The sequence below is a fragment of the Promicromonospora thailandica genome, from assembly GCF_024171955.1.
In the GTDB taxonomy this organism is placed as follows: domain Bacteria; phylum Actinomycetota; class Actinomycetes; order Actinomycetales; family Cellulomonadaceae; genus Promicromonospora; species Promicromonospora thailandica.
This window is the reverse complement of record NZ_JAMTCS010000003.1, coordinates 113,198-341,892: the sequence shown is the minus strand read 5'-3', so window position 1 is coordinate 341,892 and position 228,695 is coordinate 113,198. Positions and strand designations below refer to the sequence as shown.

205 protein-coding genes and 1 riboswitch (2 of these 206 running past the window's edge) are annotated in these 228,695 nt (G+C 73.5%); of the genes, 61 read left to right on the top strand and 144 right to left on the bottom strand.

All coding sequences use genetic code 11. The features are described from left to right. The 6 genes from hisH to APR03_RS06825 all read right to left on the bottom strand — a co-directional run. Positions 1-448 carry the 5' portion of an imidazole glycerol phosphate synthase subunit HisH gene (gene hisH / locus APR03_RS06850; protein ID WP_253833935.1) on the bottom strand. Its footprint begins 197 nt before the window's first position, so 448 of the gene's 645 nt are visible here — the first part of the coding sequence; its start codon is at positions 446-448; the stop codon falls past the left edge of the window. Position 449: 1 nt separating this feature from the next. Beyond that, complete coding sequence (locus APR03_RS06845) at positions 450-1,127, bottom strand: hypothetical protein (protein WP_253833933.1); 678 nt, start codon at positions 1,125-1,127, stop codon at positions 450-452. Between the two features lie 4 nt (positions 1,128-1,131). Next, on the bottom strand, positions 1,132-1,731 hold the full coding sequence (gene hisB / locus APR03_RS06840; RefSeq protein ID WP_253833931.1) for an imidazoleglycerol-phosphate dehydratase HisB: 600 nt from the start codon (positions 1,729-1,731) through the stop codon (positions 1,132-1,134). Next, positions 1,728-2,960: a histidinol-phosphate transaminase gene (locus APR03_RS06835; RefSeq protein WP_253834092.1), complete on the bottom strand. Its 1,233-nt coding sequence runs from the start codon at positions 2,958-2,960 to the stop codon at positions 1,728-1,730. The genes hisB and APR03_RS06835 overlap by 4 nt, the downstream gene beginning before the upstream one ends. Positions 2,961-3,051: 91 nt before the next feature. Further along, positions 3,052-5,628 (bottom strand): RecQ family ATP-dependent DNA helicase, encoded by a 2,577-nt coding sequence (locus tag APR03_RS06830; protein ID WP_253833929.1) that lies wholly within the window; start codon positions 5,626-5,628, stop codon positions 3,052-3,054. Positions 5,629-5,695: 67 nt separating this feature from the next. After that, positions 5,696-6,613, bottom strand: a complete 918-nt coding sequence (locus APR03_RS06825; protein WP_253833927.1) for a helix-turn-helix transcriptional regulator — start codon at positions 6,611-6,613, stop codon at positions 5,696-5,698. 117 nt (positions 6,614-6,730) lie between these two features. Between APR03_RS06825 and APR03_RS06820 the strand changes: the two genes are divergently transcribed. Next, positions 6,731-7,600, top strand: coding sequence for an oxidoreductase (locus tag APR03_RS06820; protein ID WP_253833925.1), 870 nt, complete (start codon positions 6,731-6,733; stop codon positions 7,598-7,600). 101 nt (positions 7,601-7,701) lie between these two features. Here APR03_RS06820 and APR03_RS06815 read toward each other — a convergent pair whose 3' ends face one another. Then, on the bottom strand, positions 7,702-9,030 hold the full coding sequence (locus tag APR03_RS06815) for a carbohydrate-binding protein (protein ID WP_253833923.1): 1,329 nt from the start codon (positions 9,028-9,030) through the stop codon (positions 7,702-7,704). Between the two features lie 109 nt (positions 9,031-9,139). On the opposite strand from APR03_RS06815, the gene APR03_RS06810 reads away from it, so the two are divergent. Next, positions 9,140-9,544, top strand: coding sequence for a pyridoxamine 5'-phosphate oxidase family protein (locus tag APR03_RS06810; RefSeq protein WP_253833921.1), 405 nt, complete (start codon positions 9,140-9,142; stop codon positions 9,542-9,544). Between the two features lie 4 nt (positions 9,545-9,548). Here the strand turns inward: APR03_RS06810 and APR03_RS06805 are convergent, their stop codons facing one another. After that, positions 9,549-9,791 (bottom strand): RNA-binding S4 domain-containing protein, encoded by a 243-nt coding sequence (locus tag APR03_RS06805; protein WP_253833919.1) that lies wholly within the window; start codon positions 9,789-9,791, stop codon positions 9,549-9,551. A 36-nt stretch (positions 9,792-9,827) separates the two neighbouring features. On the opposite strand from APR03_RS06805, the gene hisD reads away from it, so the two are divergent. Both hisD and APR03_RS24780 read left to right on the top strand, forming a co-directional pair. Then, entirely contained in the window at positions 9,828-11,153 is a 1,326-nt protein-coding gene (gene hisD / locus APR03_RS06800) for a histidinol dehydrogenase (protein ID WP_253833917.1), read from the top strand. 199 nt (positions 11,154-11,352) lie between these two features. Next, a complete protein-coding gene (locus APR03_RS24780; protein WP_275977179.1) occupies positions 11,353-15,693 on the top strand; it encodes a S8 family serine peptidase in 4,341 nt (1,446 codons plus the stop codon). An 84-nt stretch (positions 15,694-15,777) separates the two neighbouring features. Here the strand turns inward: APR03_RS24780 and APR03_RS06785 are convergent, their stop codons facing one another. The 25 genes from APR03_RS06785 to APR03_RS06665 all read right to left on the bottom strand — a co-directional run bounded on the left by APR03_RS06785 (position 15,778) and on the right by APR03_RS06665 (position 47,050). Continuing rightward, positions 15,778-16,305: an NUDIX hydrolase gene (locus tag APR03_RS06785; RefSeq protein WP_253833915.1), complete on the bottom strand. Its 528-nt coding sequence runs from the start codon at positions 16,303-16,305 to the stop codon at positions 15,778-15,780. Further along, positions 16,302-19,838: a DNA polymerase III subunit alpha gene (dnaE, locus tag APR03_RS06780; RefSeq protein WP_253833913.1), complete on the bottom strand. Its 3,537-nt coding sequence runs from the start codon at positions 19,836-19,838 to the stop codon at positions 16,302-16,304. The genes APR03_RS06785 and dnaE overlap by 4 nt, the downstream gene beginning before the upstream one ends. Positions 19,839-19,899: 61 nt before the next feature. Next, entirely contained in the window at positions 19,900-20,829 is a 930-nt protein-coding gene (locus tag APR03_RS06775; protein ID WP_253833910.1) for an RluA family pseudouridine synthase, read from the bottom strand. After that, complete coding sequence (locus APR03_RS06770) at positions 20,829-21,515, bottom strand: signal peptidase II (protein ID WP_253833908.1); 687 nt, start codon at positions 21,513-21,515, stop codon at positions 20,829-20,831. The genes APR03_RS06775 and APR03_RS06770 overlap by 1 nt, the downstream gene beginning before the upstream one ends. A gap of 152 nt (positions 21,516-21,667) precedes the next feature. Beyond that, positions 21,668-22,198 carry a hypothetical protein gene (locus tag APR03_RS06765; RefSeq protein WP_253833906.1) on the bottom strand — a complete coding sequence of 177 codons (531 nt, stop codon included), beginning with the start codon at positions 22,196-22,198 and terminating at the stop codon, positions 21,668-21,670. A 287-nt stretch (positions 22,199-22,485) separates the two neighbouring features. Further along, entirely contained in the window at positions 22,486-22,953 is a 468-nt protein-coding gene (locus APR03_RS06760; protein ID WP_253833904.1) for a TraR/DksA family transcriptional regulator, read from the bottom strand. 189 nt (positions 22,954-23,142) lie between these two features. After that, the gene (locus APR03_RS06755; RefSeq protein WP_253833902.1) at positions 23,143-23,784 is read right to left on the bottom strand and encodes a DivIVA domain-containing protein; all 642 of its coding nucleotides are present in this window, start codon (positions 23,782-23,784) and stop codon (positions 23,143-23,145) included. 277 nt (positions 23,785-24,061) lie between these two features. Then, positions 24,062-24,358: a YggT family protein gene (locus APR03_RS06750; RefSeq protein ID WP_253833900.1), complete on the bottom strand. Its 297-nt coding sequence runs from the start codon at positions 24,356-24,358 to the stop codon at positions 24,062-24,064. Positions 24,359-24,505: 147 nt separating this feature from the next. Continuing rightward, positions 24,506-24,976, bottom strand: a complete 471-nt coding sequence (locus tag APR03_RS06745; RefSeq protein ID WP_253833899.1) for a cell division protein SepF — start codon at positions 24,974-24,976, stop codon at positions 24,506-24,508. 266 nt (positions 24,977-25,242) lie between these two features. Then, positions 25,243-26,037 (bottom strand): peptidoglycan editing factor PgeF, encoded by a 795-nt coding sequence (pgeF, locus tag APR03_RS06740; RefSeq protein WP_253833898.1) that lies wholly within the window; start codon positions 26,035-26,037, stop codon positions 25,243-25,245. A 34-nt stretch (positions 26,038-26,071) separates the two neighbouring features. Then, positions 26,072-27,400: a cell division protein FtsZ gene (ftsZ, locus tag APR03_RS06735; RefSeq protein WP_253833897.1), complete on the bottom strand. Its 1,329-nt coding sequence runs from the start codon at positions 27,398-27,400 to the stop codon at positions 26,072-26,074. Between the two features lie 272 nt (positions 27,401-27,672). Beyond that, positions 27,673-28,641 carry a cell division protein FtsQ/DivIB gene (locus APR03_RS06730; RefSeq protein WP_253833896.1) on the bottom strand — a complete coding sequence of 323 codons (969 nt, stop codon included), beginning with the start codon at positions 28,639-28,641 and terminating at the stop codon, positions 27,673-27,675. A gap of 95 nt (positions 28,642-28,736) precedes the next feature. Continuing rightward, a complete protein-coding gene (gene murC, locus APR03_RS06725; protein ID WP_253833895.1) occupies positions 28,737-30,242 on the bottom strand; it encodes a UDP-N-acetylmuramate--L-alanine ligase in 1,506 nt (501 codons plus the stop codon). Continuing rightward, a complete protein-coding gene (murG, locus tag APR03_RS06720) occupies positions 30,239-31,399 on the bottom strand; it encodes an undecaprenyldiphospho-muramoylpentapeptide beta-N-acetylglucosaminyltransferase (RefSeq protein ID WP_253833894.1) in 1,161 nt (386 codons plus the stop codon). The genes murC and murG overlap by 4 nt, the downstream gene beginning before the upstream one ends. 94 nt (positions 31,400-31,493) lie before the next feature. Next, on the bottom strand, positions 31,494-32,726 hold the full coding sequence (locus tag APR03_RS06715) for an FtsW/RodA/SpoVE family cell cycle protein (protein WP_253833892.1): 1,233 nt from the start codon (positions 32,724-32,726) through the stop codon (positions 31,494-31,496). Then, complete coding sequence (murD, locus tag APR03_RS06710) at positions 32,692-34,209, bottom strand: UDP-N-acetylmuramoyl-L-alanine--D-glutamate ligase (protein WP_253833890.1); 1,518 nt, start codon at positions 34,207-34,209, stop codon at positions 32,692-32,694. The genes APR03_RS06715 and murD overlap by 35 nt, the downstream gene beginning before the upstream one ends. Next, positions 34,206-35,288 (bottom strand): phospho-N-acetylmuramoyl-pentapeptide-transferase, encoded by a 1,083-nt coding sequence (gene mraY, locus APR03_RS06705; protein ID WP_253833889.1) that lies wholly within the window; start codon positions 35,286-35,288, stop codon positions 34,206-34,208. Before mraY ends, murD begins: the two co-directional genes overlap by 4 nt. Next, on the bottom strand, positions 35,285-36,730 hold the full coding sequence (locus APR03_RS06700; RefSeq protein WP_253833887.1) for a UDP-N-acetylmuramoyl-tripeptide--D-alanyl-D-alanine ligase: 1,446 nt from the start codon (positions 36,728-36,730) through the stop codon (positions 35,285-35,287). The genes mraY and APR03_RS06700 overlap by 4 nt, the downstream gene beginning before the upstream one ends. 81 nt (positions 36,731-36,811) lie before the next feature. Then, positions 36,812-38,389, bottom strand: a complete 1,578-nt coding sequence (locus APR03_RS06695) for a UDP-N-acetylmuramoyl-L-alanyl-D-glutamate--2,6-diaminopimelate ligase (protein ID WP_253833885.1) — start codon at positions 38,387-38,389, stop codon at positions 36,812-36,814. Positions 38,390-38,652: 263 nt separating this feature from the next. After that, positions 38,653-39,735 (bottom strand): ABC transporter ATP-binding protein, encoded by a 1,083-nt coding sequence (locus APR03_RS06690; RefSeq protein WP_253833883.1) that lies wholly within the window; start codon positions 39,733-39,735, stop codon positions 38,653-38,655. After that, a complete protein-coding gene (locus APR03_RS06685; RefSeq protein WP_253833880.1) occupies positions 39,732-40,649 on the bottom strand; it encodes an ABC transporter permease in 918 nt (305 codons plus the stop codon). Before APR03_RS06685 ends, APR03_RS06690 begins: the two co-directional genes overlap by 4 nt. Beyond that, entirely contained in the window at positions 40,646-41,629 is a 984-nt protein-coding gene (locus APR03_RS06680) for an ABC transporter permease (protein WP_253833878.1), read from the bottom strand. Before APR03_RS06680 ends, APR03_RS06685 begins: the two co-directional genes overlap by 4 nt. After that, positions 41,626-42,708 (bottom strand): ABC transporter ATP-binding protein, encoded by a 1,083-nt coding sequence (locus APR03_RS06675; RefSeq protein ID WP_253833876.1) that lies wholly within the window; start codon positions 42,706-42,708, stop codon positions 41,626-41,628. Before APR03_RS06675 ends, APR03_RS06680 begins: the two co-directional genes overlap by 4 nt. Next, positions 42,705-44,375 carry an ABC transporter substrate-binding protein gene (locus APR03_RS06670; RefSeq protein ID WP_253833874.1) on the bottom strand — a complete coding sequence of 557 codons (1,671 nt, stop codon included), beginning with the start codon at positions 44,373-44,375 and terminating at the stop codon, positions 42,705-42,707. Before APR03_RS06670 ends, APR03_RS06675 begins: the two co-directional genes overlap by 4 nt. Before the next feature lie 56 nt (positions 44,376-44,431). Beyond that, the gene (locus tag APR03_RS06665; RefSeq protein WP_253833872.1) at positions 44,432-47,050 is read right to left on the bottom strand and encodes a beta-d-glucosidase; all 2,619 of its coding nucleotides are present in this window, start codon (positions 47,048-47,050) and stop codon (positions 44,432-44,434) included. 91 nt (positions 47,051-47,141) lie between these two features. On the opposite strand from APR03_RS06665, the gene APR03_RS06660 reads away from it, so the two are divergent. Beyond that, positions 47,142-47,795, top strand: coding sequence for a TetR/AcrR family transcriptional regulator (locus APR03_RS06660; RefSeq protein ID WP_253833870.1), 654 nt, complete (start codon positions 47,142-47,144; stop codon positions 47,793-47,795). A 21-nt stretch (positions 47,796-47,816) separates the two neighbouring features. Here APR03_RS06660 and APR03_RS06655 read toward each other — a convergent pair whose 3' ends face one another. The 4 genes from APR03_RS06655 to mraZ all read right to left on the bottom strand — a co-directional run bounded on the left by APR03_RS06655 (position 47,817) and on the right by mraZ (position 52,048). Continuing rightward, positions 47,817-49,598 (bottom strand): peptidoglycan D,D-transpeptidase FtsI family protein, encoded by a 1,782-nt coding sequence (locus APR03_RS06655; protein WP_253833868.1) that lies wholly within the window; start codon positions 49,596-49,598, stop codon positions 47,817-47,819. A 302-nt stretch (positions 49,599-49,900) separates the two neighbouring features. Beyond that, positions 49,901-50,341 (bottom strand): cell division protein FtsL, encoded by a 441-nt coding sequence (gene ftsL, locus APR03_RS06650; protein WP_253833866.1) that lies wholly within the window; start codon positions 50,339-50,341, stop codon positions 49,901-49,903. Then, entirely contained in the window at positions 50,338-51,417 is a 1,080-nt protein-coding gene (rsmH, locus tag APR03_RS06645) for a 16S rRNA (cytosine(1402)-N(4))-methyltransferase RsmH (RefSeq protein ID WP_253833865.1), read from the bottom strand. The genes ftsL and rsmH overlap by 4 nt, the downstream gene beginning before the upstream one ends. 160 nt (positions 51,418-51,577) lie before the next feature. After that, complete coding sequence (gene mraZ / locus APR03_RS06640) at positions 51,578-52,048, bottom strand: division/cell wall cluster transcriptional repressor MraZ (RefSeq protein WP_253833864.1); 471 nt, start codon at positions 52,046-52,048, stop codon at positions 51,578-51,580. A gap of 401 nt (positions 52,049-52,449) precedes the next feature. Between mraZ and APR03_RS06635 the strand changes: the two genes are divergently transcribed. Genes APR03_RS06635 through APR03_RS06625 form a run of 3 tightly spaced genes read left to right on the top strand, consistent with a single transcriptional unit; the run spans position 52,450 to position 57,130 of the window. Further along, positions 52,450-53,499, top strand: a complete 1,050-nt coding sequence (locus APR03_RS06635; protein WP_253833863.1) for an AAA family ATPase — start codon at positions 52,450-52,452, stop codon at positions 53,497-53,499. Between the two features lie 20 nt (positions 53,500-53,519). Further along, entirely contained in the window at positions 53,520-54,845 is a 1,326-nt protein-coding gene (locus APR03_RS06630; RefSeq protein WP_253833862.1) for a DUF58 domain-containing protein, read from the top strand. Further along, positions 54,842-57,130, top strand: a complete 2,289-nt coding sequence (locus APR03_RS06625) for a transglutaminase TgpA family protein (RefSeq protein WP_253833861.1) — start codon at positions 54,842-54,844, stop codon at positions 57,128-57,130. Before APR03_RS06630 ends, APR03_RS06625 begins: the two co-directional genes overlap by 4 nt. A 517-nt stretch (positions 57,131-57,647) precedes the next feature. Here APR03_RS06625 and APR03_RS06620 read toward each other — a convergent pair. From APR03_RS06620 to APR03_RS06610, 3 genes are all read right to left on the bottom strand, one after another. Next, entirely contained in the window at positions 57,648-58,073 is a 426-nt protein-coding gene (locus APR03_RS06620) for an SCO2097 family morphological protein (protein WP_253833860.1), read from the bottom strand. Between the two features lie 106 nt (positions 58,074-58,179). Next, entirely contained in the window at positions 58,180-59,421 is a 1,242-nt protein-coding gene (gene dinB, locus APR03_RS06615; RefSeq protein ID WP_253833857.1) for a DNA polymerase IV, read from the bottom strand. A 64-nt stretch (positions 59,422-59,485) separates the two neighbouring features. After that, a complete protein-coding gene (locus APR03_RS06610) occupies positions 59,486-59,953 on the bottom strand; it encodes an SAV_6107 family HEPN domain-containing protein (RefSeq protein WP_253833850.1) in 468 nt (155 codons plus the stop codon). Between the two features lie 100 nt (positions 59,954-60,053). Between APR03_RS06610 and APR03_RS06605 the strand changes: the two genes are divergently transcribed. Next, complete coding sequence (locus APR03_RS06605) at positions 60,054-60,962, top strand: spermidine synthase (RefSeq protein ID WP_253833848.1); 909 nt, start codon at positions 60,054-60,056, stop codon at positions 60,960-60,962. A 320-nt stretch (positions 60,963-61,282) separates the two neighbouring features. Here the strand turns inward: APR03_RS06605 and APR03_RS06600 are convergent, their stop codons facing one another. The 5 genes from APR03_RS06600 to APR03_RS06580 all read right to left on the bottom strand — a co-directional run bounded on the left by APR03_RS06600 (position 61,283) and on the right by APR03_RS06580 (position 66,327). Then, positions 61,283-61,486: a cold-shock protein gene (locus APR03_RS06600; RefSeq protein ID WP_253833846.1), complete on the bottom strand. Its 204-nt coding sequence runs from the start codon at positions 61,484-61,486 to the stop codon at positions 61,283-61,285. Positions 61,487-61,708: 222 nt separating this feature from the next. After that, positions 61,709-62,638 carry a proteasome assembly chaperone family protein gene (locus tag APR03_RS06595; RefSeq protein ID WP_253833845.1) on the bottom strand — a complete coding sequence of 310 codons (930 nt, stop codon included), beginning with the start codon at positions 62,636-62,638 and terminating at the stop codon, positions 61,709-61,711. A gap of 149 nt (positions 62,639-62,787) precedes the next feature. Further along, positions 62,788-63,207 (bottom strand): response regulator, encoded by a 420-nt coding sequence (locus APR03_RS06590; protein WP_253834087.1) that lies wholly within the window; start codon positions 63,205-63,207, stop codon positions 62,788-62,790. Between the two features lie 82 nt (positions 63,208-63,289). After that, the gene (locus APR03_RS06585) at positions 63,290-64,939 is read right to left on the bottom strand and encodes a sensor histidine kinase (protein ID WP_253833844.1); all 1,650 of its coding nucleotides are present in this window, start codon (positions 64,937-64,939) and stop codon (positions 63,290-63,292) included. After that, the gene (locus tag APR03_RS06580) at positions 64,936-66,327 is read right to left on the bottom strand and encodes a PP2C family protein-serine/threonine phosphatase (RefSeq protein WP_253833843.1); all 1,392 of its coding nucleotides are present in this window, start codon (positions 66,325-66,327) and stop codon (positions 64,936-64,938) included. The genes APR03_RS06585 and APR03_RS06580 overlap by 4 nt, the downstream gene beginning before the upstream one ends. Before the next feature lie 132 nt (positions 66,328-66,459). Here APR03_RS06580 and APR03_RS06575 point away from each other — a divergent pair, with 132 nt between their 5' ends. After that, positions 66,460-68,754: a HelD family protein gene (locus APR03_RS06575; RefSeq protein WP_253833842.1), complete on the top strand. Its 2,295-nt coding sequence runs from the start codon at positions 66,460-66,462 to the stop codon at positions 68,752-68,754. 102 nt (positions 68,755-68,856) lie between these two features. Beyond that, positions 68,857-70,095 (top strand): phosphoglycerate dehydrogenase, encoded by a 1,239-nt coding sequence (serA, locus tag APR03_RS06570; RefSeq protein WP_253833841.1) that lies wholly within the window; start codon positions 68,857-68,859, stop codon positions 70,093-70,095. 55 nt (positions 70,096-70,150) lie between these two features. On the opposite strand, the gene APR03_RS06565 is transcribed toward serA, so the two are convergent. After that, the gene (locus APR03_RS06565; RefSeq protein ID WP_253833840.1) at positions 70,151-71,350 is read right to left on the bottom strand and encodes a sulfotransferase family protein; all 1,200 of its coding nucleotides are present in this window, start codon (positions 71,348-71,350) and stop codon (positions 70,151-70,153) included. A gap of 190 nt (positions 71,351-71,540) precedes the next feature. Between APR03_RS06565 and APR03_RS06560 the strand changes: the two genes are divergently transcribed. Beyond that, positions 71,541-72,857: a cytochrome P450 gene (locus APR03_RS06560; protein WP_253833839.1), complete on the top strand. Its 1,317-nt coding sequence runs from the start codon at positions 71,541-71,543 to the stop codon at positions 72,855-72,857. Further along, complete coding sequence (locus APR03_RS06555) at positions 72,854-73,924, top strand: acetylxylan esterase (RefSeq protein ID WP_253833837.1); 1,071 nt, start codon at positions 72,854-72,856, stop codon at positions 73,922-73,924. The genes APR03_RS06560 and APR03_RS06555 overlap by 4 nt, the downstream gene beginning before the upstream one ends. Positions 73,925-73,988: 64 nt before the next feature. Here the strand turns inward: APR03_RS06555 and APR03_RS06550 are convergent, their stop codons facing one another. Genes APR03_RS06550 through paaA form a run of 8 tightly spaced genes read right to left on the bottom strand, consistent with a single transcriptional unit; the run spans position 73,989 to position 80,323 of the window. Then, the gene (locus APR03_RS06550; protein WP_253833835.1) at positions 73,989-74,780 is read right to left on the bottom strand and encodes an enoyl-CoA hydratase/isomerase family protein; all 792 of its coding nucleotides are present in this window, start codon (positions 74,778-74,780) and stop codon (positions 73,989-73,991) included. Positions 74,781-74,815: 35 nt separating this feature from the next. Beyond that, positions 74,816-75,655, bottom strand: coding sequence for a 3-hydroxyacyl-CoA dehydrogenase family protein (locus tag APR03_RS06545; protein ID WP_253833833.1), 840 nt, complete (start codon positions 75,653-75,655; stop codon positions 74,816-74,818). Continuing rightward, positions 75,652-76,425 (bottom strand): enoyl-CoA hydratase/isomerase family protein, encoded by a 774-nt coding sequence (locus APR03_RS06540; RefSeq protein ID WP_253833831.1) that lies wholly within the window; start codon positions 76,423-76,425, stop codon positions 75,652-75,654. Before APR03_RS06540 ends, APR03_RS06545 begins: the two co-directional genes overlap by 4 nt. Then, complete coding sequence (gene paaE / locus APR03_RS06535; protein ID WP_253833830.1) at positions 76,422-77,483, bottom strand: 1,2-phenylacetyl-CoA epoxidase subunit PaaE; 1,062 nt, start codon at positions 77,481-77,483, stop codon at positions 76,422-76,424. The genes APR03_RS06540 and paaE overlap by 4 nt, the downstream gene beginning before the upstream one ends. 1 nt (position 77,484) lies before the next feature. Then, a complete protein-coding gene (gene paaD / locus APR03_RS06530) occupies positions 77,485-78,030 on the bottom strand; it encodes a 1,2-phenylacetyl-CoA epoxidase subunit PaaD (protein WP_372494779.1) in 546 nt (181 codons plus the stop codon). Continuing rightward, complete coding sequence (gene paaC / locus APR03_RS06525; RefSeq protein WP_253833829.1) at positions 78,024-78,983, bottom strand: 1,2-phenylacetyl-CoA epoxidase subunit PaaC; 960 nt, start codon at positions 78,981-78,983, stop codon at positions 78,024-78,026. Before paaC ends, paaD begins: the two co-directional genes overlap by 7 nt. Before the next feature lie 9 nt (positions 78,984-78,992). Then, the gene (gene paaB, locus APR03_RS06520; protein ID WP_253833828.1) at positions 78,993-79,322 is read right to left on the bottom strand and encodes a 1,2-phenylacetyl-CoA epoxidase subunit PaaB; all 330 of its coding nucleotides are present in this window, start codon (positions 79,320-79,322) and stop codon (positions 78,993-78,995) included. Then, entirely contained in the window at positions 79,319-80,323 is a 1,005-nt protein-coding gene (paaA, locus tag APR03_RS06515; protein WP_253833827.1) for a 1,2-phenylacetyl-CoA epoxidase subunit PaaA, read from the bottom strand. The genes paaB and paaA overlap by 4 nt, the downstream gene beginning before the upstream one ends. Positions 80,324-80,472: 149 nt before the next feature. Between paaA and paaZ the strand changes: the two genes are divergently transcribed. The 3 genes from paaZ to APR03_RS06500 are packed head-to-tail and all read left to right on the top strand — an operon-like array spanning position 80,473 to position 83,560. After that, the gene (gene paaZ, locus APR03_RS06510; RefSeq protein ID WP_372494778.1) at positions 80,473-82,506 is read left to right on the top strand and encodes a phenylacetic acid degradation bifunctional protein PaaZ; all 2,034 of its coding nucleotides are present in this window, start codon (positions 80,473-80,475) and stop codon (positions 82,504-82,506) included. Between the two features lie 29 nt (positions 82,507-82,535). Further along, on the top strand, positions 82,536-83,168 hold the full coding sequence (locus APR03_RS06505) for a TetR/AcrR family transcriptional regulator (protein ID WP_253833826.1): 633 nt from the start codon (positions 82,536-82,538) through the stop codon (positions 83,166-83,168). Next, positions 83,165-83,560 (top strand): PaaI family thioesterase, encoded by a 396-nt coding sequence (locus tag APR03_RS06500; protein ID WP_253833825.1) that lies wholly within the window; start codon positions 83,165-83,167, stop codon positions 83,558-83,560. The genes APR03_RS06505 and APR03_RS06500 overlap by 4 nt, the downstream gene beginning before the upstream one ends. 11 nt (positions 83,561-83,571) lie before the next feature. Here APR03_RS06500 and APR03_RS06495 read toward each other — a convergent pair whose 3' ends face one another. From APR03_RS06495 to pdhA, 4 genes are all read right to left on the bottom strand, one after another. Continuing rightward, positions 83,572-85,272, bottom strand: coding sequence for an HNH endonuclease signature motif containing protein (locus APR03_RS06495; protein WP_253833824.1), 1,701 nt, complete (start codon positions 85,270-85,272; stop codon positions 83,572-83,574). Between the two features lie 205 nt (positions 85,273-85,477). Next, a complete protein-coding gene (locus APR03_RS06490; RefSeq protein WP_253833822.1) occupies positions 85,478-86,935 on the bottom strand; it encodes a dihydrolipoamide acetyltransferase family protein in 1,458 nt (485 codons plus the stop codon). Continuing rightward, positions 86,932-87,948 (bottom strand): alpha-ketoacid dehydrogenase subunit beta, encoded by a 1,017-nt coding sequence (locus APR03_RS06485; protein ID WP_253833820.1) that lies wholly within the window; start codon positions 87,946-87,948, stop codon positions 86,932-86,934. The genes APR03_RS06490 and APR03_RS06485 overlap by 4 nt, the downstream gene beginning before the upstream one ends. Continuing rightward, positions 87,945-89,060 carry a pyruvate dehydrogenase (acetyl-transferring) E1 component subunit alpha gene (pdhA, locus tag APR03_RS06480; protein ID WP_253833811.1) on the bottom strand — a complete coding sequence of 372 codons (1,116 nt, stop codon included), beginning with the start codon at positions 89,058-89,060 and terminating at the stop codon, positions 87,945-87,947. Before pdhA ends, APR03_RS06485 begins: the two co-directional genes overlap by 4 nt. 116 nt (positions 89,061-89,176) lie before the next feature. On the opposite strand from pdhA, the gene APR03_RS06475 reads away from it, so the two are divergent. Then, a complete protein-coding gene (locus APR03_RS06475) occupies positions 89,177-89,653 on the top strand; it encodes an Lrp/AsnC family transcriptional regulator (RefSeq protein WP_372494777.1) in 477 nt (158 codons plus the stop codon). A gap of 23 nt (positions 89,654-89,676) precedes the next feature. Here the strand turns inward: APR03_RS06475 and APR03_RS06470 are convergent, their stop codons facing one another. After that, positions 89,677-90,141, bottom strand: coding sequence for a MarR family winged helix-turn-helix transcriptional regulator (locus APR03_RS06470; RefSeq protein WP_253833809.1), 465 nt, complete (start codon positions 90,139-90,141; stop codon positions 89,677-89,679). 84 nt (positions 90,142-90,225) lie between these two features. On the opposite strand from APR03_RS06470, the gene APR03_RS06465 reads away from it, so the two are divergent. Continuing rightward, entirely contained in the window at positions 90,226-91,137 is a 912-nt protein-coding gene (locus APR03_RS06465; protein ID WP_253833807.1) for an alpha/beta fold hydrolase, read from the top strand. A 19-nt stretch (positions 91,138-91,156) separates the two neighbouring features. Here APR03_RS06465 and APR03_RS06460 read toward each other — a convergent pair whose 3' ends face one another. Further along, positions 91,157-92,167: an ADP-ribosylglycohydrolase family protein gene (locus APR03_RS06460; protein WP_253833805.1), complete on the bottom strand. Its 1,011-nt coding sequence runs from the start codon at positions 92,165-92,167 to the stop codon at positions 91,157-91,159. Further along, on the bottom strand, positions 92,164-93,171 hold the full coding sequence (locus APR03_RS06455) for an ADP-ribosylglycohydrolase family protein (RefSeq protein ID WP_253833803.1): 1,008 nt from the start codon (positions 93,169-93,171) through the stop codon (positions 92,164-92,166). Before APR03_RS06455 ends, APR03_RS06460 begins: the two co-directional genes overlap by 4 nt. A gap of 208 nt (positions 93,172-93,379) precedes the next feature. Here APR03_RS06455 and APR03_RS06450 point away from each other — a divergent pair, with 208 nt between their 5' ends. The 7 genes from APR03_RS06450 (at position 93,380) to APR03_RS06420 (ending at position 99,972) form a co-directional block, all read left to right on the top strand. Then, entirely contained in the window at positions 93,380-94,366 is a 987-nt protein-coding gene (locus APR03_RS06450) for a LacI family DNA-binding transcriptional regulator (RefSeq protein WP_253833801.1), read from the top strand. Positions 94,367-94,457: 91 nt separating this feature from the next. Next, complete coding sequence (locus APR03_RS06445) at positions 94,458-95,807, top strand: ABC transporter substrate-binding protein (protein ID WP_253833799.1); 1,350 nt, start codon at positions 94,458-94,460, stop codon at positions 95,805-95,807. Between the two features lie 3 nt (positions 95,808-95,810). Continuing rightward, positions 95,811-96,788 (top strand): carbohydrate ABC transporter permease, encoded by a 978-nt coding sequence (locus APR03_RS06440; RefSeq protein WP_253833797.1) that lies wholly within the window; start codon positions 95,811-95,813, stop codon positions 96,786-96,788. Then, positions 96,788-97,687, top strand: coding sequence for a carbohydrate ABC transporter permease (locus tag APR03_RS06435; RefSeq protein WP_253833795.1), 900 nt, complete (start codon positions 96,788-96,790; stop codon positions 97,685-97,687). The genes APR03_RS06440 and APR03_RS06435 overlap by 1 nt, the downstream gene beginning before the upstream one ends. Before the next feature lie 47 nt (positions 97,688-97,734). Then, positions 97,735-98,076, top strand: a complete 342-nt coding sequence (locus tag APR03_RS06430; RefSeq protein ID WP_253833793.1) for a hypothetical protein — start codon at positions 97,735-97,737, stop codon at positions 98,074-98,076. A gap of 88 nt (positions 98,077-98,164) precedes the next feature. Further along, positions 98,165-98,812 (top strand): TetR/AcrR family transcriptional regulator, encoded by a 648-nt coding sequence (locus tag APR03_RS06425; protein ID WP_253833791.1) that lies wholly within the window; start codon positions 98,165-98,167, stop codon positions 98,810-98,812. Next, positions 98,809-99,972: a GDSL-type esterase/lipase family protein gene (locus tag APR03_RS06420; protein WP_253833789.1), complete on the top strand. Its 1,164-nt coding sequence runs from the start codon at positions 98,809-98,811 to the stop codon at positions 99,970-99,972. Before APR03_RS06425 ends, APR03_RS06420 begins: the two co-directional genes overlap by 4 nt. Before the next feature lie 32 nt (positions 99,973-100,004). Here the strand turns inward: APR03_RS06420 and APR03_RS06415 are convergent, their stop codons facing one another. Together APR03_RS06415 and APR03_RS06410 are read right to left on the bottom strand one after the other, a co-directional pair. Beyond that, the gene (locus tag APR03_RS06415; protein WP_308216450.1) at positions 100,005-100,916 is read right to left on the bottom strand and encodes an LLM class flavin-dependent oxidoreductase; all 912 of its coding nucleotides are present in this window, start codon (positions 100,914-100,916) and stop codon (positions 100,005-100,007) included. Continuing rightward, complete coding sequence (locus APR03_RS06410) at positions 100,913-102,862, bottom strand: FAD-binding oxidoreductase (RefSeq protein WP_253833787.1); 1,950 nt, start codon at positions 102,860-102,862, stop codon at positions 100,913-100,915. The genes APR03_RS06415 and APR03_RS06410 overlap by 4 nt, the downstream gene beginning before the upstream one ends. A 119-nt stretch (positions 102,863-102,981) precedes the next feature. Here APR03_RS06410 and APR03_RS06405 point away from each other — a divergent pair, with 119 nt between their 5' ends. Continuing rightward, positions 102,982-103,596, top strand: a complete 615-nt coding sequence (locus APR03_RS06405; RefSeq protein ID WP_253833785.1) for a TetR/AcrR family transcriptional regulator — start codon at positions 102,982-102,984, stop codon at positions 103,594-103,596. 48 nt (positions 103,597-103,644) lie between these two features. Here APR03_RS06405 and APR03_RS06400 read toward each other — a convergent pair whose 3' ends face one another. After that, entirely contained in the window at positions 103,645-104,205 is a 561-nt protein-coding gene (locus APR03_RS06400) for a hypothetical protein (protein ID WP_253833783.1), read from the bottom strand. 265 nt (positions 104,206-104,470) lie between these two features. Next, entirely contained in the window at positions 104,471-105,439 is a 969-nt protein-coding gene (locus APR03_RS06395; protein ID WP_253833782.1) for a CPBP family intramembrane glutamic endopeptidase, read from the bottom strand. A gap of 130 nt (positions 105,440-105,569) precedes the next feature. Here APR03_RS06395 and APR03_RS06390 point away from each other — a divergent pair, with 130 nt between their 5' ends. Continuing rightward, complete coding sequence (locus APR03_RS06390) at positions 105,570-106,160, top strand: TetR/AcrR family transcriptional regulator (RefSeq protein WP_253833781.1); 591 nt, start codon at positions 105,570-105,572, stop codon at positions 106,158-106,160. A gap of 22 nt (positions 106,161-106,182) precedes the next feature. On the opposite strand, the gene APR03_RS06385 is transcribed toward APR03_RS06390, so the two are convergent. Beyond that, positions 106,183-106,959, bottom strand: a complete 777-nt coding sequence (locus APR03_RS06385; protein ID WP_253833780.1) for an alpha/beta fold hydrolase — start codon at positions 106,957-106,959, stop codon at positions 106,183-106,185. A gap of 107 nt (positions 106,960-107,066) precedes the next feature. Between APR03_RS06385 and APR03_RS06380 the strand changes: the two genes are divergently transcribed. The 3 genes from APR03_RS06380 (at position 107,067) to APR03_RS06370 (ending at position 111,192) form a co-directional block, all read left to right on the top strand. Beyond that, positions 107,067-107,720 carry a TetR/AcrR family transcriptional regulator gene (locus APR03_RS06380; RefSeq protein WP_253833779.1) on the top strand — a complete coding sequence of 218 codons (654 nt, stop codon included), beginning with the start codon at positions 107,067-107,069 and terminating at the stop codon, positions 107,718-107,720. A 146-nt stretch (positions 107,721-107,866) separates the two neighbouring features. Beyond that, positions 107,867-109,891 (top strand): serine hydrolase domain-containing protein, encoded by a 2,025-nt coding sequence (locus APR03_RS06375; protein WP_253833778.1) that lies wholly within the window; start codon positions 107,867-107,869, stop codon positions 109,889-109,891. Positions 109,892-109,893: 2 nt separating this feature from the next. Further along, the gene (locus APR03_RS06370) at positions 109,894-111,192 is read left to right on the top strand and encodes a sensor histidine kinase (RefSeq protein WP_253833777.1); all 1,299 of its coding nucleotides are present in this window, start codon (positions 109,894-109,896) and stop codon (positions 111,190-111,192) included. A gap of 42 nt (positions 111,193-111,234) precedes the next feature. On the opposite strand, the gene APR03_RS06365 is transcribed toward APR03_RS06370, so the two are convergent. Continuing rightward, positions 111,235-112,089 carry a helix-turn-helix domain-containing protein gene (locus APR03_RS06365; RefSeq protein WP_253833775.1) on the bottom strand — a complete coding sequence of 285 codons (855 nt, stop codon included), beginning with the start codon at positions 112,087-112,089 and terminating at the stop codon, positions 111,235-111,237. A gap of 156 nt (positions 112,090-112,245) precedes the next feature. On the opposite strand from APR03_RS06365, the gene APR03_RS06360 reads away from it, so the two are divergent. Together APR03_RS06360 and APR03_RS06355 are read left to right on the top strand one after the other, a co-directional pair. After that, positions 112,246-113,127, top strand: coding sequence for an alpha/beta fold hydrolase (locus tag APR03_RS06360; protein ID WP_253833773.1), 882 nt, complete (start codon positions 112,246-112,248; stop codon positions 113,125-113,127). A 123-nt stretch (positions 113,128-113,250) separates the two neighbouring features. Beyond that, the gene (locus APR03_RS06355) at positions 113,251-114,099 is read left to right on the top strand and encodes a TIGR03621 family F420-dependent LLM class oxidoreductase (RefSeq protein WP_253833771.1); all 849 of its coding nucleotides are present in this window, start codon (positions 113,251-113,253) and stop codon (positions 114,097-114,099) included. A 119-nt stretch (positions 114,100-114,218) separates the two neighbouring features. On the opposite strand, the gene APR03_RS06350 is transcribed toward APR03_RS06355, so the two are convergent. Further along, positions 114,219-115,019: an NADPH-dependent F420 reductase gene (locus APR03_RS06350; RefSeq protein ID WP_253833769.1), complete on the bottom strand. Its 801-nt coding sequence runs from the start codon at positions 115,017-115,019 to the stop codon at positions 114,219-114,221. A gap of 216 nt (positions 115,020-115,235) precedes the next feature. Between APR03_RS06350 and APR03_RS06345 the strand changes: the two genes are divergently transcribed. Further along, positions 115,236-116,099: a helix-turn-helix domain-containing protein gene (locus APR03_RS06345; RefSeq protein ID WP_253833767.1), complete on the top strand. Its 864-nt coding sequence runs from the start codon at positions 115,236-115,238 to the stop codon at positions 116,097-116,099. Positions 116,100-116,315: 216 nt separating this feature from the next. Here APR03_RS06345 and APR03_RS06340 read toward each other — a convergent pair whose 3' ends face one another. From APR03_RS06340 to APR03_RS06325, 4 genes are all read right to left on the bottom strand, one after another. Continuing rightward, on the bottom strand, positions 116,316-116,936 hold the full coding sequence (locus tag APR03_RS06340) for a hypothetical protein (protein WP_253833765.1): 621 nt from the start codon (positions 116,934-116,936) through the stop codon (positions 116,316-116,318). Between the two features lie 262 nt (positions 116,937-117,198). Beyond that, positions 117,199-117,420, bottom strand: a complete 222-nt coding sequence (locus tag APR03_RS06335) for a DUF5302 domain-containing protein (protein WP_372494775.1) — start codon at positions 117,418-117,420, stop codon at positions 117,199-117,201. Between the two features lie 113 nt (positions 117,421-117,533). Continuing rightward, positions 117,534-118,004 (bottom strand): transcriptional regulator NrdR, encoded by a 471-nt coding sequence (gene nrdR / locus APR03_RS06330; protein ID WP_253833761.1) that lies wholly within the window; start codon positions 118,002-118,004, stop codon positions 117,534-117,536. Between the two features lie 119 nt (positions 118,005-118,123). Continuing rightward, positions 118,124-118,549, bottom strand: a complete 426-nt coding sequence (locus tag APR03_RS06325; protein WP_253833760.1) for a LysM peptidoglycan-binding domain-containing protein — start codon at positions 118,547-118,549, stop codon at positions 118,124-118,126. Positions 118,550-118,741: 192 nt separating this feature from the next. On the opposite strand from APR03_RS06325, the gene lexA reads away from it, so the two are divergent. Next, positions 118,742-119,557, top strand: coding sequence for a transcriptional repressor LexA (gene lexA, locus APR03_RS06320; RefSeq protein ID WP_372494774.1), 816 nt, complete (start codon positions 118,742-118,744; stop codon positions 119,555-119,557). Positions 119,558-119,668: 111 nt separating this feature from the next. On the opposite strand, the gene APR03_RS06315 is transcribed toward lexA, so the two are convergent. The 9 genes from APR03_RS06315 to APR03_RS06275 form a co-directional block, all read right to left on the bottom strand. Next, positions 119,669-120,655 carry an L-lactate dehydrogenase gene (locus APR03_RS06315; protein WP_253833759.1) on the bottom strand — a complete coding sequence of 329 codons (987 nt, stop codon included), beginning with the start codon at positions 120,653-120,655 and terminating at the stop codon, positions 119,669-119,671. A 20-nt stretch (positions 120,656-120,675) separates the two neighbouring features. Then, positions 120,676-122,787, bottom strand: a complete 2,112-nt coding sequence (locus APR03_RS06310) for an ATP-dependent DNA helicase (protein WP_372494772.1) — start codon at positions 122,785-122,787, stop codon at positions 120,676-120,678. Positions 122,788-122,839: 52 nt separating this feature from the next. Continuing rightward, positions 122,840-123,733 (bottom strand): carbohydrate ABC transporter permease, encoded by an 894-nt coding sequence (locus APR03_RS06305; protein ID WP_253833758.1) that lies wholly within the window; start codon positions 123,731-123,733, stop codon positions 122,840-122,842. Next, positions 123,733-124,704, bottom strand: a complete 972-nt coding sequence (locus APR03_RS06300) for a carbohydrate ABC transporter permease (protein ID WP_253833757.1) — start codon at positions 124,702-124,704, stop codon at positions 123,733-123,735. Before APR03_RS06300 ends, APR03_RS06305 begins: the two co-directional genes overlap by 1 nt. A 4-nt stretch (positions 124,705-124,708) precedes the next feature. Next, positions 124,709-126,079: an ABC transporter substrate-binding protein gene (locus APR03_RS06295; protein WP_253833756.1), complete on the bottom strand. Its 1,371-nt coding sequence runs from the start codon at positions 126,077-126,079 to the stop codon at positions 124,709-124,711. 60 nt (positions 126,080-126,139) lie between these two features. Beyond that, positions 126,140-127,798 (bottom strand): glycoside hydrolase family 13 protein, encoded by a 1,659-nt coding sequence (locus APR03_RS06290; protein WP_253833755.1) that lies wholly within the window; start codon positions 127,796-127,798, stop codon positions 126,140-126,142. A 53-nt stretch (positions 127,799-127,851) separates the two neighbouring features. After that, the gene (locus tag APR03_RS06285; protein ID WP_253833754.1) at positions 127,852-128,883 is read right to left on the bottom strand and encodes a LacI family DNA-binding transcriptional regulator; all 1,032 of its coding nucleotides are present in this window, start codon (positions 128,881-128,883) and stop codon (positions 127,852-127,854) included. Positions 128,884-129,024: 141 nt separating this feature from the next. After that, positions 129,025-130,566, bottom strand: coding sequence for a GTPase HflX (hflX, locus tag APR03_RS06280; protein WP_253833753.1), 1,542 nt, complete (start codon positions 130,564-130,566; stop codon positions 129,025-129,027). Positions 130,567-130,679: 113 nt separating this feature from the next. Continuing rightward, positions 130,680-131,285, bottom strand: coding sequence for a GNAT family N-acetyltransferase (locus APR03_RS06275; RefSeq protein WP_253833750.1), 606 nt, complete (start codon positions 131,283-131,285; stop codon positions 130,680-130,682). A gap of 53 nt (positions 131,286-131,338) precedes the next feature. Here APR03_RS06275 and APR03_RS06270 point away from each other — a divergent pair, with 53 nt between their 5' ends. Continuing rightward, complete coding sequence (locus tag APR03_RS06270) at positions 131,339-131,947, top strand: class I SAM-dependent methyltransferase (protein ID WP_253833744.1); 609 nt, start codon at positions 131,339-131,341, stop codon at positions 131,945-131,947. Here APR03_RS06270 and dapF read toward each other — a convergent pair. From dapF to APR03_RS06255, 3 genes are read right to left on the bottom strand one after another with little or no spacing between them, the layout of a single operon-like run. After that, entirely contained in the window at positions 131,937-132,902 is a 966-nt protein-coding gene (dapF, locus tag APR03_RS06265; RefSeq protein WP_253833743.1) for a diaminopimelate epimerase, read from the bottom strand. The two genes, APR03_RS06270 and dapF, sit on opposite strands and share 11 nt — an antisense overlap. Then, positions 132,899-133,891 (bottom strand): tRNA (adenosine(37)-N6)-dimethylallyltransferase MiaA, encoded by a 993-nt coding sequence (miaA, locus tag APR03_RS06260; protein ID WP_253833742.1) that lies wholly within the window; start codon positions 133,889-133,891, stop codon positions 132,899-132,901. The genes dapF and miaA overlap by 4 nt, the downstream gene beginning before the upstream one ends. Before the next feature lie 29 nt (positions 133,892-133,920). After that, positions 133,921-134,541 carry a hypothetical protein gene (locus APR03_RS06255; protein WP_253833741.1) on the bottom strand — a complete coding sequence of 207 codons (621 nt, stop codon included), beginning with the start codon at positions 134,539-134,541 and terminating at the stop codon, positions 133,921-133,923. 132 nt (positions 134,542-134,673) lie between these two features. Between APR03_RS06255 and APR03_RS06250 the strand changes: the two genes are divergently transcribed. Beyond that, on the top strand, positions 134,674-135,273 hold the full coding sequence (locus tag APR03_RS06250; RefSeq protein WP_253833740.1) for a type III secretion system chaperone family protein: 600 nt from the start codon (positions 134,674-134,676) through the stop codon (positions 135,271-135,273). After that, entirely contained in the window at positions 135,270-135,824 is a 555-nt protein-coding gene (locus APR03_RS06245; protein WP_253833738.1) for a type III secretion system chaperone family protein, read from the top strand. Before APR03_RS06250 ends, APR03_RS06245 begins: the two co-directional genes overlap by 4 nt. A gap of 43 nt (positions 135,825-135,867) precedes the next feature. Here the strand turns inward: APR03_RS06245 and miaB are convergent, their stop codons facing one another. Beyond that, the gene (gene miaB, locus APR03_RS06240; protein ID WP_253833736.1) at positions 135,868-137,520 is read right to left on the bottom strand and encodes a tRNA (N6-isopentenyl adenosine(37)-C2)-methylthiotransferase MiaB; all 1,653 of its coding nucleotides are present in this window, start codon (positions 137,518-137,520) and stop codon (positions 135,868-135,870) included. A gap of 160 nt (positions 137,521-137,680) precedes the next feature. Between miaB and APR03_RS06235 the strand changes: the two genes are divergently transcribed. The 4 genes from APR03_RS06235 to APR03_RS06220 all read left to right on the top strand — a co-directional run bounded on the left by APR03_RS06235 (position 137,681) and on the right by APR03_RS06220 (position 141,144). Further along, a complete protein-coding gene (locus APR03_RS06235) occupies positions 137,681-138,496 on the top strand; it encodes an amino acid ABC transporter ATP-binding protein (protein WP_253833735.1) in 816 nt (271 codons plus the stop codon). Between the two features lie 78 nt (positions 138,497-138,574). Then, positions 138,575-139,423 carry a glutamate ABC transporter substrate-binding protein gene (locus APR03_RS06230; protein ID WP_253833734.1) on the top strand — a complete coding sequence of 283 codons (849 nt, stop codon included), beginning with the start codon at positions 138,575-138,577 and terminating at the stop codon, positions 139,421-139,423. A 141-nt stretch (positions 139,424-139,564) separates the two neighbouring features. Beyond that, entirely contained in the window at positions 139,565-140,254 is a 690-nt protein-coding gene (locus APR03_RS06225; protein ID WP_253833733.1) for an amino acid ABC transporter permease, read from the top strand. Continuing rightward, positions 140,251-141,144, top strand: coding sequence for an amino acid ABC transporter permease (locus tag APR03_RS06220; RefSeq protein WP_253833732.1), 894 nt, complete (start codon positions 140,251-140,253; stop codon positions 141,142-141,144). Before APR03_RS06225 ends, APR03_RS06220 begins: the two co-directional genes overlap by 4 nt. Before the next feature lie 101 nt (positions 141,145-141,245). Here APR03_RS06220 and APR03_RS25175 read toward each other — a convergent pair whose 3' ends face one another. The 3 genes from APR03_RS25175 to APR03_RS06205 form a co-directional block, all read right to left on the bottom strand. Continuing rightward, positions 141,246-141,923 (bottom strand): regulatory protein RecX, encoded by a 678-nt coding sequence (locus APR03_RS25175; protein ID WP_253833731.1) that lies wholly within the window; start codon positions 141,921-141,923, stop codon positions 141,246-141,248. 34 nt (positions 141,924-141,957) lie between these two features. Further along, complete coding sequence (gene recA, locus APR03_RS06210) at positions 141,958-143,166, bottom strand: recombinase RecA (RefSeq protein WP_253833730.1); 1,209 nt, start codon at positions 143,164-143,166, stop codon at positions 141,958-141,960. 249 nt (positions 143,167-143,415) lie between these two features. Next, positions 143,416-143,652 carry a DUF3046 domain-containing protein gene (locus APR03_RS06205; RefSeq protein WP_253833729.1) on the bottom strand — a complete coding sequence of 79 codons (237 nt, stop codon included), beginning with the start codon at positions 143,650-143,652 and terminating at the stop codon, positions 143,416-143,418. Between the two features lie 91 nt (positions 143,653-143,743). Between APR03_RS06205 and APR03_RS06200 the strand changes: the two genes are divergently transcribed. Continuing rightward, positions 143,744-148,843, top strand: a complete 5,100-nt coding sequence (locus tag APR03_RS06200; RefSeq protein ID WP_253833728.1) for a DEAD/DEAH box helicase — start codon at positions 143,744-143,746, stop codon at positions 148,841-148,843. Here the strand turns inward: APR03_RS06200 and APR03_RS06195 are convergent. Beyond that, positions 148,809-149,561 carry a DUF998 domain-containing protein gene (locus APR03_RS06195; protein WP_253833718.1) on the bottom strand — a complete coding sequence of 251 codons (753 nt, stop codon included), beginning with the start codon at positions 149,559-149,561 and terminating at the stop codon, positions 148,809-148,811. The genes APR03_RS06200 and APR03_RS06195 overlap by 35 nt on opposite strands. 147 nt (positions 149,562-149,708) lie before the next feature. Here APR03_RS06195 and APR03_RS06190 point away from each other — a divergent pair, with 147 nt between their 5' ends. Then, on the top strand, positions 149,709-150,506 hold the full coding sequence (locus APR03_RS06190) for a DNA-formamidopyrimidine glycosylase family protein (protein ID WP_253833716.1): 798 nt from the start codon (positions 149,709-149,711) through the stop codon (positions 150,504-150,506). A gap of 99 nt (positions 150,507-150,605) precedes the next feature. Here APR03_RS06190 and APR03_RS06185 read toward each other — a convergent pair whose 3' ends face one another. The 3 genes from APR03_RS06185 to pgsA form a co-directional block, all read right to left on the bottom strand. Then, positions 150,606-150,959, bottom strand: a complete 354-nt coding sequence (locus APR03_RS06185; protein ID WP_116674556.1) for a helix-turn-helix domain-containing protein — start codon at positions 150,957-150,959, stop codon at positions 150,606-150,608. A gap of 247 nt (positions 150,960-151,206) precedes the next feature. Continuing rightward, positions 151,207-151,728, bottom strand: a complete 522-nt coding sequence (locus tag APR03_RS06180; RefSeq protein WP_253833709.1) for a CinA family protein — start codon at positions 151,726-151,728, stop codon at positions 151,207-151,209. After that, positions 151,725-152,315, bottom strand: coding sequence for a CDP-diacylglycerol--glycerol-3-phosphate 3-phosphatidyltransferase (gene pgsA, locus APR03_RS06175; protein ID WP_253833705.1), 591 nt, complete (start codon positions 152,313-152,315; stop codon positions 151,725-151,727). The genes APR03_RS06180 and pgsA overlap by 4 nt, the downstream gene beginning before the upstream one ends. Positions 152,316-152,414: 99 nt before the next feature. Between pgsA and APR03_RS06170 the strand changes: the two genes are divergently transcribed. Further along, on the top strand, positions 152,415-153,662 hold the full coding sequence (locus APR03_RS06170; RefSeq protein WP_253833696.1) for a CapA family protein: 1,248 nt from the start codon (positions 152,415-152,417) through the stop codon (positions 153,660-153,662). A 59-nt stretch (positions 153,663-153,721) separates the two neighbouring features. Here the strand turns inward: APR03_RS06170 and APR03_RS06165 are convergent, their stop codons facing one another. Further along, the gene (locus tag APR03_RS06165; protein ID WP_372494771.1) at positions 153,722-156,331 is read right to left on the bottom strand and encodes an FtsK/SpoIIIE family DNA translocase; all 2,610 of its coding nucleotides are present in this window, start codon (positions 156,329-156,331) and stop codon (positions 153,722-153,724) included. 293 nt (positions 156,332-156,624) lie between these two features. Further along, complete coding sequence (locus APR03_RS06160; protein WP_253833692.1) at positions 156,625-157,035, bottom strand: hypothetical protein; 411 nt, start codon at positions 157,033-157,035, stop codon at positions 156,625-156,627. 88 nt (positions 157,036-157,123) lie between these two features. Between APR03_RS06160 and APR03_RS06155 the strand changes: the two genes are divergently transcribed. Beyond that, positions 157,124-157,711 (top strand): TetR/AcrR family transcriptional regulator, encoded by a 588-nt coding sequence (locus APR03_RS06155; protein ID WP_253833690.1) that lies wholly within the window; start codon positions 157,124-157,126, stop codon positions 157,709-157,711. Here the strand turns inward: APR03_RS06155 and APR03_RS06150 are convergent. Both APR03_RS06150 and add read right to left on the bottom strand, forming a co-directional pair. After that, positions 157,669-158,301 (bottom strand): DUF4328 domain-containing protein, encoded by a 633-nt coding sequence (locus APR03_RS06150; protein WP_253833687.1) that lies wholly within the window; start codon positions 158,299-158,301, stop codon positions 157,669-157,671. The genes APR03_RS06155 and APR03_RS06150 overlap by 43 nt on opposite strands. 110 nt (positions 158,302-158,411) lie before the next feature. Beyond that, positions 158,412-159,422 (bottom strand): adenosine deaminase, encoded by a 1,011-nt coding sequence (gene add / locus APR03_RS06145; RefSeq protein WP_253833686.1) that lies wholly within the window; start codon positions 159,420-159,422, stop codon positions 158,412-158,414. A gap of 65 nt (positions 159,423-159,487) precedes the next feature. On the opposite strand from add, the gene APR03_RS06140 reads away from it, so the two are divergent. Both APR03_RS06140 and APR03_RS06135 read left to right on the top strand, forming a co-directional pair. Next, a complete protein-coding gene (locus tag APR03_RS06140) occupies positions 159,488-161,308 on the top strand; it encodes an HSP90 family protein (RefSeq protein WP_253833684.1) in 1,821 nt (606 codons plus the stop codon). After that, the gene (locus APR03_RS06135) at positions 161,305-163,665 is read left to right on the top strand and encodes a hypothetical protein (protein ID WP_253833683.1); all 2,361 of its coding nucleotides are present in this window, start codon (positions 161,305-161,307) and stop codon (positions 163,663-163,665) included. The genes APR03_RS06140 and APR03_RS06135 overlap by 4 nt, the downstream gene beginning before the upstream one ends. A gap of 75 nt (positions 163,666-163,740) precedes the next feature. Here the strand turns inward: APR03_RS06135 and APR03_RS06130 are convergent, their stop codons facing one another. From APR03_RS06130 to rraA, 4 genes are all read right to left on the bottom strand, one after another. After that, complete coding sequence (locus APR03_RS06130) at positions 163,741-164,487, bottom strand: DUF4328 domain-containing protein (RefSeq protein WP_253833682.1); 747 nt, start codon at positions 164,485-164,487, stop codon at positions 163,741-163,743. Between the two features lie 168 nt (positions 164,488-164,655). Further along, on the bottom strand, positions 164,656-166,341 hold the full coding sequence (locus tag APR03_RS06125) for a ribonuclease J (RefSeq protein ID WP_253833681.1): 1,686 nt from the start codon (positions 166,339-166,341) through the stop codon (positions 164,656-164,658). A 34-nt stretch (positions 166,342-166,375) separates the two neighbouring features. Next, complete coding sequence (gene dapA / locus APR03_RS06120) at positions 166,376-167,341, bottom strand: 4-hydroxy-tetrahydrodipicolinate synthase (RefSeq protein ID WP_253833680.1); 966 nt, start codon at positions 167,339-167,341, stop codon at positions 166,376-166,378. Positions 167,342-167,390: 49 nt separating this feature from the next. Next, on the bottom strand, positions 167,391-167,855 hold the full coding sequence (gene rraA / locus APR03_RS06115; protein ID WP_253833679.1) for a ribonuclease E activity regulator RraA: 465 nt from the start codon (positions 167,853-167,855) through the stop codon (positions 167,391-167,393). A gap of 131 nt (positions 167,856-167,986) precedes the next feature. On the opposite strand from rraA, the gene APR03_RS06110 reads away from it, so the two are divergent. From APR03_RS06110 to APR03_RS06085, 6 genes are all read left to right on the top strand, one after another. Continuing rightward, positions 167,987-169,459, top strand: coding sequence for an NAD-dependent succinate-semialdehyde dehydrogenase (locus APR03_RS06110; RefSeq protein WP_253833678.1), 1,473 nt, complete (start codon positions 167,987-167,989; stop codon positions 169,457-169,459). Positions 169,460-169,528: 69 nt separating this feature from the next. Next, positions 169,529-170,302 (top strand): AzlC family ABC transporter permease, encoded by a 774-nt coding sequence (locus tag APR03_RS06105; RefSeq protein WP_253833677.1) that lies wholly within the window; start codon positions 169,529-169,531, stop codon positions 170,300-170,302. Beyond that, complete coding sequence (locus APR03_RS06100) at positions 170,299-170,619, top strand: AzlD domain-containing protein (RefSeq protein WP_253833676.1); 321 nt, start codon at positions 170,299-170,301, stop codon at positions 170,617-170,619. The genes APR03_RS06105 and APR03_RS06100 overlap by 4 nt, the downstream gene beginning before the upstream one ends. A 46-nt stretch (positions 170,620-170,665) precedes the next feature. Then, the gene (locus APR03_RS06095) at positions 170,666-171,169 is read left to right on the top strand and encodes a GNAT family N-acetyltransferase (RefSeq protein ID WP_253833675.1); all 504 of its coding nucleotides are present in this window, start codon (positions 170,666-170,668) and stop codon (positions 171,167-171,169) included. A gap of 76 nt (positions 171,170-171,245) precedes the next feature. Continuing rightward, the gene (locus APR03_RS06090) at positions 171,246-171,713 is read left to right on the top strand and encodes a hypothetical protein (RefSeq protein WP_253833673.1); all 468 of its coding nucleotides are present in this window, start codon (positions 171,246-171,248) and stop codon (positions 171,711-171,713) included. A gap of 63 nt (positions 171,714-171,776) precedes the next feature. Then, the gene (locus tag APR03_RS06085; protein ID WP_253833672.1) at positions 171,777-173,081 is read left to right on the top strand and encodes an MFS transporter; all 1,305 of its coding nucleotides are present in this window, start codon (positions 171,777-171,779) and stop codon (positions 173,079-173,081) included. Here APR03_RS06085 and APR03_RS06080 read toward each other — a convergent pair. The 17 genes from APR03_RS06080 to rimP form a co-directional block, all read right to left on the bottom strand. Continuing rightward, on the bottom strand, positions 173,071-174,408 hold the full coding sequence (locus APR03_RS06080; RefSeq protein WP_253833671.1) for an APC family permease: 1,338 nt from the start codon (positions 174,406-174,408) through the stop codon (positions 173,071-173,073). The genes APR03_RS06085 and APR03_RS06080 overlap by 11 nt on opposite strands. Positions 174,409-174,486: 78 nt before the next feature. Further along, the gene (locus APR03_RS06075) at positions 174,487-174,981 is read right to left on the bottom strand and encodes a tetratricopeptide repeat protein (RefSeq protein WP_253833670.1); all 495 of its coding nucleotides are present in this window, start codon (positions 174,979-174,981) and stop codon (positions 174,487-174,489) included. Then, positions 174,978-175,751, bottom strand: coding sequence for a 4-hydroxy-tetrahydrodipicolinate reductase (dapB, locus tag APR03_RS06070; protein WP_253833669.1), 774 nt, complete (start codon positions 175,749-175,751; stop codon positions 174,978-174,980). Before dapB ends, APR03_RS06075 begins: the two co-directional genes overlap by 4 nt. A gap of 26 nt (positions 175,752-175,777) precedes the next feature. Then, entirely contained in the window at positions 175,778-177,106 is a 1,329-nt protein-coding gene (locus APR03_RS06065) for a M16 family metallopeptidase (protein WP_253833668.1), read from the bottom strand. Position 177,107: 1 nt separating this feature from the next. Further along, positions 177,108-179,342, bottom strand: coding sequence for a polyribonucleotide nucleotidyltransferase (locus tag APR03_RS06060; RefSeq protein ID WP_253833667.1), 2,235 nt, complete (start codon positions 179,340-179,342; stop codon positions 177,108-177,110). Between the two features lie 194 nt (positions 179,343-179,536). Continuing rightward, positions 179,537-179,806, bottom strand: a complete 270-nt coding sequence (rpsO, locus tag APR03_RS06055; RefSeq protein ID WP_119137907.1) for a 30S ribosomal protein S15 — start codon at positions 179,804-179,806, stop codon at positions 179,537-179,539. A 141-nt stretch (positions 179,807-179,947) separates the two neighbouring features. Beyond that, positions 179,948-181,882: a peroxidase family protein gene (locus APR03_RS06050; protein ID WP_253833666.1), complete on the bottom strand. Its 1,935-nt coding sequence runs from the start codon at positions 181,880-181,882 to the stop codon at positions 179,948-179,950. Positions 181,883-182,009: 127 nt separating this feature from the next. Continuing rightward, entirely contained in the window at positions 182,010-183,539 is a 1,530-nt protein-coding gene (locus APR03_RS06045) for a DUF6297 family protein (RefSeq protein ID WP_253833665.1), read from the bottom strand. After that, positions 183,536-184,216, bottom strand: a complete 681-nt coding sequence (locus tag APR03_RS06040; protein ID WP_253833664.1) for an ABC transporter ATP-binding protein — start codon at positions 184,214-184,216, stop codon at positions 183,536-183,538. Before APR03_RS06040 ends, APR03_RS06045 begins: the two co-directional genes overlap by 4 nt. A gap of 71 nt (positions 184,217-184,287) precedes the next feature. After that, a complete protein-coding gene (locus APR03_RS06035) occupies positions 184,288-185,304 on the bottom strand; it encodes a bifunctional riboflavin kinase/FAD synthetase (RefSeq protein WP_253833663.1) in 1,017 nt (338 codons plus the stop codon). A 94-nt stretch (positions 185,305-185,398) separates the two neighbouring features. Further along, positions 185,399-186,463, bottom strand: coding sequence for a tRNA pseudouridine(55) synthase TruB (gene truB, locus APR03_RS06030; RefSeq protein ID WP_253833662.1), 1,065 nt, complete (start codon positions 186,461-186,463; stop codon positions 185,399-185,401). A gap of 37 nt (positions 186,464-186,500) precedes the next feature. After that, on the bottom strand, positions 186,501-186,668 hold the full coding sequence (locus APR03_RS06025) for a hypothetical protein (RefSeq protein ID WP_253833660.1): 168 nt from the start codon (positions 186,666-186,668) through the stop codon (positions 186,501-186,503). Beyond that, positions 186,665-187,102: a 30S ribosome-binding factor RbfA gene (gene rbfA, locus APR03_RS06020; protein ID WP_253833659.1), complete on the bottom strand. Its 438-nt coding sequence runs from the start codon at positions 187,100-187,102 to the stop codon at positions 186,665-186,667. The genes APR03_RS06025 and rbfA overlap by 4 nt, the downstream gene beginning before the upstream one ends. A gap of 90 nt (positions 187,103-187,192) precedes the next feature. Then, positions 187,193-190,150, bottom strand: a complete 2,958-nt coding sequence (gene infB / locus APR03_RS06015; RefSeq protein ID WP_253833658.1) for a translation initiation factor IF-2 — start codon at positions 190,148-190,150, stop codon at positions 187,193-187,195. A 177-nt stretch (positions 190,151-190,327) separates the two neighbouring features. Beyond that, positions 190,328-190,594 (bottom strand): YlxR family protein, encoded by a 267-nt coding sequence (locus tag APR03_RS06010; protein ID WP_308216448.1) that lies wholly within the window; start codon positions 190,592-190,594, stop codon positions 190,328-190,330. Between the two features lie 84 nt (positions 190,595-190,678). After that, positions 190,679-191,728 (bottom strand): transcription termination factor NusA, encoded by a 1,050-nt coding sequence (gene nusA, locus APR03_RS06005; RefSeq protein WP_253833657.1) that lies wholly within the window; start codon positions 191,726-191,728, stop codon positions 190,679-190,681. A gap of 1 nt (position 191,729) precedes the next feature. After that, positions 191,730-192,323 carry a ribosome maturation factor RimP gene (rimP, locus tag APR03_RS06000; RefSeq protein ID WP_253833656.1) on the bottom strand — a complete coding sequence of 198 codons (594 nt, stop codon included), beginning with the start codon at positions 192,321-192,323 and terminating at the stop codon, positions 191,730-191,732. Positions 192,324-192,535: 212 nt separating this feature from the next. On the opposite strand from rimP, the gene APR03_RS05995 reads away from it, so the two are divergent. Then, positions 192,536-193,594 (top strand): DUF4439 domain-containing protein, encoded by a 1,059-nt coding sequence (locus APR03_RS05995; RefSeq protein ID WP_253833655.1) that lies wholly within the window; start codon positions 192,536-192,538, stop codon positions 193,592-193,594. Between the two features lie 34 nt (positions 193,595-193,628). Here APR03_RS05995 and APR03_RS05990 read toward each other — a convergent pair whose 3' ends face one another. Beyond that, complete coding sequence (locus APR03_RS05990) at positions 193,629-195,455, bottom strand: proline--tRNA ligase (protein ID WP_253833654.1); 1,827 nt, start codon at positions 195,453-195,455, stop codon at positions 193,629-193,631. A gap of 106 nt (positions 195,456-195,561) precedes the next feature. Here APR03_RS05990 and APR03_RS05985 point away from each other — a divergent pair, with 106 nt between their 5' ends. Then, positions 195,562-196,473 carry an Fpg/Nei family DNA glycosylase gene (locus APR03_RS05985; protein ID WP_253833653.1) on the top strand — a complete coding sequence of 304 codons (912 nt, stop codon included), beginning with the start codon at positions 195,562-195,564 and terminating at the stop codon, positions 196,471-196,473. 7 nt (positions 196,474-196,480) lie between these two features. Here APR03_RS05985 and APR03_RS05980 read toward each other — a convergent pair whose 3' ends face one another. The 3 genes from APR03_RS05980 to APR03_RS05970 form a co-directional block, all read right to left on the bottom strand. Continuing rightward, positions 196,481-197,440 (bottom strand): GNAT family N-acetyltransferase, encoded by a 960-nt coding sequence (locus APR03_RS05980; RefSeq protein WP_253833652.1) that lies wholly within the window; start codon positions 197,438-197,440, stop codon positions 196,481-196,483. Positions 197,441-197,476: 36 nt separating this feature from the next. Then, positions 197,477-198,619: a flavodoxin-dependent (E)-4-hydroxy-3-methylbut-2-enyl-diphosphate synthase gene (gene ispG, locus APR03_RS05975; RefSeq protein ID WP_253833651.1), complete on the bottom strand. Its 1,143-nt coding sequence runs from the start codon at positions 198,617-198,619 to the stop codon at positions 197,477-197,479. Positions 198,620-198,691: 72 nt separating this feature from the next. Then, positions 198,692-200,014, bottom strand: coding sequence for a M50 family metallopeptidase (locus APR03_RS05970; RefSeq protein WP_308216447.1), 1,323 nt, complete (start codon positions 200,012-200,014; stop codon positions 198,692-198,694). 150 nt (positions 200,015-200,164) lie between these two features. Here APR03_RS05970 and APR03_RS05965 point away from each other — a divergent pair, with 150 nt between their 5' ends. Both APR03_RS05965 and thiD read left to right on the top strand, forming a co-directional pair. Then, positions 200,165-202,486: a hypothetical protein gene (locus APR03_RS05965; RefSeq protein WP_253833649.1), complete on the top strand. Its 2,322-nt coding sequence runs from the start codon at positions 200,165-200,167 to the stop codon at positions 202,484-202,486. A gap of 28 nt (positions 202,487-202,514) precedes the next feature. Beyond that, a riboswitch (TPP riboswitch) is annotated at positions 202,515-202,612 on the top strand. Further along, on the top strand, positions 202,602-203,549 hold the full coding sequence (gene thiD / locus APR03_RS05960) for a bifunctional hydroxymethylpyrimidine kinase/phosphomethylpyrimidine kinase (protein WP_253833647.1): 948 nt from the start codon (positions 202,602-202,604) through the stop codon (positions 203,547-203,549). (Overlaps the previous riboswitch by 11 nt.) A gap of 49 nt (positions 203,550-203,598) precedes the next feature. Here the strand turns inward: thiD and dxr are convergent, their stop codons facing one another. Next, positions 203,599-204,768 carry a 1-deoxy-D-xylulose-5-phosphate reductoisomerase gene (dxr, locus tag APR03_RS05955; protein ID WP_253833646.1) on the bottom strand — a complete coding sequence of 390 codons (1,170 nt, stop codon included), beginning with the start codon at positions 204,766-204,768 and terminating at the stop codon, positions 203,599-203,601. Between the two features lie 79 nt (positions 204,769-204,847). Then, a complete protein-coding gene (locus APR03_RS05950; protein WP_253833644.1) occupies positions 204,848-205,504 on the bottom strand; it encodes a hypothetical protein in 657 nt (218 codons plus the stop codon). Positions 205,505-205,632: 128 nt separating this feature from the next. On the opposite strand from APR03_RS05950, the gene APR03_RS05945 reads away from it, so the two are divergent. Then, the gene (locus APR03_RS05945; protein WP_253833642.1) at positions 205,633-207,798 is read left to right on the top strand and encodes a DEAD/DEAH box helicase; all 2,166 of its coding nucleotides are present in this window, start codon (positions 205,633-205,635) and stop codon (positions 207,796-207,798) included. A 77-nt stretch (positions 207,799-207,875) separates the two neighbouring features. Next, positions 207,876-209,147 carry a DUF418 domain-containing protein gene (locus APR03_RS05940; RefSeq protein ID WP_253833641.1) on the top strand — a complete coding sequence of 424 codons (1,272 nt, stop codon included), beginning with the start codon at positions 207,876-207,878 and terminating at the stop codon, positions 209,145-209,147. Between the two features lie 75 nt (positions 209,148-209,222). Here the strand turns inward: APR03_RS05940 and APR03_RS05935 are convergent, their stop codons facing one another. Further along, on the bottom strand, positions 209,223-209,495 hold the full coding sequence (locus APR03_RS05935) for a hypothetical protein (RefSeq protein WP_253833640.1): 273 nt from the start codon (positions 209,493-209,495) through the stop codon (positions 209,223-209,225). Between the two features lie 137 nt (positions 209,496-209,632). Between APR03_RS05935 and APR03_RS05930 the strand changes: the two genes are divergently transcribed. Further along, positions 209,633-210,916 carry a DUF8814 domain-containing protein gene (locus APR03_RS05930; RefSeq protein WP_253833639.1) on the top strand — a complete coding sequence of 428 codons (1,284 nt, stop codon included), beginning with the start codon at positions 209,633-209,635 and terminating at the stop codon, positions 210,914-210,916. Between the two features lie 155 nt (positions 210,917-211,071). Here APR03_RS05930 and APR03_RS05925 read toward each other — a convergent pair whose 3' ends face one another. The 7 genes from APR03_RS05925 to rpsB form a co-directional block, all read right to left on the bottom strand. Then, complete coding sequence (locus APR03_RS05925) at positions 211,072-211,614, bottom strand: DivIVA domain-containing protein (protein WP_253833638.1); 543 nt, start codon at positions 211,612-211,614, stop codon at positions 211,072-211,074. A gap of 5 nt (positions 211,615-211,619) precedes the next feature. Then, positions 211,620-212,780, bottom strand: coding sequence for a dual-specificity RNA methyltransferase RlmN (gene rlmN / locus APR03_RS05920; RefSeq protein ID WP_465264319.1), 1,161 nt, complete (start codon positions 212,778-212,780; stop codon positions 211,620-211,622). Then, on the bottom strand, positions 212,780-213,616 hold the full coding sequence (locus APR03_RS05915) for a phosphatidate cytidylyltransferase (protein WP_253833637.1): 837 nt from the start codon (positions 213,614-213,616) through the stop codon (positions 212,780-212,782). Before APR03_RS05915 ends, rlmN begins: the two co-directional genes overlap by 1 nt. A gap of 50 nt (positions 213,617-213,666) precedes the next feature. After that, on the bottom strand, positions 213,667-214,224 hold the full coding sequence (gene frr / locus APR03_RS05910; protein ID WP_253833636.1) for a ribosome recycling factor: 558 nt from the start codon (positions 214,222-214,224) through the stop codon (positions 213,667-213,669). Positions 214,225-214,331: 107 nt separating this feature from the next. Further along, a complete protein-coding gene (gene pyrH / locus APR03_RS05905) occupies positions 214,332-215,063 on the bottom strand; it encodes a UMP kinase (protein ID WP_253834053.1) in 732 nt (243 codons plus the stop codon). Between the two features lie 300 nt (positions 215,064-215,363). After that, positions 215,364-216,203 (bottom strand): translation elongation factor Ts, encoded by an 840-nt coding sequence (tsf, locus tag APR03_RS05900; RefSeq protein WP_253833635.1) that lies wholly within the window; start codon positions 216,201-216,203, stop codon positions 215,364-215,366. 105 nt (positions 216,204-216,308) lie between these two features. Beyond that, complete coding sequence (rpsB, locus tag APR03_RS05895) at positions 216,309-217,241, bottom strand: 30S ribosomal protein S2 (RefSeq protein ID WP_253833634.1); 933 nt, start codon at positions 217,239-217,241, stop codon at positions 216,309-216,311. A gap of 577 nt (positions 217,242-217,818) precedes the next feature. On the opposite strand from rpsB, the gene APR03_RS05890 reads away from it, so the two are divergent. Then, positions 217,819-218,364, top strand: a complete 546-nt coding sequence (locus APR03_RS05890) for a M23 family metallopeptidase (RefSeq protein ID WP_253833632.1) — start codon at positions 217,819-217,821, stop codon at positions 218,362-218,364. Between the two features lie 125 nt (positions 218,365-218,489). Here the strand turns inward: APR03_RS05890 and APR03_RS05885 are convergent, their stop codons facing one another. The 13 genes from APR03_RS05885 to APR03_RS05825 all read right to left on the bottom strand — a co-directional run. Continuing rightward, positions 218,490-219,398, bottom strand: a complete 909-nt coding sequence (locus tag APR03_RS05885; protein ID WP_253834046.1) for a tyrosine recombinase XerC — start codon at positions 219,396-219,398, stop codon at positions 218,490-218,492. Positions 219,399-219,519: 121 nt separating this feature from the next. Continuing rightward, positions 219,520-220,845, bottom strand: coding sequence for a DNA-processing protein DprA (gene dprA / locus APR03_RS05880; RefSeq protein ID WP_253833631.1), 1,326 nt, complete (start codon positions 220,843-220,845; stop codon positions 219,520-219,522). Next, positions 220,838-222,385 (bottom strand): YifB family Mg chelatase-like AAA ATPase, encoded by a 1,548-nt coding sequence (locus APR03_RS05875; RefSeq protein WP_253833630.1) that lies wholly within the window; start codon positions 222,383-222,385, stop codon positions 220,838-220,840. Before APR03_RS05875 ends, dprA begins: the two co-directional genes overlap by 8 nt. Next, positions 222,385-222,792 carry a YraN family protein gene (locus APR03_RS05870; RefSeq protein ID WP_253833629.1) on the bottom strand — a complete coding sequence of 136 codons (408 nt, stop codon included), beginning with the start codon at positions 222,790-222,792 and terminating at the stop codon, positions 222,385-222,387. Before APR03_RS05870 ends, APR03_RS05875 begins: the two co-directional genes overlap by 1 nt. A 154-nt stretch (positions 222,793-222,946) precedes the next feature. After that, on the bottom strand, positions 222,947-223,246 hold the full coding sequence (locus APR03_RS05865; protein ID WP_119137991.1) for a DUF2469 domain-containing protein: 300 nt from the start codon (positions 223,244-223,246) through the stop codon (positions 222,947-222,949). 7 nt (positions 223,247-223,253) lie between these two features. Further along, positions 223,254-223,943, bottom strand: a complete 690-nt coding sequence (rnhB, locus tag APR03_RS05860; RefSeq protein WP_253833628.1) for a ribonuclease HII — start codon at positions 223,941-223,943, stop codon at positions 223,254-223,256. A gap of 2 nt (positions 223,944-223,945) precedes the next feature. Further along, the gene (gene lepB, locus APR03_RS05855; protein ID WP_253833627.1) at positions 223,946-224,713 is read right to left on the bottom strand and encodes a signal peptidase I; all 768 of its coding nucleotides are present in this window, start codon (positions 224,711-224,713) and stop codon (positions 223,946-223,948) included. A 205-nt stretch (positions 224,714-224,918) separates the two neighbouring features. After that, positions 224,919-225,266 (bottom strand): 50S ribosomal protein L19, encoded by a 348-nt coding sequence (gene rplS, locus APR03_RS05850; RefSeq protein WP_253833626.1) that lies wholly within the window; start codon positions 225,264-225,266, stop codon positions 224,919-224,921. A 225-nt stretch (positions 225,267-225,491) separates the two neighbouring features. Continuing rightward, positions 225,492-226,271: a tRNA (guanosine(37)-N1)-methyltransferase TrmD gene (trmD, locus tag APR03_RS05845; protein ID WP_253834044.1), complete on the bottom strand. Its 780-nt coding sequence runs from the start codon at positions 226,269-226,271 to the stop codon at positions 225,492-225,494. 1 nt (position 226,272) lies between these two features. Further along, positions 226,273-226,875 carry a ribosome maturation factor RimM gene (rimM, locus tag APR03_RS05840; RefSeq protein ID WP_253833625.1) on the bottom strand — a complete coding sequence of 201 codons (603 nt, stop codon included), beginning with the start codon at positions 226,873-226,875 and terminating at the stop codon, positions 226,273-226,275. 76 nt (positions 226,876-226,951) lie between these two features. Next, positions 226,952-227,191, bottom strand: a complete 240-nt coding sequence (locus APR03_RS05835; protein ID WP_020016864.1) for an RNA-binding protein — start codon at positions 227,189-227,191, stop codon at positions 226,952-226,954. Next, positions 227,191-227,616 (bottom strand): 30S ribosomal protein S16, encoded by a 426-nt coding sequence (gene rpsP / locus APR03_RS05830; RefSeq protein WP_253833623.1) that lies wholly within the window; start codon positions 227,614-227,616, stop codon positions 227,191-227,193. Before rpsP ends, APR03_RS05835 begins: the two co-directional genes overlap by 1 nt. Positions 227,617-227,807: 191 nt before the next feature. Continuing rightward, on the bottom strand, positions 227,808-228,695 hold the 3' portion of the coding sequence (locus APR03_RS05825) for an amidohydrolase family protein (RefSeq protein WP_253833621.1). The gene runs 234 nt beyond the window's last position; the window shows 888 of its 1,122 coding nt (coding positions 235-1,122); its start codon lies beyond the right edge, outside the window; the stop codon is at positions 227,808-227,810.

Below are 228,695 nucleotides of genomic sequence, written 5' to 3'. Positions count from 1 at the left end.
CGGCGTACGAGTGCACGAAGTAGAAGCGCTCGTCGGCGACGCCGTCGAACAGCACCGACCCCTCCGGCACCTCCACGGGCGACCAGCCCATGTGCGGCACCACGTCGGCCCGCAGGCGCTCGACGACGCCGGGCCACTCGCCCATGCCCTCGGCCCGCTCCCCGTGCTCCACGCCGGCGTCGAACATGACCTGCATGCCCACGCAGATGCCGAGCACCGGGCGGTTGCCGGCCAGGCGCCGGCCCACGACCTCGTGCCCGCGCACCGCCGTCAGACCGGCCATGCAGGCCGCGAACGCGCCCACGCCGGGCACGACCAGGCCGTCCGCGTCCTGAGCGGCGGCACGGTCGGCGGTCAGCGTGACGTCGGCGCCCACCCGTTCGAGGGCACGGACGGCCGAACGGACGTTGCCGAAGCCGTAGTCGAGGACGACGACGCGCGCGCCCATCTCAGGCCCCGTCCTTGCCGGTGTCCTCGCCGGCGCCCTTGCCCATGCTCTTGCGCGCCTTGCGGGCCGCGGACGTCAGCATCCGCACCGCCTTGAACTTGCTGATCGAGGTCGACGCGACCACGCCGTCGGCGTCGGCCACGTCCGTGGCCCCGGTCAGCAGGTCCACGACACTGTCCGGGGCACCGCCCAGCACGAGGCCGGGAGCGAGCTCGTCGCCACGAGCGCCGTCCGCGAACCGCACCGCCGTCATCTGCTCGCCCGTGCGGGTGATCAGGACCAGCGGCACACCGCGCACGAGCTGCGAGATCGCGGCGGCCGCCTGCTCGGGCGCGTCACCGGACCGGTCCCGCAGCACGCCGACGGCGCCGATCGGCGTCGGCACGGCGTCCAGGTCGAGCTGCGCGAGCGAGCTGGCCGCCGCGAGCGGCTCCGCGCCGGCGATCTGCGTGATCAGCGCGACGAAGTCGGGCTCGCCGCTGCCGGTGAGGGAGGACAGGTCGTCCGGGATCTCGAGGTCGCCGAGGTCGAGGTCGGGCAGGTCGTCGCCGGGCGGCGTGCTGCCGGGCGGCGTGCTGCCGGCGGGGCTGCTCGGGTCGGAGCCGCTCCGGTCGGGCCCGTTCTGGTCGGGCCCGTTCTGATCGGAACCTGGGGTGTCGGGCCTGGTGCTGTCGGACATGCTGCTAGAGCGCACCCTTCGTGGACGGGATGCCCTCGACACGGGGGTCGAGGGCGACGGCGGCGCGCAGCGCACGGGCCAGCGCCTTGAACTGTGCTTCGACGATGTGGTGGGGGTCGCGCCCCGCGAGCACGCGCACGTGCAGGCAGATGCCCGCGTGGTGCGCGATCGACTCGAGGACGTGCCGGGTCAGCGAACCGGTGAAGTGGCCGCCGATGAGGTGGTACTCCTGGCCCGCGGGCTCGCCCTCGTGCACCAGGTACGGCCGGCCGGACACGTCCACGACGGCCTGGGCGAGCGCCTCGTCGAGCGGCACGAGCGCGTCGCCGAACCGCGAGATGCCGGCCTTGTCGCCGAGCGCCTGGCGCAGGGCCTCACCGAGGCTGATGGCGACGTCCTCCACCGTGTGGTGGGCGTCGATGTGCGTGTCGCCGGTGGCCTGGACGGTGAGGTCGATGAGCGAGTGCTTGCCCAGGGCCGTGAGCATGTGGTCGTAGAACGGCACGCTCGTGCTGATCTCGGTGCGCCCGGTACCGTCGAGGTCGAGCTCGACCAGCACCTTCGACTCGGAGGTGGCGCGCTCCACGCGTGCTGACCTGCTCATGCCCGTGCCTCTTCCTGTCCTTGCTGCTGTGCGTCGGCCTGCTGCTGTGCGTCGGCCTGGTCCTGCGGCCGCTGCAGCACGTCGGTGAGGGCCGCGCGGAAGGCGGCCATCTCGGCGGACGTACCGATCGACACCCGCAGCCAGCCCTCGGGGCCGGTCTCGCGGATCAGGACCCCCCGGTCCAGCAGACCCTGCCAGACGGCGTGCCGGTCGTCGAACCGGCCGAAGAGCACGAAGTTCGCGTCGCTCTCCGCGACCTCGAACGGGCGCCCGTCCGGCAGGTGCTGCTTGCGCAGCCACGCCACCGTCGCGTCCCGCTCGGCACGCAGGGTGGCCACCTGGGCCATGAGCGACTCGCGGTGGCGCAGCGCGGCGCCGGCGGCCGCCTGCGTGATGGCGCTCAGGTGATACGGCAGGCGCACGATCCGCAGCGCGTCCACGAAGTCGTTCGACGCGACGAGGTAACCGAGCCGTGCCCCGGCCGCGGCGAACGCCTTGGACATGGTGCGGGTCACGGCCAGGTTCGGGTAGCGCTCCAGCAGCGCCACCGCGGACGGCGTACCGGGGCGGCGGAACTCGGCGTACGCCTCGTCCACCACGACGACGGGGCGCGCCCCGTCCAGGTCCACCTCCAGCGCCGCCTCGCAGACCGCCTCGACGGTGGCCGCAGGCAGCGCGGTGCCCGTCGGGTTGTTGGGGCTGGCCAGCAGGATCACCGAGGGGCGCACCTCGCGAATCTGCCGCGCGGCGTACTCCGGGTCGAGCGTGAAGTCGGCCTCGCGGCGGCCCACCACCCAGGCCGTGTGGGTGTCGCGCGCGTACTCCGGGTACATCGAGTAGGTCGGCGCGAAGGACAGCGCCGTACGGCCCGGCCCGCCGAACGCCTGCAGCACGTGCAGCATGACCTCGTTGGACCCGTTCGCCGCCCACACGTCGCAGTGGTTCAGGCCGACGCCGGTCTCCAGCGTGAGGTAGTCGGCGAGGTCCTGGCGCAGCACCGTGGCGTCGCGGTCGGGGTAGCGGTTCATGCCGCGGGCGGCCCGGGCGACGTCCTCGGCGATGGTCGCCACCACGTCCTCGCCGGGCGGGTAGGGGTTCTCGTTGACGTTCAGCAGCACCGGCACGTCGAGCTGCGGCGCGCCGTAGGGCTTCTCGTCCGCCAGCTCCGGACGCAGCGGCAGCCGTACCGAGGACGCGGAGGCGCCGTGCTGGTCGACGGAGTGGGTCATCACCGCACCAGTCTACGAAGCGCGCGGTGCCGGCCCGGTGTGAGTCCGCCCACCGGGCGTGTGCCGCCGGTCACGGACCGCGTGCGACCGGTCACCGGATCGCCAGGACGAACGGGTACACCGCCGACGCGCCCGCCTGGCGCAGCAGCCGGGAGGCGACCGTGAGGGTCCAGCCCGAGTCGGTGTAGTCGTCGACGAGCAGCACCGCCCGGCCCGGCAGCCCGCGCAGCGCCCCCTCGCCGAGCTGGAGCTGCAGACGGCGGGCCACGCCCGCGAGCCGCATGGCCGAGTTGAGGTCGTGCCGGCCCGGCTCCTCCTGCCCGGTGGCGGGACCGATGGCGCCGATCATGGGCACCCCCAGGTACTTCGCGAGCCCGGTGGCCAGGTGGTAGGAGAGCTGCGGGCGCCGGACCGAGCGCACCGCCACGACGGCCTCCACGACGAGAGGGCCGGGCTCGGTGCCGTCGGCGCCCGCCGGCTCGTCCGCCGCCGGCTCGTCCGCTGCCGTCGCGTCCCCCGCCTCCGCTGCGGGCGACGGGCGCAGCGCGGGCCACTCGTCGAGCACCCGCGCGGCCGCCCGGCGCAGCGGCACGGGCAGCTCGCCGTCGGTCGCGTTCGGGGCGAGCAGGTCGCGCAGCGGGCCGGACCAGCCGAGGCCGTCCAGGCGTGCGACGGCGCGGCCGGGCTCGGCCAGCTCCGCCGGCGGGATCTTGCCCTTGAGGTCGAGACCGAGGGACGCGAGCCCGGTGGGCCACATCTTGCGGGGCTCCACCTCGACGCCCGGGCGGTCCATCTCGGCACGGGCGGCGGCCACCGCCTCCACGTCCGGCGCCTCCGGCAGGTCGACGGCGCCGCACCGGTCGCAGCGCCCGCACCGCCAGCCGGGGGCCAGGTCCGGGTCGTCGAGCTGGGCGCGCAGGTAGGCCATCCGGCAGCCCGGCGTCGCCACGTAGCCGACCATCGCCTGCTGCTCGTCCGCCCGGGTGGCCGCGACCCGCGCGTACCGTTCGGCGTCGTAGGACCAGTCCTGCCCGGTGGCCTCCCAGCCGCCGCGGACACGCCGGACCGCGCCGTCGACGTCCAGCACCTTGAGCATCGTCTCCAGGCGGGACCGGCGCAGGTCCACCTGGGTCTCCAGCGCGGCCGTGGACATGGTGCCGCCCGAGCGGAGCGCGTCGAGCGTGACGCGCACCTGCCCCTCGGCCGGGAAGCCCTGCTCGCCGAACCAGTCCCAGATGGCCTTGTCCTCGGTACCGGGCAGCAGCACCACGAGCGCCTGGTCGACACCGCGGCCCGCGCGGCCCACCTGCTGGTAGTACGCGATGGGCGACGACGGCGCGCCCAGGTGCACCACGAACGCCAGGTCCGGCTTGTCGAAACCCATGCCGAGCGCCGAGGTGGCCACCAGCGCCTTGACCTCGTTGTTCTTGAGGTCCGCCTCGAGCTGCTCACGCTGGGCGGGCTCGGTGCGCCCGGTGTACGCGGCTACCGCGAGCCCGTAGCCCCGCAGCTGCTCGGCCACCTGCTCCGCCGCGGACACCGTGAGGCAGTAGACGATGCCGGACCCGTCGATGTCCTGCAGCGCCTCGGCCAGCCAGGCGACCCGCGTGGGCTGGTCACCGAGCTCCAGCACCGCCAGGTGCAGGGACTCCCGGTCGAGCGCGCCGCGCAGCACCAGCACGTCCTCGTCCGCCGCGCCGTCCGCGTGCACGGCGAGCTGCTCCGCCACGTCCTGCGTGACGCGCTCGTTCGCGGTGGCCGTCGTGGCCAGCACGGGGATGCCGGCGGGCAGGTCGGCGAGCAGGGTGCGGATGCGCCGGTAGTCCGGCCGGAAGTCGTGACCCCAGTCGGAGATGCAGTGCGCCTCGTCGATGACCACGAGCCCGGCGTCGGCCGCCAGGCGCGGCAGCACCTCGTCGCGGAAGCCGGGGTTGTTCAGGCGTTCCGGCGAGCACAGGAGCACGTCGACCTCGCCGCGGGCGATCGCGGCGTGCACCTCGTCCCACTCCGTCATGTTCGCCGAGTTGATGGTCACCGCGCGGATGCCCGCCCGGGACGCGGCAGCGATCTGGTCGCGCATGAGGGCCAGCAGCGGCGACACGATCACCGTGGGTCCGGCGCCGCGGGCGCGCAGGAGCGTGGTGGCCACGAAGTAGACGGCCGACTTGCCCCACCCCGTGCGCTGCACGACCAGCGCCCGCCGCCGGAAGGCCGCGAGCGCCTCGATGGCCGTCCACTGGTCCTCGCGCAGGCGGGCGTCGTCACGGCCCACGAGCTCGCGCAGGGCCGCCTCGGCCTCCTCCCGGAGCGAGGCCCCGGGCGCCGCCGCGGTGACCGGGACGCTCGGCTCGACCTCGTCCTCGGCCTCGGGCTCGGGCTCGACCTCGGGCTGGTGCGCCGGCTCGTCCGCGACGGCGTACCCGTCGTCGGGCACCGCGCCGCCGCCCTCCTCCGACCCGTCCACCGCTGCCCGGCGAGGCGCCGGCGCCGGGGGCGCCACGCCGCCGTCGTCCAGCAGACCGCGCAGCATCTGCAGCTTCGCCGCCTGCGCCTCGGGCGTGTTCCGCGCCGACGGGGGCAGCGCCGGATCACCGACCTCGGTCAGGAGGGCGTCGTCCGGCGGCTCCTCCATGGCGAAGGGCAGGTCTGCGAAGGGGTCCTTGGTCACGTCATCGATCCTAGGAGAGGCCACCGACACCGCGAGCCGGTTGTCCACAGGCCCGGGTGGCGGACCGCTAGGTCGTGTCGGTGGGCCGGGTGGTCGGGGACGCGGAGCCCGCGCCCTCTGCTGGTGCGGAGGACGACTCGGCAGGCGCTTCGGCGGGCGCCGACGAGGGTGCCGTCGACGCCGCCAGCGACGCCAGCAGCGCCAGCCGCTCCCCGGTGGGCGAGGCCGCGTCGGCGTGCAGCAGCACGAGCATCTGGCGGTCGGTACCCATCACGGCGAGCTTCTCCATGTCCAGGTCCAGCTGCCCGACCTGCGGGTGCATCATCCGGGTGGTGTGCGGGGTGCCGAGGTTCACGTCGTGCCGGGCCCACAGGGTCCGGAACCGCCCCGAGGCGAGCGAGAGCTCCCCCACCAGCCGCTCCACGCGCTCGTCGTCCGTGTCCGTGCCGACGGCCTCGCGGAACCGCGCGACCATCATCGGCGCCACACCGGGCCAGCCCGTGTGCAGCGCCTGCTCGGCCGGGTCGAGGAAGAGGTCCCGGAGGCGGTTGTGCCCCGGCCGCAGGTTCGGCGAGAGCGCCCCCGCCACGTCGTTGGCCGCGAGCACGTCGAAGTACCGCCCCTCCACGTACGCGGGCACGCCCACACGGTCCAGCAGGCGCAGCGTCCCGGCGGGCACCACCTCGCGCCGGGTGCGACGCCGCCGTCGGGGTGCGGGGGCCGCGAGCTTGAGCAGGTACCGCGTCGCCGGCTCGTCCAGCTGCAGCACGCGCGCGAGCGACTCCACCACCTGCACGGACGGGTTCCGGTCCCGGCCCTGCTCGAGGCGCAGGTAGTAGTCGGCGCTGATCCCCGCGAGCAGGGCGACCTCCTCGCGGCGCAGTCCGGGCACCCGGCGCACGCCCGCGGCGGGCAGCCCGACATCGCCCGGCGTCACCAGCTCGCGGCGCGCCCGCAGGTACTCGCCCAGGGTGTTGTCGGCCATACGTCCACGGTAGGGCGGGACGCGCGGCACTGCCTGGTCCCCTCACTACCAGTCCCCGCACTACCAGGATCCTCCGGGCACTCCCTGTCCCACGCCGCGGGGCGCAGCGTGGGTGTCATGACCACACAGACACACCCCGGCGGCACCTACACGCTCGCCGGTGACCTGACCCTCTCGCGGATCGGCTACGGCGCCATGCAGCTCGCGGGCCCCGGCGTCTTCGGCCCGCCCGCGGACCGCGCGGCGGCGGTCGCCGTCCTGCGCGAGGCCGTGGCGCTCGGCATCACCCACGTCGACACCGCCGACTTCTACGGCCCCTACGTCACCAACGAGATCATCCGCGAGGCCCTGCACCCCTACCCGGCGGACCTGCACGTCGTCACCAAGGTCGGCGCCGTGCGCGACGACCAGGGCGGCTGGCCGCACGCCCGGGAGCCCGGCCAGCTGCGCCGGCAGGTCGAGCAGAACCTGGAGCACCTCGGGCTCGACCGGCTCGACCTCGTCAACCTGCGCGTGGGCGGGGAGCGGCGGCCCGAGCCGGGCTCGGTGGCCCGCCCGTTCACCGCGCTGGCGGAGCTGCAGGCCGAGGGCCTGATCCGGCACCTGGGCATCAGCACGGTCACCGCGGAGCAGGTGGCCGAGGCGCAGTCCATCGCACCCGTGGCGACCGTGCAGAACTTCTACAACATCGCCAACCGGCAGGACGACGACCTCATCGACTCCCTGGCCGAGCAGGGCATCGCCTACGTGCCCTACTTCCCGCTCGGCGGCTTCTCCCCGCTGCAGTCGGGCCGGCTGGACGCCGTCGCGGCCCGGCTGGGCAGCACGCCGGCCGCCGTGGCGCAGGCGTGGCTGCTGCAGCGCTCGCCGAACATCCTGCTCATCCCCGGCACCTCGTCGGTGGCGCACCTGCGGGAGAACGTCGCGGCCGCGGACCTCGCTCTGCCCGACGACGAGCTGGCGGTGCTGAGCTCGATCGGCGCCTGAGCCGCTGGCAGACACCCCGCCGCAGCGGGGCCCGGTGGCGAGCGACAGCTCGCCACCGGGCCCTTCACCACCAAGCCCGTCGTCGTTCACCGACGCGGCGGCTACCGCCCCTGGAGCCCCTTCACGGTGTCGCCGAACGTCCAGCCCCGCGACCCGTCCCAGTTGATCGACCAGGTCATGAGGCCCTTGAGCGCCCCGTTGTACGACCGGTATGCCTCGGAGACCAGCGACGGCGCCATGTAGCCGCCGCCCGCGCCCTGCTGGGCGGGCAGGCCGGGCACCTGCTTCTCGTAGGGCACGCGGATCGTGACGCCCTGGATGACGAGCCCCGCGTCCAGGCAGTCGGTCTGCGCTCGGAAGCCGGCCACGGTGCCCGCGGCGTACGAGTTGCCGGAGCAGTCGTACATCGACCCGTTGTAGTACTGCATGTTGAGCCACCACAGACGACCGTTGTCCGCGTACTTCTTGATGATCGGCAGGTACGAGCCCCAGATGGACCCGTAGACGACGCTGCCGCCGGTCACGTACGCGGTCTCGGGCGCCATCGTCAGCCCGAACCCGGCCGGCATGCCGGCGAGCACGCCGTCGATGATCCGGATGAGGTTGGCCTGCGACGTCGAGAGCTGGCTGATGTTGCCGCTGCCCGTCAGACCCGTCTCGATGTCGATGTCGATGCCGTCGAAGTTGTACTCCCGCAGGATCGGCACGATGGTCTGCACGAACCGGTCCGCCACGGCCTGCGACGACAGGTCGATCCCGGCGGTGGCCCCGCCGATCGACATGAGGATCGTCAGCCCGGCCTCCTTGGCGGCGCACATCTCCTCGGGGCTCGGCACCCGGACGCCGGCGTCCATGCCGTCCTCCCACAGCACCGTGCCGTCGGAGCGGATCACCGGGAAGGCGAGCGTGGCCACGTTGTAGCCGTGCTGGGTGATGCGCGAGTCCGTGACCGGGATCCAGCCCAGGCCCGGGTGCACGCCGTTGCTCGCCCCGTCCCAGTTCTCCCAGTAGCCCTGCAGCACCTTGCCCGACGGGCGCGGCCGCTGGCTGCAGTCGGTGGGCGTGGGTTCGGGGTCCGGGGTCGGGTCGGTGGGGTCGGGGTCCGGCGTCGGGTCGGTCGGGTCGGGGTCGGGCTGCGTGGCGCACGCGCCGTCGTCGGTCCAGAGCGTGGGTGTGACGTCGGGGCTCCACCCGGCGCCCGCGTGCGCCGTGTGCGCGACCAGTGCGGTGTACCCGCGGCCCCGGTGCGTCACGTGGTCGCCCCGTGCGTAGGTACGGCCCTCCGCCCAGGCGGCGGCGGTGCAGTCGGCGGCCTGGGCCGACGCCGGTCCCGCCTGCGCCACGACGGCGGGCACCACCAGCCCGGCGCCCAGCCCGAGGGACAGCACGGCGGCGACGCCCACCGCCAGGAACGAGGTACGCGGCTTCATGGGGCTCCCCTTCGACGCCGGATATTTGTCAGGACACTAGCCATATCCGGTGGTGCGGCATATACGGGGAACCCACACCCGCACCTGGTGACCCACCTAGACTCACGACGTGTTCCGACTCAACCCCGAACAGCTCGTGTTCGTCACCGAGCGCCACCTCGCGACCCTCACCACCCTGCGGCCGGACGGGACACCCCACGTGGTCCCCGTCGCCTTCACCTGGGACGCCGACCAGGGGGTCGCCCGCATCACCACCAACCGCACGTCGTACAAGGCGCGGCACGCGGTCCCGGGGCCCGACGGCGCCGCGCCGCGCGCGGCCCTCTGCCAGGTCTCGGGCGGCCGGTGGATCACGCTGGAGGGCACCATCGCCGTCAGCACCGACGAGGCCGAGATCGGCGACGCCGTCGCGCGCTACGCCCGGCGCTACCGCGACCTCGAGCCCAACCCGGACCGCATCGTGCTGCGGGTGACCGTCGACAAGGTCATGGCGTCCACGTACATGGCGTCCTGACCGGTCAGCCGACCTGGGCCGACTCCTGGCCCGCGGGCATGGCCACGCTCACCACGTCGCCGCGCACGAGCTGGCGCCCGCGCCGGGTCTCGACCTCTCCGTTGACCCGCACCTCGCCGTCGGCGATGAGGTCGCGGGCCTGCGCGCCGTCCTCGGCGAGGTCGGCGAGCTTCAGGAACTGGCCGAGGCGGATGACCTCGTCACGGATCGGGACCTCGGGGACGTTCGACTCAGAGCTGGACACCACAGCATTGTCCCCCGTCGCGCGCCCTAGACTGGCCGGGTGATCCAACGCATCGACCTGCGCGGGCGGTCCCTGGGCCGCCGCGAGCTCCTCGACGTCCTGCCCCGTGCCGAGGTAGGGGTGGACGATGCGGTCCATGCGGTCGAGCCCCTGATCCTGCAGGTGCGCGAGGGCGGCGCGGCCGCCCTGCGCCAGATCGCGCAGCGGTTCGACGGCGTGGCCCCCGAGCACCTGCGCGTGCCCGCCGCGGCGCTCACGGCCGCGGTCGAGAGCCTCACACCCCTGGTGCGCGAGGGCCTGGAGGAGGCCATCCGGCGCGTCCGCCGGGTGCACGCCGCCCAGCTGCCCGCCGACCACGTGACCGAGCTGGCGCCCGGTGCCGCCGTGCGGCAGCGCTGGATCCCGGTCCAGCGCGTCGGCCTGTACGCGCCCGGCGGGCTCGCGGTCTACCCGTCGTCGGTCGTGATGAACGTGGTGGCGGCGCAGGAGGCGGGCGTGCCCGGGCTCGCCGTCGCCTCCCCGCCGCAGAAGGACAACGGCGGCCTGCCCCACCCGACCATCCTGGCGGCGTGCGCGCTGCTCGGCGTCGACGAGGTGTACGCGGTGGGCGGCGCGCAGGCCGTGGCGATGTTCGCCTACGGCGCGGCGGGCAGCGAGCCGCAGGACGGCGCGACGCTGTGCGAGCCGGTCGACGTCGTCACCGGCCCGGGCAACGTCTACGTCGCGGCGGCCAAGCGCCTGGTGCGCGGCGTCGTCGGCATCGACGCCGAGGCCGGGCCCACCGAGATCGCCGTCCTGGCCGACGCCACCGCCGACCCGGGCCACGTGGCCCTCGACCTCATCAGCCAGGCCGAGCACGACCCGATGGCGGCGTCGGTGCTGGTCACCGACTCCGTCGAGCTGGCGTCCGCCGTCGAGGCCCGGGTCCAGGACCTCGCGTCCGCCACCAAGCACGCGGTGCGGGTCGCGCGCGCCCTGGAGGGGCCGCAGTCGGCGGTCGTCCTGGTGGACGACGTCGACGCGGGGCTCGCCGTCGTCAACGCCTACGGTGCGGAGCACCTGGAGATCCAGACGGCCGACGCCGACGCCGTGGCCGCCCGGGTGCACAGCGCGGGCGCGATCTTCGTGGGCCCGTGGTCGCCGGTGTCGCTGGGCGACTACATGGCCGGCTCGAACCACGTGCTGCCCACGGGCGGCACGGCCCACTTCGCGAGCGGCCTCGGCGTGCACAGCTTCCTCAAGTCGGTGCAGCAGGTCGAGTACGGGCGCGACGCCCTGGCCGAGCTGGCCGACCGGATCGTCGCCGTCGCCAACGACGAGGACCTGCCGGCGCACGGCGAGGCGGTCCGCGGCCGCTTCCACTGACCGGCCCCGTACGGGTGCCTGAGCGGTAACTGGGTGAAACCCGTACAGAAGCATTGACACGCCCTGTCGGCGTAGGCGAGGAATAGCACGCACGTGCACGCGCTCGTCCATCGCTGCCGAGGGAGCCTCGTCGATGTCACAACGGTCCAGAACGCCCCTGCTCGTCACAGCGGCTGTCACAGCATTGGCGGCGGCGTTCATGCCCGCGGCCGCCGCCGTCACACCCGCCGCACCCCAGACCACCGACAAGGTCGACCCGCGCGACCTGCTCGCCGAGAACCTGGTCCCGGCCGAGACCACCCCGCAGGCCGGCGTCGAGCGCGACGCGAGCATCCAGAAGTTCGCGCTGGGCCGCGGCAAGGCCGAGCGCACCTACCTGATCCGCCTGGCCGACGCCGCGGTGCCGAGCTACGACGGCGGCGTCCAGGGCCTCGCGGCCACCGCCCCGCGCGCCGGCCGCACGCTGGACCCGTCGACCCCGCGCGTCCGGGAGTACACGGAGTTCCTCGAGGCCGAGCAGGACGACTTCGTCACCCGCATGGAGCGCACCGTCGGCCACGACGTCGACGTGCCCTTCACCTACCAGTACGCGGTCAACGGCCTGTCCGCCGTGCTGACGCCCCAGGAGGCGGCCGAGGTCGCCAAGGACCCGGCGGTCGCGCACATCGCGCTCGACGAGGAGCGCGAGCTGCACACCGACGCCGGACCGGTCTGGAGCAACGCCGACGCGCTGTGGAACGCCGTCGAGGAGCTCAACCTGCCGGAGGACTACAAGGGCGAGGGTGTCGTCATCGGCACCATCGACACCGGCATCCACCCGGGCAGCCCCTCCTTCGCCGAGACGGGCGACGACGGCTACACCCACACCAACCCGCTGGGCGCCGGCAACTACCTGGGCGTCTGCGACCCCGCGAACACCGACCAGTACGACCCCGACTTCCCCTGCAACGGCAAGCTCATCGGCGCCTACGGGTTCCTGAGCGCGGACGACCGCAGCGCGCTGGACGAGGACGGCCACGGTTCGCACACGGCCTCCACCTCGGGCGGCAACGTGGTGGACGACGTGACGCCGACCGCGCCGGAGGGCACCGACCCGCCGACGTTCGACGTCTCGGGCGTGGCCCCGCACGCCAACGTCATCAGCTACCGCGGCTGCTGCACCACCGCGGGCCTGACCGCCTCGATCGACCAGGCCATCGCGGACGGCGTGGACGTCATCAACTACTCGATCGGCTCGTCGTCGCCGTCGGACCTGTGGAACGACTTCGACGCGATCGGCTTCCTCAACGCGCGCGCCGCGGGCATCTTCGTGGCCACCTCCAACGGCAACGACGGCCCCGGGTTCGCCACCACCGGCTCCCCCGCCGACGCACCGTGGATCACGTCGGTGGGCGCCTCCACGCACAACCGGCACATGGTCAACACCCTCGGTGACCTGACCAGCAGCGCGGGCGACCTGCCCGACCTCGCCGGCAAGTCCCTGACCGGTCCGCTGCCCGCGACCGAGATCGTCGACGCCGCCACGGTGGGCGACCCGCAGTGCACCACCACCACGGGCCACGAGGCCGAGTTCACCGACAAGATCGTCGTCTGCGCCCGTGGCGGCAACGGCCGCGTGGAGAAGTCGTCCAACGTCGCGGCCCAGGGCGCGGCGGGCTTCGTGCTGACCAACGACGAGCCCAACGGCGGCTCCCTGCTCGGCGACGCGTTCGCCGTCCCCGGCCTGGCCATCTCCTACGCGGACGGCCAGACCCTGCGGGCCTGGCTCGCCGAGGGCACCGGGCACACCGGCACGGTCTCCGGCACGGACTTCGTGATCGACGACGAGCGCGGCGACACCATGGCCAGCTTCTCCTCGCGCGGCCCGAACCGCGCCGTCGACACGATCGTCCCGTCCGTCACGGCGCCCGGCGTCGACATCCTCGCCGCCCTCGGCGTGGCCGACGGCGCCTACGACCACGTCGAGTACGGCGTCATCTCCGGCACGTCGATGTCGAGCCCGCACGTGGCCGGCGCCGGCGCCCTGCTCACGCAGGCCCGCCCGGACTGGACCCCGGCCCAGCAGCAGTCGGCGCTCATGACCACGGCGCGCACGACCGTCCAGGACTTCGACGGCTCGCCCGCCACCCCGTACGAGCAGGGCAGCGGCCACATGGACATCGGGGCCGCCGCGCAGGCGGGCCTCCTGTTCGACGAGACCCCGGCGAACTACCTGGCCGCCGACCCCGAGGCGGGCGGCGACCCGAGCACCCTCAACCTGCCGTCCTTCGCGGACACGCAGTGCCTGGCCACCTGCTCGTGGGAGCGCACGGCCGTCGCCCCGTCGTCGGCCCCCGCCGACGTCACGTGGGAGCCGTCCGCGGTGTCCGACGACGGGCTCTCGCTCGACGTCACGCTCTCGCAGGACACCGTGTCCCCGGGTGACTCGCTCGGCATCTCCGTCACGGCCGACGTGGCCGGCGCCCCCGAGGGCGAGACCCTGTTCGGGCGCATCACGCTGACGCCGAGCAACCCGGACGTGCCGACCGTGACCCTGCCGGTCGCCGTCGTCCCGTCCGGCGCGATCCTGCCGGCCGACATCGACATCACCACGCGCCGCGACACCGGCTCGCAGGCCGTCACCGGCCTGAAGTCGGTCGCGATCAGCGAGTTCACCGGCTCGGTGCAGGGCCTGGTGAAGGCCGACCAGCACGAGGGCTCGCTCAGCCAGGACCCGACCCGGGACGACGCGCTGGACGACCTGAGCCAGGTCGAGGTCACCACGGTCGAGGTGCCCGACGGCGCCGCGCGGCTCGTCGCGCAGATCACCGCCGCCGAGGCGAGCGACCTCGACATGTTCGTCGGCACCGGCGAGACCCCGAGCGCCGCCACCCAGGTGTGCGCGTCGACGTCGTCAGGCTCGGCCGAGCTGTGCGAGGTGCCGGACCCCGAGGCCGGCACCTGGTGGGTCGTCGTGCAGAACTGGCAGGGCAGCGGCGACCAGCCCGACGCCCACACGCTGGTGACGGCCGCCGTGCCCGGCGAGGACCTGGGCAACGCGGGCGTCGAGGGCCCCGACGGCGAGGTGCCCGTGGGCGAGCCGTACGACGTGCGCGTCCGCTGGAACCTGCCCGACGCCGCCGCGGGCGACCTGTACTTCGGTACGGCCGTGCTCGGCACGTCCCCGGACAGCCCCGGCGACATCGGTGAGATCCCCGTCCGCCTGGAGCGTGTGGCGGACGACGTGACCAAGACGGCGTCGGTCGACGCGGCCGGCGTCGGCGACACCATCGGGTACGACATCACCGTCCAGCCCAACGTGACCCCCGAGGACCTCACGTACACGATCACCGACACGGTGCCCGACGGCCTGACCGTCGACCCGGACTCGGTGACCGGCGGCGGCGAGGTCGACGGGCAGACGATCACGTGGGAGGTCGACGTGCCGACGCAGGTGGGTGCGGTGGGCTCCTACGAGGCGTCGACGCCCGCCGACGACCCGCAGTGCGCGGCGTGGGCCGGGTTCCTCGACCTGGGATCGGTCGGGGTCGGGTTCAGCTCGCTGGACGACGACACGGTGGCCGTGAACGCGTTCAGCAACATCGGACCGTTCCCCCACTACGACGGCCAGTCGCCGAACCTCACCGTCTCCGAGGACGGCCTGGTCACGATCGCCGGTGGCTACGGCGGCCAGCCGTGGGCGCCACAGGAGCTGCCGGCCTCGGCCGCCCCGAACGGCGTGATCGCACCGCTCTGGTCGGACCTCCAGCTCTCGCTGGCGAACGAGCGGGGCGTGCGGCTGGCCACCTCCGGCGGCCAGGTCGCCGTGGTCCAGTGGGACGACCCGTTCGAGTTCGGTGGCGACCCCGCCGACCTGTCCAACTCGGTGGGCACGTTCCAGGCCTGGATCTACAACTCGGTCGCGGACGACCGCCCGGAGATCACCTTCGAGTACGGCGACCTCGGGGCCCTGCCCGAGACCGCGACCGTCGGCATCGAAAACCTCGCCGGCACGCTCGGCACCTCCGTCGTGAACGCGGGCGACCCGTCGACCGCGCTCACCGAGGGCGGCTCGATCTGCCTCGACTACGTGGGGCCGGACGTCGACCCGGTCACGCTGTCGTACGAGACCACGGTGGACGCCGACGCCCAGAGCGGCACGTACACCAACGAGGCCGAGCACGTCACGTCCAACCCGTTCGACGAGCCCGCCGTGGCCTCGGCCGACGTCGAGGTGACCGGCATCGCGGCCCCGGCCTGGGACCGCAAGACCATCTACCAGGCCGGTGACGAGGTGTCCTACCAGGGCGCCGTGTACGTGGCCCTGTGGTGGACCCGCGGCGACCAGCCCGGCAAGTCCGCCTACGGCCCGTGGGCCGAGGTCGGGGCGGAGGTCGTCTGCGGCGACGAGACGTACCAGGCCTGGACCGACAGCTGGGTCTACACCGGCGGCGAGACCGTCGAGCACGAGGGCCGGCTGTTCCGGGCCAAGTGGTGGACCCGCAACCAGGAACCGGGCACCTCTCCCTGGGGCCCGTGGCAGAACGTCGGCACCTGCTGACGAACGCCCCTGAACGTGTCAGACCCCCAGGTCGCTCCGGCGACCTGAGGGTCTGACACGTTGTGAGATCAGAAGCGTCGCGGGTCAGAAGCCGAGCGTGAGGAGGCGCGGCATCTCGGTGCCGTGGCGGCCCGCGTCGTGCAGGGCGCGCAGCACCGCCGCCTCGTGCGGGACGAGCGGTTCCGGTAGCGCGACGAACGGGAACCAGGCCAGGTCCGCCGCCTTCTCGGGCTCCTGGATGGTTGGCGTGCCCGTCCAGCGGGAGGCCTCGAACATGAAGTCGACCCGCTGCTCGATCGCGGGGCCGCCCGGCTCGCCGCGGTGCAGCACCGTCAGCGGCCGCACGTCGTCCGGCGCGACCTCCACGCCGAGCTCCTCGCGGGCTTCCCGGACGGCCGCGGCGATGGCCGACTCCCCCTCCTCGACGTGCCCCGCGGCCGCGCACGCCCAGAAGCCGTCGCGGTAGCCCGTGCCCTGCCGCAGCTGGAGCAGCACCTGACCCTCGCGCCGGAGGAACAGGTAGGCGGCGGGCACCAGGGCGAAGCGCTCGTGGTCGCCCTCGCGGTAGCGGTCGGTCGCGGCGGGTGAGCCCGCGGTACCGGCGTCGGTCACGACAGGCAGCCCTGGCCGAGCAGCGCCTTGAGGTCGCCGAACAGGGCCGGGGACTTCTCGACCCGCAGCGTGTCGGCGGCCCGCACGATGGTCTTCTTGCCCGGCTCCGCCACGGCGATGTGCACCTCCGCGGACCCCGGATGGGTCGCGAGCACCTCGCGCAGCCGCACCATGGTGGGCTCGATCGCGCGGGTGTGCGGCACGGTCACGGCCAGCGGCGAGTCGGAGCCGACGGTGATGTCCGGCAGGGCCACCTCCATGGCCTGCAGCGACATCGACTCGTCCCGTCGGCGCACCTTGCCGCGCAGCACGACCACCTGGTCCTCGGCGAGCATCGTCGAGTAGGCCAGGTACGTCTCGCCGAAGAACATGACCTCGACGGCGCCCTCCAGGTCCTCGACCGTCACGGCCGCCCACGGGTTGCCGTTCTTGCTCATCTTGCGCTGCACCGAGGTGAGCAGGCCCGCGACGGTCACCACCGAGTTCTCCGGGCGGTGCTCGTCGGCCAGCAGCGACGCGATCGAGGTGTCGGCGGCACGCTGCAGCACGTGCTCCAGGCCGGACAGCGGGTGGTCGCTCACGTACAGGCCGAGCATCTCGCGCTCGAACTGGAGCTTCTGCTTCTTCTCCCAGTCCGGCAGGTCCGGCACCTCGACCGAGAAGCCCATGCCCGCGTCGTCGTCCCCGCCGAAGTCGGCGAAGAGGTCGAACTGGCCCTCGGCCTCCTTGCGCTTGACGCTGATCACCGAGTCGACCGCCTGCTCGTGCACCACGAGCAGCGAGCGCCGCGTGTGCCCGAGCGAGTCGAAGGCGCCCGCCTTGATGAGCGACTCGATGGTGCGCTTGTTGCAGACCGGGGCGGGCACCTTGTCGAGGAAGTCCTGGAAGGACGTGAAGGCGCCCTTGGCCTCGCGCGCCTCGACGATCGCGTCCACCACGTTGCGGCCCACGTTCCGCACACCGGTCAGGCCGAAACGGATGTCGCCGCCCACGGCGGTGAACTTGGCGGAGGAGTCGTTGACGTCCGGCGGCAGCACCGTGATGCCCATGCGACGGCACTCGTTGAGGTAGAGCGCCATCTTGTCCTTGTTGTCGCCCACCGACTGCAGCAGGCCCGCCATGTACTCGGCCGGGTAGTTGGCCTTGAGGTAGGCGGTCCAGTAGGCGACGAGGCCGTAGCCCGCGGAGTGCGCCTTGTTGAACGCGTAGCCGGCGAACGGGACCAGGGTGTCCCACACCGCCTTGATCGCGCCGGCGCTGTACCCCTTCTCCTTGGCGCCCTTCTCGAAGTTGACGTACTCCTTGGCCAGCACCTCGGGCTTCTTCTTGCCCATGGCGCGGCGCAGCAGGTCGGCCTGTCCGAGCGAGTAGCCGGCCATGATCTGGGCGGCGCGCTGCACCTGCTCCTGGTAGACGATGAGGCCGTAGGTCTCGTCCAGGATCTCCGCGAACGGCTCGACGACCTCGGGGTGGATGGCCTCGATCTGCTGCTGGCCGTTCTTGCGCAGCGCGTAGTTGATGTGCGAGTTCATGCCCATCGGCCCGGGCCGGTACAGGGCGATGACGGCGGAGACGTCCTCGAAGTTGTCGGGCCGCATCTGCCGCAGCAGGGACCGCATCGCGCCGCCGTCGAGCTGGAACACGCCGAGCGTGTTGCCGCTGGCGAGCAGGTCGTAGGTGGGCTTGTCGTCCAGGGCGACGTTCTCGATGTCGACCGGGTCCTTGCCGTTCATCACGATGTTCTCGAGCGCGTCGTCGAGGATCGTGAGGTTGCGCAGGCCCAGGAAGTCCATCTTGATCAGGCCGAGGCCCTCGGACGTCGGGTAGTCGAACTGCGTGATGATCGCGCCGTCCTGCGGGCGCTTCATGATCGGGATGATGTCGATCAGCGGGTCGCTCGACATGATGACGCCGGCGGCGTGCACGCCCCACTGCCGCTTCAGGCCCTCGATACCGCGGGCGAGCTCGACCACGCGCTGCGCCTCGGGGTCGGTGTCGTGCACCTGGCGGAACTCGGACGCCTCGGGGTACCGCGGGTGCTTCGGGTCGAAGATGCCCGACAGCGGGATGTCCTTGCCCATGACGGCAGGCGGCATCGCCTTGGTCAGCTTCTCCCCCATGGCGAAGGGGAAGCCGAGCAGGCGCGAGGAGTCCTTGATGGCCTGCTTGGCCTTGATGGTGCCGTAGGTGACGATCTGCGCCACGCGGTCGTCACCGTACTTCTCGGTGACGTACCGGATGGCCTCGCCGCGACGACGTTCGTCGAAGTCGACGTCGACGTCGGGCATGGACACGCGCTCCGGGTTGAGGAAGCGCTCGAAGATGAGCCCGTGCTCCAGCGGGTCGAGCTCGGTGATGCCCATGAGGTAGGACACCATCGACCCGGCGGCCGAGCCACGGCCCGGTCCCACGCGGATGCCCTGCTTCTTGGACCAGTTGATGAAGTCGGCGACCACGAGGAAGTACCCCGGGAAGCCCATCTGGATGATGACCTCGACCTCGTAGTCGGCCTGCTTGCGCACCGCGTCCGAGTAGCCGTCCGGGTAGCGCCGCAGCAGGCCCGCCTCGACCTCCTTGACGAACCACGAGATCTCGTCCTCGCCGTCCGGCACGGGGAAGCGCGGCATGTAGTTGGCCGAGGTGTCGAACGAGACCTCGCACTGCTCGGCGATGAGCAGGGTGCTGTCGCACGCCTCGGGCAGCTCCTTGAAGATGCGGCGCATCTCGGCCGCGGACTTCACGTAGTAGCCGGTGCCGTCGAACTTGAAGCGGTTCGGGTCGTCCAGCGTCGAGCCCGAGTTGATCGCGAGCAGCGCCTCCTGGCTGGTCGCGTCCTCCTCGCGCACGTAGTGCAGGTCGTTCGTGGCCACCAGGCGAGCGCCGATGGTCTTGGCCAGCTCCAGGAGCTCCTTGGTGACCCGGGTCTCGATGTCGAGCCCGTGGTCCATCAGCTCGACGTAGTAGTTCTCCTTGCCGAAGATGTCCTGCAGCTCGCCCGCCTGGCGGACCGCCTCGTCCCACTGCCCGAGCCGCAGCCGCGTCTGGATCTCGCCCGACGGGCAGCCCGTGGTCGCGATCAGCCCGTCGGAGTACTTCTCCAGCAGCTCCCGGTCCATCCGGGGCCACTTGCCCATCTGGCCCTCCAGCGAGGCCAGGGAGGACGCCCGGAACAGGTTGTGCATGCCGGTGTTGTTCTTGCTCAGCAGCGTCATGTGCGTGTACGCACCGCGCGCCGAGACGTCGTCCGACTCCTGGCCCGCCTCGCCGTAGCGCACCCGGGTCTGGTCGAACCGGCTCGTGCCCGGGGTGACGTACGCCTCGACCCCGATGATCGGTTTGATGCCCGCCTTCTGCGCCTGCGCCCAGAACTCGTGCGCGCCGAACAGGTACCCGTGGTCGGTGGTCGCGATCGCGTGCTGCCCCTGCCGCGCGACCTCCTCCATGAGGTCGCCGATCCGGGCCGCGCCGTCCAGCATCGAGAACTCGGTGTGGACGTGGAGGTGGACGAAGTCGTCCTTCGTGGCGGTGGGCATGCGGCGAGTCTAGAACGCACCACCGACACGACCGAGAGCAAACGCCGAGCGGAAGATCACATCACCGGTACGCCCCGCGCACGACCTCCAGAGCCGCCTCGAGATCGGCCGGGTACGCCGACTCGACCTCGACCCAGCGCCCCGTGACGGGGTGCTCGAAGCCCAGCCGGTGCGCGTGCAGCCACTGCCGGGTCAGTCCCACCTTGGAGGCCAGCACGGGGTCCGCGCCGTAGGTGAGGTCGCCCACGAGCGGGTGCCGCAGGGCGGCGAGATGGACGCGGATCTGGTGGGTGCGCCCGGTCTCCAGGTGCACCTCCAGCAGCGACGCGGCCGGCAGCATCTCCAGCGTCTCGTAGTGCGTGACCGACGGCTTGCCGTCGGCAGTCACCGCGAACTTCCAGTCCGAGCTCGGGTGCCGCCCGATCGGGGCGTCGATCGTGCCGGTCGTCGGGTCCGGGTGCCCCTGGGCGAGCGCGTGGTAGACCTTGTCGACCGTGCGCTCCTTGAAGGCCCGTTTGAGCCCCGTGTACGCGGGCTCCGACTTCGCCACGACCATGAGCCCGGACGTGCCGACGTCGAGCCGGTGCACGATGCCCTGCCGCTCCGCCGCGCCCGACGTCGACACGCGGTAGCCCGCCGCGAGCAGCGCGCCCACGACCGTGGGGCCGGTCCAGCCCGGCGAGGGGTGCGCCGCGACGCCGACCGGCTTGTCGATCACGACCAGGTCGTCGTCGTCGTACACGATGCCCATGCCGGGCACCGGCTCGGGCACCACCTCGGCCGCGGGCCGCTCCTCCGGGACGTCCACCTCGAGCCAGCCGCCCGCGACCACGCGGTCCGACTTGCCCACGGGGCGCCCGTCGAGCGACACGGCGCCGGACTCCGCCAGCTCGGCCGCCCGTGTGCGGGAGAAGCCGAGCATGCGGGCCAGGGCCGCGTCGACGCGGTCGCCGGCGAGCCCGTCCGGGACGGGCAGGGTCCGCAGCGCCATCAGGCGGTCTCGCCGCGGTCGCCGTCCGACGGCGCGCTGCCGGCCGCCGCGTCCGACGCAGTCCCGTCCGACCCGGCCCCGTCCGACCCGGCCCCGTCCGACGTCTCGCCGCCCTGCCGCTCGTCCGTGTGCCTGCGGCCGTCGAGGCCGATGCCGCGCAGCGACAGCAGCGCGATGAGGACCGCGGCCGCGACGACGGCGATGTCGGCCACGTTGCCCACGAAGAAGCCCGCGTAGTCGATGAAGTCCACCACGTGTCCGCGCGCGAACCCGGGCTCGCGCGCGAGGCGGTCCACGAGGTTGCCGACCGCGCCGCCGAGGAGCAGGCCCAGCGCCGCGGCCCAGCCGCGCGAGCCGAGCCGCCCGATCGCGCGGACGATGAACACCACGACGACCGTGACGACGATGGTGAGGATCCACGTGTAGCCCGACGCGATCGACAGCGCGGCGCCGGGGTTGTAGATCAGCCGGATGCCGAGCAGGTCGCCCACGACCGGGATCGTGGGCGCGTTCGGGACGAGGGCCGACTCGGCCCACCACTTGGTGAGCTGGTCCACGGCCAGGACGAGGGCCGCCAGCGCGCCGGTCCACACGACGAGGGCACGGCTGCCGGACGACGGGTTCGTGGCGGGCGCGGGACCGGTCGCGTCGCCGGCCACGGCGGAAGGTTCAGCGGGAGTAGACATCACGCAAAGTCTCCCACGCCGCCGACGTGCCGGGCACCATCCACGACCACGGCAAAAGCGGCGAGGCCCTTTCCCGGAAAACCGGGAAAGGGCCTCGCCAGGTGTCTCACCGCCACCGTGTCACCGCACGGCGGAAGCCGACGGGTCTGCGATCAGTTGCAGGCCGCGTAGGTGGTGAAGTTACCCGTGTTGAACAGGTTCAGCGGGCCGTCCCAGTGCCACGGCGCGACGCAGACGTTGTTCAGGATGTTGACCGAACCGTCGCCACCGAGCTCGGCGTCGCCGTCGTTGCAGGCCGCGTAGTCGGTCACGTTGGCGGTGCTGCCCACGTTGCCCGGGCCCTCCCAGTACCACGGTGCGACGCACACGTCGTTCAGGGCGTTGAAGCTGCCGTCGCTCTGGATCTCGACGACCTCACCGGCGGTGGCGACCTCCTCGGGGACCATCGCACCGTCGACGCCCACCGGCGCCTCGGTGGTGCCGTAGCCCTCGAGCACGTCCAGGGCGCCGTCGACGCCGACCACGCCCAGCGGGCTCGTGGTGCCGAGCACGTCCGCCGCGTGGGCGGCCGCGTCCGTCGCGCTGCCGGTGACGGGTGCGCTGATCGCCTCGGGCGCGTCGCCCTGCACCATCGCGCTGGCACCCGACGCCGCGGCGACGACCAGACCGGCCGACATCACCACGGCTGCCCCTGCACGGCAGGTTGCACGGATTCCTCGGATCATTGTGTCTCCCCCTTGAATAGCTCGTCGTAACTGCAATGAATCACACGCGTGAGATTCACCTCGACGAGCATCAGGCGAGAAATTCACCCTGTCAATCGGAACGAAAGAAGGCACACTCAACCCGAAAAACGACATTCCAGGACCGAACTCCGGCGCCATTTCGGCAGGAATACCCCTCACCCAGACATCACAGCATTGATATCGGTTCGGGATCTCCCTCGGCGCACCCCGGGGCGACGCGGCCGTCAGGCCCCGCGGCGCTCCTCGCGAGCCTTCGCCTCCACCGACAGGGTGGCCCGGGGGAACGCCTGCAGGCGCGCCTTGCCGATCGGCAGGTCGGTCATCTCGCACGTGGCGTAGGTGCCCTTGCGGATGCGGTCGAGCGCGTGGTTCGTCTGCTCGAGCAGGTCGCGCATGTTGTTGACGAGCGTGAGCTCCTGCTCGCGCTCGAGCGCGCTGGACCCGTAGTCGGCCTGGTCGTCGCCGGCGCCGTCGCCGGAGTTGCGCAGCAGCTCCGACAGCTCGCGGTCGGCGACGTGCAGCTCGCGCTCCAGCCGCTCCTTGTCCTCGAGCAGGAGCGCGGCCAGCTCCTCGGCCTCGCGCAAGGTCCAGGGTTCTTCGCCCGCGCGGACGGGGAACTTCTTCACGTCGCGCGCCAGGTTCGGGAACTCTTGCTTGATCGCGGCTCGTGTGGCAGTCGAGATCTTGGTCATGGGTTCCCCTTCGCGGTCGCCCCCGGTGGTCAAGTCCACGAAGCGTAAGCACAAGGAGGCAAACGCACAACGGGGCACGCCGATGTGGCGTGCCCCCAATGATGGGTGGGTCCCGCGTGTCGCGCGCGGCGACCGGTCGGCGAGGTGGGGACGCCGGCCGCCGCGCGCGTCGTCAGATGCCCTGCGTCGTCAGATGCCCTGGGCCATCTCGGCCGGGCGGCCGGACTGCTGGTTGTTGCGCGGCGGCAGGGCCGAGCCGCGGGCGTCGAGGTCACCGAGCAGGTTCTGCAGGAAGCTCTTCAGGCGGGTGCGGTAGTCGCGCTCGAAGAGGCGCAGCTCGTCGATCTTGCGCTCCAGCAGCGAACGCTCCTGCTCGAGCTGGGACAGCGTGCGGTGCGAGGTCTCCTCGGCGTCGCGCACGATGCGCGCACCCTCCGTCTTGGCCTCGGCGATGAGACGGTCGCCCTCCTCCTGGCCCGAGCGCACGTAGTCGTCGTGCAGCTTCTGCGCCAGCTGGAGCATCCCGGTCGCGGACTCCGGCTCGGGGCCGCCCGCCTTGCCACCGGCAGCACCGGGCTGCATCACGGGCGCGGCGACCGGCGCGGCCTGCGCGCGACCCGGGGCGGCGGCCTCGTTGCGCGACAGCTCCGCGATCCGGCGCTCGGCGGCCGCGACCTTCTGCCGCAGGCCCTCGTTCTCCTCCTGGACGTTGGTCAGGGTCCGCACGACCTCGTCCAGGAAGTCGTCGACCTCCTCGACGTCGTAGCCCTCGCGGAACTTCGTCGCGGAGAACTTCTTGTTGAGGATGTCCTCTGCAGTGAGCAGTGCCATCGTGTCACCTCGAAAGTTAGAACGTAGGAACGCTGGTCTCGGACGTCGGCGCTGCCCAGCCGCGCGCCCTTCGCCGCAACCCACGGTAGCGGACGAGATCGGCGCCGGACACCGGGAGCACCCCCGGGCACGATTTCCTCACAGAGTGTGCCGCCTCACCCCAGCCTGGATCCATGCATAGGTAATCGGTTGTGTGGCCTTGGTCCGTGGGGCACGCACCGATCAGCCTGCAAACCGGCACATCTCCACCACTTTTTCGCCCGCAGGGGGCGTCGGCTCAGACGTACAGGGCCCACCTCCCGACGAGCGAGGAGAGCAGCGAGGCCCCGAAGAACAGCACGATGAAGGCGAGGTCCAGCTGGATCTGACCCAGCCGGAGCGGCGGGATGAGCCGGCGCAGGAACCGCAGCGGCGGGTCGGTCACCGTGTACACCGCCTCGGCGATGACGAGCAGAACACCACGCGGGCGCCAGTCCCGGGCAAAGAACTGCACCCAGTCGAAGACGAGCCGCCCGATGAGGAACAGGATGAAGAGCCACAGCAGGAAGCCGATGAACTGCAGGATCAAAGTCACAAGGCACAACCTAACGCGTTCCGACCCCGGAACACATGAGCCGCCACGGACGAGGGGCGAGCAGAACGGCAGGCAGCAGGGCGCGGACAGACGTGAGCGGAGGGCGTCCGCCGTAGCGACCGCCCTCCGCCCAGGTCTCGTGTCAGGTCAGCTCTGGTTGTAGAACCCGCCGCGCCCGTTCGGCTTGTCCGGGGAGACGTGCTCCTCCGCGGCGATCTCCACGTGCTCGGGCGAGAGCAGGAAGACCTTGTTGGTCACCCGCTCGATCGAACCGTGCAGACCGAAGATGAGCCCCGCGGAGAAGTCGACCAGGCGCTTGGCGTCCGCGTCGTCCATGTCGGAGAGGTTCATGATGACGGGAGTCCCGGCGCGGAAGGCCTCGCCGATGCTCCGTGCGTCGTTGTACGACCGGGGGTGCACCGTCGTGATGCGGCGCAGGTCGGAAGAGGACAGGGCCTCGCGCGGCACACCGTCGCGGTGCAACGGCGTGACCTGTGCGTGCCGGTGGTCCTCCACGTTCTCCTCCAGGCCCTCGTCGTAGTCGTCGAGGTACTCCTGCTCGCCCTGATCGTCGGCGAGGCCCAGATACAGCATGGTCTTGCGAAGCGCTCCGGCCATCGCTCTCTCTCCGTTCGTCGCCTGCTGTGCGTCCTTCTGTCGGTCCAGCTGGGCCGTTCAACAGGTCCGGCCTTGACCCCTCGTCGGGATCGCCTTGACAAAAGTAGCCCGACGCAATCCGACCCGGAAGTGCGACACGCCGTGCCGCGAACAACTTTGCCAAAGTTGTTCAGCGAACGCTCGCTAAAAACGACATCCGTGTGATTTCGCAGGTCAGAGGGTTGTCGTCGGCGTGTCGCCCCGGCCCGGAGCAGGGCACGAGGCCGTCAAATGAGCGCGATGATGCCGGCCTGGCGACCGGTTGTGGTAGCGGCCGCGGTGGCTCTGCGGTGCGAGAACAGGGCGTGATCCTCCAGCGTGCAGCGCGGCACGCGCACCGCCCCGACGCCCCGAGCGGAGAGCTGCGCGACCACCCCGGCGGGCAGGTCGAGGCCCGGCGTCTTTGCCCGGGTCGTCGCGACCGTCTCGGGTACGGCGCGGCCCACCTCGTCCCGCATCGCGGCGGGCACCTCGTAGCACAGCCCGCACACCGCGGGGCCGACGGCGGCGCGTACGCGCGCGAGGTCGGCGCCGCGCGCAACGAGCGTGTCGAGGGCCCGGTGCACCACGCCGGCCAGGAGCCCCTGCCGGCCGGCGTGCGCCACGCCGACCACGCGCGCCACCGGGTCGGCCAGCAGCACGGGCACGCAGTCGGCGACCAGGACCGCCAGCCCGAGACCCGGCTCGGCGGTGACCAGGGCGTCGCCCTCCCCCGCCGTCGCCGGCGGGTGCTCGCCGGCCCAGCGGTCCCGCTCGGCGGCGCCGAGCTCGAGCACCGTGTCACCGTGCACCTGCGTCGCGTACGCGACCGGCGCTCCGAGCCGCCCCGCGACGCGCGACCGGTTGGCCGCGACCCGCGCCGGGTCGTCAGTCACGTTGAGGCCGAGGTTGAGGCCGCCGCCGTCCGCCGCCGTGGACCAGGGCGCCGGCGAGACGCCACCCGCCCCCGACGTGAAGAAGGCGCGCACCCCGTCGCCGAGGTCGACGGGGTGCACGCCGGGGAGGCTCCGGGAGTCGCTCACGGGTGCGAGCGTACCGGCCGGTCCGAGCCGCGGATCACTTCAGGAAGTCGGGGACGTCCAGGTCCTCGGCGTTGCGGCGGGGGTTCTCCTCGTAGAGCGGCGGGACCTCGACGCGCTCGCCCTGCTCGCGGCCGACCTCCTGCCGGTTGAACGAGCCCTGCACCACGACGGCCGGCTCGTCCAGCGTGCGCGGCACGTCGTCCGACGTCTCGTCGTCGATCACGCGGGGCAGCGTCGAGACAGGAGCCGGGTGCGCCGGCGGGACCGACGGCGGCATGCCGTTGACGCCCGGCTGCTCGGGGGCACGGCGCGCCGCGTCCGACACGTCGGGCAGCGGGACGGGAGCCGTCGCCGGGCTGCGCGTGCCCGCGCCGGCGACCTGGCCGAGGGCACGGTTGTCCTTGCGCTCCTTGGGCAGGCCGCCGTCGAAGCCCGCCGCGATGACGGTGACCCGCACCTCGTCGCCCAGGGCGTCGTCGATGACCGTACCGAAGATGATGTTCGCCTCGGGGTGCGCGGCCTCCTGCACCAGGCGCGCCGCCTCGTGCACCTCGAACAGACCGAGGTCGCTGCCACCCTGGATGGAGAGCAGCACACCGTGGGCGCCGTCGATCGACGCCTCCAGGAGCGGCGACGAGATGGCCAGCTCGGCCGCCTGCACCGCGCGGTCCTCGCCCCGGGCCGAGCCGATGCCCATGAGCGCGGAGCCCGCGCCCTGCATGACGGACTTGACGTCGGCGAAGTCGAGGTTGATCAGGCCCGGCGTGGTGATGAGGTCGGTGATGCCCTGCACACCGGAGTGCAGCACCTGGTCGGCCGAGTGGAACGCCGCGATCGCGGAGACGTTCCGGTCCGACATCGACAGGAGCCGGTCGTTCGGGATGACGATCAGCGTGTCGACCTCGTCGCGGAGGTTCTCGATGCCGCTCTCGGCCTGCACCGCACGACGGCGGCCCTCGAACGTGAACGGGCGCGTCACCACGCCGACGGTCAGCGCGCCGAGCGAGCGGGCGATGCGCGCCACGACCGGGGCACCGCCCGTGCCGGTGCCGCCGCCCTCGCCCGCGGTCACGAAGACCATGTCGGCGCCGCGCAGCACGTCCTCGATCTCCTCGGCGTGGTCCTCGGCGGCCTTCTTGCCCACCTCGGGGTCCGCGCCGGCGCCGAGGCCACGCGTGAGCTCGCGGCCCACGTCCAGCTTCACGTCGGCGTCCGACATGAGGAGCGCCTGCGCGTCGGTGTTGATCGCGATGAACTCGACGCCCTTGAGGCCGACCTCGATCATGCGGTTGACGGCGTTCACACCACCGCCGCCGATGCCGACCACCTTGATCACTGCCAGGTAGTTCTGCGGAGTTGCCACGTCGTCGCCTTTCGATTCGGGTCCCGAGTCCCGACTCTCGTCCCTCCCAAAGTCTCAGGTTGAGGTAGAGGGTTAGAGTTATGTCAGGTTGCTGCTGAGTTCGACGGTAGGTGCGCCGTCGAGGTGTGTCGAAGACATCGTCGCGCGTGTCGCACTCCGATGCACGCAGCAAATCACATGCGTGTGATTTCCGCCGCCAGCGACGCGGGCCGCGTCGGGAACCCGCCCCGAATGTGCCGAGAGGTCCCCTGCAACGCTCCGACCTGCGACGATCAGTTCGTGACCGGCAGCGCCGGCGACGACACGTCGATCGTCCGGGCGGACGGCTCCGCACGGAGCAGCGCCTGCGCCACCCGGGTCTTGAGCTCGACGTCGTCCCCGCTCCCCCACCGGATGACCCGCCCGTCGGACAGCGTGGTGCGGACGTCGTCCTGCGTGGCCGCGCTGACCGTGCTGATGTCGGACGCGAGCCTCGCCGGCAGGGCGCCGAGCACGGCGAGGGCCGCGTCCATGGCGCGGTGCCCGACGTCGCCGTCGGACAGGGAGACCACGATGGACGGCAGGCCCTCCGGGACCTCCTTCGCGGTGGCGACCCGTACGCCGTCGGCGTCCATGAGCGCGAACCGGCCACCGGACTCGGGCACCGCCGCGACGGGCTCGCGGGACGTGAGCGTGACCGCCAGGCCGTCGGGCCACACCCGCTCGATCCGCACGTTCTTGACGGCGTTCAGCCCGAGGATCTCCTCGCGCAGGCCCACCGTGTCCAGCCGCGGCAACGGCACGCCGGCCTCGGCCGTCACGGCGTCGCGCACCTGCTCGACGTCGACCGTCGTGCCCTGACCCGTGATCCGCACCTGGTCCGGGTCCAGCGCGAGCAGCGGCGAGAAGAACGCCGCCCACCCGAGGCCCGCGAGCACCGCCACCGTCGCGACCGTGCCGCCGAGCCGGCGCCAGAACCGGTGGCGGGCCATCGCCGTGCGCTCGGCGAGGCGGTCGGCGAGGCGGTCCGACACGACACCGTCCCGAGCACCGTCCCGACCCGGCACCTCGTCAGCGGGCCGGGCGGCGGGCCGCGCGGCGGGCCCGGCGGCCGGCCGGGCGGAGGCCCGCCCCGCGGGAAACCGCAGGGCCTGCGCCTCGGCGTCCGCCCGCCGGTCCTCGACCGGGAGCGCCGCACGGCCCCGGCCCGCGGGAGCGGCGGCCCGCCCGGACGGGGCGGCCGGCTCCGCGGCGTGCCCCACGTCCTGTCGTGCGCCGGCACCAGCAGCACCAGCACCCTGGCCTGCGGGGCGCGGCCGTGCCGTGCCCGCCGCGCGAGGGCGCGCGGGCGGACGCATCAGTCCTCGCCCAGCCCCGTGGCCGAGCCGGTCGCCACGCGACCGTTGAGCCGGGCCAGGACGGCGGGGCCGAGCTGGGTCACGTCGCCCGCGCCCACCGTGAGCACCACGTCGCCCGGGCGGGCGAGGTCGGCGATCGCGTGCGCGGCGTCGAGCCGGTCCGGGACGGCGTACGCGGAGCCGTGGTCGGTCATGCGGTCGACGATGGTGCGGGGCGTGACCGACGGGTCATGTTCCTCACGTGCACCGTAGACGTCCGTGACCACCACCTCGTCGGCGGCGGACAGCTCGCTCGCGAAGGCCTCGGCGAAGGCCTTGGTGCGCGAGTACAGGTGCGGCTGGAACAGCACGAGCACGCGCCCGCCGTCGGCGATCTCACGGGCGGCCGTGACGACGGCACGGATCTCCGTGGGGTGGTGCGCGTAGTCGTCGATCACACGCACGCCCGCGGCGGTGCCCTTGTCCTCGAAGCGGCGGCCCGTGCCCGCGAACGCCTCGACGCCCGCGACGGCCTGGCGCGGGTCGACGCCCAGCTTCACCGCCGCGATGACCGCGGCGGTCGCGTTGAGCACGTTGTGCTTGCCGGGGACGGCCAGCCGCATCGGGATGCCCGGCACGTCGCCGGACACGCCCGCGCCGTCGGCCACCTGCTCGTTGGTGCCGAGCACGTCGCCGCGCAGCACCGCCGTCGTGCCCTCGGGCGTCGTGGAGATGTCCGTGACGCGCACGCGCGCGGTCGCGTCGGTGCCGTAGGTGATGACGTGGCCGCCCGTGGCGCAGATGGTGGCGCCCACGGAGAGCGAGCCCTCGTCGTCGGCGCACGCGATGAGCCAGCCCTCGGGCACCAGGCGGCGGGCGAACCGGATGAACGCGCCGTTGAACGCCTCGGGCGTGCCGTAGTGGTCCAGGTGGTCGGCCTCGACGTTGGTCACCACGGCGATGGTGGGCGTGTAGTTGAGGAACGAGCCGTCCGACTCGTCGGCCTCCGCCACGAGCACGTCGGACGTGCCCAGGTGGCCGCCCGGGGTCGCACCGTCCGCGGTGCGCACCGTGGAGCCGATCGCGTAGGACGGGTCGAGGCCCGCCTCGCGCAGGATGGTCGCGATCATGGCCGACGTCGTCGTCTTGCCGTGCGCGCCCGCGACGGCCACGCCGCGCGAGCCCTCCATGAGGGCGGCCAGGGCCTGCGAGCGGTGCAGCACGTTCAGCCGGCGGGCCCGGGCCGCGGCCAGCTCGGGGTTCTCCTCGTGCACGGCGCTGGAGATCACCACGGTGTCGACGCCCGCCAGGTGCGCCGGGTCGTGCCCGACCCACACCTGGACGCCCTCGGACCGCAGGGCCTCCAGCGTGTCCGACCCGGCGGCGTCCGAACCCTGCACCGCGACGCCACGGCCCGCCAGCAGGCGCGCGACGACGGACATGCCCGCGCCGCCGATGCCGATCATGTGGACGCGTCCGAGCCGGGCGACACTGTCCGTCGTCTGATCCGTGACCGTGGTGCTCATGACCTGACCTCCGTGGTGTCGGTACCTGCTGACCGTACGGCTTGCTCGACGAGATCGACGACGCGCGCCGCGCCGTCGGTGGTGCCGGCCGACCGGGCGGCCTTCGCCATGACACCGAGCCGCTCGCGGTCCGCGAGCAGCGTGGGGACCTCTCGCGACACCCAGGCGGGCGTCAGCTCCGCGTCGTCCACCAGCACGCCGCCGCCCGCCTCGACCAGCGGCAGCGCGTTGAGCCGCTGCTCCCCGTTGCCGATGGGCAGGGGCACGTAGACGGCGGGGACGCCGAGCGCGGCGTGCTCGGCCACCGAGCCGGCGCCGGACCGGCACACGACGAGGTCGGCCACCGCGTAGGCGAGCTCCATCTGCTCCAGGTACTCGCGCACCTGGTAGCGCTCGGGCCCGACGCCCGCGGCGGCGAGCGTCTCACGCACCTCGTCGCTCTTGCCGCGGCCGGTCAGGTGCAGCACCTGCGCGCCCGTGGCCAGCACGTCGGCCGCGGCGCCCGACACGGCCCGGTTCACGTTCAGCGCGCCGGACGAGCCGCCCGTGACGACGAGCGTGGGCAGCGCGGCGTCGAGGCCCAGCTCTGCGGCGGCCCGGGCGCGCACGCCCGCGGCGTCGGCCTCGCGCTCCCGCACGAGGCCCGCGATGGCCTGCCGCAGCGGCAGGCCCGTCAGGGTGCCGCCGCGCAGCGGCGTCCCCGGGAAGGTGAGGCCGACGCGGGCCGCCCAGCGGGCGCCGAGCTTGTTGGCCAAACCGGGCCGGGCGTTCTGCTCGTGGATCACGATCGGCACGCCCTTGCGCTTCGCGGCGAGGTACGCCGGCGTGGCCACGTAGCCGCCGAAGCCGATCACCGCCTGCGCGCCGATCTCGTCGATCGCGTCCTCGGCAGCGCGGACGGCGGACGTCAGGCGGCCGGGCAGGCGCAGCAGGTCGGCGCTCGGCCGGCGCGGCATCGGCACACGCGGGATGGGCCGCAGCTCGTAGCCGCGCGCGGGCACCAGGTCGGCCTCCAGGCCAGTCGTGGTCCCGAGCGCGAGCACGCGCGCGTCGGGCCGGCGCAGGCGCACCTCGTCGGCCACCGCGAGCAAGGGGTTCACGTGTCCGGCGGTACCGCCGCCGGCGAGCACCACCGACACCACTGCTGAGCTCATCATCACCTTCTCGTCGTCGCCCGGACGTGCCGTCCGGGCGGTTCGAAGCGGCCGCCGTGACGGATCGCCGCCACAAGTCAGACCACCGTGCACATTTCTACCGTCTCCGGACCGCGCCGCCCAGCACGGCCAGTGACTTGCGGACGACGCTACCGCGTGCAGCGAGCGCCTTGGCAGCCCCCGGCTCGGTCCGCGCGAACGAGATCAGCATGCCGAGCGCGGCCATCGTGGTGATCAGGGCCGAACCGCCGGCCGAGACCAGGGGCAGCGGGACGCCGATCACCGGCAGCAGGCCGATCACCACGCCGATGTTGATGAACGCCTGGCCCACGATCCAGCACGCGACGGCGGCGGTGGTCACCTTGACGAACGGGTCGGTGTGCCGCCGGATCACGCGGCTGGTGGCCAGGCCGAGCACCGCGAACAGCGCCAGCACGAGCACTGTGCCGAAGAGCCCGAGCTCCTCGCCGATGACCGCGAAGATGAAGTCGTTGTGGGCCTCGGGCAGGTAGCTCCACTTCTCGCGGCTGCCGCCCAGGCCCACGCCCCACAGCCCGCCCGTGCCGAGCCCCCACAGGCCGTGCAGGGACTGGTAGCACTCCGAGGCCACGTCGCACTGGGCGCCGTAGGTGGCCAGGATGCGCTGCAGCCGGTCGCCGGAGTCCTGCTGCAGGATGAACACGTAGCCCACCACGAAGGCCGCGATCGCGCTGCCGAGCCCCAGCAGGGACCACGGGACGCCCGCGACCAGGAAGGCGCCGACCACCAGGAGGGCCATGACGAGGGCCGTGCCCAGGTCGCCGCCCGCCAGGACCAGGCCCATGACCGCGACCGCGCCCGGCACGGCGGGCATGATCGCGTGCGACCAGCTCCCCAGCAGCGCCTGCTTGCGCCCCAGCACGGTGCCGAGCCAGACGGCGAGCGCGAGCTTGGCCAGCTCGGACGGCTGGAACGACAGCGGGCCCAGGACGAGCCAGTTCTGCTGCCCGTTGCGGACGGAGCCCAGGAAGATCACGGCGACCAGCAGCCCGAGCGCGACCAGGAGCGCGGGTGCGGCGAGCCGCTTGTACCAGCGCACGGGCAGGTGCGCGGCGACCAGCAGCACGGGCAGCCCCATCAGCGCGTACTGCGCCTGGACGAGGAACGCGGCGTACGGCGACTCACCCTCGGCGATGGAGGTCACGGTGGAGCTGGACAGCACCATGATCAGGCCGATCACGGTCAGCAGGCCCGTGGCACCCACCAGCAGGTAGTAGCTGGAGACGTTGGAGTTCCACTGGCCCAGCCACGAACGCTCAGGAGCGCGGCGGCTCGTTCCCGTCGTGGCCATCGGTGGTCCCTCCTGTGAGCTCCCGCACCACCCGGGCGAACTCCTGGCCGCGCTGGGCGTACGAGACGAACTGGTCCTGCGACGCCCCGGCCGGGGCCAGCAGCACGGTGTCGCCCGGCTGTGCCAGGTCCCGCGCGGCGGCGACCGCCCGACGCATCACGGTCTCAGTGTCACCGGGATCTATCACGACGACCGGGACCTTCGGGGCGTGTCGGGCCAGCGTGTCGGCCAGCGGGCCGGGGTCCGCGCCGATCACGACGGCGGCCCGCATGCGGTCCGCGCGCGAGGACACCAGGTCGTCGAACGTGGCGCCCTTGGCCAGGCCGCCCGCGATCCAGACGACGGTGCCGTGCGCGAACCCGGCCAGGGACGCCGCCGCGGAGTGCGCGTTGGTGGCCTTCGAGTCGTTGACGTACGTGACCCCGTCCGCCTGGGCGATGCGCTCGATGCGGTGCTCGCTCGGGCCGAAGGACCGCAGGCCGTCGCGGACGGCGGCGGCGGGCACGCCGTGCGCACGCGCCAGGGCGGCCGCCGCCAGGGCGTCGGCCACGATGTGCGTGGGCACGACGCCGGCGTGGTCGCCGAGCCGGGCGAGGTCCGCGAGGGTGCCGAGCTCGGCGGCGCTGCGCCGCCGGTCGGGGTCGTCGGCCGGGGCGTGGAAGGCGCGGTCCACGAGCACGTCGTCGACCAGGCCGAGGTCGCCGGGGCTCGGGCTGCCCACGGCGAAGCCGACGGCGCGCGCGCCCTCGACCACGTCGGCCTCGCGCACGAGCTCCTCGGTGCGCGGGTCGGCCACGTTGTAGACGCAGGCCACCTGGGCCCGCTCGTAGATGCGGCCCTTGTCGCGCGCGTAGGCGTCCATCGAGCCGTGCCAGTCGAGGTGGTCGGCGGCCACGTTGAGCACGGCGGCCGCCTGCAGCGACACGGTGTGGGTGAAGTGCAGCTGGAAGCTGGACAGCTCCACGGCGAGGACGTCGAGCGCCGGGTCGAGCGCCGCCTCGACGAGCGAGCGGCCCACGTTGCCGACGGCGGCGGTGCGCAGGCCCGCGGCGCGCAGGATCGCCGCGAGCATCTCGACGGTGGTGGTCTTGCCGTTGGAGCCGGTGACGCCCAGCCACGGGGCCGGGGCGCCGGAGCCGAGGCGGTCGACGCGCAGCCGCCAGGCCAGCTCGACCTCGCTCCACACGGGCACCCCGGCGGCCAGCGCGGCGGCGACCACGGGGTGGTGCGGGGGGAAGCCCGGGGAGGCCACGAGCAGGTCCGCCTCGGCGAGCACCGCGGCCGCGGCGGCGGCGTCGAGCGCGCCGTGGTCGGCGTCCGCGGCGCGGTCGTCGACCGTGACCAGGTCGGCCACGCGCGGCTCCAGGACGCCGCGCAGCGCGCGGCCCGTCACGCCGAGGCCCGCGAGGACCACGCGGGCCGCGGCCAGCGGGACGCGCGGCTCGACCGTGCCGTGCGTGTCGGTGCCCGGCTCCTGCGTCACGACGCGACCCACTCGGCGTAGAAGATGCCCATGCCCAGGCCCGCGAGCAGGCCGGCGATGAGCCAGAACCGGATGACGATCGTGACCTCGCCCCATCCGGACAGCTCGAAGTGGTGCTGCAGCGGCGCCATCTTGAACACGCGCCTGCCGGTCATCTTGAAGAAGCTCACCTGGATCACCACGGAGGAGACGATGAGCACGAACATGCCGCCCAGGAGCACCGCGAGCAGCTCGGTGCGGCTCAGGATCGACAGGCCGGCCAGCGCGCCGCCCAGGGCGAGCGAGCCGGTGTCACCCATGAAGATCTTGGCGGGGTTGGCGTTCCACCAGAGGAAGCCGACGCACGCGCCCGTGACCGCCGCCGCGACGATGGCCAGGTCCTGCGGGTCGCGCACCTCGTAGCAGCGCGGGCCCGCCGTGGCCAGGTACTGGCACGACTGGTTGAGCTGCCAGATGCCCACCAGCACGTAGGCGCCGAACGTGATGATCGAGACGCCGGTGGCCAGGCCGTCCAGGCCGTCGGTCAGGTTCACCGCGTTGGACCACGCCGAGACGAGCAGGTTGGCCCAGATGACGAACAGGATCAGGCCCACCGTGACCCCGGCGAACGCCAGGTCGAACTCGGTGTCGCGCAGGAACGAGATCTTCGTCGACGCGGGCGTGCGCGAGTTCCCGTTGGGGAACTGCAGCGCGAGCACCGCGAACGAGATGCCGACCACGCCCTGGCCGATCAGCTTGGCGCGCGGCGTCAGGCCCAGCGACCGCTGCTTGCGGATCTTCGTGAAGTCGTCGAGGAACCCGACCAGGCCGAGGCCCGCCATGAGGTACAGCGCCAGCAGCGCCGACACGCTCGGCAGACGCTGCGACACGAGCATCGAGGCCGCCACGCCGACCAGGGTGGCCCCGATCATGACGACGCCGCCCATGGTCGGCGTACCGCGCTTGGTGAAGTGGCCCGTGGGACCGTCCTCGCGCACGAACTGGCCGTAGTTCTTGTGGACGAGGAACCGGATGAAGACCGGAGTGCCCAGCAGGGCGACGAGCAGCGCCACCGCGGCGCTGACCAGGATCGCGATCACTTGTTGTTGTCCTTGTTGGTCAGGTGGTCCCCGAGCTGCCACAGCCCGGAGCCGAGCGACGACTTCACGAGCACGACGTCGCCGGGCTCGAGCAGCTCGTCCAGCAGTGTCTTGGCGGAGTCGAGGTCGGGCACGTACACCGACTCCGACCCCCAGGAGCCCTCCTGCATGGCCCCCTCGTGGATGTGGTACGCGCCCTCGCCGACGACGACGAGCTGCTTGATGTTCAGCCGTACCACGAGCCGGCCGATCTCGTCGTGCGCGGCGCGCGCGCCGTCACCGAGCTCACGCATCTCCCCCAGGACCGCCACCGACCGGCGCGTCCGGCCGGCCAGCACGGCGAGGGTGCGCAGCCCGGCCTTCATCGAGTCCGGGTTCGCGTTGTACGCGTCGTCGACGACGGTCACGCCGTCGGGCCGCTCGGTCACGGCCATGCGGTGCGGGCTGCGCGGCGTGGCGGCCGAGAGCCGCTGCGCCACGTCGCCGATCGCGACGCCGAGGCGCAGCGCCACGGTCGCCGCGGCGAGCGCGTTGGTCACGTGGTGCGGGCCCACCAGGCTCAGGGCGACCTGGGCGTGCTGCTCGCCGATGTCGCCGCCGCCCACGACGCGGAGCGTGAAGCTCGCGCGGCCTGCGGCGTCGACCGTGACGTCCTCGGCGCGCACGTCCGCCGACGGGATGGTGCCGAAGGTGCGCAGCACGGTGCCCGGTGCGGCCCGGTCGGCCATCGCCGCGACGCGCTGGTCGTCGGCGTTCAGCACCACGGTGCCACCCTCGACGACGCCCTCGACCATCTCGCCCTTGGTCTTCGCGATGGCCTCGACCCCGCCGAAGGGGCCGATGTGCGCGACGCCGACCCGGAGCACGACGCCGACGTCGGGCGGCGCGATGCCCGTGAGGTAGGCGATGTTGCCGACGCCGTCCGCGCCCATCTCCAGCACGAGGAACCGCGTGGCGGGGGTGACCCGCAGGACGGTCAGCGGCAGGCCGATCTCGTTGTTGAACGAGCCGGAGGGGACGATGATCGCGCCCTCGGTGTCGCCGGCCTCGGGGGTCAGGAGCTGGCCCAGGAGGTCCTTCGTCGTGGTCTTGCCCACCGACCCGGTGATGCCCACGACCCGGAGGTCGCCGCCGACGGCGTCGCGGACCGTCGCGAGGACGCGGCGCGCGAGGTCACCGAGGGCGGCCTGCGTGTCGTCCACCACGACGGTCGGCAGACCGTCCAGCTCACGCTGCGCGAGCACCAGCGTGGCACCGGCCTCGACGGCCCGCGCCGCGAAGTCGTGGCCGTCCACCCGCTCCCCCGGCAGGGCCACGAAGAGCGCGCCCGGCCCGGCCTGGCGCGAGTCGATGATCACCGCCCCCGAGACCGTGACGTCCGGGTCGGCGTGCAGCCGCCCGCCGGTGGCTGCGGCGACCTGCGCCGCAGTCAGCTCGATCATGCCTCTGTCGTCCTCTCCTGCCTGGGGCATCCTGCTGGGGTGGTGCTGTCAGTCGCTCGGGTCCTGCGGTGCGCGGTGGCACTAGGCCGTGCGGGCCGCGAGGGCCGCGCGGGCCTCGACGCGGTCGTCGAGCACGTGGTCCACGCCCGCGATCTCCTGGATCGTCTCGTGGCCGCGGCCCGCGACGAGCACCGTGTCGTCCACGCCGGCCGCGAGGATGGCCGCGCGGACGGCGTCCGCGCGCGGGGCGACCTCGTGGACCTCCACGGTACGCGAGTCCGCGCCGCCCGCCTCCGTGACGACCGTGCCCGGCGCGCCGTCGGGGCTCGCCCCCGCGAGCACCTCCGCCCGCACCTTGGCCGGGTCCTCGTCGTGCGGATCGTCGTCCGTGACGTAGACGACGTCGGCCCCGCGGACCGCCGCCGCTCCCATGAAGGGTCGCTTGCCCGGGTCGCGGTCCCCCGTGGCGCCGAACACGACGGCGAGCCGGCCGGACGTCGTCGGGCGCAGCGCGGCCAGGGCGAGCTCCAGGGCTTCGGTGTTGTGCGCGAAGTCCACGACCACGCGCGGCGCGGTGGCGAGCACCTCCATCCGGCCGGGCACCGTGGCGCTCAGCCCGTCGGCGGCCGCGAGCGCCTCGGACACGTCGCGGACGTCGCAGCCGCCCTCGAGCACCATGGTCACGGCGAGCGCGGCGTTGGCGACGTTGTAGGCGCCGGGCAGCGACGTCGAGGTGCGCAGGGTGCGGCCGTCGCGGTGCGTCAGCGTGAAGGCGGACCCGGTGCCGGACGGCGCGACGTCGGTGACGGTCCAGTCGGCCTGCTTGCCGGGGAGCGTGGTCAGCGTGGCGACGGGGATCCGGGCCTCGGCCGCCATGCGCTCGCCCCAGGTGTCGTCGATCGTGACGACGCCGCGGCGGGCCCGGGCGGGCGTGAACAGCTCGGCCTTGGTGGCGAAGTACGACTCGAAGTCGCCGTGGAAGTCGAGGTGGTCCTGGGTCAGGTTGGTGAACCCGGCCACGCCGAAGACGATGCCGTCGACGCGGTGCTGCGCCAGGGCGTGCGAGGAGACCTCCATGGCCAGGGTGCGCACGTGGTCCTCGCGCATGGCGGCCAGGAGGGCCTGCAGGTCGGCGGCCTCGGGCGTGGTCAGGGTGCTGGCGATCACGCGGTCGCCGGAGCGGGTCTCGACGGTGCCGATGAGCCCGCCGGTCCAGCCCAGGGCGCGCAGCAGGTGGTCGAGCTGGTAGGTCGTGGTGGTCTTGCCGTTGGTGCCGGTGACGCCGAACGTCATGAGGTCGTCGGCGGGGTTGCCGAGCACCCAGGCGGCGACCGAGCCGAGGACGGCGCGGGGGTCGTCGGCGACGAGCACCGGCACTCCGAGCCCTTCGGCGAACTCCAGGCCGCGCGCGTCCGTGAGGACGGCGGTGGCGCCCCGGCCGACGGCGTCGGCGGCGAACTGCGCGCCGTGCGCACGGGCGCCGGGCAGCGCCACGAACAGGTCTCCCGGCCGGATCACCCGGTTGTCCGAGGCCACGCACGTGACGGCGGCGTCTGCGGGCTGACCTGGCGCGATGGTGAGGCCGAACGCGACGGCGAGGTCCGCGACCTGGCGCGCTGTGGTGGCCGCCGGGCGGATCCGGTCGAACGGGGATGTCACGGAGAAGAACCTACCGCCTCGCGGGGTTGGTCTCGTCCGTTCGGGACCGCTCGGGCCCGAGCGGCCGGCCGAGAAGCCCGCTCTCGCGGAGATGTTGCTGTGCGTAGACGCTGTCTACGCACAGCAACACGCCGTCGCGGACCCGACCCGAGGCGGGAGTCCTCAGGCGCCGTCCCTCAGTCGCCGTCCCTCAGTCGCCGTGCCTCAGCCGCCGTCGAGTGCAGCTCCGTCGCGGGGTCCGCGGAGCGGCGACCGGGCCGCCCCTATCGCGACAGGGACGGCGGCAGCGGCTCCGTCGACGAGGCCGTGGTGTGCAGGTGGCACGCCACCAGGCGGTTGTCCTCGCCCTGCGCCGTGCGGCCCAGCACGGGCAGCTCGGTGCGGCACACGTCCATGGCGTGCGGGCAGCGCGGCGCGAACGGACAGCCCGGCTCGCGGGCCGAGAGGTCCGGCGGGGCGCCGGGGATGCCCGTGAGCTCGCGCCGCGGGCCGTGCAGGGGCGGGAACGACCCGAGCAGGCCCGCCGAGTACGGGTGCCGTGGCTTCGCGTACACGTCGCGCGCGGCCGCCGTCTCGACGATCTCGCCCGCGTACATGACGGCGATCCGGTCGGCCACCTCGACCAGCAGGGACACGTCGTGCGTGATGAAGACGACCGAGAACCCGAGCCGCTCGCGCAGCTCCATGACCTCCTCCAGGATCTGCCGCTGCATGACCACGTCGAGGGCCGTCGTCGGCTCGTCCATGATCAGCACCTGGGGTTCCAGCGCGAGCGCCATGGCGATCATCACGCGCTGCCGCATGCCGCCGGAGAGCTGGTGCGGGTAGGCCCGCAGCCGGTCGGCCGAGATGCCGACCAGGCGCAGCAGCTCGGCGGCCCGCTCCCGGGCCTCCTCGCGCCGCATCCGGGGCTGGTGGGCCACGATGCCGTCGACGATCTGCTTCTCGATGCGGAACACCGGGTTGAGCGAGCTCATCGCGCCCTGGAACACGATGGCGATGTCGCGCCAGCGGGCGGCGCGCAGCTCGGCGTCCGACAGGGCGAGCAGGTCGGCCCGCGTGCCCTCGCGGTTCGTGAGCCACACCTCGCCGCCCGTGATGAGGCCGGGCGGCGGCAGCAGGCGCGTGGCCGCGTAGGCGAGGGTCGACTTGCCGCAGCCCGACTCCCCCGCCAGGCCCAGCACCTCGCCGCGGCGCAGCGTCAGCGACACCTCGCGCAGCACGTGCGTGGGGTCGTCGCCGAACCCGTAGTCGACGCTCAGGTTCCGGACCTCGAGGACGGGCTCCGCCGCCGCGGGGCCCGCGTCCGCGAGCGCCCCTCGTTCGGTGTGGACGTCCGCGCTCATGATCGTGCCTCCCGAACCACCGGCGTGAACCCCACGCGCGGCCGGATGCCCCGGCGGCGCAGCGACCGCGCGTGCAGGCCGGTGGACCGCAGGCGGGGGTTGACGATCTCGTCGATGCCGAAGTTGACCAGGGTCAGCGCCATGCCGAGCAGCGCGATGCACGCCCCGGCCGGCACGAACCACCACCAGGCGCCCCGCTGGAGCGCGAGGTTGTTCTGCGCCCAGAACAGGATGGTGCCCCAGTTCCACTCGCTGACCGGCGTGATGCCGATGAACGACAGCGTCACCTGGGACAGCACCGCGAACGTCACGGTGCCCACGAACCCGGAGGCGATGACCGCGGTCAGGTTGGGCAGCACCTCGGCCAGGACGAGGCGCCAGGTGCGCTCGCCGTTGGCCCGCGCGGCCTCCACGAAGTCCCGCTTGCGCAGGGACAGCGTCTGGGCGCGCATGACGCGCGCGCCCCAGGCCCAGCCGGTCGCGCCGATCACGAGCGCGACGGTGAGCCCGCCCGCCGACGGGAGCTGCGCGGCGATCAGGATGATCAGCGGCAGCTGCGGGATGACGAGGAACATGTTGGACAGGGCCGACAGCGACTCGTCACCCACCCCGCCGACGAACCCGGCGGTCACGCCCACGAGCACGCCCACGACGGTGGCGCTCACGCCGGCCACGAGGCCGACGACGAGCACGCCGCGAGCACCGACGATGATCTGCGACAGGATGTCGCGGCCTGTGTGGTCGGTGCCGAGCCAGTGCGCGGCCGACGGCGGGCTGAGCAGCGCGTCGCTGACCTGGTTGGGGTCGTACGGGCTGATCCACGGGCCCAGCACCGCGAGCAGCGTGAAGAAGCCGAGGATGGCCAGGCCGGTGACGACCTTGCCGTTGCGCAGGAACAGCAGCTGGTTCCTCATCGGTCCTCCGTCCGGGTGCGCGGGTCGAGCAGGGCGTAGGCGAGGTCGGCCACCATGTTGGCCACCAGCACCGACAGCGTGATGACGAGGAAGCAGCCCTGCATCAGCGGGTAGTCGTGCGTGGAGACCGCCTGGTAGAGCGTGTACCCGATGCCCTGGTAGGAGAAGACCATCTCCATGATCAGCGTGCCGCCCACCACGAAGCCGAGGGACAGCGCGAAGCTGGAGACCTGGGGCAGCACGGCGTTGCGTGCCGCGTACCCGAGCATGACCTGCCGCTCGGCCAGGCCCTTGGCGTGCGCGACGGTGACGTAGTCCTCCGAGGAGACGGTCACCATCATGTTGCGCATGCCGAGCACCCAGCCCGCCACCGACGACAGCACCACGGTGAGCGCGGGCAGGAAGCCGTAGTAGACGACCGACCCGATGAACTCACCGGTGAACGCCGGCACCAGGCCACGGTCGTAGCTGCCGCTGGACGGGAACCAGCCCAGGTTGACCGACAGCACGGCGATGGTGATCAGGCCCAGCCAGAAGTACGGCACGGCCTGGAAGAACGTCGCCACGGGCAGCAGGCCGTCGGCCCACGTGCCGCGGCGCCAGCCGAGGAACGTGCCGATCAGCGAGCCGATGACGAACGCGATGACCGTCGCGACCCCGACCAGCCCGACCGTCCACGGCAGCGACTGGTCGACGATCTCGGACACCGGCGTCGGGAAGTGCGTGAACGACAGGCCGAGGTCGCCCCGCAGCAGCAGGCCCCAGTAGTCGAGGTACTGCTGCCACAGCGTGGTGTCCTGGTCCAGGCCGAACAGCACGCGCAGCGAGTGCTCGGCGTTGCTGTCGATGCGGCCCTGCATGCGGCCCAGCAGGGCGGTCACGGGATCGCCCGGCAGCAGGCGCGGGATGAAGAAGTTGATGGTGATCGCGGCCCACGCCGTCAGCGCGTAGAACGCGACCCTGCGCAGCAGGAAGCTCATGTGCTCGCCCCCTCGGTGGCCGGCACCGCCGGGCGGTCCTCCCGCGTGCTGTACCCCCAGCAGGCCGCGGCCCGGCCCGGGGTGACCTCGATCAGCTCGGGCGTCTCGGTGCGGCACACGTCGGTCGCGTACGGGCAGCGCGGCGCGAACCGGCAGCCGGGCGGCGGGTCCACGAGGCTCGGCGGCTCGCCGCCGGTCCCCCGGTCGCGGACGGCGGCCGCGCCGGCTCCCGCCAGGTCGTCGGGGTCGGGCGCCGAGGCCACGAGCAGCCGCGTGTAGGGGTGCAGCGGGGCCTGGGTCACCGACTCGCTGTCCCCCGTCTCCATGACCTGGCCCGCGTACAGGACGGTGGTCCGGTCGGCGAAGTAGCGCGCCGAGGCGATGTCGTGCGTGATGTACAGGATGGCGATGCCGAGCCGGTCGCGCAGGTCGGCGAGCAGGTTGAGGATGCCGAGCCGGATCGACACGTCGAGCATCGAGATCGGTTCGTCGGCCAGCAGCACCTCGGGGTCGGCGGCCAGCGCCCGCGCGATGGCGATGCGCTGCCGCTGCCCGCCGGACAGCTCGTGCGGGAACTTGTCCACGTACCGGGCCGCCGGCGTGAGGTGCACGCGCTCCAGCAGCTCGGTGAGCGCCGCCTCGAGCTCGGCCCCGCGCAGCGTCCCGCCCGTCGACTGCCTGCGGTGCAGGCGCAGCGCCCGGGTCAGCGTGTAGCGCACGGGGTGCACCGGGTTCAGGGACCCGAACGGGTCCTGGAAGATCATCTGCACGCGCCGCACGTACGCGCGGAAGGCCCGCCGCCCCCGCAGCCGGACGGCGGCGCCGTCGAGCAGCACCTGCCCGTCCGTGATCGGGATCAGACCGGCCAGCAGCCGGGCGACCGTGGACTTGCCGGACCCCGACTCCCCCACCACGGCCAGCACCTGGCCGCGGTGGAGCTCCAGGTCCACGCCGTCCACGGCATGGATCGCCCGGGCGGGCGAGCGGCCGCTGACGCGGCGCCCGCCCGCTCGGAACTGCCCTGCTCGGAAGTGCTTGGTGAGGCCGTGCGCGGCCAGCACCGGGTCGCTCGTGCTCAACTCTGCCCTGCCGGCTCGAGGTTCATCAGGATCTGGGCGGCCTGCACGCCCGTGGGCTGCGGCTGGTTGTAGGGGTCCTCCTCCGAGGGCCAGCCCACGTAGTTCTGCGACGAGTACTGGGCGGTGGCCGGCCGGGTCCAGATCGGGATGCCCGGCACCTCCTCGACGAACACCCGCTGGATCGTCTCCATCGCCTCGGCGCGCGCGGCGTCGTCGGGGGCGGCGGCGTAGTCGGCGAGCGCCTGCGTGGCCTCGTCGTTCTGGAACCGCCCGAAGTTCCACGTGGCCGGCTCGCCGAGCTTCTTGTAGTGCGCGCCGTCCATGATGTCGGAGTACATGTCCCACGGCGTCGCGCCGCCGTCGGTCCAGTGCAGGGTGGCCTGGAAGTCGCCGCCCGGGATGATGTCGGCGAACCAGCCGTCCTGGTTGACGGGGTTGACGGTCGCGGTGGCGCCGAGCTCGGCGGCCGCGTTCTTGATGAGGTCGAGCGCGGTGAGGTAGTCGTTCCAGCCGGCCGGGTTGACGAGCTCGAACGTCACGTCCTCGCCGTCGGGGTCGACGAGCTGCTCGCCCTCCCAGGTGTAGCCGGCGTCCTCGAGCAGCGCGCGGGCGCCCTCGACGTCGACGGCGAGCTCCTGGCCCGCGTACTCCGGGGAGAGGAACTCCTCGCCCGCGGGCAGCGGCAGGCCGGTGACGCTGGTCAGCGGCGGGTTCACACCGGAGGTGGCGACGTCGACCAGCTCCTGGCGGTCGATCACCATGTTGAGCGCCTGCCGGAACGCCTTGTCGTCGAACGGCTTGGTCTCGTTGTTCAGGTAGAGCACGTCGATCCCGAGGCCGCCTGCGGCGTACTGGTGGTAGTGCTCCGGGTCCTGCGCGATGTAGACGTTCTCGAAGTCGGCGATGAACGTCCAGCCCCACTGCGCCTCGCCGGTGGTCAGGGCGGTGGTCAGCGCGTTGTTGTCGTTGTACGACGAGTAGCGGATCTCGGGCACGGCGGGCGTGCCGCCCCAGTAGTCGTCGCGGGCCACGACGGTGGCGGCCTGCGGCGTCCACGACTCGAGCGTGTACGGCCCGGTGCCGACGGGCTCCAGGTTGGTGTCGGTGGTCGGGTCCTCGATGTCGGCCCAGATGTGCTCGGGCACCATGACCAGGTCGTACAGCTTGGACTGGTTGACGAACTGCCCGGCGGTGAACGTGACGGTGACGGTGCTGCCGTCGGTCTCGACCGTGTCGTAGGGCAGGGCGGCGGTGTTGAGCGCCTCGAAGTCCTTGCGGAGCTGGATCGAGAACGCGACGTCGTCGGCGGTGAACTCCTCGCCGTCCGACCAGGTGACGCCCTCGCGGGGCGTGATGACGGCCTCGGTGAAGTCCTCGTTCCACTCCACGCTCTCGGCGAGCCAGGGCTCCGGCTCCTCGGACGGGCGCGCCTGGTTGCGCATCATCAGGGGCTCGTAGATGGTGAACGCGTAGCCCAGCGAGAGCGCGGACGAGCCGGTCGCGAACGGGCTGTGGTTCTCCGTCTGGACGCCGTTCGGCATGCCGACGGTCAGCGTCTCGCCGCCTCCGGCGTCGGTGGTGCCTCCGCCTCCGCCGCTGCAGGCCGAGACCAGCAGCGCGATGGCCGCCGCGGCTCCCGCCGCTGCGACGTGCTTGCGAATCCTCACGGTGTGCCTCCTTGCACTCCTCCCGCCTGGTGCGGGACGGATGATGGGGGTGGGGGTCAGCGGGTTCCGGCGCCGGGGTCGTCCCCGGGCCGGACGATCAGGTCGTTGGTCAGGCGCAGGTCCGCGACGGACCTGCCGGTGCGCAGCCGGTAGGTGCCCGGCGGCGTGGTCCAGTCGTGCCGCTGCGGGTCCCAGACCTGCAGCGCACGGGTGGCGACGGGGACGGGGACGGTCACGCTGCTCATGGCCGGGACGTCCACGACCGTGAAGCCGCCGAGCCACCGCACCGGGCGGGCCGGGCCGCCGTCGGGTGCCTCGACGTACACCTGGACCACCTCGCGGCCCGCGCGGCGGCCCGTGTTGCGGACCGTCGCGTAGACGGTGAGCGTGGCGGGCGCGTCGTGCGCCTCGCCGCGGGCGAGGACGGCGTCCTCGTACTCCCACGTGGTCCAGCCCAGGCCGTGCCCGAAGGGTGCGGCGGGTGCCGGAGCGCCCGCCCCGCCGGCCAGCCGGCGCTCCCAGGCGCGGTAGCCCACGTCCGTGCCCTCGGCGTAGTCGACGACGCCGTCCACGGGCCGGGCGTGCGGTACGGGCACGTCCTCGAAGCGGGCGGGCAGCGTCCACGGCAGGCGGCCGGACGGCTCGGTGACCCCGGTCAGCACGTCCGCGAGGGCGGTGCCGGCCTCCTGGCCGGGCAGCCACCCCCACAGCACGGTGGGCACGTCGGCCAGCCAGGGCAGCAGCACGGGCGCGCCCGCGTTGACGACGACCACGGTGCGCGGGTTGACGAGCGCCACGCGCCGGACGAGCTCGTCCTGGTTGCCCGGCAGGTCCAGGTCGGGACGGTCGTAGCCCTCGGACTCGACCTCGGCGGTGGTGCCGACCACGACGACGGCGACGTCGGCCGCCGCGGCGGCCTCGACGGCGGCGGCGAGCTCGTCCTCGGCCGAGGGGCCGGGCAGCCGGTGCACGAGCGCGGCGCGGACGAAGTGTCCGTACCCGACGGCGTGCACCACCTGGAGCGTCGCGTCCAGCTCCGCGGTGCCGGCGGCGGTCCCGACCTCGGCGATGGGGTGATTGTGCCCCGAGGAGAGCACGACGTCCTCGTCGACCCGGGTGCCGCCGGAGGCGACCTCGGCGCCGTCGACGCGCACCCGGTGGATGCCCACGGTGCCGACGCCCAGCTCGTGCACGCCGGTCTCGTCGAGGCGCACGGTCGCGCGCAGGCGGACGGCGTCGGCGTCGGGCCGCACGTCCTCGAGCCAGCCGGTCCACTCGCGGGTGGTGTGCTCCTCGAGGATGCTGCCGTCGGCGGCCAGGTACGTGACGCGCAGGCCGGGCTCGCCCGTGACGGGGTCGGTGCACCGGTCGACGTCGAGCTCGGGCGGGTTGCGCAGGGCCCGTGCTCCGGGAAGGAGCGTCACCTCGGACCCCTGCGGCAGGGCGGCACGCAGCTCCTCGGCCGGGTAGGTGAGGCGGTCGGGGTGCACGAGGGAGCTGCCGCCGCCCTGGAAGAACGGCTCGACGGCCGCGGGGCCGAGCAGTGCCACGCGCAGGGGCCGGGCCGGCTCCTGCACCAGCGGGACCAGGCCGGCGTCGTCCTTGAGCACGACGACGGAGCGGGCGGCGAGCTCGCGCAGCAGCCGGCCGGCCGCGGCGGAGCCCGCGGCGCCGTGCCCGGCACCGTGACCCGCCTCGGTCCGGTGCGCGTGGCCGGTCGCCCGGTCGACGGCGGAGGCGAGCGCGGTCGCGTGCGGCGCGGTGCCGTCGTCGGACAGGGTCAGGCGGCCGGTACGGCGGGCCAGGCGCAGCAGGCGCAGCACCTTGTCGTCGAGCTCGGACTCGGCCACCTCGCCGGACCGGACGGCGTCCAGCAGGCCGTCGCCCCAGGCGCCGTCCGGCCCGGGCATCTGCAGGTCGAGGCCGCCGCGCACGGCGGGCGCCACGGACTGCGTCGCCACCCAGTCGCTGACGAAGAGCCCGTCGTAGCCCCACTCCTCCTTGAGCAGGTCCACCACGAGCGGGCGGTGCTCCAGGAGGCGGGCCGCGACGCCGCCGGTGTCGGCGCCGTTGTAGGCACCCATCACCGACCACGGGTTCACGTCGCGCACGAGGCGCTCGAACGGTGCCAGGTAGACCTCGCGCAGCGTGCGCTCGTCGAGCCGGGCGAGGTAGCGCGTGCGCTCGGTCTCGGAGTCGTTGGCCACGTAGTGCTTGACGCACATGCCCACGCCGTGCGCCTGCGCGGCGCCCACGAGGGCGACGGCGACCTCGGCGGTCAGGTGCGGGTCCTCGGAGTAGCACTCGAAGTGCCGGCCGCCCACGGGCGTGCGCTGCAGGTTGACCTGCGGGGCCAGCACCACGTCGACGCCGTGCCGGCGGGCCTCGGCGGCGAACAGCGCGCCGGCCCGCGCGGCCAGGTCCAGGTCCCACGTGGCGGCCAGTGCCGACGGCGCGGGGAACATCGCCGAGGTGCCGCCGCCCGGGCCGCGGACGCCCACGGGGCCGTCGGACATCACCACCGGCTCCAGGCCGAGGCGCGGCACCGCCGTCGTCGACCACATGGAGGCGCCCACGACGAGCGACACCTTCTCCTCGGCGGACAGCTCCTCGAGGAGGCGCAGGAGCTCCGGCTCCGGGGCGACGGCGTGCGCGGTGACGGTCTGCGATGACAACGGCTTCTCCGTTCGGCGATGGACGGCTGACCGCATTCAACCACACTTACTTACTGGTTAGTAAGCCCGAGATCCCGGCTATCGTAAGGGCATGTCCGAGACGACCGAGCAGGCTGCCCCGAAGCCCAAGCGCCCCAGCCGTGCCCGCCGCCGGGAGGAGATCCTCGCCGCGGCCACGCGTGTGTTCGGGTCCAAGGGATACCACCAGGGCTCGCTCGGCGACGTCGCGGCGCAGGTGGGCATCACGCACGCCGGCGTGCTGCACCACTTCGGCAGCAAGGACAAGCTCCTCTGGGAGGTGCTGGAGTACCGCGACCGGGTCGACGTGCAGCACCTGGAGGGCAAGCACATCCCCGGCGGCCTGGAGCTGTTCCGGCACCTGGCCGTGACGGCGCGGCTCAACGCCGAGCGGCGCGGCATCGTGCAGGCGTACGCGGTGCTCACCGGCGAGTCGGTCACCGACGGTCACCCGGCCTCCACCTGGGTGGCCGAGCGGTTCACGGTGCTGCGCGGCGAGATCTCGCAGGCGGTGCGCGACGTGGCCGCCGAGCGCGCCGTGACCCTGCCCGAGGGCGAGCCCGAGCGGGCCGCCGCCGCGGTCATCGCCGTGATGGACGGCCTCCAGCTCCAGTGGCTGCTGGACCCGGAGGCGGTGGACCTGGCGGCGGCCACGGCGTTCGCGATCGAGTCGATCCTGACGGCCACGCTGGGCACGACGGTGCGGATCACGGAGGCGGCGGACTGACGCCCGCCCCGGGCACGCGGGTCACCACTCGGTCTTGAACCGCTTGCCCTGCGTGCTGCTCGGCGGCACGTCCATCTTCTGCAGCGTGAAGCCCATGATGTCGCTGAACACCGGCGCCGCGACGTCGCCGCCGAAGATCGAGCTGTGCGGGCTCTTGAGGAAGACGGCGACCGTGTACCGCGGGTCGTCGGCCGGGGCGACGCCGATGAACGACGCCATGTACGTCCAGCCGTTGCCAGCGGGCATCTGCGCGGTGCCCGTCTTGCCCGCCACCCGGTAGCCCGGCACGACGGCGTTGACACCCGTACCGCCGTCCTCCGTCACGGCCTCCATCATCTCCAGGAGGGTGTCGGCGGTCTCCTGGGAGATCACCCGCTCGCCGGGCGCCCGCTCGGCCGGCGTCACGGTGCCGTCGGCACCGGTCGACCCCTTGAACAGCGTGGGCGTCATGCGTACCCCGCCGTTGGCGACGGTCGAGAACACGCTGGTCGCCTGCATGGCGTTGACCGACAGCCCCTGCCCGAACAGCACGGTGTACCGCGTGCGGCCGTCCCAGTCCGCGACGTCGGCGGGCGGCATGATGCCCACCGACTCCCCCGGCAGGCCCAGGCCGGTGGGCTTGCCGAAGCCGAACTTCTCGAGGTAGTCCTGCCGCTCCTGCAGCGGGATCTTCTCGCCGACCTGCACGGTGCCGGTGTTCGACGACTGCGCCAGCACCCCCGTGAGCGTGAGGCGCTGGGTCGGGTGGTGGTGCGAGTCATGGAAGGTCTGGCCGTTCGGCGTCGTGAAGCTGTAGGGCACGGTGAAACGGCTCTCGGGCGTCCAGTGCCCGCCCTCGAGCGCGGCGGCCATGGTGATGACCTTGCCGGTCGAACCCGGGTCGAAGACGTCCTTCACCGCACGCGAGCCGGCCGCGACCGCGGCGGTCGAGCGGTCGTTCGGGTCGACGGCGCCCGAGTCGGCCAGCGCCACGAGCTCGCCCGTGCGCGTGTCCTGCACGATGGCGATGCCGTACTCCGCACCGCTGGCACGCTTGGCCTCGTCGACGGCGTCCTGCGCCTTCCACTGGATGTCGTGCACCAGGGTGAGCTGGACGTCGTCACCGGGCACCGCGGGCACCGACTCCTGCCCGGCGGCCGGGATGCGCAGGCCGTCGAGGCTGCGCTCGTAGGTGTCCGAGCCCGCCGTGCCGGCCAGCAGGTCGTCGTACGCGGCCTCGATGCCGCCCCGGCCGGTCTGCTCGTCGTCCACGAAGCCCACCAGCGAACCCGCCACCGTGCCCGACGGGTAGGTGCGCCGTGAGGTCAGGTCCGTGCGGACGTACGCCCGGATCTTCAGCTGGGCGATGGCGCGCTGCACCTCGGGCACCACGTTCTTGGCGAGCACCGTGTAGCTCGTGTCCCCCACGAGCTGCGCGGCGAGCTCGTTCTTGGGCACGTCCAGGATCGGCGCGAGCAGCTGGGCGATGCCCAGGGCGCCGTCCTCGACCTCCTCGCCGTCCACGGTGGGCCGGCCGGCGCCGCGGAAGTCCTTGATCGCCCGCGGGTCACCGATGACCGTGTACCGGTCGACGGACGTGGCCAGCACGACACCGTTCGCGTCGGTGATGTCGCCCCGGTGCGCGGGGGTCACGGCCGTGGCGGTCCGCTTCTGCTCGGCCACCTGGGCCAGGGCCGGGCCCTCGATGATCTGGACGTGGACCAGCCGGACGAGGAACACGAGCACGACCACGGCCGCGATGCCGACCAGCCAGCGCTGCCGCAGCTCGGGCCGGCCGGGCCGGGGCGGCAGCGGGCGCGCCACGCGCGATCGGGCGGGGCGCGGACCGCCGCCCCCGCCCGGGGCCTGGGCGCGCATCCGGGTGCTGGTCGCGCGGGGCCGGGCTTTTCCGGACTGGGGTGTGCGGGGCTGGGCTTTTCCGGACCGGGGTGTGCGGGGCTGGGGTGTGCGGGGCTGGGGTGTGCGGGGCTGGGACCTGGCCGGCTGGGACTTCCGGGCCGCGGGCTGAGCCTTGCGGGGCTGCGCCGTCCGACCCTGGGACGAACGGGAGCCGGCAGCGCGCCCCGACGGGGTGCGCTGCCGGCCCGGGTCCGACGTCGGCCGGGTCACTCGTCCGTACCCTTCACCACACCCTTCACCACCTTGCCGGTGCGGATGCTGACCATCGTGGGGTTCTCGGCGGGGACCATGCCCAGGCTGCGCGCCTTGTCGGGCAGCTCGGTCTCGGCCGCCCGCAGGTCCTCCTGGAGACCCTGCACGTCCTGCGCGGTCTGGGCGACCTCGCCCTGCAGGTGCGCCATCTCGTAGGAGCCGCGCGCGAGCGTGGTGTTCAGCACGAGCACGGCCACCAGCGACACGATCATCAGGGTGGCGCACAGCACGAAGAACGGGACGCGGCTCTTCGAGTGCAGCGGGGCACGGACGATGTCCAGCCGTCGGCCGCGCCGTTCGGCGCCCCCCGGGATGGCGGTGAGCGGTGCCCTCCGGGTACGGGGCAGCTCGGCGGGACGGACGGCGCGGGCCGTCGCAGCGTTCACGGCGCTCATCGGCGGTCCTCCTTACCTGTGTGCTTGCCTGCGTGGTGCTGAATCTGGTGCTGGGTCTGGTGTCGTGCGCCCCGGTCGACCAGGTGCTCGGGCGTGGGGCGCAGCCGGCGCGCCGCGCGCAGCCGGACGGAGGCCGAGCGGGGGTTGCGCTCCAGCTCCTGCGCGTCCGCCTCCTCCGCGCCCCGGGTGAGCGCCTCCAGGTACGGCGTGTGCGTCTCCGGCTCGACGGGCAGCCCCGGCGGGGCCGACGACGTCGTGCCCTGCGCGATCGCGCGCTTGACGATCCGGTCCTCGAGCGACTGGTACGACTCCACGACGATCCGGCCGTCCACCGCGAGCGCCTCGATCGCGGCGGGCACGGCGCGCTCGAGCACCTCGAGCTCGCCGTTCACCTCGATCCGCAGCGCCTGGAAGGTGCGCTTGGCCGGGTGGCCCCCGGTCTTGCGGGTCGCTGCCGGGATCGTGGCCCGCAGCAGGTCGACGAGCTCGCCGCTGCGGTCCCACGGGCGCTCCGCACGACGCCGGACGACGGCCCGCGCGATCTTGCCCGCGAACCGCTCCTCGCCGTACTCGCGCAGGATCCGCGCCAGGTCGCGCTCGTCGTACGTGTTGAGCACGTCGGCCGCCGTGAGGCCCTGCGTGGAGTCCATGCGCATGTCGAGCGGTGCGTCCTGCGCGTACGCGAAGCCGCGGTCGGCCTCGTCGAGCTGCAGCGAGGACACCCCGAGGTCCATGAGCACGCCCTGGACGGCGCCGCCGGCGTGCTCGTCGACCACCTCGGTGATCTCGTCGTACACGGCGTGCACCGGCGTGAAGCGGTCGCCGAACCGGGCCAGGCGGGCCCCGGCGAGCGCGAGGGCCTGGGGGTCGCGGTCGATGCCGATCACGCGTGCGCCGGGCAGCTGCTCCAGCACGGCCTCGGTGTGGCCGCCCATGCCGAGGGTGCAGTCCACCAGCACGGAGCCGGGCTCGGCGAGGGCGGGGGCGAGCAGGTCGACGCAGCGCTGGAGCAGCACCGGCAGGTGGCGGTCCGCGGCGTCGCCGGTCGTCCCGGGACGGTCCTCGGTCGCGTTCATCGGTGCCTCCTCTCGTGTGTCGTGCGTCGTCGTGGTCGCTGTCCCGGGCCCCGGGCCGGGGCCGTCCGGTCAGGTCTCCCTCCGCACGGTTCCGGCGGCGGGGAAGTGCGCCGGATCCTGCGGGAGGAGGCCTGGCCGTACGGCCGTCCGCCTCGTGGTCCTAGAAGCTCAGTCCAGGGAAGATCTCCTCGGCCTGGTCGATGTAGTCGGGTTCGGTCTGTTCCTGGTAGGTGGCCCAGGCCTGCGCGTCCCACACCTCCACGCGGGTGCCGACCCCGATCACGACCACCTCGCGGTCCAGGCCGGCGTACTCGCGCAGGTGTGCCGGGATGGAGACCCGACCCTGCTTGTCCGGTACCTCGTCGCTCGCTCCCGCCAGGAAGTTTCGCGTGTAGTCCCGTGCAGCCTTGCTCGTCACCGGCGCCTGCCGGATCTGGGTGTAGATCTGCTGGAACTCGTCCATCGGGAGAAGAAAGAGGCACCGCTCCTGCCCTTTGGTCATCACCAGACCGCCGGACAGGCGCCCCCGGAACTTGGCGGGAAGGATCAGGCGTCCCTTCTCGTCCAGCTTCGGGGTGTACGTCCCGAGGAGCAGGCCCAGACCTGCGAAACCTTCTGCCATCGCAGTCATGGGCCGACACCTCCTCTCGCTCCCGCATACTCCACGCTACTCCACTTTCCACCACCGCACTCGGAAAAACCGTGGGGAGAACTACCCACCAGCCCTCAATGCGCAGGTCAAAGAGGTAAAGAACGGGTGGAGCACATTCATGTCCGGCGTGGCGTGGAATGTCGGACTACCCCCGCCAGGAGCCGCGCCCCGTCAGGCGTTCCCTGCCCTGGTGGGCACACCTGGCCGGCAGACCAATAACCGTTCCCGGAACTGTGAAGACCGCGTGACGCAGACAACAGAGTGCTTTACATCTCTACTACGCTGGACCAGCCGGGCGAGCGCCAGCCGCCCGGCATCAGCCAGCGCGCTCGCGCGCCAGACAGCGGCCTGACTACCCGGCCCGATGGAGGTCTCTCCCTGTGCACACGGAACCCGCCACGCCCGGCCTCGCGGAACCACAGTTCGGCGGCGGGCCCAGCACCCAGGCAGCACCCGGACCGGGCGCGCTGGACGAGCTGGTGGAAACCATGGCCCGCGTCCGCGGCGCCGTCGAGTCGGTCGTGACCGGCCGGCCGGGACTGGCCGACATCACGCTCGCCGTCCTGCTCGCCGAGGGGCACCTGCTCGTCGAGGACGTGCCCGGCGTCGGCAAGACCACGCTCGCCAAGGCGATCGCCCGCAGCATCGACTGCCACGTGGGCCGCATCCAGTTCACGCCCGACCTGCTGCCCAGCGACCTCACGGGCGTCAACATCTTCCGGACCGGCAGCCACGAGTTCGAGTTCCGGCCGGGCCCGGTGTTCAGCAACATCGTCATCGGCGACGAGATCAACCGCGCCTCGCCCAAGACGCAGTCGGCGCTGCTGGAGTGCATGGAGGAGGGCCAGACGACGGTCGACGGCACCACCCACCAGCTCCCGCGGCCGTTCCTCGTGGTGGCCACCCAGAACCCCGTGGAGATGGAGGGCACCTACCCCCTGCCCGAGGCACAGCGGGACCGGTTCATGGCACGCATCACGGTGGGCTACCCGGACGCCACGGCGGAGATCCTCATGCTCGACCGGCAGGAGGCCACCACGCCCCTGGACCATCTCCAGGCCGTCACCGACGGCCCGGCGATGGTGCGGTTCGCGCAGCAGGTGCGCGCGCTGTACGCCTCGCCGTCGGTCAAGCGGTACGTCGTGGGCCTGGTGGCCGCCACGCGCGAGCACACCGGCCTGCGCCTGGGCGCGTCCCCGCGCGCCTCGCTGCAGCTGCTGCGGGCGGCGAAGGCCATCGCGGCCATGGCCGGGCGCGACCACGTGCTGCCCGACGACGTCCAGCGCCTGGCCCGGCCCGTCCTGGCCCACCGCCTCATCCTCACCACCGAGGCGCGCCTCGGTGGCGTGACCCCGGAGTCCGTCGTGGACGAGATCGTGCAGCGCACGCCGGTGCCGGCGCTCGAGCCGGCCGACCGGCGGCAGTTCTGAGCGGCCGGGGCGACGCAGGCATGACGTCCCGCACCACCTGGCGCGACACGGTCGCCCGCATCAGCCGGGTCCGGCTCACCCCCCGCGGCATCGGGGCGTCCGCCCTGGGCGGCGTGCTGGTGCCGCTCGGGCTGGTGCTCACCCTGCCCCACCTCGTCGGGCTGGGCGCCGCCGCGCTGCTCGCCGTCGCGGTGGCCTGGATCGCCATCGGCACGCAGCGGCTGGAGTCCGGGCGCGGCGCGCTGCGCGTCACGCGCGCCGTGACGCCCAACCCGGTGGTGCGCGACCGGACGGCGGACGTCAGCCTGCTGGTCGCCGCTCACCAGGCCACCGGCGCCGCGTACGAGCGGCTGTCCCGGCTGCGGCTCTCGGAGCAGGCGGCCCACGAGCTCGCGGGCCACCAGGGCATCCGGGCCCGCGTCTCGGCGCGCGCCGACCGCATCTCCGTGCACTACTCGCTGACGCCGACGCGCCGCGGCCGCTGGTCGCTCGGTCCGCTCCTGACCACCCGCACGGACGTGTTCGGACTGGTGCGCGCCACACAGCCGCTCGGCGCCGCCACCCACGTGCCCGTCTGGCCGCGCACCGTCGAGCTCGCGGTCCGCACCCGCTCGGTGGGCGACGTCGACCACTCGGCCACCGGCGCGCGCCTGCAGTCGACCGACGACTCGGTGCTGCGCGAGTACGTCGCGGGCGACGACCCGCGCCGCGTGCACTGGGCCAGCGCCGCCCGGCGCGGCCAGCTCATGGTCCGCGCCGACGAGAGCGCCGGCGTCCGCCCGGTCACCGTGCTGCTCGACAGGTCGCTGCTGCCGCACTGGCAGGAGGCGGGCGGCCCCCGCCGTCCGGCCGCCGTCGACGACGGCGAGTGGGCCGTGGAGCTCGCGGCCTCCATCGCCACGTCCTTCCTCGACGCCGGCCACCCGACGCGTCTGGTGACCACGACCGTCGCGCCCACGCTGGAGAGCGAGCGGTTCGCGGCCACGCGCGCGAGCCGGTCGGCCCTGCTGGACGCGTGCGTCGACATCCGGGGCCACCGCGGCTCCGCCGAGGGGCACCACGCCACCGGCACCACGGCGCGGGCCCTGCGCCTGGCCCGCACCGCGGGCGAGATCGTGGTCGCCGTGCTCGGCCCGCACGACCCCGAGGCCCGTCGCAGCCTCGCCGCGCTCGGCGTCGACGGCACCTGCTGGGCGCTCCTGGTGGCGCCCCGGGGGGCGGGGTTCCGGCACGAGCTGGACGAGACCGCCGCCGAGCTGCGCACCTCCGGCTGGCACGTCAGCACCACGGAGTCCCGTACCGACCCGGAACGTGCCTGGGCCCTGCTCGCGGAGCGTGCACTGTGATCCCGGCTCACCGCGGCCCCCTGGTCCGCACCGTCGCCTCCACCGTCCTGGTGGCCATCGCCGTGGTCGCGTCGATGCACGCGCTCACGCTCGTCATCGACCCGGGGCCCTGGCTCACGGTCGGCACGATCGGCGTCCTGCTCGTGTCGGCGACCAGCGGCGTCGTCCGGTACCTGCTCATCCGCACCGCCGTGGACCGAGCCGCCGTGCGCCGCGCCGCCGGCCAGGGCGTCAGCGCCGACCGCGCCGCCGACCGGGCCTCCGGCAGCGCGTCGTTCGTCGCGACGGCGACGGGCGCCGTGGTCGCCTTCTGGTTCGTGCTCGCCCGCTACGGCGGCCCCGGGCAGCGCTTCGAGCCGTTCGTCGGGCCCGACTCCCTGGACCGGGTGCTCGAACGGTTCCGGCAGGCCACCGAGACCATGAGCACGCAGGTCGCGCCGGTGGGTCCTGACGAGGCCATCAGCATGGTCGCCGTCGGCGGGACGCTGCTGGTGCTGCTGATCGTCGACTCGCTGGCCGGCGCGCGCATGCCGGGCTTCGCCGGGATCCCGCTGCTGCTCCTGTGGACGCCGCCGCTCACCCTCATCGGCGAGGTGCCCTGGCTCGTCTTCGTGGTCAGCGTGACGGCGATGCTCCTGCTGCTCACGGTCGACCCCGTCGGCGTGACACCCGGCCGGAGCACCGGCTCCGACTCGGCGGCCGTGCGCCGCGCGCAGCGGTTCCGGTCCTGGATCACCGCGGGCACCGCGGCCGCCGTCGCCGCCGCCTCGCTCGGCGTCGCGACCGGCATGGCGACACTGCCCGCCCTGGCCGGCACGTGGAACCAGCTCATCTCGACCCCGTCCGACACCGTGGAGCTGTCCTCCGAGCTGGACATGCGCCAGCCCCTGAGCGCCCGCTCCAGCAACACCGTGCTCACCTACACCGTCTCGGACGAGGCCCCGGTCGGGCCGCTGCGCGTCATGACACTCACCGCGTTCGACGGGGTCCAGACCCACCGCAACGTGCCGACCGGCGGGCTGGCGAGCTTCGACCGGACCACCGTGCTGGCGCCCCCGGGCGAGGGGTCGGTCGGCGAGAGTCACCAGGTCGACATCCGGATCGGGCAGCTCACCGGCGCGGAGCTGCCGCTGCCGCTCGAGCCGCGCACCGTCGACGCGGAGGGTGACTGGGCCTACGACGGGATCCGGGACGAGGTGCGCGGCGCCGAGGGCACCCAGCCCGACGCCGTGTACCGGGTCGGCATCGTGGACCGGCAGCTCACGCCCGAGCTGCTGCGGTCCGTCCCGACGTCCGGGGACCCCCGGTCGGCGGGGTACACGGAGGTGCCGGACACCGAGCACCGCGAGGACATCGCCGACTACGCCCGGCGCATCGCCGGCGACGCGCCGACCCGGTTCGACGCCGCCGTCGCGCTGCAGAACCACCTGCGGTCGGGATCGGGCTTCGTGTACGACCCGGACGCCGACTACCGGGGCTCCTCGGACACCGTCTGGGACTTCCTGCAGAACAAGGAGGGCTACTGCACCCAGTACGCCCTGTCGATGATGGTCATGGCCCGCACCCTCGACATCCCGGCGCGCATCGGCGTGGGCTGGCTGCCCGGCCGCCCGGACAGCCAGGGCAGCTTCCGGGTCACGGGGCAGGACTCGCACGCGTGGCCCGAGCTGTACTTCCCGTCCGTGGGCTGGGTCCGGTTCGAGCCGACGCCCCAGGTCCAGACGGGGCCGCTGCCCGCCTACGCGAACCCCGCCGCGGGAAACCTGCCCACCAGCGCCCCCTCGGCCAGCAGGGCGCCCGAGGTGCCGTCCCAGCAGCCGAGCCAGGCGCCCACGCAGTCCGGGCCCGCGGCCACCGCGGGGGCCTCGGGCGACACCGTGTCCGACCGGACGCTGCCCGGCTGGGCCTGGGTGGTGGCGGCCGTGGTCGGGCTGGGCCTGCTCGGCGGGGCGGCGTGGCTGATGCTGCGCCGGCGCACCGAGGAGGAGGTGCTCGACCCGGAGCTGGCCTGGTCCCGCGTGCTGGCGCTGCTCGCCGAGCGGGGCGTGCGGCCGGGCCCGTCGGTGACGCTGCGCCAGGCCCCGGCGTACATCGCGGAGGAGATCCGTGGCCGCACGGGGGCCGCCCTGCCCGACGACGTGGCCGAACGGCTCTCCGCGCTGGCCGGCGCCGCCGAGGCGGAACGCTACGCGCGGCACTCCACGCCGCCGACGGCGGCGGAGCTGGAGGAGCTCACCGCCGCGCTGACGGCGGCGCTGACCACGGTTCTGACCCCGACCCGCTGACGCCCGGGCGACCCCGGCCCGGCTGGGGTCGCCCGCGGGGGGCGCCCGCTGGGGGTCGCCCTCTGCGGACCGCTAAGGACCCGCTGCGGGCCGCTGGGGCTTGCTGAGGGCCGCCGAGATCTGGCGTTTGCGCCGAGATCTGGTGGTGCACTGCCAGATCTCGGCGCAAACGCCAGATCTCGGCGGGGCACACACCAGATCTCAGCGGCGGACACCAGATCTCGACAGCGCAGGAGACCGGTCCCGGCGGGGGAAGTCCGATTCTGGCCGGTCAGGACCAGTGCCGGCCGGGCGAGTCCTGTCCAGGGCGGGCGAGTCCGGTCCCGGGCGGGCAGGTCCGGTCTCGGCCAGGCAGGCCGTCTCCCGGAGGCCGGCCCTGTCTGCGCGGGCCCGCCGGCGCGGATGTGACAGGAGCCGGGCCCCGCGAGGCCCGGCTCCTGTGTCTCCGTGCGCGGCGCTCACGCCGTCACGGATCGTGTGCCGACGGTCCCGCAGGACCGCCGACGGTGACGGCCGGCTAGCGACCGCCCTCGTTGCGCCGGTTCTCCCAGCGCTCTTCCAGACGGGCAAGGAAGCCGCCTGAGCGCCCGCCCCCGCCCTGCCGCTTGCGGGGCCGACCTGCTCGGCCCTGTGGCGGCTGGACCGTGCCGTCTTCGCCGACGACACCGACCGGGCCCTCCTGCTTCTTGCGCGGTCCGAGGAACGCGAAGACCACACCCGCAAACATCAGCACGAAGCCGATGGCCCCGAGCCAGGTCTGCGACGTCGCCGCACCCACGACCAGAAGGAGCAGACCGACCACCACGCCGGCCCCGGACAGCACGTAACGCAAGGCGTTACCACGGCCCGTGGACTGGAGCGTGTTAGCCAGTCGCGGGTCGTCTGACGTCAGAGCACGCTCCATCTGCTCCAGCACCCGCTGCTCGTACTCGGACAGAGGCATCGAGACCCCCGGATCTCGCAAAGGAACAGTGTCCCTTCCAGGATAGGACGACCCGGCCGCCGTTGGTAGTCGACATCCCGGGCATACCAGCGACTATAGGGGCAGATCAGTATTGATGCGTGCCGTTCTTGTGATGTACACCCAGGTCAATCGCGGTTCTTCCAAACTTCTCACGCACGGCATCGAGCGCGAGCTCCGCCTCCCGCTGAGCCCCCGAACGCGGATCGACCGCCTCCTCCAGCGTGGGCTGCTGCACGGAACCGTCTCGCCGCAACAGATTCTCGCCCCGCACGCCCACGAGCCGTACCGCCAACCCACCCAGGTCGACTCCCGCGACGAGATCGCGGGCGACCAGATAGATCTCCCGCGCGACGTCCGTGGGACCGTCCAGCGTTCGCGACCGGCTGAACGTGGCGAAGTCGCTCGACCGGACCTTCACCGACACCGTGCGCGCCAGCACGCCCTGGTGCCGGAGCCGGGCCGCGACCCGGTCGGACAGCTCCAGGACCCGGCGGTTCACCGCCACGGTGTCGTCCTGGTCGACGTCGAACGTGGTCTCCGCGCCGATGCTGTGCTCGCGCTGCTCGGGAACCACGGGGCGCGGGTCCCGGCCCCACGCCAGGTCGTACAGGTGGGCGCCGGTGACGCGCCCGACGGCGGTCTGCACGCTCGGCAGATCCGTGTGCGCCAGCTCCGCGACCGTGGTGATGCCCCACGCCGCCAGGGCCTTCTCGGTCTTCTCTCCCACCCCCCACAGCGCGCCCACCGGCAGCGTGTGCAGGAAGTCCACGGTGGCCGCCGCCGGCACCAGCATCATGCCGTCAGGCTTGGCGTGCGTGGAGGCCAGCTTCGCCACGAACTTGTTCCGCGCGATGCCGACAGACGCGGTCACCCCGTGCTCGGCCTCGATCCGGCGGCGCAGCTCGGCGCCGATCGCGGTGGGCGGCCCCAGCCGCCGCCGGGCACCGCTCACGTCCAGGAACGCCTCGTCGACGCTGATCTGCTCGACCAGCGGGGTGACCTCGTGCAGCAGCTCCATGACCGACCGCGACACGTCGCGGTACAGGGTGTGGTCCGGTCGCACCACCGTGGCCTGCGGGCACAAGAGCCGCGCCCGGGTCATCGGCATGGCCGAGCGCACGCCGAAGGCACGCGCCTCGTACGTGGCGGCGAGCACCACGCCGCGCTCCTGTCCGCCCACGATGACCGGCAGACCACGCAGCTCCGGCCGCCGGGCCAGCTCGCAGGAGGCGAAGAACGCGTCCATGTCCAGGTGCAGCACCGAGCAGCCGGACTCGTCCGACCCCCAGTCCCGTCGTGCCGCCGCTGACCGCGGCCCCTTGCTCACCGACGTGCTCCGTCCTTGCCGTTGCTCAGTTCTGGTCCGGCCGCCCGGTGCCCCGGACGCGCCGTCACGACGCCTCGGGCACCAGCGTCAGGCGCTGCGTCGAGAAGCCCGCCTCCGGGTCCACGAGCATCGCCACCTCGTCCCGGAAGTCCTCCGCGCAGGCGAGCAGCTCGTCCGCGCGCGCCGGCGCCACCTTCTCGGGCCGGCCGGCGTCGACGGCCGCCCGCAGCGGCGCGCCCGAGGCGAAGTACCCCGACCATGCCGCCAGCTCGGGTTCGGCGTGCGCGAGCATGTCCCAGACCGTCCGCGCACCGGAGCGCGCCGACGGCCGCCCGCGCAGCGCGACCACCGCCGCGGCCGAACGGATCGCCGCGAGGTGTGCGTGCACGAACCGGTCCCCCGGGTCGGTCGAGCGCGCGGCCTCGGCCAGCTCCGCGTCCGCCTTGCGCAGGAGCGCGCTCACGCCCGGCGGGACCGCTCGCGGCACGAGCATGCGTGCCGCGACGACGTCACGCGCGCCCTGAGAGTGCATGGTGCCCATCTCGAACCTCCGATCGAACCCCTTGTGCGACACTATCGAACATACGTTCTATCCTGTCAAGCGGACCGCGAACCCGGGAGACACTGTCCCCATGGCCCGCCGCTCCACCCGACGCCGCCCATCATCCTCCGCACCACTGACACTCCCCGCCGAGCTCCCCGCCGGACCCGTGCCGATCAGCACGGGAACGGCAGAGGTCGTCCGCGACCCGGACTTCCCGCAGCGGGTGACGCTGCACGTCAACGGCGTGCCGAGCTCCAGCCTCGACCTCGCCGACCCCGGTTTCCTCGACTTCGAGTACATGCAGCAGATGGCCGCGGTGATGGCCCTCCTGCCCGCCGGACCGCTCCGCGTGCTCCACCTCGGCGCGGCCGGGAGCGCCCTGGCACGGCACGTCGAGCACGAGCGGCCGGGCTCGCGACAGCTCGGCGTCGACCTGGACGCCCGCCTCCTGGAGCTCGTCCGCGAGTGGTTCGCGCTCCCGCGTTCGCCCCTGCTCCGCCTGCGCGCCGACGACGCCGGACGCGCGCTCGCCGGCGCCCACGACGCGACCTACGACGTGGTGGTCCGCGACGTCTTCGCCGGTGACCGCACTCCCGAGCACCTCGTGGGCACCGGATTCGCCGCGCAGGCCCACCGCGTGCTGCGCCCTGGCGGCGTCCTGCTGGTGAACTGCGCCGACCGGCCGCCGCTGACCACGGCCCGCCGCGAGGTCGCGAGCCTGGCCGAGGTGTTCGGCCGGGACGCCGCGGCGGACGGCCTGCTCGCTGCCGTCGCCGAGCCGGCCGTGCTCAAGGGCCGCCGGTACGGCAACGTGGTCCTGGCGGCCGTCCGCCGACCGGTCGAGGACGCGCCCGTCGACGAGCGACCGGACCTGCGCGATCCCCGGCTGGGACGTGCCCTGCGGACGCTGCCCGTCCCGGCGACGCTCCTGGCCGGCGAGGACGCCACGGCCTTCGCCGGCACCGCACCCCCGCTCGACACCCCGCCGAGCCCCTGACCCGAGGCCGGGCGGGCGGCGCCTCCGGCACACCAGCCCGCCGCCGACTGCAGACGTGCTGCCCACCGCCGCGCCCCGTACCGCGACAAACTCTGCAGTCGACGGCCGGAGCGGCACGAAGTCTGCAGTCAGCAGCCCGGGCTCGGCCGGAGCGGCACGAAGTCTGCAGTCAGCGGCGCGGGTGGTGCCCCGCCCGCGGGCCGTCGGCGGCGCCCGCCCGGCAGGCACCCGGCAGGCACCCAGCGGGCCCCGGCCGGCCCCCGGCAGGCATGGAAAGAGGCCGCGCACCCGAAGGTACGCGGCCTCTCTCACGAGCTACCTCACAGCGGGACGACTGCCTCCGCCTGCGGCCCCTTGGGGCCCTGCGTGATCTCGAACTCGACCCGCTGGGCCTCCTCGAGCGACCGGTAACCGCTGGACTGGATCGCGGAGTAGTGCACGAAGACGTCGGCGCCGCCGCCGTCCTGGGCGATGAACCCGTACCCCTTCTCCGCGTTGAACCACTTCACAGAACCCTGCGCCATGCTGTCCTTCGACCTTCCGTCCGGGATCCGACGGCGGGCCCGATGCCCGCCCCCGCGCCGCAATGCTTTCCCGACTTGCTCACGACACGGCGGACGTGGCCTTGGTACGTCACTGCAACGTGGGCCAGTGTGGCATGGACCACTCAAATGTGCCACGGAACACGCACATTTCTGCCGCAGCTGGGACACACCGGGACACGGAAGGCCGCTCCCGGCGGGGTCTCAGTCGCCGTTCTGCTGAGCGAGGAACCGCTCGAACTCGGCGCCCAGCTCGTCGGCGCTCGGGATCGGCGTGGTCTCGGCGAGCAGGCTCGGGCGGCCGATCGACCGCGCGAAGGCGTCGTACTGCTCCTCCAGCGCCTTCACGACGGCTGCGACCTCCGCCGACTCCGCCACCTGCTTCTCCACCTCGATCTTGGCGTCCGTCGCGGCCTCCTCCAGCGCGCCGATCGCCAGGTCCAGACCTGTGGCCCGCTCCGTGTGCTGCAGCGCGACCACCGTGGCCGGCGGGTACTGCGACTGCGCCAGGTAGTGCGGCACGTGCACCGTGAAGCCCAGCGCGTCGTGGCCTACCTCGCCCAGCCGGTACTCGAACAGCGCCGCCAGCGAGCCCGGCACCTTCACGCTGCCGAACCAGGAGGTGTAGTCGTCCACCAGCGCGGGCCGGGTGGCGTGCGCGGTCAGCGACAGCGGCCGCGTGTGCGGCAGGCCCATCGGGATGCCCTGGAGGCCCACGACGAGGCTGACGTTGAACCGCTCGACGAGCTGGATCAGCGCGGCCACGACGCGCTCCCACTGCAGGTCCGGCTCGGCGCCGTGCAGCAGCAGGAAGCCGGTGCCCTCGGCGTCCGTCAGGTGGTCGACCGCGAGGTAGGGCGCCTGGTAGTCGGCCCAGCGGTCGGAGTCGAACAGCATGGTCGCCCGCTTGGAGCGGTAGTCGAGGAGCTGGTCGACGTCGAACGTCACCAGCCGCTCGACGCGGAACTGGTCGATGAGGTGCTCGACGGCGATGTCGCCCGCGCTCCCGGCGTCCACGAAACCGCGGACGGCGTGCAGGAGGACGGGCCCGTCGGTGCTGCCGGGCACGCTGCGACCCAACGCGCGCCCGACCGCTGCCTCGTCGACGTCGTAGATGCCCTGGGGGTCAAGCACGTGCGCTCCCTCGCTCGTCGGAGTGGTTCGGCGGCACCCGGAACGACAGGGTGTCCATCGTGTCCAACGTCTCGGCGGCCCGGTGTCTTCCCGTTACGCCCTCGGCGTCGTCGGGAACTTCGTCGCCGGGAAGGCTGCCGCCGCGAACCCTACCGACCCGGCAGCCGCACCACGGACACGAAGAACTCGTCGATCTGGCGCACCGCCGCGATGAACTGCTCGAAGTCCACCGGCTTGGTCACGTATGCGTTGGCGTGCAGCGAGTAGGAGCCCACCACGTCCTCCTGCGCGTCCGACGTCGTCAGCACGACCACCGGGATGTGCCGCAGCATCGGGTCGCCCTTGGCGACCGCCAGCACCTCCATGCCGTCCATCTTCGGCAGGTTGAGGTCGAGCAGCACGAGGTCGGGCGTCGGGGCCTGCGCGTACGGACCCTGCTTGCGGAGGAACTCCAGCGCGCTCACGCCGTCGCCCACCACGGAGACGTGGTTCGGGACGCGGTGGTCCTCGAACGCCTCGCGGGTCATCAGGACGTCGCCCGGGTCGTCCTCCACCAGGAGGATCTCCATCACCTTGTTGCCGCTCACGCACGTACCTCTTCAGTCTCGGCAGCGCCGGGCACCGGCCCGCGTCGGCGCTGGTCGGGCCGTCTCAGCCCAGCGTAGTCGACTGCGCGCGCTCGGTTGAGAGGCGCCCCGCGCCGGGCTGGCCCTGGCGGCGGGCCAGGGTGAACCGCACGATCGTGCCGCCGCCGGCCGCGGGCTCGATCCAGATGCGGCCCTTGTGGTACTCCACGATCCGCTTCACGAGCGACAGGCCGATGCCGCTGCCCGCGTACTGCTCGCGCGAGTGCAGGCGCTGGAAGATGACGAACACCCGCTCGGCGTACTGCGCGTCGATGCCGATGCCATTGTCCACCACCGAGATCTCCCAGTGCGCGCGCATGCTGCGCACCTCGATCCGGACGACGGGTGGCCGCTCGGGGTCGCGGAACTTGAGCGAGTTGCCCACCAGGTTGACGAAGAGCTGCTGCAGCAGGGCGCGCTCGCCGTGCACCTCGGGCATCGGGTCGTGCTCGATCTCGGCGCCGGTCTCCGTGATCCGGTCGGACAGCTCGGACAGCGCGGCGGTGAGCACGCCCTCCAGGTCCACGTCCTCGCGGGCCACGCCGGTGCGTCCCACGCGCGAGAAGCTCAGCAGGTCCTGGATGAGGCCCTGCATGCGTTTCGCGCCGTCGACCGCGAACTCGATGTACTGGTCGGCGCGCGAGTCGAGCGCCCCGCCGTAGCGCTTCTGCAGCAGCTGCGTGAAGCTCGCGACCTTGCGCAGGGGCTCCTGCAGGTCGTGCGACGCCACGTACGCGAACTGCTCCAGGTCGCGGTTGGACCGCTCGAGCTCGCGCGTCTTCTCGCTGAGCAGCGTGTGCGCGTTCTCGACCTCCTGGTGCGAGAGCCGGATCTCCTCCACCTGGTGCACGAGGTCGCGGCGCATGGTCTCGACGTGCATCGCGAGCAGGGCCACCTCGCCCGTGCCCGCGGGTCGGATCTCCCGCCGGATGCCGCCGCTGCTCACCACCCGCACGGCGGCGGTCAGCTCGGTCAGCGGCCGGATCACCCAGCCCTCCAGGGCCAGCCACATCATCGTGCCCATGAGCACCACGACGAGCACGAGGGTCGCCACGGCGCCGAGCAGCAGGTTCTCCCACACGGCCCGCGTGGCGACGATCTCGTCGCGCTGCGCGCCCAGCTCGGCGAGGTAGCCGACGACGGCGGTGCGCGCGCTCTCGTACAGCGCCTCCCCCTGCGCGGCGGGCGGCGCGGTGTCCGCCAGGGCCGCGTTGCAGGCGGCCTGCCCGGCCGGCGCCGCCTGCACGGCCCGCAGCACGGGCTCGGCGTACTGCTCGAACCAGGCGGTGGTGCGGCGGGCGGCCTCCTCGTGGGCCAGGATCACCTCGGCGTCGCCGGCCAGCTCGCGGCGCTCGACGTCGGACAGGAGCGTGATGCGGCCGCTCGACCCGACCGCCCGCGTCCACGGCTCCAGCGCGGCGTCGTCGCACGTGGCGCGGTAGGCGCGCAGCGAGGCGTCGGCGTCGCTGAGCGCGAGGGCGGCCCGCTCGCCGTCGACCAGGGCCCGGTAGTACGGGCCGTCGGCGCGCGCGTCGAGGCCGCGGGACTGGATCAGGGCGAGCACGGCGACCGCGAGCGCGATCACGAGCATGGCGGCCACCGCGCCGAGGAGCCGCGCGAGCCGGCGGCGCATGGACACACCGGTGAACCGGTGCTCGTCGGGCACCAGGGTCATGTCCGCGACCACTCCGACCACTCCACCGCGTCGGCGAGCGTCGACGTGCGCTCGGCGGGCCCGGTCGCCCCCGCGCCCGCCCAGCCGACGAAGAGCAGCGCGGCGTCGTCGACCAGGGGGCCGCCGTGCAGCTCGCGCACGCGGCGCAGCACGCGGGTGACCACCTCGTCCGTGCCCTGGTCCATCTCCCGCTCCACGACGCTGCGCAGCCCGTGCGCGCCGAGCCGCGGCATGCGGCCGTGGGCGCTGGGCGCGAGCACCGGCGTGCCCTTCGGGTCGGCGCCGACCGCCGCCTCGACCAGCCCGTCCGTGTAGAGCACGGCCGTCCACACCTCCGGCAGGTCGACGGTGTGCGCCTCCCAGCCGCCGTCGACAGGGATGCCCAGGGCGCGCCCGCGCCGCGCGGCGGACAGCTCCTCGCACCGGTGCGTGACGAGCACGGCGGCCTGCTGGTCCACCTGGGGCACGACGAGCAGGGGCGGCGGGTGGCCCGCGAGGTAGACGTCCATGCGCCGGCGGTCGGGCGAGATCACCATCTGGCAGATGGTCACGAACACCTCGGGCCGCCCGCGCTCCGCGAGCAGCACCCGTTCCAGGAGCGGCAGCACGTCGGGGGCGGGCGTGTCCGCGAGCACGAGCGTGCGCCACGCGGTGCGCATCGCGGCGCCGAGCGCGGCCTCGTCCGGGCCGTGGCCCGCGACGTCGCCGATGACCGTGACGAGCGTGCCGTCGGGCCGCTCCACGGTGTCGAAGAAGTCGCCGCCGAGCAGGCCGTTGCCGCCCGGCAGGTAGCCGACCATGACCGAGACCCGGTCGTCGGTGACCAGCTCCTTGGGCAGCAGGGCGCGTTCGAGGCGCGTGGTCTCGGCGGCGCGCACCTCGCTGCGGAACAGCGCTATCTGCTGGGCGGCCGACCTGCGGCGCAGGGTGGCGTAGCGCAGGCAGCGGGCCAGCGCGTCGCCGTCGACGTCCGCCTTGACCAGGTAGTCGTCGGCCCCGTTGGCGACGGCGGCGGCGCCCAGGTCGTGCGCGGTGTTCCCGGTGAGCACGACGACGGCGGGCTGCTCCGGGAGCACCTCGATGCCCTCGATGACCCGGCGCAGGGCGCCCAGCCCCTCGCCGTCCGGCAGGCCGAGGTCGAGCAGCAGGCAGTCGACGGCGACCATGGACAGGATGCCGAGGGCCTCGTCGATCGAGCGCGCGCGGTGCAGGTCGGCCCGCAGGTCCGCCTCGACGTCCGCGTCGGCCAGCAGCTCCCCCACGAGGAACGCGTCCGCGTCGTCGTCCTCGACCAGGAGCACCGAGATGGGACCGTCGATCCGGGAGGCACGCGAGGGGCCGCCGGGCCCGCCTCTGGGCCCCGCCGACCTCGCCCCGCCCAGTGCCATGGCGGCGATCCTATCCAGCGAGATGACGCCGTGTCAGCGGGGGCCGCCCACGTGTGCGTGACACGTGCGCGATAATGGTTGGCCGGTTGATCGCGACCGACGTTTTTTCGCTGGTAGCCACGGAGGTAGGGCGTGACGGGAATCGCGGGCGAGCTCGCCCACGAGCAGGAAGTCGTCGACACGATGTACGCCCGGCTGGACACCCTGCGGGGCACGACCGCCGACCGCCTGCGCAGCGTCCGCCTCGCGGGCGCGGTGGGCACCCACCAGAACCGCAGCGAGCGCGACGCGTTCGCCACGCTGTACGAGGACCGCGCGGCGCAGCTGGACGCCGTCGAGGACCGTCTGGTCTTCGGCCGGCTCGACCTCGCGGAGGGGTCCGGCGACGGCACCGTGACCCGGTACGTGGGCCGCATCGGCCTGACCGACGCCGAGCACCGCTCCATGCTGACGGACTGGCGCGCCCCCGCCGCCGAGGCGTTCTACCGGGCGACGGCGCTGCACCCCGGCGACGTGCGGCGCCGCCGGCACCTGGTGACCAAGGGCCGGTCGGTGACGGGCCTGGAGGACGAGGTGCTCGACCTCGAGGGCGAGATCGACACCGAGGCGCTGTCCGGCGAGGGCGCCCTGCTGGCCGCCATGGCGCAGGGGCGCACCGGCCGCATGACGGACATCGTCGCGACCATCCAGGCGGAGCAGGACCGCATCATCCGCTCGGAGCTCACGGGGGCGCTCGTGGTGCAGGGCGGCCCGGGCACCGGCAAGACGGCGGTGGCGCTGCACCGCGCCGCCTACCTCCTGTACGCGCACCGGCGGCTGCTGGAGCGGTCCGGCGTGCTGGTCGTGGGCCCGTCCAGCGCGTTCCTGCGGTACATCGACCAGGTGCTGCCGTCGCTCGGCGAGACGGGCGTGGTCTCCACGACCGTCGGCGACCTGATCCCCGGCATCCGCGCGACCGCCGTCGACGAGGGGCAGGTGGCCCGGCTCAAGGGGCTGCTGCTGTGGCGCAAGGTGATCCGCCGGGCCGTGCGGGCACGCGAGCGCGTGCCCCAGCACGACGTCCCGGTGCGCGTGGAGGGGCACGACTTCGTGATCCGGCCCCGCGACGTGAGCGACGCGATCGCCAAGGCACGGCGCACGCACAAGCCGCACAACCTGGCGCGCACCACGTTCGTGCGCGACATGCTGGAGCGCCTCGCGGACCAGTACCGCGACTTCACGGGCGACCCGCTGTCGGGCGAGGACCGGGCGACGGTGCTGGAGGACCTGCGCTCCGACCGCGCCGTGCGCGTGGCGCTGAACATCGCCTGGCTGCCGATCACGCCGGAGAAGCTGGTCGCCGACCTGTACGCGAAGCCGCACCGCCTGGCCGAGGCGGCCCCGGAGCTGACCGCGCGCGAGCGGCGCCTGCTGCAGCGCGAGCCGGGTGCGCCGTGGACCGAGTCGGACGTGCCGATCCTGGACGAGGCGTACGAGCTGCTCGGCGAGGACGACTCGGTGACGCAGGCCGAGGCGCGCGCCGCGGCGGCCGCCGAGGAGCAGGCCCGGCGGTACGCGCAGCAGTCCCTGGACGCCACGCGGTCGATGATGGGCGACTACGCGGGCCTGGTGGACGCCGAGACGCTCGCCGCGCGCTTCGCCGCGGGCGGCCCGTCGCTCACCACGGCCGAGCGGGCCGCCGCCGACCGGAGCTGGACGTACGGCCACGTCGTGGTCGACGAGGCGCAGGAGCTGTCTCCCATGGCCTGGCGCGCGCTCGTGCGCCGGGTGCCGACCCGGTCGATGACGGTGGTCGGCGACGTGGCGCAGACCTCGTCCGCGGCCGGGGCGCGCAGCTGGGACCGCATGCTCACGCCGCTGCTGCGCGACGGCTGGCGGCTGGCGGAGCTCACCGTGTCCTACCGCACGCCCGCGACGGTCGCCGACACCGCGCAGCGCGTGGCCCGCGCGGCGCGGCTGCCGGTCTCCGACCTGCGCGCGGCGCGGGACGTCGAGGGCTCGCTCGTCACGGTGCGCGCGGGTGCTGGTGCGGCTGCGGGCACCGAGCACCTGCCCGACGCCGAGACGGTGGTCACCGAGGCGCTCCGGCTCACCAAGGAGTTCGTGGGGCCCGACGCCGGCCGGGTGGCCGTCGTCGTGCCGGCCGCCGGGGTGCGCCGAACGGCCGAGGCGCTGACGGCGGCGCTGCCCGCCGCCGTCGGCGAGCAGGAGGCGGCCCGGCTGGCCGCGCAGCGGCCCGAGGACGCCCAGGTGACCGTGCTCTCGCCGCGCGAGACCAAGGGCCTCGAGTTCGACGCGGTGGTGCTCGTCGAGCCCGCCGCGATCGCGGAGGGCCCGGGCGGCACGAGCGACCTGTACGTGGCCATGACGCGCCCGACCCAGCGGCTCGTCGTCGTGCACGCGCGGGACCTGCCCGAGGGGTTCTGAGGACGGGGCCGCTCGGGCGTTTGTCCCGGCCTTCGTCCCAGCAGGCGGGACGAGGCCCGGGTCCGCTTGGTGCATCCGGGCCCCCTGGCGCACCATGGGTGCGTGCAGCGAGCCCTCCTCCTCGAGAACGTCCACCCCACCTCCGTCCCGATCCTGGAAGCGTCCGGGTACGAGGTCGACTACCGCAAGGGAGCCCTGGACGAGGACGAGCTGATCTCCGCGCTCGACGGCGTCCAGCTCCTGGGCATCCGGTCCAAGACCGAGGTGACCGCGCGCGTGCTGTCCGAGGCCTCCGACCTCGTGGCGGTGGGCGCCTTCAGCATCGGCACCAACCAGATCAACCTCACGGCCGCCGCGGGCCGCGGCATCGCGGTGTTCAACGCGCCGTTCTCCAACACCCGGTCGGTGGTGGAGCTGGCGATCGCCGAGATCATCTCGCTGACGCGCCGCATGACGGAGCGCGACCGGGCGCTGCACGCGGGCGTCTGGGACAAGTCCGCCGAGGGCTCGCACGAGGTGCGCGGCCGCACGCTGGGCATCGTCGGCTACGGCAACATCGGCTCGCAGCTCTCGGTGCTCGCCGAGAACCTCGGCATGTCGGTGATCTTCTACGACACCGCGGAGAAGCTGGCGCTGGGCAACGCGCGCCGCGCCGAGACGCTCGACGAGCTCCTGGAGACCGCCGACGTCGTGACGCTGCACGTGGACGGCCGGTCCGGCAACGCGGGCCTGTTCGGCGCCAAGCAGTTCGCGCGCATGAAGCAGGACGCGATCTTCCTCAACCTGTGCCGCGGTTTCGTGGTCGACGTCGACTCGCTGGCCGAGCACATCACCTCGGGCCACCTCTCCGGTGCGGCCGTCGACGTCTTCCCGCAGGAGCCCAAGAAGCGCGGCGACTCGTTCGAGTCGGTGCTGCGCGGCCTGCCCAACGTGATCCTCACGCCGCACGTGGGCGGTTCCACGGAGGAGGCGCAGGAGGCGATCGGCCAGTTCGTCGCGAAGAAGCTGAGCGACTACGTGACGACCGGCTCGACGATGCTGAGCGTCAACCTGCCGAACCTGCAGCTCGAGCACACGGGCGTGGGCCGGATCAAGCTGCTGCACCGCAACGTGCCGGGCGTGCTGGCCACGGTGAACCAGATCTTCGCCGACCACGGCGCCAACATCGAGGGTCAGATGCTCGCCACGCGCGGCGACATCGGCTACGTGGTCACGGACATCTCGGACGTCACCGAGCGCGGTGCGTCCAAGAAGCTCCAGGCGCTGGACACGACGATCCGCCTGCGCATCCGCGACGCCTTCGAGCGCCCCGAGTTCCCCCCGGGCCCGGCGGCCCGCTGACCCACCTGACGTGTCAGACGCTCAGGCCACCCGGGTGGCCTGAGCGTCTGACACGTCAGCTCAGGGTGGAGGCCGGGATCTCGTAGCCGGCGAAGGCCTTCGCGACCTGGGTCTCGTCCAGGCCGTAGCGCTCCAGGGTGTAGCGGTGGGGCGTGTGGCCCGTGCGGTCGGTGGCGGCGGCGAGGGTCGCGGCGTCGACGGGGGTCCAGTCCAGGTCCAGCCGGTCGAACACGCCCCGCAGCACCGTCTCGGGCTCGGCCACCAGGTCGTCGTAGACGACGTCGACCACGGCGTCGGCGGGGAGCTGCTCGCGCAGCGTCATGGCCCGCTCCACGCCGCCCGCGGAGATCTCCAGCCACTCCTGCCCGATGCGGTCGAGGTCGATCCGGCCCGGCTTGGTGTACATCACCTGCGTCGCCTCGGCCATTGAGCAGCCGGAGGCCACGGCGGCCGACGGGGCGCGGTGCGTCCACACGAACCGGGCGTCCGGGAACGCGCGGAGGATCTCGGGCAGGCGCCACAGGTCCATGGGGTGCTTGAGCACCCACCGGTCCGGCGCCTCGCCCGCCGCGATGACCTGCAGCGCGTCGCGCAGGAACCGGTAGTCCTCGGTCAGGTCGGCGCCCTTGACCCACTCGAGGTAGCGCGGCGCCGGACCCCACGTCGCGAACATCTCGGTGTGCGCGCGCAGCATGAAGTCCTCTTCCTCGCTCTCGGCGACCAGCGGGTGCAGGTGCGCCCACGCCGGGCTGACCTTGCCGACGGTGGCGAACCGCTTGCGGGTCTTCTCGATCACCTTCGCCCGCTCGGCCGCCGGCAGCGGCAGGCCCAGGTTGGTCATCTCCCACAGCTTGGGTCCGCGGTTCCCGGGGTGCCGGGCGATGAGGTGGTAGGTCAGCGTGGTACCGGTCCGCGGCAGGCCGACGACGAACACGGGCGCCGTCACCGGCTCCTCGCGGACGCCGGGGCGCGTGGCCTGGGCGTCGCGCACCACGGCCCGGTTCCGGAGCCGGTCGCGGATCTGGTCCTGGGTGCTCATCCAGCCGAGGCCGCTGAGGTCCGGGTTGGCGGCGTGGTCGGCGAGCAGCAGGCGCAGACCGTCGACCGCGGCGAGGTCGGCGTCGGTGAGCGGGACCCGCCCGCGCTGCACCTCGGCGAGGATGCCGTCGAAGACGGCGTCGGGGTCCGTGCGGGTGCGCATACCGGGCGTGAGCAGCAGGTTCAGCAGTCTGAGCAGGGGTGTGGCCTGGGGCATGGCGCACATCCTGCCGATCCTGCGCCCGGACCGCCAGGCCCCCGGCGGGCGAACCGGACAGGTCGTGCCGGATCGTGACCTGACGGCGTCGTGCCGTGCCGCGGGCGGGCCGCGCCCGTCGGTTAGCATCCCGACGAGGCCTCGTCCGCCGGGCGCACCGCCGGACGGGGCGACCGCCGAGAGGAGAACCGTGACCGCACCATCGCCGGCCCCGCGGCCGGTGCGTCTGAGCGACGTCACCGACCGCACCCCGCTCGTGGCGACGACGACGTCGCCCGACGCGAACACGGTGTACGAGCAGCTGCGCGAGCGCTGGGGCGCCGTGGCCCCGATCGACCTGGAGCCGGGTGTGCCGGGCTGGCTCGTGCTCGGCCACTCGGCCGCCGTGGGCCTGCTGCGCGACGACCACACCTTCATCAAGGACCCCTCGATCTGGAACGGGCACGGCAAGGGCCTGCTGGGCCCGCAGTCGGGCCTGCACCTGGTGCTCGCGACGGCACCCAAGCCCACCCTGGCCGACGCCGACGGCGCGAAGCACGCCCGGATGCGCCCGCCCGTGGACGACGCGCTGGAGCAGGTCGACGAGGCCCGCGCGGGCGCGATCACCCGCCGCCTGTGCGGCATGCTGATCGACCGGTTCGAGGACCGCGGGCACGCCGACCTGGTGGCGGAGTACGCCGCCGTCGTCCCGTTCCTCGTGCTGTCCGAGCTGGACGGCCTGGAGCCCGGTCAGGCGCAGCGCCTGCAGGAGATCACCCGGGCGATCTTCGAGGCCGGGGCGGACGCCCGCGCCCTGACGGGCGAGCTGCGCGCGCTCGTGACCGGGCACATCGAGCACAGCCGGGCGCACGGCACCCGCGACATCGCCGGCGTGCTGGCCGTGCACGAGAACTTCGAGAACGACCTGGAGCGCGCCCAGACTCTGACGGCCATCACGGCGGCGGCCACCGAGTCGCTCATGGCCTGGGTGGCGCAGACGCTGGTGCTGATCCTGAGCGACCCGCGGTTCTCGCACCGGGTCTCGGGCGGGCGCCTGCACATCGACGACGCGCTCGACGAGGTGCTCTGGCGCTCCACCACCAACCCCAACCTCATGCCCCGGTTCGCCGTGCGGGACGTGGTGGTCGACGACAAGCTCGTCGCGCGCGGCGACCCGGTGGTCGTGGCCGTGCACGCCGCCAACCACGACCCGCTCGTGCAGTCCGCCGACCCGTGGGAGACCGTGGGCAACCGCGCCTACCTGTCGTTCGGCGCGGGCGCGCACCGCTGCCCCGCGCCCCGGCTGGGCCGGGTCGTGGCCCGGATCGCCGTCGCCGAGCTGCTCAAGCGGCTCCAGCTCACCCTGACCGGCGACCCGAACCGGGTCGAGTGGGCCACCAGCCCCTGGATGCGGTTCCCGGCGCGGCTGCCCGTGACGTTCCCGTCGCCGCGCCAGCAGCCGCCGTACGGCACCTGGGGCGACTCGGGCGAGGACGGCGACCGGTCCCCCTGGGCCGCCGACTCGTGACCGCGCCGCCGCCCCGGCCTCTGCCCGCCCCGTACGACCGGTGGTTCGCGGACAGCCCGATCGACGGCACCTACGGGTACGACCGCGACGCCCTGCTCGCCGTGGAGCCCGCCGCGGAGCCGGACGGCTTCGCCGACCTGTGGCGGTCCTGGTACGCGCGGTCCCGGGAGGTGCGGTCCGACGTCGTGGCCGAGCGGGCCGACGCCGAGGGCGCCGCGACCGTCCGCCGGGCCACGCACGACGTCTTCGTGATCACCCACACCGGCGACGGCGGCCTGCGTCTGCGCGCCTGGGTCGCGCTGCCCGTGGACGGACCGCCCCGGGTGGGCGTGGTGCACAGCCACGGGTACGGCGGGCGGGACGCGCCGAGCTTCGAGCGCGTCCCGCGCGACGCCGCCGTCGGCTTCCCCGTCGCCCGGGGGCTGGGAGCGCTCAACCGGGGCGTCGGGGCGCCGGACACCAGCTCGGCGCACGTGCTGCACGGGATCGAGGCGGTGGACACCTACGCGGTGGGCCGCTCCGCCGTCGACCTGTGGCACGCGGCGACCGCCCTGCTGGACATGCTCGCCGAGCGCGACCCGGCCCTCGCGGACCTGCCGCTGTACTACGTCGGCACGAGCTTCGGCGGCGGCATCGGCGCGCTGGCCCTGCCGTGGGACGACCGGTTCGTCGGCGCCACGCTGGAGGTGCCCACGTTCGGGCAGCACGACCTGCGTCTGCAGATGCCGTGCCTCGGCAGCGGCGAGGCCGTGCGGCACCACGTGGCCGACCACCCCGAGGCGCGCGAGGTGCTGGCGTTCCACGACGCGTCGGTCGCGGCCACGCACCTGCGGATCCCTGTGCGGGTCGAGTGCGCCGCCTGGGACACCTCCGTGCCGCCGCCGGGCCAGTTCGGCGTCGCGAACGGCGTCGCGCGGGCCCCCGGGGCGGCCCTCGACCTGACGGTGCTGACCGCGGGCCACGCCGCCTACCCGGGCCAGGCCCGCGAGCAGGCCGCGGCCTACGCGGCCACCCGCGCCCACATCACAAACCTCGCGCCGAACCCCTCCGGGACCCGCCGAACGTAGGAGTCGTCGGGCGACGAGCCCCTCATGGTGCGATCTCTCCTCCGTTCCGCGGCGGATCGGCACGTCAGCGGCCCGTGAAGACGGCGGGTTCGCGGGACAGGAAGGAGCGCACCGCCGCCGCGTGGTCCGTGGTCGACCCGCAGGCGAGCTGGGCGCGGGCCTCGGCGTCCAGCGCGTCGTCCAGACCCCGGCCCGGCGCCTGCGCGATCAGGCGCTTGCTCTGCGCGAACGCCGTCGTGGGCCCCGCGGCGAGCGCCCGGGCCAGCTCGACGGCCCGGGGCAGCACCTGCTCGGTCTCGACGATCTCGCCGGAGATGCCCCACGCGACCGCCTCCTGCGCGCTGAACGTGCGGCCGAACAGCATCAGCTCCTTGGCGCGGGCGTCGCCGACGGCGCGGGGCAGCGTGACCGACAGCCCGGTGTCGAACGTGAGCCCGATGCCGGTGAACGCCGTGGCCAGCTTCGTGCCGGTGCCGAACACGCGGTGGTCGCACGCGAGCGCGAGGCCCAGACCCGCGCCCACGCACGTGCCCGCCACGGCGGCGACCACGGGCTTGGGCATGGTCATCAGGTCGCGCACGACCGGCGAGTAGTGCTCGCGGACCGTGGCGAACGCCGCCTCGGGGCCCTGCGCCAGCGTCTCGGCGTGCTCGCCCAGGTCCTGGCCCAGGCAGAACGCCCGGGCCGTGCCGGCGAGCACCACGGCGCGCACCCCGTCGTCGGCGGCCGCGTCCGCGACGGCGTCGCGCAGCGCCACCTTGGCCGCGACGGTCAGCGCGTTGCGGTGCGCGGGGTCGTCGAGAGTGATCGTCGTGACCGCGTCCTCGCGGTCGACGACGACGGGTGCGTCGCTCATCGTGCCTCCTTCTCGGTGCTCGCGGGACTGCCGGGTCACCACGTGTAGAAACCCTGTCCGGTCTTGCGGCCCAGCTCCCCCGCCGCCACCTTGTCGCGGAGCACCCGGGGCGGTGCGAAGCGCGGGCCGAGCTCGCGCTCGAGGTGCTCGGCGATGTGCAGCCGCACGTCCAGCCCCACCACGTCGGTGGTGCGCAGCGGCCCCGTCGGGTGCCGGTAGCCCAGGGTCATCGCGGTGTCGATGTCCTCGGCGGACGCCACGCCCTCCTCCAGCATGCGCATCGCCTCCAGCGCGAGCGCCACGCCGAGGCGGCTGCTGGCGAAGCCCGGCGAGTCCCGGACGGTGATCGCCGTGCGGCCCAGGCCCGCGACCCAGCGGCGGGCGTCGTCGACCAGGGCGGACGCCGTCCGCGGGCCCACCACGACCTCGACCAGCGCGCTGACCGGGACGGGGTTGAAGAAGTGCAGTCCCACCAGGCGCGCCGGGTCCGGCAGGGCGTCGGCCAGGGTGTCGATCGACAGCGAGCTGGTGTTGCTGCCGATCACGGCAGCGGGCGCCACGGCGGCCGTGCGGCGCAGCACGTCGTGCTTGAGCTCGACCAGCTCGGGCACCGCCTCGACCACCAGGGGGCACCCGGCCAGGGCGGCGTCGTCGGTCACCACCTCGACGGTGCCGGCGACGGTCGCCCCCGTGCCGGCCGCGCGCGCGAGGCTCGCCGCGACGCGCTCGCGCGCGGCACGCGCCGCGGCGTCGCCGCTCTCGACGACGGTGACGGCGGCGCCCGCGACCGCGAAGGCGTGCGCGATGCCCGCTCCCATGCGGCCACCGCCGTAGACGCCGACCCGCTCGGGGACGGCGGCGGGGTCGGGCGTCATGCGCGCTCCTCACTGCTGCCGGGCTCACTGCGGCGCGGCCTGCGGCGTTCGAGGAACGCGGTCATCCGGTCGCTCTTCTCCTGGGTCTCGAACAGCACGGCCTGCGCCACGTCGTCGACCAGCGGGTGCGCGCCGGGCGGCGCGTCCACGACCGACTTGGTGAGCCGCACGGCCAGCGGCGCCTGGGCGGTGATCCGGTCGGCGAGGCGGTGCCCGGCGGGCTCCAGGTCGTCGGCGTCGACCACCTCGTTGAGCAGCCGGACGGCCAGGCACTCCTGCGCGTCGAGCACGCGGCCCGCGAGCAGCACCTCCTTGGCGAGGGGCTCGCCCACCAGCTCCTTGAGGCGCCACGCGGCGCCCGCGGCGGCGATGATGCCCAGGCCCGGCTCGGGGTTGCCGATCCGTGTCGCGGGGGTACCGATCCGGAAGTCGCACGCGTAGGCGAGCTCCGCCCCGCCGCCGAGGGCGTACCCGTCGACGAGCGCGATCACGGGCATCGGCAGCCGCCGCAGCCGGTCGAGCACCCCGGAGTTGATGCCGGCCAGGGCGTCCTCGCGGCGCCGCTCGCGCAGCTGGGCGATGTCGGCACCCGCGGCGAAGGTGCCGCCCGCACCGGTCACGAGCGCCACCCGGGGTTCAGCCTCCAGGGCGGCGCACGCGGCGTGCAGGGCGTCGACCATGGCGCGGTCGATCGCGTTGCGCACCTCGGGCCGGTTCAGCCGCAGCACCACACGGTCCTCGTGCTCCTCGACCAGCAGCGGCGCGCTCATGCGTCGTAGTCCACCACGACGTGGTCGGTCACGGGGTAGGACTGGCAGGTCAGCACGAACCCCGCGGCGACCTCCTGCGGCTCGAGCGCGTAGTTGCGCACCATGTCGACCTCCCCCTCGCACACCTTCGCACGGCACGTGCCGCACACCCCGCCCTTGCACGCGAAGGGCAGGTCGGCGCGCACCCGCTGGGCCGCGTCCAGCAGGCGCTCGTCGCGGGGCACCGCGCTCGTCGTCGACCGGCCGTCGAGCACGACCGTCACCTGGCTCGTCGCGCCCTCCACCGCCCGGTCGGCGTGCCGCAGCCCGGGCGGCGGCTCGTCGACCCAGAACAGCTCGACGTGCACCCGCTCCGCCGGCACGCCGAGCTCCGCCAGCACGGTCCGGGCCTCCGACAGCATGCCGAGGGGTCCGCAGAGCCACACGTGGTCCATGTCGCGCACCGGCACGACGAGGGTGAGCAGGTCGCGCAGCCGGTCGCCGTCCAGGCGGCCCGAGAACAGGTCGACGTCGCGCGGCTCCCGGGACAGCACGTGCACCAGGTCGAGCCGGTCGTGGTGCGCGTCCTTGAGGTCCGCGAGCTCCTCGGCGAACATCACGGAGCCGGTGGTCCGGTTGCCGTAGAGCAGCGTGACGCGGGCGTCGGGGTTGCCGAGCAGCGTGGACGCGATCGAGAGCACCGGCGTGATGCCCGACCCGGCCGCGATGCACAGGTGCCGCCCGCCCACGGCCGGGTCGGCGCGGAAGCTGCCGCTCGGCGCCTGCACCTCCACGCGGTCACCGGGCCGTACCTCGTGCACCAGCCAGGACGAGAAGAGGCCGTCGGGCACCTCGCGGACGCCGATCCGCGGCGGGCTGCCCACGGGCGCGCAGATCGAGTACGTGCGACGGTGCTCCACGCCGTCGACCACTCGCCGCAGCGTGAGCGACTGGCCGGCCGCGAAGTCGAACGCGGCGCGCAGGTCCGCCGGCAGGTCGAACGTCACGGCGGCCGCGTCCTCGGTGAGCGGCTCCACGTCGCGCACGGTGAGCGTGTGGAACGCGGTGCGAGTGCTCACGTCAGATCTCCTTCACGTGGTCGAACGGTTCCCGGCACGCGCGACACCGGTACAGCGCCTTGCAGGCCGTCGAGCCGAACTCGGAGGTCACCTCGGTGTCGCCCGACCCGCACCGCGGGCACCGCACCGCGCGCCGCGGCGGTCCGAGCCGCAGCGGCACCGGGCCGGACCGCCGGGGCGCGGCGCCGGGCGGCGAGATCCCGGCCTCGGCGAGCGCCGCACGCCCCGCCGGTGTGATCCAGTCGGTGGTCCAGGCGGGTTCGAGCGCCACCCGCACGCGGGCGTCGGGCAGGCCCGCGGCGCGCAGCTCCCGCAGCAGGTCGTCGCGCATCGCGCCCATGGCGGGGCAGCCCGAGTAGGTGGGCGTGATCGCGACGACGACGGCGCCGTCGTCGGCCACCTCGACGTCCCGCAGCACGCCGAGGTCGAGCAGCGTGAGCACGGGCAGCTCGGGGTCGACGACGGCGGCCGCGGCGGCCCGGGCGCGGTCGAGCAGGGACTGCCGTCCCGGTGCGTGCCGGGGTCCGGCTCCCGCGGCGCTCACCACTGCCCCAGCGGGTGAGCGCGGGCCACGGACTGCATCTCGGCGAGCAGCAGGCTCAGGGCCTCGGTGTGCCGGCCGTCGCGGCCCGCGCGGCCCAGGACCCCGGCGCGCGGCGGCACGTCGGGCCGCTCGACGCCGCTGGTCTCCAGCACGCGGTCGAGCACCGCGTCGACGGTGTCCGCGACGTCCGCAGGGTCCACGCCGACCCCGGCCCCGGCGACCGCGCGCTCGACGTCGTGCGTCGCGAACAGCTCCGCGCGGTAGGGCCACAGCGCCTCCAGCCCGGCGACCAGCCGGCGCCGGGACTCCTCGGTGCCGCGGGCCAGCACGAGGAACCAGCGGCCGGCGAAGTCACGGTGGTAGGTGAGCTCCTTGACGCCCTTGGCGGCCACGGCCGCCAGCACGGCGTCCCGGCTGCGGGCGAGCTCCTCGAACAACGCGAGGCGCCACGTGGCGAAGAGCAGCACGCGGGCGACGGTCTGTGCGAAGTCGCCGTTCGGCAGCTCCGCCAGTCGCACGTTGCGCAGCGCCGTGCCGTCGCGGAAGAACGCGAGCCGGTCCTCGTCGGGCACCGGTGAGCCCGCCGGCAGCGCGGGCACCTGCGTGGGGTCCGCGGCGGCGGCCCGGGCCAGCAGCAGCCGGGCCTGGCCGAGCAGGTCGAGCGCGATGTTCGCGAACGCGATGTCCTCCTCCAGGTCGGGCGCGTTGCTCGTCCACTCGGCGAGGCGCTGGGACAGCACCAGGGCGTCGTCGCCGAGCATCAGGCAGTAGGTCGCCAGGTCAGCGGGGTCCACGCCGTCGGGCACGGTGGTGTCCACGCCGGCCAGCGGGTCCTCGAACCCGGTCCCGAAGGCCCAGCGGGGGTCGTCGGTGAGCAGCCCCGCGTAGGCGTTGTCGTGCTCGTCGGGCTCGCGGGTCCGGGTGGTACGGGTGGTGCGGGCGCGTTCGTCGGGCATGGGTGCTCCCTACATGTGCGGCACGTCGGCCGGGATGTCGTAGAAGGTCGGGTGCCGGTAGACCTTGTCGCCGCTGGGGGCGAACAGCGGGTCCTTCTCGTCGGGGCTGGACGCCGTGATCGCGGAGGACCGCACCACCCAGATGCTCACGCCCTCGTTGCGCCGGGTGTAGACGTCGCGGGCGTGCCGCACCGCCATCTCGTCGTCGGGCGCGTGCAGCGACCCGACGTGCACGTGGTTGAGACCCCGCTTGCCCCGCACGAACACCTCGTAGAGCGGCCACTCGCCGCTGACGGGGCCGTCGTGCCGGGTCACGTCCTGGGTCACGTCCTGGGTCATGCCGCGTCCTCTCCGTGGTCCGCTCCGTGGTCCGCTCCGTGGTCCGCCTCGTGCCCGGCGCTCTCGCGCGCGGCGTACGCGAGCGCCGCCTCACGCACCCAGGCGCCCTCGCTCCAGGCCCGGGTGCGGTGCGCCACGCGCTGGGCGTTGCAGGGGCCGTCGCCCGCGACGACCGCCCAGAGCTCGTCCCAGTCGGGCTGCCCGAAGTCGTACGACCCGCGCTCCTCGTTCCAGGCCAGGTCGGGGTCGGGCAGGGTGACCCCGAGCGCGTCGGCCTGGGGCACGGTCATGTCCACGAAGCGCTGGCGCAGCTCGTCGTTGGTGTGGGTCTTCACGCCCCAGGCCATGGACCGCGCGGTGTTGGGCGAGGCGTCGTCGGGCGGGCCGAACATCATGAGCGACGGCCACCAGAACCGGTCCACGGACTCCTGGACCATGGCCCGCTGCTCGGCGGTGCCGCGCATCATCGTCAGCAGCAGCTCGTACCCCTGCCGCTGGTGGAACGACTCCTCCTTGCAGATGCGGATCATGGCCCGCCCGTAGGGCCCGAACGACGTGCGACACAGGGGCACCTGGTTGCAGATGGCGGCGCCGTCGACGAGCCACCCGATGGTGCCGACGTCGGCGTAGGACAGCGTGGGGTAGTTGAAGATCGAGGAGTACTTCTGCCGGCCGCTGATGAGCAGCTCGGTGAGCTCGTCCCGGGAGACGCCGAGCGTCTCGGCGGCCGAGTAGAGGTAGAGGCCGTGACCCGCCTCGTCCTGGACCTTGGCGAGCAGGATCGCCTTGCGGCGCAGTGACGGCGCGCGGCCGATCCAGGCGCCCTCGGGCTGCATGCCGATGATCTCGGAGTGGGCGTGCTGCGCCACCTGGCGCACCAGGGTGCGGCGGTAGGCCTCGGGCATCCAGTCGCGCGGCTCGATCCGGTCCTTGCGGGCGATCGTGGCCTCGAACCGCTCCTCGAGCAGGCTCTCCGGGACGGGGTTCGCGGCTACCGACATGGGTACCTCCAGGGCGACGTCGCCGTTGCGCCGGCCTGCGTGCCGACTATTTACTGACCGAGCGTTCTGTATTAGCGTGACACACGTGCGACGGGTTGCACAACGGCTTCCGGCACACCGGCGTGACGGGACTGGCGAAGGGACGCAGAGTGAGCACACAGCTGGAGAGCTATGTCGCGGGCCGGTGGCGGGCCGGCGCGGACCACGGGGAGCCGGTGCTGGACGCCGTGACCGGCGAGGAGGTCGTGCGCGTCTCGAGCCGCGGCATCGACCTGGCCGCGCTGGTGGCCCACGCGCGGGAGGTGGGCGGCCCCGCCGTCCGCCGGCTGACGTTCCACGAGCGAGCCGGGCTGCTCAAGCAGCTCGCCCTGGAGCTGGGGCGGCACAAGGACGAGTTCTACGCCCTCTCGCTGCACACCGGGGCCACCCGTCGCGACTCGATGGTCGACATCGACGGCGGCATCGGCACGCTCTTCAGCTACGCGAGCAAGGGCAAGCGGGAGCTCCCGGACGACACGGTGGTGCTGGACGGCGCCCTCGAACCGCTGGGCAAGGGCGGCACCTTCGTGGGCCAGCACCTGTACGCCTCGCGTCCCGGCGTCGCGGTGCAGATCAACGCCTTCAACTTCCCGGTGTGGGGCATGCTCGAGAAGCTCGCGCCCGCGTTCCTCGCGGGCTTGCCGAGCATCGTCAAGCCGGGCACCCAGACGGCGTACCTGACCGAGGCGGTCGTCCGGCGGATCATCGCCTCGGAGATCCTGCCGGAGGGCAGCCTGCAGCTCCTGTGCGGCAGCGCGGGCACGCTGCTGGACGAGCTCGGCGAGCAGGACTCCGTCGCCTTCACCGGCTCGGCGCACACCGCCCGGATCCTGCGCGACCATCCCGCGGTGCTGCGCCGCGGTGTGCGGCTGGGCGTGGAGGCCGACTCGCTGAACTGCTCGATCCTGGGCCCCGACGTGCGGCCGGAGGATCCGGAGCTGGACCTGTTCGTCAAGGGCGTCGTCACCGAGATGACCGTCAAGGCCGGCCAGAAGTGCACGGCGATCCGGCGCGTCCTGGTCCCCGAGGCGATGGCGGGCACGGTGATCGACGCGATCAGCGCGCGCCTCGCCCGGATCACCGTGGGCAACCCGGCCGACGACGGCGTCCGCATGGGCGCGCTGGCCAGCCTCGGCCAGCGCGACGAGGTCCGCAAGGCCGTCGAGGCCCTGCGCGCCTCCGCCGACATCGTCTACGGCGACCCCGCGCACGTCGACGTCGTCGGGGCCGACGCCGAACGCGGCGCGTTCCTCTCCCCCGTCCTGCTGCGCGCCCGCCCGGGCGCCGCCGAACCGCACGAGGTGGAGCCGTTCGGCCCGGTCAGCACCGTGCTCACCTACGGGTCGCTGGAGGAGGCGGTCGACCTGGCCGCGCGCGGCCGGGGCAGCCTGGTCGCGTCGCTGGTCACGCACGACCCGCAGGTGGGCCGGGAGGTGACCCGCGGGCTCGCGCCGTGGCACGGCCGCGTGCTCGTCCTCGACCGGGACGACGCCGCCGAGTCGACAGGGCACGGCAGCCCCCTGCCGATGCTCGTGCACGGCGGACCGGGCCGGGCCGGCGGCGGCGAGGAGCTGGGCGGCATCCGCGGCGTGCTGCACCACATGCAGCGCACGGCCGTCCAGGGCTCCCCCGACATGCTCACCGCGGTCACCGGCCGGTGGACCACGGGGTCGCGGCACCTGGTCGACGACGTGCACCCCTTCCGCAAGTCGCTCGCGGAGCTGCGCATCGGCGACACGGTCCAGACGGCGACGCGCACCGTGACGCTCGAGGACATCGACCACTTCGCGGAGTTCACCGGGGACACCTTCTACGCGCACACCGACCCCGAGGCGGCGGCCGCCAACCCGTTCTTCGGCGGCATCGTCGCGCACGGCTACCTCGTGGTGTCGCTCGCGGCGGGGCTCTTCGTCGAGCCGAACCCCGGGCCGGTGCTGGCCAACTTCGGCGTCGACAACCTGCGGTTCCTCACACCCGTGAGGGTGGGCGACACCATCCGCGTCACCCTCACCGTCAAGCAGATCACGCCCCGCACGTCGGCGGACTACGGCGAGGTGCGCTGGGAGGCCGACGTCACCAACCAGGACGGCGAGCAGGTGGCCGCGTACGACGTGCTGACCCTGGTCGCGAAGACGGCGGGCTGAGACCTGCCCCCGTCTGCGACGATGAGCCGATGACGACAGACGCTCCGCCCGGCCGCCGCCCTCGCGGACGCCCGGGGCACGACCGCGAGGCGGTGCTCCGGACGGCCATCGAGCTCTTCAACCGCCGGGGCTTCGACGCCACGTCCGTCAGCGACCTGGCGGCGGAGCTCGGCGTCACCAAGTCGGCCGTCTACCACCACTTCGTCAGCAAGGAGGCGCTGCTCGCGGCGGCGCTCGACGAGGCGCTCGAAGGGCTGAGCGCGGCGGTCGAGGCCGCCGCGGTCGCCTCGGACGGCCAGCGCAGCATCGTGCGCCTGCGGACCGCCGTCGAGGCGGCGGTCCGCATCCTCGCCACCCACCTGCCCGCCGTCACGCTCCTGCTGCGCGTGCGCGGCAACAGCGACGTCGAGCGGTCGGCGATGGAGCGACGGCGCCACATCGACGACCGCCTCTCCGCGCTCGTGCGGCAGGCGGCGGCGGAGGGCGACCTGCGCGCCGACGTCGAGCCGGACGTCATCAGCCGCCTCGTCTTCGGCATGGTCAACTCCCTCACCGACTGGTACCGCCCCGGCGGTCCGCTCGACGACGCCGCGCTGGCCGCCACGGTCTCCGGCGTGCTCTTCGACGGCCTCAAGCCCCGCGACCCGGCGGCCGGCACATGACCGAGCCGTGGACGATCACCCTGGGAGCCCTCGACGAGAAGCTGGGCATCGAGGTGCTGGAGCAGTCGGCGCAGCGGGTCGTCGCCACCATGCCCGTCGAGGGGAACACCCAGTCGCTGAACCGCCTGCACGGCGGCGCGACCGCCGCGTTCGCCGAGGCGCTCGGCTCCTGGTGCGCCCTGATCCACGCCAGCACCCAGGGGAAGGTGTGCGCCGGCGTCGACCTCAACATCACGCACCACCGCGGCGCGACGGACGGGATCCTGACCGGCACCGCGACCCCTGTGCACCTCGGCCGGACGGTCACCTCCCACGAGATCGTCGTGACGGATGCGCAGGGCCGGCGCATCTGCACGGCGCGCATCACCAACCAGCTCATCGACCCGCGCTGACGTGCCGCGGCTCATGCTGCCTCCGCGATCGGTGGGTCGGCGGTGGCCGCACCCGGTCCGGCGTCCCGCGTGGGCAGGGGGTCGACGGCCTCGGGCAGGCAGATCCGATGCCCGCGGGCGTCGGTGAAGGCCCACCCGGTCTCGACCAGGGATCCGGCACCCGCGCCGCCGGCGGGCTTGCCCGTCCAGTGCATGGTGATGCCCCGCGCGTCGACCAGCCGATGGTGGAACCAGCACAGCAGGGCGCTGTTCGCGACCGACGTCCCACCGCCGTCCGCCCAGTGGGTCACCGCGTGGTGGACCTCGCAGCGAGACGGCGGCTGGTCGCACCCCGGGTACACGCAGTGCTCGTCCCGGGCGATCACCGCGCGGCGCATCGGCCCGGTCACGGTCCGCTGCGCCCGGCCGACGTCGAGCACGGCACCGTCAGGCCCGAACACGACCCTGGTGACCGAGCTGTCGCAGGCCAGCCGGCGCAGCAACGCCCGTGGCGCGCGGCCGCCCGTCTCGGTGAACACAGGTCCGCCGGCTGCCGGCAACGAGGGGGCCGCGGCACCACCCGCTGCGCCACCCGGCCCGCCGGCGTGACCGGTGCCGTCCGCACCGCCTGTCCCGGCCCCCGTACCGCGTGTCGGCGCCTGCCCGCAGGTGAGGCACAGCCCGTCGCGGGTGCGGGTGACCTGCGTGACGAGCTCCGTCCAGGAGACGGTGACGTTGAGGTGCGGCGCGATCGCCGCCCCCGGCGACGCCTGGCCGGTGTCCAGCACTGTCCGGGCCACGTCGGCCAGGCCCTGGGCCCGGCGCTGCCCGGGCGTCCGTGTCTCCTCGGCCGCCGGGGCACCCAGCATCGCGGTGATCGCGGTGGAGATCAGCAGCCCGTGCTCGTCGGTGAGGAACCCGGCCACGTGATACCCGCCGAGGGTCTTGGACAGGTCCAGGAACTCGCCCTGGGCAGCCTTGTCGTCCTCGACGTCGTCGGTGTCCGGGTCGGTCACGGTCGCGAAGCGGCGCGCCACCGTGCGGAACTGGTCCGCGTTGAGCGCCGTCGCCTCGCGCAGCACCAGGCCCTCGCCGGTGACGAGCGTCCCGTCGGCCACGGCGGTCTCCAGCACCGCGGTCATCAGCTCGCGGGTCGCGGTTCCGTCCGGGTCGTCGGCCGGCTCGGGGAAGTCCACGGCGACGGTCTGCACGAAGCGCTCCGGGGTGGTCGGCTCACCCGTGCGGGTGTCGATCAGCCAGCCGAGCGCGTCGGTGCGGGCGTCGCTGGTCGGCGCGACCTCGGCCATCACCCGCGCGTGATCCGCACCGAGCGCGCCTGCCACGAGCCGGTCCCGCGTGGCGGGCAACGCCGTGGCGAGCCGCCGGGCGATCGTCACGTCCTTGCGTGCTGTGCTCGCGGAGACGCCTTCGCGCAGCCGCAGCCAGGACGTGAAGGTGCGGGCCATGCCACCGGACCGCCACGACCCCTCGTCCTCGATCCGCGGCAGCACGGTGAACCGGACCCCGTCCAGCCGCCCGGTCACCCGACGGACCCGCGCCTGCGCCTCCATCAGCCGGCCGGCGCTCGGCGCGCCCCAGCCGTCCAGCACCTCAGGGGCGACCAGGCGGGCCAGGTCATCCGTCGCACGCTCGATCCTGCCCAGCGCCTCTTCCACCGACACCGCGGCGGGCAGGCCACCAGCCGCCGCGCCGTCGTCCGCGTGCTCCACCATTATCCACCCCCGTCCGCCGTTCACGTACCCCATTCTCTCGAACGTTCGTGCGCACCGCACGGTGGATCCCGGATCTGTGGACAACTTTTCATGGCCCCTGGCGACCGGTCCGCCCCCCTTCCCTTCGAGACCGAGGTTGCTTCGCTGTGAGCCCTCGCAAAGCGAAGCAACCTCGGTCTCGAAGGGGAGGGCGACGCGGCGGACGTCAGAGCCGGACGATCGCCGCCACCGGGTGCTCGATCGACTCCGCGACGCGACGCATGAAGGCGGCGGCCGTGGCGCCGTCGCAGACCCGATGGTCGAACACGAAGGACATCTGCGTGATCTTGCGCGGCACCACCTGCCCGTCCACCACCCACGGCCGGTCGATGATCCGGCCGAGGCCGAGCATCGCGACCTGCGGGTGGTTGATGATCGGCGCGCTGCCGTCCACACCGAGACCCCCGTAGTTGTTCAGCGTGAACGTCCCGGCGGACAGCTCCGCGGGGGTCGACCGGCCGGCTCGCGCCCGGCCGACCACCTCGCGGATCGCGGCGTCGAGCGCGGCCGTGGTCAGGGCGTCGGCGCCCAGCACCGCGGGCGCGACGAGGCCCAGCTCACCCTGGACGGCGATGCCGAGGTTCACCGTGCCCGGCACCACGATCTCGCCGCGCTCCACGTCGAGCCGCGCGTTCAGCACCGGGAACTCCTGCAGCGCCCGCACCACGAACCGCGCGACGTGCGCCAGGAGCCCCGGCCCGTCGTCGCCGGGCGTACGCGACGCCTCGCGCAGCTCCCACAAGGCGGTCGCGTCGACGTCGACCCAGACCGTCGCCTCGGGGATCTCCGCGCGGCTCCGCGTGAGGACGGCGGCGGCTGCCTTCTGGAAGCCGGTGAGCGGTATCCGCCGCTCGCCGCCCGAGCTCGTGACACCACTCGCCACACCGCCCGCCTCGGCACCCGCCGCCGACGCCGCCACCGCGGAACCGCCGGACGACACCGGGCCCGGAGCACCGGACGCACCCACCGCGGAGGGCCCACCAGACACTCCACCAGACACCCCAGCAGATCCCCCGACAGCATCCCCCGGCGGCGCCACGGGAGCGCGCGCCGCCGCGGCCGCCGCCCGCACGTCGGACCGGGTCACGACCCCGCCCGCGCCCGTGGGCCGGATCGCCCGCAGGTCGAGCCCTGCCTCCCGCGCGAGCCGCCGGACGATCGGCGAGATCACCTTGATCGGGCGGTCCGGCACCGCGGACAGAGCGCCGCGCGGCGGACGACGACGTCCCGATCCCGCGGGCGGCGGCGTGCCGTACCCGATGAGCACGTTGCCCGACCCCGCGCGCTCCTCCTCGCGGTAGACCTCCCCCTCGCGCTCCCCCGCAGCACCAGACCCCGCAGCATCCGGAACATCAGCAGCACCCGCCCCGTCGCCGTCCGCCAGGATCGTGATCAGCGGCCTGCCGACGTCGACCAGCTGGCCCTCGGCCGCGTGCAGCTCGCCCACCCGGCCGGCGTACGGGCTGGGCACCTCGACCACCGACTTCGCCGTCTCGACCTCCACCACCGCCTGGTCCACGGCCACGACGTCGCCCTCGGCGACGAGCCACTGCACCACCGACGCCTCGGTCAGCCCCTCCCCGAGGTCGGGCAGCAGGAAGGTGCGGAGGGTGGCCGTGCTCATGCGTCCTCCCACTGCAGGTCGTCCACGGCGTCCAGGATCCGGTCGACGGAGGGCAGCTGGAGGTGCTCCAGCTTCGGCGGCGGGTACGGGATGTCGAGGCCGGTGACGCGCCGCACGGGCGCCGCCAGGGAGTGGAAGCAGCGTTCGCCCACCCGCGCGGCGACCTCGGCGGCGAACCCGGCGAACCCGCTGGCCTCCGCGACGACGACGGCGCGGCCGGTGGACTCGACGGCGGCGCACACCCCGGCGTCGTCGTACGGAACGAGCGAGCGCAGGTCGACGACCTGCAGGCTGCGCCCGTCGCGCGCGGCGACCTCGGCCGCCTCCAGGGCCACGGGCACGGAGGGCCCGTACGCGATGAGCGTGGCGTCGGTGCCCTGGCGGCGGACGACGGCGGTGCCGATCCCGGGCACGGGCCCCCGGTCCATCTCGCCCTTGGCCCAGTACAGCTTCTTCGGCTCGAGGAAGACGACGGGGTCGGGCGAGGCGATCGCCTCCCGCAGCAGCGCGTACGCGTCCGCGGGCGTCGACGGCGCGACGACGTGCAGGCCGGGCGTGTGCGCGTAGTAGGCCTCGGACGAGTCGCAGTGGTGCTCGACCCCGCCGATGCCGCCCGCGTACGGCACGCGGATGACCAGGGGCAGCTCGACCCGGCCCCGCGTCCGGTTCCGCATCTTGGCGATGTGGCTGACGATCTGCTCGAAGGCCGGGTACGCGAACGCGTCGAACTGCATCTCGATCACGGGCCGCATGCCGTTCATGGCCAGGCCGACAGCGAACCCCGCGATGCCCGCCTCCGCGAGCGGCGTGTCGAAGCAGCGGTCCTCGCCGAACTCTGCCGTGAGCCCGTCGGTGACCCGGAAGACGCCGCCGAGCGCCCCGACGTCCTCGCCGAGCACGAGCACCGTCGGGTCCTCGGCCAGGGCGTCGCGCAGGGCCCGGTTGATCGCCTGCGCCGTACTGAGCGTCTCGGGCGCCACGGTGGCGGCGGTCGGAGCGGTGGTGGCGGTCATCGGCCGGCCTCCTGACGTGTGGGGGCAGCGGCCAGCGCGTCCCGCGCCAGCTCGTCCCGGACCATGGCGAGCTGTTCGACGAGCTGCGGCGTGGGCCGCGAGTAGACGTGGCGGAACAGGTCCTCGGGGTCGGGCTCGACGTCCTCGTTGATCCCGTCCCGCGTGCGCCGCGCCACGTCCTCGGCGTCGGCGGCGATCGTGGCGGCGCGGGCGTCGTCGAGGGCGCCCTCGGCCCGCAGGTAGGCCTCCAGCCGCACCAGCGGGTCCCGGGCCACCCAGGCCGCGACCTCCTCGTCGCTGCGGTACCGCGTCGCGTCGTCCGCGTTGGTGTGCGCCTGCATGCGGTAGGTGTGGGCCTCGACGAGCTGCGGCCCCTCGCCCGCCCGCGCCCGGGCCACCGCCCCGGACAGCACGGTCAGGAGCGCGGCGAGGTCGTTGCCGTCCACCTGCTCGCCCGGCACGCCGTACCCCACGCCCTTGTGGGCCAGCGACGGCGCGGCCGTCTGCCGGGACAGGGGCACCGAGATGGCGTAGCGGTTGTTCTGCACGAGGAACACGACGGGCGCCCGGAAGACCGCCGCGAAGTTCAGCGCCTCGTGGAAGTCGCCCTCGCTGGTGGCACCGTCGCCGCACAGCGCCAGCACCACGGTGGGCTCGCCGCGCAGGCGTGCCGCGTGGGCCACGCCGGCGGCGTGCGGCAGCTGCGTCGCGAGCGGTGTCGTCAGGGGTGCGACGTGCCGGTCGTACGGGTCGTAGCCGGAGTGCCAGTCGCCCTTGAGCAGCACCAGGGTCTCGACCGGGTCGACGCCGCGGGCCACCACCGCCGCGGTGTCGCGATAGGTCGGGAAGATCCAGTCGCCGTCGGCCAGCACGTGCGCCGCGGCGACCTGGCAGGCCTCCTGGCCCGAGGAGGAGGGGTAGACGGCCAGCCTGCCCTGCCGCACCAGCGCGGAGGCCTGCTCGTTGAAGCGGCGGGCCACGACCATGCCCGCGTACCCGCGCACCAGGTCCTCGACCGGGGGCAGCGCCCCGGCGGCCGTCGGGCGGCCGTCGGGGTCGAGCAGCATGACCGGCTCCGTCGACGGCATCATGCGATCTGCGTCACTCGTCATGTAGATATACTGGTCAAGCCTCTATCCGGATTCTACCAACGGCGCGGATCCGAGAGGGTGTCCGGCTTAGCGCCGGTAATGCGATCCAAACGTCCAGCACAGGGAGGGCGTGGAGCGTGACCACGAGACACATGGCACCGGGCCTCGACGACGTCGACCAGCGCATCGTCGCCGAGCTGCGCCAGGACGGCCGGATGTCGATGCGCGCGCTGGCCGAGAAGCTGCACATCTCGCGCGCCAACGCGTACGCCCGCGTGCAGCGGCTGGAGTCCACCGGGGTGATCCGCGGCTACCGCGCCGACATCGACCCCGTGCTGTCCGGCCTGGGCACGTCGGCCTACGTGACGGTCAACCTGAAGCAGGCCGAGTGGCGCTCGGTCCGCGAGAACCTGCGCACCCTGCGCGGCATCGAGCACATCGGGCTGGTCGGCGGCGAGTTCGACCTCATCCTGCTCGTGCGCGCCCGCGACAACGCCGACCTGCGCCACCTGATCCTCGACCAGATCCAGGGCATGGAGGGCATCCTCAACACGCACACGCTCCTCGTCTTCGAGGAGCCCGTGCCGGCCGGCCCCCCGCCGCCCGCGGGCTGAACATCCCCGCTCAGTCCTGCGCGTCAGTCGTGCGCGGCCGGCCCCGCGGCCTCCGGGCGCACGGCGTCGTCGCCCACCAGGACGGCGAGCTGCCGCTCGAGCGCCGCGAGCTCGTCGGCGCCGATACGCCGGGCCCACTGGGCGCGCAGCTCGTCGAACGCCGCCTCGCCCTGGTGCATGACCTCCCAGCCGAGGGGGGTCACCTCGATCCGCTTGCGCCGCGCGTCGTCCGGGTCGGTGCCGCGCCGCACGTAGCCGCGCTCCAGGAGCACCGCGATGGTCTTCGCGGCCGCCTGCTTGGAGACCGCGAGGCGGCGCCCGAGCTCCGACGCGTTGTCCGCCCCGGACGCGATCGCCCGCATGGCGAAGTCGTGCACCGGGCGGACGTCGTCGTGCCCGCGTGCGGCGAGCTCGGCGACCACCGACTCGACGAGCGTCCGGTAGCCGCCCAGGAGCAGCAGCGCGAGGTCGGCACCCGAGCGTGTCATGCGGCCAGGATACGGGCGTTGATTTCGACAACCAGATTGTCTATTGTGATAGACAACCGAGTTGACCATTCTGAGGAGACCCCGATGCCCGCCACGGCAGAACCGACCGCCGTCGAGACCGCTCACCACGTCGCGCACGTGAACGGTGCCGACCTGCACCACGTCACCGCAGGGACGACCGGCTCGCCGGTCCTGCTCGTGCACGGCTTCCCGGAGACCTGGTGGGCCTTCCACCGTCTCCTGCCCCACCTGGCGGCGGCCCACCGCGTCGTCGCGGTGGACCTGCGCGGCTTCGGCGACTCCAGCCCGGCCGCCGACGACCACAGCAGCACCGTCGCGGCCGACGACCTGCACGGCCTCATCGCGCACCTCGGCCTCGGCCCCGTGCACCTCGTGGCGCAGGACGTCGCGGGGGCCGCCGCGCTGCGCCTGGTCACCGCGCACCCCGAGGACGTGCTGAGCCTCACCGCGGTCGAGATGGGCCTGGCCGGGTACGGCCTGGAGGCCCTCGCCGACGTGACGCGCGGCGGCTCCTGGCACATCGGCGCGCTCGCGACCCCCGGCGTGCCCGAGCTGCTCCTCGCGGGCCGCGAGCGCGCCTTCCTCGAGGCGACGTTCCGCGGCCTGACGGCGACGCCGGACGCGGTGACGGACGCCGACCTCACCGAGCTGTCCCGTACCTACGCACGACCCGGCGCCTGGCGCGGCGCGGCAGGACTGTACCGCTCGGTGCTCACGGAGGGCGACGAGCTGCGCACGCTGCTGACCGGGCACCCCGTCAGCGTGCCCGTGCTGGCCGTCGGCGCGGGCGGCGGGCCGTTCACGGCCGACACCCTGGCACAGGTCGCCGCAGGACCGGTGGCGACGGCACAGCTCGACGGCGTGGGCCACTACGCGGCCCTCGAGGCGCCCGCCGAGCTGGCGGCCGCACTGCTGCCGTTCCTCCGACGGGTCGACGCGGACGGCGCCGACGTGGACGGCGCCGACGCGGGCTGAGCCCGGGACCGCGGGCGCGCTACCGGCTCGTGACGAGCGCCCCGGCCAGCTCCGCGAGCGACCGCCCGGCGACGGCCGGCACCGTGACCCCCTGCAGCACGTCCACGTCCACGGCGCCGGCGTCCGGCGCGCTGCCCGCCGCCCCGCACAGCGCGCCCACGAGGGCGGGCAGGCTGTCCTGGTGGCGGGTGACCGACAGGGCCAGGGGCAGGGCCGCCTCGTGGTCGCCGCCGGTCAGCGCGGTGACCGCGAGCGCGAGCGGCAGCGTCTCCGCGACGGTGCCCGGGTGGCTGTAGGTGCGCGGCGCGAACCGCGCCACCAGCGCGGGCAGCGCGGCGAAGGGCGTGCGCGCCTCGTCGACGACCCGGAACGCGTCACGCACGTTGTCGGCGAGCCAGCCGTCGGCGGCGACGTCCTCCGCGCCGGCCTCGAGCGCGGGCCGCAGCTCGGCCCCCGCCAGCAGGTGGGCGACCACGCGCGCGAAGGCCGCGGCCGCGTGCACCCCCGTACCGTCGTGGGTCAGGCCGGCGTAGCCGCGCGCGAGCGCGGCCGCCTCGCCGGGGTCGGCGGTGGCGATCGCCACCGCCAGCGCGCCGGGCAGCGCGGAGTCGTCGTAGAACGCCGGGTTGTCGGCCCCGGTGTGGGGCGGGCGCAGCCCGTTCGCCGCGTTGATCAGGGCGGAGCGCTGCGCGGCGCTCACCCACGTGTCGGGAGTGTCGAGCAGGCCACGCCAGGTGTCGAACAGGCTGTCCGCGTCCCGGCCCGGGGCCTCCAGGAGCACCCGCGCGGCGACGGCGAAGGTCTCGGCGTCGTCGGTCGGCACGAGCGTGGGAGCGCCGATCGCGGAGAGCACGAAGGGGACCACGGGGCGCAGCACGCGGGACTCGTCGAGCTCCAGCGGGCCCTTGCGCAGCATCTGCCGCACCCAGGGGTCGCGGACGGTCCGGTGCTCGCTGGCGGGCGCGCCGAGGGCGTCGCCCAGCGCGAGGCCGTGCACGGCGCCGACGGCGCGGTCGAGGCGGTCGGTCATGCTCGGGTCTCCTCGGTGGGACGTGCGACGGCGGCGGCCCGGTCGGCCTCGTCGACGAGGGCGTCCGCCAGGTCGACCAGGTCGGTGCCCGCGGTGGCCTGGATGCACTGCCCGGTCACGGTGCGCACCTGCGCGACGACGTCCGGGTCGAACGCGCTCACGCCGTGCAGGGCCCCGGCGACGGCGCCGGCCATCGCGGCGATGGTGTCGGAGTCGCGGCCGATGTTGACCCCGGACTCGATGACGGCGGGCGTGCCGTCGGTGGCCCGGAGCAGGCCGATGGCCAGCGCGACGGCCTCGGGGGCGACGTCGGCCCACATGTAGTGCCGCAGGGGGATGGCCTCGAAGAGGTCCTCCTCGGCCTGCTCGGGCGTGCCGGCCCGGGCCGCGATGTCGAGCGCCCGGCGGGCCGTGCGGGCCGACCAGGAGTCGGCCGGCAGGGCGGCGAGCATGGCGTCGAGGACGGGTTCGACGTCGTCCGACACCATGGCGACGGCGACCCCGGCGGCGATCGCCTGGGCGCACCAGACGCCGTCGCGCGAGTGGCTGACCTCGGCGTCGGCGCGCGCCATCCGGGCGGCGAGCCCGGGGTCGCCCGCGGCGAAGACACCGATGGGGGCGACGCGCATGGCGGCGCCGTCGCTCCAGGTCTCGGCGTTGCGCTGCCCGCTGGCGGGCGGCTCCATGCCGGAGTGCAGGTTGGCGAGGGCGATCATCTCGCTGAAGCCGGCCCGGTTGAACCCGGTCCGCTGCGCGCGCAGGGCCTCCAGCCAGGTGTCGGCGACGACCCGGGAGGTGAGGTCCGCTCCCCCGCGCAGCACGCCGCGGGCGCACAGCACGGCGTACTCCGTGTCGTCGGTGCCGGCCGCCTCGGGGTCCACGAAACCGCGCACCCGGCCCCACCGCTCCCGGATCGCGTGGAGCGTCATGCCCTCGGTCGGTGCGCCCATGGCGTCGCCGATCGCCAGGCCGAGCAGCGCACCGCGCGCACGGTCGTTGTTCATGCTCCTCCGTATCTCGGTTCCCGCCTCGCAGCGCTTGCGCCGCGAAAACGTAACGTTTTGCATGGAACCAGCACGCAGAGCATGCGTGGCCTCACTATGTTTGCGCACGTCTTTGCGCTTGTGTCTTGCCTCACAGGGTGAACTTGGAGCATGCTACTCCAAAACCTTTTGCGCGTAGGGTTTGCGACGACGGAGGAGCGAGGAGCGCATGGTCGGGATTCGTGAGGTGGCGGAGGCCGCGGGCGTCAGCATGTCCACGGTCTCGCAGGTCGTCACCGGGAACCGGCCCGTCTCGGCAGCCACGCGGGCCCGCGTGGAGGCCGCGATCACGCGCCTCGGCTACCGCGCCCACCCCGGCGCCGCGCAGCTGCGTGGCGGTCGCACCGGCACGGTCGCCCTGATCGTGCCGACCCTGGAGAACCCGTTCTACCCCCTGGTCGCCGCCGGCATGCAGGACGTGCTCGTCCCCCGCGACATCCTGCTGACCGTCACCGACGCGAGCGGTCTCGACCGCTCGGCGAGCGCCATCCACCGGCTCCTGACGCGCCGCGTGGACGCCATGGTCGCCGCCCCGTTCGGCCTCCCCCCGGCCGGGCTCGCAGAGGTGCACGACGCCGGAATCCCGTTCGTCACCCTCGGTCAGGCCCCTCCCGGCGGCGGCGACTTCGTGCACACCAACGACGTCGACGGCGCCCGCAAGGCCACCGAGCACCTGATCGAGCGGGGCCGCCGCCGTATCGCGTTCCTCGGCGGCGACGAGGGCGTGACCCCCACCCGGCAGCGCCTGGAGGGGTACCAGGAGGCGCTGCGCGCCGCCGGGCTGCCGCTCCGGGACGACGACGTGGTGTGCACCCGGTACACCCGTCAGGGCGGGCGGGACGGCGCGACGGCCCTGCTGGACCGCGACGACCGTCCCGACGCGATCGTGGCGGCCAACGACCTGATCGCGTTCGGCGTGCTGGACGTGACGCGGTCCATGGGGCTGCGGGTCCCCGAGGACCTCGCCCTGACCGGCTACGACGACATCGAGGCGGCGTCGCTCGTCGACCCGCCGCTGACCACCGTCATGAACCCCGCCCGGGAGATCGGGCGGGCCTGCGCCCGCCTCCTCCTGGAACGCCTCGACGGTCACGTCACCGACATCACCCGCGGCGTGGCGCTGTCCAACCGGCTCGTCGTCCGCGACTCGACCTGAACCCCGCACCCCTCGAGCACCCCGAGCACCCCCGAGCACCCCCCTGCACCTCCCGCCCGGCACCATCCCCCTCGCGAGAGAGACACCCACAGTGAGAATCACCAAGCGTGCACTGGTACCCCTCGGCCTCGTCGCCGCGGCCTCGGTCGCCCTGGCCGGCTGCGTGAGCAGCGGCGGCAGCGACGACGCCGGCGGGACGGTCACCTACTGGGGCGCGTTCTACGCGCCCACCACGGAGGAGGCGTTCCAGGAGATCTTCGTCGACGGGTTCAACGCCGAGAACGACACCCAGGTCGACATGGAGGTCAAGGAGCTGACGACGCTCGGCCAGCTCACCGACACCGCGGTCGCCGCCGGCGAGTCGCCCGACATCGTGTACGCCGACGGGCCGTCCGCGGCGTCCGACTTCGCCCGCGCGGACCGGACGGTCGACCTCGGCGGGTACGCCGAGGAGTACGGGTGGCAGGACGCGTTCCTGCCCTGGGCCTACGAGCTGAGCACCATCGACGGCTCCATGCGCTCGGTGCCGGCCAGCTACGGCTCGATGGTGCTGTACTACAACGCCGCGGTGTTCGAGGAGCACGGCTGGACCCCGCCCACCACGCTCGAGGAGTTCGAGCAGGTCGCCCAGGAGGCCGACGACGCCGGGATGGTGCCCCTGGGCGGCGGCAACGCCGGCTACCAGGGCATGAGCGAGTGGCTGATCACGGCGGTGTTCAACGCCGCCGTCGGCCCCGAGAAGATCCACGACGTGCTGACCGGCGAGGCGGAGTTCACCGACCCGGAGTTCGTGGCGGCGATCGAGCTCGTCGAGAGCTGGATCGACAAGGGCTGGCTGGCCGGCGGCGCCGAGTCGTACTTCACCACGGACGACACGGCGAACGTGACCGGCCTGGCGAACGGCACCACCGCGATGTACCTGAGCGGCACGTGGTCGTTCAACTCGCTCACCGAGGTGTTCGAGGACCCGGAGCAGTGGGCGTGGGCGCCCCTGCCGTCGCTGAGCGACGACGTCGAGCCGGGCGTGTTCCCCCTCGCGATCGGCACGCAGCTCTCGGTCAGCGCCGACGCCGAGGACCCGGACGCCGCGGCGGCGTTCCTCGACTACGTGGCCGGCGACGTCGACCGGGCCCTGGAGTACACGGCCCGCACCGGGGAGAACCCCCCGCCTCTGCAGATGAGCGCCGACCAGTTCCCCGACGAGGTCGACGAGCGCACCGTGGACCTCTACAGCCAGATCCCGGAGACGACCAACGTCGGCTACGCGACCTGGACCTTCTTCCCCCCGAAGACGGACTCCTACCTCATCACCGAGTTCGACAAGGTGGTGACCGGTGACAGCACCGCGCAGGAGTACCTGGCCGGCATGCAGGACACCTTCGACAAGGAGTTCGACGCCGGCACCACCCTGGTCCCCTTCTCCCCCCAGAGCGAAGGCTGACCAGTGACCACCGAGACGGCGACCACCGGGGCCTCGCTGGCGGGGGCCCCGGTGCGTCGCGGACCGCGGCCGGCCCTCCGGGGCCGGCCGCTGGGGGCCAGGCGGCTGCGCCGGCTCCTGGCCTGGGTCTTCGTCACGCCGCTCCTGGTGGTCAACCTCCTCGTCGTCACCGGACCGGGCCTCGCGTCCGTCTACTACTCCTTCACCGACTGGGACGGGCTCAACGCCCCCGGCTTCGTGGGCCTGGCGAACTACGCCGAGATGCTGCGGTCGGACGCCGTGGGCACCGCCCTGGTGCACAACGTCCTGTGGACCCTGTTCTTCCTCGTCGTCCCGATGACGATGGGCCTGGTCGGCGCGTTCCTGCTGTCCCGGCTGCGCCGCAACCAGGCGTTCTTCCGCGTCCTGTACTTCGTGCCCTACGTGCTGGCCACCGTGGTCTCCGCGGCCGTCTGGCGCCAGCTCCTGGACCCGGACGGCGGCGTCGCCGCCGCTCTGTCGACGCTCGGCCTGCCGTTCCTCGACCCTCTGGCGGACGTGAACTTCCTCGGCAACCCGTCGCTCGCGCTCGGCTCGGTCGCCTTCGTGAACACCTGGCAGTGGTGGGGCTTCCTGCTGGTGATCTTCCTGGCGTCGATGCAGTCCGTGGACCCGGCCCTGTACGAGGCGGTGCGGCTCGACGGCGCCGGACCCGTGCGCGAGTTCTGGCACATCACGCTGCCGATGATCCGCCCCACGCTCGTCTTCCTCGGGCTGATGACGATCATCTGGTCGTTCCTGGTCTTCGACTACGTCTACGTGCTCACCCAGGGCGGGCCGGCCGGCTCGACCGACGTGCTCAGCACCGTGCTGTACCGCGAGGCCTTCCAGAACCAGCGCCACGGGTACGCGTCCGCGGTCGCCATGCTGCTGTCCGTCATCAGCGCCGCCACGGTGCTGGGCTACCTCGCCCTGCGCCGCCGACTCCGGTGGGACGTCTGATGAGCGCCCCCCGGACGAGCATCCTGCGGCCCAGCGCCCCGCGCCCGAGCGCCCTGCGGCCCGCCCGCCCCGTGGCCGGACGGCGGCGCGCCCAGCCGGTCACCTGGATCGTGCTCGGGCTGCTGGCCGTGTACGCGCTCGGCCCGCTGCTCGTGCTCGCCGCCAACTCGCTCAAGTCGTCCCGCGAGATCGACACCAACCCGCTGGGTCCGCCGCAGAGCTGGAGCTGGAGCAACTTCGCCGGGGCCTGGGAGCGGGCCCACATGGGCGGCGCGCTGCTGAACAGCTCGCTCATCGCCCTGGCCACGGCCGCCGGTGTGGCCGTCATCGCCACCACCGCGGCCTACGCCATGACCCGGCTCGGCCTGCCGGGCGGTGGCGCGTGGATCCTGTGGCTGCTCGTGTCCTCCTCGCTGCCCATCCAGCTCTTCCTGGTGCCGCTCGTGAGCTGGTGGAGCTTCCTGGGCCTGTACAACCAGCCCATCGGCCTCGTGATCATCTACTGGGCCGTCTACAGCCCCTTCGCCACGCTGCTGGTCCGCGCGTTCCTCGTCGGCATGCCCCGCGAGTACGAGGAGGCCGCCCGGCTCGACGGCGCCGGCGAGCTGGGCGTGTTCACCCGCATCGTGCTGCCCATGGTCCGCCCCGCGGTCCTGACCGCGGCCCTCGTGGCGGGGCTGCAGGCCTACAACGAGTTCATGCTCGCGGTCACCTTCATCCAGGACCGCGACCTGCAGCCCGTCGCCCTCTCGCTCTACTCGTTCCAGCAGGGATTCACCACCGACTGGTCCCTGGTCAGCGCGGCCGGGCTGCTCATGGCACTGCCCGTCGTCGTGCTCTTCCTGATGATGCAGCGCACCTTCATCGACGGCTACGTCTCCCGGGGGATCGCCGTATGACCGCGCCGCAGAGTCCGTCCGCACACACCTACCACCGAGGAGTGCCCATGCCATCCGCCAAGGAGATCCTGCGCACCGCCGCAGCCGAACAGATCGACTCCGGCCTGGTGGACCTGGTCACGGTCGACAACTACGACCGCTTCGTCGGAGCGATGCTCGTGGCCAGCGACAGCCACCGCCTCATGATGGAGGACCTGGGCGACGAGCTGGTGCACCTGTGGTCCTGGACCCCCTGGGTCGACGGCCGCTTCGGCGAGACCGGCATCACCACCGACGAGCTGATCGCGCGGGCGGCCGTGCGCCGGTGGCTCGACGACGCCCCGCCCATCCACCGCGAGCCCAGCCGGGACATCTTCAGCGTGCTGCCGATCGACGAGGACTGGCGCTGAACGCGCCCCTCCGCCGTACGGGCGGCGCGTGAGCACGCCCACACCCTCATCCCCGTAGTTTTCTGCCTACAGGGTTTAGGCTGAGGGGGTGTCGCGCGCTCCCCTGAACCCGAGCACCGTCGTCGCCGAGGCGACGGCCCTGGCCGACGAGAGCGGCCTGGACGCCGTCACGCTCTCCGCGGTGGCCCGCCGGCTGGGCGTGCGGACCCCCAGCCTCTACTTCCACGTCCGGGACCACGCCGCCCTGCTGGACGGCGTCAGCACGGTCGCCCTCGCCGACCTCACGGCCCGCGTGGCCCGCGCCGTCGCCGGCCGCTCCGGACGCGCCGCCCTCGCGGGCCTGCTCCAGGCGCACCGCGCCTTCGCGCAGGACGCCCCCGGACGCTGGCAGGCCCTGCAGCGCCGCACCGGACCCGACGTCGCGGCCTCCGACGCCGCCCGCACCCTCGTCGAGCTGACCGACGCCGTGCTGCGCGGCTACGACCTCCCGCCGGACGAGCGGGTGCACGCCACGCGCCTGCTCGGCGCCACCATCAACGGCTACCTCACGCTGGAGCGCGTCGGCAGCTTCGACCACCGCGAGCCGGGCACCGACGTGTCGTGGGACCGCGCCGTCGACGCGCTCGACAGCCTGCTGCGGGGGTGGCCCGCGGCGTCGGCACCCGCCACGAGACCTGGCACGGCACCCGGCACAGGACCCGGCACAGCACCCGAGACAGGAAGCACCGCACCATGATCACCACCGCCCTCACGCCCGCGCTCGTGCACGGCGCCGCCGAGCTGGAGCGCACGCCCCGCGGCCTGCGCCCGCACCGGCTCCCGGCCTGGGTCCGCACCCGGTTCCCCGACCCGCAGCTGCTGATGATGGAGGCACAGCCGTCGGGCGTGCGCCTGCGGCTGCGGACGACGGCGCGCACCGTCACGCTCGTGTCCCACCCGACGCGGCTCGTCTACCGGGGCGCGGACCGCCCGCGCGGCGCCGTCGACCTGGTGGTCGACGGCGAGCCGGTCGCGAGCGAGCCGCTCGACGGCGGCGACGTGATCGAGACCGACCTCGGCACGGGCAGCACCGAGCTGCGGCCCGGACCCGCGTGCACCACGACCTTCACCGGGCTGCGCGAGGGCGACAAGCTCGTCGAGGTCTGGCTGCCGCACAACGAGTCGGTCGAGCTCGTCGAGCTGCGCACCGACGCACCCGTCGCACCCGCCGAGCCGGCCGGGCCCGTGTGGGTGCACCACGGCAGCTCCATCAGCCACGGGTCCAACGCGACCTCCCCCACCCGGATCTGGCCCGCCGTGGCCGCCCGGCTCGGCGGCGCCGACCTGCGCAACCTCGGCTTCGGGGGCAGCGCGCTGGTGGACCCGTTCCTGGCGCGCACGATCCGCGACCTGCCCGCCGACCTGATCAGCGTCAAGCTCGGCATCAACGTCGTGAACCTGGACGGCATGCGGCTGCGCACCTTCGTGCCGGCGGTGCACGGGTTCCTCGACACCATCCGCGACGGGCACCCGACCACGCCGCTCGTGCTCGCCTCGCCGATCTTCGCGGGCATCCACGAGGACACGCCCGGGCCGGGTGCCGTCGACCCGGACAGCCTCGGCACCGACCAGGTGCGGTTCGTCGCCACGGGCCGCCCCGAGGAGGTGCAGCAGGGCAAGCTCACGCTGCGCGTGGTCCGCGACGCGCTGGCCGCCGTCGTGGCGGGGCGGGACGACCCGAACCTCCACTACCTGGACGGCACCACCCTGTACGGCGCGGACGACGCCGCCGAGCACCCCCTGCCCGACGGCCTGCACCCCGACACCGCCACCCACCGGATCATCGGCGAGCGGTTCGCCGCGTACGCCTTCGCCGGCACGGGCCCGTTCGCCGACGGGGTGCGCGCCGGGGCCTGACGGGTTCACCCGCCCGCCCCTGGGCACGGCCGTCAGGCGGCGCGTTCCCGGGCGACCACCTCGCGCACGGCCGGTACCACCTCGGCCGCGAAGCGTTCGGTGGTCGCCACGTCGTCGCCGCCGATCAGGTAGGCGGTGACGCCGTGCTCCAGCGCGAGGCCGGCGAGCTGTTCGACCCACTGGTCGGGCGGGCCGTCGAGCATGCCGCGCCCGGTCGGCGCGAAGCGCACGTTCATGACGTTCAGGAGCCGCCGCACGTCGCGCGGCGAGCGCCCGGCGTCGGTGGCCGCCTCGTCGATGCGGGCGTTGAGCCTGGGCAGGGAGGCGACGCCGTCGGGCAGGTACTCCAGGGTGGGCAGCCACCCGTCGCCGATCTCGCCGGCCAGGGCGAGCATGCGCCGCTTGTACGCGCCGATCCAGATCGGGATGTCGTGCGCGGGCGCGGGACCGCGCTTCGCCCCGGCCATCCGGTAGTAGGTGCCGTCGTGCCGCACACCGCCGCGGGTGTCGGTGTCCCAGAGGTCCCGGATGATCGCGACCGCCTCGCGGAGCGCGTCGACGCCCTCGCCGGGGGTCAGCCGCCGTCCGCCCATCGCCTCGATGCCGTCCCAGAAGGCCCCGGCGCCGAGCCCCAGCTCGACCCGGCCCCCGCTGAGCAGGTCGAGGGACGCGGCGGCGCGGGCGAGCACGGCCGGCGGGCGCAGGGGCAGGCTGAGCACGTTGCCGCTCAGGTGGACGCGCTCGGTGCGCGCGGCCGCGTAGCTGAGCAGGGTCCAGGTATCGAGGAACGCGGGCTGGTAGGGGTGGTCCTGGAAGGTCACCAGGTCCAGCCCGGTCCGGTCGGCCGTCACGGCCAGGTCGAGCACGTGGGCCGCGTTCTGGGCGCCGGGTGTCACGAACGTGCCGAACAGCAGGTCGTGGCCGTAGTCGGTCATGTCTGTCATCCCTCCTCGGCCGCGCGGACGACGGCGGAGCCGTCGCGCGGGTCGGTGTCGAACGGATCGGTGTCGAACGGATCGATGTTGAAGTTGTCGCGGAACAGGTTGGTGGGGTCGTACCGGCGCTTGAGGTCGCGCAGCCGGGCGAGCACGGGCGGCGGGAACGCGTCGTGCAGCCGCTCGGGCCGCAGGTCGGTCTCGAAGCTCAGGTACAGGCCGTCCGTGTGGCGGGCGAGCCGGTCCCACCGCGCGTCGAGGTCGTCCTGGTCCACGCCCATGGCGGTGACCTGGAACGCGGGCGTGCGGTGGGCGAACGCCGTGGCGTCCGCGGGCACGTCCGCGATGGCGCCGCCCATGGGACGCAGCTCGTAGAAGAACACCTGGCCGCTGCGCAGCAGCTCCGCGGTGTCGTGGGCAGCCTCGGGGGTCATGGCGGGCAGGAACGCGGAGCGCGAGACGGGCTCGCCCTGCCCGTGGTGCCCGTCCGGTCCCACGTCGGCCGCCTGTCCCATGATCTCCTTGTACCGCGTCAGGTACACCTCCTGCTGCACCAGCACGCCGAGGTCGAGGAACGGCGTGAGCCGTTCGACGACGACCTGCGGGTCGGGCGAGTCGACGATCGCGTACAGCTGGATCGTCGACTGTCCACGGCGCGGCCGCCCGGTGACCAGGAAGACCGTGGTGTCGCGGGGTGCGGCACCAGCCACCTCGCCGAACCGGAGCAGCGACTTCTCGATGTCGGTGCTCACCAGGGAGAGCTTGGCCCAGCCCACCTCGCCGACGTCGTACACCTCGAACTCGAACGCCGTGGCGACGCCGAAGTTCGCGCCCGCGCCGCGCACCGCCCAGAAGAGGTCGGGGTTCTCGTCCGCGGAGGCCCGGACCGGCGTGCCGTCGGCCAGCACCAGCTCGACCGCCCGCAGGTGGTCGATCGTGAGGCCGTGCGCGCGCCCGAGCAGGCCGATGCCGCCCGCGGTGGCCAGGCCGCCGACGCCGACCCCGCCGTAGTCGCCGGACCCGAGCGCCCACCCGTACGGGTCGAGCGCGGCGGCGACCTGCTTCCAGGTGGCCCCGGGGCCGATCCGGACGAGTCGCCGCGCCTCGTCGAGCACCTCGACGCGGTTCATCCGGCCGACGTCGAGCACCACGCCGCCGTCGTTGGTCGACCGGCCGCTCACGCCGTGCCCGGCGCTGCGGACGCCCAGCGGTACGTGGGTGTGCGCCCGCGCGAACGCCAGCGCGTCCGCGACCTGCTGGGGCGTCTCGGGCCGTAGCACGAGGCCGGGCGCCCCGCCGCGCAGGTAGTTCGAGCTCACCCCCAGGTACTCCCGGTCACCCGGCTCGACGGCCGTGGCGGCCAGGGAGTCGGGGACGGCGTCGTAGTCGATGCCGGCGCGGCGCAGGGCACGCGCGACCGCCGTCCTGCGCGGGCCGGTCCCGCTCCGGCCTGCTGTACCGGCTGTACCTGCCAGGTCCACGACGCGGGCGACGTCGTCGCTGTCGCGCACCGGCACCACCACGGGCAGCCCGTCCGCACCGAGCGCCTCCAGCTCGGCACGCCCGGCGCCCGCGGGCGCGACGACCCAGCGGGCACCGGCGACGAACCGCGGTCCGACGAGCAGGGCGGCGCTCTGCCAGGCCTTCTCCACCACGGACGGCACGGGCGTCTCGGCGTCGGTCGGCGGTGCGTCCGGCGCGTCGGCCGGGACCGTCCCGACGCCGATACGCTCGGTGCCGCCCGCGACCCACACGGCGACCGTCCACGGGTCGAGGCCCGCGGTCGGCGCGGACCCTGCCGCGCTGGACCCTGCCGCGCCGGACCCTGCCGCGCCGCCCACCACGACGAGGTCCAGGCCGCCGGCCTCGGCCTGCCGCGCGAGGGCCGCTGCCCCGCTCGCGCCGCTGCCTGAGCCGTCGCCGGGCTCCACCAGGATCCCCAGTGCGAGCTCCATAGTCTCTGTTCTCCCTGCACTCCGAAGAAGAAGCGGACCAAGGTCCGCTTGCTGTCGACAGAGTAACGGACTACGGTCCGGATATGTTCCCGGCCTCCTCGGACAACTACGCTCGGGACATGAGCACGCCCCGGACGCCCGAGATCACGCTGGCCGGGGGCCCACGCAGGGAGCGGTCGGACGCCGTCCGCAACCGCAACCGGCTGCTCGACGTGGCGGCGCGGCTCGTGGCCGAGCACGGCGCAGGGAACGTCACGATGGACCAGGTCGCGACGGCGGCGGGCGTGGGCAAGGGCACCGTCTTCCGGCGCTTCGGCGACCGCGCGGGCCTGATGCGCGCGCTGCTGGACCACGCCGAGAAGAGGTTTCAGGAGGCCTTCCTCACGGGGCCCGCGCCGCTCGGGCCGGGCGCCGACCCGGTCGACCGGCTGCACGCCTTCGGTGCGGCGGCGATCGAGCACCGCCTGCGCTACCGCGACCTGTACCTGGCCGCCGAGCAGCCCGCCGACCAGCGGTACTCGAACGACCCGCCGCACGACCTGCTCGCCCGGCACGTCGCGACGCTGCTCGTCGCGGCGGGCGTGCACGGCGACGTCGACCTGCTCACGCAGGGCCTGCTCGCCACCCTGGAGGTGCCGCTGCTGCACCACCTGAGCACGCGGCGCGGGATGCCCGCCGACCGTCTCGCGGCGGGGTGGGGCGACCTGGTCGACCGGGTGACAGGCGAGGGGTGACGCGCGCGGGCCGGAACCGCGCGCGCGTCACCGTGCACGGCGCCAGGGTCAGGAGATCTGGACCGACTCGGCGCTCTGGTTGAAGCCGTACACGTTCAGGTTCGCCGCCTCGTCGATGAACGGCGTCGACGATCCGGTGCCGTTCAGCCCGTTGTAGAGCTTGACGTCGCACCGGTTGTAGGTCTTCACGGAGTTGATCTTGTTCCGGAGGGCCGTGTTGATGTTGAACCGGCCCTCGTTGTCGCCGGTACCGCTCGTGCAGCCGACGGAGTAGTGGGGGTTGAACACCACGATGACCGAGTTGCGGAACCGGGTGGTCTCGTAGAGCCGAGCGACCACGAGACCCTGGCCGTAGGCGTAGTCCTTGCAGCCCGTCGTGCCGTCGACGACCGCGCAGTAGTACTTGCTGGAGACCGCGGTGGTGCCCGCCTCGCCGGCCGGCTCCTGCGCCAGCACCTGGTCGATGGTCAGCGCGTCGTCGCCGAGCCACTCCTGGAAGCTCTGCTCCGCCGCGGACCCGGGCGCCGCGGCCACCGCCGGTGACCCGGCGAGGAGGATCGCGGACACCGCCGCGAGCGCCACCGTCAGGGACCGTACGAATGCGTGCATGAACTCTCCTGGATGTCGTGTCGTCACTGTGCAGCGGCGCGCGGCACCGCGGGGCACGACGATGCACCCTCGGGGGCGCGGCGCGTTGCAGCATCCTGCAACGCGCCGACACGGGGCCCCTGCGGAGCCCGGTCAGCTCGCGAGCTGCCGCTTGAGGGTCTCGAGGTCCCACACGTTGGACATCTGCACGAACGTGCCGTGACGAATAACGGAGAGTCCGCAACTCTTTACGGATCGTCTCGCGACTCCGCCGACCGGCCCGGCCTCAGTGGGCCCGAGCGCGCACGAGGGGAGTCAGCACAGGGCCCGCCTTCCTGGTGGCCCACCACACGACGGCGGTGACGAGGACGACCGCCACGGTGGGAACGAGCTGCACGGCGGAGCCGACGCCCGCGGAGCGGTCGGCCAGCTGCGCACCGAGGTCGACGCGCACCACGAGCGCGCCGAGCAGGACCCCGGTGTTGAGGACGGCGTGCAGGACGACCGCGATCTCGAGACCACCGGTGCGCCACGTGATGATCGCCAGGCACGACCAGAGCACGAAGTACCAGACGTTGATGTACACGTCCGTCGAACCGTGGACCGCGGTGAAGAGCACGCTCGAGACGAGCACGCCGGCGACGAGCCCGGTCCGGCTGCTGCGCGTCCAGCTGCCGACCACGCGGAAGATCAGGCCCCGCACGCCGTACTCCTCCCCGGCGGCCTGCAACGGCGTGAGCAGGAGCGTCGCGACGAACAAGCCGATCAGGTCCAGTCGCGACCACTGCGCCTCGGCGGACGGGGCGAAGATCCCAAGGATGGTGACGAGCAGCCAGGCAGGGCCGAACACGACGAGCGCCTTGCCGAGCAGGTCGAAGCGGAATCGTGCGGTCACGGAGTGCAGCGACGCGCCGGGGACGCCGTAGAGCCAGCGCTGGACGAGCATGCTCCAAGGCGCCAGCAGTGCCAGGGAGAGCATCGATCCCGCGTGGTACAGCGGCGTGTAGTCGGTTCCGCCCACGATCGGCGTCACCTGCCCCATCTGCTGGTCGATCACGGCCAGGGCCCGCCCGATCACGGTCGGGAACACGACCATCCCGGCAAGCACCAGAGCGATCGCCAGCACGCCTCGCCCGATGCGTCGCCGGTCACCGACGAGGACGCGGTGGTACTCGAGCCCGCCGGGCACCGTGCCGGACGACCGCGGCTCGTCGGGACCGAGCAGCCAGCCGGACCCGGGGTGGTGTTGCGCCATGGACTTCTCTCCTGTTCGGCCGGCTCGCGGCTCGGGCCGTGCCAGAACGACTAGCACGGTGTGACAGTGGGACACTAACACGGTGTGCTAGTAGACTGGAGGTCGTGTGATCCGACAGACAGGAGCGACGTTGACCGGCTCTCGGGAGAAGGTGCTGCAGGCGGCGGCGGAGATGATCGCCGAAGACATGGGGACGAACCTGAGCGTCCGGGCCGTCGCCGCGCGCGCGGGCGTGAGCACCGGATCGCTCCGGTTCCACTTCCCGACCCAGCGCGAGCTGCGGGAGGCGGTGCTCCGGCGGATCTACGGACGGCTCGTCTCGGACGACCCGATCCTCGACCGGTCGGTGCCCCCGCGGGACCGCCTGGTCAGCTGCCTGCGGCAGGTGCTGGCGCCCGCAGGCGTCGGCGCCGAGGCGCGCCGGACCTGGACCAGGGCGTACGAGGCGTTCCTGGTGCCGGAACCGACGGAGCAGGTTCGCGACGCCTACCTCGCCTACGAACGCGAGGGGCTGCGCCGCATGGAGTACTGGCTCACCGTGCTCGCGGACGAGGGCGCCCTGCCCCGCGGGGACCACACCCGTGCCGTGCACTTCCTGCGCACGGTGCTCAACGGACTCTCCCTCGAACGGGCGATGCCCGCGGACGACCAGATCCTGAAGACCGAGACCGAGACGCTCTTCACCGCCGTCGACGCCGTGCTCGGGCCGGCCACGACCTGAGCACGGCGCCGCGGCGCGGAGCTCAGCCTCTCGAGGAGACGCTCGCCCAGAAGTCGTGGAGCATGCGCGCGCTGCGCGCGGGGTCCTGCAGCATCCACCAGTGCCCGAACCCGGCGAGCTCCTCGGTCTGCGCGCCGGCCCGCTGCGCCGCCCGCCGGCGCTGCTCGATCGTCCCGACCGCGTGGTCCTCGAGGGGGATGACGAACAGTCCGGGGCGCGCTGCCGCCTGGTGGAGCACCTTGCCCTGCTCGGCCATGGCGGGCTGCGCGACCGAGCGGTACAGCGACAGGATGTTGCGGGCCATCTGGTCGTCCTGTGCGGCGGCGACGACCTCGGCCACGTCCGCGGGGATGCCCCACTGGCCCATCCGCTGGGCCCGAGCCTCCACGCCGCCACCGAACAGCTCGCCGATGAGTGCCTCGCCGTCCGGGGTCTGCCACCCCTGAGCTGTCTCGTGCCACTCGTAGTCCGGCTCCAGGGTGCCGATGGCGTCACTGACCCAGCTACGGATCAGGTCGGGACGGTGCATCGCCACGCCGGCGGCGTGGGCGCCGCCGAAGCCGTGGCCCACCAGGTCGACCGGCGCGTCGAACTGCTCCAGCTGCTCGATGAGCCAGGTGCGGTAGCCCTCGATGGTCGCCTGGAACCCGTCCGGCACGGGGGCGCCGAAGGCGGGCGGTGACAGTGTCACCACGTCGTCGATCCCGAGCGCCGAGAGCTCCTTGAGCAGAGGCGTCCAGATCACGTCGGTCTCCGGGACGCCGTGCACCAGGACTCGGGTGCGTGCAGTGTCGTTCATCGAGCTTCTCCTTTTTGTAGCGATCGATGCGGAACGGCACTGTACTTAAGTAGCGATCGATGCGCAGTATTCCGCATCGATCGATCAGGAAGCAGTAGACTGGGGGCATGCCCACGATGAGCGAGTCGAAGGGGGTCGGCCGTCCCCGCGCGTTCGACCCGGACGAGGCCCTGGAGAAGGCCATGATCTTCTTCTGGCAGCACGGGTACGAGGGGGCCAGCCTCGCCGGGCTGACCAAGGCCATGGGGATCTCGACCACCAGCATGTACGCGACGTTCGGCAACAAGGAGCAGCTGTTCCGCAAGGCCCTGCGGCGGTACGACGACCACCCCGAGGGCTATCTCGAACCCGCGCTCCGGGAGCCCACTGCCCGGGGGGTCGCCACGGTGCTGCTGAACGGCGCGGTGAACGGCACCACCCGGCCGGACATGCCCCATGGCTGCCTCGGCGTGCAGAGCGCCCTGGTCACCTCCGACGGGGCGACACAGATCCGGGAGCTGCTCAACGAGCGCCGGCGCGACATCGACGCGCGGCTGCGCGAGCGCTTCGACCGGGCGGCCGACGAGGGCGACCTCCCCGCCGGCACGACTCCGGCCGTGCTGACCAGGCTCCTGTCGACGGCGATGAGCGGGATCGCGGTACAGGCCGCCGGCGGAGTGAGCCGGGAGGAGCTGCAGGCCATGGCGGACGCCGTCCTGCGGGCCTGGCCGGCACCCGAACCGGAGCCCGGACCGGCACCCGAACCGGCTCAGGTGCGGTAGGAGCCGAGGACCCGCCTCCCCCAAAGGTCGTAGATCGAGTGGGCACCCGCGCCCGATGTGCCGGCGCGGACGCCCCGACAGGCTGGTGGGGTCCGGAGGAAGCGCTCCGGACGCCTTCGACAACCTGCCGATCGCGAGGAGCGACGATGTTCTCGTCCCACGACCACCCACCCGCCGAGCGGCCGGACGCCGGCCCGGCCCGCGCCCGGCGAGCCGCGACGACCCTGGCCGCCCTCGCCCTGGCCCTGACCGTCGGCGCCCCCGCGGCCGCGGCGTCCGCCGACGAACCGGTGCCGCCCCCGCGGATCTCCGCCCCGGCCGGCGCGCACACCCTCGACCAGCGCGACGTCGACGCGTGGCTCGACGGCCTGCTGCCGTCCGCCCTGGAGAGCGCGGGCATCGCGGGCGGCGTCGTGACCGTGGTGGACGACGGCGAGATCGTCACCACCCGCGGCTACGGCTACGCCGACACGGGCACCACCGGCGGCGAGGCGGTACCGGTCGACGCCGAGAACACGCTGTTCCGCCCGGGCTCGGTGTCCAAGCTGTTCACGGCCACCGCGGTCATGCAGCTCGTCGAGAGCGGCGACGTCGACCTCGACACGGACATCGCCGAGTACGTCGACTTCGAGGTGCCCCGCAGGTTCGACGAGCCGATCACGCTCCGGACCCTGCTCACCCACACCGCCGGGTTCGAGGAGGTCGTCGACGGGCTCGTGACCAGCGAGGCCCCGGTGCTCCGCGAGGCGCTGGCCCAGGATCCGCCCGAGCAGGTGTACCGGCCCGGCACCGTGCCGGCCTACTCGAACTACGGCAACGCGCTCGCGGGCTACGTCGTCGAGCGGGTCAGCGGCACGCCGTTCGAGGAGTACGTCCGGCGCAACGTCCTGGAGCCCGCGGGCATGGCGTCCTCGACGTTCGAGCAGCCTCTCCCGGCGGCGCTGCGCGGCCGGATGTCGCACGGCTACGCCTCGTCCGCCGACGCCCCCGGACCGTTCGAGATCGTCGGGGCGCCGCCCGCCGGGGCGCTGACCGCCTCCGCACCGGACATGGCGCGCTTCATGCTCGCCCAGCTCGGCGAGCCGACGTCGGGCCGGCCGCTGCTGCAGCCCGCGACGCTCGACCTGATGCACGCCCCCGCGCTCGACGAGACCAGCCTGGGCAACCTCGCCGCCGCCCCCCGGATGACGCTCGGGTTCTTCGACGAGAGCCGCAACGGCCGCTGGATCGTCGGCCACGGCGGGGACACGCAGTACTTCCACTCCCACCTGCAGATCTACCCCGAGGAGGGGGCCGGGATCTTCGTCTCGCTGAACAGCACGGGCGCCGACGGCTACGCCACCCTGGCTCTTCGCGAGGCCGTGCTGCACGGCTTCACCGACCGGTACTTCCCCACGGAGTCCGGACCGGAGTCCGGCACCGTCGACGCCGCCACCGCCGCGGAGCACGCCGCGACCGTCGAGGGCACCTACGTCGGCTCCCGAACCATGCACTCCACGTTCCTGTCGGCGCTCGACGTGTTCAGCACCACGCAGGTGAGCGCACGAGCGGACGGCCGGCTGCTCCTCACGCCCGGCCTCGGCACCACCTCCCCCGCCCTGTACGAGGAGGTCGAGCCGTGGGTCTGGCGCGAGGTCGGCGGACAGCGCACCTTCGCGGTGCGGGTCGCGGACGACCGGGTCGAGGCCATCGGGTTCGACGGCGCGTTCGCACTGCTGCCCGCCCAGCCGGAGCGGCTCCCGGCGGTGGTCTTCCCCGTGCTCGGGCTGTCCGCCCTGGTCCTGATGGTGGCAGTGGTCGCGTGGCCCGTGGCCGCGATCGCGCGCCGGGTCCGGCGCCGGCCCCTGCCCGGGGGCACGAGCCGCGTGGCGCGGATCCTGGCCAAGGTCTCGGCGACCGCCGCCCTGGTCGCTCTCGTCGGATGGACGATGACGGTCCTGGCCGCCATGAGCCTGGACGAGATCGGCGAGCTGTCGCTGCGCCAGCTCCAGGTGCTGCAGGGCATCGGCGTGCTGGGCCTGGTCCCGGCCGTGCTGCAGGTGGTCGGCGCCGTGCGCCACCGTCACGGCTGGTGGCGCGTCCTCGGCACGGCGCTCCTGGTGCTCGCCCTGGCCGGCGTCGCCTGGTTCGCGTTCGAGTTCCGCCTGCTCGCGCCCTCGGTATCGTTCTGACGATGCCCACGACCGACGGCCCCCCGGGGTTCGACGACGCCCTCGTCCCGCACCGGGCCGGCAGGCTCGACGCCCTGCTCACGCGGCTCGGGATCACCGGCGTGCCGGCGCGCGACGGCGTCCTCACGGCGGTCGTGCTGGTGCTGTCGCTCGGCCTGGTGCTCGCGCTGTTCGAGCTCGCGCTCGGCACCGAGGACCTGTCGGTCGGCCCGGTGCAGGGCGCGGTCCTCGCCGTGGCGGTGTGCCTCCAGGCACTGCCGCTGGTGCTGCGCCGGGTCCGTCCCGTCCTTTCCTTCGGCCTGGTCGTCGCCCTCCACGCGGTCATCGTCGCGGCCTCCCCCACCGGCCTCTCCGTGGGCGGTGTCGCGACGCTGATCTCCGCCTACACCGTCGGCACGCTCCTGCCGGCCCGGCGCGCCATGGCCCTGGCCGGCGCGGCGGCGCCGGTCGGGGCGCTGACGGCGGCCGCGACGGCCGCCGTCGGGGGGCACGACCCGCTGCTGCCGTTCGTCAACGACCTCGCGGCGGGCATCGTGCTGTACGTGGTCAGCGCGTTCGTCGGCACCACCGTGGCCACCCGCCGCAGCAACGCCGCGCTGCTCCGGCAGCGGGCGGTCGACCTGGTGCGGACCGAGCAGGCCCGCACGCAGGCCGCGATCGTCGCCGAGCGGTCACGCATGGCGCGCGAGCTGCACGACGTCGCGGCCCACCACCTCTCGGGCCTCGTCGTGCAGGCCGCCGCCGTCGAGCGGCAGATCGACAGCGACCCGGAGAGCGCGAAGAGAGGCACGGCCTGGATCAGGGCGCAGGGCAAGGAGACGCTCGACAGCCTGCGCCTGATCGTCGGCGTCCTCCGGGAGCGTCCGGGGGCGGACGGAGAGCACGCCGCCGACCCGCACGACGCGCCGCCGCCGGGGCTGGACGCGCTCGACGCGCTGGTCCGCACGGCGCGGGCGGCAGGCGACACCGTGGAGCTGACCCGCGCGGGCACGTCCCGGGACCTCTCCCCCATCGCCGACGCCGCGTTCTACCGGGTGGCCCAGGAGGCGCTCTCGAACGCCCGGCAGCACGCCCCCGAGGCACCGGTGCGGATCACCGTGCGCTTCGACGGGCGGGAGGTCTCGCTGGAGGTGGTCAACGACCCGGCGCCCGGACGCCGCCGGACGGGCACGGCGCGGCAGGGCATGGGCCTGGTCGGCATGCGGGAGCGGGCGCAGCTGGTGGGCGCGACCCTCACCACGGGCGCGACGCCGTCCGGCGGATGGCGCGTGCTCCTCACGCTTCCCCTGCACCCGGAGTGACCCCGCACCCTGCACTGCCCACCAGGCAGACGGCGGCGGGCGTCAGCCGCGGGCAGCGGCCGCGGTGCGGTCGCGCAGGAGGTCGAGCTTGTCCGCGGCCGGAGTGCCCGGCTCGGCCCAGTTGAGCACGATGTGCAGGTCGGCGCACTCGATCGTGAGGATGTCGCAGTCCAGGACGATCTCGCCCAGCTCCGCGTGCACCAGGGTCTTGCGCGACCGCCCGCCCGGCACCGTCTCGTACCGTGTCCACAGCTCCGCGAACCGCGGGTTCGCCTCCCGCAGGCCGCTGACCAGCTCGGCGACGGCCCGGTCGTCCGGGTACCGGTCGGCGGCCCGGCGCAGGTCCGCGACCATGCGCCGCTCGAACGCGTCGGTGTGCGCGGCGTCCCGCTCGATCCGCGAGCCACCCTCCTGCCGCCCGGATCCGAAGTGCCCCCACGCCAGGTTCTGCGCACGGGCACCGGGCTCGGCCGGGTCCCCGAACAGCTGCGCCCACAACGGGTTCCACTGCACCGGGTCCCACGCCGCGGTGAACACCGCCAGCGGGGTGTCGCTCATCCGGTCGATCATGCGCTGCACACCCCGCGGCACCTCGTGCGGCACCGAGCCCGACGGCGGGGCGACAGCACCGGCCAACCGGTACAAGAGCTCGCGATCGACCGCGTTCAACCGCAGCACCTGCGCGAACGCACCCAGCACCTGCGCCGACGGGTTCGCCGCGCGGCCCTGTTCGAGCTGCACCAGGTAGTCGACCGAGATGCCGACCAGCAGCGCCAGCTCCTCGCGGCGCAGTCCTGGTACCCGCCGGTCGCCGCCGCTCGGCATACCGACGTCGGCCGGGCCGATCCGGCCGCGCCACGCCCGCAGGGCGGCCCCCAGCTCCGTGTGGGTTCTCATCGCTCCAGTATGCGCCGCACCGCCGCGCACCGGGTGGTACCCGCACTCCCAGGCACGTCGTTCCTGGGGACGTCCGGCGCCTGGAGGGCCCGCCCCGACCGGCCGAGGATCGATGCGTGGCCGAGATCCGGTCGCACTCCAGGAAGGACAACCACGATGGCTGCGAACAACGCAGGCTACGACGCGCCGCTGGACAGCGCCGACTACACGAAGGTCACTGTCGACGGCCTCACCTTCAACGTCTACGACAAGGGCGACGGACCCGCCGTGCTGATGTTCCACGGCGGGCCGGCCACCTCGCAGGAGTTCCGGCACAACGCACCGGCGCTGGTCGAGGCCGGGTTCCGGGTCGTCGCCCCGGACCTGCTCGGCAACGGCGACTCCGACCGTCCCGACGACGTCTCCCTGTACACGATGCGCAAGGACTACGAGCACGGCCTGGGCATCGCGGACGCGCTCGGCCTGGACACCTTCGACGTCGTCGGCCAGGACCGGGGCGCACCCCCGGCCTGGTTCCTGGCGGCCCTGAACCCGGACCGGGTCCGCCGGATCGTCAGCACCAACGTGGGGCACCTCAACGGGTTCTTCACCGCGGGCATCGGCCAGCGCGAGCAGTCCTGGTACATGCTGTTCGCCCAGTTCGACGTCGCCGAGGAGGCGATGAAGGCCGACGACTGGGCGCTGTTCCGGACCTGGATGCGGCACCACCCCGAGGTCGACTCCTGGATCGAGTCGCTCTCGCGGACGCCGAACGGGCTGCTCACCGGCTCCCTGAACTGGTATCGGGCCAACAGCAACCCGGACCACCCCTCGGAGACGGAGCTGCTGCCCAAGGTGAGCGCACCGACCCTCGTCATCTACTCCGGCAACGACCCCTACCTGGGGCTGGAGCAGATCGGGACCTCCGCACTGCACCTGGACGGGCCGCTGCGCATGGAGCGGATCGACGGTGCCGGCCACTACGTGTCGGTGACCGCACCGAAGCAGTGGAACCGCGCCGTCCTCGACTTCCTGCAGGCCACGGACGACGAGCTGTAAGGGGACGCCGCACCCGCCGGCACACCACCGCACGGCCGGGTCATACCGGGTCGCCCCGGCACGACCCGGCCGTCGGCGAGAACGCTCACCAGACATCCGCCAGGACGGAAAGGAAGACCCGACATGTCGACACGCACGATCCGGTTCGGCGTCGTCAGCCACAGCCACGCGCCCGTGCCGGTGCTCACCGAGGAAGCGCGCCGGGCGCAGCAGGCCGGCTTCGACGTCTTCATGCTCGCCGACCATCTGGGCATGAACGCGCCGCTGCCACCCCTGGTGGCCGTCGCGGCCGCCGCGCCCTCGATCCGGGTCGGCACCCACGTGCTCAACTCGTCCTTCTACCGGCCGGCGCTGCTGGCACGGGACCTGGCCGGCGTCGACTCGGCGACGGACGGCCGGCTGGAGATCGGGCTCGGCAGCGGCTACGTCGAGGCGGAGTTCGCCGAGGCCGGCCTACCGTTCCCCTCGCCTCGTGAGCGCGTCGACCACCTCGCCTGGACCGCCACCGAGCTGCGTCGACTCCTGTCCGACCCGGACTACTCCCCCGCCCCGGTCCAGGCCCCGCCGCCGATCATGATCGGCGGCAACGGCGACCGCGTCCTGACCACGGCGGCGGCCCACGCCGACATCGTCGCGTTCAACACGCTGGGCACCCGGGACGACCTCACCGAGCGCGTCCGCTTCCTCCTCCGGCAAGCGGGCGACCGGGCCGACGGGCTCGAGCTCTCGTTCGGCTTCTTCCAGACGGGGCTCGACGACCCGGACGACCTGTCCATCATGCGGCTGCTCGTGCCGGGCGCGGACGACGACGAGCTCCGGAGCCGCGCCGTCTACCTCGGCGGCCCTGTCGAGCGGGCTGCCGAGACCATCCTCTCGATGCGGGACGAGCTCGGCATCACCTACTTCACCCTGAACTACACGCCCGGCGTGCGCTGGGAGTCGCTGGCCGCGCTCGTGGCGGCCGTCGGATGACCGCTCACCCGCAGCCAAGGACGTAGCCGGCGGCTGGTCCCACGGCGTATGCGTTCGCCGTGGGACCAGCCCCTCCGCTCGTGCCCTTCCCCCCAACCCACAGGACTACGGGTGCGTCACTACTTCTTGACCGTGTTGCCGCTCGCGAGCTCCATGAAGATGGCGACGTGCGCCGGAGGCATCTTCGCCAGCTCCCCGCCGATGGGCGACGGGCGCACCGCGCTGTCGATCATCTGCCGGGCGATCTCGGTCGTGACGGGCGGTACCGGGGCCTCGAGGTAGTGGCGCTTCTGCTCGTCCTCGGAGAGCCCGTCCGGGACGACGGGCGCATAGGGCCAGAAGTAGATCGGCGTCTCGGGCTCGATCCGCCAGCTCTCGGCCAGCGAGCCGGCGTCGATGACGTCGTAGCCGATCGACTCCACGAACTGCGTCACGAGCCGCTTGGCGGCCTCGTCGTCCCCGGCCACCGGGACCGTCATGCGGTCGGGGTGGCCCTGCGGACGAGCGTTGGCGTGGATGTGGTTCCAGTCGAAGTTGTGCAGCCCCTTGATCACGGTCGAGTCCTTGAGGTGACGCTGCACCAGCTCGCTCGAGGTGAGCGCACCGCTGTCGAGCTCGGCATGACGCCAGAACTCGGGGTAGTAGTTCGTCTGGTCGAGGACGACCTTGCCGGCGAGCTTGTCGGCCGGGAGCGCCTCGTAGCTGGCCAGCGGGAGCGGGAGCGCGACGATGTCTCCGGACTCGATCGCCTCGTCGACCGTTCCCGCCCGGGCGAGCGGCCCGAGCTCCTGGACCAGTCCGGAGATCGTCTCCGGGCCCCGCGAGTTGCTGAGGACAACATGGTGGCCTGCGGCGACGGCCAGGCGGGCGATCGCGCCGCCGACCAGCCCCGAGCCGATGATTCCGATGGTCTGTGTCATCACGAGAACTTTCCTGTGCTGGGCAGCGGCAGGAGCCGCTGCCGGGGATCTGTTCGGCGGAAGGGCGACGAGGCCCGTCACGATGACCGTGGTCGGACCGCGTCGTTCCCTCGGCCCTGTCGATCCTCTGCGCGGCCGCAGGGCGGTACCAGGCGTGTCTTTCGCTATGACCCGGAGTACCACCCAGTCCCCTGGGACTCGGCTCATACTCGGGGGATGCATTCCCGGACCGGCCTAGGCACTGCTCTGCGCGCGTGGCGAGCGACCATCGGCCCTGCCGACGTCGGCCTGCCGGTCGTCGGCCGCCGCCGGTCACCCGGCCTGCGGCGTGAGGAGCTGGCGCTGCTGGCCGGCATCTCGTTCGACTACCTGGTGCAGCTCGAGCAGGGCCGGGCAACCCGTCCGTCGGCCGGCGTGCTGCAGGCCCTGGCGGACGTGCTGCACCTGAGCACCGTCGACCGGGAGGTGCTCTACCGGCTCGCCGGCTCGGTGGTCCCGCCCTCGGGCTCGGTGCCGAGCGAGGTTCCGGCGGGTGTGCAGCGCATGATCGACCGGATGACCGACACGCCGGTGGCAGTCTTCACCGCGACATGGGATGCCGTGCAGTGGAACCCGCTGTGGGGGCAGCTCTTCGGTACACCCTCCGACCTCGTCTCCGGTCCCGGAGACGCACTGGCGCGCAACATGATCTGGGGGCACTTCTCCGCCGAGACGCCGGCCGGCGTCTCCGGTGTGGAACGGGACACGGCACACACCGATGCCTTCGAACGCATGATGGTCTCCGACCTGCGGCGCGCTGCCGACAGGTACCCCGACGACCGCGCCGTCACCGAGCTGATCGACGGTCTGCGCGCGGCCCCACGGTTCGACGAGCTCTGGGCGCGTTACGAGACCCTGCCGCTCGCGGGCTCGCACAAGACGATCGTGCACCCCGAGCTCGGGTCCATCACCGTCGACTGCGACATCCTCGCCGTCGAGCACGCCGACCTGCACATCGTCATGAACTGGGCCGTGCCGGGCACCCGCGACGCCGAGAAGATCGACGCTCTGCGGGAACAGGCAGCCACCGCGGCACGCTGACCGCGGGGCGCCGGGCCTCGGCGAGACCCGAACTACGTCGCGAGGCGGCGCGGCCCCGCCTCGTGCACCGCCCGGCGATGCACGACCGGGACCAAGGCGTCGCTCACGACCCACGTGCCACGACTCACGACCCACGAAGCCGGGCGCAGCCGCGTGCCGTCTGCCTGTGGCAGGCCTGGTTGGGAGGCCGGACCCGCCACAGGCAACGCCCGCGCGCTAGCCCCAGGTGCACGTGCCGTTGCGGCCGTCGTCGACCCAGATGCCCCACGCGGGGTAGTAGTTCGTGCCGAAGAACCCACGCGGCTGCGAGACGCGCGAGGCGCAGTACCAGGGTGCGATGGGTTCAGCGAGGTTGCCCGCGTCGGTTCGGACAGCCTTCCAGCCACCGGTCTGGTTGTTCACCAGGTAGCTGGTGCCGTTGTAGAGGAAGTCGCTGAAGTCGTAGAGCCCGGGGTCGTACAGCTTCCACATGCGCCAGTACTGCGTGGAGGTCGTCAGCCGGTAGGGCGTGTAGATACAGACGTACCCACGCGGACAGTTCACGGTGGACGGGAACCAACCGGGTGACTGCGTCCCACGCGCGGCACTGAAGTTGGTGTAGCCGACGGTTCCGCCGTTACGGCTGACCTGGGGGTTCGAGTTCAGGTCAAGGACGCCGACATCGGGTTCGAGGGAGGGGCCGGGGGCCGAGACGCCAGAGACGTCGAGCACCGGCTCGTAGGGCGCGATCGGATCGCTGATGCCCGCGTCACTGGCCGCGGCGGCGGTCGTCACGGTGCCCGAGAACAACATCAGCAGTCCTGACAGCGCCGCGACGACGCGTGTTCGAGATGACATGGCAGAGGAACCTTCCGTGCGGGATCTCGGTCTGGGGCGGTGCCAAGGGCTGGCTCTGTCCCCGCCCCCCACATTTCCCCCGCACGTGACATGCGACCACCTTGTTCGGCCGAGCCCGAACGCATCGGACCTGTCTGGGACCGCCAGGTGACAGCACTCGCAGCACTCCCGTCGCGCCGCTTCCCTCCCGGAGCTGCGCGGGAACGACAAAGGCCGCCGACCAGGTCAGATACCTGGTCGGCGGCCTTCACGCACCGACGTCTCAGCCGCTCTTGCGGCGGAACATCTTCTGCACCGGGCCGGTCGTCTCCGAGCCGTGCACGGCGCCCGTGTTGACGTCGCTCGCCGACGTGCGCTGCCGGGCCGCGTTCTTGCGGTCCAGCGCCTCCTTGAACCGCGCCTTCGCGTCCGCGCTCGGCGCGGTCGAGGCCGTGGGCTCGTCAGCGGTCTGAGCCTCGTCGGTCGTGGCCTTGTCGTCCGTCACACCGATCACCTCCTGTTGTTTCGGGGGTCCCTCGATCGGGTCCGTCGTCCGGCCCCAGCCTGCACCACTCGCCGCCCAGGTGCCAACGCATTTCGCCGACGGCGGCGCGCCGGTCAGGCCTGGGCCGCCGTCCGCTGGGCGCGCTCGGCCCGCAGCGAGGTGATGGCGCTCTCGAAGTCCTCCAGCGAGTCGAAGGACTGGTACACGCTCGCGAAGCGGAGATAGGCCACCTCGTCGAGCTCGCGCAGCGGGCCCAGGATCGCGAGGCCCACCTCGTAGGCGTCGATCTCGGCGCTGCCGTTGCTCCGCAGCGTCTCCTCGACGCGCTGGGCCAGGATGGCGAGGTCGTCGTCGCTGACCGGACGGCCCTGGCACGCCTTGCGCACGCCGGCCGCGACCTTGTCCCGGCTGAACGGCTCGGTGGCACCCGAGCGCTTCACCACCGACAGGCTCGCGGTCTCGACCGTCGTGAACCGGCGGTTGCAGTTGGGGCACTGTCGCCGACGCCGTATCGACAGGCCGTCGTCGGCGGTCCGTGAGTCCACCACGCGCGAGTCGGCGTGGCGACAGAACGGGCAGTGCATGCTCACTCCTGCGTGGTCGACCACGGACCGGAGGGCTCCGGTCGCGCCCCGACCGTAAGCGGGCAAACCACCGCCATGCAACATCGCCGCAACATTTGACGGCGAAGCGTGCTCCCCGGTCACTCCTCGGGAAGAAGAAGCAGCTCGCCGACCCGCACCGAGGCGGTCGACATCTCGTTCAGGTCCTGCAGCCGCGCGACCGCGTCGCGCACGTCCTCGCCGGGCCGCGCCACCTCCTGCGCGTACCCCCAGAGGGTCTCCCCCGGCTGCACCGAGTGCACCCGCACCTCGATCGGCTGCCCGGGGGCGCTGGCCACGGCCGTGGCGCCCCACGTGGCCATCGGCGCCACGAGCAGCATCGCCAGCAGCATCAGCACCACGCGCCCGCGGCGCGTGATCCGCAGGCCCGCCAGGCCGAGCCGGTCGGCGACCGTCCGCGGGCCCGCCCCCTCGGCGGCGCGGACGGGTCGGCGGACGGCGGCCGGCCCGGCCGGTGCCGACGCGTACGCCGGGTGGTACTGCCGCAACGGGATCACGTCACCCATGGCCCCTCCTCGGAGAGCGAGTCGAACCTCTGTCCGTCATACACGCGTTCGTTAGAACGCACGTACCATTGTGTAGCACGAGACACCGCCCGTGTCGAGACACGCTCGAACATTCGTTTGAGCCGAGCCGCTTTGTGACCTAGAGTGGGCACCGCAGAGGAGAACATTTGTCGGAACGGGAGGGGCACGGGCATGACGGGACGGGACGAGACCAGCGACACGAGAGCCGTCGACACGGCACTCTCCGGCGTCGCCACGCTGGACGCGCCGAGCGACGAGGCGGTCGCCGACGTGCACGCCATCTCGCCGGCTGACCGCCTCACCGAGCGCCAGCGCCTCGTGCTCGACACGATCCGGCAGTCCTTCGAGACGCGGGGCTACCCGCCGTCGATGCGCGAGATCGGCGAGGCCGTCGGCCTCGCGAGCCCCTCGAGCGTGAAGCACCAGCTCCAGATGCTGGAGAAGAAGGGCTTCCTGCGCCGCGACCCGAACCGGCCGCGCGCCATGGAGCTCGTGGAGCCGCTCGCCGAGCAGGTCGAGAAGCCGACGCGCGGCGAGATCCACTGGCCCGAGCCGCGCCGCAGTGGCCAGATCCACTGGGGCAGCTCCGTGCCGGACGACGCGGGCACGCCGCCGCCGTCGTACGTGCCGCTGGTCGGCCGCATCGCGGCCGGTGGCCCGATCCTGGCCGAGCAGGTGGTCGAGGACGTCTTCCCGCTCCCCCGCCAGCTCGTCGGTGACGGTGAGCTGTTCCTGCTCAAGGTCCAGGGCGACTCGATGGTCGATGCCGCGATCTGCGACGGCGACTGGGTCGTGGTGCGACGCCAGAACGTGGCGGAGCAGGGCGAGATCGTCGCCGCCATGATCGACGGCGAGGCTACGGTCAAGACGTTCAAGCAGGCCGACGGGCACGTGCTCCTGCTGCCGCAGAACCCTGCCTACGAGCCCATCCCGGGTGACGAGGCGCAGATCCTGGGCCGCGTCGTCGCGGTGCTGCGCAGCCTGTGACCCGACCGCCGAGGTAGAACTCTGGCGAGATAGAACTCTGGCGAAGGAGAACCATGCGGTTCTCCTTCGCCAGAGTTCTATCTCGCCAGAGTTCTACCTCGGCAGCCCCTGTCAGAACCTGAACCTCCGCAGCACCCCGCGCACGCTGTCGGCGGAGGCGCGCAGTCCCGCGAGCTCGTCGTCCGACATCGGCACCGGCACGCTGCTCGTCACGCCCCGCCGGTCCACGAGCGAGGGCACCGACAGGCACACGTCGCCGATGCCGTGGTAGCCGTCCAGCAGCGACGAGACCGGCATGACACGGCCCTCGTCCTTCAGCACCGCCTCGATGATCCGGGTCGCCGCGAGGCCGACCGCGTAGTTGGTGGCCCCCTTGCCGGCGATGATCCGGTATGCCGAGTCGACGACCTCGCGATGCACCTGCGCTCGCACCTCGGCGTCGATCGGCGGGTAGCCGGCCAGCGGCTCCCAGTCCAGCAGCGGCACCCCGCCGATCGACGCGGAGCTCCACAGCGCGATCTCCGAGTCGCCGTGCTCCCCCGCGATGTACGCGTGCACGTTCGCGACGGCCACGCCGCACCGCTCCGCGAGGACCGCACGCAGCCGGGACGAGTCGAGCACGGTGCCGCTGCCGAACAGCCGCTCGCGGGGCAGTCCCGAGATCTGGAGCGCCGCGTACGTCACCACGTCCACCGGGTTGGTCACCATCAGGTACGTCGCGTCCGGCGCGACCTCCACCAGGCCCGGCAGGATCTGCCGCATCAGGCCGATCGTCCCCTCCGCCAGGTCGAGGCGCGTCTGCCCGGGCTTCTGCTTCGCGCCCGCGGTGACCACCACGACGTCGGCATCGGCGCAGACCGCCACGTCGTCCGACCCGATCACGTGCGCCTGGGACGTGAACATCAGGCCGTGCCGCAGGTCGAGCACCTCGGCCTCGACCTTCGCGCTGTTCACGTCGTGCAGCGCGATCGTGCGCGCCGAGCCGCGGGTCAGCGCGGCGAACGCCAGCGTGGAGCCGACCGCCCCCGCACCGACGATCGCGATCTTCGTGGTGCGGGCCGCGGGCCGGCCGGCCGGGACGTCCGAGGGGGCTGCCATGACCTCAGGGTATGCCGCGGTCAGGTGTCCAGCCGGGCCAGCGCGGCCCGGACCAGCGCCGGGTCGGTGGTCGGCCAGAACCCTGGCATGGACCGGGTCAGGAAGGACGCGTACCGGGCCGTGGCGAGCCGCGGGTCGAGCACGGCCACGACGCCGCGGTCCTCCGTGCTGCGCACCAGCCGCCCCGCCCCCTGGGCCAGCAGCAGCGCCGCATGCTGCGCGGACACCGCCATGAAGCCGTTGCCGCCCGCCTGCTCGACCGCCCGGGCCCGGGCCGCCTTGACGGGGTCGTCCGGCCGCGGGAACGGGATCCGGTCGATGAGCACGAGCTGGCACGACGGCCCCGGCACGTCGACACCCTGCCACAGGGACAGCGTGCCGAACAGGCACGTGGCGGGGTCGGCGGCGAACTCGCGCACCAGGGTCGGGAGCTGGTCGTCGCCCTGCGCGAGGATCGGGACGTCGAGCCGTTCGCGCATGGCCTCGGCCGCCGCGTTGGCCGCGCGTCGCGACGAGAACAGGCCGAGGGTCCGCCCGCCGGCCGCCGTGATCAGCTCCGAGATCTCGTCGAGCTGGGCCTCCGTGGTGGGCTCGCGGCCGGGTGCCGGCAGGTGCCGGGCCACGTACAGGATGCCCTGGCGCGGGTAGTCGAACGGGCTGCCGGCGTCCAGGCCGTGCCATGGCGGGGCGTCCTCGCCCGTGAGCCCGAGCGTGCCGGCCACCGCGTCGAACGTGCCGCCCAGCGCGAGGGTCGCCGAGGTGAACACGCCCGTCGCCTCGCCCAGCAGGTGCGTCTTGATCAGGCCCGCCACGTGCAGCGGCGCGGCGTGCAGCCGGGTCACGGTGTCGCCGAACCCGCCCCAGCCGTTGTCGGGCCGCGAGCACCACAGCACGTCCGAGGTCGTGTCCTGCGCCGCCATGCGCTCGGCGGTCTCGAAGAGCTGGAGCATGGCGCCCTGGGCCATCTTCAGGCCGGGGTCGGGCTGCCCCGCGTCCTTGCCCTTCGCACCGCCCGCGTCCGGCTTGAGGTCGCTGAGCACCTCGCGCGCGGCGTCGCGCACCGCGGCCACCGCGGTGCGCAGGTCGTCCGGGAGGCCGCTCGGGAAGCGCTCCGCGGGCGCCGTCACCAGCAGCGTGCCGAGGTCCTGCGCGGCCTTGTCCAGCGCGTCCGTGCGCGTGCCGGCGTTGCGGCGGGCCAGGCGCGCGGCGTGCTCCACCGACGCCATCGACAGGTCCACCGTGGCCGACGACGTCACCCGGTCGGTGAGCTCGTGCGCCTCGTCCACCACGACCACGTCGTGCTCCGGGAGCACGCCCGGGCTGCCCGTGGCCGCGATGCCGAGCATGGCGTGGTTGGTGACCACGACGTCGGCCTCGCGCGCCGCGGTCCGGGCCTTGTCCGGGAAGCACTCCGCGAGCATCGGGCACCTGCCGCCCAGGCACTCCAGCGCCGTCACCGACACCTGCCGCCACGCGCGGTCCGGCACGCCGGGCACGAGGTCGTCGCGGTCGCCCGAGTCGGTCTCGCCCGCCCACTCGTGCAGGCGGCGCACGTGGTCGGCGAGCGTGGCGCCGTCGTCCCGGCGCCGGCTGCGCCCGGCACCCCCGGCCTCCTCGGTGCGCGGGTGGTCCTCGCCGCCCGGCAGGTCGAACAGCGTCGGCTCGTCGGCCGGGTAGCCGCCGCCCACCTTGTGCACGCACAGGTAGTTGTGCCAGCCCTTGAGCAGGGCGATCCGCGGCTCGCGCGGCAGCAGCGGCGCCACGGCCTTGGCCACCAGCGGCAGGTCCCGTGTGATGACCTGCCGCTGCAGCGCGAGGGTGGCGGTCGAGACGATGACGCGGCTCTGCGCGGCCACGGCGTGCCGGACGGCGGGCACCAGGTACCCGAGCGACTTGCCGGTACCCGTACCCGCCTGGACCAGCAGGTGCTCGCCCTTGTCGATGGCCTCGCCGACCGCCACCGCCATGCGGTGCTGGCCGTCTCTGCGCCCGCCGCCCAGCTCGCCGACCGCGAGGTCGAGGAGCTCGTCCACCTCGGGGACCTCTGTCGTGCCGGGGCTGGCGTCCGTACTGTCTGCGGGTGCGTCGGGAAGGCTGGTCACACGCTCGATCCTAGGCCGGACCACCGACATCCACCCCGCCTCGTCCACAGCCCGGGGCAGGCCGGCCCGGGGCTGCCCCGGGCTACCCCTTCACGGCCCCGCCCAGCCCCGCGCCGCTGAGGAACAGCCGCTGGAAGGCGAGGAACAGCGCGATCGGCAGCACGGTCGAGATCGCGAGCGCCGCCAGGAAGACGTCGAGCTCGAGGTAGGGCGCGATGGCGGGCAGGCGGACGGACAGGGGCTGGTTGCCGGGGTCGGGCAGCACGAGCAGCGGCCAGAGGTAGTCCTTCCACGCGGCGATGACGGCGAACACCGACACGACGCCGAGGATGGGTTTCGACATCGGCAGCACGATGCTCCACAGCAGCCGGAAGGGTCCGGCGCCGTCGACGCGTGCCGCCTCGAACACCTCGCGCGGCAGGCCGTCGAAGAACCGCTTGACCAGGAGCACGTTGAACGCGCTGGCGCCCATGGGCAGCCACACGGCCCAGAACGTGTTGAGCAGGCTGATGTGCACGAGCGGCACGTCGAGGATGGTCAGGTACAGCGGTACGAGCAGCACCACGGACGGTACGAAGAGGGTCGCCAGGACGAGCCCGAGGATCGCGTTGCCGTACCGGGGCCGCAGCACCGACAGCACGTAGCCGCCGGTGGTGGCGACGAGGAGCTGGAAGAACCAGGCGCCGACGGCCACGATCAGGGTGTTGACGAAGTAGTGGTCGATCTCGGCCCGGGTCCACGCGGTGGCGAGGTTGGCCCAGTCGATCCCGTTCGGGAAGAACCCGAGCGGGTCGCGCAGGGTGTCCTGCGTGGGGGTCACGGCCGCCTTGGCGAGCCAGAGGATCGGGCCGAGGCCCACGACCACGAGGGTGACCAGCAGGCCGCCCTGCAGCACCCCGAGGGTGGCGCGGACGCTGGGGCGGCGCAGGTCGTGCGACGAGACGATGCCGCGTTCGGCGGTGTCTGCTGCTGCCATCAGGAGCTCCAGGGTCGGGTGACGCGGAAGTAGATCGCCGACAGCACCGCGAGGACGCCCGCGAGCATGAGGCTCAGTGCGGTCGCCGCGCCGTAGTTGCCGCCGAGGCTGCTGCCGAACGCGTAGTCGTAGATGAGCATCAGGACGGTGAGGGTGGCGTTGTTGGGCCCGCCGCCGGTGAACAGGAACGGTTCCAGGAACACCTGGGACGTGCCGATCACCTGCAGGATGAGGGTGATGAACAGGACGCCGCGCAGCTGGGGCAGCGTGACGTGCCAGATCTTGCGCCACACGCCCGCGCCGTCGACCTCCGCGGCCTCGTACAGCTCGGTGCGCACGCCGACGAGCGCGGCGAGGTAGATGATGACGGTGCCGCCCGCGGCCGCCCAGGTGGCCTCCAGGACGAGCGACGGCATCGCGCTGCCGGCGTCCTGCAGCCAGGGGAACGGACCGAGCCCGACCCACCCGGCGATGGTGTTGAACACGCCGCTGGGCGAGGCGTCGTAGAAGAACTTCCACAGCAGCACGGCCACGACGGGCGGTACCACGACGGGCAGGTAGGCCAGCGCGGAGTAGAGGCCGCGCAGCCGCTTGACCTCGCTCATCAGCACCGCGGCCGCCAGGGGCAGCGGGTAGCCGAAGACGAGCGCGAGCAGCGCGAACCAGAGGGTGTTGGCCACGGCCTTGCCGAGCAGGGGGTCGGAGAGCACGAACACGAAGTTCTCCAGGCCCACGAACTCGGGGGCGGTGACGAGATTCGTCTGCTGAAGGCTCATGACCAGCGCGCGGCCGATCGGGAACCAGGAGAACACCCCGAACACGAGGATCATCGGCAGCGCGATGACCAGGGTGCTCAGGCCGCCGTCACGCAGCCAGTCCCGCGGCGTGCGGCGGGCACGCCGGCGGGGCGGGGGCGACGACGGCGGGGTGGCCGCCGTCGTCGCCCGCACAGGGCCGGTCAGGGTGGTCATCGCCTCAGGCGCGGTCGATCAGGCTCTGGACCTGGACCTGGGCGTCGGCCAGGAGGGCGTCGATGTCCGCGTCCTCGTCCGTGAGCACGGCCTGGACCACGGGGTCGAGCGCCGCGTAGAGGTCCTGGGTGGCGACCGCCGGCTCGGGGATGACGGGCTGGTCGAACATCTGGTCCGTCATCGGCGCGAAGTTCTCGAGGGGCACGTTGACCAGGTCCTTGATCCAGCCCTGCTGCTCCTCGTACGTCTCGCGGTCGAAGATGGGCAGCGCGGGCGCGCCGACGGGCTGGTCGGTCTCGGCGGCGACCTCGGCCTCGGCCACGGCCGCCTCCTGGTCGGTGAGCTTGGAGATGTAGTAGAAGTCGATCCACTTCACGGCGGCGGCCTGCTCGGCGTCCGACGCCGCGGAGCTCACCGCGGCGAGGGTGCCGCCGCCCAGCGTGCCGGCGTCGTCACCCTCCAGGGGCAGCACGGTGACGCCGTACTCGTCGGGGTTCATCTGGTTCTGCGTGAAGAGGTTCGGGTAGTTGGCCCCGCCCGAGACGTACATGCCGATCTTCCCGGCCGCGAAGTCCTGGTTGATGGTGCCCCAGTCGTACAGGAAGCTGGAGCCCATGGAGTTGTCCTCCCAGCGCATCTCGCGCAGCAGCTCCAGGGCCTCGGTCGTGGCCTCGTTGTCGACGGTCGCGGTGACCTCGTCGCCCTCGCCCTCGAGCATGCGGCCGCCGAGCGCGTAGGTCTCGGTGGTCAGGATCCACCCGCCGGTGTTGCCCTGGGTCATGTGCGCGTACCCGGCCTGGCCGGTCTCGTCCGCGATGGCCTTCGCGGCCTCGCGCACCTCGTCCCAGGTGGTGGGCGGGTTGTCGGGGTCGAGCCCGGCCTCCTCGAAGAGCCGGCGGTTGTAGTGCAGGCCCTGGTTGTAGGCGGCGATCGGCACGGCCCACATCGCGCCGTCGGCGGCCTGCCCGGCGGCCGCGATGGTCGGGTTGAAGTCGTCGGCGTACGGCAGCTCGGCCACCAGGTCGCTGATGTCCGCGATCTGGCCCGCCTCGATGAGGGCCCGGCCGTCGGTGAACGGGATGGGGAACACGTCGGGCAGGGTGCCGCCCGCGAGCTCGGCCGCGAAGGTGGTGCCCGACCAGGTGAACTCCTTGGTCTCCACCTGGATGTCCGGGTTGGCCTTCTCGAACTGCGCGATGCGCTCGTCGAACGCGTCGATCGCCGCCTGCTCGAGACCCGCGTCGATGGAGACCTCGATGGTGACCGGACCCGTCGGGTCGTCCGACGCCTGGGACGACGACCCGCAGGCCGCCAGGGTTCCGGCGGACAGGACGCCCACCAGGGCGAACGCCGCGCGGCTGCGTGCTGACTTCATTGTCACTCCTTGGTTCGGTGCCGCTGGGACGGCACGTGGGGGAAAAATCGGGTCGGGGGATCAGGCCGGCAGGGCGAGCCAGACGGCGGTGTCCGGCCCCACGGTGTCGTCGACGGGTCCGCTCGCCAGGAGCACGGTGGCCCCGGCGGGCAGCGGGACGGCGTCCGCCCCGAGGTTGACGACGCAGGCGAGGCCCGGGCCGCGGGTGAAGGCGAGCACGTCGTCGCCGCCGTGGTCGAGCCACGCGAGGGGCTGCGTGTGCAGCGCGGGCAGGTCGCGCCGCAGGTGCAGCACGCGCCGGTAGAGGGTCAGCATCGAGGCCGGGTCGCCGTCCTGCGCCTCGACGGAGAGGTCGCCCCACGTGGCGGGCTGCGGCAGCCAGGGGGCGTCGCCGCCGTCGGGCCCGAAGCCGAGGCTGGACCCGGTGCGGGTCCATGGCAGGGGCACGCGGCAGCCGTCGCGGCCGGGGTCCACACCCTCGGAGCGGAAGTGCATCGGGTCCTGGATGGCCTCGCGGGGCACGTCCGCCTCGGGCAGCCCAAGCTCGTCGCCCTGGTAGACGTACAGGGCTCCCGGCAGCGCGGCCACCAGCAGGGCCGCGGCCCGCGCGCGGCGCGTGCCGAGCTCCGGGTCGGACGGCGTGCCGAACCGCTTGGCCGCGAAGTCGAACGACGAGTCCTCGCGGCCGTAGCGCGTCACGGGCCGCGTGACGTCGTGGTTGGACAGCACCCAGGTGGCCGGCGCGCCCACGGGGGCGTGCGCCTCCAGGGTGGTGCGGATCGACTCGCGCAGCTCCTTGGCGTCCCAGGGCCGGGCCATGAAGTCGAAGTTGAAGGCCGTGTGCATCTCGTCGGGCCGCAGGTACTGCGCGAACCGCTCCTGGTCGGCGAGCCACACCTCGCCCACGAGCACCCGGGGCTCGTCGTACTCGTCGGCGACGCGCCGCCAGCCGCGGTAGATGTCGTGGATCTCGTCGCGGTCCAGGTGGGGGTGCTCCCCCGGGCCGGGCGTCTCGGGCACCTCGGGCAGGGTCGGGTCCTTGACGATGAGCGCGGCCGAGTCGATCCGGATACCCGCGGCGCCCCGGTCGAACCAGAACCGCAGCACGTCCTCGTGCTCCTGGCGCACGTCGGGGTGGTTCCAGTTGACGTCGGGCTGCTCGGGCGTGAACAGGTGCAGGTACCACTGTCCGGGCGTGCCGTCCGGGTTCGTGGTGCGGGTCCACGTGTCGCCCTGGAAGCTCGACACCCAGCGCGTGGGCATCTCGGCGCCGTCCGGGCCCCGGCCGTCGTGGAACCAGAACCGCTCGCGCTCGGGCGAGCCGGGCCCGGCCGCGAGCGCGGCGCGGAACCACTCGTGCTCGGAGGAGATGTGGTTGGGCACGACGTCGACGACGGTGCGGATGCCCAGCTCGCGGGCCTCGGTGATCAGCGCCTCGGCGTCCTCCAGCGTGCCGAACGCCGGGTCGATGGTGCGGTAGTCGCGCACGTCGTACCCGCCGTCCGCCAGCGGCGAGGCGTACCAGGGCGTGTACCAGATGGCGTCCACGCCGAGGTCGCGCAGGTAGCCGAGCCGGGAGCGGACGCCGGCGAGGTCACCGGTGCCGTCCCCGTTCCCGTCCGCGAAGCTGCGGGGGTAGACCTGGTAGATCACGGCGCTCCGCCACCACTCGAGGGTGGCGGGGCGCGGTTCGCCGGGTGCGTCGGACATCGTCGTCATGCCGTGAACCGTAAATCACATGACAACACCCGCGCAAGAACTCGACAGAAGGTTTATCGTTTTGCGACAGACTTCGCCCGGTCCTGCGCTGCGGCCGTCGACGCACGCACCACGAGCTCGGGCTCGAAGAGCAGCTCGTCGCGCGCCACGTCGCTGCCGTCCACCAGTGCGGCGAGCAGGTCGACGGCGGCCCGCCCCATCGGCTCGATCGGCTGGCGCACCGTGGTGAGGGCCGGGTCGGTGGAGTTCATCAGCGCGGAGTCGTCGAAGCCGACCACGGAGACGTCGCCGGGGCAGGTCAGCCCCACGCGGCGCACCGCCCGGATGGCGCCGAGCGCGAGGGGGTCGCTGGCGCAGACGATCGCCGTGGCGCCGCGCTCCACGAGCCGGTTGGCCGCGGCCTGGCCGCTCTCGAGGGAGTACTGCGAGTGCACCACCAGGTCGGGGTCCAGCTCGAGCCCCTGGCGCTCGGCGAACCGGCGGGCCGCCGCGAGCTTGCGCTCCGACGGCACGTGGTCCGCCGGCCCCAGCAGCAGGCCGACACGCTCGTGGCCCAGCGAGTAGACGTGACCCAGGGCCTGCTCGACCGCCACCAGGTCGTCGCACGCGACGCTCGGGAAGGCGAGGTCCTCGATCGCCGCGTTGATGAGCACCACCGGCAGGCCGAGCTCCTCGAGGCGCCGGTAGTGGGAGTGGTCGGCCTCGCGCTCGGCGTAGAAGCCGCCCGCGAAGATCACGCCCGAGACCTGCTGCTGCAGCAGCAGGTCGATGTACTCGGCCTCGGTGATCCCGCCCGCGGTGCGGGTGCACAGCACCGGGGTGTACCCCTGCTGGGCCAGCGCGCCGCCGATCACCTCGGCGAACGCGGGGAAGATCGGGTTCACGAGCTCGGGGAGCACCAGTCCGACGAGCTTGCCGCGGCTCCCCCGCAGCTTCGTGGGCCGCTCGTAGCCCAGCACGTCCAGGGCGGTGAGCACGGCGTCCCGCGTGCCCTGGGACACCCCGGGCTTGCCGTTGAGCACGCGACTGACCGTCGCCTCGCTCACCCCCACCTTCTTCGCCACATCCGAAAGCCGTCTCGACATACGTCGATCCTAGCCACGCGGAACGCAAACCGCTTGCAGCACTTGCGCGGGAGTGCAAGCGGTTTGCGTCCGGCCGTTCGGGTGCCGACACGACGACGCGCAGGCCACCAGGTGGTGACCTGCGCGTCAGCCATGGGCCGGTCAGGAGGGGACGGCGACCCGGTGCAGCTCCGTCGCGAGCTGCTCGTCCACGCGGCCCCGCAGGTGGGTGCCCGCCGCGACGTGCTCGGTGAGCTCGATGTCACCGTGCTCGTGCACGCGGTGCACCAGGTCGCCCCGCTCGTACGGGACCACCAGGTCGACCTGGACGCCCGGGCGCGGCAGCTCGGCCGCGATCCGGGCCCGCAGCTCGGCGATGCCCTCGCCGGAGTGCGCCGAGACGACGGCGGTGTGCCGCTCGCGCCGCTGGATCCGGCCGACGACCGTCGGGTCGGCGACGTCGGCCTTGTTCAGCACCACGATCTCGTGGACGTCGTCGAAGGCCGGGATCTCGGAGAGCACCTCGCGCACCGCCGCGATCTGCCCCTCGGGGTCCGGGTGGGACGCGTCGACCACGTGCAGCAGGATGTCGGCGTCGCCGACCTCCTCCAGCGTGGACCGGAACGCCTCCACGAGCTGGTGCGGCAGGTGCCGCACGAACCCGACGGTGTCGGTGAACGTGTAGACGCGACCGTCCTCCGTGCGCGTGCGCCGGACGGTCGGGTCCAGCGTGGCGAACAGCGCGTTCTGCACCAGCACGCCCGCCCCGGTCAGCGCGTTCAGCAGGGACGACTTGCCGGCGTTGGTGTAGCCGGCGATCGCCACCGCGGGGATCGCATTGCGCTTGCGGCTCAGCCGCTTCGTCTCCCGGGCCGGCTTCATCGCGGCGATCTCGCGCCGCAGCTTGGCCATCCGGTCGCGGATGCGCCGCCGGTCCAGCTCGATCTTGGTCTCACCGGGGCCACGCGAGCCCATGCCGGCGCCCGCGCCGCCCACCTGGCCACCGGCCTGGCGGGACATCGACTCGCCCCAGCCGCGCAGGCGCGGCAGGAGGTACTCGAGCTGGGCGAGCTCGACCTGGGCCTTGCCCTCACGGGACTTCGCGTGCTGCGCGAAGATGTCGAGGATCAGCGCCGTGCGGTCGACGACCTTGACCTTCACCACGTCTTCCAGCGCGCGGCGCTGGGACGGGGCGAGCTCGCTGTCGACGATCACCGTGTCGGCACCGGTCGCGAGCACCACCTGCGCCAGCTCCTGCGCCTTGCCGGAGCCGAGGTACGTGCCGGGGTCCGGCTTCTGCCGGCGCTGCAGCAGGCCGTCCAGCACCTGCGAGCCGGCGGTCTCGGCCAGCGCGGCGAGCTCGCGCAGCGAGATCTCCGCGTCGCGGGCCGCGTGCTCGCCGCCCGAGAACAGCCCGACGAGCACCACCTTCTCCAGGCGCAGCTGCCGGTACTCGACCTCGGTGACGTCCTCGAGCTCGGTCGACAGGCCGGCCACGCGGCGCAGCGCGGTGCGCTCCTCGAGGTCGAGCTGGTCGCCGTCGGCGTCGGTGTGCACCGTGCCGCCGTCGGCACGTGCGGTCCCCGCCCGAGCGAGAACCCGTGCCACGACATCGTTCGCGATCGCCTGGGCGTCTGCCAAGGACTCGCGGAGTTCGGGCGTCTCCTCTGCGGGGAGCTCGGGCTCTGTCGGGGTGTGGGTCATGTAGATCCTGACTCTCGATGGATGTTTCGTCCGTACAACAAGGATCCCACGCCCGAAAGTCCCGGGGCCACGTCTTTCCGGGGTTTCCGCGCCGCTCTCGGCGAACGCACCGGTCAGAGGTCCAGCCGCATCACCCGGCGCCGCTTCGTGGGGCGGCTGACCTCGGTCAGCCCCGCCGCGGCGAACGGGCCGGGCGTGCCGACGTTCACCTCGCCCCAGGCGATCTCCTGCCCCGGGCCGGGCACGATCGGGTAGCCCTCGACCGCCTCCGCGCCGCTCGCCCGTGCGTGCGCGACGGCGGCCGCCGCCAGCTCGTACATCAAGCCCTGCTTGCGGTACCCGGCGCGGACGGCGAAGCACGTGACCGCCCACACGCCGCCGTCGTCCTTGTCCTCGTGGCGGCCGGCCCACGGCACCTGGCTGCCGCGGTAGCGCACGAACTCGGTGCGCGGCGCCACCGCCACCCACCCGGCGGGCTCGCCGTCGACGTAGGCGAGCAGGGCGCCCGACGTCAGGCCGGGAGCGCCCGCCGTGCCCGCGTCGAGCTGCTCGCGCAGGTGGTGCGCCCGTTCCTCGACGGACAGGTGCCACCAGTCCCCGTCGCCCAGCCGGATGCGCTGGCACTGGCAGTGGTGGGCGCCGCCGCGCGTGCCGAAGACGGCCTGCACGTCGTCCCACAGCTCCGGAGCGGCCGGGACGACCTCGATGCGCGCTGTCATGCGTGCATGGCTAGCACCGGCAGCGGCCCGCGGCAAGCGCCTACGATTCTCCGGTGTCCACCGACCACTACTTCACCGCCCAGCCCGCCTCCGACGACGAGCGCCGCGTCCGCACCGTCCGCCTCGCCGGCCGGGAGCTGGAGGTCGAGGTCGCGTCCGGCGTCTTCTCACCCGGCGGGGTCGACAAGGGCACGGCGGTGCTGCTGGACCACGTCCCCGCGCCCCCGGCCGCGGGCCACCTGCTCGACCTCGGGTGCGGCTGGGGCCCGATCGCGCTGACCCTGGCCCTGGAGGCGCCCGGGACCACGGTGTGGGCCGTCGACGTCAACGAGCGCGCGCTGGACCTGGTGCGCCGCAACGCGGACCGGCTGGGCCTGGGCAACGTCCGCGCCGTGCTGCCTGACGACGTGCCCGCCGACGTGCGGTTCGCGGCCTGCTGGTCCAACCCGCCCATCCGTGTCGGCAAGGAGGTGCTGCACGGCCTGCTGACGCACTGGCTGCCTCGGCTGGAACCGGGTGCGGCGGCCTGGCTCGTGGTGCAGAAGAACCTGGGCTCCGACTCGCTGGCCCGCTGGGTCATCGAGACGCTGGACCTGCCGGTGGAGCGGACGGCGTCGTCCAAGGGCTTCCGCGTGCTCCGCGTCGGACGGGTCAGAGGGTGAGCTCGCCCGAGTAGACGAGCTCGGCGGGTCCCGCGAGCTCCACGGTGCCGCCCGGCAGCATCCGCACGCGCACCTCGCCGCCCGGCACCTCGACCAGCCACGTGTCCGGCGCACCCGCACCCGAGGCGCCGCCCTGCCACGTGCGTACCGCGAGCGCCGCGGCGCAGGCTCCCGTGCCGCAGGACGGCGTCTCGCCCACCCCGCGCTCGTGCACCCGCATGCGCAGGCGGCCGACGACGCCGTCCGGCCCCTCCTCCTCGCCGAGCGGCACCACGAGCTCGACGTTGGTGCCGTGCGGCGGCACGGGCGCCACCTCGGGGGCCTGGAACAGCTCGAGCGAGGCGAGCTCCTCGACGCTGGAGATGGCGACGACGGTGTGCGGGTTGCCGAGGTCCACGCTCAGGGCGGGGCGGGGTGCGGTCCAGCCGCGCACCGCGACGGCGGCGTCGTACCCCTCGGCCGCCGCGGCCTCGCCGCCGGGCAGGAACCAGCGGCCCATGTCGACGGCGTACCAACCGCTCGCCTCCTTGGTGACGCGCTTGACCCCGGCGCGCGTGCCGAGGCTGAGCGGTCCGGTGGACAGGTCGGCGACGCCCTGCTGCTCGGCGAACGCCGCGAAGACCCGCACGCCGTTGCCGCACATCTCGGCCACGGAGCCGTCGGCGTTGCGGTAGTCCATGAACCACTCGGCCGTCGGGTCCTGCGTCAGCACGGCCTGGGCGGCCTCCTCGCCCGCGCGGGCGAGCGCGGCGGTGGGGGCGAGCCGGATGACGCCGTCGCCGCCGATGCCGCCGCGCCGGTCGGCCAGCCGCCGCACCTGCTCGGGGCTCAGGTCGAGCTCGCCGGCCAGGTCCGCGACCAGCACGAAGTCGTTCTGCGTGCCGTGCCCCTTGGTGAACGCGAGCGTGCCGGGCGTCGGGGCGGAGTGCGCGGGGCTGGTCGCGGGCTGCGTCATGAGCCCAGGCTACGGCGCACGGGCTCCCCGCCCGCAATCGCGTCCGGCAGGGTGCCGGCGTCGGCGGCGGCCACGATCGCACGCGCCTCGTCCAGGAGATGCGGCGAGGCAGCGTCGAGCCAGTGCACGCGCGGGTCCCGGCCGAACCAGCCCATCTGCTTGCGGGCCAGACGCCGGGTGTTCGCGGTGACCGCCTCGCGCGCCTGGTCCTCGGTGTGCTCGCCGCGCCACCACGCGAGCACCTCGGCGTACCCGACGGCGCGTGCGGCGGTCACGCCCAGCCCCGGCCCGGTGCCGCCCTGCTCGGGGCTCGCCAGGCTCCGCACCTCGTCCACCAGGCCCGTGGCCCACATGCGGTCGACACGGCCGGCCACGCGGGCGTCGAGCACCTCGCGCGAGCAGTCGAGGCCGATCTGCACGGCCGGGCGCACGTACTCCTGGCGCGGCAGGTTGGCGGTGTAGGGGCGGCCGGTGATCTCGATGACCTCCAGGGCACGCACGATGCGTCGGGTGTTGTGCGGGCCGATGCTGTCGGCGGCCTGCGGGTCCAGCCGCGCCAGCTCGGCGTGCAGGGCACGGCGGCCCTCGGCCTCCGCGCGGGCCTCCAGGCGCGCCCGCACCTCGGCGTCGGTGCCCGGGAAGTCCATGGTGTCCAGCAGGGCCCGCACGTACAGCCCCGAGCCGCCGACGACGACGGCGCGCGCGCCCCGCCCGGCGATCGCATCGAGGTCGGCGCGGGCCGACTCCTGGTACCGCGCCACGGACGCGTCCTGGAGCGGGTCCAGGACGTCGAGCTGGTGGTGGACGATCCCGCGCCGCTCGGCCGGGGGCGCCTTCGCGGTGCCGACGTCCATGCCGCGGTAGAGCTGGTACGCGTCGGCATTGACGATCTCGGCGGGGGTCCGGTCCGTGCCCAGTGCCTGTGCCAGGTCGAGCGCCAGGTCCGACTTCCCGGTGGCGGTGGGGCCCACGACGGCGACGACTATCACGCCGCCACCCTACGGTCAGGACAGCATGGTCACGACAGCGTGGTCACGTGGTACGCGGCGGGCAGGTGGCCGTGCGACTGCGGGAAGGTCCGCACGTCGGCGGTCCACGCGCCGGCTCCGGCGAGGCGCAGCGCGGCCCGCAGGCCGGGCGTGAGGCTGTCATCGCCGTGGCCGGGCCGGGCCGCGCCCGGGGATCCCCCGCCGGCGACGACGAGGCCGGCGGCGGCGTGGAGCAGCGCGGTGGTCGCGTCGTCGAACGTCTCGGCCGACGGGGGTACCTCGAGCGTCTCGACGGCGGCCGCCCGGGCCCCGAGCACGTCGGACAGCGCCAGCAGCGCCACCGAGGCGCCGGTCCCGGCCGGCCCGGTGGTGTCGTCGTCGGCCACCGGAGCCGCCAAGGACCGCGGGAGCCAGCGGTCGCCGATGCCGGACGCCGCGAGGGAGGGGCGCAGCCGCGCGTGCCGCAGCGCGGGGCCGTGCGCCACGACCAGCGGGAGCGGGTCGCCGTCCGCGCGTCCGCCGGCCGGGCCGACCAGCCCGGACAGTGCGACGCGCACCGCGTCGCGCACCGCGGCGAGCGGGTCGGGACACAGCCCCGGCACCAGCCCCGGCACGAGGAGCGGGGTCGCGGGGAGGATCACGGCACGCACGACCACCGAACGTAGCACCGGCCCCGCAACGCGGCCGTCCGGGGGCGACGTGGCCAGGCGCCGGGCCGATTCCACCCCCTTTCCCCACGAACCCCGCAGCGAGAGGAGGCCTCCGGCAGGTACTGTGGTCAGGTGAGGTTCTTCGGGTCACGACGCCGGAACACGGCGGGCGACGGCGACCGTGCGGCCATCAGCCCGCAGCAGCCCGAGCCCAGGGAACTCGACGACGACGAGCTGCGGGCACAGGTCGAAGGCGTGCTGCTGCGCGAGCTGACGGGAGGGCTGGACGACTCGTCCTCCGTCCCTCGTCCTCTGACGCGCGACCGCGTCGTGGAGTGGCTGGGCGACAACGGGTTCAGCTACTTCGTGGACTCGGAGGGCGACGTCGGCGGGCTGTGGCACGGCTGGCTGTTCTACTTCCTGATGGTCGGCGAGAGCTCCGAGGTGCTCCAGGTGCGCGGGCAGTGGCACCGTGACCTGACGATCGAGCGCCTCGAGGAGATCCTCGAGATCTGCAACGAGTGGAACGCCGAGCGCATCTGGCCCAAGACGTACGTCCGGGTCCGGGACAACGGGGCCGTGCTGGTCTACACCGAGGTCACCGTCGACCTGGAGCACGGCGTCACCGACGACCAGCTCGACCAGCTCCTGCAGTGCGGGCTGACCACGGGGTCGATGTTCTTCGAGCACCTCGACGAGACGTTCCCCGACCCGCTGAGGTCGGCACCGTGAGCGGGACCGGACGCAGCGGAGCGGGCCGCTGGCTCGCCCGTCTGCTGAACCCGCGACCCCCGGCCACGCGGCGCGCGACGGGGGCGCAGACCCGCACGCTCGCGAACGCGCCCGTCGACCGGCCGCGCCCGCTGACGACCCAGCGTGTGGGCGACGACCTGTCGCGCCGCGGCTACCGCTTCCGCATCGACGACGACGGCGACGTGACCGGCACCTGGGACGGCAACCGGTTCTGGTTCCTGCTGCTGGGCGAGCACGACGAGATCCTGCAGGTGCGCGGCCGCTGGGCCGGCGCGCTGCCGGCCGCCGCGCGCCTCGCCGTGCTGCAGGCGGCCAACGACTGGAACCGCGAGCGCATCTGGCCCAAGGTCTACACGCGCGAGGAGGGTTCGGGGCTCGCGCTGTACGCCGAGGTGTCGGTGGACTTCGAGCACGGCGCCACCGAGGAGCAGCTCGCCCAGACGGTGTCGTGCGGGCTGGTCACGGCCAGCCAGTTCTTCTCGACGGTGGCGTCGCTGGCGCCGCCCGCGGAGCAGGACCCCACGGACTGACGTCGGCGCGCCGGGCGGTGCCCGGCGCGCGCGTGCGGTGCCGTCAGCGCGCGCGGAGCGTGGGCAGGCCCAGCGAGACCGGTCCGGCCGGTGCGGGCGTGCCGTGCGCGTGGGTGTCCTCGCCGCCGCCGAGCCGGATCTTCTCGCGCTCGGCCCAGGCGTCGCCCGAGCGGGTGCGGCGCACGGCGAGGGGGCCGGCCGCGACCGGGTCGGCGATCAGGTGGTGCGGGGCGGCCTGGGTCACGGTCACCGTCACCATGTCGCCGGGGCGCGGGAGCCCCTCGGGCACGACGGCGGCCAGGCGCGGGTCGTCGAGGCTCGTCGGCGCGCCGGTGGTCGCCGCCTGGGTCGTGCCCTGCTCCGTGCCCTGCTCCGTGCCCTGCGCGGGCAGGCCGAAGTGCACCAGCCGGTTGTCCGCGGCCCGGCCCGACAGGCGGTGGCGCACGCCGTCCTTGCGGCCGGAGTCCTCGGCGACGAGCACCTCGAGCGTGCGCCCCACCTGCTTGTCGGCCTCCTCGGCGCCGATGCGCTCCTGCAGGGCGAGCAGGCGCTCGAACCGCTCCTGCACGACCTCCTTGGGCAGCTGGTCGTCCATCGTCGCGGCGGGCGTGCCCGGGCGGGGCGAGTACTGGAACATGAACGCCGAGCTGAACCGGGATGCCTCGACCACGCGCATGGTCTCGGCGAAGTCCTCCTCGGTCTCGCCCGGGAAGCCGACGATGATGTCGGTGGTGATCGCGGCGTCGGGCATCGCGGCCCGGACGCGGTCGAGGATGCCGAGGAACTTCTCCGAGCGGTACGAGCGGCGCATCGCACGCAGGATCCGGTCGGAGCCCGACTGCAGCGGCATGTGCAGCTGCGGCATGACGTTCGGCGTCTCGGCCATGGCGGCAATGACGTCGTCGGTGAACGCGGCCGGGTGCGGGGACGTGAACCGCACCCGCTCCAGCCCCTCGATCTGCCCGCACGCGCGCAGCAGCTTGGCGAACGCGCCGCGGTCACCGAACTCCACGCCGTAGCTGTTCACGTTCTGCCCGAGCAGCGTCACCTCGATGGCACCCGCGGCCACGAGCGCCTCGACCTCGGCCAGCACCTCGCCCGGCCGGCGGTCGCGCTCCTTGCCGCGCAGGTGCGGCACGATGCAGAAGGTGCAGGTGTTGTTGCAGCCCACCGAGATGCTGACCCAGCCCGCGTAGACCGACTCGCGCTTGGTGGGCAGCGTGGACGGGAAGACCTGCAGCGACTCCGCGATCTCGACCTGCGCCGCCTCGTTGTGCCGGGCGCGCTCCAGCAGCACCGGCAGGGCGTCGAGGTTGTGGGTGCCGAAGACGACGTCCACCCACGGCGCCTTGGCGACGATGTCGCCGCGGTCCTTCTGCGCGAGGCAGCCGCCGACGGCAATCTGCATGCCGGGCCGCGCCGCCTTGATGCTCGCGAGCTGGCCGAGGTTGCCGTAGAGCCGGGTGGCCGCGTTCTCGCGCACCGCGCACGTGTTGATCACCACGACGTCGGCCGTGTTCGCCGCCTCGTCCTGGCTGGAGGCGCGCGTGTACCCGGCCTCCTCGAGCATGCCGGCCATGTGCTCGGAGTCGTGCACGTTCATCTGGCAGCCCAGCGTGCGCACCAGGTAGGTGCGCGGCCGTTCGGCGGCGGCGTCGGCGTCGGGCAGGGCTGGGGTGAGGGCGGTCGTGGACATCGGGGTCGATTTTACGACCCCCGCGGCGCCGCGCCGAACCGTGCCGCACGACCGGATCCGCTCCGGACTCAGGGACGTCACGGTCATCTGTTACCGAACCGTTGTGCTCGGATGACCTGTCGACTTGGTCCCTGAAACATCGGATCGTTAGGTTCAAGGGATGGACCAGACCACCTCGACCACCGGCCAACCGGCGGCCGACGAGACCGCGGACGCTCCGAGGTCGGGCGACGCCCTCGGTGCGCCGCTCGTCGAGCTGAAGCACGTGAACAAGCACTTCGGTGCGCTGCACGTCCTGCAGGACATCGACCTCACCGTCCGCAAGGGCGAGGTGCTGGTCGTGATCGGCCCGTCCGGGTCCGGCAAGTCCACGCTGTGCCGGGCGATCAACCGCCTGGAGACCATCGACGACGGCACCATCACCGTCGACGGCAAGGAGCTGCCCGAGGAGGGCAAGGCGCTCGCGAAGCTGCGCGCCGAGGTCGGCATGGTCTTCCAGTCGTTCAACCTGTTCGCGCACAAGACCGTGCTCGACAACGTCACGCTCGGGCCGCGCAAGGTCCGCGGCATGAGCAAGAAGGACGCCGAGGAGCTGGCCCGCACGCTGCTGGACCGCGTGGGCGTGGGCAACCAGGCCGAGAAGATGCCGGCCCAGCTCTCCGGCGGCCAGCAGCAGCGCGTCGCGATCGCCCGCGCCCTGGCGATGCGTCCCAAGGTCATGCTCTTCGACGAGCCGACCTCCGCCCTCGACCCGGAGATGGTCAACGAGGTGCTGGACGCGATGGTCGCGCTCGCCCAGGAGGGCATGACGATGATCGTCGTCACCCACGAGATGGGCTTCGCCCGCAAGGCCGCGGACCGCGTGGTCTTCATGGCGGACGGGCAGATCGTGGAGGAGGCTCACCCCGAGGAGTTCTTCACCGCGCCCAAGAGCGAGCGGGCGCGCGACTTCCTGTCGAAGATCCTGACCCACTGATCTTTCACTGACTCAGTCTTCCACTGACTGATCCCAGCCAAGGGGTCCTGCCCGGACCCGAACTACCGAAGGGGAATCATGCGCAAGCACACCATGGGACTGCTCGCGGCGGCCGCCGCGTCCACCCTCGCGCTCTCGGCCTGTGGCGGAGCCGAGGTCGGCGGTGAGCCGGAGGGCGGTTCGTCGGAGGGCGCCGGGGACGGCATCACCATCGGCATCAAGTACGACCAGCCGGGCCTCGGCCTGCAGGACGGCGCCGACTACACCGGGTTCGACGTCGACGTCGCCCGCTACGTCGCCAACGAGCTGGGCTACAGCGAGGACCAGATCACGTTCCGCGAGACGCCGTCGGCCAACCGCGAGAGCATGCTGCAGAACGGCGACGTCGACATGATCTTCGCCACCTACTCGATCACGGACGAGCGCAAGCAAGTCATCGACTTCGCCGGACCGTACTTCGTCGCCGGCCAGGATCTCCTCGTCGCCGCCGACAACACCGACATCACCGGCCCGGAGGACCTCGAGGGCAAGAACCTCTGCTCGGTCACCGGCTCGACGTCGGCCGAGAAGATCAAGACCGACTACGCGGAGGGCGTCCAGCTCCTGGAGCGCCCCGGGTACGCCGAGTGCGTGACCGCCCTGTCCGCCGGCCAGGTCGACGCCGTCACCACCGACGACATCATCCTCGCCGGTCTCGCTGCGGCGAACGGTGACGGCAACCTCAAGGTGGTCGGGAACCCGTTCTCGGAGGAGCGCTACGGCGTCGGCCTGCCGAAGGGCTCGGACCAGTGCGAGGACATCAACGCCGCCATCACCAAGATGATCGAGGAGGGCGCCTGGGAGGACGCGGTGGCCGCGAACACCGAGGGTGCCGACTACACCCCGAACGCGGACCTCAACCCGCCGACGCCGGAGGCCTGCGCCTGACGCCCCCTTCGCACGGCACCGGGATCGCGTCTCGCACGACGAGCGCGGTCCCGGTGCCGTGCGGGGCGGCTTCCCGCCGTCCGCGACTGTGACCTAGTGGGGCACGCCCGCCAGGGCGTCGCCTCTCCCGAAAGGTGACCCGTGAACGACCATCTGTCAGGGCTCGGAGCGCTCCTGCTGCAGTACGACGTGCTCGGAGCGTTCTGGACCAACATCCAGCTGACGTTCTGGGGCGCGCTGTTCGCGCTGGCGCTCGGCACGCTGCTCGCGCTCATGCGCATCTCCCCCATCGTGTCGCTGCGCTGGGCCGGTGCCACGTACGTGAGCGTGTTCCGCAACACCCCGCTGACGATCATCATGACCTTCATGGTCATGGGTGTGTGGACCGCGCTCCAGATCCAGCTCGCCGACGACTTCCAGAACAACTTCTTCCGTCTGGCCGTCGTCGGCCTGGCCGTCTACCACGCGGCCTTCGTGTGCGAGGCGATCCGCTCGGGCGTGAACACCGTCCCGCTGGGACAGGCGGAGGCCGCACGGGCGATCGGCCTCTCCTTCCTGCCTGCCGCCCGCCTGATCATCCTGCCGCAGGCGTTCCGCGGAGCGATCGCCCCGCTCGGCAACACGCTCATCGCGCTGCTGAAGAACTCGACCGTCGCCGCCGCGGCCAGCGTCTCCTGGGAGACCTCGTCCACGATGAAGACGATGATCGAGTTCAACCCCAACTATCTCTGGGAGATCTTCGCGGTGTTCGCGATCGGCTACGTGATCCTGGTGATCCCCATCGGGCTGCTCACCACCTCGCTCTCCCGGCGTCTGGCGGTGAAGCGATGAGCGCCTCCGTCCTCTTCGACGCCCCCGGTCCCCGGGCTCGCGTCTGGACCCTCGTCGGCAACATCGTGGGCGCCCTCGTCGTGCTCGCCGTGGCTGCCTGGGTACTGCTCCAGCTCGACAGCAAGGGCCAGCTCGAGCCCGGTCTCTGGGCCGACGCGGTATCCGCCCGCACCTGGCAGTACTACCTGATCCCCGGGCTGATCAACACGTTGCGGGCAGCGGCGTTCGCCATCGTGGGCTCGATCGCGTTCGGTCTCGTCTTCGGCCTCGGCCGCCTGTCGCACCTCGCTGTGGTCCGCCGGGTCTCCGGCACGGTGGTCGAGTTCCTGCGGGCCGTGCCGGTGCTGCTGATGATGGTGTTCTTCTACGGTCTGTTCGGCCAGCTGCTGCCGGGGGCGCAGGACAAGGCGTTCCTCGCTGTGGTCGTCGCGCTCATCCTGTACAACGGATCGGTCATCGCGGAGCTGGTCCGCTCCGGCGTCGGCAACCTGCCCCGTGGCCAGGGCGAGGCCGGGCTCGCGATCGGGCTGACCGAGGGCCAGACCCTCCGCTCGATCCAGCTGCCGCAGGCTCTGGTGGCCATGCTGCCCGCCATGGTGTCGCAGGTCGTGGTCGTCCTGAAGGACTCCGCCCTGGGCCAGCTCATCGGCTACCAGGAGCTGCTCCGCACTGGCCAGATCGTGTACTCCGGCGACGGCAACCCGCTGCAGGTGCTCACGGTCGTGGCGGTCGTGTTCATCCTGCTGAACCTGCTGCTCACGGTGGTCGCGCATCGGCTGTCGCGGCTCCTGTCGAGCCGTACGTCCGGGTCGACAGCAGCCGGACCGGGGATCGGCAACCCGACCGTGGTGGCCGGCACGCCGGCGACCGGGGGCACCGCTCCGGTCTGAGCCGTCCGCAGCGCAGACCCGACGACGGAGGGCCGGGCAGGTCGTGTCGACCTGCCCGGCCCTCCGTCGTCGGCCACACGGTCGCCGGGCCGCGCTCGGGATCAGTCCTCGGCGTAGCCCAGGTCGTCCGTCTCCTCGCCCTCCGCCGCCAGCGCGTCGCGCACCAGCTCGAACGCCAGGCCGGGCGGATAGCCCTTGCGCGCGAGCGAGCCGACGGCGCGGCGCACCCGCACCTGCCGGTCGAGGCCGCGCGTGCGGGTGACGAGCTTGGCGGCCAGCCGTGCGCCCGCCGCCCGCTCGTCGTCCGGATCGAGCTGGTCCAGGGCCCCGACGGCGGTGTCCTCGTCGATCCCCCGGCGGCGCAGCTCCGCGGCGATACCGCGGCGTGCGAGGCCACGTTCGGCGTGCCGGGTGCGCACGATCGTCTCGGCGTACGTCGCGTCGTCGACCAGGCCCACCTCGCCGAACCGGTCGAGCACCTGGACCACGACGTCCTCGGGATAGCCCTTGCGGGCCAGGGACTGCTCCAGCTCACGACGGGACTTCTGCGCCGCGGTCAGGATCCGCAGGACGACCTCACGGGCCTTCTCGACCGCGTCGTCCCGGCTGATCTCGCCGGCCTCCAGGCGTTCGGCGACGGTCTTGCGGGGGGCCCGGTCCGCCCCGTCCCGGCGGCCGTGACCGCCCTGCTGACGGCTCTGTCGACTGCCCTGCCGGCCCGCTCGGCCACCCGGACGGTCCCCGTCCCGGACAGTCGGACGGCCCCGACGCTTCCCCACGCCGGGACCGTCCGCTGGATCACCGTACTCCACGTCAGAACGGTGCCTTCTCGGCGGCCGCCTCCGCCTTGGCCGCGGTCTTCGCCGCGGCGGGCTTGGTGGCCTTCGACCGTGTCGTGGTCGTCTTGGTCGCCTTGGCCGTGGCGGTCGTCCGGGTGGACGAGCTCGCCGCCGCCACGGTGCCGGTGACCGACGCGCCGTCGACCGACGGTGCGGCCGGGGCCGCGTCCGCCGGGGCGTCGACCTTCGGGCCCACGCCGAGCTTCTCCTTGACACGCTTCTCGATGTCGTTGGCGAGATCGGGGTTGTCGCGCAGGAAGGACCGGGCGTTCTCCTTGCCCTGGCCGAGCTGGTCGCCCTCGTAGGTGAACCACGAGCCCGACTTGCGCACGAAGCCGTGCTCCACGCCCATGTCGATGAGGCCGCCCTCGCGGGAGATGCCCACCCCGTACAGGATGTCGAACTCGGCCTGCTTGAACGGCGGGGCCATCTTGTTCTTGACGACCTTCACGCGGGTGCGGTTACCGACGGCGTCCGTACCCTCCTTGAGGGTCTCGATGCGCCGGATGTCGAGCCGGACCGAGGCGTAGAACTTCAGCGCCTTGCCACCGGTCGTGGTCTCGGGCGAGCCGAAGAACACACCGATCTTCTCGCGGAGCTGGTTGATGAAGATCGCGGTGGTGCCGGACGCGCTGAGCGCACCCGTGATCTTGCGCAGGGCCTGCGACATGAGCCGGGCCTGCAGACCCACGTGGCTGTCACCCATCTCGCCCTCGATCTCGGCCTTGGGCGTCAGGGCGGCCACCGAGTCGACCACGATGATGTCGAGCGCGCCGGAGCGGATCAGCATGTCCGTGATCTCCAGCGCCTGCTCGCCGGTGTCCGGCTGCGAGACCAGGAGCGCGTCGGTGTCGACACCGAGCTTCTTGGCGTACTCCGGGTCCAGGGCGTGCTCCGCGTCGATGAAGGCGGCGATGCCGCCCTGACGCTGGGCGTTGGCCACCGCGTGCAGCGCGATGGTGGTCTTGCCGGAGGACTCCGGGCCGTACACCTCGACGATGCGGCCGCGGGGCAGTCCCCCGATGCCGAGAGCCACGTCGAGGGCGATCGAGCCGGTCGGGATCACTTCGATCGGGGCACGGGTCTCGTCGCCGAGGCGCATGACCGAACCCTTGCCGAAGTTGCGGTCGATCTGGGCGAGGGCCGCTTCGAGGGCCTTCTCGCGATCTGCTGGTGCGGGCATGTGCAACACCTTCGTCTTCAGGGCGCTCTCTGGGCGCCGGCGTGGATGGCTCTGTACGTCGTTGCCGACCGTACGCCGAGCCACTGACACGGACGCCTGCTCCGGCCGCCGCCTGTGGACGACGTTCCGAAATCCGTGCCTGTGGTGGAAGTCTAGCCGAACGCGTGTTCGAGGCAAGGCGCGACACGCGGGTGTGTCGCGGCAGGTCCGCCGGATGCCGGCCGAGATCCCCCGCCGGGCGGGTGGACCTCAGCGGCGCGGTGGCGGTGCCTGCCGGAACTTGTCGGTGCCCCACCGCTCGGAGTCGGGCACGTCGAGCGCGTCGCACAGCGCGTGCCACACGTCCCGGGGCTCGTCGCCGTCCTCCAGCGCCGCCACCGGGGTGCGCCCGTCCAGGGCGGGCAGCACCTGCTCGCGGGCGAGGGCGCGCCCGTACGCGGGGCCGAACACCTCGTCGACCAGCTGCCAGAAGTCCCGTTCACGCACCCACCAACCCTACGTCCGCCGGGGCGTGCCCCGGCAACCGGCTCCCGCCGCTGCCCGGGTCAGTGTCGGTGGTCGGGGACAGAATGGGGCCATGCCCACGCCCGACGACCCGCTGTCCCGGTTCGGACCCGCCACCCGCACGTGGTTCACCGGGGCGTTCGCCCAGCCCACCGCCGCCCAGGCCGGCGCGTGGGACGCGGTCGCGCGCGACCGGCACGCCCTCGTCGTGGCTCCCACCGGCTCGGGCAAGACGCTCGCGGCGTTCCTCTGGTCGATCGACCGGATCATGTCCGCACCCCCGCCCGAGGACCGCGCCCGCCGCTGCCGCGTGCTGTACGTCTCACCGCTCAAGGCCCTCGCGGCGGACGTGCAGCGCAACCTCCGCTCCCCCCTGACCGGCATCCGCCAGGCCGCCGCCCGGGACGGCGTCGAGGTGGCGGACGTCACCGTGGGCATGCGCACGGGCGACACGCCCGCCAACGAGCGACGCTCGTTCGCCACCCGCCCCCCGGACATCCTCGTCACCACGCCGGAGTCGCTCTTCCTCGTGCTGACCTCGTCCGCCCGGGCGGGGCTCGCGGGCGTCGAGACCGTCGTGCTCGACGAGATCCACGCGGTCGCCGGCACCAAGCGCGGGGCGCACCTCGCCCTGAGCCTGGAACGCCTGGACGCCCTGCTGGACCGTCCGGCGCAGCGCATCGGCCTGTCCGCGACGGTGCGCCCGGTCGACGCGGTCGCGGGGTTCCTGGGCGGCGGCCGGAGCGGGGAGGGCAGCCGGGAGGTCGTCGTCGTCCAGCCGCCCTCCCGCAAGGAGTGGGCCATCGACGTCGTGGTCCCCGTGCCGGACCTGGCGGACCTGGACAGCGCACCCGCCACCGGCCCGGCAGACGGCGCGCCCGGCACCGGCGACGACGAGCTCGACCTCTCCGGCGAGACCACGCGCCCGCTGCGCCGGGCCTCGGTCTGGCCCCACGTGGAGGAGCGCGTCGTCGACCTCGTGGCCGACCACACGTCGACCATCGTCTTCACCAACAACCGGCGCGGCGCCGAGCGGCTGACCGCCCGGATGAACGAGGTGTGGACGCAGCGGCAGGGTCTGGAGGTCGCCGACCCGGCCAGCACCTGGGCGGCGCTCGTGCCGGGCCAGTCCGGCACCGCGGCGGGGATCCCCGCGCCGTCCGCCGGCCGGGACGGCCTGCCCGAGTCGGTACCCGCCACCGAGATCGTGCTGGCCCGGGCCCACCACGGGTCCATGAGCCGCGCGGAGCGCACCCGCACCGAGACCGAGCTCAAGGAGGGCCGCCTGCCGGCGGTCGTGGCGACGTCGTCCCTCGAGCTCGGCATCGACATGGGCGCCGTGGACCTCGTGGTCCAGGTGGGCGCGCCGCCGTCGGTGGCGAGCGGTCTCCAGCGCATCGGGCGTGCCGGCCACCAGGTCGGCGCGGTGTCCAAGGGTGTGGTGTTCCCGCTGTTCCGGGGCGACCTGGTGCCGGCCACCGTGATCGCGCAGCGCATGCGGGCGGGCGCCATCGAGCACATGCACGTGCCGGCCAACCCGCTCGACGTGCTCGCGCAGCAGGTGGTCGCGGCCCTCGCCGTCGACGACTGGGCCGAGGCCGACCTGCTCGCCCTCGTGCGCCGGGCCGCGCCCTTCGCGCACCTCGGCGACGCCACGTGGCGGGCCGTGCTCGACATGCTCGCGGGCCGATACCCGAGCGAGGACTTCGCGGAGCTGCGCGCCCGCATCACCTGGGACCGCGCCACCGGCATGCTCCGCGGCCGTCCCGGTGCCCTGCGCCTGGCCACCACCAGCGGCGGCACCATCCCGGACAAGGGCGCCTACGGCGTCTTCCTCGCCACCGACGGCGCGAACGGCGGCGCCCCGGAGGACACCCCGACCGACATCGTGCCCGGCGGGTCCGGCCGGTCCCGCGGGGGCAGGCGCGTCGGCGAGCTGGACGAGGAGATGGTCTACGAGTCCCGCGTCGGCGACACCTTCACGCTCGGGTCGAGCACGTGGCGCATCGAGGAGATCACGACCGACCGCGTGCTGGTCACGCCCGCGCCCGGCCTGCCGGGGCGGCTCCCCTTCTGGAAGGGCGACGCCCCCGGGCGCCCCGCGGAGCTCGGGCGGGCGGTGGGTGCGTTCGTCCGCGAGGCCGACGCCGCCCTGGCCGCCGACCCGGCCGCCGGGCGCGAGCACCTGCTGGCCGCGGGCCTGGACCCGTGGGCCGCGGACAACCTCGCCGCCTACCTCACCGAGCAGCGCGTGGGCACCGGGCGCGTGCCCGACGACCGGACCGTGGTCGTGGAGCGCTTCCGCGACGAGCTCGGCGACTGGCGGGTGGTGATCCACTCGCCGCTCGGTGCCCGCGTGCACGCGCCGTGGGCGCTCGTGATCTCCGCGCGGCTACGGGGCCGCTTCGGCCTCGACGTGGCCGCCATGCACTCGGACGACGGCATCGTGCTCCGCCTGCCCGACTCCGGAGGCGGCTGGGACGGCGACCTGTGGGATCTCGGCGGGACCGCCGACCCGACCGACGACGGCGCCGGCGGCAGCGCCGGCGACAACGGCGAGAGCGCCGCCGGCGAGCAGCCCTCCCCGCACGTGCCCGGCCGGGTCACGCTGGAGGACCTGCTGCTGGACCCCGACGAGGTGCTCGGCGCCGTGCGCGACGAGCTCGGCTCGTCGGTGATGTTCGCCGCTCGGTTCCGCGAGGCCGCGGCCCGGGCCCTGCTGCTCCCCCGCCGCCGGCCCGACCGGCGGCAGCCGCTGTGGCAGCAGCGCCAGCGGTCGGCCCAGCTCCTGGAGGTCGCGAGCCAGTTCCCCGACTTCCCGATCGTCCTGGAGGCGGCCCGCGAGTGCCTGCAGGACGACTTCGACGTCGCCGCCCTGGCCGACCTGATGCGCGACATCGGCTCGGGGTCGGTGCGGGTCGTGGAGGTCACGACGAGCACGCCGTCGCCGTTCGCGCAGTCGCTCCTGTTCGGCTACACGGCCCAGTTCCTGTACGACGGCGACGCCCCGCTGGCCGAGCGCCGCGCGGCGGCCCTGTCCCTCGACCCGGAGCTCCTCGCGGAGCTGCTGGGCGAGCAGGGCACGGCCGACCTCGCCGACCTGCTCGACCCGGGCGCCGTCGAGCGCACCGAGGCCGAGCTGAGCGGCCTGGCGCCCGACCGCCAGGCGCGGGACGCCGAGGGGCTGTGGGACCTGATCCGCCGCACGGGGCCACACCCCCTGGCGGCGCTCGAGGCCCGCACGCGCGAGGACGCCCGGCACGCCGTCGGCAGCTGGCTGGACGAGCTCGAGTCGACCCGCCGCGTGATCCGCGTCCGGTTCGCGGGCGAGGACCAGTGGGCGGTCGCGGAGGACGCGGGCCGCCTGCGCGACGCGCTGGGCGTCGCCCTCCCGGTCGGCATCCCGGAGACGTTCACCGAACCCGTGCCGGACCCGCTCGGCGACCTGCTGCGCCGCCACGCCCGGACGCACGGCCCCTTCGGCGCCCCAGGCGTCGCCCACCGGTTCGGGCTGGGCGTCGCGGTGGTGACCCACGGTCTGGCCCGGCTGGAGGCGGACGGCGTGCTGGTGCGCGGCAGCCTGCGCCCCGCGTCCCTCGGCGGCACCGGTGACGAGTGGTGCGACCCGGGCGTGCTGCGCCTGCTGCGACGCCGCTCGCTGGCCGTCCTGCGGTCCGAGGTGGAGCCCGTGGAGCAGGAGGCGCTCGGTGCGTTCCTGCCGCGGTGGCAGAACGTCTCCACGGGCCTGCTGCGCGGCGTGGACGGGCTGGTGCAGGCGATCGAGCAGCTCGCCGGGGCGGCCGTTCCGGCCTCGGCCCTGGAGACGCTCGTGCTGCCCGCCCGGGTGCCCGGCTACTCGCCCGCCCTCCTGGACGAGCTCACGGTCGCGGGCGAGGTGCTCTGGGCGGGCCACTCGCGGCTGCCGGGTTCGGGCGGCGGGGACGGCCTGGTCTCGCTCCACCTGGCCGACGGCGCCCCGCTCACCCTCGCCGACCTGACGCCGGTCGAGGAGGACGGGCCGCTCGACTCCGACCTGCACCACGCCGTGCTGGACCTGCTGACGGGCTCCGGCGGGTTCTTCCTGCCCCGGATCGCCGAGCTGGCGGGCGCCGAGACCGGCGCGGTGCTCGAGGTGCTCTGGGACCTGGTCTGGGCCGGGCAGGTGACCAACGACGGCCTCGGCGCCCTGCGGGAGCGCGTCAGCGGGGCGGGCGCCCACCGGGCACCCCGCACGGCGGCCCGGGCCCGCCCGGTGCGCAGGTCGCGGTTCGCCGTCTCGCCCGGCCGGCCCACCACCGCCGTCCGCCCGAACGCGTCCGTGCCGGGCGGCGGCGGCCGGTGGTCCGCCCTGCCGGTCCGCGAGGCCGATCCCACGCTGCGGGCGCACGCCCTGACCCAGGTGCTCCTCGAACGGCACGGCGTGCTCACCCGTCCGGGGGCCGCGGCCGAGGGCGTCGGCGCCGGGTACCGCGACGTCTACCGCGTGCTGTCCGGCCTGGAGGAACGCGGCGCGGTACGCCGCGGGTACTTCGTGGAGCACCTGGGCGGCTCGCAGTTCGCGCTGCCCGGGGCCGTGGACCGGCTACGGGTCGACGCGCAGGACCGCACGCGGGCCGTCGAGGCGGAGCGAGAGGCGTACGACCGCAGCCTCGCGGCGAGCGAGGGCACGGCGGCTCCGTGGCCGGCCGGGCCGGCCGCCGGCACCGTCGTCGGCGCGAACGCCGCCGTGGTGCTCGCGGCGATGGACCCCGCCAACCCGTACGGTGCGGCGCTCGCGTGGCCCGCCGGTGCCGACGCAGGCCACGGGCCAGGCACCGCCGTGCCCGCCGCGCCCGACGGGACAGGCGCCGACGGCGCCCCGGCGGCCCGGACCGCGCACCGGCCGGGCCGCAAGGCCGGAGCCCTCGTCGTGCTCGTGCACGGCGACCTCACCCTGTTCGTCGAGCGGGGCGGGCGGACGGTGCTGTCCTTCACGGACAGCCCCGCGCGGCTGGCGGCGGCCGCCGAGGCACTGGCCCGCACGGTCCGCGAGGGCCGCCTGGGGCGCCTCGTGGTCCAGCGCGTGGACGGCGAGTCGGCGCTCGAGGCCGCCCGCCGTCATCCGCCGGCCCGCGCGCTCGTGGAGGCCGGCTTCGCGATCACACCACGGGGCCTGCGGATCGCGGGCCGCTGAGGGCCGGCGTGGGCCCCGCCCCGGGCGTCCCCGCGGCGCCGTCGAGGCCCTCGCGGTCGATGGTCGCCGCGATCAGGAACAGGTAGGCGATCATGATCACGAAGCCGATCCGCTCGATGAGGCCGAAGGCAACGATCCCCGAGTCGGCGAAGAACACCAGCGACAGGTGCACCACGAGGAACAGCGCCACCACGGTCCCCAGGGCCCGCGCGGCGGCCCGCAGGCCCTGCGGCAGGGCCGACCGCGGCTGCTGGATCGTGCGCTCGATGCTGAGGCCGACCAGCGGGAGCACGCAGAACGCCCCGGCCGCACTGACCCGGTGGATGACTGCCGACATCGACGCGGGCGTCTCGAGGTCCGGCGGATCGGTCGGGAAGGCTCCGACGAGCACCATGGCGACGGCGAAGAGGATCATCGCGACGGCCGGCACCGGCCCGGCGGCCAGGCCCGCGCGGTACATCCGGACCGTGAGGAGCAGGCCGAGCACCGCGAGCACCAGGCCTCCGGCCAGGATGAGCTCCCCGCCGCCGGGCACGAACGCGTACCAGCTGATGGGGTCGAGCACCGGGTCCACGACCGACGCGCCGACCACGTGCGCCGCGACCATCGGCAGCAGCGCGGTGGCGCCGAACCAGCCGACCGTCCGCGTGCTGCGGGCGTCTGCGGGGCTTACGGGCTGATCGGGATGTCGCCCCAGGTCAACGGCTTCGACGGTCATGGGCATAGCCTCCCTGACCGGAACCCCCGAATCCATCGGGTTTCCCCCCTACATCACCCTGACATTCTTGGGGGCCATCCCCCGTATCACCCGCACGCCACCACGGTGCCCCACTACAGTGAAGGCCCCACGACGAGGGGAGCGCACGTGCCCGAGGGCGACGTCCTGCGGCTCACCGCCGAGCGGCTGACCGCCGCGCTGCGCGGTCTGCCGCTCGTCCGTGCCGAGCTGCGCTGGCCCAGTGCCGGTGCGGCGAACCTGACCGGCGCCACGGCGCTGGAGACCGCCGCGTACGGCAAGCACCTGCTCACGCGGCTCGACGACGGCCGCACGCTGCACACGCACCTGCGCATGGACGGGTACTGGCGGGTCCATCGCACGGGCTCGCGGGAGGCGGCCGCACGGCACCCCGCCATCCGCGCCGTGCTCGCGACCGACGCCTGGACGGCCACCGGGTGGCACCTCGGCATGCTCGACCTGCTGCGCACGCACGACGAGCACCGCGTGCTGGCGGGTCTGGGCCCGGACGTCCTCGCCGGCGACTTCCCCACGGCCGGCCTGCCCGACGCCGCCGCCCGGATGGTCCGCGACCCGGGCCGGCCGCTGTGCGCCGTCCTGCTGGACCAGCGCACCGTCGCGGGCCTCGGGACGATCTGGATGGCCGAGTCCCTGTTCGCGCGGCGTGTGTGGCCCTGGACGCCCGCGGGCGACCTGGGCGAGCAGGAGCGGTCCGACCTGCTGCGCGTGGCCCGCCGCCTGATGGAGCGCAGCGTGGCGATGGGCCGGGCGCGCGGGCTGGGCGCCGTCGAGCTGCACGTGCACGGCCGCAGCGGCCGGCCGTGCCACCGGTGCGGCACCCCGATCGAGGCCGGCACGGCGAACGAGAAGCCCTACGAGCGGCCGGTGTTCTGGTGCCCGCACTGCCAGCCGCCGGCCCCGACGTGACGCGCGGCGGGCACGAAAAAACCTGGGCGGGACCCTCCGGAGAGGGTCCCGCCCAGGTTCTGACTCGGGCTCGCTGCGTACCCGCGCGGGCCGGTCGGCTCAGCCGACCGGTGCGAGGTCCGACTGCGCGACCTCCCGCCGCGCTGCGGTCCGGTCGCCTCCCCGAGCCAGCAGCCCGGCGACGAAGTCCGCCGGGATGGTGTCGGGGATCTGGAAACCTTCGGCCACCGCCACGCGGTCGCTCACCTCACGCAGCACCAAGGACAGCGGCACGTCGAGCGCCTCGCAGATGGAGCCGAGCAGCTCGGACGACGCCTCCTTCTGCCCTCGCTCCACCTCGCTGAGGTACCCCAGCGACACGCGTGCCGCCGACGAAACCTCCCGCAGGGTGCGCCCCTGACGCTGCCGCGTGTCACGCAGCACGTCTCCGATCTCTCGCCGTAGTACGACCATCTCGCGCCCCCTCTCGGTGCCTGTCCCTGTCCTCACGCCCTGCCCCGACGGGGCCGGACGCGCCGTGCGTGTGGTGCGTCCTCCAAGAGCGGAGGTCGTTCTACCGTACCCCGCGCTCGAAGGGTTCTTGCGCCGGCTCCGGGTGGTCGGCCTGTTGGTGATCACATCGGGTCCAACGTCGTGGTTATGAGCCTTGTTCCCGAAGTGCCGTTCCGTCAAGCCCTGTGCAAGATTAAGCCAAGAAGTTTCACTTGTCTGTAACTTCTGGGAGCCGGACGGGGGGTGTGTCGCTTTTTTCACCCGATGACGCGCTGACGAGCGCCTCCGCGAGCTCCAGCACACCACGGGCAGCGCCCGCGATCACCTGGGACCGGTCGCCCTCGAGCTCGAGCCGGTGCACCTCCGTCGTCGTCGGCGTGCTCACGGCGACGAACACCACACCCGGGGCCTGGCCGTCCTGCGGGTCGGGGCCGGCGACACCGGTCGTCGCGAGCCCGACGTCGGCACCGGTCGCCGTCCGCACGCCCGCCGCCATCTGCGCGGCCACCGCCTCGTCCACGGCACCGCGCTCGGCGAGCAGGTCCTCGTCCACGCCCAGGAGCGCCGCCTTGAGGTCCGTGGCGTACGCCACGACACCGCCCCGCACCACGCGGGACGCGCCGGGGACGGACACGAGCGTCGCGGTGACGAGCCCGCCCGTGAGCGACTCCGCCACGCCGATCGTCCAGCCCCGGGCGCGCGCCCCGGCCAGGAGGCCGGCCGCGCTCACGGACGTGTCGCCTTCGCCCGCGCGTCCCGCCGGATCCGCCAGCCCTGGTAGACGTACTCGGCGCCCGTCACGACCGTCACGACGAACGCCGCCAGCAGCACGACCCAGGCGATGACCGTGAGCCACTCGAGGCCCTCGCGCGGCAGCAGGAACAGCGGGATGGCCACGGTCTGGAGCACGGTCTTGAGCTTGCCGCCCCGGGAGGCGGGCATCACCTCGTACTTGAGCATGCCCATGCGCATGAACGTGATGCCCAGCTCACGGACCAGGATCACGACCGGGATCCACCACGGCAGCTCGCCGAGCGGGATCCAGAGCAGCACCAGGGCGACACCCACGAGCAGCTTGTCGGCGATCGGGTCGAGCAGCTTGCCCAGGTCGGTGATGAGCCCGCGCGAGCGGGCCAGGTAGCCGTCCACCTTGTCCGACGCCGCGGCGAGCACGAAGATCGCCGTCGCCACCAGCCGCCACGTGGTGTCGTCGCCACCTTCGGCGAGGAGAGCCCAGGCGAAGAACGGGACCATGGCGATCCGAATCATCGTCACGATGTTCGCGATGTTCCACGGCGACGGAGCGTCGGTGACCATTGCCCAAGCCTAACGGCGCGCCGCCGCGCTCCTGACCCGTGCGCCGGACCCATCACGTCTTTTGTCGCCGAGCCCGCGCCCCTGCCATAGCATCCGGGCGTGACCACAGCCCGCGCCCTGCGGCTCCTCGCGTCTGCGGCCCTGTCCTGCGCCCTCGCCGCAGGGGCCGCCGGCTGCACGCTGAACCCGGGGCCCTCCGTGGCGTCGACGCCCGTCGACGCCACGACCAGCGCCCCACCGTCCCCCACACCGAGCCCGACCCCGCAGGACGTCAGGTTCACCCTGCTGGCCGGGGGCGACGTGCTCCCGCACGGCCCCGTCAACATGTCGGCCGCCGTCGCGGACGGCTTCGAGTACTCGCCGCTGCTCGCGGGCGTCGACCCCTGGGTCTCCGGTGCCGACCTCGCGCTGTGCCACCTCGAGGTGCCGATCGCACCCCCGGGCGTGACACCGACGGGCTACCCCGTGTTCCGGGCGCCGCAGGAGGTGGTCCGCGACCTGGGCGAGCAGGGCTGGGACGGCTGCTCGACGGCGTCCAACCACGCGGCGGACGCCGGCTACGACGGGCTGGCCGCCGCCCTCGACGCGCTCGACCGGGCCGGGATGGGCCACGTCGGCACGGCACGCGACCGCGCGGAGTCGCTCGTCCCGCAGGTGTACGAGCTGGAGCGGGAGGGCCGGACCGTGACCGTCGCCCACCTGGCGGCGACCTACGGCCTGAACGGGTACAGCCCGCCGCGCGGCGAGTGGTCCGTGGACCTGATCGACGCCGACCGCATCGTGCGCCAGGCCAGGGCGGCCCGGTCCGCGGGCGCCGACCTCGTCCTCGTGAGCCTGCACGACGGGTACGAGTACGTCACGGAACCCACGCCCCACCAGCGTGAGGTGACGCAGGCCCTCGCGGAGTCGCGGCAGGTGGATCTGGTGATCGGGCACCACGCCCACGTGCCGCAGCCGATCGAGCGCCTCGACGGCGGCCCGCGCGACCAGGGCATGTGGGTGGCCTACGGCCTCGGCAACATGCTGTCGAACCAGGGGCCGGGCTGCTGCGTGCTCGCGACGAACGTGGGGGTGCTGATGGTCGCCGACGTCGTGCAGCGCCCCGGCAAGCCCGCCCGGGTGACCGAGGTGCGCTGGGCGGGCACCACCGTGGACCTGGCCGACGGGCACCGGCTGCGCGGCACGCGGGAGGCACTCGCCCACCCGGAGCGGGGCCGGCTCAGCCGGGGCGACCTGGAGCAGCGCCTGACGATCGCGCAGGACGCCGTCGGGGACACGGCCCGCGAGCAGAAGAAGCCGCCGCGCGCGACCGGCGAACCCCCGCGTGTCGTCCCCCGCACCCCCTAGACCCGGCGACGTGTCAGACGCTCAGGCCGCCCCGAGCGTCTGACCCGTCGCGGGAAGCGTCAGCGGACGACGTCCGCGTCGTCGTGGTAGTCCGCGGCGACGGGCGGCATGTGGCCGTCCGTGCCCTCGGCGTACCGGTCCTCGCCCTCGTCGGCGTCCGACGACGCCTGGTCGAAGACCTGCGGTGGGTCCTCGCCCCGGATGAGCGCGAGCGCCGCGGGCAGCTCCTCGGCGCCCACCAGCACGTCGCGCGCCTTGGAGCCCTCGGACGGGCCGACGATCTCGCGGGACTCCAGGAGGTCCATGAGCCGCCCCGCCTTGGCGAAGCCGACGCGCAGCTTGCGCTGGAGCATGGACGTGGACCCGAACTGGGTGGTGACCACGAGCTCGGTCGCCTGCAGCAGCAGGTCGAGGTCGTCGCCGATGTCCTCGTCGATCTGCTTCTTGGCCGCGGCGGGTGCCGCGACGTCCTCCCGGTAGACGGGCTTGAGCTGGCTCTTGACGTGCTCGACCACCTGGTGCACCTCGGACTCGGTGACCCAGGCGCCCTGGACGCGCATCGGCTTGGCCGCGCCCATGGGCAGGAACAGGGCGTCGCCCTGCCCGATGAGCTTCTCGGCGCCGGGCTGGTCCAGGACCACGCGGGAGTCGGCAAGGGACGACGTCGCGAACGCGAGCCGCGAGGGCACGTTCGCCTTGATGAGGCCGGTCACGACGTCGACGGACGGGCGCTGGGTGGCCAGCACCAGGTGGATGCCGGCCGCGCGCGCGAGCTGCGTGATGCGCTGGATGGACGCCTCGACGTCGCGCGGGGCGACCATCATGAGGTCCGCGAGCTCGTCGACGACCACGAGCAGGTAGGGGTAGGGCGCGATCTTGCGCTCCGAGCCCGGCAGCGGCTTGACCTTGCCGGACCGCACGGCGACGTTGAAGTCGTCGACGTGCTTGTAGCCGAACGTGGCCAGGTCGTCGTACCGCGCGTCCATCTCGCGGACCACCCAGTCGAGGGCCTCCGCCGCTTTCTTCGGGTTGGTGATGATGGGCGTGATGAGGTGCGGGATGCCCTCGTAGATGGTGAGCTCGACGCGCTTGGGGTCCACCAGGATGAGGCGCACCTGCTCGGGCGTGGAGCGCATGAGGATCGAGGTGATCATCGAGTTGATGAAGCTCGACTTGCCTGCTCCGGTGGCACCCGCCACGAGGATGTGCGGCATCTTCGCGAGGTTGGCGACGACGTAGCCACCCTCGACGTCCTTGCCCACGCCCATGACCATGGGGTGCTCGGTGCGGCGGGCCGCGCTCGAGCGCAGCACGTCGCCGAGCACCACCGTCTCGCGGTCGGAGTTCGGGATCTCGATGCCGATCGCGGACTTGCCGGGGATGGGCGACAGGATGCGGACGTCGGCGCTCGCCACGGCGTACGCGATGTTGTTGGACAGCGACGTGATGCGCTCGACCTTCGTCTTGGCGCCCACCTCGACCTCGTACCGGGTCACTGTGGGCCCGCGGCTGAACCCGGTGACCTTGGCGTCGACGCCGAACTGCTCGAAGACGCCCGTGAGCGACTCGACCACCCGGTCGTTCGCGGCCGACCGCGCCTTGTGCGGCGGGCCCTGGACCAGGAGCTCCTCGTCGGGCAGGAGGTAGACGGTGTCGCCCTCCAGCATCGGCTGCACGCCGCGGGGCATCGGCTCGCCGGTCTCGGGCGGGCGGGGTCCCGCCTGGGCGCGCTCGCCGTCGGGGCCCAGCACGCCGGGGCCGATGGCGGGGGCGCCGGTGACCTTGCCCGCGGACTCGCTGGTCGGGATCCGCTGCGTGGTGACCTTGGCGGCCTTGGCGGCGCGCTCGGCGGCCTCCACCTCGGCGGCCTTCTCGAACGCCTCGTCACCCACGAAGCCCGCCAGCCGCTCCTTCTCCGCGGCGATCTCCTGCTTGGTCCGGCGCTTGCGCCGCCGGGGCTCGGGCTTGCCGTCGTGCGCCGAGACGCCGTCGGCCAGGGCGAGCCCGTCCTCCGAGGCGGTGTCCGGGTCACGGTGGTTGCCCGTGAGCCGGTCGTACAGGCCGCCCAGGCGCGCGGGGATCCGGTGCACGGGGGTGGCCGTCACGATGAGCACGCCGAAGAACCCGGCCAGGACGTACAGCGGGATGGCGAACCACTGGGTCAGGCCGGTGACCACCGGGGTGGCGAAGAGGAAGCCGATGACGCCGCCCGCGTCCTGCACCGGGACGAAACCGTCGGCGGGCGAGGGCAGGCCGGCGCTGATGTGCACCAGGGAGCAGGTCGCGACCACGAGGAAGCTGAGCCCGATGGCCACCCGCCCGTTCTGCTGCGCGCGCTCGGGATGGCGCATCACGCGGACGGCGAGCCAGACGAGCAGCACGGGCAGGGCCACGCCCGCGACCCCGAACGTGCCCGCGACCACGGCGTGCACGCCGTCGCCGAAGGGTCCGTCGATGCCCCACCACTCCCGCGCCGCGACGATGACCGCCACGGCGAGCAGCGCGAAGCCGACGCCGTCGCGCCGGTGGTCCGGTTCCAGTTCCTGTCCTCCCTGCTGTCCTGTGCCCCGCTGACCCGTGCCCCGCTGTCCCGGGTCCCGCCCGGTCTCGTCCTGCGGCGGCCGCGTCCCGGCTCGCGCCGCTCCCCCGACCGCGTGGGCCATGCCCATCCACAGTCCCCGGACCGCCCGGACCGGCCAGGGCGGGCGGGACGGCGCGGACGCAGCCCGCGGCGCCGGGCGGGCCGTCCCCCGGCGCGAGGCCGATCGCTTGGACGCTGCGGCCTTGGGCCTGGCGCTCTTCGCGCCCTGCCCGGATCCCTTCCCGGAGCTTCGCCGGGCCGACGTGCGGGTCGCCATGATGTCGCCACCGTAACCGCGCACGCGGGCCCGGCCCAGGAACGCCTCTCGGTGTGTCCTGGACCGGGCCCTTGTCCGGTATGCGATGTTCGCGGACGCGCGCCTCAGGCGAGGAGCAGCCCCGCGGCCAGCGTGACGACGCCGGCCGCGAGCACCACCGCGCCCACGGGGAGCAGCACGACGGCGCGGTTGGGCGACGTCCGCCCCTGCCCCATGGCGGAGAAGAAGAAGCCCGCGGGCAGGAGGATCGCGGCGCACAGGACGCCGGTCCCGGCGAGCCAGCGCACGAAGCCGGTCAGCGCGGTGGCCTCGGTCAGCAGCAGGCACAGCAGGCCGAGGACGACCAGGACCCCGGCGTGGGCGTGCCCGGCGCGGAAGAAGCTCTTCTGGAGGTCGGTGGTCGCCATCCGTCCGCCGAAGACCTTGAGCAGGAAGAGACCACCTGACTCGATGCCGACGACGGTCAGCAGCACGATGCCCGCGGTGATGCGGGCGGGATCGGAGAGCTCGAGCACGGTTTCCTCCTGGGGTTCGGGGCGAGGTTTTGTAACGGTGTTATGAAACAGCGTTCGTAAACTCGCGTCAAGCCTTTAGACTCGCCACATGGCCCGCCCTCGACTGCACGACGACGCCCTGCGCACCCGGCTGCTGGAGGTGGCCTCGGAGCTGATCTCGGCGCACGGCGAGAGCGCCGTCACCGTGCGCAGGGCGGCGGCCGACGCCGGGACGAGCGCCTCGGCGGTGTACGCGCTGTTCGGCTCCCGGGAGGCCCTCGTCGAGGCCGTCGCCGACGAGGGGTTCCGCCGCTTCGCGGAGCACCTCACCGCGGGCGGGCAGGGCGCCGACCCGGTCGCCGACCTGCGCGAGCTCGGCCGTGCGTACCGGCGGTTCGCGCTCGCGCACCCGCACTTCTACCGGGTCATGTTCTACCGGGGCGTCACCCCGGCGGACGGCGAGCCCGCCGGCGCCGTCGACCAGCCGACCTTCCGCGTGCTGCACGCCGCCGTCGGCCGGGTGCTCGACGGCGCGCCGCCCCAGCGCGTGCTCGGCGCCGCCGTCGGGCTGTGGGGCCTGGTGCACGGGCTCGTCTCGCTGGAGCTCGCGGGCCTCCTGCCGGGCGACGAGGACGCCCGCGCGGCGGCGTTCGCTCAGGCCGGCGGCGCGGTGGCCGAGGCGCTGCTGACCCACTGACGCTGCGCGACGTGGATCTCGCGGACGATCTCGACCCAGCCCCACAGCGCGAGCCCCATCGCCACCAGCACGATCCCCTCGAGCACCGGCAGGAGCGCGGGTCCGGCGACGCCACCGACCACGAACGCGACGCCGTAGACCGACACGCTGCTCACCCACGACGTGACCAGCCACGCGCCCCACCACAGGCCCCCGCGGTCGGCCGGGTCGCGGACGGTCGCCTCCCGGATGTCGCGCACCACCTGGTACGGGAACCACCACGCCACGACCGGGACCACCCAGCCGAGCCACACCCAGACGGCGTCCCGGACGTGCGGCGCGCCCGGGTCGACCGCCACCGCGAGCTGCCGGCTGCGCCACAGCCACGTGCACGTCACGATCCCGGCCGCGACCTGGACCAGCGCGAGCGGCAGGTCCGTGAGCGTCACGGCCGCCGGGCTCGGCACACCGTCGCCCCGGGTCGCCGACGCGAGCGCCACCACGAAGGCCACCAGCTGCAGGCCTGTGACCACGCACGCCAGCGTGACGACGGTGCCGGCACCGCGGGGCACGGTCAGCGGCGGCGCGGCCGCGGGCGGGTGCAGGGACATCGTCATCTCCTCGGCAGGGGCGGGCGGTGCGGACGGTCCGATCCCAGCACGGCCCGGCGGGGACCGGTCCCCGCTCGGCCGGTGGCAGGGCCGCTGCCCCGGCACCCGGGTCAGCCTCCGGTGCGCCAGGCCTCGACGTCCGCCAGGTGGGCCGCCGCCCGGTCCGGGGGCAGGAACGACCCGCGGAACGACGCCGCCGCGAGCGCCGCCCGCTGGTCCCGGGTGTGGCCGAAGGCGGCGGTGACCGCGTCGTCGACGTCGTCCACGTACGCGTCGAAGTAGGGCGGGTCGTCCGAGTGGACGCTCACCAGCATGCCCGCCGCCATCATGGCGGGCAGCGGGTGCTCGGCGAGGCTCGGCACGGCGCGCAGGCGCACGTTCGAGACGGGGCAGACCGTGAAGGGCACCTGTTCGGCGGCGACACGGGCGAGCAGGTCGGGGTCCTGGACGACGGCGATGCCGTGGTCGATCCGTTCGGCGTGCAGCAGGTCGAGCGCGTCCCGGACGTTCGACGCCGGCCCCTCCTCCCCCGCGTGGGCGGTGCGGCGCAGGCCGGCGGCCTCGGCCCGGGCGTAGAGGTCGGTGAAGAGGCCCGGCGGGTAGCCGGTCTCGGCGTTGTCGAGGCCGATGCCGACGATCGGCGCGTCCATGGCGAGCAGGCGGTCCAGGACCTCGAGCGCGCCGGCGGCGGGCTCGTCGCGGTGGAACGCGGCGACGAGCAGGGTCGAGATCCCGTGATCGGGCTCGCTGCGGGCGAGCACCTCGGCGACGCCGTCCACGACGTCCTCCAGCGGGACGCCGCGCGCGAGGTGCGCCTGCGGGTCGACGGTGATCTCGGCGTGCCGTACCCCGGCCCGTGCGGCACGCCGCAGGTAGGCGCGGGTGAGGTCGGCGAAGTCGGCGGCGGTGCGGAGCACCGCCATGTTCGCCGTGTAGAGCTCGAGGAAAGACCCCAGGTCGGCGAAGTCGTAGGCGGCGCGCAGGGCGTCCGGGCCGTCGTACGGCAGCCGGACGCCGTTGCGGGCGGCGAGCTCGAAGGCGAGCTCGGGCTCGAGCGTGCCCTCCAGGTGCACGTGCAGCTCGGCCCGGGGCGGGCGGGACGGCGGTGCGGACGAGGTCATGAGGGCAGGGTACGTCCGGCCTCTGGCACGGACTGTCGGTGGGCGCCGCTAGCATCGCGCCCACCATGACGACGCACGAGATCTCGGCGGATCCGCCACACACGTTCCAGGTCGACCTCCGCGGGTTGGTCGACCTGTTGTCCCAGCACCTGTACGCCAGCCCTCGCGTGTACGTCCGCGAGCTGCTCCAGAACGGCGTCGACGCGGTCACCGCGCGACGCGCCCTCGACCCTGGCGCCCCGGGCGCCGTTCGCATCGAGGCGACCGGCACCGCCGTCCGGGTCACCGACACGGGGATCGGCCTCACCGAACCGGAGGTGCACCAGCTCCTGGCCACGATAGGCCGCAGCTCCAAGCGCGACGGCCTCGCCGAGGCGCGCAAGGAGTTCCTGGGCCAGTTCGGCATCGGGCTGCTGGCCTGCTTCGTCGTGGCCGAGACCATCCGTGTGGTGAGCAGGTCGGCCCGGACGCCGGACGCGCCGCCCGTGGAGTGGGTGGCCCGCGGCGACGGCTCGTACACGGTGCGCACCCTGGACGTCGCAGAGCACCCCGAGCCGGGCACCAGCGTGCACCTGGTGGCCCGCCACGGCAGCGAGCACTGGTTCGAGGCCGCCACGGTGGCCGAGCTGGCCACCGACTTCGGGGCACTGCTGCCCTACGACGTGCGGGTGGGCGACGAGCCGGTCACCGGACGGCGGCCGCCGTGGGAGCTCGAGCACGCGGGCCCGACGGCGCGGTCCGCGGCGCTGTCCGCCTACTGCCAGGACACCCTGGGCTTCACGCCGCTCGACTCGATCGAGCTGGACCTGCCGCTGGTCGGCATCCGCGGCGTGGCCTACGTGCTCCCCGGCGTGGTCAGCCCGGCCCAGCGGGGTGGGCACCGCGTGCACCTCAAGGGCATGCTCCTGACGGACCGCGCCGAGACGCTGCTGCCCGACTGGGCGTTCTTCGTGCGGTGCGTGCTGGACACCGATGCGCTGCGTCCGACGGCCAGCCGTGAGCAGCTCTACGAGGACGAGACGCTCGCGGCCGTCCGCGACGCGCTGGGTGACCGCGTGCGCGAGTGGCTCGCGCAGCTCGCGACCACCTCCCCGGAGCGCCTGCGGCGGTTCCTGGCGGTGCACCACCTGGGGGTCAAGGCGCTCGCCCTGCACGACGAGGACGTGCTGCGCACCATGCTCCCGTGGCTCCCGTTCGAGACGTCGGAGGGCGAGCTGACGCTCGACGACCTGGTCCGGCGGCACCGGACGGTGCACTTCACCCGGACGGTCGACGAGTTCCGGCAGGTCTCCGCCGTCGCGGCGGCGCAGGGTATGGCCGTGGTCAACGGCGGGTACACCTACGACGCGGCCCTGGTGGAGGCGCTCCCCCTGGTGCGGCCCGGGGTTGCGGTCGAGGAGCTCGACGCGTCGGTCGTCACGGCGCACCTCGACCACGTGGACCCGGCCGCCGAGCTCGCGCTCGCCCCCTTCCTGGCCACCGCCCGGGCGCGCCTGGACCCGCTGGACTGCGACGTCGTGGTGCGCGCCTTCCAGCCGGCGTCCCTGGCCGCGGTGCACCTGGACGACCGGTCCACCCGCCACGAGCGGGCCCGGGCCGAGGCCGAGAGCGAGGCAGACGACCTGTGGGCCGGGATCCTCGGCTCGCTGCGCGACGAGGCACCACGTGCCCGGCTCGTGCTGAACCACCTCAACCCGCTCGTGCGGCGCGTCGCGGGGCTGCCCGGTCCCGACCTGACCGGGGTGGCCGTCGAGGCCCTGTACGGGCAGGCGCTGCTCCAGGCGCGCCGGCCCCTGCGGCCGGCGGACCAGGCGCTCGTGAACCGCGCGTTCGGTGAGCTCCTGGCCTGGGCGACCCCCCGCCTGACCCAGGAGAACGACCGATGAGCCAGATCACCGACCTCACGACCCTCCAGCGAGCCATCTGGGAGAACGACCAGCGCCCCCGCGGCACCGCGCAGGCCGTGGCCGCCGAGAGCATCCTCGACGAGGCCCGGGCTCTCGGCCCGGAGGCCGAGGTCAAGGCGCTGCTGCACCTGGTCCACGCCTACGAGTTCAGCGCGGACCGGCACAAGATGCTCGTGCCTTTCGCCAGGGCGCTGCGCCTGTGGGACCAGGACCCGAGCGTCTTCGACTCGTACGGCACCCATTCCCTGTTCTGGATGTTCAAATGGATGACGTCCGGACTGGTCGACCTGCCGCAGGTCCCGCTGGCCGCCATCGAGGACACCCTCGCAGACATGGAGAAGCGCTACCGCGTCGCGGGGCACACCGAGCGCGCGGTGCGGATGTCGGAGTTCGTCGTGGCCGACCACGTGGGCGACCACGCCCGGGCACGCAAGGCGTTCGACGGCTGGCTCACCGCCGCGCGCGGTGACATGGCGGACTGCCACGCCTGCGAGATCGCCGCCCAGGGCGGGTACTACTCCCGCACGGGCGACGACGCCCGGGCGATGGAGCACTGGGCGCCGGTGCTCGGCGGCGAGCTGACCTGCGCCGAGGAGCCGCACCGTACGCTCGCGCGGTCGCTCCTGCCCCTGGTCCGGCTCGGCCGGATCGACGAGGCCCGGACGAACCACCTGCGTGGCTACCCGATGGTCAAGGGATCAGAGAGCATGCAGCCGTCCGTGGCCCGGCACATCGAGTTCTGCGCGCTGACCGGCAACGAGGCACGCGGGCTCGAGCTGCTGGCCGACACCCCGGCGTACTTCGAGGCGACCGGCGACCCCGACTCCCGCCTCAGCTTCTTCACCGTGACCGGGCTGCTCATGGACCGCCTGGTGGCGCTCGGGCACGGCGACCTGCCGGTCCCCGGCCCGGCGGACCGGTCGTGGACCGCGGCCGAGCTGGCCGGCCGCGCCCGCAGCGAGGCCCTCGCCCTCGCGGGCCGGTTCGACGCGCGCAACGGCACGACGGCGGTCAGCGAGGAGGTACAGGCACGCCTGGACGCCCGGCCGCTCGTGGACCGGCTGCCGCTCGGCCTGCGCATGGCCCTCGCGGTGGCCCGGGACGCCGGCCCGGGCGAGGAGGCCGGGCCGGAGGCACCGGCCCCGGCCGGCGCGGCACCTGACGGCGACACCGCGTCCGACGACACGGCAGACGGGGAGGCCGCCGGTGGGTCCGCCGAGAGCCTCGGTGACCCGGACGACGCGATGCCCGCCGACGTCCGTGCGGCGCTCGACCGGTACGAGCACGCGCGCGAGGCCGGCGACCTGCACGAGATGCGCGCGGGGATGTCGGAGGCGATCGACCGCGCCGGCGACGCGGCGGCCCCGAGCTGGCGCGCGGGCGCGCACCTGCAGCTCTCCGAGGTACTGGCCGCGGACGAGGACGTGCCGGGTGCCCTGCACCACGCCTACGAGGCGGTGGCCTGGGCCGACCTCGCCGACCCGCGGTTCGCGGTGGTGGCCCGGACCCGGCTCGGCGCCCACCTCATGGCCGGCGGGCGGCACGACGAGGCGGCACCTGTGCTGGAACAGGCCCTGAGCGACCTGGACCCCTCCCCCGAGGTGCACGGCGAGGGCAACCTCGTCCAGGTGCGCTGGTGGCTCGGGGAGTGCGCGGCCGGGCGTCACGAGCCCGCGGAGGCCGCCCGGCACTGGCTCGCCGCGGCCCAGGTGGCGCAGCGCTGGCCGGACCAGACCGACCACGCGGTGCTCGCCACACTGGCGGCGGAGGCGCTCGAGCGGGCCGGGGAGGGCTCCTCGGCCGAGCTCGCGTACGCACGTGCGGCCGAGCTGTGGGCCGGGGTGGGCGACACCCCGCGGCTGGTCCGCGCGAGCCGCGCCTGGGCGTGGGCCGTCCGCGACCGCGACCCCGCCGAGGCCGGCCGGATCATGACGAGTGCGACGCAGGCGTGCGAGGCGGCGCTCGCCGGGCCAGCCGGTGCGGCCGGTGACGAGCTCGCGGAGCTGCGGCTCCTGCTGGCCGAGACCCTCGACCAGCACGCCCGGGTCATCGCCGAGGAGGACGAGGACACGGGCCGGTTCGGCGGGCTCTACGAGGGTGCGCTGGCGGAGGCGTCGGCACTCGCGAGCCGCGCCGAGACCCTCCTGCGGGAGTCCGCCGACGTCGCGCGGTGGTGCCGGAGCGCCCTGCTGGCCGCCGAGCTGGCGGTGGAGACGGGCGACGCGACGGCCGGTCTGGAGCTGGTCGCGGTCGTGGAGGCACGGATCGAGGGCGACGACGAGCTCGGTGGCTTCCGTGGCCATGCCGGCTGGATCCGCGAGCAGACCAGCGCCTGAGCCGGAACCCCGGGCAGCCCCGCACGTGGTCGTGCGGGGCTGCCCGGGGGCGATCCTGGACGCCTGCGGCAGGCCTCAGGACGGGTACGCCCCGCCCGCTGGGATTCGTTCACGCTGCCACGCCGTGATCTCGCGGACGATCCGGATCCACAGGACGAGGGCCACGATCATCGCGGCGGTGGCGACGAGCTGGACCGGGACCAGGGCGTCGGCGGCCACCGCGGTCGCCTCCGGCGTCGTGCGGAGGTTCATCCGCCCGGCGGAGTTGGAGACGACGACGAAGACGAGCCAGGCCGCCCACCAGCCACCGATCCCCCCGATCAGCCTCGTCGTCGTCGCCCGCCGCACGTCCCGTACCACCTGGTAGGGGAACCAGAAGCTCACGACCGGTACCCACCAGCCCAGCCACGCCCAGACCCTGCCTCGGGCGTGGACGTATCGCGGGTCGAGGGCCTCCGCCGTCGCCCGGCTGGTCGACAGCCAGAGACAGGCCACCACGTAGGCGGCGATCTGTACCGGCACGAGCAGCAGCCCGACGGCGTCGTACCCCGTGAAGGCACTCGCAAGGGCACCGTCGCCGGCGGCGGCCGCGGCACGCAGCGCGTCGGCCGCCTGCGGCGCCGTCGCGAGCTGGAGCACCTGGACCACCGTCCACACACAGGCCAGGACGATCGTCGCGACGCCGAGCCCCGCGGCGCTGCGTGGCGGCGGCGCGTACGGCGCCGCGTGGACGTACTGCGGTGGTTGCTGTGCGGCCCGGGCCAGCGGCGGTGCCGTGGGCGGGCTCGTGGGCGGGGTGAACGGGTTGTCAGGCTGCGTCATCGGGATGCCTTTCTGGGGTGCATCGGAACGCTAGCCCGGACAAACCGCCCGCATGATGAGGTATCGGGTGAACTCCGGGGTGAAAGCCGGACGCGGAAACGGGACCGGGGCCGTGCGTCCGATCGTGGTGATCGGACGCACGGCCCCGGTCCCGCCCGCGCAGACCGGTTACGCCTCGACGACCACCGGGACGATCATCGGCTTGCGACGCAGCCGGGTGGCCACGTAGCGGCCGATGGTGCGCCGCATGATCTGCTGCAGCTGGTGAGTGTCCGTGGCCCCGCCCGCGATCGCGTTCTCCAGCGCCGCGGTGACCTCCGGCATCACCTTGTCGAACACCGAGGCGTCCTCGGCCATGCCCCGCGCGAGCACCTGCGGGGGCGCGAGTACCTTACCCGTCGCCGTGTCGATCACGGCGAAGACGGACACGAAGCCCTCCTCGCCGAGGATGACGCGGTCCTTGAGCTCGGCGTCCGTGATCTCGCCGACCGACGAACCGTCGACGTACACGTACCCGCACGGGACGGCGCCGACCACGGAGGCCTTGCCGTCCACGAGGTCCACGACCACGCCGTCCTCGGCGAGCACCACGCGGTCGGCCGGCACGCCGGTCTTGACCGCGAGCGCCCCGTTCGCCACGAGGTGGCGCACCTCGCCGTGCACGGGCATGACGTTCTTGGGCTTGAGGATGTTGTAGCAGTACATCAGCTCGCCGGCCGAGGCGTGCCCGGAGACGTGCACCTTGGCGTTGCCGCCGTGCACCACGCGCGCGCCGAGGCGGGTGAGGCCGTTGATGATGCGGAACACCGCGTTCTCGTTGCCCGGGATGAGCGACGACGCGAGGATCACGGTGTCGCCGTACTCGACCTGGACCTTGTGGTCGCCGTTGGCCATGCGGCTGAGCGCGGCCATCGGCTCGCCCTGCGAGCCGGTCGACATGTAGACGATCTGGTCGTCGGGCACCGAGTCGGCCTTCTTCAGGTCGATGAGCACGCCCGGCGGCACGTCGAGGTAGCCCAGGTCGGCGGCGATGCCCATGTTGCGCACCATGGACCGGCCCACGAGCGCGACGCGGCGGCCGTGGGCGTGCGCGGCGCGCAGCACCTGCTGCACGCGGTGCACGTGCGAGGAGAACGACGCGACGATGATCCGCTTGTCGGCGTGCGCGAACACGTTGTCCAGCACGGGGCCGATCTCGGCCTCGGGCGTGACGAAGCCGGGCACCTCGGCGTTCGTGGAGTCGACCATGAACAGGTCGACGCCCTTCTCGCCGAGGCGCGCGAAGGCGCGCAGGTCGGTGATGCGGCCGTCGAGCGGCAGCTGGTCCATCTTGAAGTCACCGGTGTGCAGCACGGTGCCCGCAGCGGTCGTGACCGCGACGGCGAGCGCGTCCGGGATGGAGTGGTTGACGGCGACGAACTCGCAGTCGAACACGCCGAGCTTCTCGCGCTGCCCCTCGGCCACCTCGAGGGTGTAGGGCTTGATGCGGTGCTCCTTGAGCTTCGCCTCGATGAACGCGAGCGTCAGGCGGGAGCCGACCAGCGGGATGTCCTGGCGCAGCCGCAGCAGGTACGGCACGGCACCGATGTGGTCCTCGTGGCCGTGCGTCAGCACGATCGCCTCGATGTCGTCGAGGCGGTCCTTGATGTACTCGAAGTCCGGCAGGATCAGGTCCACGCCGGGCTGGTTGTCCTCGGGGAACAGCACTCCGCAGTCGATGACGAGCAGCTTGCCGGCATGCTCCAGGACCGCCATGTTGCGCCCCACCTCGCCCAGGCCGCCGAGGGCGACCACGCGCAGGCCGCCTTCGGGCAGCGCAGGGGGAAGGGACAGTTCGGGGTGAGGATGACTCACGTGGCCTCCAAGGCCTCGTTCCAACAGAAAAGTTTCAGTGCCCGACGGCGGCGCTCGCCTCCGCGAGCCGGCTCGCCTCGGGCAGGGGTGCGGTGTCGCGCAGCAGGCCGGCGTCCGCCAGCACCGCGCGCAGGACGGCGACCTCGTCGTCCGTCGCCGCGACGTTCGGCAGGCGCAGGAACCGGTTGTCCGTGACGCCCAGGATCTCGACGGCCGCCTTGGCCATGACGGCCTGCGCACCCGCTCCGTTGAGGCCGTCGATGACGCCGGTGGTGGTGCGGAAGACCTCGATCGCGCCGGCGAGGTCGCCGGCGTCGAACCGGCGGACGGTCTCCGCGAAGTGCGCGCCGACCACGTGCGCGGCCACGGACACGATCCCCGCGCCGCCGACGCTCAGGAACGGCAGCAGCAGGCCGTCGTCGCCCGAGTACCAGGCCAGGCCCGTCTCGGGGATGAGCTTGCTCGCGGCGTAGACGTCGCCGGTGGCGTCCTTGTTCGCGACGATGCGCGGGTGCTGCGCGAGGCGCAGGTACGTCTCGCGCGCGATGCGCACGACGGTGCGGCCCGGCACGTCGTAGAGCATGACGGGCAGGTCGGTCGCGTCGGCGACCGCCACGAAGTGCTGGTACAGGCCCTCCTGGCTGGGCCGGGAGTAGTAGGGCGACACCACCAGCAGGCCGTCGGCGCCGGCCTCGGCCGCCTGCTCGGCCATGCGGATGGCGTGCACCGTGTCGTTCGAGCCCGCGCCCGCCACGACGGCGGCACGGTCGCCCACCGCCTCGACGACGGCAGCGACCAGCTCTTCCTTCTCGGGCGTGTGCGTCACCGGGGACTCGCCGGTGGTGCCGGACAGGACGAGGCCGTCGTTGCCGTCGTCCACGAGCTTCTTCGCCAGCTTGACCGCTGCCTTCAGGTCCACGGCGCCGTCGGGCGTCATCGGGGTGACCATGGCAGTCAGCACCGCGCCGAACGGGCGCGCGGGATCAGTGGGAAGAACCATGGCACTACCGTACCGTTTACCGCCCCGTTCACCGCTCGCCGAAGACCGCTCAGCGCTCGACGAGCACGCCGTCCTCGTCCGCGTGCACCGTGGCCCCCGGGCGGAAGACGACACCGCCGATCTCGACCGCCTCGTCGAGCACGCCCGCGCCCGTCTTCGCGGACTTGCGCGGGTTCGTGCCCAGCGCCTTGACCCCCAGCGGCAGCCGGCCGATCGCCGCCGAGTCGCGGATCGCCCCGTGGATGATCGCGCCGGCCCAGCCGTTCTCGACCGCCGCGGCGGCGATGAGGTCGCCCATGAGGGCGCTGCGCAGCGAGCCGCCGCCGTCCACCACGAGCACCGCACCCTCGCCCGGGGTCTGCATCACGGCCTTGACCAGGCCGTTGTCCTCGTGACAACGCACCGTGCGGACCGGGCCGGAGAACGCGCGGACGCCGCCGAAGTCCCGCAGCTGGAGGCTGAGGGAGGCGAGCGCCTCGCCGTGCTCGTCGTACAGGTCGGCCGTCGCGGTCATCGCGGTCCTCCGTGTCGCCGGGTGTGTGCTCGTGGGTGTGCCGGGACGATACCGGGTCGCCGGGGCAGGTGGCGGGGGCGGCTCGTCGGGCCTGGTCGTCGCGGTCTTGCACGGGAGTGGATACTCGGACTATGACGGCGACGACGCTCTCCCCCGCCCTCGTGGCGCACCTGCCCACCGGTCTGCTCGTCGACGGGCACTGGGGACCCGCGGCGGACCGGTCCACGTTCGAGGTGACCGACCCGGCGACGGGCGAGGGCATCTTCGACGTCGCGGACGCCACGCCCGCGGACGCCGTCCGCGCCCTGGACGCCGCGCACGCCGCCGCCCCCGCCTGGCGGGCCGTGCCGCCGCGCGAGCGCTCCGAGCTGCTGCGCGCCGTGTTCGCCCGCCTCGTGGCCCGGGCCGACGACATCGCCGCCCTCATCACCGCGGAGGCCGGCAAGCCCCTGGCGGAGGCCCGCGCCGAGGTGGTCTACGGCGCGGAGTTCCTGCGCTGGTTCGCCGAGGAGGCGGTGCGCGCCGACGGCCTGGTGCGGCGGGCGCCGTCGGGCGGCAACACGCAGTACGTGAGCCGCCGGCCCGTGGGGCCGTCCCTGCTCATCACGCCCTGGAACTTCCCCATCGCGATGGCGACGCGCAAGATCGCCCCGGCCCTGGCCGCCGGGTGCACCGTGGTGGTCAAGCCGTCCGAGCTCACCCCGCTCACGACGCTGCTGGTCGCCGAGATCATCCGGTCCGAGGCCGAGGAGCGCGGCCTGCCCACCGGCATCGTCAACGTGGTCCCGACCACCTCGGCGGCCGACGTCACCGGCCCCTTGTTCGAGGACCCGCGGCTGCGCAAGGTCTCGTTCACCGGCTCGACCGGGGTGGGGCGCACCCTGCTCGCGCAGGCCTCGAAGAACGTGCTGCGCAGTTCCATGGAGCTGGGTGGCAACGCGCCGTTCATCGTGTTCGAGGACGCCGACCTGGACGCCGCCGTCGAGGGTGCGCTGATCGCCAAGCTGCGCAACTCCGGGCAGTCCTGCGTGGCGGCCAACCGCTTCCTGGTGCACGACGCCGTCGCGCACACCTTCGCGGAGAAGTTCGCCGACGCCGTGGGCGCCAAGGTGACCGCCCCCGGCACGCAGCCCGGCGCCGAGGTGGGTCCGCTCATCAACGAGGCCGCGGTGGAGAAGGTGACCGGCCTCGTGGACGACGCCGCGGGCGACGGCGCCCAGGTGCTCACGGGCGGCTCGCGCCTCGACCGGCCGGGGCACTTCTACCGGCCCACCGTGCTGACGGGCGTCAGCGGCGACGCCCGGATCGTGACCGAGGAGATCTTCGGCCCGGTGGCCCCGATCGTGGCCTTCGGCTCCGACGACGAGGCGTACGAGCTGGCCAACGGGACCCCCTTCGGCCTGGCCGCCTACGCGTACACGACGTCGCTGGCGCGGGCGCAGCGCGCCATGGACGAGATCGAGGCCGGGATGATCGGGATCAACCGGGGCCTGGTGTCCGACGCGAGCGCGCCGTTCGGTGGCGTGAAGTCGTCGGGCCTGGGCCGCGAGGGCGGCGACACCGGCATCGACGAGTACCAGGAGACGGTGTACGTGGCGCTCTGAGCGCCGGGCACCCCGTCCGGCTGACGGAAATCGCGGCGCGACCGGGTGCCGGCGTCGTAGCCTCACCGCGTGAAGGTCCTTCCCACCCAGCCGGCCGCCCGCGCCGCCGCCCGCCAGGGCGTGAGCGTCGCGGTGGCCACCGGCCTGTACGGCGTCTCCTTCGGCGCCCTGTCCGTGGCGGCGGGCATCGGCCTGGCGCCCACCATGGCCCTGAGCCTGCTCATGTTCTCCGGCGGCTCGCAGTTCGCCCTCGTGGGAGTCGTCGGCGCGGCCGGTACCCCCCTGGCGGCCATCGCCACGGCCACGCTGCTCGGCCTGCGCAACGCGCTGTACGGCGCCGTGGTCTCGCCGCTGCTGGAGGTGCGCGGCTGGCGCCGGCTCGCCGCCGCGCAGGTCACCATCGACGAGTCGACGGCGGTCGCCGTCGCGCAGCCGGAGCCCGCGGCGTCCCGCGTGGGGTTCTGGGTCACCGGCGTCGGCGTCTTCGTGGTCTGGAACACGTTCGTGCTGCTCGGTGCGCTCGCCGGCGACGCCCTCGGCGACCCCCGAGCCTGGGGGCTCGACGCGGCGGCCGCCGCCGCGTTCCTGGCTCTCGTGTGGCCCCGGCTCGCGCCACGGCGTGCCCAGGTGGTCGCCGGCCTGGCCGTCGCGGCCACGGCCGCCCTCGTCCCCTTCGTACCGCCGGGCATCCCGGTGCTCGCCGCCGCCGCGGTCGCGATGGTCGTCGGGCTGGTGGTGCCGGCCGCGGCCGGCGGTGCACCCGCCGCGGACGCCGACGACCCGCACAGCACGACCGACACGACCGACACGAACGGCACGACCGACCGGGAGGCCGTCCGATGACCACCGCCGCACTGTGGACCACCGTGCTCGTCGCGTCGCTCGCCTGCTTCGCGCTCAAGCTCGCCGGGCACCTCGTGCCCCGCTCCTGGCTCGCCTCCGAACGCGTCTCCCGGGTGACCTCGCTCGTGACCGTCGCCCTGCTCGTGTCCCTCGTCGTGGTCCAGGGCTTCGCCGACGGCCGCACGCTCGCGGTCGACGCGCGCGTCCCGGCGCTCGCCGTCGCGGCCCTCGCGCTCGCGCTGCGCGCCCCGTTCATCCTGGTGGTGTTCCTCGCCGCGGCCACGGCGGCGGGCCTGCGCGCCCTCGGCTGGGGCTGACGCCGTCGCGGCGCGCCGGTACCCGGCGCCTCGGTAGGGTGGACGGATGGCACTGTTCCGTGAGACCGCCGACGTGTCCGTGCGACCTGCCGTCGCCGGGGACGAGTCCGCCGTGACCGACGTGCAGGTGTCCTCGTGGAGAGCGACCGGGGTGCTCGGCGAGGGCGTCATCCAGGCCCTCGACGTGCCCGCGATGCGGGACCGCTGGGCCTCCGCGATCACCGCGCCCCCCGGCCCGGGCTTCGCGGTGCTCGTGGCGCTCGATGGGCCCGACGTCGTCGGCTTCGCCGCCGTCTCCCCCGGCCAGGTGCTGTCGCTGGAGGTGCTGCCCGAGGCACAGCGGGCGGGCCACGGGTCCCGCCTCCTGGCCGCCGCCGTCGACCGGCTGCGGGCCGACGGCTCCGAGACGGTCACGACCTGGGCGCTCGCCGACGACACGGCACGCGCCGCCTTCCTGGCGGCGAGCGGGCTGGGCGAGGACGGCCGCAGCCGCACGCTGGCGACGGGCCCCCGCGAGGTCGTCGAGCACCGCTGGTCCGCCCAGATCTGACGCACGCCGCGGCGCGAACCCCAGGTTTCACGCCCGCGTGACAGTCCCGTGACACGGCCTTGCGACCATCGGCCGCATGGGGATCCGCACCGACTACTTCGCAGCGCCGACCGACGAGGTGGCGGCGACGGTGCTGAGCACGCCCGGCGGGCCGACCGAGCCCGACCTGCGCACCGACCGGCCCCGGTTCGACGCCGTGGCGCTGCCGTCCGTCGACCCGTTCGTCATGCTCGGCGGGCTCGCCGGCGTCCTGTCCGGACGGCCGTACGGCGAGGTGACGGCGCACCCGCGCCACGGCGCGCTCGTCGGCGCACGCGGTGAGGAGGGGCCGTGGGTCGTGTCCGTGGCACAGACCCTCGTCGAGGATCTCGCTTCCGCCGGACCCGCCCGGCTGGCCGCGGCCGCGAGCGACTGGGCCGGTACCGCCGCGCGCACGGCTACCGCGGCCAGCCTGGCGGCCGCGCTGCTTCCGCTCGCCGCCCTCGCCGCCCGAGCGGCGGACGCCGGCCACGGCCTCTACTGCTGGACGAGCCTGACAGACTGAGCCCGGCGACGGGCCGCCGGACGGCCGTCCCACGGCGCCCCGCGAAGGTGCTTCACTTGCCCCGTGACCCGCGCCCGTAACCCGCTCTGGCGGACCCTCGTCGAGCTCCGCGGCAACCCTCGCGCCTGCGTGTGGACCGAGCCGCTGTGGGGCCTCTCCATGGCCCTCGTGCTGCCCTATGCCTCGGTGTTCATGCTGGCCCTGGGCCTGCACGACGCGCAGATCGGCTTCCTGGCCACGATCGCGATGCTGTCCCAGGTCGGCTTCGGGCTGGCGGGCGGGATCATCACCGACCGGCTCGGCCGCCGCACCACCACGGCGCTGTTCGACGTGATCGCCTGGGTGATCCCGTGCCTGCTGTGGGCGTTCGCGCAGAACTTCTGGTTCTTCCTGGCGGCCTCGCTGGTCAACGGCGCGCTGCAGGTGACCCAGAACTCGTGGGACTGCCTCATGGTCGAGGACGCGGAACGCCGTCAGATCACGCGGATCTACTCGCTGGTCAAGGTCGCCGCCGACTGCTCGGCCCTGTTCGCACCGCTGGCGGCCGTGCTGGTCGCCCAGCTCGGGCTCGAGCCCGCCGTGCGGATCCTGTACGTCAACGCCGCGATCGTGATGACCGTCAAGATCGTCTGGCTCTACCTGTGGTCCCACGAGACCCGGCAGGGTCGCGTACGGATGGCGGCCACGCGCGGGCAGAGCGTGTGGCGGCTCTTCGCCGGCTACCGCGGGGTGCTCGGCCTGCTGCTGCGCTCGCGCGGGTCGCTGCTCGCCCTCGCCGTGGCCGCGCTGACCGCCGCCGTCACGCTCGTCAACGGCACGTTCTGGCAGGTGGTGGCGAGCCAGCACCTGCACGTGCCGGACGCGCTGCTGCCGTTCTTCCCGATGGTCCGCTCGGTGCTGTCGGTGACCTTCTTCTTCACGCTCATCCCCCTGCTGACCACCGCCGTGGACCTCAAGCGGGCCGCGCTGTGGGGCTTCGGGGTGCACCTGGCCGGCCAGGTCACGCTCGTCGCCATCGCGGCCCCGGACGGCGCCGCCACGGGCGCGACCTACGCGTTCCTCGGCCTGTGCCTGCTGCTGGACAGCTTCGGCGCGGGCATGCTGTTCATGCTCTCGGAGTCGCTCGTCGCGCTGCACGTGGACGAGGCGGAGCGGTCCCGGGTGATGGCGATCCAGCGCACGTGCATCATGCTCGCGGCGGCGCCGTTCGGCTGGATCTCCGGCTGGCTGTCCGGGATCGACCGCACCTACCCGTTCGTGCTCACCGCGGGGCTGCTCGTGCTCGGGTTCGTGCTGGTCGCGGTGCGCTGGGTGCCGACCCACGCCGAGGAGCACCCGGACACGCCCCGCGCCGACCTCACCGACTGACCTCGGGTCCCGCGTCGTCCCCGTTGCGGCGGCGGGTCAGGCGCATGGCCACGTACAGCACCAGGCCGACGACGAGCAGCGCGCCGGCCCGCAGCCACGTGGCGCCCGACTGCTGGGTCAGGAGCAGGAAGCAGCTCGCGACGCCCAGCCACGGCACCACCGTCAGCACGCGGAAATGGTCGTGCTCGACGTGGTCCCGGCGCAGCACGAGGACGGCGACGTTGGTGCTCGCGAAGACCAGCAGCAGGAGCAGGACGACGGTCTCCGCGAGCGCGGCGAGGTCGCCGGTGAAGACCAGCACCATGGCCACCAGCGTGGTGACCACGATCGCCACCCAGGGCGTGCGGCGGCCGGGGAGCACCCGGCCGAGCACGGACGGCAGGAGCCGCTGCTCCGCCATGCCGTAGGCGAGGCGGCTCGACATGATCATGGTCAGCAGCGCGCCGTTGGCGACGGCGATGAGCGCCACGAGGGAGAACAGCCACTCGGGCACCGTGCCCGCCGCCGAGACCACCTCGAGCAGCGGGCCGCTCGACCCGGCGAGCGTGCCGGGCTCCACGACCGCGACCGCCGCGACCCCGACCGCCAGGTAGACGACGCCCGCGGTGATCAGCGCGCCGAACAGGGCACGCGGGTAGACCCGGCGCACGTCCTTGACCTCCTCGGCCACGTTCGCCGACGTCTCGAACCCCACGAACGAGTAGTACGCCAGGATGGCCGCCGACAGGACGGCGAGCGCGGGCGTCACCCCGTCGGCGAACTGCGTCGCCCGCCCGAGGTCGCCGTCGCCCCGGCCGAGCACGACGGCCGCGAGCACGACGATCAGCACCAGGCCGCCGACCTCGACGATGGTCATGACGACGTTCGCACCGAGCGACTCCTTGATGCCGCGCGCGTTCAGGAGCGCGACCGCGGTGAGGAACAGGAGCGCGACGACGCGCTCGGGCGCGTCGACGAAGGCGGCGAAGTAGTCGCCGGCGAACGCGAGGGACAGGCCGGCGGCGCTGGTGACGCCCGCGGCCAGCATGGAGAACCCGACCAGGAACGAGATCACCGGCTGCTTGAAGGCCCGTTCGGCGAACACGGCCGCGCCGCCCGCGCGGGGGTACTTGGTGACGAGCTCGGCATAGGAGCCCGCGGTGAGCAGCGCCAGGCCGAGGGCCACGAGCAGCGGCAGCCAGACGGCGCCGCCGACCTCCCCGGCCAGCTCGCCCACGAGGGCGTAGACGCCGGCACCGAGCACGTCGCCGAGGATGAACAGGTAGAGCAGCCGGCCGCTCACCGTGCGGTTCAGGCGGGTGTCCGGCTCGTTCGCGGTCGCTGTCATGACGAGAGGTTCGCACCACCCGCGCGAGCTCGCAGGCCGAGGGGCGCGGATCCGAGGCCCGCGCGGGGGTGGGCTACGTCACGCGCGGAACAGGCCCGCCGCGGTCCGCAGCGCCTCGCGCGCCCGGCGGCGGTCGCCCGCCGCGTCGTACGCGAACGCCAGGTTGTACCAGGCGCGCCAGTCGTCCGGGGTCTCCTCGACCGTGACCCGGCGCTGCTCGAACGCCTCGTCGGCCGCGGCACGGTCGATGCGGCCGCCCGGCGAGCGCGGCAGGTCGTCCACGGGCAGCCGGCCGTCGGCCGCGAGGGTGTCGGCCATGCGCTGCACGGTCGCGGCGAGCCGGTACTCCCGCGCGATGAGCCCGATGACCAGCAGCGGGATGACCAGCACCCCCACGCCGATGCCGATCAGCACGGGTTCGCCGCTGCGCAGCATCGCGAGGCCGCGGCCCCCGATCTGCCAGACGTAGAGGGCGAGCAGCGCCGTCAGGGCGATCGCCCCGGGCAGCCCGCGCGGCACCTTGCGGCCAGACGGCGCCCGGCCGCCCGCGCCCGCGACGTCCTGGCCGCTCACGAGAGGTCCAGAACGTGCTCGAGGCCCACCGTCAGGCCGGGCCGCGAAACCACGGAGCGGACGGCGAGCAGCACGCCGGGCATGAAGGAGGCCCGGTCGAACGAGTCCTGCCGGATCACGAGCTGCTCCCCCGCGTTGCCGAACAGGATCTCCTCGTGCGCCACGAGGCCGCGCAGGCGCACGGCGTGCACGCGCACGCCGTCGACGTCGGCCCCGCGGGCGTCCCAGCCGGACTCGGTCGCGTCGGGCGAGGACCCGCGGCCGGCCTCGGCGCGCGCGGCGGCGATCGCCGCCGCGGTGTGCCGGGCCGTGCCCGACGGCGCGTCCACCTTGTTCGGGTGGTGCAGCTCGATGATCTCGGCCGACTCGAAGTAGCGGGCGGCCTTCGCGGCGAACGTCATGGCCAGCACCGCCGAGAGCCCGAAGTTGGGGGCGATGAGCACGCCGAGCGCGCCGCTGCCGCCCTGGCCCCGCGGCGACAGCTCCGCGAGGTGCGCGGTCACGCGGGCGCGGGCGGCGTCGTCCCAGCCGGTGGTGCCGACCACGGCGTGCGCCCCGGCGTCGAGCACCGCGTGCACGTTCGCCTCGGTGACGGCCGGGACGGTGAAGTCCACGGCGACGTCCGCCCCGGCGAGGGTCTCCGCGGAGACCTCGTCGCCCCGGCCGAGCCGCGCGACGAGCTCCAGCCCGTCGGCGCCCTCGACGGCCGCGCACGCCTGGCTGCCCATGCGCCCGCCGGCCCCGAGCACGGCCACCTTGATGTCACTCACGATCCACCCTCGTTCCCGCTGACGGTTCAGTTGTCGGTCGGGCCCACGCGGACGATCGAGCGCGGGCGCGACGCCAGGTCCTGGGCCAGGGTCTGGACGTCGGCGGCCGTGACGGCCTGGATACGGTCCAGCGACTCCGCCAGGGACAGGAGCTCACCGTAGACGAGCTCCGCCTTGCCCAGCCGGCTCATGCGCGAGCCGGAGTCCTCCAGCCCGAGCACCGTACCGCCGCTGAGCTGCCCGATCGACCGCTTCAGCTCGGCCTCGGTGATGCCGTCGTGCGCGAGCTTCTCCAGCTCCTCCACGAGCAGCTCGGTGACCTGGTCCGCCTTGGCGGACGCGCACCCGGCGTACAGCCCGAACGTGCCGAGCCCGCCGTGCGCGGACGCGAACGAGTAGGTCGAGTACGCCAGCCCGCGCTTCTCCCGGATCTCCTGGAACAGGCGCGACGACATGCCGCCGCCCAGGACCGCGTTCAGCACCGACAGCGCGAAGCGCCGGTCGTCCGTCGCGGAGATGCCCGTGGAGCCGATGATGATGTTCGTCTGCTCGACCGGCCGCTCGATGGTGCGCTCGGTGCCGACCTCCGGCACGCCCACCCGGTCCTCGGTGGCGGCCCGCCGGTCGCGCGGCGCGACGGCGGCGTCGAGGTCCCACCCGCCGTCGGACAGGGCCTGCGTGACCTGCTGCACCAGCCGGTCGTGGTCGATGCCGCCGGCGGCGGTGACCACGAGGGTCTCCGGGCGGTAGTTCCAGCGGTAGTGGTCCCACACGGCGTCGCGCGGGACGGCGTTGATGGTCTCCGGCGTGCCGCCGATGGGCCGGCCCAGCGCGTGGTCCCCGAGCACGACGGCGGAGAACTGCTCGTGCACGACGTCGGTCGGGTCGTCGTCGTTCATCGCGAGCTCTTCGAGGATCACGCCGCGCTCGGTCTCGAGCTCGTCGGAGTCCAGGCGCGCGGAGGTGACCATGTCGGCGATCACGTCGACCGCCATGGGCAGGTCGGAGTCCAGCACGCGCGCGTAGTAGCACGTGTGCTCCTTGCCGGTGGCCGCGTTCGCCTCGCCGCCCACCGCGTCGAACGCCTCGGCGATGTCCATCGCCGAACGCCGTGCGGTGCCCTTGAAGAGCAGGTGCTCCAGGAAGTGCGTCGAGCCGAAGTGGCCGTCGGTCTCGTCCCGCGAGCCGACGCCGATCCACGCGCCCACCGTCGCCGAGCGCTGGCCCGGCATGTGCTCGGTGAGGACACGGACACCGCCGGGCAGGACGGAGCGACGGATCGTCGCGCCGTCCTGCCCGGCGGTGAGCTCGGCACCGGGCTCGCCCGAGGGAACGAGCGGCAGGTGCCAAGCCATGTCAGGCGTCCGCGGGTGCGGGGGCCTCGGCGGCGTCGGCCGGGGCCGACTCCTCCTCGTCCGTCACGGCGACCAGCGAGAGCTTGCCGCGCGGGTCGATCTCACCGATCTCGACCTGGACCTTCTGGCCGATGGACAGCACGTCGTCGACGTTCTCGACGCGCTTCCCGCCCACGAGCTTGCGGATCTGGCTGATGTGCAGCAGACCGTCCTTGCCCGGGGACAGCGAGATGAACGCGCCGAACGACGTCGTCTTGACGACCGTGCCGACGAACCGCTCGCCCACCTCGGGGACGTGCGGGTTGGCGATCGCGTTGATCGCCGCGCGGGCGGCCTCGGCCGAGGGGCCGTCGGTGGCGCCGATGTACACGGTGCCGTCGTCCTCGATGGAGATGTCCGCGCCCGTCTCCTCCTGGATCTGGTTGATCATCTTGCCCTTCGGGCCGATGACCTCGCCGATCTTGTCGGTGGGGACCTTGACGGTGATGACGCGCGGGGCGTTCGGGGACATCTCGTCGGGCACGTCGATCGCCTCGGCGAGGACCTCGAGGATCGTCAGGCGCGCGTCGCGCGCCTGGCCCAGGGCGGCCGCGAGGACCGACGCCGGGATGCCGTCGAGCTTGGTGTCGAGCTGGATGGCGGTGACGAACTCCTTGGTGCCGGCGACCTTGAAGTCCATGTCGCCGAACGCGTCCTCCGCGCCCAGGATGTCGGTCATCGCGGCGTAGCGGGTCTCGCCCTCCACGGTGTCGGACACGAGACCCATCGCGATGCCCGCGACCGGGGCGCGCAGCGGCACACCGGCGTTGAGCAGGGACAGCGTGCTCGCGCACACCGAACCCATCGACGTCGAGCCGTTGGAGCCGAGAGCCTCGGACACCTGGCGGATCGCGTACGGGAACTCCTCGCGGCTCGGCAGCACCGGCACCAGGGCACGCTCGGCGAGCGCGCCGTGACCGATCTCGCGGCGCTTCGGGCTGCCCACGCGGCCCGTCTCACCGGTCGAGTACGGCGGGAAGTTGTAGTTGTGCATGTAACGCTTGCGCGTCTCCGGACCGAGCGAGTCGATCTGCTGCTCCATGCGGAGCATGTTCAGCGTGGTGACACCCAGGATCTGGGTCTCGCCGCGCTCGAAGATCGCCGAGCCGTGCACGCGGGGCAGCACCTCGACCTCGGCCGAGAGGGTGCGGATGTCCGCGAGGCCACGGCCGTCGATGCGCACGCCGTCGGTGAGCACGCGCTGGCGCACGAGCTTCTTCTGCAGCGAGCGGAACGCCGCCGACAGCTCCTTCTCGCGGCCCTCGAACTGGGCGTCGAGCTGCTCGTGGACGCTCGCCTTGATCTCGTCGAGCGTGTTCTCGCGCTGCTGCTTGTCGGCGATGGTCAGCGCGTCCCGCGTGGGGGCGGTGACGGCCGACTCGACGGCGGCGTACGCGTCGTCCTGGTAGTCCGGGAAGAGCGGGAACTCCTGCGTCTCCTTGGCGGACTGCGCGGCGAGCGCGGCCTGCGCATCGCACAGGGCCTTGATGAACGGCTTGGCCGCCTCGATGCCCTCGGCGACGACCTCCTCGGTGGGGGCCGCGACGCCGTCGTTCTTGATGAGGCCCCACGCGTTGTCGGTGGCCTCGGCCTCGATCATGGCGATCGCCACGTCGTCACCCACGACACGGCCGGCCACGACCATGTCGAAGACCGCGCGCTCCTTGTCGGAGTACTTCGGGAACGCGACCCACTGGCCGTCGACCAGGGCGATGCGCACGGCACCGACCGGGCCGTCGAACGGCAGGCCGGAGATCTGGGTCGACGCCGAGGCGGCGTTGATCGCCAGCGTGTCGTACGCGTCGTCCGGGTGGATCGCCATGACGGTGATGACCACCTGGACCTCGTTGCGCAGGCCCTTGACGAACAGCGGGCGCAGCGGGCGGTCGATCAGGCGGCAGGCCAGGATCGCCTCGGTCGAGGGACGGCCCTCGCGGCGGAAGAACGAGCCGGGGATGCGGCCCGCGGCGTACATCCGCTCCTCGACGTCCACCGTCAGCGGGAAGAAGTCGAACTGGTCCTTGGGGTGCTTGCCGGCCGCGGTGGTCGACAGCAGCATGGTCTCGCCGTCGAGGTACGCGGCGACGGAGCCGGCGGCCTGCTTGGCGAGGCGCCCGGTCTCGAACCGGACGGTGCGGGTGCCGAAGCGACCGTTGTCGATCACGGCCTCGGCGAACTGGATCTCGGGACCCTCCACGGGTGCCCTCCTTGTTCTCTCGGAACGCCCCCGCACCCGACGGTCATCGATCGAGGCCTACCGAACCAGGTGTTCGGGAAGCCACTACCGAGGACCGGACGAGGTCACGGGCGGCGTTCGTGGTTGTTGTACTACAGCATCTCACCAGACCAGCCCGGCCCCCGCAGCGGGGGCCGGGCTGGTAGGAGACAGGTTCAGCGACGCAGGCCGAGCTTGTCGACCAGGGCGCGGTAGCGCTCGATGTCGATGCCCCGCAGGTAACCCTGGAGACGACGACGCTGGCCCACGAGGAGCAGCAGACCACGACGGCTGTGGTGGTCGTGCTTGTGCTCCTTGAGGTGCTCGGTCAGGTCCTTGATGCGCTGCGTGAGGAGCGCGATCTGCACCTCGGGCGAGCCGGTGTCGCCCGGCTTGGTCCCGTACTCGGAAATGATCTGCTGCTTCGTGGCAGTGTCGAGCGGCATGGGCTCTCCTTCGGTGTCGTTGCGCGGTGCTCCGGGACTAGTTCACCGGGGCGCTCTGGATCCGCGGCCGTTCAGACGGCGGTACAACATTACCAGTGCTGAGCCCGTACGTCCGACTGCCCGGATGAGACCTCCCGCACGTCACGCGCCGTCGTGGCCCGCGTAGCCCATGCCGGCGGGGCCCCGGCGGAACCGCGGCAGGCCCGCCTCGTCCTCACCGACCGGGAACACCCCCGCGAACGCCAGCAGGTCGGTGATCGTCGTGACCAGGCGCCCGTCCTCGAACCGCACCCCGTAGCCCGGGTTCCAGTCGCCGCCCGGCCGCCGCATGAACGAGTCGGGGTCCAGGCGCAGCAGGTACAGGAACGTCTCCACCAGGACGCGGCTGCCGACCTCACCCAGGAAGTTGCCGTTGCCCTGGACCTCGGCCTCCTTGAGCACGTAGTACCACAGCGGCGTGCCGTCCAGGTCGTCCAGCGCGGCCACCACCTCGGGCGACGCGTTCCGGCGCAGCTGCTCCGGCGTGAGCGGCCGCACCCGCAGCGCCCGGGCGACGGCCTCGCCGGTCGGGATCGCGAGCATGTAGCCGCGCAGCAGGTTGCGCTGCGCGAGCTGCTTGAGCAGCGCCTTGATCGGGGCCGGCGCGGTGTTGCCCTCGTTGAGCAGGTCGCCCAGCCCGTCGGCCAGGAACGGGTCGATCTTGCGTGCCATGCGGAACGCCAGCGGGTCGCCCTTGTCCGTGAGCCGCGGCCACTCGATCGGCCAGTTCGAGGGCAGGGCGGGCAGCGGGGCCGCAGGGTCCGGCGAGAGCCCGCCGTTGCCGGTGAACTGGAAGAGCTGGTCCAGCGTCGCCACGCCCCCGGGGCCGGTGCCCGTGAAGTTGACGTTGAAGTCGTACGCGCCGCGCACCATCGAGTGGCCGAACCGGAACGCCGCCACCGCGAACTCCAGCGGCATCGAGATGCGGCGCGCGGGCCGGAACAGCGTCGGCCCCTCGGCCAGGACGGAGTCCAGGACGCCGGCCTTGGTCAGGGTGCGCAGGTAGTCGTGCACCACGAGCCACTGGTAGTGGAAGCGGACGAGCTGCTGCGCCCGGTCGAACAGCTCGCGCTGCGTGGTCGCGAACCACGGCTCGTGCCGTGCCACCCAGTCCACGACGGCGTTGTGGAACCGGATCATCGCCACGTGGAACTGCGCCACCACGAGGTTCTCGTCGTTGCGGCTGTCCGGGATCAGCGGCATGCGCTCGCTGCCCGGCTCGGCGCTGCGCGGCAGGTCGCGCTGGGGGTCGTCGCCCGGAGCCACCAGGGAGAACGGTCCGATCGGCTCGGTTCCGACCCGGCCCAGCCGCAGCTTGGCCGAGTCCGGCACGTACGCCGCCTCGCTGCGCGTGGCCCCCCGGTCCTTCTCGCCCGCGAACCGCGGGCCCGACCCGTACAGGCTGTCGAGGTCGAGCAGCGGGATGCGCCCGTTGTGCAGGCTGCGGCGCACCACGTCGGGGTCGAACGCACGGAACGGGTCGGCGACGACGTCGCCGAGCGCCTGGTCGCCGCCCGGCCCCGAGCCGTCGTCCGGCCCGTTGGTGTTGAGGGTGATGTCGTGGTCGATGAACTGGCCCCAGTAGGTGTAGACCGCGGGGACCGTCGAGTCGCGCGACGGGGCCGGCGGAGCCGGCGGCGTGCCCGGAGCCGGGGCGGGCGGCGGCCCGGCGGGCGCCTCGATCATGCCGGCGCCGAGCCGCATGAGGGCGTCGCGCGTCGCGTCCACCTGGTCGCCGACGGGCAGGTGGGCCTGGGGGAACCGTCGCGCGAGGTCGCGCAGCAGGTAGTCGAACGAGGTGGTGGCGTCGAAGCGGTGCTCACGCAGGTCGCGGCGGACGGCGGCCTCCGTGCGCGGCATGAGCGTGGCCGTGCTGTCCTGCGGCGCGGTGCCGGGGTTCGAGTCGGCGGGCACGAACACGCCGCCGTGACCGATCCGGCGGACCGTGCGGCCGGCCGGGGTCTGCGCCAGGTCGACCGCCTCGTGGGGGCTGCGATTCGGGTCGCCCTGGGACGGCACCTGCGTGGTCTGGGCCATGATCCTCTCCTTGGTGCTTCTCTGGCTGGGTATCCGGCTGGGTATGGGCCTTCCACCAGGAGGAGCGCCGCGGAGCGGAGCCGTGACCGATTCGGCCAGATCCGAAGCACGTATCAGAACGGGGGTGTCACACCATGCGCCGCACGTGCGCCGCCCACAGCACCGCGCCGACCGCGCACCCCACCTGCAGGCCGACCAGCACCGGGGACGCGACCCCCACCACGACGGCCACGGCGAGCGGCAGCGTGCCGAGCACCACCAGGTCCGGACCCTTGAGCTGGTGCAGCACGAGCCCCGTCGGCAGGGCCCCGGCAGGGGTGGCGATCATCGGCACGTCCCACGGCACCGGACCCCGGTAGGCGCTCCGCACGGCGGCGGCCCCGAGCACGACGGCCGCCGGCGCCGCCGTCGCGACCCACGCCCCGCCGCCCGACGCCACGGCGACCACGACCAGCACCAGCCCGGCGGTCACCGTCGGCCACACCGTGCGCAGCGCCCGTGCGGCGCGCGCCCCGAGCGGGACCAGCGCGTCGAGCCGCGGGTTCTCCCCCGCGGTCCGCGGCCCGACGGCGCCCGCGACCGCCCCCGCCCAGCCCAGCCCCGCCAGGACCGCCCACAGCCCGATCCCGCCGGCCAGCACCGGAACCTGCACCGCGACCGCCCCGGTGGCCGCGACCGCCACCAGGCCCGCGAGCGCCGCCGACGAACGAGCCAGGAGCGTGAGGTCGGCGGCGAGGACCGCGCTGGCGGGGCCGCGGGCGAGCCCGGGCACGCGGGCCAGGACCCGGGAGGCCACCGGTCCGGAGCCGAGGAGCACGCGGCTCACGCCGCCGCTGTCCAGGGAGAGCAGTGCCGCCGACGCCTGCATCGCCGCCGACGCGCGGGCGCGCAGCTCACCGGCGCGCAGGCGGTCGAGACCCGCCACCCAGAGGGCGAGGGCCACGACGCCCGCGAGCGCCACAGCCACGGTCGCGGGCCAGGGCGCGGCCCAGGCTCCGAGACGCGGTGCCCACAGCGCGCCGGCGAGCCCCGCGACCGGTACGGCGGCCAGCAGCAGGGTGAGCACGCGGGCCGGACCGCCGCCCGCCGTCGTGCCGCTCACCTGGAGCACGCCCGCACCGCCCACGACGAGGAGGCCGAGCGCGCCGCCGAAGGCGCCGTCCAGCAGGACGGGGACGGGGGCGGCGCCGACGAGCAGCGCGGGTACGGCGCCGGCCAGCAGGCCCGCACCGGCTCCGGCGAGGGCCGTGCGCACCACCGAGGGAGAGACCAGGCCGGCGCGGCCGGCGGGGGTGGGCAACCACCAGCGCACGCCCGCGGCGGGCAGGCCCGCGGGGCCCAGGCGCGTGGCGACGACGGCGCCCCCGACCAGGGCGAGCGCGAGCGCCATGGCCTGGATCAGCCCGTGGCCGAGGCCGGTCCCGGTGGCGTCGGACGAGAGCAGCTCGCGCACGGGCGTGCCGAACCCCCACAGGTACAGCACGACGAGGGCGACGGTGATCGCCACCTCGCCGACATCCGCCACCACGCGCCCGGGCTCGGGCGGCAGGTTGTGCGCCCGCACGCGCGCGGTCAGCCGCCGCAGCTCGGCCCCGGTGAGCCGTTCCTCCTCGACGGCGACCAGGTCGGTGAGCGGGCGCGGCTGCGCGCCCGTCACCGGAATCCCGCCAGCACGCCGGGGGCCTCGTCCGGGTCCAGGAGCACGGCGCCGTCGTCCGACAGGTGGAGGGCGCGGGCCCCCGTCGCGGCCAGCAGGCGGTCGTCGTGCGTCGCGAACAGCACGGCGGTGCCGGCGTCGGCCTCGGCGCGCAGCGTGTCGGCGAGCCGGCCGCGCATGGCGGTGTCGAGACGCTGCTCGGGCTCGTCCAGGACGAGCAGGTCGCGGGGACGCACCAGGGCGCTCGCGAGCAGGAACCGCCGGCGCTGCCCGGACGAGAGGGTGTGCGGCATGGCGCCGGCCTGCCCGGCGATGCCCATGTGGTCGAGCACCCGGTCGGTGACGGCTCCGGCGTCGGCGACGCCGTGCCCGCGGGCGGTGAGCACGAGGTGCTCGCGGACGGTCACGCCGGGGAAGAACGCGTCGTCGTCCAGCACGCCCGCGACCCGGGTGCGGAAGGCGCGCTCCCGCTCGTCCACGGCCCGGCCGAACGCCCGGACGGTGCCGGACAGCGGGTCCTGCAGCCCGAGCACGGTGCGCAGCAGCGTGGACTTGCCGGTGCCGTTGGTGCCGATGACGGCGACGGCGTCGCCGGGCGCCACGGTGAGCGAGAGCGGCGGGCAGACGGCGGTGCCGCCGTACCCGACCACCAGGCCGGACAGTTCGAGGAGCGTCATGCCCATCTCAACGTGCGAGCGCCGCGAACCTCTCCCGGGACCTGGTTCACCGCCGTGCCCCGACGACCTCGTCACGGCTTCAGGATGTCGCGCGAGCGCGCCACGTCCTCGTTCATCTGGGCGATCAGCGGCTCGATGCCGTCGAACCGCTGCGTGGGCCGCAGGTGCGCGGTGAACTCCAGGACCACCGTCTGGTCGTACAGGTCCAGGTCGGTGCGGTCGAGCACGTACGCCTCGACGCGGCGCTCCACGCCGTCGAACGTCGGGTTGGTGCCGACCGAGATGGCCGCGGGGAGGATCTCCTCCTGGCCGGGGGCGGCCGCCGGGGCGACCGACCGCCCGGCGGGCACCGCGAAGCTCGCGCACGTCGCCGCCGAGCCGCGGCGCAGCCAGCCCGCGTACACGCCGTCGGCGGGCACGAGGCCGGTGATGTCGCCGAGGTTGGCCGTCGGGAAGCCCAGCTCGCGTCCCCGCGCGTCGCCGTGCACCACGGTGCCGCGCAGCAGGTGCGGGCGGCCGAGCACGTCGGCGGCCTGGTCGACGTCGCCCTCCGCGAGCAGCGCGCGCACGGCGGTCGACGACCAGCGCTGGTGTCCCTCGCCGTCGCGCGCGGCGTCGCCGACGTCCTCGATGGCCACGACCTCGAACCCGTGCTGCCCGCCGAGCTCGACCATCGTGGCCAGCGTCCCGGCGTTCTGCTTGCCGAAGCGGACGTCGTGGCCGACCACGACCGTGCGGGCCCGCAGACCGTCGACGAGGTACCGGGAGACGAACTCCTCGGGCGTCTGGGCGGCGAAGTCGAGCGTGTAGTGCACCAGCAGCGTGGCGTCCAGGCCCGTGCGCTCCATGAGGGCGAGGCGGTCCTCCAGGCCCGTGATCAGCTCGGGTGCCGACTCCGGCCGGTGCACGGCCGCGGGGTGCGGCTCGAACGTGACGGCGACGGCCTGCGCGCCGTCACCGCGTGCGAGCCGGAGGATGCGGTCGAGCACCGCCTGGTGTCCCCGGTGGACGCCGTCGAAGTTGCCGATCGTGACCACTGACGGCCCGAATCCCGGGGGGACCTGTTCCAGGTCCGTCCACAGCTGCACGCGGGTGCTCCTCAAAGATCAGGTGGCTCGGGTGCCACCAGCCTATCCGCAGCCCGGGGGCTGCTGGGTCTGCTGCTGGGTCTGCTGCGGGGTCTCAGGTGGCGGGCGCGAGCACCAGGACGGGCTTGGCGAGGCTCTCGCCACGCCGCCGCGTGTCCTCCAGGAGCGCCACCAGCGTGCCCGACGGCGAGACCGCGGCCACGACCTCGGGTCTGCCCGACGGCTCGACCCACTGGCCGTAACCCAGGGCGCGCACCTCCGCCTCGTCGAGCTCGCGCACCGGGAAGGTGCCGCGCGCGGCGTCGGCGAGCGGGAGGGTGGCCAGGGTGCCGTCGGCGTCCGCCTGCGCCTCGAGCTGCTCCAGGGTGCGGGCGCCCGCCAGGTCGTACCCGCCCACGCGGGTGCGGCGCAGCGCCGTCAGGTGGCCGCCGGCATCCAGGGCGGCTCCGAGATCGCGCGCGAGCGCGCGCACGTAGGTGCCGGACGAGACCGTGACGCGCACGTCGACGTCGAGCACGGGCACCTCGCGCACGGGGCCCCCGCCGGGGTGCGCGGCGGTGGGTGCGACGCCGGGAGACGCGTCGGGGTCTTGGTCGTCGACATACACCTCGTCGGTGTCGGGCACGGCCGCCGTCCCGGGGCGCACGTCCAGCACGTCGAACCGGGACACGGTGACGGGCCGGGCCCGGAGCGCGACGTCCTCCCCCGCCCGGACGCGCGCATAGGCACGCTTGCCGTCCACCTTGATCGCGGACACCGACGTCGGGACCTGCAGGATGTCGCCCGTGAGCTCCGCGACGGCGGCGTCCAGCGCCGCCCGGTCCACGCGCCCGACGGCGTCCGGGTCGCCCACGGCCGCGACGGTGCCCTCGGCGTCGTCCGTGGTCGTGGCGACACCCAGCCGGATGGTGGCGTCGTAGTCCTTGTCCGCGCCCACCACGTAGGTGAGCAGGCGCGTCGCCTTGCCGATGCCGAGCACGAGCACGCCGGTGGCCATGGGGTCGAGCGTGCCGGCGTGGCCCACCTTCCGCGTCCCGGCGAGCCGCCGCATGCGCCCGACGACGTCGTGGCTCGTCCAGCCCTGGGGCTTGTCGACGACCACGAAGCCGTCGGCCGCCGTCGGACGGCGGGGTGGAGCCTGCGGGGTGGGTGAGGTCATGGCTACCAGTATCCCGTGGGTCAGGGCCGGCGCAGGGTCAGGGCCGGCGCAGGGTCAGGGCCGGCGCACGGCGTCGAGGTGGGTCGCTCTCGACGAGGTACGTGTCGAAGTACTTCGACGCCACCTGGCCGGACCGCAGGGTGAACGACCCCGTCAGCCGGCAGGTGGCGTCGATGTCGCGGGCGAGCGCGGCGTCGGAGGTCACTCCGTGTCGTCGTCCTCGCGCGGCTTCTTGTACGGGTCCGCCTCGCCCGCGTACTGGGCCCCGGCGCGCAGCGCCTCCAGCTCCGCGTCGCGCTTGCGGGCCTCGACGAGGGCCGCGTCGAGCGTGGCGGCCGTCTCGGGCACGGAGTCGAGGTGGAACTCCAGGGTGGGCGTGAGGCGGATGCCCGTCTGCTTGCCCACCTCCGAGCGGATCAGGCCCGTGGCGCTCTTCAGCGCCGCGGCCGTGCCCTCGCGCTCCTCGTCGGAGCCGTAGACCGTGTAGAACACCGAGGCGTTCTGCAGGTCGCCGGTGACCCGGACGTCGGTGACGGTCACGAAACCGAGGCGCGGGTCCTTGATCCGCGTGTCGATCATCTGCGCGACGATCACCTTGATGCGGTCGGCGAGCTTGCGGGCCCGCGGGTTGTCGACCATCTCTTCTTCCCTTCCGAGGTGAGCGAGCCGGAGCCCGGCGCCCGTGTCGGGGTCTGACACGGGCGCCGGGCTCCGGCTCGACGAGGAACGTCAGACGCGCGGCTTCTCGCGCATCTCGAACGTCTCGATGGTGTCGCCCTCGACCACGTCGTTGAACGAGCCGAGACCGATACCGCACTCGAAGCCCTCGCGGACCTCGGTGACGTCGTCCTTCTCGCGACGCAGCGACTCGATGGTGAGGTTGTCCCCCACGACCGTGCCGCCCCGCAGCACACGCGCCTTGGCGTTGCGGCGGATGCTGCCCGAGCGGACCACCGAACCGGCGATGTTGCCGAACTTCGAGGAACGGAAGACCTGGCGGATCTCCGCGGTCCCGAGCTGGACCTCCTCGTACTCCGGCTTGAGCATGCCCTTGAGGGCCGCCTCGACGTCCTCGATCGCCTGGTAGATGACCGAGTAGAACTTGACGTCCACGCCCTCGCGCTCCGCCAGCTCCTCGACGCGCTCGCCGTACTTCACGTTGAAGCCGATGATCACGGCGCTGTCGACCGTGGCCAGGTTGACGTCGTTCTGCGTGATCGCACCCACACCACGGTGGATGACGCGCAGCTCGACCTCCTCGCCCACGTCGATCTTGAGCAGCGCGTCCTCCAGCGCCTCGACAGCACCGGACACGTCGCCCTTGAGGATGAGGTTGAGGCTCTCGACCTTGCCCTTCTTGAGCTCGGAGTCGAAGTCCTCGAGGCTGATCCGCTTGCGACGCTTGGCCAGCGTCGCGGCACGCTCGGCCGCCTCGCGCTTCTCGGCGATCTGGCGGGCCGTCCGGTCGTCCGGCGCCACGAGGAACGTGTCGCCGGCGCTCGGGACGCTCGTCAGACCCAGCACCTGGACCGGACGGGCCGGGAGGGCCGCGTCGACCGAGTTGCCGTGCTCGTCGAACATCGCACGGACGCGGCCGTGGGCCGTGCCCGCGACGATCGCGTCGCCGACGTGCAGCGTGCCCGACTGGACCAGCACCGTGGCCACGGAACCGCGGCCCTTGTCGAGGTTGGCCTCGATCGCGACACCGCGCGCGTCCTTGGACGGGTTGGCGCGCAGGTCGAGGGAGGCGTCGGCGGTCAGCAGCACGGCCTCGATGAGGTCGTCGATACCGATGCCCGGCTTCGCGGCGACGTCGACGAACATGGTGTCGCCGCCGTACTCCTCCGCCACCAGGTTGTACTCGGTGAGCTGCTGCCGGACCTTCGCCGGGTTGGCGCCCTCGACGTCGATCTTGTTGACGGCGACCACGATCGGCACGCCGGCGGCCTGCGCGTGGTTCACGGCCTCGACCGTCTGCGGCATCACGCCGTCGTCGGCCGCGACCACGAGGATCGCGATGTCCGTGACCTGTGCACCACGGGCACGCATGGCGGTGAACGCCTCGTGACCCGGGGTGTCGATGAACGTGATGGCGCGCTCGACGCCCTCGTGCTCGTGCGTGATCTGGTAGGCACCGATGTGCTGCGTGATCCCGCCGTGCTCGCCGGCCACGACGTCCGACTTGCGGATCGCGTCCAGCAGCTTCGTCTTACCGTGGTCGACGTGACCCATGACGGTCACGACCGGCGGACGGGCGGCGAGGTCGTCGTCCGACTCCCCGGCCTCCTCGGCCTCCAGGTCGATGTCGAAGGTGCCGAGCAGCTCGCGGTCCTCCTCCTCGGCCGAGACCATCTCGATCACGTAGCCGAGCTCGGCGGCCAGCGTGCCGAAGGTGTCCTCGTCGAGGGACTGCGTGGCCGTGGCCATCTCGCCCAGGTGGAACAGGACGGTCACGAGCGACGCGGGGTTCGCGTCGATCTTGTCCGCGAAGTCGTTCAGCGAGGCACCGTGGCGCAGACGCACGACCGTGCTGCCGTTGCCGCGGGGAACCTGCACGCCGCCGAGCGACGGGGCCTGCATGGCCTCGAACTCCTGGCGCTTCGCCCGACGCGACTTGCGGCCGCGGACCGGCTTGCCGCCGGCGCGCCCGAAGGCACCCTGGGTCGCACCGCGACCGCCGGCACCACGACGCGGGCCGCCGAAGCCGCCGCCACCACCGGGACGACCCGGGGCACCGGCACCGGCGCCACCGCCGCCACCCGGACGTCCACCGCCACCGGGGCGGCCGCGGCCGCCACCGGGCGCCGGGCGGTCACCCGGACGCGGCATGGAGGTCTTGCCCGGCATCATGCCGGGGTTCGGACGCGGGCCACCGGTGCCACCGGGGCGCGGGGCCGAGGGACGCGGACCGCCGGGGCGGGGTCCGCCCGAACGCTCACCACTGGCCTCGGCGCGCTCGGGGCGCTGCCCCGGACGCGGCATGCCCTGGCTCGTCGCGAACGGGTTGTTGCCCGGACGCGGCGCACCACCGGCCGGACGGTCGCCACCGCCGGCACCCGGACGGCCTCGGCCGCCACCGGGACGCGGCATGCCCTGGCTCGTCGCGAACGGGTTGTTCCCCGGACGCGGCGCACCGCCACCCGGACGGTCGCCGCCCGGACGCGGGCCACGGCCGCCGTCGCGGGCGGGACGTGCGCCGGAGGGCGCGGCACCGGGCTTGGGGGCACCGGGGCGCGGGGTCGCGGCCGGCTTCGGCGCACCCGGCTTCGGGGCGGCCGCCGGCTTGGCGGACGCCGCGGGCGCCGCAGGCGTCTCCTGGGCGGCCGGAGCCGGAGCCTCGGCCGGGGCGGCCGGAGCAGGACTGGGGGCCGGGGCAGGCGCCGGTGCGGGCGCGGCCTCGGTCCGGGGTGCCGGAGCCGGCGCGGGGGCCGGCGCGGCGGGCTTCTGGGCCGCGGGCTTCGCGGCCGGCTTGGGTGCGCTGGGCGCGGGCTTGGCCGCTGCGCCCTTGTCGGACGAGCCGGCAGCGCCACCGGCCGGGAACTTGTCACGCATCGCACGCTCGACGGGTGCCTCGAGGGTCGAGGACGCCGAACGGACGAACTCTCCTGCGGCCTTCAGCTCGGCCATCAGGGTCTTGCTCTCCACTCCGAGCTGCTTTGCGAGCTCGTGAACGCGGATCTTAGCCACATCTCTCCTGTCTCGGTCCGTCCCGGGACAGGGAGGACCGCCATTAGTACTGAGTACTCATCGCTGGGGACTCATCGGGTGCCCATCGGCTTCTGACCCGCTTCCTTGTCGACGATTCGCAGAGTTCGGCCGGACGCCGGGTGGCGTCCGGTCGGGACGGTCGTGCGGCCGGTGCACTCACCGGCCGAGGTGTGCTCGTACCTCACCCAGGTCGACGGGACCGTCGACGCGCAACGCACGTGACACGGCCCTGCGGCGCTCGGCGAGCTCCAGGCACCGCGGCTCCGGGTGGACCCAGGCGCCGCGACCCGGCAGACAGGCCCGGACATCGACCACGATGCGCTGTGGACCTGCCACCGCGTCACCGTGCATCGAAGGGTCCGGCACCAGACGCAGGAGTGCAGACCGCTGGTCACGCTCCCGGCACCCGACGCACGTACGCACCGGACCTTCGTCCGGAACGGGGTACGTCGAGGAGCGGGCGCGTGGCCCAGACTCGGACAGTCTACCGCGCCGCCCCACCGGCCGTTACCGGCCCCTCTGCGTGTCGGCGGGGGTGCCACCTGCACCCGAGTCGGTCGCCTCGTCCGACCGGATGTCGATGCGCCAGCCCGTCAGCTTGGCGGCGAGCCGCGCGTTCTGCCCCTCCTTGCCGATCGCGAGGGACAGCTGGTAGTCGGGGACGATCGCCCGCGCGGCGCGGGCCTCGGCGTCGACCACTGTGACCGACGACACATGGGCCGGCGACAGGGCGCTGGCCACGAAGGACGCCGGGTCGTCGCTGTGGTCGACGATGTCGATCTTCTCGCCGTGCAGCTCGGCCATGACGGCGCGCACGCGGGCCCCCATCGGGCCGATGCAGGCACCCTTGGCGTTGAGCCCGGCCACGCGCGACCGGACCGCCATCTTGGTGCGGTGCCCCGCCTCGCGGGCGATGGCCGTTATCTCGACCGAGCCGTCCGCGATCTCCGGGACCTCGAGCTCGAAGAGCTTGCGCACGAGGTTCGGGTGCGTACGGCTCAACGTGATCTGGGGGCCCTTCATTCCACGGCTGACCTCGACCACGTAGGCGCGCAGCCGCTCGCCGTGCACGTACTCCTCGGTGGGCACCTGCTCGTGCGGCGGCAGCACCGCCTCGGTGCCGCCCACGTCCACGAGCACGACGCGCGGGTCGCGGCCCTGCTGGATCACGCCCGCGAGGACCTCGCCCTCCTTGCCGCGGAAGGTGCCCAGCACCTGGTCGTCCTCCGCGTCACGCAGGCGCTGCACGATGACCTGGCGGGCCGTCGCGGTCGCGATGCGGCCGAAGTCCTGCGGCGTGTGGTCGAACTCGGGGCCGAGCTCCACGCCCGGCCGGGCGTCCGGGTCGTCGGGGTCCGCCTCGACGGGCAGCTCCTCGCGCGCCCACACGGTCACGTGGCCGGACGAGCGGTCCAGCTCCACGCGAGCGCGGTTGTAGGCGTCGGGCGTGCGGTGGTAGGCCGAGAGGAGCGCCTGCTCGATGGCCGCCACGAGGACGTCCAGGCTGAGATCCCTCTCACGCTCCAGCATCCGCAGGGTGGTCATGTCGATGTCCATGTCAGCCTTCCTCGTTGCGGCCGGGGCGGCCCGCGGTCGCGTCGTCGAAACCGGCACCGTCCGCGTCGTCGTCGGTGCCTTCACCTGCACTCTCGCCCAGTTCGCCGGCCTCGGCATCCTGGGCCTCCTCGAGGCGCTTCAGCTCGACCTCGACCTTCCCGCGGACCACGTCGGCGACGTCGATCCGCCGGTCGTCGTCGAGCACCAGCACGGGGGCGTCGCCGTCGGTCAGGACGTCGGTCAGCCGGCCCTCCGCACGGGCGCCGTCGGCCAGCTTGAGCGTCACGAGCCGGGTCCGGGCCCGCTTGAAGTGCCGCAGCTCCGTCAGGGGCCGGCTGGTGCCCGGGGTCGAGATCTCGAGCGTGTAGGCGCCCGGCACGACGTCGTCCTCGTCCAGCGCCGCCGAGACGGCGCGCGACACCTCGCCGAGCTGGTCGGAGTCGAGGCTGCCCACGGCGTCCTCGGGCAGGTCCACGGTGACCCGCACCACCGACCTGCTGCCCGCACGCGTGGCGGTCACCTCCTCGAGGTACAGCCCCGCGGCCTCGACCGCCGGCCGCACCACGTCGCGGACCGCTTCCGCCTGCTGTGTCATCGCCTTCCTCCCGTCGGCTCCCCCGTGCGGGGGCACGGTTCGAGCCGGAACGGTTCGACCGATGTGCTGTTGTTGTCTGTTGCCTGTGTCCAGCCTAACGAAGCGCCAGGCCTCGGCACCTCGCGCGGGACGTGACGTCCGCGACCCGACCGCGGCCACCCGGCCCGGTCAGCACACGAACGGCCCGGGCGGACATGGCATCATCGGCCACGATGAACCCCAACGACCCCAGGTCCCGCACGCGACGCCGGTCAGGTCTGACCGCGCTGGTCCTGACCTGCGCGATCATTCTCTCAGGTTGTGGAGTGCGGCTGGAGACGCCGCCGCCCACCGAACCCGTGCCGGACGCCGCGGAGGTCGTGCGGCGCACCGCGGTCGCGGACGCGCTGCTCGTGGCCGAGACGGCCGAGGCCGCGGCGGGTGCCGAGGGCGTCGGGGGCGACGTCGCGGACGCGCTGGGCCGGGTCGCCGCGGCGACCACCGCGCAGGCCGAGCAGCTCGGTGGCGAGTACGACTCCGGCCTGGACGACATCGTGGCCGACCGGTCCGCGTCGTCGCCGTCCGCCACGGCCCCCGAGCGGACGCCGGCCGCGGTGCTCACCTCGCTGGTCGACGCCGCCACGCGCACCCGGGCGGCCGCGAACCAGGCCCAGCCGGGGCCCCTCGCCCGGCTGCTCGCCTCGATCTCCGCCGCCCAGACGCGCGACGCGTGGACCCTCGCGCGGCTGACCAGGGGTGAGGCTCCCGAGCTGCCCCCCACCCAGATCCCGGAGCCCGCCGACCCGGACGCCGAGCAGACCGGGGACGAGTCCCCGGCCACCGCGTCGGCGTCCGGCGCGCAGGACGCGCCGGTGGTGCCCGGCGGCCTCTCCGCCGAGGACCTGAGCGCCGTCGTGGTGGCCGAGGACTCGGCGGGCTACGCGCTGGAGGTACGGGCGGCCCAGGCCTCCGGCGACCTGCGCAGCCGCGCCCAGGACCGTGCCCGGCTGCACCGGGCCCGCGCCCAGGCGTGGGCGCTGGTGGCCGGGGTCGACGGCACCGACCAGGACCCGCGCCAGGTCGCGTACGCCGTCCCCGGGACGGAGACGTCCACGCAGGACCTCGCGCGCGACCTGGAGGCCGGTCTGGCGCAGAACTACGCCTCACTGACCGGCCGCGCCGAGCCCGGCACGCGCGCCGTCCTGGTCGCCCTGCTCACGGACGTCACGATCGCGGGCGCCGGGTGGGGCGCCGAGGCCGTGCCCTTCCCGGGCCTGCCGGAACAGGCCTGAGCGGGCGCGCCCGGGTGACCGGCGCGCCCGGCCCTCAGGCCAGGAGCGCCGCCACCCGGTCCGCCACGGCGTCCGCGGCCTCGGCCACGGGGAGCTGCTCCGCCTCGCCCGCGCGCGGCCGGACCTCGACCACGCCGTCGGCCAGGCTCTTGCCCACGGTGACCACCAGCGGCGCGCCGAGCAGCTCGGCGTCCTTGAACTTCACGCCCGGCGACACCTTGCCCGTGCGGTCGTCGTAGAGCACCTCGACGCCACGGGCGGCGAGCTCCCCCGCGAGCCGCTCGGCCGCCTCGAACACCGCGGCGTCCTTGCCCGCCGCGACCAGGTGCACGTGCACGGGCGCGACGTGCGCCGGCCAGGCGAGGCCCTTGTCGTCGTGGTTCGCCTCCGCGAGCGCCGCGAGCGCACGCGTGACGCCCACGCCGTAGGAGCCCATGGTCACGACGGCCTGCTTGCCGTTCTCGTCGAGCACGACGAGGCCGAGGGCCTCGGCGTACTTGCGGCCGAGCTGGAAGATGTGGCCCATCTCGATGCCGCGGGCGAGCTCCAGCGGGCCGGAGCCGTCGGGCGCGGGGTCGCCGGGGCGCACCTCGGCGGCCTCGACCGTGCCGTCGGCCGTGAAGTCGCGGCCCGCGACCAGGTCGAACACGTGCTTGCCGGGCTCGTTGGCGCCGGTGATCCACCGCGTGCCGGGCACGACACGGGGGTCGAGCAGGTAGCGGATGGCCGGAACCTTCTCACCGCCGGAACCCTCGACCTGCTCGCCCTGGGGGCCGAGCACCTGCGGGCCGATGTAGCCCTTGACGAGCTGCGGGAACCGTGTGAAGTCCTCGTCGGTCGCGGCCTCGGGCTCGGCGGGGCTGAGCGCCGCCTCGATGCGCTTGAGGTCCACCTCGCGGTCGCCGGGCAGCCCGACGACGACGATCTCGCGCGTGCCGTCGGGCTGGACGAGGGCCAGCACCACGTTCTTCAGGGTGTCGGCGGCGGTCCAGGGCCGGTCGGGGCGGGGGAACGTCGCGTTGGCGAGGTCGACGAGCGTGGCGATGGTCGGGGTGTCCGGGGTGTCCTCGACGTGGGCCGCGGGGGCGTCGTCGTAGGGGATCGCCTCGGGGACGGGCGTGACCACGGCCTCGACGTTGGCGGCGTAGCCGCCGGGCGAGCGCACGAACGTGTCCTCGCCGATGGGCGAGGGCGACAGGAACTCCTCCGAGCGGGAGCCGCCCATGGCGCCCGACATCGCGGAGACGATCACGTAGTCCAGGCCGAGGCGCTGGAAGATCTTCTCGTACGCCTCGCGGTGCTTCTGGTAGCTGACCTCCAGGCCCTCGTCCTTGACGTCGAACGAGTACGAGTCCTTCATGACGAACTCGCGCCCGCGGATCAGGCCCGCGCGGGGGCGCGCCTCGTCGCGGTACTTGGTCTGGATCTGGAAGAGCGTGACCGGCAGGTCCTTGTACGACGAGTACAGGTCCTTGACCAGGAGCGCGAACATCTCCTCGTGCGTGGGCGCGAGGAGGTAGTCGGCCTCCTTGCGGTCCTTGAGGCGGAACAGGTTGGGGCCGTACTCCTCCCAGCGGCCGGTGGCCTCGTAGGGCTCCCGCGGCAGCAGCGCCGGGAAGTGCACCTCCTGGCCGCCGATCGCGACCATCTCCTCGCGGACGATCGCCTCGATCTTGGCCAGCACCCGCAGGCCCAGCGGCAGCCACGAGTAGATGCCCGGGGCGGCGCGGCGGATGTAGCCGCCGCGGACCAGGAGCTTGTGGCTGGCGACCTCGGCCTCGGCCGGGTCCTCGCGCAGGGTACGGACGAAGAGGGACGACATGCGCAGCACGTCGCCCTGAGTGAGGCGTGCGGAAGACATGGGGCACAGCCTATCCGCGCGGGGGCCCGCGGCTCTCCCGGAATACTCTCCCAGAACGCGTGGGCCCGGCCTTGCCGCGCCCCGCGATGTCTCGGAGGATGGGCGCATGCCTGAGCTGCCCGAGGTCGCCGCGCTCGCGGACTTCCTGCGCGAGCGCGCCTCCGGGCACACGGTCCGGTCGGTCGAGGTGGGTTCGATCGCGGCGCTCAAGACCTTCAGCCCCTCGCCCGACGCGCTCGCCGGGGGCACGGTGACCGGCACGGCGCGGCACGGCAAGTGGCTCGACGTCGCCGTCGCCACGCTGCCCGACGGCGACCCGCTGCACCTGGTCTTCCACCTCTCGCGAGGTGGGTGGGTGCGCTGGTCGGACGCCCTGCCGGACAAGCCCGTACGTCCCTCGCTGGGCGGATCCAGCCGGGGTGCGGTGCTCGCGCTGCGCGTGCGGCTCGACGACGGGTCCGGGTTCGACCTCACCGAGGCCGGCACGCGCAAGCGGCTGGCCGTGCACGTGGTGCACGACCCGGCCGAGATCGAGATGGTCGCCTCGCTCGGCGTCGAACCGCTGGACCCCGCATTCACCACCGAGGTGCTCGCCGGGCTGCTGGCGAACAAGAACCAGCAGGTCAAGGGACTGCTCCGGGACCAGCGCGCCATCGCGGGCATCGGCAACGCCTACAGCGACGAGATCCTGCTGGTCGGCCGGTTCAGCCCGTACAAGCTGACGGGCTCGTTCACGCCGGAGGAGACCGCCCGGCTGCACACCGCGATCGGGGACGTGCTCACGGAGGCGATCGCGGCGGCGTCGGGCAAGCCGGCCAAGGAGCTCAAGGACGCCAAGCGCGCCGGGATGCGCGTGCACGGCCGCACGGGGCAGCCCTGTCCCGGGTGGAACGGCGTGCCGTGCGGCGACACCGTGCACGAGGTGTCGTTCGCGGACCGGTCCATGCAGTACTGCCCCACGTGCCAGACGGGCGGCAAGCCGCTGGCGGACCGCCGGATGTCGAAGCTGCTGCGCTGAGCGCCCCTCAGAACAGGATCGTGGCGAAGGTGCCGACCTGCTCGAAGCCCACGCGGCGGTAGGCGGCCACGGCCCGCTCGTTGTAGGCGTTCACGTACAGCGACACGACGGGGGCGACGGTCGCGCGCGTGGCCGCCACCACGGCGGCCATGCCCGACTTGGACCAGCCGCGGCCACGGAACGCGGGCTCGACCCAGACGCCCTGCACCTGGGCGACGCCGCCGGCCACCGCGCCGAGCTCGGCCTTGAAGGCGACGGCGGGCCGGCCGTCGGCGTCGGGCACCGTGCGGACGAACGAGCGGCCCTCGGTGATGAGCGACCGCACACGCTCCGCGTAGGCGGAGCTGCCCGAGGCGACCGGTGAGTAGCCGACCTCCTCGGTGAACATGCGCACGCACGCCGGCAGCACGAGGCCGAGCTCCGACGGCACCGACCGGCGGACGGTGGGGTCGGGTGCGAGGGCGGGGGCCGTGGCGATCGCCATGGAGGGCTGGTCGGCCCGGACGTCGCGGGCCGCCGGCCAGTGCGGCGACAGGTGGTCCCAGAGCGTGAGCGCGGCCCACTGCTCCCCCACGATCGACGACGACCGCCGCCCGTGCACCCGGGCGACGTCGGCGAACGCGGCGACGGCCTGGGCGCGCCGCTCCGGGTCCTCGACGGGGACGACGGGCACCAGGTTGGCCCCGGCCCAGCAGACGGCCTCGAGCGGCCCCGCGTCAGGGAACCCCCACGCCTGGCCCGCCGCAGCACCGAACCCCGCGCGGAGCGCGACCTCGAGCCGCGCGGCGGCGAGGACGGACGCCACCGGGTCGACGGCGCACACCGCGAGCGCCTGGGTGAGGTCGGCGCGGGTCAGCGGCCGTGCGACGTCCCGCCGCTCGCGGCGCGCCAGGATGTCCCGTTCGCCGGGCTGAGCGGGCCCGTCCGGGCGCGCCCCGGTCGGAACCGGGGTGCGCCAGCGGGCCATGCTCTGCTCCGATCGACTCAGGTTCGGGCGGCTCTCTCAGCCGACCGAGACGACCGGCGAACCGGCCTGCGACTCATTCTCCGGCGTCGGCATCTCATCCGCGATCCGCATCGCCTCTTCGATGAGGGTCTCGACGATCATCGCCTCGGGAACGGTCTTGATGACCTCGCCCTTGACGAAGATCTGGCCCTTGCCGTTGCCGGACGCCACGCCGAGGTCGGCCTCGCGGGCCTCACCCGGGCCGTTGACGACGCAGCCCATGACGGCGACGCGCAGCGGGACGGTCATGCCCTCCAGGCCGGCGGTGACCTTCTCGGCGAGCGTGTAGACGTCCACCTGGGCGCGGCCGCAGGAGGGGCAGGAGACGATCTCCAGCTTGCGGGGCCGCAGGTTGAGCGCCTGCAGGATCTGGTTGCCGACCTTGACCTCCTCGACCGGCGGGGCCGAGAGGGACACGCGGATCGTGTCGCCGATGCCCTTGCTGAGCAGGGCGCCGAACGCCGTGGCGGACTTGATGGTGCCCTGGAACGCCGGGCCGGCCTCGGTGACGCCGAGGTGCAGCGGCCAGTCGCCGCGCTCGGCGAGCAGCTCGTAGGCGCGCACCATGACGACCGGGTCGTTGTGCTTGACCGAGATCTTGAAGTCGTGGAAGTCGTGCTCCTCGAAGAGGCTCGCCTCCCACACCGCGGACTCCACGAGGGCCTCCGGGGTCGGCTTGCCGTACTTCTCGAGCAGGCGCTTGTCGAGCGAGCCGGCGTTGACGCCGATGCGCAGCGAGACGCCCGCGTCCTTCGCGGCGGCCGCGATCTGCTTGACCTGGTCGTCGAACTTGCGGATGTTGCCCGGGTTCACGCGGACGGCGGCGCAGCCCGCGTCGATCGCGGCGAACACGTACTTCGGCTGGAAGTGGATGTCCGCGATGACGGGGATCTGGGACTTCTTGGCGATGATCGGCAGCGCCTCCGCGTCGTCGGCGCTCGGGACGGCGACGCGGACGATGTCGCAGCCGGCCGTCGTGAGCTCCGCGATCTGCTGGAGCGTCGCGTTGATGTCGGTGGTGGGCGTGGTCGTCATGGACTGCACGCTGATGGGTGCGTCACCTCCGACCTCGACCTTGCCCACCTTGATCTTGCGCGTCTTGCGACGAGGGGCGAGGACCGGCGGGGGTGCTGCTGGCATGCCGAGGCTGATTGCGGTCACAGAGTCAGTATCCACTCTTCGGAAGGGTCAAAACACACATCGTGCTCGGCGTCACGTGATCCGCACCGGATCCACCAGGTCGGCCACGATGAGCACGCCACCCACCCCCAGCAGGACCAGGAACACGACGTAGGCGACCGGGGTCATGCGAGCGACGTCGGCCGGGCCGGGCAGGACGGCGGCCCCACGCACCCGGGCGACGGTGCGCTTGCCCCCCTCGTACAGGGCGTTGACGATGTGCCCGCCGTCCAGCGGCAGGAGCGGGATCATGTTGAACACGAACAGTGCGATGTTCAGGCTGGCCAGGAGGCTCAGGTAGATCATCACGCGGTCCAGGATCGCCTCGTCGAGGGCCATGATCTGGCCGCTGATCCGCGCGACGCCGACCACCGACTGCACCGAGTCCTGGGCGCGCTCCTCGGAGGAGAAGGCCTGCGAGGCGGCGTCGGCCACGCGGACCGGCAGGGTCGCGACCATGGTCGCCGTCATCCACGTCTGCTCGCCGACGGCGGGCAGCACGGCCGACAGGGGCTGCGGCTCGCGCACCTGGAGCGGGGAGAAGCCGACGAAGCCGCCGGGCTGCACCACGGGCTCGCCGGCGGCGTCCAGCACCGCCGTGCCGTCCTCGTCCACGACCGGACGCTCGGTCCGGGCGGGGGTGACCTCCAGGGAGACGCGCTCGCCGTCGCGCAGCACCACGATCTCGGACGGGCGCCCCGCCGACTCGTTGATGAGGCCGACGAGCTGCTGCCAGCCCTGCACCTCGGCGCCGCCGAAGGAGACGACCTCGTCACCGGGCTCGAGCCCGGCCGCCACGGCCGGTGCGGCCGGCCGGCCCTCGCACTCGTCGCCCGAGGCGGCGGAGGTGACCGAGGCGGGCACGCACTCCGAGAGCTGGGCGACCGTGGTGGACACGGCGGGCAGGCCGTAGCCGATGAGGATCACGGCCATGAGGACCGTGGCGATCACCAGGTTCATGAACGGCCCGCCGAACATGACGGCGAGCTTCTTGGGCGTCGACAGGTTGTAGAAGGCGCGGTGCTCCTCGCCGGGGCGCACCTCGGCCACCGAGGCGTCCCGCGCGTCGGCCACCAGGTCGTTCCAGAACCCGCGGCCGCGGGTCGCGCCCTCCGGGGCCGGCGGCATCATGCCGACGAGCCGCACGAACCCGCCGAGCGGGATGGCCTTGATGCCGTACTCCGTCTCCCCCTTGGTCCGGGACCAGAGCGTGGGGCCGAACCCGACGAAGTACTGGCTCACGCGCACGCCGAACTTCTTGGCCGGGACCATGTGGCCCACCTCGTGCAGCCCGACGGAGACGAGGACGCCGAGCAGGAGGACGAGCACACCAACGATGTGCGGAACGATGCTCACGGCTCCGAGACTACGGCACCTCTCCGACACTTCCCGAAGCGCGGCGCGGCTCCCCGCGCGACGCTCACGCGACGTCCACGCGGGACCACCGCCGGCCGGAAGACATGGTGATTCGTTGAAGGATCGGTTACCAGTCATTAACCTGACGCCATGTCGGAATCGTCCCACCCGGCCGCCGTGCCGGGCTTCCGTGCGCTGCACGCCCACGGACCCGCCGCACTGGCGGACAACCTGCGGCCGCTGTTCCAGACCGAGGCCTGGCAGGGCGCCGACGGCAACTCCGAGGTCGCCCGCCAGCTGCGCGAGATCGGCGTGGACGTCGGCGCGGTCTGGGCGGCGTCGCGCTGGAACATGGGAGAGGACGGCGAGGCCCCCAACCGCCGCCACCCCGTGCCCGGCGACCCGCGCGGGCCGCGGACCGCCGCCGCGCTGCGTGCGGTGGCCGGGCGGCCGCGCGCCGCGGCGCTGCTCGGCATCTACCTGTGGTCGCAGGCCAGCGACGCCCTGCAGTACACCTTCCGGCACGGCCGGATCATCGTGCCGCTGCGCGCGTTCGTCGAGACCTGGGAGGCGTGCCGCGACGACGCCCCCGACGAGGTCTGCCGGGCCGAGGGCGACGCGGTCGCGGTGCTGCTGCGCACCCTGGTCACGCAGATGCACACCTCCGCCGCCCGCAGCGCGGGCAGCCTGCCCCGGCTGGCGGACGCCGCGGCTCGCGCCGCCGAGCGGTGCGTCGCGCTGCTGCGGGCGGCACGGGCGATCCCCGACCCGACGTCCCCGTTCCGCCGCGTGCTGGTGCCGCAGGCGGTCACGCGCATCCGGTACTTCCGCGCGCTCGCCGAGGCCGCCGCGGCCGCCGACGCCGCCATGGCGGGCGCCCCCGAACGCCTCGGCCCCGCCCTCGAGGCCTTGCGGGCGGCCGAGACCGACCGGCACCTCAACTACATCCTGGCCAGCGAGCTGCGCTCCTACCGGATGCACCTGACCGAGCTGCACCGCAACCTCGGGGCGCGCTGGCTCACGCTCGACCGGCTCAAGAACATCTACGTCTATCCGTTCGGGCTGCGGGACGTCAGCCCGGCCGCGGCGGTGGCCGCCCTGCGCGCCCTCGCCGACCGGGACGAGCGCCCGCACCTGCTCGGGGTCCAGGCCTTCGCCGTGCGCGGCAGCCTCAAGATGGACGACGTCTGGTCGAGCGTGGACCGGGCCGCCCGCCCCTACGGCGGCGTCTCCCTGTCGATGCCGAACGTCCGGCTCGAGCAGCCGGACGGGACGTTCATCGAGGAGCTCGCCTGCGACGTGCGGTTCACCGAGTTCGGCAACCACTACGTGCGGTTCCGGTACTCGGCGCGCGGCCGCTCCCCGCAGCAGGTGCGGGACGCCCGCTTCCGCCTGTCCAACCTGCACGCCGACATCCGCGTGCTGTGGGTCGCGCCGGACGGCTCCCCCGTCCCCGTCGACCCCGGCGGCGCCCTGCCGCCGGAGCGGCTCTTCGACCTGGCGGACCTGCTGCAACGCGCCACCGCCGACCTGATCCGCAAGGGCACGGAGATCGCCCAGGGCCGCGCGCACGTGGTCACCAGCGTCTACGAGGCGAGCACCGGCCTCGGCCCGGCCGCCCCGGCGAGCGAGCGCAGACCCGTGAACATGTGCGACGAGATGCTGGCCGCGTTCGGCTCGCAGGTGCTGCTCCAGCCCGTCTCGTACGGCACCGCGACGCTGTGCGACTGGACGCTGCGGCAGCGCAACCCGGTGCTGCTGGAGGGGGTGCGGCACCTCGGCGACCTGGTCGCCGTGGCCACCAACGCCACCACGGTCGCGCTCGTGGGGACGGCGCACTTCAAGATCTCCCAGTACGGCTCGCTCGCCGAGTTCGTCGCGAGCCTCAACGGGCTGTTCAGCGCCTGGAACGCGACGCTCGCCGACCACCTGCGCATCGTGGCCACCCTGCTGGCCGACCACGACGTGAACAACGGCACCGACCTGGCCGAGCGCAAGGAACGGCTGACGCGCGAGCAGCTCCGGCTGCACGAGTTCGCGTCGGAGGTGCGCACCACGCTGACCACCATCTCCTCCCCCACGTTCCTGGCCTCGGCCCTGGAGTCCCGGATGCTCCACCAGCTCCTGCGGGCGTCCCGCTTCGAGCAGCAGGCCGCCGTGGTGACCGAGCGGCTGCGCGAGCTGCTGCAGGAGCCGATCGCGGCCCGGCTGGCAGCCCTCGAACGGCTGCACGGCGACCGCCGCCGCGAGGAGGAGGCCGCGCGCGAACGCTCCCGCCGCCGGCTGATGGACGGCACGCTCTCGGCGATCACGGTGTTCGCGGGCGTCTACGCCCTCATCGGCACCGTGCAGGTGGCGCTGGACGCCGGCATCCTCGACGGCGCCCAGGCGGTGGCGGCCACCGTGCTCGTCACGGCGAGCGCCCTGGTCACCGGGTTCGCGGTCTTCCACTGGACCGGCCGGCGCCGCTGAGCGGCCCGGACGGTGTCGTAGGGTGTGCGCACATGGCGCGGGGCGCCGGGTACCGGCCCGGCTGAGATGCACCCGTGGAACCTGATCTAGGTAGTGCTAGCGAAGGGAACGCCTCATGGGCTCCGTCCTGCCCGACCTCTCGCGCACGCGTGCGCACGACCACCCCGTGGTGGCCCTGACCGTGGCCGGCTCCGACCCCTCCGGCGGGGCCGGGATCCAGGCCGACCTCAAGACGTTCGCCGCCCTCGGCGGCTACGGCTGCGCGGTGCTCACGGGCCTGACCGCGCAGTCCACGACCGGGGTGACCCGGGTGCACCCGGTACCGGCCGACATGGTCACGGCGCAGCTCGAGACGCTGTTCGCCGACGTCGCCGTGGACGCGGTGAAGATCGGCATGACGACGGACGCGGCCGTCGCCCGGGCCGTCGCCGCGGTGCTGCGCGACCTGCGCGCCGGTGCCGACCGGCCGGTGGTGGTCCTCGACCCGGTGATGGTGGCGACGTCGGGCGACCGCCTGCTCGCGGCCGACGCCGAGGCCGTGCTCCGCGACGAGCTGCTGCCCCTGGCCGACCTGGTCACGCCCAACCTGCCCGAGGCCGCGGTGCTGCTCGGCATCTCCCCCGCGCGGGACGCCGCCGAGGCCGCGGCGCAGGCGACCGCGCTGCTGCGCCTCGGACCGGGCCACGCGCTGGTCAAGGGCGGGCACCTCGACGGGCCGCAGGCGGTCGACCAGCTCGCCGGGCCGGACGGCGTCGTCGCCCTGCGCGCGCCCCGGGTCGCCACGCGGAACACGCACGGGACCGGCTGCACGCTCAGCTCGGCGTGCGCCGTCCTGCGCCCCGCGCACGACGGCTGGGCTCCCGCCGTCCGCGCCGCCAAGGAGTACCTCACCGGGGCGCTCCGCGCGGCGGACGACCTCGTCGTCGGCGGCACGGGCACGGCGAGCGGGCCGTGGACGGGCCACGGCCCGGTCGACCACGGCTGGGCCGGGCGCGACCGCCGCCGGGCCGCCCGGCCGGACTCCGCCGTCCTCCCCTTCGAGACCGAGGTTGCTTCGCTCTGACGGCCCGCAAGGCCGAGCAACCTCGGTCTCGAAGGCGAGTGGGCGCGGCTCAGCGCCGCGCCAGGACCTCCACCGCTCGCGTGCGGGCCCAGGCGTCCGCCTCCAGGACGCCCTCGACCGACCCCGCGTCGCCGCCGCCGGCCGCGGCGTGCTCCTCGACCACGGCCGCCACGGTGTCGACGATGTCGAGGAAACCGATCGTGCCGTCGTGGAACGCGTCCACGCACACCTCGTTGGCCGCGTTGTACGCGGCGGGGAAGGTGCCGCCGGCCTCGCCCACCTGGCGGGCCAGGCGGACGGCGGGGAACGCGTCGTCGTCGAGCGGCACGAACTCCCAGCTCGCGGCCTGCGTCCAGTCGATGCCGACGTCGACGTCGGGCAGGCGGTCGGGCCAGGACAGGCCGAGCGCGATGGGCACGAGCATGCGCGGCGGGCCGGCCTGCGCGATCGTCGAGCCGTCCACGAACTCCACCATCGAGTGGATCATCTGCTGCGGGTGCACCACCACGTCGATCGCGTCGAAGGGCAGGTCGAACAGCAGGTGCGCCTCGATGACCTCCAGGCCCTTGTTCACGAGCGTCGCCGAGTTGGTCGTGACCACGCGGCCCATCGCGAAGTTGGGGTGCCGCAGGGCCTGGGCGGGCGTGACGTCCCGCAGCTCGTCCCGAGCCCTCCCGCGGAACGGCCCGCCGCTCGCCGTGACCACGAGGCGGCGCACCTCGGACGGCGACCCCGAGCGCAGCGCCTGCGCGATCGCGGAGTGCTCCGAGTCCACGGGCACGATCTGCCCCGCGTGGCGCACCGCCTTCTTCACCAGCGCGCCGCCCACCACGAGGGACTCCTTGTTCGCGAGCGCCAGCGTCGAGCCGGCCTCCAGGGCGGCGAGCGTGGGGCGCAGCCCGACCGAGCCGGTGATGCCGTTGAGCACCACGTCGCTGCCCCGGCCCGCGAGCTCGGTGGCGGCGTCGGGGCCGGTGAGCACCTCGACGCCCGCGGCGCCGGCCTCGCGCAGCAGCGTGGTCAGGGCGGGGCGGGCGGCGACGTCGGCCACGGCGACGGCCCGGACGCCGAGGTCGGCGGCCTGCCGGGCGAGCAGCGCGAGGTCCGCCCCGCCGGCGCTGAGGGCGTCCACGCGGAACCGGTCCGGGTTGCGGCCGATGACGTCGACGGCTTGCGTGCCGATGGAGCCGGTGGAGCCGAGGAGGGTGACGCTTCGCATGGGCCCATCCTGTCAGGCCCTGCTCGCGGCCTCGGACAGCCCACCGGCCCCCGCCTGCCCCTGAGCCGGGACCGGAGCCTCAGGACTCGAGGCGGCCGGCTTCCTTCTCGGTCTCGTCCGCCTCCTCGTCGCGGCCCTCCTTGCGGAGCGCCCCGGCCAGCGAGCGCATCGACGTCGCGGCGTCGCTCTTGACGAGCTCCGAGGTCGTGCCACGCAGCTTGCCCCACAGGCTCATCGCCTCCTCGGCGACCTCCAGCACCTGGGAGCGCTCCTTGCCGCCGAGGGTCGACGTCGTGAACGTCTCCAGCGCGTGCTCGAGCACCTCGCGCTGCTTGCCCGGGTCGTCGTCGTCCAGGCTCTTGTAGAGCTGGACGGCCTCGCCCATGAGGGCGGTCGGGGGCTTGTCCTGGTCCTTCTTGGCGGCCTGGCTGCCGAACGACAGCAGCGCCACGGCCAGCCGCGATACCGTGCTGCCCGCCTCACCCGGCAGCTTCTCCGCGCCCGAGGCCACCAGCTGGTGCAGCCGGGCCGCGGTGCGGGTCTCGAGGTTCTCCTCGCGCTCCGCGGTCCCCTCCGGCGCCGGGGTCTGCCCCGGGTCCTGATCCGTCACCGGTGCGGCCACGACGTCCGTCGTCGGCTGCGGCGCCGTCTCCGGCGCGGTCCCCTCGGTCGCCGTCTCCCCTGCTGCGGTGCCCTGCGCCGCCTGTGCCTGCTCCGGCAGTGCGTCCGTGCTCACTCGTTCCTCCTGTCCACGGTGCGACGAAACTACCAGAACGCGCGTTCAGTCCGATATGCGACCAAGGTCGTCCGGCGACGGCGCGCGCGGTACCCGCGGCGGGCGTGCAGCCAGTACCGTCGGCGGCCATGGAGTCCACCACCCCGACCTGGTCCCGCGCCGCGGCCCGCGAGCTCCTCGCGCGCGCCGCGAGCACGCACACGCTGGGTGCGGACGCGCTGACCGAGCGTGGCGCGGCCCCCGAACGCGTGCGGGCCGCGTACCGCGCGGCGCGGGACGCCCGGGTGCTGGCCCAGCTCGCCGAGGTGCCGGTCGACCGCATCCGCGAGGTCAGCACGGGGCGCCTGCGGGTGGGACCCGTCGAGGCCGCAGGGTTCCGGACGGTCGCCCAGGTCCTGGACGCGTCCGAGGCGGAACTCGACGCGGTGGACGGCGTCGGGCCGCGCACCGCCCGGCTGCTGCTCGACGCCGCGCAGCAGATCTTCGACGCCGTCGACGCCGGGCTGACCTTCCGGATCGAGCACGACCCGGCCGACCCCCACGCGACCGCGCTCGTGCGTGCGCTGCACGCGCACGAGCAGGTCGCCCAGTTCTTCGACGCGTGGGGCGAGCGGCTCGACGTCGACGTGCCCCGGCTCGCCCGGCTCGCCGAGACGGGCGCCGTGCGCGGCACGCTCGTGCGGCGGCTGTTCGCGGGCCGTGCCCGCACGACGGCGGCCGACGCCGCCCTGACCGACCTCGACCGCACCGTCGCCGGGCTGGACGACTCCGGGGTCACCGACGCGCTGCGCCGGCTGGACGCCGCGCTGTCCGGCACCACGGACGCCGACGTCTGGCGCCGGTACGAGGCCCGGGCGGCCGCCTGGTACGCCGCGCTGGGCGACCTGGTGGACCTGGGCGTCGACGTCGAGGCCGCGGAGGGCTACCTGCCCGAGGAGGTCGTGGAGCAGGTCACGGCCCAGGACCTGGACACCTCGCTGCTGACCGTGTCGCTGCGCGGGTACCAGGCCTTCGGCGCCCGGTACGCGCTGGTGCAGCGGCGCACGATCCTGGGCGACGAGATGGGGCTCGGCAAGACGGTCCAGGCCATCGCCGTGATGGCGCACCTGGCCGCCCGGCGCCGCCGACACTTCCTCGTCGTCTGCCCCGCGAGCGTGGCGGCGAGCTGGGCGCGCGAGGTGGCGGCCCACTCCCGCCTCGCCGTCCGGGTGCTGCACGGCGACGACCGTGACGCCGGAATCCGCACCTGGGTGGCCGACGGCGGCGTGGGCATCGTCACGTTTCCCCAGCTCGGGCACCTGCGCGCCGCCGGCATGCCCCGGCCCGCGCTGCTCGTCGTCGACGAGGCGCACTACGTGAAGAACCCGCGGGCCCAGCGCTCCGAACGGACCGCCGAGTGGGCCCGGACCGCCGAGCGCGTGCTGTTCATGACCGGCACGCCGATGGAGAACACGGTCGAGGAGTTCCGCAGCCTGGTGCACCACCTCAAGCCCGACGTGGCGGACTCCCTCGACGCCGCGGCGGGCCTGGCGGGCGCCGCGGCGTTCCGGCAGGCGGTCGCGACCGTGTACCTGCGGCGCAACCAGGAGGACGTGCTCACCGAGCTGCCCGAGCTGGTCCAGGTGGACGAGTGGGAGCGGTTCGGCAGGTACGACGGCGCCGCCTACCGGCGCGCCGTGCTCCGCCGGTCGTTCGCCGACATGCGCCGCGCCGCGTTCGTCCCGGCCCCCGAGCCGACGGCGAAGCTGGTGCGGCTGCGCGAGATCGTGGCCGAGGCCATGGACAACAACCGCAAGGTGGTCGTGTTCTCGTTCTTCCGCGACGTGATCGACACCGTGGTGGCCGAGCTCGGTCCGCTGGCGGTCGGCCCCATCACCGGTTCGGTCCCGGCGCGCCGGCGACAGGAGCTGGTGGACGAGTTCACGCAGTCACCCGAGCCGAAGGTGCTGGTGAGCCAGATCGAGGCCGGCGGCGTCGGGCTCAACATCCAGGCCGCCTCCGTGGTGATCCTGTGCGAGCCGCAGGTCAAGCCGACCGTCGAGGCGCAGGCGGTGGCGCGGGCGCACCGGATGGGCCAGGTGCGCACGGTGCAGGTGCACCGGCTGCTCGTCGAGAAGAGCGTGGACGAGCGCCTCCTGGAGATCCTGGGTACCAAGGCGGAGCTGTTCGCCGAGTACGCCGGCCGGTCGACCGTGGGTGGGGCGCCCGGCGCCACCGACGTGGCCGACGCCGAGATCGCCCGGCGGATCGTCGAGGCGGAGCGGGCCCGGCTGGGCGAGGAGCCGGCGGCGTAGCGCACCGCCTCGCACTTTTTTCGCCCTGTCGTCGCGTTTTCCTCGCGGGACGGCCGACGCCCTGCTGGGATGGGTGCATGCCGACCAGCGCCCTCGCGCGAGGACCCGTCCAGGCCGCCGAGCGGTCGCCCGCCCCCGACCTGGCGCGCGGCCTGATGCTGCTGCTCATCGCCGTGGCCAACACGCCCTACTACCTCTGGGGCAGTGAGATGGGCGTGGGCAGCTCCCACCCCGTCGACGGCACGGTGGTCGACCGCGTCGCCGCGTTCCTCGTCATCGTGCTGGTGGACCTGCGCACCTACCCGATGTTCGCGTTCCTGTTCGGCTACGGCATGATGCAGCTCTACAACCGGCAGACGGCGTCCGGCACGCCGCCCGAGCAGGCCCGGCGCCTGCTGCAGCGGCGCAACTGGCTGCTCCTCGGCTTCGGCCTGGTGCACGCCGCGCTGCTCTGGATGGGCGACGTGCTCGGCGCGTACGGCCTGGCCGGCCTGCTCGTGGTGTGGCTGTTCTTCGAGGTGCGGGACCGCACCCTGATCGTGTGGACGGCGGTGCTCGGCGGCCTGCTGACCGTCGGCACGCTGCTCGCCGTCGTCGGCGCCTTCTTCGTCGCGCGGCTCCCCGCCGACGACCCGGCCGCCCGCGAGCTCGTCGCGAGCTTCGGACCCGACACCAGCTCGATGACGAGCACGTCCTACCTCGCCTCGATCAGCGAGCGCCTCGTGTTCTGGATGCTCGGCACGGTGGGCCAGGGCGTGCTCATGCTCGTGGTGCCGATGATGCTGCTGCTCGCCTTCTGGGCCGGGCGGCGGCGCATCCTGGAGAACCCGGGCGGCCACCTGCCGCTGCTGCGCCGCGTCACCGTCGTGGGCCTGGCGGTCGGCTGGCTGGGCCCGCTCCCCTCGGCGCTGGACCACGTGGGCGTCCTGTCCGTGCCGGACCACGCGGCCTGGGTTTTCCTGCCGGTCCAGATCGTCACCGGGTTCTTCGGCGGCCTGGGCTACGTGGCGTTGTTCGGGCTGATCGGCCACCGGGTGGCGCAGCGTCGCACGGGCGCACCGTCACGCGACCTGTTCCGCACCGACGGGCCGTTCGCCGGGGCGGTCCAGGCGGTCGGCAAGCGCTCGCTCACGTCCTACCTGCTGCAGTCGGTGCTGTGCGCCCCGGTCCTGGCGGCCTGGGGGCTCGGGCTGGGCCAGCACCTGAGCTCGTGGAGCATGGTGCTGTACGCGGTGGGCGTGTGGGGGCTGACCGTGCTGTTCGCCGTCTGGCAGGAACGTACGGGCCGCCGCGGGCCGGCCGAGGTGGCGCTGCGGCGCCTGGTCTACGGCCGGCCGCGGACGGTATGAGCGGACGGCGTGAGCCGCCGGCGTGAGCCGCCAGCGTGAGCCGCCGGTGTGCGGCGTGAGCGGTCGCGGGCGACGTCAGGCCGGGAACTCGTCGACGACCTCGTCCTCGCCGTCGCCGTCGGTGTCCACGGAGATCGTGCGCGTGCCGCCGGCCGTCTCCACGACCACGTCCGGCACGCCGTCCCCGTCGGTGTCGTGGAGCTCGACGTCGGGCACCCCGTCGCCGTCGTAGTCCTCGAGCTGGGCGTCCACCACGCCGTCGCCGTCGGTGTCGACCACCTCGACGTCGGTGACGCCGTCGCCGTCGAGGTCGAACTTGCCGGGCTTGTCGGCCAGGAACTCGGACACGTGACTCTCCTTGCTGCTCGTGGTGCTCTTCCCCTGATCATGCACCACGCGCGACCCGCGCCGCGGACCGCCGACGTATCGAGAATTTCACCCTCTTCCCCTCGCGGGTGAAATGCCGGACCGCTTAGATTCACCCCATGCTGATCCAGGTACGCAAGACCCGACGCTGTGGTGCGCTCCTGGCCGCCACCACCTGCGCGCTCCTGGTCGTCTCGGGGACGGCGGTCGCGGCCGTCACCCCGGGCACCGGCCCCGACCTCACGGACCAGGCGTGGTCCGTCGACCTCGCCACCCTCACCGCCGACGACACCGGCGTGCGCCGGGCCGGCGATGCGCTCCGCCTCGCCGGCGCGACGGGCGCCGCATCGGCCGGGGGCGGCGGCGCGAGCCCGTCCGCCGTCACGGCCTCCGGCCAGCTCGTCGCCGAACCCGTGACGCTCGACTCCCCCGCGGGTGCGGTCGACGCCGTCGTCGACGACACCGTCCCGGCCGGCACCGAGGTACTGGTCGACGTGCGCGGCCGGCTCCCCGGCCAGGGTCCGGACGCCTGGACCGAGTGGGTCCCCGCCGGGTCGGCCCTGCCCGCTCCGTCCGGCACGGTGCAGGCGCGCGTCACGCTCGTCGGCCGGCAGGACGGCGGCCCGGCCGTGCGGGCGGTGACCCTGACGCCCGAGGCGCCCCGCTCACGGTCGCTGCAGGACGTCGAGGCCGCGCCGACGTCCGGCGAGCGCGCCTACCGCATCTTCGCCACGCGCGAGGGCCTGGTGGGCGGCACCACCGCGAACGGCCACGTCATCACGCAGCGGGACCACTTCGTGGCCCTGCCGTCCCGGCGCGGCCTGTCGTCCGCGGGCTCGGGCAGCTACTCGGTGCGCGTGTGCGCGGAGAGCACCGGCCGCTGCGCCTACGAGCCGGTGTGGGACGTCGGCCCCTGGAACACCACCGACGACTACTGGAACCCGGCCGGGACCCGGCAGTCGTGGGCCGACCTGCCGCAGGGCAGGCCCGAGGCGCAGGCCGCCTACCAGGACGGCTACAACGGCGGCCTCGACGGGTTCGGCCGCCGGGTCGCGAACCCGGCCGGGATCGACCTTGCCGACGGCACCTTCTGGGACGGCCTCGGGCTGACCGACAACGCGTGGACCACCGTGACCTACCTGTGGACCGGCAGCGGCCCCCGGGGCGTGGTCCGCACCAGCGGGGGCCCGCTCACCGTGCGGTCGGGGCCCGGCACCGGGCACGCCGCCGTCGGGCAGGCGGGCAACCACGCGAACGTGGTGATCGAGTGCACCGCGACGGGCAGCACCGTGACCGGCACCTACGGCACCACGAACCTCTGGAACCGGATCGGCACTGGCAACTGGGTCTCCGACGCCTACGTCAACACCGGCTCGTCCGGCCCGGTGGCACCGGCCTGCTGAGCCGGCTCGCCCGGCATGCCGCCGTCGAACAGCACGAGATGCTCCTCCGCACTGTGCCGAAGTAGAACTGTGGCGAGATAGAACTGGGGCCGGAGCACCGATCGGTGCTCCGGCCCCAGTTCTATCTCGCCACAGTTCTACTTCGGCAGCGGGGGTCACTCGACGCCCAGCAGGACCTCCACCGCGCGGCTCAGGAACGCGTCGACCGATGCCTCGTCGTAGGCGTCCGCCCCGCGGGCCCGGCCGAACGTGGCCGACCGGATGTCCCCGGCGGTCAGCGGCTCCTGCCGGTCGAAGTAGCCGATCAGCCGGTCGCACAGGTCGTCGACGTCGTCCTTGTCGTAGCCCTGCGAACCACGGTCGGCGGGCGCGAACTTCTCGCCGTCCGGTCGGCCCAGCCGCCCGTAGAGGGACCGCGCGCGCTCCGCGAGCGCGTTCATCCACGCCTGCTGGCCGTGCGCGGCCGCGTACTCGGCACGCTGGCGCGCGATGAACGCCGCCTCGAGCCGGTCGAGCGCCGCGTCGACCTCGTGCGTGTTGTAACCACCGCGGGTCAGGTCGAACGTGGACGCCTGGATGTCCGCGCTCGTCAGCCTGTCCGCCGTACGTCCCTCGTAGGCCTGCCGGGCGTGCTCGAAGAACTCGTCGACCTCGTCCTTGTCGTACCCCGTGCGCATCCGGGGAACGGTGTTGAACATCCCACTCACTCGTCGTCCTCCTCAGCCGCAAGCTGCCCGCAGGCGCCGTCGATGTCGCTCCCGCGGGTATCACGGATCGTGGTCGGAATGCCGTGACCGCGCAATCGTGCCACAAACTCGTCCTCGACCTCGCGGTCGCTCGCGGTCCAGATGGAGCCCGGCGTCGGGTTCAGCGGGATGGGGTTGACGTGCACCCAGCCGCGGCCGCGCGCGTTGAGCTTCTCGCCCAGCAGGTCCGCCCGCCAGCCGTGGTCGTTCATGTCCTTGATGAGCGCGTACTCGATGGACACGCGGCGGCCGGTGACCTCGAAGTACTCGCGCGCGGCGTCCAGGGCCTCGTCGACGCTCCAGCGGGTGTTGATCGGCACCAGCTCGGAGCGCAGGTCGTCGTCCGGCGCGTGCAGCGACAGGGCGAGCGTCACGGGGATGCCCTCCTTGGTCAGCTTCTGCATCGCCGGGACCAGGCCCACCGTGGAGACGGTGATGTTGCGGGCCGACATGCCGAAGCCCTCGGGCTGCGGCGCCACCAGGGCCCGCACCGTCTCGATCACGGCCTTGTAGTTGGCCAGCGGCTCCCCCATGCCCATGAAGACGAGGTTGTTCAGCCGGGTCGGCCCGCCCGGGATCTCGCCGTCGGCCAGGCTGCGGAACGCCGCGCGCACCTGCTCCAGGATCTCCGCCGTGGACAGGTTGCGCGTCAGGCCCAGCTGGCCCGTCGCGCAGAACGGGCAGGCCATGCCGCAGCCGGCCTGGCTGGAGACGCACAGCGTGGTGCGCTGCGGGTAGCGCATGAGCACCGACTCGACCTTGGCGTCGTCGAACAGGTGCCACAGCGTCTTCACCGTGGTGCCGCCGTCGGCCTGGAGCGTGCGCGTGGGACGGATCAGCGACGGGAACATGGTCGTCGCCAGGTCCTCGCGGGTCCGGGCCGGCAGGTCCGTCATCCGCGCCGCGTCGCTCGTGTAGTGCGTGAAGTAGTGCGTGGCGAGCTGCTTGGCCCGGAAGGCCGGCTCTCCCGCCTCGACCACCGAGGCCACGCGCTCCTCGGGCGTGAGGTCGGCGAAGTGGCGCGGCGGCTTGCCACGGCGCTTCGGCGCCATCTGCAGCGGGATCGCCGGGGTCTCGTCCGAGGGCCGGACGGTCGGCTGGGCAAGGGAAGTTTTCATCAGGCAACCACCGAGAGCACGAGATAGACGAAGGGCGCTGTGATGACCAGCGAGTCGAGGCGGTCCAGCACGCCCCCGTGCCCCGGGAGCAATGAGCCCATGTCCTTCAATTCTAGGTCACGCTTGAGGAGCGACTCCGCGAGATCGCCGACCGTCGCTGTGACGGCGGTCATCACGCCGAGCGCGACGCCGAGCACCGGGCTCTCGCCCAGGCCGTACACCGCCCCGAGCACGCCCACCGCCGTGGCCAGCACGATCGAGCCGGCCAGGCCCTCCCAGGACTTCTTGGGGCTCACGGTCGGGGCCAGCGGGTGCCGGCCGAGCAGCACGCCCGCGATGTACCCGCCCGTGTCGTTCGCGACCGCCAGCAGGATGAACAGCACGACGCGGATCTCGCCGTCCGGCTGCGCGAGCATGAGGACCACGAAACCGGCCAGGAACGGCAGGTACGCGGCGGCGAAGACCGCCGCCGCGGAGTCGCGGACGGCGGCGAGACCGGAGCCGTCGAGCGCACGCCAGACCACCGTGGCCGCCACCGTCAGCACGAAGGCGACGAACAGCGCCTCGGGACCGCCCCGGTAGGCGGAGACGATCATGCCGGCCGCGCCCACGAACAGGGGCACCATGGGCAGCCGCAGCGCCCGGCGCGCGAACGCCTGGCGCAGCTCCCACAGTCCCGCGCAGAGCAGGAGGACCACGAGGAGGACAAACGGTTCGGGCCGCCAGTACAGCGAGGCGCCGACGACGCCGAGCAGGCCCACGCCGACGAGGATCGCGGCGGGCAGGTTCCGGCCCGCCCGCGACTGCTTGGGGGCGGGCTCTTGGTCTGAGGTCACGGCGGGGTGCGCGTCGTCTCGCTCTGTTCTCTCTCGGGGCGGTGCGGGCATCAGACCTCGAGCAGCTCGCTCTCCTTGGTGGAGAGCAGCTGGTCGATCTGGTCCACGTGGCTCTTGGTGAGCTTGTCGAGCTCCTTCTCGGCGCGCACCACCTCGTCCTCACCGGCCTCGCCGTCCTTGACGATGCGGTCGAGCTCCTCCTTGGCCTTGCGGCGGATGTTGCGCACCGAGACGCGCGACTCCTCCGCCTTGGCCTTGGCGAGCTTCACGTAGTCCCGGCGGCGCTCCTCCGTGAGGGAGGGCAGCACGATGCGCACGACGTTGCCGTCCGTGGCCGGGTTCACGCCCAGGTCGGAGTCGCGCAGCGCCTTCTCGACGGCGGGCAGCGAACCCTTGTCGAACGGCGCCACCATGACCGTGCGCGCGTCCGGGATGTTGAACGACGCGAGCTGCTGCAGCGGCGTCGGCGCACCGTAGTAGTCGACGGTGATCTTGCTGAACATCCCCGCGTTGGCACGACCGGTGCGGATACCCGCGAAGTCCTCCTTGGCGACCTCGATCGCCTTCTCCATCTTTTCCTCGGCTTCGAGGAGGGTCTCGTCGATCACCACTGCTCCTTCATTCGTCTACGGGTGGTGCCGGGGCCACTCTACGGACACTTTGCCCGGCTGCCGAAAGGTGCGCGAGATCCCGGGCCGGGCCCGGGGCCGCACGGTCAGCGCGTCGTGATCAGCGTGCCGATCGGCTCGCCGGCCAGCGCACGGGTCACGTTGCCCTCGCCCTCCATGCCGAAGACGCGCATCTGGACGTCGTTGTCGCGGCACATGGCCAGCGCCGTGTCGTCCATGACGCCGAGGCGGTTCACGAGCGCGTCGGTGTACGTCAGGTGGTCGAGCTTCTTCGCATCGGGGTTGCGGCGGGGGTCGGAGTCGTAGACGCCGTCGACGCCGTTCTTGCCCATGACGACCTGCTCGCAGTGCGTCTCGAGCGCGCGCTGCACCGAGACGGTGTCGGTGGAGAAGTAGGGCATGCCCGCCCCGGCGCCGAAGATGACCACGCGGCCCTTCTCGAGGTGCCGGATGGCGCGCAGCGGGATGTACGGCTCGGCCACCTGGCCCATGGTGATCGCCGTCTGGACCCGCGTCTTGACGCCGGCCTGCTCCAGGAAGTCCTGGAGCGCGAGGCAGTTCATCACGGTGCCGAGCATGCCCATGTAGTCCGCGCGGGCGCGGTCCATGCCGGCCACGCTCAGCTCGGCGCCGCGGAAGAAGTTCCCGCCGCCGACGACGATGGCGACCTGGACGCCGTCGCGCACGGCCACGCCGATCTCCCTCGCGATGCGCCGCACGACGTCGGCGTCGAGCCCGACGCTGCCGCCACCGAACGCCTCACCGGACAGCTTCAGCAGCACCCGCCGGGCGGGCTTGCCGTCCGCGTCCACCGCCATGCCCTGGGTCGCCTCGTCACTCACTGGTCCGTCACCCTTCGGTCGTCACTACCGGGACTGGCCCCTCCCGGCATACTGCCCGACCGGCGGGCAGCGCACCTCCGCGCGGTGCGGAGGGGCCGGGGCGGCCTCGAGATCCCTGGTGCGGTGTGGAGCCCTGAGCTTCACCCGGCACCGAAGATATCGAAGCCTCGCCCCGCTCCCGGGTGGGAGCGCGGCGGGCGGGCCGTCACGCGGAACGGCCCGCGTACAGGTCGGCCCGGCCCGCGCCGAAGCGCGGGCCGGGCCGAACAGGTCGCGTCAGGAACCGACGCGGAAACGCACGAACGAGGTGACCGAACCGTTCACGGAGGCGACGTGCTTGCCGACCGTGGTCTTCGGGTCCTTCGCCAGCGGCTGGTCGATCAGGACGACCTCCTTGAAGAAGCCGTTCAGACGACCCTCGACGATCTTGGGCAGCGCCGCCTCCGGCTTGCCCTCGTTCTTCGAGGTCTCCAGGGCGATCTCCCGCTCCTTCTCGACGACGTCCGCCGGGACGTCCTCGCGCGTCAGGTACTTCGGGGCCATCGCCGCGATGTGCTGCGCGATGTCCTTGGCGACGGCCGCACCGGCCTCGTCGGTGACGACGAGCACGCCGATCGACGGCGGCAGGTCCTTGGCCGTGCGGTGCAGGTACGTCGTGACCTTCGGGCCCTCGACGCGCGCGACGCGGCGCAGGGCGAGCTTCTCGCCCAGCGTGGCGCCCTGCGCGGCGATCAGGTCGGCGACGGTGCCCTCGGCGGAGGGCGCGGCGGCGGCCGAGACCTCGTCCGTGGCACCGGCGGCGGCAGCGGCCTCGAGGACGGCGTCGGCCAGCGAGATGAACTTCTCGTTCTTGACGACGAAGTCGGTCTCGGCGTTCAGCTCGATCATCGTGGCGACCTGGCCGGCCGCGGTGTCCTCGACCTTGACGGCCACGAGGCCCTCGGACGTGGCGTTGCCCTCGCGCTTGGCGGCGCGGGCCAGGCCCTTGGTCCGGATGATCTCGATGGCCTTCTCGGCGTTGCCGTCGGCCTCGTCCAGGGCCTTCTTGACGTCGAGCATGCCGGCGCCGGTGCGCTCGCGCAGCGCCTTGATGTCAGCGGCGGTGTAGTTCGCCATTGTTCTGGTCCTCCGTGCAGTCGTGTTGTTCGGGGGAGGTCGTCCGACCCGAGGGACGGTGCGCCGGCCGGGTCCCCGCTCGGGGGACCCGGCCGACGCGACGCGTCACTTCTCGGTCTCGGCCTCGGCAGGCGCGGCCTCGACGGCCGGAGCGGCCTCGGCACCCGGGGCGACGGCCTCGGCGGCGGGGGCGGCCTCAGCCGTCTCGGCGGCCTCGGCGGCGGCCGGGGTCTCGGCGGGCGCGGCGGCCTCGGCCGGGGCCTCGGAGCCGGCCAGGAGCTCGCGCTCCCACTCGGCCAGGGGCTCGGCGGCCGTCTCGGCCTCGGCACCGGACTTGCTGCCACCCGAGTGGCGCTGCATGAGGCCCTCGGCGGCGGCGTCCGCGATCACGCGGGTGAGCAGCGTGACGGAGCGGATCGCGTCGTCGTTGCCCGGGATCGCGTAGTCGACCATGTCGGGGTCGCAGTTGGTGTCGAGGATCGCCACGACGGGGATGCCCAGCTTGCGGGCCTCGTCCACCGCGAGGTGCTCCTTGTTGGTGTCGACGATCCACACGGCCGAGGGAACCTTGGCCATGTCACGGATGCCGCCCAGCGTGCGCGAGAGCTTGTCCTTCTCGCGGCGCAGCACCAGGAGCTCCTTCTTCGTGAGGCCCGAGGCGGCCACGTCGTCGAAGTCGATCTCCTCGAGCTCCTTGAGGCGCTGGAGACGCTTGTGCACGGTGGTGAAGTTCGTGAGCATGCCGCCGAGCCAGCGGTGGTTCACGTAGGGCATCCCGACGCGGGCGGCCTGCTCGGCCACCGGCTCCTGGGCCTGCTTCTTGGTGCCGACGAACAGGATGGAGCCGCCGTGGGCGACCGTCTCCTTGACGAAGTCGTAGGCGCTGTCGATGAAGTGCAGCGACTGCTGCAGGTCGACGATGTAGATGCCGTTGCGCTCGGTGAAGATGAAGCGCTTCATCTTCGGGTTCCAACGGCGGGTCTGGTGTCCGAAGTGGACACCGCTCTCGAGGAGCTGGCGCATGGACACGACGGCCATGACACGTCCTTTCGGTGCGGGCCGAGGTTGCCTCGGGTTCCGCACGCATTTCTGGCGGCTCGGAGACGTCCGGGCCGCGGTCGGGTTGGATCGGCACCACTGCTGCTTCGGTGCCCCTGGCGTCACGACGTGCCCGACGCCGACCCTGTGGGCCGGACCGCTGCCGGGCGCGACTCGATGTGACGCGCGGTGTCGACCGGGAGTTCCCCCGCCGTGCGGTCCGTCGGCCGGGGCCGTGGGTCCGCCGGACGGAAGTGCATGCCGGTCGCGGGTGGAAGTCTACCCGAGAAGCCCATGCCACGAGGACGCGACGCCCGACCCGGGACTGTGACGTCGCCCGCCATGCCGGACGGACCTCGGCGACGGGCCCGGGCGGCCCCGAACGTGACCACAGGGGTGGTCCCGGGCGGGTTGTGCACAGGGGGTCCGGCGGGTCGCGTGCAGGCGGCGCAGGGCGGTGATGCTCGACGACATGAGAACAGGTGCGAGGGGACGGTCGATTCCCGGGACGGCGGGGCAGGGCAGGTCGGCGGGGATAGGCGGGCCGGCGCGGAGCGGGCGGCTGCGGCGCGGTCTGGTGCTGGTTGCCGTTGCCACGCTGCTGTCCGGCGTCGGGGCGGAGGCACCGGCGGCGGCGCTGCGGTCGGGGCCGGACCTCGCGGTGGGCCCGACGCGACAGGGCGCAGACACCGGCTACGTCGCCCCGGTGCCCGGCGTGGACCCGCCGACCGGCGTGGAGCGCCCGTTCGACCCGCCCGAGCACGAGTGGGGTCCCGGTCACCGCGGCGTCGACCTGGGTGCCGCCGTCGGCTCGCCCGTGGTCTCGCCCGGACCGGGCGTCGTCACGTTCGCGGGACGGGTTGCGGGCCGTGGCGTCGTGGTGGTCACGCACCCGGACGGTCTGCGCAGCAGCCTGGAGCCCGTGACCGGCTCCGTCCCCGAGGGAGCAGCCGTCGCGGCCGGGACGACGCTCGGCACCGTGGAGGACGCCGGCGGCCCGGGGCAGGCGGGCCACTGCGCCCCGCGGTCCTGCGTGCACTGGGGCGTCCGCCGCGGCGAGCGCTACCTCGACCCGCTCACCCTCCTCCACCGCCCACCCATAGTCCTCCTCCCACCCCTCTGACCCCTCCCCCTCCGACGGGGACGCGCTCGAGAACGACCTCCGGGACCGGAGAGGGCCGGAAACCGTCCCGCAGGGCGTTCTCGATGCGGACCTGGGCCGGCACAGGCAGAGGGCCGGCCGGTTCGTCAGGCGCGGGGGAAGGCCTGGGCGTAGACGCTGCGCAGACGCTCGGCGTCCACGTGGGTGTAGCGCTGGGTGGTGGCGAGGTTGGCATGACCCAGCACCTCCTGCACCGCACGGAGGTCCGACCCGCCCTGGAGCAGGTGCGTGGCCGCGGAGTGCCGCAGCGCGTGGGGCGCCACGTCGTCCACGCCGGCCTGGGCCGCCAGCCGGTGGATCGCCTCCCGGACCTGCCGCTGCCCCCAGCGTCCGCCCCGCTCCCCGACCAGCAGGGCATCGCCGGTGGTGGCCGTCACGAGGGCGGGGCGCCCGTCGGACAGCCAGGCCTCGACGGAGCGCGCCGCCGGGACGCCGAAGGGCACCACCCGCTCCTTGCCGCCCTTGCCGAGCACCCGGACCAGCCGGTCGCGGGCGTCGACGTGCCCGACGTCGACCGACACGAGCTCGCCCACCCGGATGCCGGCGCCGTACAGCAGCTCGGCGGCGACCCAGGAGCGCAGGGCAGCGGGGCGCGTCGCCTCGTCCGCCTCGTCCGCGGCCGCGCGGGCGCCGTCGAGCAGGCGGCTCGCCGCGTCCACGTCGAGCACGGTCGGCAGGGTTCGCGGCACCTTGGGGCTGGCCAGGCGGGACGACGGGTCGACCGGCACGAGCCCCGCGCGGTGCGCCCACCGGAGGAACGCACGGGCGGACGCGCCGCGCCGGGCGAGCGTCGACCGGGCGAGCCCTCGGTCTGACTGCGACGCCAGCCAGCCGCGCAGCAGGGTGAGGTCGATGGCGTGGAGGCGGGTGGTGCCGTGCCGCATCGCGTACCGCAGGAGGTCGGTCACGTCCGCCACGTAGGCGCGCCGCGTGTGGGCGGAGTGCCCGCGCTGCGCGTCGAGGTAGCTGGCGAACCGGGAGACGGCGTCGGACATCTGCTCGGGCAGCCGAGGCAAGCCGGACAGGTCGGTAAGGTCCACGTTTGCCAGTGTGCGCCTCGGGCGCCGCGGGGTGAAGAAGGCGCGCCGTCCTCGTGCGCCGGACCGGCGGTCTCGCTCACCGCCTGCGCCAGCCCCCGTCCCGCTGCTCCGCCAGGCCCAGCAGCTCCAGCAGCCCGAGCGCGCCGGTCGTGTCCGCGAACGCCAGACCCGCGACCCGAGCGATCGAGCGTTCGTGCGCCGGCTTGCGTACCGGCAGCGCGTCGAGCACCGCCGCGCTCGCCGCGTCGAGGTCGTCACCCGGGCGGCTCTCGCCCCGGCGGACCGGCGCGGCCTCCCCCATGTCGCCCACGAGCTCCGCGGCCTCGGCCGCGTCGGTGACGCACACGGCGGCGCCCCGCCGCAGCAGCTCGTGGCAGCCCGCCGAAGCCATCGAGGTCACCGGCCCGGGGACCGCACCGAGCGGCCGCAACAGCCGCACGGCGTGGTTGGCCGTGGACAGCGCGCCCGAGCGGAGCGCCGCCTCGACCACCACGGTGCCGGAGCTCAGCGCCGCGATGAGCCGGTTGCGCTTGAGGAAGCGCTGCTTGCCCGGCACCGACCCGGGCGGTGCCTCGCTGACGACGGCCCCGCCCTCCTCGGCGGCGCGGCGCAGCAGGTCGGTGCTGCTCGCCGGGTACAGCCGGTCGACGCCGCCCGCCAGGAAGGCCACCGTGGGCGCCCCTGACACCAGCGCGCCGCGGTGCACCTCGGCGTCGATGCCGGCCGCCCCGCCGGAGACCAGCGTGAACCCACGCTCGGCCAGCCCGCGGGCGAGCGACCGCGCCACCCGGACGCCGTAGTCGGTGCAGGCCCGCGACCCGACCAGCGACACCGACCGCCGCGCCAGCCGTGCCAGGTCCGGGTCGCCGCGCACCCACAGGCACAGCGGGGCCGCGGCACCCAGCACGTCGAACGACGACGGCCAGCGCGGGTCGCCCGGCGCCAGGAAGGTTCCACCGTGCCTGCCGAGCACGGCCAGCTCGCCCTCGGGGTCGAGCCGTTCGAGACGCGGGGCCCAGCGGCGCACCGCTGCCACCAGGAGGCCGACGGCCCCACCACGAGCCGCCCGCCCGGCAGCGGGCCCCTCGCCCGTCGCGGCGCCGGTGCTCACCTCAGGCAGCCGACCCGGCGCCTCCGCGAGGCCCGGCGAGCCGTCGACCGTCCCCAACCCGAGCTCCCGCCCGCCCGCGATCCGGCGGAGCACCGCCTCCGCGCGTTCCGGCGCGCCCGCCGCGTCGACGAGCCAGCGCAGGGCGTCGGCAGGGCCGAGGCTGTCCACGAGCGCTCCGGCCACCGCGTCACCGGGCTCGGCCAGCCGGCTCCAGGCGGCCCGGGCCAGCACCTCGTCGTCAGCGTCGAACCGCAGGCCCGCCCGGGGCAGGTCGAAGAGCGGCTCATCCATGGTCGCCCCGCGTGCGCAGCAGCAGCGCGTTCCCGACGTCGCCCGACGTCGGCGCGGCGCGCCCCGCGAGGTCCGCGACGGTCCAGGCCATCCGCAGCACGCGGTCCACGCCGCGCAGGCTGAGGGTGCCGTCCGTCATGGCCCGCTCGATGGGGGCGTACAGGGTCTGCCGCGGCCCGAGCACGTCGCGGAGGAACCGGCCCGGCATCTCCGCGTTCGTGGACCAGGGCGTGTCGGCCAGCCGGGCCCGCGCGGCCTCGCGCGCGGCGAGCACCCGGGCGGCCACGGCCGACGTCGGCTCGGAGGTGCTCCCCAGCCGGTCGACGCGATCGGGGTGCTCCACCTCGACCTGGACGTCGACCCGGTCCAGCAGCGGGCCGGAGAGGCGCGCGAGGTACCGCCGGCGCACCGTGGGCGAGCAGCTGCACTCCAGACCCTTGCCCACCGCCATGCCGCAGGGGCAGGGGTTGGCCGCCAGGACGAGCTGGAACCGGGCGGGGTAACGGGCCGCGCCGCCGGTCCGGTGGAGCACGAGCTCGCCGTGCTCCAGCGGCTGGCGCAGCGTCTCCAGGACGTCCGCGCGGAACTCGGGCGCCTCGTCCATGAAGAGGATCCCGCGGTGCGCCCGCGACACCGCGCCCGGACGGGGCACACCAGACCCTCCGCCCACCACCGCGGCCGCCGTGGCCGTGTGGTGCGGGTCCTCGAACGGGGGCCGACGGATCAGGCCGCCGCCGGGGTCGAACAGGCCGGCGACGGAGTGCACGGCCGTGACCTCGACGGCCTCCCGGTCCGTGAGGTCGGGCAGGATCCCAGGCATCCGCGACGCCAGCATGGTCTTGCCCGCGCCGGGCGGCCCGATGAGCAGCAGGTGGTGTCCGCCGGCGGCCGCCACCTCGAGGGCGAACCGCGGGCGCTCCTGACCGAGCACGTCGGCGAGGTCGCCGGGCGGCCGGCTCGGCAGCGCTGACCGGTCCGGCCGCACGGCCACCACCTCACGCACCAGCTCCGGCGGTCCGCCGTGCAGGGCCACGACCTCGGCGAGGCTGGCCGCGCCGACCACCCGCGCACCCGGCACGAGCCGCGCCTCCTCCAGGTCCCCCTGCGCCACCACGACGTCCGGGAAGCCCGCGGCGACGGCGGCCGCGACCGACGGCAGCACGCCGCGCACCGGCCGCACCCGCCCGTCCAGGCCGAGCTCGCCCAGGTGCACCACCCGGCCGAGGCCCTCACGGCGCAGCCCGGGCGCGGCGGGGCCGTCCGCGCCCGCCAGGACGGCCACGGCGATCGCCAGGTCGTACGCGCTGCCCTGCTTGCGCAGCGCCGCGGGCGACAGGTTCACCGTGATCTTCCGGACCGGCCACGGCAGCCCCGTGGAGGCCACGGCGGCCCGCACCCGGTCGCGCGACTCGCTCAGCGCGGTGTCCGGGAGACCCACCAGCGTGAACCCCGGCACCGAGGCCGCCAGGTGCGCCTGCACCTCCACGACGTGCCCCTGCAGCCCGACGAGCGACACGGCGCGCGTGGTCGCGATGCCCATCAGGCCACCGCCTCGAGGTGCTCGACGACCGCTCGCCCGCGGCGCGGCAGCGTCACCGCGACCACGTCGATGCGGATCGCGCCGAACGCCGTGCGCAGCTCGGGCCAGTCGTCGCCGCCCAGCCGCGCGAGGGCCAGCCGTTCGCGGAACGCCGTCAGGTACTGCCCCGTCAGCCGCTTGACCCGCGCGAGCTTGCGCGCCGTGACCGCCTCGGCGGGGTGCCCGTAGCCGACTCCGCTACGGGTCTTGACCTCGACCACCACGAGCACGTCGCCGTCGACCGCGACGATGTCCAGCTCGCCGTCCGTCCCGCGCCAGTTGGTGTCGAGCACCGTCCAGCCGCGCTCCTCCAGGTGCTGTCGCGCCACCCGCTCGCCGTACCGGCCCACGCCGTCCTTCTTCGCCATCGCGTCCACCTCCGTGACCAGACTGGGTCACGGCAGGGGCCGACGACGGCGCCCGCGGGGTCACCTGTGCACAGACCGACGATCCACAGCTCCAGCGTCACCGTCGGAGCGTTGGCGGCCCGTCAGGAGGGTCGCCGCCGTCCGCGAAGAAGTGTCAGAGCGCGAGCTCGGCCTTGGCCAGCTCCTCGACGTTCACGTCCTTGAAGGTCACCACGCGCACCGACTTCACGAACCGCGCGGACCGGTACACGTCCCACACCCAGGCGTCGCCGAGCCGGAGCTCGAAGTACACCTCGCCCGCTGCGGACCGCACCTGCAGGTCCACCTGGTTGGCGAGGTAGAACCGGCGTTCGGTCTCCACCACGTAGGAGAACAGGCCCACCACGTCGCGGTACTCGCGATAGAGCGCGAGCTCCATCTCCGTCTCGTAGTTCTCGAGGTCTTCGGCGCTCACGACCACATCATCCCACCGACGCGGCGGTTCCGGGCAGGTTCCACGACCTGCGGTGGTGCGGGGTCGGGCCGTGCAGGCCGAGGGCGTCCATGTGCGCCCGCGCGCTGTAGCCCTTGTTCTGGTCCCAGGCGTACTCGGGATGCCGCTGCGCCAGCTCGACGAGGATCGCGTCCCGCTCCACCTTGGCCAGCACGCTCGCGGCGGCCACCGAGGTGCAGGTCATGTCGGCCTTGACCAGCGTCCGCACCGCGGGGTCGGGTGCGCCGTCGTCCGCGGCGTCCGCGGCCGCGAACAGGTCGAGGGCGGGCGCCGACAGCCAGTCGTGCTTGCCGTCCAGGACCACCACGTCCACGTCGCCGCACACCTGCCGCACCTGCGCGAGCGCGCGACGTCCTGCCAGGCGGAGCGCCGCGATGATGCCGACCTCGTCGATCTCGGCCGGGCCCGCGTGCCCCACCCCGTACGCCACCGCCCAGCGCCGCACGGCGGGCGCCAGGGCCTCGCGTGCGGCGGGCGTCAGCAGCTTCGAGTCCGCGACACCCTTGGGCCCGGTGCGCGTGGCAGCGTCCACCACCACGACGCCCACGCTGACAGGGCCGGCCAGGGCCCCGCGACCGACCTCGTCCATGCCCGCCACGAGGCGGGCGCCCGAGGCGAGCAGCGCCCGCTCCTGCCGCAGCGTCGGGACCACGCGCACGGCTAGCTCCCCGCGGGAGGCGCGTCCGGGACGTCGGCGAAGACGTCGGACGGGTGGCTGTGCCAGTGCAGCCGGTCGAGCGGCCACACGGTGGCGAACGCCGTGCCCACGACGTTGTCGACGGGCACGAACCCGCCGCCGGGCTTGCCCCGGTTCTTGCGCGAGTCCTGGGAGTTCTGGCGGTTGTCGCCCATGACCCACAGCATGTCGTCCGGGACCGTCACGGAGAAGGAGTCCTCGCTCGGGATCGAGCCCGGCTTGATGTAGGTCTCGTCGATGGGCGTGCCGTTGACCGACACCCGGCCCTCCGCGTCGCAGCACTCGACCGTGTCGCCCGGCAGGCCGATCAGGCGCTTGATGAGGTGGTCGCCGCTGTCCTGCGGCAGCAGGCCCACGGTGGTCAGGAACGAGACCGCCGCGTCACCCACGGGCCCGCGCTCCGGCGGCACGTACGGCGGCAGCCAGTTGCCCGGGTCCACGAAGACGACGATGTCCCCGTGCTGGAGGTCGAACGGCCCCGGCGTCAGCCGCGACGCCATGACGCGGTCGCCCTGCGTCAGCGTGTCCTCCATGGAGGCGCTCGGGATGTAGAACGGCTGCACCAGGAACGTCTTGATCAGCCACGACAGGACGAGCGCGCTGACGACGATGATGCCGATCTCCCGCAGCATCGACAGCAGTCCCGACTGCTGCCGGCGCGGCTCCCGCCCGTGTGCCGCTCCACCCTCACGATGCGCCCCGCTGTGGCCCCACGGATCTGCTGCGCTCAACGGCGTCCCATCGGTAGGGGTGGGCGGTGCCACCCGGTCGAAACTCGTCACGAGGGTAACTCTGTCACCACTCGGTGCCCGCGGCGAAACCACCTCGCGGGCCCACACCGACCCCGTCTGATTTCCCCACAGACCTGGGCAGGTGCGACGTCGGCCGCCACCCTCGACAGAGGGTGGCGGCCGACGCACATCGCGTGGTGCGACGTCAGACGTCGCGCTTCTCGCGGATCTTCGCCTTCTTGCCGCGCAGCTCGCGCAGGTAGTACAGCTTCGCGCGGCGCACGTCACCGCGGGTCACGACCTCGATCGACTCGATGGTCGGCGCGTGCAGCGGGAACTTGCGCTCCACGCCCACACCGAAGCTGATCTTGCGGACCGCGAACGTCTCGCCGATCCCACCGCCGTGGCGGGAGATGACGACGCCCTGGAACGCCTGGACACGAGAGCGGTTGCCCTCGACGACCTTGACGTTGACCTTGACCGTGTCACCGGCGCGGAACTCCGGGATGTCGGACCGCAGCGAGGCGGTGTCGATCATGTCGAGCTTCTGCATCGTTCTCTCCGGGCCTGCCACAGGTCAGGCGCGAATGTCGTGGGCCCTGGCACGGCCACGCGGCCGTGAGGGTCCCGGAAGGGGTGAGGATGGCGGTGCGGCTCGACCCGGTCAGGGACGGTTGCCCGCCCCGGTCGTCCCCTGTGGCAGAGACCTGACCGGCGACGCACCAACGGTTCATTCTGCCACACGTCCGCCGGCGTGCGACCAGGGCGGGGTGTGACGTCAGGCCCGGACCAGGCCCGCGCCGTCCTCCCCCGGCACCCAGCCCAGCTCCGCGAGCAGCGCGAGGTCCTGCTTGTCGAGGGTCGCGACGTCGAGGGCCGCGATCATGTCCGGCCGACGCTCCGCCGTCCGCTCCAGCGCGCGGTCGCGCCGCCAGCGCTCGATCCGCGCGTGGTGCCCCGACAGGAGCACCTCCGGGATCTCCAGGTCCGCCCACGACGGCGGCTTCGTGTAGACGGGGTACTCCAGCAGGCCCGCGGCGCCGTGCGACTCCTCGACGAGGGACTCCGGGTTGCCGACCATGCCCGGCACCAGCCGCGCCACGGCCTCGATCATGACGAGGGACGCCACCTCGCCGCCGTTGAGCACGTAGTCCCCGATCGAGAGCTCGCGCACCGTGACGCCGGCGTCCCGGTAGTGCTCGGCCACGCGCGCGTCGATGCCCTCGTAGCGCCCGCACGCGAACACGAGCTGCTCCGCCGTGGCCATCTCCTCGGCATGCCGCTGTGTGAACACCTCGCCCGAGGGCGTCGGCACGACCAGCTGCGCGCCCGGCTCCAGGACGTCGTCCAGGGCCACGCCCCAGACGTCCGGCCGCATCACCATGCCGGCTCCCCCGCCGAACGGGGTGTCGTCCACGGTGCGGTGCCGGTCGGTGGTCCAGTCGCGCAGGTCGTGCACCCGCAGGTCCAGCAGGCCGCGCTGCCGTGCCTTGCCGACCAGGGACAGGTCCAGCACGGACAGGTAGTCGGGGAAGATCGAGACGACGTCGACGCGCACGTCAGTCGGCCTCACGGCCGACGGTGTCGGCATCATCGGCACGGCCGACGGTGTCGGCATCATCGGCACGGTCGACGATCGCGGCCTCGGCGTCCCGGGCCAGCAGGCCGCCGGGCGGCGTGAGCACGACGCGGCCGCCCGCGACGTCGACCACGGGCACGATCGCCAGCACGAACGGCACCAGCGTGCGGGCGGTGCCGCCGTCGGGCAGCGTCTCCTCGACGAGCAGCGCCTCGTGCGCGGGCAGGTACTCCAGGGTGACGACGGTGCCGACCACGGTGCCGTCCTCGAGCTCGGCGCGCAGGCCCGCGAGCTCGTGCGGGTACCAGGCGTCGTCCTCGTCGGAGGCGTCCGCCTCGACGACCAGCTCGACGCCGCGCAGGTCCTCGGCCGCGTCGCGGTCCGCGACCTCGGCGAACGTGACCAGCCAGCGGCCCTGGTGCTGCCGCGCGTGGGTCACCGTGAGGGGCCCGGCGGCCGCGGGCACGGTCTCGAGCCGCTCACCGACCGCGAGCCGGGTCTCCGGATCGTCCGTGCGCAGGTCCAGGGCCACCTCGCCCTTGAGCCCGTGCGCCTTGGTGACGCGGGCCACGGTGAGCTGCATGTCTCTCCTCGAAGAATGAATGAGCGAGGCCCGGTCCGCGTTCGGACCGGGCCTCGTCGTGCTGGCGGGCGACCGCTCAGCGCCGGTCGACGTCCACGACGTCGACCCGCACCGGGCCCTCGGTGGCGAGCGCACCGATCACGGTGCGCAGAGCGCGCGCCGTGCGACCACCGCGGCCGATGACACGGCCCAGGTCGTCGGGGTGCACGCGGACCTCGAGGAGGTCACCACGGCGCAGCGTCTTCGCGGACACGCGGACGTCGTCCGGGTTGTCCACGATGCCGCGCACCAGGTGCTCGAGGGCCTCCGAGAGCATCAGGCCTCGTCGCCCTCTGCCGGCTCGGCCGGAGCCTCGGCGGCGGCAGCGGCGGCCTTCTCGGCAGCCTTGGCCTTGGCCTTCTCGGCGTCGGCGTGCACGGCCTCGATCGCGGCGGCCGTGTCAGCCTTCTCTCCCTTGACCTTCAGGGTGCCCTCGGCACCCGGCAGGCCCTTGAACTTCTGCCAGTCACCGGTCACCTTGAGCAGAGCGGCGACCTGCTCGGTCGGCTGAGCGCCGACGCCGAGCCAGTACTGCGCGCGCTCCGACTTGATCTCGATGAGCGACGGCTCCTCGGTCGGGTGGTACTTGCCGATCTCCTCGATCACACGACCGTCGCGCTTGGTGCGCGAGTCGGCGACGACGACACGGTAGTACGGGGCCCGGATCTTGCCGAGGCGCTTGAGACGAATCTTGACGGCCACGAAGTGGTCACTCCTGGTTCTGAACGGGATGGCCCGAGCACCGTGACGTGGGGTGTCGCAGTGTGGGGGGCCGGGACACGACCTGACCGGGTGAGAGGGGTCCGGGCACGCCGAGTACGTGCACATTGTGCCAGACGGCGAGGGGCCCCACCAACCAGACGTGCCTCACACACCGACCGCCTGGTGACGGGTCAGCGGGCCGTCGGGTAGACCGTGCCGCGCAGCACGACGGCGGTGGGGTGGCGGAGCACCTCGATGTCCTCGCGCGGGTCGGCCGGGTACACCACCAGGTCGGCGCTGGAGCCCTCGACGACCGCCCCGAAACCGAGGTAGTCACGGGCGCGCCAGGACGCCATCGCCACCACCTCGGCCGGCGGGATGCCCGCCGCGACCAGCTCGGCGCACTCGTCGGCGATGCGGCCGTGCGAGATGGTGCCGCCCGCGTCGGTGCCCACCAGCAGCGGCACGCCCGCCTCGTAGAGGTCGCGCACGTGCTCGTACCGGCGCGCGTACATGGCGCGCATGCGGCGCGCGTAGACGGGGTACTTGCCGTCCGCCTGGGCGGCGATGTTCTCGAACTGCCCCACCTGCAGCAGCGTGGGCGTGACGGCGATGCCCCGCTCCGCCGCCACCGCCATGTGCTCGGCGGTCATGCCGGTGCCGTGCTCGATGCAGTCGACGCCGGCCGCCAGCAGCCCGTCGATCGTCTCGGTGGCGAAGGCGTGCACCGTCACGCGCGCCGCCTCGGCGTGGGCCACGGCGACCGCCTCGGCGAGCAGGTCGTCGGACCACAGCGGGCGCAGGTCGCCGTCGGCCCCCAGGGTGCGGTCGATCCAGTCGCCCACGAGCTTGACCCAGCCGTCGCCGCGGCGAGCCTGCGTCCGCACCGCCTGCGGCAGCAGCTCCGGGGACTCGAGCTCGAGCCCGTAGTTGCGCAGGTAGCGCTTCGGGCGGGCCAGGTGCGTGCCGGCCCTCAGCAGGTGGGGCAGGTCGGGCCGGTCGTGCACCCACGCCGTGTCGAGCGGCGAGCCCGCGTCCCGCACCAGGAGCACGCCGGAGTCGCGGTCCGCGACGGCCTG

Excerpts from the sequence above, each read along its gene's own strand:
- APR03_RS06540 (WP_253833831.1), bottom strand. The coding sequence starts at position 76,425 with ATGAGCGCGCCGCTGCTGGTCGAGGAGCACGAGGACCGTGTGGTGCTG.
- APR03_RS06370 (WP_253833777.1), top strand. The coding sequence starts at position 109,894 with ATGCCCACGACCGACGGCCCCCCGGGGTTCGACGACGCCCTCGTCCCG.
- APR03_RS06410 (WP_253833787.1), bottom strand. The coding sequence starts at position 102,862 with ATGGAGCTCGCACTGGGGATCCTGGTGGAGCCCGGCGACGGCTCAGGC.
- APR03_RS06605 (WP_253833848.1), top strand. The coding sequence starts at position 60,054 with ATGGCCCGCCGCTCCACCCGACGCCGCCCATCATCCTCCGCACCACTG.
- APR03_RS05995 (WP_253833655.1), top strand. The coding sequence starts at position 192,536 with ATGAACCCCAACGACCCCAGGTCCCGCACGCGACGCCGGTCAGGTCTG.
- rlmN (WP_465264319.1), bottom strand. The coding sequence starts at position 212,780 with ATGAAAACTTCCCTTGCCCAGCCGACCGTCCGGCCCTCGGACGAGACC.
- APR03_RS06140 (WP_253833684.1), top strand. The coding sequence starts at position 159,488 with ATGACGACGCACGAGATCTCGGCGGATCCGCCACACACGTTCCAGGTC.
- APR03_RS06415 (WP_308216450.1), bottom strand. The coding sequence starts at position 100,916 with ATGACAGACATGACCGACTACGGCCACGACCTGCTGTTCGGCACGTTC.
- miaB (WP_253833736.1), bottom strand. The coding sequence starts at position 137,520 with ATGTCCACGACCGCCCTCACCCCAGCCCTGCCCGACGCCGACGCCGCC.
- hisB (WP_253833931.1), bottom strand. The coding sequence starts at position 1,731 with ATGAGCAGGTCAGCACGCGTGGAGCGCGCCACCTCCGAGTCGAAGGTG.
- APR03_RS06580 (WP_253833843.1), bottom strand. The coding sequence starts at position 66,327 with ATGGCACTGGGCGGGGCGAGGTCGGCGGGGCCCAGAGGCGGGCCCGGC.
- APR03_RS05925 (WP_253833638.1), bottom strand. The coding sequence starts at position 211,614 with ATGTTCAACACCGTTCCCCGGATGCGCACGGGGTACGACAAGGACGAG.
- APR03_RS06395 (WP_253833782.1), bottom strand. The coding sequence starts at position 105,439 with ATGGCGCAACACCACCCCGGGTCCGGCTGGCTGCTCGGTCCCGACGAG.
- APR03_RS05885 (WP_253834046.1), bottom strand. The coding sequence starts at position 219,398 with ATGTCCGACGCCGTCTCCCGGTTCGCCAGCTACCTCGACGCGCAGCGC.
- APR03_RS05965 (WP_253833649.1), top strand. The coding sequence starts at position 200,165 with ATGTCGGAATCGTCCCACCCGGCCGCCGTGCCGGGCTTCCGTGCGCTG.
- rimP (WP_253833656.1), bottom strand. The coding sequence starts at position 192,323 with ATGACACAGCAGGCGGAAGCGGTCCGCGACGTGGTGCGGCCGGCGGTC.
- APR03_RS06360 (WP_253833773.1), top strand. The coding sequence starts at position 112,246 with ATGGCTGCGAACAACGCAGGCTACGACGCGCCGCTGGACAGCGCCGAC.
- APR03_RS06450 (WP_253833801.1), top strand. The coding sequence starts at position 93,380 with ATGGTCGGGATTCGTGAGGTGGCGGAGGCCGCGGGCGTCAGCATGTCC.
- APR03_RS06230 (WP_253833734.1), top strand. The coding sequence starts at position 138,575 with ATGCGCAAGCACACCATGGGACTGCTCGCGGCGGCCGCCGCGTCCACC.
- APR03_RS06340 (WP_253833765.1), bottom strand. The coding sequence starts at position 116,936 with ATGTCATCTCGAACACGCGTCGTCGCGGCGCTGTCAGGACTGCTGATG.
- APR03_RS06680 (WP_253833878.1), bottom strand. The coding sequence starts at position 41,629 with ATGAGCTTCCTGCTGCGCAGGGTCGCGTTCTACGCGCTGACGGCGTGG.
- APR03_RS06420 (WP_253833789.1), top strand. The coding sequence starts at position 98,809 with ATGATCACCACCGCCCTCACGCCCGCGCTCGTGCACGGCGCCGCCGAG.
- APR03_RS06825 (WP_253833927.1), bottom strand. The coding sequence starts at position 6,613 with ATGGCCGACAACACCCTGGGCGAGTACCTGCGGGCGCGCCGCGAGCTG.
- APR03_RS06660 (WP_253833870.1), top strand. The coding sequence starts at position 47,142 with ATGTCCGAGACGACCGAGCAGGCTGCCCCGAAGCCCAAGCGCCCCAGC.
- APR03_RS06460 (WP_253833805.1), bottom strand. The coding sequence starts at position 92,167 with ATGACCGACCGCCTCGACCGCGCCGTCGGCGCCGTGCACGGCCTCGCG.
- APR03_RS06185 (WP_116674556.1), bottom strand. The coding sequence starts at position 150,959 with ATGGTCGTACTACGGCGAGAGATCGGAGACGTGCTGCGTGACACGCGG.
- truB (WP_253833662.1), bottom strand. The coding sequence starts at position 186,463 with ATGACCTCACCCACCCCGCAGGCTCCACCCCGCCGTCCGACGGCGGCC.
- pyrH (WP_253834053.1), bottom strand. The coding sequence starts at position 215,063 with ATGGCGGTGGACGCGGACGGCAAGCCCGCCCGGCGGGTGCTGCTGAAG.
- tsf (WP_253833635.1), bottom strand. The coding sequence starts at position 216,203 with ATGGCGAACTACACCGCCGCTGACATCAAGGCGCTGCGCGAGCGCACC.
- APR03_RS06165 (WP_372494771.1), bottom strand. The coding sequence starts at position 156,331 with ATGGGCATGGCCCACGCGGTCGGGGGAGCGGCGCGAGCCGGGACGCGG.
- APR03_RS05945 (WP_253833642.1), top strand. The coding sequence starts at position 205,633 with ATGGAGTCCACCACCCCGACCTGGTCCCGCGCCGCGGCCCGCGAGCTC.
- APR03_RS06130 (WP_253833682.1), bottom strand. The coding sequence starts at position 164,487 with ATGACGCAGCCTGACAACCCGTTCACCCCGCCCACGAGCCCGCCCACG.
- rpsB (WP_253833634.1), bottom strand. The coding sequence starts at position 217,241 with ATGGCCGTCGTGTCCATGCGCCAGCTCCTCGAGAGCGGTGTCCACTTC.
- APR03_RS06620 (WP_253833860.1), bottom strand. The coding sequence starts at position 58,073 with ATGCCTCTGTCCGAGTACGAGCAGCGGGTGCTGGAGCAGATGGAGCGT.
- APR03_RS05990 (WP_253833654.1), bottom strand. The coding sequence starts at position 195,455 with ATGTCTTCCGCACGCCTCACTCAGGGCGACGTGCTGCGCATGTCGTCC.
- APR03_RS06465 (WP_253833807.1), top strand. The coding sequence starts at position 90,226 with ATGCCCGCCACGGCAGAACCGACCGCCGTCGAGACCGCTCACCACGTC.
- APR03_RS06500 (WP_253833825.1), top strand. The coding sequence starts at position 83,165 with ATGACCGAGCCGTGGACGATCACCCTGGGAGCCCTCGACGAGAAGCTG.
- APR03_RS06375 (WP_253833778.1), top strand. The coding sequence starts at position 107,867 with ATGTTCTCGTCCCACGACCACCCACCCGCCGAGCGGCCGGACGCCGGC.
- APR03_RS06835 (WP_253834092.1), bottom strand. The coding sequence starts at position 2,960 with ATGACCCACTCCGTCGACCAGCACGGCGCCTCCGCGTCCTCGGTACGG.
- APR03_RS06610 (WP_253833850.1), bottom strand. The coding sequence starts at position 59,953 with ATGCACTCTCAGGGCGCGCGTGACGTCGTCGCGGCACGCATGCTCGTG.
- APR03_RS06715 (WP_253833892.1), bottom strand. The coding sequence starts at position 32,726 with ATGGCCACGACGGGAACGAGCCGCCGCGCTCCTGAGCGTTCGTGGCTG.
- APR03_RS06470 (WP_253833809.1), bottom strand. The coding sequence starts at position 90,141 with ATGACACGCTCGGGTGCCGACCTCGCGCTGCTGCTCCTGGGCGGCTAC.
- pgsA (WP_253833705.1), bottom strand. The coding sequence starts at position 152,315 with ATGGTCACCGACGCTCCGTCGCCGTGGAACATCGCGAACATCGTGACG.
- APR03_RS06275 (WP_253833750.1), bottom strand. The coding sequence starts at position 131,285 with ATGACAGCGCGCATCGAGGTCGTCCCGGCCGCTCCGGAGCTGTGGGAC.
- pdhA (WP_253833811.1), bottom strand. The coding sequence starts at position 89,060 with ATGACGAGTGACGCAGATCGCATGATGCCGTCGACGGAGCCGGTCATG.
- APR03_RS06150 (WP_253833687.1), bottom strand. The coding sequence starts at position 158,301 with ATGTCCCTGCACCCGCCCGCGGCCGCGCCGCCGCTGACCGTGCCCCGC.
- recA (WP_253833730.1), bottom strand. The coding sequence starts at position 143,166 with ATGCCCGCACCAGCAGATCGCGAGAAGGCCCTCGAAGCGGCCCTCGCC.
- lexA (WP_372494774.1), top strand. The coding sequence starts at position 118,742 with ATGACGGGACGGGACGAGACCAGCGACACGAGAGCCGTCGACACGGCA.
- APR03_RS06565 (WP_253833840.1), bottom strand. The coding sequence starts at position 71,350 with ATGCCCCAGGCCACACCCCTGCTCAGACTGCTGAACCTGCTGCTCACG.
- APR03_RS06550 (WP_253833835.1), bottom strand. The coding sequence starts at position 74,780 with ATGAGCGACGCACCCGTCGTCGTCGACCGCGAGGACGCGGTCACGACG.
- murG (WP_253833894.1), bottom strand. The coding sequence starts at position 31,399 with ATGATGAGCTCAGCAGTGGTGTCGGTGGTGCTCGCCGGCGGCGGTACC.
- APR03_RS06685 (WP_253833880.1), bottom strand. The coding sequence starts at position 40,649 with ATGAGGAACCAGCTGCTGTTCCTGCGCAACGGCAAGGTCGTCACCGGC.
- APR03_RS06495 (WP_253833824.1), bottom strand. The coding sequence starts at position 85,272 with ATGGTGGAGCACGCGGACGACGGCGCGGCGGCTGGTGGCCTGCCCGCC.
- APR03_RS06355 (WP_253833771.1), top strand. The coding sequence starts at position 113,251 with ATGTCGACACGCACGATCCGGTTCGGCGTCGTCAGCCACAGCCACGCG.
- APR03_RS06775 (WP_253833910.1), bottom strand. The coding sequence starts at position 20,829 with ATGGCGCTGCGGACCCTGCCCGTCCCGGACGGGCTCGCCGGCGACCGC.
- APR03_RS06490 (WP_253833822.1), bottom strand. The coding sequence starts at position 86,935 with ATGAGCACGGCCACCCTCCGCACCTTCCTGCTGCCCGACCTCGGGGAG.
- APR03_RS06400 (WP_253833783.1), bottom strand. The coding sequence starts at position 104,205 with ATGCACGCATTCGTACGGTCCCTGACGGTGGCGCTCGCGGCGGTGTCC.
- APR03_RS06295 (WP_253833756.1), bottom strand. The coding sequence starts at position 126,079 with ATGAAGTCAGCACGCAGCCGCGCGGCGTTCGCCCTGGTGGGCGTCCTG.
- APR03_RS06815 (WP_253833923.1), bottom strand. The coding sequence starts at position 9,030 with ATGAAGCCGCGTACCTCGTTCCTGGCGGTGGGCGTCGCCGCCGTGCTG.
- rsmH (WP_253833865.1), bottom strand. The coding sequence starts at position 51,417 with ATGAACGCGACCGAGGACCGTCCCGGGACGACCGGCGACGCCGCGGAC.
- APR03_RS06200 (WP_253833728.1), top strand. The coding sequence starts at position 143,744 with ATGCCCACGCCCGACGACCCGCTGTCCCGGTTCGGACCCGCCACCCGC.
- nrdR (WP_253833761.1), bottom strand. The coding sequence starts at position 118,004 with ATGCACTGCCCGTTCTGTCGCCACGCCGACTCGCGCGTGGTGGACTCA.
- APR03_RS06065 (WP_253833668.1), bottom strand. The coding sequence starts at position 177,106 with ATGGCTTGGCACCTGCCGCTCGTTCCCTCGGGCGAGCCCGGTGCCGAG.
- APR03_RS06080 (WP_253833671.1), bottom strand. The coding sequence starts at position 174,408 with ATGACAGCGACCGCGAACGAGCCGGACACCCGCCTGAACCGCACGGTG.
- APR03_RS06455 (WP_253833803.1), bottom strand. The coding sequence starts at position 93,171 with ATGAACAACGACCGTGCGCGCGGTGCGCTGCTCGGCCTGGCGATCGGC.
- APR03_RS06700 (WP_253833887.1), bottom strand. The coding sequence starts at position 36,730 with ATGATCGAGCTGACTGCGGCGCAGGTCGCCGCAGCCACCGGCGGGCGG.
- APR03_RS24780 (WP_275977179.1), top strand. The coding sequence starts at position 11,353 with ATGCCCGCGGCCGCCGCCGTCACACCCGCCGCACCCCAGACCACCGAC.
- APR03_RS06760 (WP_253833904.1), bottom strand. The coding sequence starts at position 22,953 with ATGACCAAGATCTCGACTGCCACACGAGCCGCGATCAAGCAAGAGTTC.
- dprA (WP_253833631.1), bottom strand. The coding sequence starts at position 220,845 with ATGGATGAGCCGCTCTTCGACCTGCCCCGGGCGGGCCTGCGGTTCGAC.
- APR03_RS05940 (WP_253833641.1), top strand. The coding sequence starts at position 207,876 with ATGCCGACCAGCGCCCTCGCGCGAGGACCCGTCCAGGCCGCCGAGCGG.
- nusA (WP_253833657.1), bottom strand. The coding sequence starts at position 191,728 with ATGGACATCGACATGACCACCCTGCGGATGCTGGAGCGTGAGAGGGAT.
- dapF (WP_253833743.1), bottom strand. The coding sequence starts at position 132,902 with ATGACGCAGCCCGCGACCAGCCCCGCGCACTCCGCCCCGACGCCCGGC.
- APR03_RS05930 (WP_253833639.1), top strand. The coding sequence starts at position 209,633 with ATGCTGATCCAGGTACGCAAGACCCGACGCTGTGGTGCGCTCCTGGCC.
- rimM (WP_253833625.1), bottom strand. The coding sequence starts at position 226,875 with ATGCAGCTCACCGTGGCCCGCGTCACCAAGGCGCACGGGCTCAAGGGC.
- APR03_RS06095 (WP_253833675.1), top strand. The coding sequence starts at position 170,666 with ATGGCACTGTTCCGTGAGACCGCCGACGTGTCCGTGCGACCTGCCGTC.
- APR03_RS06380 (WP_253833779.1), top strand. The coding sequence starts at position 107,067 with ATGCCCACGATGAGCGAGTCGAAGGGGGTCGGCCGTCCCCGCGCGTTC.
- APR03_RS06745 (WP_253833899.1), bottom strand. The coding sequence starts at position 24,976 with ATGGCCGGAGCGCTTCGCAAGACCATGCTGTATCTGGGCCTCGCCGAC.
- APR03_RS06350 (WP_253833769.1), bottom strand. The coding sequence starts at position 115,019 with ATGACACAGACCATCGGAATCATCGGCTCGGGGCTGGTCGGCGGCGCG.
- APR03_RS06135 (WP_253833683.1), top strand. The coding sequence starts at position 161,305 with ATGAGCCAGATCACCGACCTCACGACCCTCCAGCGAGCCATCTGGGAG.
- APR03_RS06155 (WP_253833690.1), top strand. The coding sequence starts at position 157,124 with ATGGCCCGCCCTCGACTGCACGACGACGCCCTGCGCACCCGGCTGCTG.
- paaC (WP_253833829.1), bottom strand. The coding sequence starts at position 78,983 with ATGCCCGACGAACGCGCCCGCACCACCCGTACCACCCGGACCCGCGAG.
- APR03_RS06290 (WP_253833755.1), bottom strand. The coding sequence starts at position 127,798 with ATGACGACGATGTCCGACGCACCCGGCGAACCGCGCCCCGCCACCCTC.
- APR03_RS06100 (WP_253833676.1), top strand. The coding sequence starts at position 170,299 with ATGACCACCGCCGCACTGTGGACCACCGTGCTCGTCGCGTCGCTCGCC.
- APR03_RS06600 (WP_253833846.1), bottom strand. The coding sequence starts at position 61,486 with ATGGCGCAGGGTTCTGTGAAGTGGTTCAACGCGGAGAAGGGGTACGGG.
- paaB (WP_253833828.1), bottom strand. The coding sequence starts at position 79,322 with ATGACCCAGGACGTGACCCAGGACGTGACCCGGCACGACGGCCCCGTC.
- APR03_RS05980 (WP_253833652.1), bottom strand. The coding sequence starts at position 197,440 with ATGGCCCGCTGGCGCACCCCGGTTCCGACCGGGGCGCGCCCGGACGGG.
- APR03_RS06365 (WP_253833775.1), bottom strand. The coding sequence starts at position 112,089 with ATGAGAACCCACACGGAGCTGGGGGCCGCCCTGCGGGCGTGGCGCGGC.
- hflX (WP_253833753.1), bottom strand. The coding sequence starts at position 130,566 with ATGACCCACACCCCGACAGAGCCCGAGCTCCCCGCAGAGGAGACGCCC.
- APR03_RS06220 (WP_253833732.1), top strand. The coding sequence starts at position 140,251 with ATGAGCGCCTCCGTCCTCTTCGACGCCCCCGGTCCCCGGGCTCGCGTC.
- rpsO (WP_119137907.1), bottom strand. The coding sequence starts at position 179,806 with ATGCCGCTCGACACTGCCACGAAGCAGCAGATCATTTCCGAGTACGGG.
- APR03_RS06690 (WP_253833883.1), bottom strand. The coding sequence starts at position 39,735 with ATGAGCGCGGACGTCCACACCGAACGAGGGGCGCTCGCGGACGCGGGC.
- APR03_RS05870 (WP_253833629.1), bottom strand. The coding sequence starts at position 222,792 with ATGGCGAAGAAGGACGGCGTGGGCCGGTACGGCGAGCGGGTGGCGCGA.
- APR03_RS06845 (WP_253833933.1), bottom strand. The coding sequence starts at position 1,127 with ATGTCCGACAGCACCAGGCCCGACACCCCAGGTTCCGATCAGAACGGG.
- APR03_RS06585 (WP_253833844.1), bottom strand. The coding sequence starts at position 64,939 with ATGACCCTGGTGCCCGACGAGCACCGGTTCACCGGTGTGTCCATGCGC.
- APR03_RS05875 (WP_253833630.1), bottom strand. The coding sequence starts at position 222,385 with ATGGGCATCGCGACCACGCGCGCCGTGTCGCTCGTCGGGCTGCAGGGG.
- APR03_RS06545 (WP_253833833.1), bottom strand. The coding sequence starts at position 75,655 with ATGACGCCCGACCCCGCCGCCGTCCCCGAGCGGGTCGGCGTCTACGGC.
- APR03_RS06325 (WP_253833760.1), bottom strand. The coding sequence starts at position 118,549 with ATGGGTGACGTGATCCCGTTGCGGCAGTACCACCCGGCGTACGCGTCG.
- mraZ (WP_253833864.1), bottom strand. The coding sequence starts at position 52,048 with ATGACTGCGATGGCAGAAGGTTTCGCAGGTCTGGGCCTGCTCCTCGGG.
- APR03_RS06770 (WP_253833908.1), bottom strand. The coding sequence starts at position 21,515 with ATGTCTACTCCCGCTGAACCTTCCGCCGTGGCCGGCGACGCGACCGGT.
- APR03_RS06590 (WP_253834087.1), bottom strand. The coding sequence starts at position 63,207 with ATGGAGATCCTCCTGGTGGAGGACGACCCGGGCGACGTCCTGATGACC.
- APR03_RS06405 (WP_253833785.1), top strand. The coding sequence starts at position 102,982 with ATGAGCACGCCCCGGACGCCCGAGATCACGCTGGCCGGGGGCCCACGC.
- rbfA (WP_253833659.1), bottom strand. The coding sequence starts at position 187,102 with ATGGTCGACAACCCGCGGGCCCGCAAGCTCGCCGACCGCATCAAGGTG.
- APR03_RS06050 (WP_253833666.1), bottom strand. The coding sequence starts at position 181,882 with ATGGCCCAGACCACGCAGGTGCCGTCCCAGGGCGACCCGAATCGCAGC.
- add (WP_253833686.1), bottom strand. The coding sequence starts at position 159,422 with ATGACCTCGTCCGCACCGCCGTCCCGCCCGCCCCGGGCCGAGCTGCAC.
- dnaE (WP_253833913.1), bottom strand. The coding sequence starts at position 19,838 with ATGCCCACCGCCACGAAGGACGACTTCGTCCACCTCCACGTCCACACC.
- APR03_RS06285 (WP_253833754.1), bottom strand. The coding sequence starts at position 128,883 with ATGTCGAGACGGCTTTCGGATGTGGCGAAGAAGGTGGGGGTGAGCGAG.
- APR03_RS05835 (WP_020016864.1), bottom strand. The coding sequence starts at position 227,191 with ATGCTCTCGGAGGCCCTCGAGCACCTGGTGCGCGGCATCGTGGACAAC.
- APR03_RS06435 (WP_253833795.1), top strand. The coding sequence starts at position 96,788 with ATGAGCGCCCCCCGGACGAGCATCCTGCGGCCCAGCGCCCCGCGCCCG.
- APR03_RS06505 (WP_253833826.1), top strand. The coding sequence starts at position 82,536 with ATGACGACAGACGCTCCGCCCGGCCGCCGCCCTCGCGGACGCCCGGGG.
- paaA (WP_253833827.1), bottom strand. The coding sequence starts at position 80,323 with ATGTCGGTAGCCGCGAACCCCGTCCCGGAGAGCCTGCTCGAGGAGCGG.
- APR03_RS06315 (WP_253833759.1), bottom strand. The coding sequence starts at position 120,655 with ATGGCAGCCCCCTCGGACGTCCCGGCCGGCCGGCCCGCGGCCCGCACC.
- ftsL (WP_253833866.1), bottom strand. The coding sequence starts at position 50,341 with ATGAGCGCCGTGAACGCTGCGACGGCCCGCGCCGTCCGTCCCGCCGAG.
- APR03_RS06485 (WP_253833820.1), bottom strand. The coding sequence starts at position 87,948 with ATGACCGCCACCACCGCTCCGACCGCCGCCACCGTGGCGCCCGAGACG.
- APR03_RS06310 (WP_372494772.1), bottom strand. The coding sequence starts at position 122,787 with ATGTCGGTGGTCCGGCCTAGGATCGAGCGTGTGACCAGCCTTCCCGAC.
- rraA (WP_253833679.1), bottom strand. The coding sequence starts at position 167,855 with ATGACCGCGACGGCCGACCTGTACGACGAGCACGGCGAGGCGCTCGCC.
- APR03_RS06630 (WP_253833862.1), top strand. The coding sequence starts at position 53,520 with ATGACGTCCCGCACCACCTGGCGCGACACGGTCGCCCGCATCAGCCGG.
- APR03_RS06755 (WP_253833902.1), bottom strand. The coding sequence starts at position 23,784 with ATGGCACTGCTCACTGCAGAGGACATCCTCAACAAGAAGTTCTCCGCG.
- murC (WP_253833895.1), bottom strand. The coding sequence starts at position 30,242 with ATGAGCACCACGGTCACGGATCAGACGACGGACAGTGTCGCCCGGCTC.
- APR03_RS05985 (WP_253833653.1), top strand. The coding sequence starts at position 195,562 with ATGCCTGAGCTGCCCGAGGTCGCCGCGCTCGCGGACTTCCTGCGCGAG.
- APR03_RS06385 (WP_253833780.1), bottom strand. The coding sequence starts at position 106,959 with ATGAACGACACTGCACGCACCCGAGTCCTGGTGCACGGCGTCCCGGAG.
- APR03_RS06305 (WP_253833758.1), bottom strand. The coding sequence starts at position 123,733 with ATGGCAGCAGCAGACACCGCCGAACGCGGCATCGTCTCGTCGCACGAC.
- APR03_RS06195 (WP_253833718.1), bottom strand. The coding sequence starts at position 149,561 with ATGACCGTCGAAGCCGTTGACCTGGGGCGACATCCCGATCAGCCCGTA.
- APR03_RS06820 (WP_253833925.1), top strand. The coding sequence starts at position 6,731 with ATGACCACACAGACACACCCCGGCGGCACCTACACGCTCGCCGGTGAC.
- dxr (WP_253833646.1), bottom strand. The coding sequence starts at position 204,768 with ATGCGAAGCGTCACCCTCCTCGGCTCCACCGGCTCCATCGGCACGCAA.
- dapA (WP_253833680.1), bottom strand. The coding sequence starts at position 167,341 with ATGGTTCTTCCCACTGATCCCGCGCGCCCGTTCGGCGCGGTGCTGACT.
- APR03_RS06430 (WP_253833793.1), top strand. The coding sequence starts at position 97,735 with ATGCCATCCGCCAAGGAGATCCTGCGCACCGCCGCAGCCGAACAGATC.
- APR03_RS06345 (WP_253833767.1), top strand. The coding sequence starts at position 115,236 with ATGCATTCCCGGACCGGCCTAGGCACTGCTCTGCGCGCGTGGCGAGCG.
- thiD (WP_253833647.1), top strand. The coding sequence starts at position 202,602 with ATGGGCTCCGTCCTGCCCGACCTCTCGCGCACGCGTGCGCACGACCAC.
- APR03_RS06040 (WP_253833664.1), bottom strand. The coding sequence starts at position 184,216 with ATGACGCTCCTCGAACTGTCCGGCCTGGTGGTCGGGTACGGCGGCACC.
- APR03_RS06090 (WP_253833673.1), top strand. The coding sequence starts at position 171,246 with ATGGGGATCCGCACCGACTACTTCGCAGCGCCGACCGACGAGGTGGCG.
- rplS (WP_253833626.1), bottom strand. The coding sequence starts at position 225,266 with ATGCAGAAGCTCGACATGATCGACACCGCCTCGCTGCGGTCCGACATC.
- APR03_RS06110 (WP_253833678.1), top strand. The coding sequence starts at position 167,987 with ATGACGGCGACGACGCTCTCCCCCGCCCTCGTGGCGCACCTGCCCACC.
- APR03_RS06300 (WP_253833757.1), bottom strand. The coding sequence starts at position 124,704 with ATGACCACCCTGACCGGCCCTGTGCGGGCGACGACGGCGGCCACCCCG.
- APR03_RS06235 (WP_253833735.1), top strand. The coding sequence starts at position 137,681 with ATGGACCAGACCACCTCGACCACCGGCCAACCGGCGGCCGACGAGACC.
- ispG (WP_253833651.1), bottom strand. The coding sequence starts at position 198,619 with ATGCCAGCAGCACCCCCGCCGGTCCTCGCCCCTCGTCGCAAGACGCGC.